This is a genomic window from Pseudomonas sp. CFBP 13710, from assembly GCF_014842235.1.
In the GTDB taxonomy this organism is placed as follows: Bacteria; Pseudomonadota; Gammaproteobacteria; order Pseudomonadales; family Pseudomonadaceae; genus Aquipseudomonas; species Aquipseudomonas baltica.
In genome coordinates this window covers 1-174,477 of sequence record NZ_JACYVJ010000008.1, presented here as the reverse complement: position 1 = coordinate 174,477, position 174,477 = coordinate 1, and the positions used below count along the sequence as shown (strand labels likewise).

General features: G+C 60.8%; 155 protein-coding genes and 2 pseudogenes. 93 read left to right on the top strand and 64 right to left on the bottom strand.

Features of this window, described 5'->3' with window-relative positions; translation table 11 throughout:
- Positions 1 to 222 precede the first annotated feature (222 nt).
- A complete protein-coding gene (locus IFT44_RS17100) occupies positions 223 to 1,443 on the bottom strand; it encodes a CaiB/BaiF CoA transferase family protein (RefSeq protein WP_192176275.1) in 1,221 nt (406 codons plus the stop codon).
- A 12-nt stretch (positions 1,444 to 1,455) separates the two neighbouring features.
- The gene (locus IFT44_RS17095) at positions 1,456 to 2,628 is read right to left on the bottom strand and encodes an acyl-CoA dehydrogenase (protein ID WP_122480120.1); all 1,173 of its coding nucleotides are present in this window, start codon (positions 2,626 to 2,628) and stop codon (positions 1,456 to 1,458) included.
- 149 nt (positions 2,629 to 2,777) lie between these two features.
- Between IFT44_RS17095 and gcvA the strand changes: the two genes are divergently transcribed.
- The 13 genes from gcvA to IFT44_RS17030 all read left to right on the top strand — a co-directional run bounded on the left by gcvA (position 2,778) and on the right by IFT44_RS17030 (position 16,287).
- Positions 2,778 to 3,710 carry a transcriptional regulator GcvA gene (gene gcvA, locus IFT44_RS17090; RefSeq protein ID WP_192176274.1) on the top strand — a complete coding sequence of 311 codons (933 nt, stop codon included), beginning with the start codon at positions 2,778 to 2,780 and terminating at the stop codon, positions 3,708 to 3,710.
- A gap of 394 nt (positions 3,711 to 4,104) precedes the next feature.
- The gene (locus tag IFT44_RS17085) at positions 4,105 to 5,226 is read left to right on the top strand and encodes a Re/Si-specific NAD(P)(+) transhydrogenase subunit alpha (RefSeq protein WP_192176273.1); all 1,122 of its coding nucleotides are present in this window, start codon (positions 4,105 to 4,107) and stop codon (positions 5,224 to 5,226) included.
- A gap of 11 nt (positions 5,227 to 5,237) precedes the next feature.
- Complete coding sequence (locus tag IFT44_RS17080; protein WP_043191874.1) at positions 5,238 to 5,564, top strand: NAD(P) transhydrogenase subunit alpha; 327 nt, start codon at positions 5,238 to 5,240, stop codon at positions 5,562 to 5,564.
- Positions 5,561 to 6,994, top strand: a complete 1,434-nt coding sequence (locus tag IFT44_RS17075; RefSeq protein WP_122714882.1) for an NAD(P)(+) transhydrogenase (Re/Si-specific) subunit beta — start codon at positions 5,561 to 5,563, stop codon at positions 6,992 to 6,994. The genes IFT44_RS17080 and IFT44_RS17075 overlap by 4 nt, the downstream gene beginning before the upstream one ends.
- Positions 6,995 to 7,492: 498 nt before the next feature.
- The gene (locus tag IFT44_RS17070) at positions 7,493 to 7,705 is read left to right on the top strand and encodes a DUF1127 domain-containing protein (RefSeq protein ID WP_122714881.1); all 213 of its coding nucleotides are present in this window, start codon (positions 7,493 to 7,495) and stop codon (positions 7,703 to 7,705) included.
- 253 nt (positions 7,706 to 7,958) lie between these two features.
- Positions 7,959 to 8,276, top strand: a complete 318-nt coding sequence (locus IFT44_RS17065) for a DUF2388 domain-containing protein (RefSeq protein WP_192137781.1) — start codon at positions 7,959 to 7,961, stop codon at positions 8,274 to 8,276.
- A gap of 127 nt (positions 8,277 to 8,403) precedes the next feature.
- On the top strand, positions 8,404 to 8,691 hold the full coding sequence (locus IFT44_RS17060; protein WP_185794574.1) for a DUF2388 domain-containing protein: 288 nt from the start codon (positions 8,404 to 8,406) through the stop codon (positions 8,689 to 8,691).
- Between the two features lie 25 nt (positions 8,692 to 8,716).
- Positions 8,717 to 9,037 (top strand): DUF2388 domain-containing protein, encoded by a 321-nt coding sequence (locus IFT44_RS17055; protein ID WP_122480114.1) that lies wholly within the window; start codon positions 8,717 to 8,719, stop codon positions 9,035 to 9,037.
- Positions 9,034 to 10,995 (top strand): DUF7844 domain-containing protein, encoded by a 1,962-nt coding sequence (locus IFT44_RS17050; protein ID WP_342214294.1) that lies wholly within the window; start codon positions 9,034 to 9,036, stop codon positions 10,993 to 10,995. The genes IFT44_RS17055 and IFT44_RS17050 overlap by 4 nt, the downstream gene beginning before the upstream one ends.
- Before the next feature lie 482 nt (positions 10,996 to 11,477).
- Complete coding sequence (locus IFT44_RS17045; RefSeq protein WP_122480113.1) at positions 11,478 to 12,785, top strand: CitMHS family transporter; 1,308 nt, start codon at positions 11,478 to 11,480, stop codon at positions 12,783 to 12,785.
- A gap of 107 nt (positions 12,786 to 12,892) precedes the next feature.
- On the top strand, positions 12,893 to 13,636 hold the full coding sequence (locus tag IFT44_RS17040; protein ID WP_192176272.1) for a TerC family protein: 744 nt from the start codon (positions 12,893 to 12,895) through the stop codon (positions 13,634 to 13,636).
- A 119-nt stretch (positions 13,637 to 13,755) separates the two neighbouring features.
- Entirely contained in the window at positions 13,756 to 15,189 is a 1,434-nt protein-coding gene (locus IFT44_RS17035; protein WP_192176271.1) for a M16 family metallopeptidase, read from the top strand.
- Between the two features lie 57 nt (positions 15,190 to 15,246).
- On the top strand, positions 15,247 to 16,287 hold the full coding sequence (locus tag IFT44_RS17030; protein WP_185794576.1) for a DUF5924 family protein: 1,041 nt from the start codon (positions 15,247 to 15,249) through the stop codon (positions 16,285 to 16,287).
- Here the strand turns inward: IFT44_RS17030 and IFT44_RS17025 are convergent.
- The 6 genes from IFT44_RS17025 to IFT44_RS17000 all read right to left on the bottom strand — a co-directional run bounded on the left by IFT44_RS17025 (position 16,257) and on the right by IFT44_RS17000 (position 21,688).
- Positions 16,257 to 17,498: a nucleoside recognition domain-containing protein gene (locus IFT44_RS17025; protein ID WP_122480109.1), complete on the bottom strand. Its 1,242-nt coding sequence runs from the start codon at positions 17,496 to 17,498 to the stop codon at positions 16,257 to 16,259. The genes IFT44_RS17030 and IFT44_RS17025 overlap by 31 nt on opposite strands.
- A gap of 215 nt (positions 17,499 to 17,713) precedes the next feature.
- A complete protein-coding gene (gene gltP / locus IFT44_RS17020; protein WP_185794577.1) occupies positions 17,714 to 19,027 on the bottom strand; it encodes a glutamate/aspartate:proton symporter GltP in 1,314 nt (437 codons plus the stop codon).
- A gap of 620 nt (positions 19,028 to 19,647) precedes the next feature.
- Positions 19,648 to 20,118, bottom strand: a complete 471-nt coding sequence (locus tag IFT44_RS17015; RefSeq protein WP_192176270.1) for an inhibitor of vertebrate lysozyme family protein — start codon at positions 20,116 to 20,118, stop codon at positions 19,648 to 19,650.
- A gap of 2 nt (positions 20,119 to 20,120) precedes the next feature.
- Entirely contained in the window at positions 20,121 to 20,285 is a 165-nt protein-coding gene (locus IFT44_RS17010) for a DUF1328 domain-containing protein (RefSeq protein WP_043191899.1), read from the bottom strand.
- 60 nt (positions 20,286 to 20,345) lie between these two features.
- Positions 20,346 to 20,630 (bottom strand): hypothetical protein, encoded by a 285-nt coding sequence (locus IFT44_RS17005; protein ID WP_192176269.1) that lies wholly within the window; start codon positions 20,628 to 20,630, stop codon positions 20,346 to 20,348.
- 182 nt (positions 20,631 to 20,812) lie between these two features.
- A complete protein-coding gene (locus tag IFT44_RS17000; RefSeq protein WP_192059206.1) occupies positions 20,813 to 21,688 on the bottom strand; it encodes a BON domain-containing protein in 876 nt (291 codons plus the stop codon).
- Positions 21,689 to 21,898: 210 nt separating this feature from the next.
- On the opposite strand from IFT44_RS17000, the gene algB reads away from it, so the two are divergent.
- Positions 21,899 to 23,245, top strand: a complete 1,347-nt coding sequence (gene algB, locus IFT44_RS16995) for a sigma-54-dependent response regulator transcription factor AlgB (protein WP_192059207.1) — start codon at positions 21,899 to 21,901, stop codon at positions 23,243 to 23,245.
- Positions 23,242 to 25,029 (top strand): KinB sensor domain-containing domain, encoded by a 1,788-nt coding sequence (locus IFT44_RS16990; RefSeq protein WP_122480104.1) that lies wholly within the window; start codon positions 23,242 to 23,244, stop codon positions 25,027 to 25,029. Before algB ends, IFT44_RS16990 begins: the two co-directional genes overlap by 4 nt.
- Positions 25,030 to 25,055: 26 nt before the next feature.
- Here IFT44_RS16990 and IFT44_RS16985 read toward each other — a convergent pair whose 3' ends face one another.
- The 5 genes from IFT44_RS16985 to IFT44_RS16965 form a co-directional block, all read right to left on the bottom strand.
- The gene (locus IFT44_RS16985) at positions 25,056 to 26,675 is read right to left on the bottom strand and encodes an EAL domain-containing protein (protein ID WP_192176268.1); all 1,620 of its coding nucleotides are present in this window, start codon (positions 26,673 to 26,675) and stop codon (positions 25,056 to 25,058) included.
- Between the two features lie 88 nt (positions 26,676 to 26,763).
- Positions 26,764 to 27,537 (bottom strand): N-acetylmuramoyl-L-alanine amidase, encoded by a 774-nt coding sequence (locus IFT44_RS16980; protein WP_122480102.1) that lies wholly within the window; start codon positions 27,535 to 27,537, stop codon positions 26,764 to 26,766.
- A 130-nt stretch (positions 27,538 to 27,667) separates the two neighbouring features.
- Positions 27,668 to 29,617: a GGDEF domain-containing protein gene (locus IFT44_RS16975; protein ID WP_192059213.1), complete on the bottom strand. Its 1,950-nt coding sequence runs from the start codon at positions 29,615 to 29,617 to the stop codon at positions 27,668 to 27,670.
- 83 nt (positions 29,618 to 29,700) lie between these two features.
- Positions 29,701 to 30,336 (bottom strand): thiol:disulfide interchange protein DsbA/DsbL, encoded by a 636-nt coding sequence (locus IFT44_RS16970; RefSeq protein ID WP_122480100.1) that lies wholly within the window; start codon positions 30,334 to 30,336, stop codon positions 29,701 to 29,703.
- A gap of 212 nt (positions 30,337 to 30,548) precedes the next feature.
- Positions 30,549 to 31,154: a c-type cytochrome gene (locus IFT44_RS16965; protein WP_192176267.1), complete on the bottom strand. Its 606-nt coding sequence runs from the start codon at positions 31,152 to 31,154 to the stop codon at positions 30,549 to 30,551.
- A gap of 178 nt (positions 31,155 to 31,332) precedes the next feature.
- Between IFT44_RS16965 and yihA the strand changes: the two genes are divergently transcribed.
- Complete coding sequence (yihA, locus tag IFT44_RS16960) at positions 31,333 to 31,971, top strand: ribosome biogenesis GTP-binding protein YihA/YsxC (RefSeq protein ID WP_122480098.1); 639 nt, start codon at positions 31,333 to 31,335, stop codon at positions 31,969 to 31,971.
- A 596-nt stretch (positions 31,972 to 32,567) separates the two neighbouring features.
- Here the strand turns inward: yihA and polA are convergent.
- Complete coding sequence (gene polA / locus IFT44_RS16955; protein ID WP_122480097.1) at positions 32,568 to 35,333, bottom strand: DNA polymerase I; 2,766 nt, start codon at positions 35,331 to 35,333, stop codon at positions 32,568 to 32,570.
- 89 nt (positions 35,334 to 35,422) lie between these two features.
- Between polA and IFT44_RS16950 the strand changes: the two genes are divergently transcribed.
- Both IFT44_RS16950 and IFT44_RS16945 read left to right on the top strand, forming a co-directional pair.
- Entirely contained in the window at positions 35,423 to 35,710 is a 288-nt protein-coding gene (locus tag IFT44_RS16950; protein ID WP_122480096.1) for a DUF2782 domain-containing protein, read from the top strand.
- A 64-nt stretch (positions 35,711 to 35,774) separates the two neighbouring features.
- Positions 35,775 to 36,725 carry a homoserine kinase gene (locus tag IFT44_RS16945; protein ID WP_185794585.1) on the top strand — a complete coding sequence of 317 codons (951 nt, stop codon included), beginning with the start codon at positions 35,775 to 35,777 and terminating at the stop codon, positions 36,723 to 36,725.
- A gap of 110 nt (positions 36,726 to 36,835) precedes the next feature.
- Here the strand turns inward: IFT44_RS16945 and IFT44_RS16940 are convergent, their stop codons facing one another.
- On the bottom strand, positions 36,836 to 37,765 hold the full coding sequence (locus IFT44_RS16940; protein WP_446730961.1) for a zinc ABC transporter substrate-binding protein: 930 nt from the start codon (positions 37,763 to 37,765) through the stop codon (positions 36,836 to 36,838).
- Positions 37,766 to 37,822: 57 nt separating this feature from the next.
- On the opposite strand from IFT44_RS16940, the gene IFT44_RS16935 reads away from it, so the two are divergent.
- The 4 genes from IFT44_RS16935 (at position 37,823) to IFT44_RS16920 (ending at position 40,745) form a co-directional block, all read left to right on the top strand.
- Positions 37,823 to 38,305, top strand: coding sequence for a Fur family transcriptional regulator (locus IFT44_RS16935; RefSeq protein WP_122480095.1), 483 nt, complete (start codon positions 37,823 to 37,825; stop codon positions 38,303 to 38,305).
- On the top strand, positions 38,305 to 39,075 hold the full coding sequence (znuC, locus tag IFT44_RS16930; protein WP_122480094.1) for a zinc ABC transporter ATP-binding protein ZnuC: 771 nt from the start codon (positions 38,305 to 38,307) through the stop codon (positions 39,073 to 39,075). Before IFT44_RS16935 ends, znuC begins: the two co-directional genes overlap by 1 nt.
- Complete coding sequence (gene znuB, locus IFT44_RS16925) at positions 39,068 to 39,850, top strand: zinc ABC transporter permease subunit ZnuB (protein WP_122480093.1); 783 nt, start codon at positions 39,068 to 39,070, stop codon at positions 39,848 to 39,850. Before znuC ends, znuB begins: the two co-directional genes overlap by 8 nt.
- 187 nt (positions 39,851 to 40,037) lie before the next feature.
- Positions 40,038 to 40,745 carry a PA5502 family lipoprotein gene (locus IFT44_RS16920; protein WP_192059225.1) on the top strand — a complete coding sequence of 236 codons (708 nt, stop codon included), beginning with the start codon at positions 40,038 to 40,040 and terminating at the stop codon, positions 40,743 to 40,745.
- On the opposite strand, the gene katE is transcribed toward IFT44_RS16920, so the two are convergent.
- Positions 40,742 to 42,880: a catalase HPII gene (gene katE, locus IFT44_RS16915; protein ID WP_185794590.1), complete on the bottom strand. Its 2,139-nt coding sequence runs from the start codon at positions 42,878 to 42,880 to the stop codon at positions 40,742 to 40,744. The genes IFT44_RS16920 and katE overlap by 4 nt on opposite strands.
- A gap of 283 nt (positions 42,881 to 43,163) precedes the next feature.
- On the opposite strand from katE, the gene IFT44_RS16910 reads away from it, so the two are divergent.
- From IFT44_RS16910 to IFT44_RS16900, 3 genes are all read left to right on the top strand, one after another.
- Positions 43,164 to 44,171, top strand: a complete 1,008-nt coding sequence (locus tag IFT44_RS16910; RefSeq protein WP_122480090.1) for an ATP-binding cassette domain-containing protein — start codon at positions 43,164 to 43,166, stop codon at positions 44,169 to 44,171.
- Positions 44,171 to 44,842, top strand: coding sequence for a methionine ABC transporter permease (locus IFT44_RS16905; RefSeq protein WP_122480089.1), 672 nt, complete (start codon positions 44,171 to 44,173; stop codon positions 44,840 to 44,842). Before IFT44_RS16910 ends, IFT44_RS16905 begins: the two co-directional genes overlap by 1 nt.
- A gap of 76 nt (positions 44,843 to 44,918) precedes the next feature.
- Positions 44,919 to 45,692: a MetQ/NlpA family ABC transporter substrate-binding protein gene (locus tag IFT44_RS16900; protein ID WP_122480088.1), complete on the top strand. Its 774-nt coding sequence runs from the start codon at positions 44,919 to 44,921 to the stop codon at positions 45,690 to 45,692.
- A 28-nt stretch (positions 45,693 to 45,720) separates the two neighbouring features.
- Here the strand turns inward: IFT44_RS16900 and IFT44_RS16895 are convergent, their stop codons facing one another.
- Positions 45,721 to 46,353 carry an SCO family protein gene (locus IFT44_RS16895; RefSeq protein WP_192137788.1) on the bottom strand — a complete coding sequence of 211 codons (633 nt, stop codon included), beginning with the start codon at positions 46,351 to 46,353 and terminating at the stop codon, positions 45,721 to 45,723.
- Positions 46,354 to 46,527: 174 nt separating this feature from the next.
- Between IFT44_RS16895 and IFT44_RS16890 the strand changes: the two genes are divergently transcribed.
- Positions 46,528 to 47,175 (top strand): hypothetical protein, encoded by a 648-nt coding sequence (locus IFT44_RS16890; protein WP_192055216.1) that lies wholly within the window; start codon positions 46,528 to 46,530, stop codon positions 47,173 to 47,175.
- Positions 47,176 to 47,240: 65 nt separating this feature from the next.
- On the opposite strand, the gene IFT44_RS16885 is transcribed toward IFT44_RS16890, so the two are convergent.
- The 4 genes from IFT44_RS16885 to IFT44_RS16870 form a co-directional block, all read right to left on the bottom strand.
- Positions 47,241 to 48,770: a SulP family inorganic anion transporter gene (locus IFT44_RS16885; RefSeq protein WP_122480085.1), complete on the bottom strand. Its 1,530-nt coding sequence runs from the start codon at positions 48,768 to 48,770 to the stop codon at positions 47,241 to 47,243.
- A 186-nt stretch (positions 48,771 to 48,956) separates the two neighbouring features.
- A complete protein-coding gene (locus IFT44_RS16880; protein WP_043191935.1) occupies positions 48,957 to 49,664 on the bottom strand; it encodes a carbonic anhydrase in 708 nt (235 codons plus the stop codon).
- Between the two features lie 407 nt (positions 49,665 to 50,071).
- Positions 50,072 to 51,406: a glucarate dehydratase gene (gene gudD / locus IFT44_RS16875; RefSeq protein WP_244647050.1), complete on the bottom strand. Its 1,335-nt coding sequence runs from the start codon at positions 51,404 to 51,406 to the stop codon at positions 50,072 to 50,074.
- A gap of 93 nt (positions 51,407 to 51,499) precedes the next feature.
- On the bottom strand, positions 51,500 to 52,846 hold the full coding sequence (locus IFT44_RS16870) for an MFS transporter (protein ID WP_425312016.1): 1,347 nt from the start codon (positions 52,844 to 52,846) through the stop codon (positions 51,500 to 51,502).
- Between the two features lie 266 nt (positions 52,847 to 53,112).
- Between IFT44_RS16870 and IFT44_RS16865 the strand changes: the two genes are divergently transcribed.
- Complete coding sequence (locus IFT44_RS16865) at positions 53,113 to 53,799, top strand: FadR/GntR family transcriptional regulator (RefSeq protein WP_192176266.1); 687 nt, start codon at positions 53,113 to 53,115, stop codon at positions 53,797 to 53,799.
- Positions 53,800 to 53,944: 145 nt separating this feature from the next.
- Here IFT44_RS16865 and IFT44_RS16860 read toward each other — a convergent pair whose 3' ends face one another.
- The 6 genes from IFT44_RS16860 to prlC form a co-directional block, all read right to left on the bottom strand.
- Positions 53,945 to 55,258 (bottom strand): c-type cytochrome, encoded by a 1,314-nt coding sequence (locus IFT44_RS16860; protein WP_192176265.1) that lies wholly within the window; start codon positions 55,256 to 55,258, stop codon positions 53,945 to 53,947.
- A gap of 11 nt (positions 55,259 to 55,269) precedes the next feature.
- Entirely contained in the window at positions 55,270 to 57,054 is a 1,785-nt protein-coding gene (locus tag IFT44_RS16855) for a GMC family oxidoreductase (RefSeq protein WP_122480080.1), read from the bottom strand.
- 1 nt (position 57,055) lies between these two features.
- Positions 57,056 to 57,787, bottom strand: a complete 732-nt coding sequence (locus tag IFT44_RS16850; protein WP_122480140.1) for a gluconate 2-dehydrogenase subunit 3 family protein — start codon at positions 57,785 to 57,787, stop codon at positions 57,056 to 57,058.
- A gap of 252 nt (positions 57,788 to 58,039) precedes the next feature.
- Entirely contained in the window at positions 58,040 to 60,109 is a 2,070-nt protein-coding gene (locus IFT44_RS16845; RefSeq protein ID WP_192176264.1) for a M3 family metallopeptidase, read from the bottom strand.
- A gap of 120 nt (positions 60,110 to 60,229) precedes the next feature.
- Positions 60,230 to 60,487: a YheV family putative zinc ribbon protein gene (locus tag IFT44_RS16840; protein WP_043191945.1), complete on the bottom strand. Its 258-nt coding sequence runs from the start codon at positions 60,485 to 60,487 to the stop codon at positions 60,230 to 60,232.
- Positions 60,484 to 62,532: an oligopeptidase A gene (prlC, locus tag IFT44_RS16835; RefSeq protein ID WP_192176263.1), complete on the bottom strand. Its 2,049-nt coding sequence runs from the start codon at positions 62,530 to 62,532 to the stop codon at positions 60,484 to 60,486. Before prlC ends, IFT44_RS16840 begins: the two co-directional genes overlap by 4 nt.
- 92 nt (positions 62,533 to 62,624) lie before the next feature.
- On the opposite strand from prlC, the gene IFT44_RS16830 reads away from it, so the two are divergent.
- Both IFT44_RS16830 and IFT44_RS16825 read left to right on the top strand, forming a co-directional pair.
- Complete coding sequence (locus IFT44_RS16830; RefSeq protein WP_122480077.1) at positions 62,625 to 63,170, top strand: gamma carbonic anhydrase family protein; 546 nt, start codon at positions 62,625 to 62,627, stop codon at positions 63,168 to 63,170.
- Positions 63,171 to 63,174: 4 nt separating this feature from the next.
- Positions 63,175 to 63,831, top strand: a complete 657-nt coding sequence (locus tag IFT44_RS16825) for an HAD hydrolase-like protein (protein ID WP_192176262.1) — start codon at positions 63,175 to 63,177, stop codon at positions 63,829 to 63,831.
- A gap of 213 nt (positions 63,832 to 64,044) precedes the next feature.
- Here IFT44_RS16825 and IFT44_RS16820 read toward each other — a convergent pair whose 3' ends face one another.
- Positions 64,045 to 65,130 (bottom strand): aminopeptidase, encoded by a 1,086-nt coding sequence (locus tag IFT44_RS16820; protein WP_192176261.1) that lies wholly within the window; start codon positions 65,128 to 65,130, stop codon positions 64,045 to 64,047.
- A gap of 83 nt (positions 65,131 to 65,213) precedes the next feature.
- Between IFT44_RS16820 and IFT44_RS16815 the strand changes: the two genes are divergently transcribed.
- Both IFT44_RS16815 and IFT44_RS16810 read left to right on the top strand, forming a co-directional pair.
- Positions 65,214 to 65,627, top strand: a complete 414-nt coding sequence (locus IFT44_RS16815; RefSeq protein ID WP_192176260.1) for a PA0061/PA0062 family lipoprotein — start codon at positions 65,214 to 65,216, stop codon at positions 65,625 to 65,627.
- Between the two features lie 109 nt (positions 65,628 to 65,736).
- Positions 65,737 to 66,150, top strand: a complete 414-nt coding sequence (locus IFT44_RS16810) for a PA0061/PA0062 family lipoprotein (RefSeq protein WP_122480073.1) — start codon at positions 65,737 to 65,739, stop codon at positions 66,148 to 66,150.
- A 50-nt stretch (positions 66,151 to 66,200) separates the two neighbouring features.
- Here IFT44_RS16810 and IFT44_RS16805 read toward each other — a convergent pair whose 3' ends face one another.
- Complete coding sequence (locus IFT44_RS16805) at positions 66,201 to 66,434, bottom strand: DUF1161 domain-containing protein (protein ID WP_122480072.1); 234 nt, start codon at positions 66,432 to 66,434, stop codon at positions 66,201 to 66,203.
- 53 nt (positions 66,435 to 66,487) lie between these two features.
- Positions 66,488 to 66,913: an OsmC family protein gene (locus tag IFT44_RS16800; protein WP_122480139.1), complete on the bottom strand. Its 426-nt coding sequence runs from the start codon at positions 66,911 to 66,913 to the stop codon at positions 66,488 to 66,490.
- 197 nt (positions 66,914 to 67,110) lie between these two features.
- Here IFT44_RS16800 and IFT44_RS16795 point away from each other — a divergent pair, with 197 nt between their 5' ends.
- Entirely contained in the window at positions 67,111 to 68,112 is a 1,002-nt protein-coding gene (locus IFT44_RS16795) for an LLM class flavin-dependent oxidoreductase (protein WP_122480138.1), read from the top strand.
- Between the two features lie 101 nt (positions 68,113 to 68,213).
- Here IFT44_RS16795 and IFT44_RS16790 read toward each other — a convergent pair whose 3' ends face one another.
- Complete coding sequence (locus IFT44_RS16790) at positions 68,214 to 68,438, bottom strand: DUF1161 domain-containing protein (protein WP_192050309.1); 225 nt, start codon at positions 68,436 to 68,438, stop codon at positions 68,214 to 68,216.
- A gap of 133 nt (positions 68,439 to 68,571) precedes the next feature.
- Positions 68,572 to 68,787 (bottom strand): dodecin, encoded by a 216-nt coding sequence (locus IFT44_RS16785; protein WP_043191958.1) that lies wholly within the window; start codon positions 68,785 to 68,787, stop codon positions 68,572 to 68,574.
- 145 nt (positions 68,788 to 68,932) lie between these two features.
- Here IFT44_RS16785 and IFT44_RS16780 point away from each other — a divergent pair, with 145 nt between their 5' ends.
- The gene (locus IFT44_RS16780) at positions 68,933 to 69,256 is read left to right on the top strand and encodes a DUF883 family protein (protein WP_122480070.1); all 324 of its coding nucleotides are present in this window, start codon (positions 68,933 to 68,935) and stop codon (positions 69,254 to 69,256) included.
- Here the strand turns inward: IFT44_RS16780 and IFT44_RS16775 are convergent.
- The gene (locus IFT44_RS16775; RefSeq protein ID WP_192176259.1) at positions 69,253 to 70,149 is read right to left on the bottom strand and encodes a LysR family transcriptional regulator; all 897 of its coding nucleotides are present in this window, start codon (positions 70,147 to 70,149) and stop codon (positions 69,253 to 69,255) included. The genes IFT44_RS16780 and IFT44_RS16775 overlap by 4 nt on opposite strands.
- A gap of 106 nt (positions 70,150 to 70,255) precedes the next feature.
- Here IFT44_RS16775 and trpB point away from each other — a divergent pair, with 106 nt between their 5' ends.
- The 3 genes from trpB to IFT44_RS16760 all read left to right on the top strand — a co-directional run bounded on the left by trpB (position 70,256) and on the right by IFT44_RS16760 (position 72,902).
- A complete protein-coding gene (trpB, locus tag IFT44_RS16770) occupies positions 70,256 to 71,479 on the top strand; it encodes a tryptophan synthase subunit beta (RefSeq protein WP_185794611.1) in 1,224 nt (407 codons plus the stop codon).
- Positions 71,476 to 72,288: a tryptophan synthase subunit alpha gene (gene trpA, locus IFT44_RS16765; RefSeq protein ID WP_192059255.1), complete on the top strand. Its 813-nt coding sequence runs from the start codon at positions 71,476 to 71,478 to the stop codon at positions 72,286 to 72,288. Before trpB ends, trpA begins: the two co-directional genes overlap by 4 nt.
- A gap of 122 nt (positions 72,289 to 72,410) precedes the next feature.
- Positions 72,411 to 72,902 (top strand): anti-virulence regulator CigR family protein, encoded by a 492-nt coding sequence (locus IFT44_RS16760; RefSeq protein WP_192050303.1) that lies wholly within the window; start codon positions 72,411 to 72,413, stop codon positions 72,900 to 72,902.
- A gap of 213 nt (positions 72,903 to 73,115) precedes the next feature.
- Here the strand turns inward: IFT44_RS16760 and IFT44_RS16755 are convergent, their stop codons facing one another.
- The 3 genes from IFT44_RS16755 to IFT44_RS16745 all read right to left on the bottom strand — a co-directional run bounded on the left by IFT44_RS16755 (position 73,116) and on the right by IFT44_RS16745 (position 75,478).
- Positions 73,116 to 73,889 carry a hypothetical protein gene (locus IFT44_RS16755; RefSeq protein ID WP_152965730.1) on the bottom strand — a complete coding sequence of 258 codons (774 nt, stop codon included), beginning with the start codon at positions 73,887 to 73,889 and terminating at the stop codon, positions 73,116 to 73,118.
- Between the two features lie 112 nt (positions 73,890 to 74,001).
- Positions 74,002 to 74,475 (bottom strand): hypothetical protein, encoded by a 474-nt coding sequence (locus tag IFT44_RS16750; protein ID WP_192059257.1) that lies wholly within the window; start codon positions 74,473 to 74,475, stop codon positions 74,002 to 74,004.
- 94 nt (positions 74,476 to 74,569) lie between these two features.
- A complete protein-coding gene (locus tag IFT44_RS16745; RefSeq protein WP_192176258.1) occupies positions 74,570 to 75,478 on the bottom strand; it encodes a choline sulfate utilization transcriptional regulator in 909 nt (302 codons plus the stop codon).
- A 114-nt stretch (positions 75,479 to 75,592) separates the two neighbouring features.
- Here IFT44_RS16745 and betC point away from each other — a divergent pair, with 114 nt between their 5' ends.
- Together betC and choX are read left to right on the top strand one after the other, a co-directional pair.
- The gene (gene betC, locus IFT44_RS16740) at positions 75,593 to 77,104 is read left to right on the top strand and encodes a choline-sulfatase (protein ID WP_192103033.1); all 1,512 of its coding nucleotides are present in this window, start codon (positions 75,593 to 75,595) and stop codon (positions 77,102 to 77,104) included.
- Positions 77,105 to 77,142: 38 nt separating this feature from the next.
- Positions 77,143 to 78,063 (top strand): choline ABC transporter substrate-binding protein, encoded by a 921-nt coding sequence (gene choX / locus IFT44_RS16735; RefSeq protein WP_192137796.1) that lies wholly within the window; start codon positions 77,143 to 77,145, stop codon positions 78,061 to 78,063.
- Positions 78,064 to 78,155: 92 nt separating this feature from the next.
- Here the strand turns inward: choX and aroE are convergent, their stop codons facing one another.
- Positions 78,156 to 78,980: a shikimate dehydrogenase gene (aroE, locus tag IFT44_RS16730; RefSeq protein ID WP_192176257.1), complete on the bottom strand. Its 825-nt coding sequence runs from the start codon at positions 78,978 to 78,980 to the stop codon at positions 78,156 to 78,158.
- Positions 78,981 to 78,997: 17 nt separating this feature from the next.
- Positions 78,998 to 79,921 carry an oxygen-dependent coproporphyrinogen oxidase gene (gene hemF, locus IFT44_RS16725; RefSeq protein ID WP_122480063.1) on the bottom strand — a complete coding sequence of 308 codons (924 nt, stop codon included), beginning with the start codon at positions 79,919 to 79,921 and terminating at the stop codon, positions 78,998 to 79,000.
- Between the two features lie 165 nt (positions 79,922 to 80,086).
- Between hemF and IFT44_RS16720 the strand changes: the two genes are divergently transcribed.
- Positions 80,087 to 81,058 carry an NADPH:quinone reductase gene (locus IFT44_RS16720; RefSeq protein ID WP_192055196.1) on the top strand — a complete coding sequence of 324 codons (972 nt, stop codon included), beginning with the start codon at positions 80,087 to 80,089 and terminating at the stop codon, positions 81,056 to 81,058.
- A 42-nt stretch (positions 81,059 to 81,100) separates the two neighbouring features.
- Here the strand turns inward: IFT44_RS16720 and IFT44_RS16715 are convergent, their stop codons facing one another.
- From IFT44_RS16715 to IFT44_RS16705, 3 genes are all read right to left on the bottom strand, one after another.
- Positions 81,101 to 81,655 (bottom strand): L-threonylcarbamoyladenylate synthase, encoded by a 555-nt coding sequence (locus IFT44_RS16715; RefSeq protein WP_122480061.1) that lies wholly within the window; start codon positions 81,653 to 81,655, stop codon positions 81,101 to 81,103.
- Positions 81,656 to 81,692: 37 nt separating this feature from the next.
- The gene (gene dprA, locus IFT44_RS16710; RefSeq protein WP_192059265.1) at positions 81,693 to 82,799 is read right to left on the bottom strand and encodes a DNA-processing protein DprA; all 1,107 of its coding nucleotides are present in this window, start codon (positions 82,797 to 82,799) and stop codon (positions 81,693 to 81,695) included.
- A 117-nt stretch (positions 82,800 to 82,916) separates the two neighbouring features.
- A complete protein-coding gene (locus IFT44_RS16705) occupies positions 82,917 to 83,942 on the bottom strand; it encodes a LysM peptidoglycan-binding domain-containing protein (protein WP_192176256.1) in 1,026 nt (341 codons plus the stop codon).
- A gap of 71 nt (positions 83,943 to 84,013) precedes the next feature.
- Here IFT44_RS16705 and def point away from each other — a divergent pair, with 71 nt between their 5' ends.
- From def to trkA, 4 genes are all read left to right on the top strand, one after another.
- Positions 84,014 to 84,520, top strand: a complete 507-nt coding sequence (gene def, locus IFT44_RS16700; protein WP_122480058.1) for a peptide deformylase — start codon at positions 84,014 to 84,016, stop codon at positions 84,518 to 84,520.
- Positions 84,521 to 84,648: 128 nt separating this feature from the next.
- On the top strand, positions 84,649 to 85,581 hold the full coding sequence (fmt, locus tag IFT44_RS16695) for a methionyl-tRNA formyltransferase (RefSeq protein ID WP_192059267.1): 933 nt from the start codon (positions 84,649 to 84,651) through the stop codon (positions 85,579 to 85,581).
- Positions 85,578 to 86,891, top strand: a complete 1,314-nt coding sequence (rsmB, locus tag IFT44_RS16690) for a 16S rRNA (cytosine(967)-C(5))-methyltransferase RsmB (protein WP_192176255.1) — start codon at positions 85,578 to 85,580, stop codon at positions 86,889 to 86,891. Before fmt ends, rsmB begins: the two co-directional genes overlap by 4 nt.
- Positions 86,892 to 86,904: 13 nt before the next feature.
- On the top strand, positions 86,905 to 88,278 hold the full coding sequence (gene trkA / locus IFT44_RS16685) for a Trk system potassium transporter TrkA (RefSeq protein ID WP_122480055.1): 1,374 nt from the start codon (positions 86,905 to 86,907) through the stop codon (positions 88,276 to 88,278).
- Positions 88,279 to 88,419: 141 nt separating this feature from the next.
- On the opposite strand, the gene IFT44_RS16680 is transcribed toward trkA, so the two are convergent.
- Both IFT44_RS16680 and IFT44_RS16675 read right to left on the bottom strand, forming a co-directional pair.
- Entirely contained in the window at positions 88,420 to 89,307 is an 888-nt protein-coding gene (locus tag IFT44_RS16680; RefSeq protein ID WP_122480054.1) for a lysophospholipid acyltransferase, read from the bottom strand.
- 37 nt (positions 89,308 to 89,344) lie between these two features.
- Entirely contained in the window at positions 89,345 to 89,896 is a 552-nt protein-coding gene (locus IFT44_RS16675; RefSeq protein ID WP_192059272.1) for a DNA-3-methyladenine glycosylase I, read from the bottom strand.
- Between the two features lie 83 nt (positions 89,897 to 89,979).
- On the opposite strand from IFT44_RS16675, the gene glyQ reads away from it, so the two are divergent.
- Genes glyQ through IFT44_RS16655 form a run of 4 tightly spaced genes read left to right on the top strand, consistent with a single transcriptional unit; the run spans position 89,980 to position 94,306 of the window.
- A complete protein-coding gene (gene glyQ, locus IFT44_RS16670; protein ID WP_043193756.1) occupies positions 89,980 to 90,933 on the top strand; it encodes a glycine--tRNA ligase subunit alpha in 954 nt (317 codons plus the stop codon).
- Positions 90,930 to 92,984 (top strand): glycine--tRNA ligase subunit beta, encoded by a 2,055-nt coding sequence (gene glyS / locus IFT44_RS16665; RefSeq protein WP_192176254.1) that lies wholly within the window; start codon positions 90,930 to 90,932, stop codon positions 92,982 to 92,984. Before glyQ ends, glyS begins: the two co-directional genes overlap by 4 nt.
- Positions 92,985 to 92,987: 3 nt before the next feature.
- Positions 92,988 to 93,521 (top strand): D-glycero-beta-D-manno-heptose 1,7-bisphosphate 7-phosphatase, encoded by a 534-nt coding sequence (gmhB, locus tag IFT44_RS16660; protein ID WP_192176253.1) that lies wholly within the window; start codon positions 92,988 to 92,990, stop codon positions 93,519 to 93,521.
- 14 nt (positions 93,522 to 93,535) lie between these two features.
- Positions 93,536 to 94,306 (top strand): lysophospholipid acyltransferase family protein, encoded by a 771-nt coding sequence (locus IFT44_RS16655; RefSeq protein ID WP_122480050.1) that lies wholly within the window; start codon positions 93,536 to 93,538, stop codon positions 94,304 to 94,306.
- 179 nt (positions 94,307 to 94,485) lie between these two features.
- On the opposite strand, the gene IFT44_RS16650 is transcribed toward IFT44_RS16655, so the two are convergent.
- Both IFT44_RS16650 and IFT44_RS16645 read right to left on the bottom strand, forming a co-directional pair.
- Complete coding sequence (locus IFT44_RS16650) at positions 94,486 to 96,105, bottom strand: MFS transporter (protein ID WP_192055185.1); 1,620 nt, start codon at positions 96,103 to 96,105, stop codon at positions 94,486 to 94,488.
- A gap of 67 nt (positions 96,106 to 96,172) precedes the next feature.
- A complete protein-coding gene (locus tag IFT44_RS16645; protein ID WP_192176252.1) occupies positions 96,173 to 97,825 on the bottom strand; it encodes a GMC family oxidoreductase in 1,653 nt (550 codons plus the stop codon).
- A gap of 138 nt (positions 97,826 to 97,963) precedes the next feature.
- Between IFT44_RS16645 and IFT44_RS16640 the strand changes: the two genes are divergently transcribed.
- The gene (locus IFT44_RS16640; protein WP_185794625.1) at positions 97,964 to 98,851 is read left to right on the top strand and encodes a LysR family transcriptional regulator; all 888 of its coding nucleotides are present in this window, start codon (positions 97,964 to 97,966) and stop codon (positions 98,849 to 98,851) included.
- A gap of 100 nt (positions 98,852 to 98,951) precedes the next feature.
- Here IFT44_RS16640 and IFT44_RS16635 read toward each other — a convergent pair whose 3' ends face one another.
- From IFT44_RS16635 to dnaA, 5 genes are all read right to left on the bottom strand, one after another.
- Entirely contained in the window at positions 98,952 to 100,289 is a 1,338-nt protein-coding gene (locus IFT44_RS16635; protein ID WP_122480046.1) for an MFS transporter, read from the bottom strand.
- A gap of 231 nt (positions 100,290 to 100,520) precedes the next feature.
- Positions 100,521 to 102,938 carry a DNA topoisomerase (ATP-hydrolyzing) subunit B gene (gene gyrB, locus IFT44_RS16630; protein ID WP_122480045.1) on the bottom strand — a complete coding sequence of 806 codons (2,418 nt, stop codon included), beginning with the start codon at positions 102,936 to 102,938 and terminating at the stop codon, positions 100,521 to 100,523.
- Between the two features lie 4 nt (positions 102,939 to 102,942).
- A complete protein-coding gene (gene recF, locus IFT44_RS16625) occupies positions 102,943 to 104,046 on the bottom strand; it encodes a DNA replication/repair protein RecF (RefSeq protein WP_122480044.1) in 1,104 nt (367 codons plus the stop codon).
- Positions 104,047 to 104,057: 11 nt separating this feature from the next.
- Positions 104,058 to 105,161, bottom strand: a complete 1,104-nt coding sequence (dnaN, locus tag IFT44_RS16620) for a DNA polymerase III subunit beta (RefSeq protein ID WP_122480043.1) — start codon at positions 105,159 to 105,161, stop codon at positions 104,058 to 104,060.
- A 38-nt stretch (positions 105,162 to 105,199) separates the two neighbouring features.
- Complete coding sequence (dnaA, locus tag IFT44_RS16615; RefSeq protein ID WP_192176251.1) at positions 105,200 to 106,708, bottom strand: chromosomal replication initiator protein DnaA; 1,509 nt, start codon at positions 106,706 to 106,708, stop codon at positions 105,200 to 105,202.
- A 624-nt stretch (positions 106,709 to 107,332) separates the two neighbouring features.
- Between dnaA and rpmH the strand changes: the two genes are divergently transcribed.
- The 21 genes from rpmH (at position 107,333) to glmS (ending at position 127,501) form a co-directional block, all read left to right on the top strand.
- A complete protein-coding gene (gene rpmH, locus IFT44_RS16610; RefSeq protein WP_043192020.1) occupies positions 107,333 to 107,467 on the top strand; it encodes a 50S ribosomal protein L34 in 135 nt (44 codons plus the stop codon).
- A 13-nt stretch (positions 107,468 to 107,480) separates the two neighbouring features.
- Positions 107,481 to 107,885 (top strand): ribonuclease P protein component, encoded by a 405-nt coding sequence (gene rnpA, locus IFT44_RS16605; RefSeq protein WP_049860458.1) that lies wholly within the window; start codon positions 107,481 to 107,483, stop codon positions 107,883 to 107,885.
- The gene (yidD, locus tag IFT44_RS16600) at positions 107,878 to 108,123 is read left to right on the top strand and encodes a membrane protein insertion efficiency factor YidD (RefSeq protein WP_082223633.1); all 246 of its coding nucleotides are present in this window, start codon (positions 107,878 to 107,880) and stop codon (positions 108,121 to 108,123) included. Before rnpA ends, yidD begins: the two co-directional genes overlap by 8 nt.
- 2 nt (positions 108,124 to 108,125) lie before the next feature.
- A complete protein-coding gene (gene yidC, locus IFT44_RS16595; RefSeq protein WP_192176250.1) occupies positions 108,126 to 109,811 on the top strand; it encodes a membrane protein insertase YidC in 1,686 nt (561 codons plus the stop codon).
- A gap of 79 nt (positions 109,812 to 109,890) precedes the next feature.
- Complete coding sequence (mnmE, locus tag IFT44_RS16590) at positions 109,891 to 111,261, top strand: tRNA uridine-5-carboxymethylaminomethyl(34) synthesis GTPase MnmE (RefSeq protein ID WP_122480039.1); 1,371 nt, start codon at positions 109,891 to 109,893, stop codon at positions 111,259 to 111,261.
- Between the two features lie 461 nt (positions 111,262 to 111,722).
- Positions 111,723 to 113,621 carry a tRNA uridine-5-carboxymethylaminomethyl(34) synthesis enzyme MnmG gene (gene mnmG, locus IFT44_RS16585; RefSeq protein WP_192059279.1) on the top strand — a complete coding sequence of 633 codons (1,899 nt, stop codon included), beginning with the start codon at positions 111,723 to 111,725 and terminating at the stop codon, positions 113,619 to 113,621.
- A gap of 5 nt (positions 113,622 to 113,626) precedes the next feature.
- Positions 113,627 to 114,265, top strand: coding sequence for a 16S rRNA (guanine(527)-N(7))-methyltransferase RsmG (gene rsmG / locus IFT44_RS16580; RefSeq protein ID WP_192176277.1), 639 nt, complete (start codon positions 113,627 to 113,629; stop codon positions 114,263 to 114,265).
- Positions 114,266 to 114,283: 18 nt separating this feature from the next.
- Entirely contained in the window at positions 114,284 to 115,075 is a 792-nt protein-coding gene (locus IFT44_RS16575) for a ParA family protein (RefSeq protein WP_122480037.1), read from the top strand.
- Between the two features lie 8 nt (positions 115,076 to 115,083).
- Complete coding sequence (locus tag IFT44_RS16570; RefSeq protein WP_122716089.1) at positions 115,084 to 115,956, top strand: ParB/RepB/Spo0J family partition protein; 873 nt, start codon at positions 115,084 to 115,086, stop codon at positions 115,954 to 115,956.
- 148 nt (positions 115,957 to 116,104) lie between these two features.
- The gene (locus tag IFT44_RS16565; RefSeq protein WP_122796674.1) at positions 116,105 to 116,512 is read left to right on the top strand and encodes a F0F1 ATP synthase subunit I; all 408 of its coding nucleotides are present in this window, start codon (positions 116,105 to 116,107) and stop codon (positions 116,510 to 116,512) included.
- Between the two features lie 16 nt (positions 116,513 to 116,528).
- Entirely contained in the window at positions 116,529 to 117,398 is an 870-nt protein-coding gene (atpB, locus tag IFT44_RS16560; RefSeq protein WP_122480034.1) for a F0F1 ATP synthase subunit A, read from the top strand.
- Between the two features lie 134 nt (positions 117,399 to 117,532).
- Positions 117,533 to 117,790: a F0F1 ATP synthase subunit C gene (atpE, locus tag IFT44_RS16555; RefSeq protein ID WP_002555987.1), complete on the top strand. Its 258-nt coding sequence runs from the start codon at positions 117,533 to 117,535 to the stop codon at positions 117,788 to 117,790.
- A gap of 57 nt (positions 117,791 to 117,847) precedes the next feature.
- Positions 117,848 to 118,318, top strand: coding sequence for a F0F1 ATP synthase subunit B (locus IFT44_RS16550; RefSeq protein ID WP_122480033.1), 471 nt, complete (start codon positions 117,848 to 117,850; stop codon positions 118,316 to 118,318).
- A gap of 12 nt (positions 118,319 to 118,330) precedes the next feature.
- Positions 118,331 to 118,867: a F0F1 ATP synthase subunit delta gene (locus IFT44_RS16545; protein ID WP_043192047.1), complete on the top strand. Its 537-nt coding sequence runs from the start codon at positions 118,331 to 118,333 to the stop codon at positions 118,865 to 118,867.
- A gap of 21 nt (positions 118,868 to 118,888) precedes the next feature.
- Positions 118,889 to 120,433: a F0F1 ATP synthase subunit alpha gene (gene atpA / locus IFT44_RS16540; RefSeq protein ID WP_122480032.1), complete on the top strand. Its 1,545-nt coding sequence runs from the start codon at positions 118,889 to 118,891 to the stop codon at positions 120,431 to 120,433.
- 50 nt (positions 120,434 to 120,483) lie between these two features.
- Positions 120,484 to 121,344 carry a F0F1 ATP synthase subunit gamma gene (gene atpG, locus IFT44_RS16535; RefSeq protein WP_043192052.1) on the top strand — a complete coding sequence of 287 codons (861 nt, stop codon included), beginning with the start codon at positions 120,484 to 120,486 and terminating at the stop codon, positions 121,342 to 121,344.
- A gap of 27 nt (positions 121,345 to 121,371) precedes the next feature.
- Positions 121,372 to 122,748, top strand: a complete 1,377-nt coding sequence (gene atpD / locus IFT44_RS16530; RefSeq protein ID WP_122480031.1) for a F0F1 ATP synthase subunit beta — start codon at positions 121,372 to 121,374, stop codon at positions 122,746 to 122,748.
- 42 nt (positions 122,749 to 122,790) lie between these two features.
- Positions 122,791 to 123,216: a F0F1 ATP synthase subunit epsilon gene (locus IFT44_RS16525; RefSeq protein WP_043192055.1), complete on the top strand. Its 426-nt coding sequence runs from the start codon at positions 122,791 to 122,793 to the stop codon at positions 123,214 to 123,216.
- A 112-nt stretch (positions 123,217 to 123,328) separates the two neighbouring features.
- Positions 123,329 to 124,696: a bifunctional UDP-N-acetylglucosamine diphosphorylase/glucosamine-1-phosphate N-acetyltransferase GlmU gene (glmU, locus tag IFT44_RS16520; protein ID WP_192176249.1), complete on the top strand. Its 1,368-nt coding sequence runs from the start codon at positions 123,329 to 123,331 to the stop codon at positions 124,694 to 124,696.
- A gap of 190 nt (positions 124,697 to 124,886) precedes the next feature.
- Positions 124,887 to 125,654, top strand: a complete 768-nt coding sequence (locus IFT44_RS16515; RefSeq protein ID WP_122480029.1) for a DeoR/GlpR family DNA-binding transcription regulator — start codon at positions 124,887 to 124,889, stop codon at positions 125,652 to 125,654.
- A gap of 11 nt (positions 125,655 to 125,665) precedes the next feature.
- Positions 125,666 to 127,501 (top strand): glutamine--fructose-6-phosphate transaminase (isomerizing), encoded by a 1,836-nt coding sequence (gene glmS / locus IFT44_RS16510; RefSeq protein WP_192176248.1) that lies wholly within the window; start codon positions 125,666 to 125,668, stop codon positions 127,499 to 127,501.
- A gap of 148 nt (positions 127,502 to 127,649) precedes the next feature.
- On the opposite strand, the pseudogene IFT44_RS21170 reads toward glmS, so the two are convergent.
- Positions 127,650 to 128,222: pseudogene (locus tag IFT44_RS21170) on the bottom strand (transposase); the annotation flags it as partial.
- A gap of 449 nt (positions 128,223 to 128,671) precedes the next feature.
- Here IFT44_RS21170 and IFT44_RS16505 point away from each other — a divergent pair.
- The 6 genes from IFT44_RS16505 (at position 128,672) to IFT44_RS16480 (ending at position 139,812) form a co-directional block, all read left to right on the top strand.
- On the top strand, positions 128,672 to 129,577 hold the full coding sequence (locus IFT44_RS16505) for a DUF4007 family protein (protein WP_192176247.1): 906 nt from the start codon (positions 128,672 to 128,674) through the stop codon (positions 129,575 to 129,577).
- Complete coding sequence (locus tag IFT44_RS16500; protein WP_192176246.1) at positions 129,570 to 133,028, top strand: hypothetical protein; 3,459 nt, start codon at positions 129,570 to 129,572, stop codon at positions 133,026 to 133,028. Before IFT44_RS16505 ends, IFT44_RS16500 begins: the two co-directional genes overlap by 8 nt.
- Positions 133,006 to 133,833 (top strand): phosphoadenosine phosphosulfate reductase family protein, encoded by an 828-nt coding sequence (locus IFT44_RS16495; RefSeq protein ID WP_192176245.1) that lies wholly within the window; start codon positions 133,006 to 133,008, stop codon positions 133,831 to 133,833. The genes IFT44_RS16500 and IFT44_RS16495 overlap by 23 nt, the downstream gene beginning before the upstream one ends.
- A 41-nt stretch (positions 133,834 to 133,874) precedes the next feature.
- Positions 133,875 to 136,250 carry a sensor histidine kinase gene (locus tag IFT44_RS16490; protein ID WP_192176244.1) on the top strand — a complete coding sequence of 792 codons (2,376 nt, stop codon included), beginning with the start codon at positions 133,875 to 133,877 and terminating at the stop codon, positions 136,248 to 136,250.
- Positions 136,247 to 138,169: a hypothetical protein gene (locus IFT44_RS16485; protein ID WP_192176243.1), complete on the top strand. Its 1,923-nt coding sequence runs from the start codon at positions 136,247 to 136,249 to the stop codon at positions 138,167 to 138,169. The genes IFT44_RS16490 and IFT44_RS16485 overlap by 4 nt, the downstream gene beginning before the upstream one ends.
- A gap of 281 nt (positions 138,170 to 138,450) precedes the next feature.
- The gene (locus IFT44_RS16480) at positions 138,451 to 139,812 is read left to right on the top strand and encodes a hypothetical protein (protein WP_192176242.1); all 1,362 of its coding nucleotides are present in this window, start codon (positions 138,451 to 138,453) and stop codon (positions 139,810 to 139,812) included.
- 470 nt (positions 139,813 to 140,282) lie between these two features.
- Here the strand turns inward: IFT44_RS16480 and IFT44_RS16475 are convergent, their stop codons facing one another.
- Positions 140,283 to 140,813: a DUF1003 domain-containing protein gene (locus IFT44_RS16475; RefSeq protein WP_122480027.1), complete on the bottom strand. Its 531-nt coding sequence runs from the start codon at positions 140,811 to 140,813 to the stop codon at positions 140,283 to 140,285.
- A gap of 206 nt (positions 140,814 to 141,019) precedes the next feature.
- Here IFT44_RS16475 and IFT44_RS16470 point away from each other — a divergent pair, with 206 nt between their 5' ends.
- The 7 genes from IFT44_RS16470 (at position 141,020) to IFT44_RS16440 (ending at position 146,976) form a co-directional block, all read left to right on the top strand.
- Positions 141,020 to 141,757 (top strand): IclR family transcriptional regulator, encoded by a 738-nt coding sequence (locus tag IFT44_RS16470; RefSeq protein ID WP_122480026.1) that lies wholly within the window; start codon positions 141,020 to 141,022, stop codon positions 141,755 to 141,757.
- Positions 141,758 to 141,817: 60 nt separating this feature from the next.
- Positions 141,818 to 142,573 (top strand): transporter substrate-binding domain-containing protein, encoded by a 756-nt coding sequence (locus IFT44_RS16465; protein WP_185794634.1) that lies wholly within the window; start codon positions 141,818 to 141,820, stop codon positions 142,571 to 142,573.
- Positions 142,574 to 142,654: 81 nt separating this feature from the next.
- Positions 142,655 to 143,320, top strand: a complete 666-nt coding sequence (locus IFT44_RS16460; protein WP_122796681.1) for an amino acid ABC transporter permease — start codon at positions 142,655 to 142,657, stop codon at positions 143,318 to 143,320.
- An 11-nt stretch (positions 143,321 to 143,331) separates the two neighbouring features.
- Complete coding sequence (locus IFT44_RS16455; protein WP_264382888.1) at positions 143,332 to 144,093, top strand: amino acid ABC transporter ATP-binding protein; 762 nt, start codon at positions 143,332 to 143,334, stop codon at positions 144,091 to 144,093.
- 46 nt (positions 144,094 to 144,139) lie between these two features.
- Positions 144,140 to 145,552, top strand: coding sequence for a formimidoylglutamate deiminase (locus tag IFT44_RS16450; RefSeq protein ID WP_192176241.1), 1,413 nt, complete (start codon positions 144,140 to 144,142; stop codon positions 145,550 to 145,552).
- Positions 145,549 to 146,352 carry an N-formylglutamate deformylase gene (hutG, locus tag IFT44_RS16445; protein WP_192059293.1) on the top strand — a complete coding sequence of 268 codons (804 nt, stop codon included), beginning with the start codon at positions 145,549 to 145,551 and terminating at the stop codon, positions 146,350 to 146,352. Before IFT44_RS16450 ends, hutG begins: the two co-directional genes overlap by 4 nt.
- Positions 146,353 to 146,376: 24 nt before the next feature.
- Positions 146,377 to 146,976 carry a HutD/Ves family protein gene (locus IFT44_RS16440; RefSeq protein WP_274603821.1) on the top strand — a complete coding sequence of 200 codons (600 nt, stop codon included), beginning with the start codon at positions 146,377 to 146,379 and terminating at the stop codon, positions 146,974 to 146,976.
- Between the two features lie 162 nt (positions 146,977 to 147,138).
- Here IFT44_RS16440 and IFT44_RS16435 read toward each other — a convergent pair whose 3' ends face one another.
- Together IFT44_RS16435 and cls are read right to left on the bottom strand one after the other, a co-directional pair.
- Positions 147,139 to 148,425, bottom strand: coding sequence for an acyltransferase family protein (locus tag IFT44_RS16435; protein WP_192059296.1), 1,287 nt, complete (start codon positions 148,423 to 148,425; stop codon positions 147,139 to 147,141).
- A 125-nt stretch (positions 148,426 to 148,550) separates the two neighbouring features.
- The gene (gene cls / locus IFT44_RS16430; RefSeq protein ID WP_122480019.1) at positions 148,551 to 149,990 is read right to left on the bottom strand and encodes a cardiolipin synthase; all 1,440 of its coding nucleotides are present in this window, start codon (positions 149,988 to 149,990) and stop codon (positions 148,551 to 148,553) included.
- Between the two features lie 147 nt (positions 149,991 to 150,137).
- Between cls and IFT44_RS16425 the strand changes: the two genes are divergently transcribed.
- A complete protein-coding gene (locus IFT44_RS16425; protein WP_122480018.1) occupies positions 150,138 to 150,665 on the top strand; it encodes a DUF3617 domain-containing protein in 528 nt (175 codons plus the stop codon).
- Between the two features lie 156 nt (positions 150,666 to 150,821).
- Positions 150,822 to 152,033, top strand: a complete 1,212-nt coding sequence (zigA, locus tag IFT44_RS16420; RefSeq protein ID WP_192176240.1) for a zinc metallochaperone GTPase ZigA — start codon at positions 150,822 to 150,824, stop codon at positions 152,031 to 152,033.
- Between the two features lie 10 nt (positions 152,034 to 152,043).
- On the opposite strand, the gene IFT44_RS16415 is transcribed toward zigA, so the two are convergent.
- A complete protein-coding gene (locus tag IFT44_RS16415; protein WP_192176239.1) occupies positions 152,044 to 152,394 on the bottom strand; it encodes an NADH:ubiquinone oxidoreductase in 351 nt (116 codons plus the stop codon).
- Between the two features lie 26 nt (positions 152,395 to 152,420).
- Between IFT44_RS16415 and IFT44_RS16410 the strand changes: the two genes are divergently transcribed.
- Complete coding sequence (locus IFT44_RS16410) at positions 152,421 to 153,386, top strand: CobW family GTP-binding protein (RefSeq protein WP_192059302.1); 966 nt, start codon at positions 152,421 to 152,423, stop codon at positions 153,384 to 153,386.
- Positions 153,387 to 153,392: 6 nt separating this feature from the next.
- On the opposite strand, the gene IFT44_RS16405 is transcribed toward IFT44_RS16410, so the two are convergent.
- Positions 153,393 to 153,782 (bottom strand): DUF3301 domain-containing protein, encoded by a 390-nt coding sequence (locus IFT44_RS16405; protein ID WP_192137814.1) that lies wholly within the window; start codon positions 153,780 to 153,782, stop codon positions 153,393 to 153,395.
- Between the two features lie 117 nt (positions 153,783 to 153,899).
- Between IFT44_RS16405 and pdxY the strand changes: the two genes are divergently transcribed.
- Positions 153,900 to 154,766 (top strand): pyridoxal kinase PdxY, encoded by an 867-nt coding sequence (gene pdxY, locus IFT44_RS16400; protein WP_192137815.1) that lies wholly within the window; start codon positions 153,900 to 153,902, stop codon positions 154,764 to 154,766.
- On the opposite strand, the gene IFT44_RS16395 is transcribed toward pdxY, so the two are convergent.
- Positions 154,763 to 155,248 carry an acyl-CoA thioesterase gene (locus IFT44_RS16395; RefSeq protein WP_122480012.1) on the bottom strand — a complete coding sequence of 162 codons (486 nt, stop codon included), beginning with the start codon at positions 155,246 to 155,248 and terminating at the stop codon, positions 154,763 to 154,765. The genes pdxY and IFT44_RS16395 overlap by 4 nt on opposite strands.
- 251 nt (positions 155,249 to 155,499) lie before the next feature.
- On the opposite strand from IFT44_RS16395, the gene IFT44_RS16390 reads away from it, so the two are divergent.
- A complete protein-coding gene (locus IFT44_RS16390; protein ID WP_122480134.1) occupies positions 155,500 to 157,254 on the top strand; it encodes a cation:proton antiporter domain-containing protein in 1,755 nt (584 codons plus the stop codon).
- Between the two features lie 101 nt (positions 157,255 to 157,355).
- On the opposite strand, the gene IFT44_RS16385 is transcribed toward IFT44_RS16390, so the two are convergent.
- From IFT44_RS16385 to uvrD, 3 genes are all read right to left on the bottom strand, one after another.
- Positions 157,356 to 157,763, bottom strand: coding sequence for an SMI1/KNR4 family protein (locus tag IFT44_RS16385; protein ID WP_122480011.1), 408 nt, complete (start codon positions 157,761 to 157,763; stop codon positions 157,356 to 157,358).
- A gap of 117 nt (positions 157,764 to 157,880) precedes the next feature.
- Positions 157,881 to 158,735 carry a Tim44 domain-containing protein gene (locus tag IFT44_RS16380; RefSeq protein WP_122480010.1) on the bottom strand — a complete coding sequence of 285 codons (855 nt, stop codon included), beginning with the start codon at positions 158,733 to 158,735 and terminating at the stop codon, positions 157,881 to 157,883.
- A gap of 191 nt (positions 158,736 to 158,926) precedes the next feature.
- Complete coding sequence (uvrD, locus tag IFT44_RS16375; protein ID WP_192103061.1) at positions 158,927 to 161,110, bottom strand: DNA helicase II; 2,184 nt, start codon at positions 161,108 to 161,110, stop codon at positions 158,927 to 158,929.
- A gap of 154 nt (positions 161,111 to 161,264) precedes the next feature.
- On the opposite strand from uvrD, the pseudogene IFT44_RS16370 reads away from it, so the two are divergent.
- The 3 genes and pseudogenes from IFT44_RS16370 to IFT44_RS16360 all read left to right on the top strand — a co-directional run.
- Positions 161,265 to 162,812 (top strand): annotated as a pseudogene (locus tag IFT44_RS16370) (PAS domain-containing protein); the annotation flags it as partial.
- A gap of 195 nt (positions 162,813 to 163,007) precedes the next feature.
- Positions 163,008 to 163,883 (top strand): transcriptional regulator HexR, encoded by an 876-nt coding sequence (gene hexR, locus IFT44_RS16365; RefSeq protein ID WP_122480007.1) that lies wholly within the window; start codon positions 163,008 to 163,010, stop codon positions 163,881 to 163,883.
- A 99-nt stretch (positions 163,884 to 163,982) separates the two neighbouring features.
- Positions 163,983 to 164,198, top strand: coding sequence for a PA3496 family putative envelope integrity protein (locus IFT44_RS16360; protein WP_122716067.1), 216 nt, complete (start codon positions 163,983 to 163,985; stop codon positions 164,196 to 164,198).
- On the opposite strand, the gene IFT44_RS16355 is transcribed toward IFT44_RS16360, so the two are convergent.
- Positions 164,140 to 165,102, bottom strand: a complete 963-nt coding sequence (locus IFT44_RS16355) for a LysR family transcriptional regulator (protein ID WP_192176237.1) — start codon at positions 165,100 to 165,102, stop codon at positions 164,140 to 164,142. The genes IFT44_RS16360 and IFT44_RS16355 overlap by 59 nt on opposite strands.
- A 188-nt stretch (positions 165,103 to 165,290) precedes the next feature.
- Between IFT44_RS16355 and IFT44_RS16350 the strand changes: the two genes are divergently transcribed.
- Positions 165,291 to 166,706 carry an acetyl-CoA carboxylase biotin carboxylase subunit gene (locus IFT44_RS16350; protein WP_122480004.1) on the top strand — a complete coding sequence of 472 codons (1,416 nt, stop codon included), beginning with the start codon at positions 165,291 to 165,293 and terminating at the stop codon, positions 166,704 to 166,706.
- Between the two features lie 11 nt (positions 166,707 to 166,717).
- Positions 166,718 to 168,541, top strand: a complete 1,824-nt coding sequence (gene oadA, locus IFT44_RS16345) for a sodium-extruding oxaloacetate decarboxylase subunit alpha (RefSeq protein WP_185794645.1) — start codon at positions 166,718 to 166,720, stop codon at positions 168,539 to 168,541.
- 75 nt (positions 168,542 to 168,616) lie between these two features.
- On the opposite strand, the gene IFT44_RS16340 is transcribed toward oadA, so the two are convergent.
- The 3 genes from IFT44_RS16340 to IFT44_RS16330 form a co-directional block, all read right to left on the bottom strand.
- On the bottom strand, positions 168,617 to 171,577 hold the full coding sequence (locus IFT44_RS16340; protein ID WP_192176236.1) for an autotransporter family protein: 2,961 nt from the start codon (positions 171,575 to 171,577) through the stop codon (positions 168,617 to 168,619).
- A 61-nt stretch (positions 171,578 to 171,638) separates the two neighbouring features.
- Complete coding sequence (locus IFT44_RS16335; protein WP_122480001.1) at positions 171,639 to 172,322, bottom strand: GNAT family N-acetyltransferase; 684 nt, start codon at positions 172,320 to 172,322, stop codon at positions 171,639 to 171,641.
- Positions 172,323 to 172,330: 8 nt separating this feature from the next.
- Complete coding sequence (locus IFT44_RS16330; protein WP_192055147.1) at positions 172,331 to 172,777, bottom strand: GNAT family N-acetyltransferase; 447 nt, start codon at positions 172,775 to 172,777, stop codon at positions 172,331 to 172,333.
- 366 nt (positions 172,778 to 173,143) lie between these two features.
- Here IFT44_RS16330 and IFT44_RS16325 point away from each other — a divergent pair, with 366 nt between their 5' ends.
- Positions 173,144 to 174,355, top strand: coding sequence for a YeeE/YedE family protein (locus IFT44_RS16325; protein ID WP_192059314.1), 1,212 nt, complete (start codon positions 173,144 to 173,146; stop codon positions 174,353 to 174,355).
- Positions 174,356 to 174,477: the final 122 nt, after the last annotated feature.

Below are 174,477 nucleotides of genomic sequence, written 5' to 3'. Positions count from 1 at the left end.
TTCAAACCGCTGTCAACTGCCTTTTTCACCGCTTCCGACCTTGACGATCGAAACTCTTCCGAACCCTCTTAAACGGTCAAATCATTGATTAACAAGGAGTTTATCGTTTCGGCTGCGCCGGAAGTGGGGCGAATTATAGACACTACAGATCTGCCGTCAACCCCCAATTCGAAAAACCGTCATAACTCCGCGTCCAAGCGTTCTTCTCTATAAGAAGAACGACTACACCACACCTGCAGCGTGAAGGTGGTCATAGGTAAGGGCGTCCATGTTCAGCAGCTGCTGCAGTACTTCCTTGGTGTGTTCGCCCAGCAGAGGCGGCGCATGTCGGTACTCCACAGGACTGGCACTGAGCCGCAGGGGACTGGCAACCGTAGGCACGGTGCCAGCCAGCGGATGCTGCATATGGATCGCAAGCTCCCTGGCCACTACCTGAGGGTCGGCGAATACCTGGGACAGGTCATTTATAGGCCCACAGGGCACACCGGCCACTTCGAGCTCGGCCACCCACTGCTCGGTGGTCTTGAACACCGTTGCCTGCCGGATTAGGGGGATCAGCTGCTTGCGGTTGGCGACTCTCTGCTGATTGGACGCGAATCGGGGATCGCTTGCCCATTCCGGATGACCCGCCACCCGCGCGAACTTGGCGAATTGGCTATCGTTGCCCACGGTCAGGATGAAGTCGCCATCGGCCGTGGGGAAATCTTGGTAAGGCACGATGTTCGGATGGGCATTGCCCAGACGCTCAGGCGCCACCCCTGTCGTGAGGTAGTTCATCGCTTGGTTGGCCAGGCAGGCTACTTGCACATCCAGCAGGGCCATGTCGATCTGTTGTCCACCGCCGCCCTTGTCGCGATGCGCCAGCGCGGCCAGCATGGCAACAGTTGAGTACAGGCCGGTAAGGATATCGGTCAGGGCGACGCCCACCTTGGCGGGCCCGGCCCCAGGTTCACCGTCCGCCTTGCCGGTGAGGCTCATCAAGCCACCCATGCCCTGAACCATGAAGTCATAACCGGGGCGCGCGGCATAGGGGCCGGTCTGGCCAAAACCGGTGATGGAGCAGTAGATCAGTTGCGGGTTCACAGCGCTGAGTGATGCGTAGTCCAGGCCGTAGGCGGCGAGTCCGCCTACTTTGAAGTTTTCGATCAGAATGTCGGAGCCTGCAGCAAGGTCACGTACCAACTGCTGACCTTCGGGTCGGGTGAAGTCGATGGTGACCGAGCGCTTGTTGCGGTTGGCCGACAGGTAATAGGCGGCTTCACCCGTACTGTTACCAGCGTGGTCGGCAAGGAACGGTGGCCCCCAGGCTCGGGTGTCATCACCCCGGCCTGGGCGCTCGACCTTGATGACCTCGGCGCCGAGGTCGGCCAGGATTTGCCCGGCCCATGGCCCCGCGAGTACCCGCGACAGGTCGAGCACACGAAGATGCGAAAGGGCGCCCATGACGACCTCCTATCAATAGAAGGCTTGCAGGCCGGTTTGCGCCCGCCCCAGGATCAGGGCATGTACGTCGTGAGTACCCTCGTAGGTATTGACCACTTCCAGATTGACCAGATGACGGGCGACGCCGAATTCATCGGATATACCGTTGCCGCCCAGCATATCCCTGGCCATGCGCGCGATATCCAGGGATTTGCCACAGGAGTTGCGCTTCATGATCGAGGTGATCTCCACCGCCGCCGTGCCTTCATCCTTCATGCGGCCCAAACGCAGGCAGCCTTGCAGGGCCAGAGTGATTTCGGTCTGCATGTCAGCCAGCTTTTTCTGGATGAGTTGGTTGGCTGCCAGTGGCCGACCGAATTGCTGGCGATCCAGGGTGTACTGCCTGGCGGTGTGCCAGCAGAACTCTGCAGCACCGAGCGCCCCCCACGAGATGCCATAGCGTGCCGAATTGAGGCACGTGAAGGGCCCCTTGAGACCACGTACGTCGGGAAACATGTTTTCTTCCGGCACGAATACGTTGTCCATGACGATCTCGCCGGTGATGGACGCGCGCAGCCCGACCTTGCCGTGGATCGCAGGTGCACTGAGCCCGGCCCAGCCTTTTTCCAGAATGAAGCCGCGGATGTCTCCCGCATCGTCCTTGGCCCACACCACGAATACGTCGGCAATCGGACTGTTGGTGATCCACATCTTGCTACCGCTCATGCGGTAGCCGCCTTCGACCTTGCGCGCTCGCGTGACCATCGCCCCTGGATCCGAGCCATGGTCGGGCTCGGTCAGGCCGAAGCAGCCGATCCACTCACCGCTGGCCAATTTGGGAAGGTATTTCTGCTTTTGCGCCTGGGTACCGAATTCATTGATCGGCACCATGACCAACGACGACTGCACGCTCATCATCGAGCGATAGCCAGAGTCCACCCGCTCGACCTCACGGGCAATAAGGCCGTAGCACACGTAATTCAGGCCACTGCCGCCGAACTCTTCGGGGATGGTCGCACCGAGCAGACCCATCTCGCCCATCTCGCGAAAGATGGCAGGGTCGGTGGTTTCGTGGCGAAAGGCCTCCAGCACTCGCGGCATCAGCTTGCCTTGAGCGTATTGCTCGGCAGAGTCGCGCACCATGCGCTCTTCCTGCGTGAGTTGTTGGTCCAGCAGCAGTGGGTCGATCCAGTTGAAGCTTGCCATGTGCGCGTCCTCGGAAAAGCTGTATAGCCCGAGGGTAGGTGCTGATGCGTTGGTGAGCAAAGGAGGATTACGCATGAGCTTGTGATAATTTCTCACTTCAGGAGCATGCGACAGGCAACATGGCCGGCAGTGATGTGAGGAACAGTTACATGCGTAGACGAATTCCCAGTACGGCGGCACTGATCTGTTTCGAAGCGGCGGCACGCCATGAGAGCTTTACCAAGGCGTCCCTGGAACTGTTCCTGACTCAGGGCGCGGTGTGTCGACAGATTGCCAACCTCGAGGAGTTTCTCGACGTGCGCCTGTTCCGGCGTTCGAAGCGTGGCGTGAAGCTAACCGAGGCTGGGCTGTCCTACAGCCGCCGGGTGGCCGCGCAGCTCGATGCTGTCGAGCGCGAGACACTGGCGGTGATGGGGCAGCAAGGTGCCAGCACCTTGGAGTTGGCGGTGGTACCGACCTTCGGTACGCAGTGGCTGTTGCCACGCCTGAAGGACTTCCAGCGGCGTCATCCGCAGATCACGGTCAACCTGACCAACCGAACTCGACCCTTTCTGTTCGCCGATACCGACTTCGATGCGGCGATCTACTTCGGTGATGGTGATTGGTCGGGGACGCAGACCAGCAGGCTGATGGAAGAGCATCCTGTCCCGGTATGCAGCCCGGCGCTGCTGCAGGGGCAGCCAGCGCTGGCGCCAACACGCATTGCCGAGCTTGCGCTGTTGCAGCAAAGCACACGCCCCTATGCATGGCGGCAATGGTTTGCCAGCCTTGAGCTGAACGTGTCCCGCGACCTCAGTGGGCCGCGCTATGAACTATTCTCCATGCTGGCCCAGGCGGCGGTACATGAGATGGGGCTGGCGCTCATTCCTCCGTTCCTGATCCAGCGCGAGTTGCGCGAGGGCAGCCTGGTCATTGCCAACGCCCACGAGTTGCGCAGTAGCAAGGCCTACTACCTTGCCGTGCCAGAAAGGCATCGCGAGCTGGCGGCGCTGCGGACCTTTCGCGACTGGTTGATGCAGCAGGCAGAGGATTATCGCCAACCCCCGCCACATGGACTGGAAATCGGTAGTGCCAAACGGTAGCAACCTACAGATGTACGTTTCTGGCGCGTTATTGAAAGCTTTGATAAACCGTTGTACTTCCGCTACAGCCGTTGAATTGCCTGCATATGGCAGGTTTTTGACACACTATCGCCTGCAGTCGATAAATATTTCGCAAAATATTTCGAGAAGCCCAGCCGCGCCTGTAACGCCCGTACTAGAAGGGCGGAAGCAGGAATGCTGTGACATTCGGTCACAGCGTGACTTGTAGTGCCCAGAGTGTATCGCTCCATAACCTGTTGAAGCCGCTCGTCGGGGCCTGCAAAATGCCGCGGCCCGCCGCTCTCAGGCGGTATCGCGCTGATGGCGCTCTGGCACGATGGCCATGGCCAGGGCTTGGGTACGACCAGGAAAAAGATCCAGCAGGAGATATAACGTGCACATTGGTGTTCCTCTCGAAACGCAGCAGGGCGAAACACGTGTAGCCGCTACCCCGGAGACCATCAAGAAGCTGGTCGCTCAAGGCCATGCGGTGACGGTCGAACATGGTGCGGGGGTTCTCGCCAGCGTGACCGACGATGCCTACCAGGCCGCTGGCGCGACCATTGGCAGTGCTGCCCAGGCATTTGCCACGCAACTGGTGCTCAAGGTCAATGCGCCCAGTGACGCAGAGCTGCAGCAGATGGCTGCCGGTACGGTGCTGCTGGGCATGCTCAACCCGTTCAACAACGAAGTGATCGCCAAGATGGCCGCGCGAGGCATCAGCGCCTTTGCTCTCGAGGCGGCCCCGCGCACTTCACGCGCACAGAGCCTGGACGTACTGTCTTCGCAAGCCAACATTGCCGGGTACAAGTCGGTGTTGCTGGCCGCGCACTACTATCCGCGCTTCATGCCGATGCTGATGACTGCCGCCGGTACCGTCAAAGCTGCTCGCGTGCTGATTCTGGGCGCTGGCGTGGCGGGCTTGCAGGCCATCGCCACCGCCAAGCGCCTGGGCGCGGTGATCGAGGCCTCCGACGTGCGCCCGGCAGTCAAGGAGCAGATCGAATCGCTGGGCGCGAAGTTTCTCGATGTGCCGTACGAAACCGACGAAGAACGTGAATGTGCCGTCGGTACCGGCGGCTATGCCCGCCCCATGCCCGCCAGCTGGATGCAGCGTCAGGCGCAAGCGGTTCACGAGCGCGCCAAGCAGGCTGACATCGTCATCACTACCGCGCTGATTCCCGGGCGCAAAGCACCCACGCTGCTTGGCGCCGAGACGGTGGCGCAGATGAAGCCAGGCTCGGTGGTCATCGACCTGGCGGCGCTGCAGGGCGGCAACTGCCCGCTGACCGTGGCCGATCAGATCGTGGTGCACAACGGCGTGACCATCGTGGGCCCGACCAACCTTCCGGCGCAGGTGGGTGCCGATGCGTCGGCCTTGTATGCACGCAACCTGCTGGACTTCATGAAGCTGCTGTTCGACAAGGACGGGCAGTTCACCATCAACCTGGAAGACGACATCGTCGCCGCATGCTTGATGTGCCGCGATGGCCAGATCGTGCGCAAGAACGGCTGAGGACAATAACAATGGAAGACATGCTGATTTCCCACGGTATCTACAACCTGATCATTTTCGTGCTGGCCATCTATGTTGGCTACCACGTGGTCTGGAACGTGACACCCGCGCTGCATACTCCGCTGATGGCCGTGACCAATGCCATTTCGGCCATCGTCATCGTCGGCGCCATGCTCGCCGCAGCGCTTACCGTGACGCCACTGGGCAAGACCATGGGTACGCTGGCCGTTGCGCTGGCCGCGGTGAACGTATTCGGGGGGTTCCTGGTAACCCGGCGGATGCTGGAGATGTTCAAGAAGAAAGCACCGAAAGTGAAGGATGAGGCATCCAAACAATGAGCATGAACCTGGTTACGCTTCTTTATCTGGTGGCATCGGTCTGCTTCATCCAGGCGCTCAAAGGCTTGTCCCATCCGACCACGTCCCGGCGCGGCAATCTGTTCGGCATGCTCGGCATGACGCTCGCCGTGCTTACGACGGTCGGCCTGATCTACAAGCTGGGCGCAGAACTGGCCACCGCCGGGATCGGCTACGTGCTGGTCGGTCTGCTGGTTGGCGGTACTGCCGGGTCGATCATGGCCAAGCGCGTGGAAATGACCAAGATGCCGGAACTGGTGGCGTTCATGCACAGCATGATCGGGCTGGCAGCGGTGTTCATTGCCATTGCCGCCGTGGTCGAGCCGCAATCCCTGGGCATCGTCGCGCAGCTGGGCGATCCGATCCCGACCGGCAATCGCCTGGAGCTGTTCCTCGGCGCGGCAATCGGCGCCATCACTTTTTCCGGTTCGGTGATCGCCTTCGGCAAGCTGTCCGGAAAATACAAGTTCCGCCTGTTCCAGGGTGCCCCCGTGCAGTTCTCCGGGCAGCACAAGCTGAACCTGCTGATGGGTCTGGGCACCTTGCTGTGTGGCTTGATCTTCATGTTCACCGGCAGCTATGCCGCTTTCGGCCTGATGCTGGCACTGGCGTTCGTGCTGGGCGTGCTCTTGATCATCCCGATCGGCGGCGCGGATATGCCGGTGGTGGTGTCGATGCTCAACAGCTATTCGGGCTGGGCGGCGGCGGGCATCGGCTTCTCGCTGAACAACTCGATGCTGATCATCGCCGGATCGCTGGTGGGCTCCAGCGGCGCAATTCTTTCCTACATCATGTGCAAGGCCATGAACCGTTCGTTCTTCAATGTCATCGGCGGAGGCTTCGGTGCCGTTGCAGACGCAGGCCCGGCTGGCGCCAAGGAAGCGCGGCCGGTGAGATCGGGCTCGGCGGATGACGCCACGTTCCTGCTGACCAACGCCGACACCGTGATCATCGTGCCGGGTTACGGCCTGGCAGTGGCCCGCGCGCAACATGCGCTGAAAGAGCTGACGGAAAAACTGACCCACGCGGGAGTGACCGTCAAATATGCGATCCACCCGGTGGCTGGGCGCATGCCGGGGCACATGAACGTGCTGCTGGCCGAGGCCGAGGTGCCTTACGACCAGGTTTTCGAGATGGACGACATCAACTCCGAATTCGGTCAGGCAGACGTGGTACTGGTGCTGGGTGCCAATGACGTGGTCAATCCTGCCGCCAAGAACGATCCGAAGTCGCCCATCGCCGGCATGCCGATCCTGGAGGCGTTCAAGGCCAAGACCATCATCGTCAACAAGCGCTCGATGGCCAGTGGCTACGCGGGACTGGACAATGAGTTGTTCTACCTGGACAAGACCATGATGGTGTTCGGTGATGCGAAGAAGGTCATCGAGGACATGGTAAAGGCCGTGGAATAGCATTCCGAGCCCACGCACCTGATGGGCTGCCGTACTGAAAAAACCCCGCCCCATGGCGGGGTTTTTCTTTAGGGAGGGAGAACAGCTGGCAGAGCTGAACGAGCACTGCGGACCCGTAGGCGCTCGGCACTGCAATGGCGCACCGATCTACGTGAAATCAGTACCGGGTTGCACACCCACGCATACAGTTGCAGGCTGCAGCGACTGAGCTTTTGTGCAACGTGATCAGAGATCGCAGCGAATAAATTTAACTGTACTACTGTACTGGTAAAGAAATGAGAATCGAGGCACCCCAGAGCACTGGATTGACGATAAATGCATTAAATTGGTGCAGACCCATACAGTTGCCTCATTCGAGAGCGAGACAGTTGGGTTTCACAGCTAACTGACTGCACACAATACAGGTGAACTGTGCCTACTGTTATGGACGGCGAGCATGGAAAATGGGTACCAGATAAACCACTACTCAGCCCCGCCACAAGCGGAAGGATGTACATCATGGAACGTACCCTCAGTTCCGACCTGTTCCAGGCCAACACCCAAACCGCGCAAACTTCGGCTCCTCTGCGCTTCTTCGCCAACCTGATGCTCTGGCAGCGCCGTATCGCCAGCCGTCATCAACTGGCTCGTCTGGATGCTCGTCTGCTGGCCGATGCCGGTATCAGCGAAGCCCAGCGTTGCGAAGAGTTGAGCAAGCCGTTCTGGCGTTGATGCAACGCCCCGCTGGTAACAGAGCCTGAAGGCCGAACCAGCACCGAATTCAAGAAACCCGTCGCGGTCCACGCTGACGGGTTTTTTTTCGCCTGCGTGAAACAGGACAAGTACAGTTTTTGGTTATTAATTTATAACCATAACAGTTGAGTCATTGCGCTGCCGGTGTGGTCGGAGTGCTGGCGCCCGAGGCTTCCAGGCGCTCTAATAAGCTTTATTGCGCTCACACCTCGTTCAGACCTGGAGATTCATCATGACCCGTAATCATTTGCTCAGTGCCGCCGTACTGTTGGCTCTGGCCAGTGGCGCACAGGCTTCAAGCTTCGTTGTCACCACCGATGCGCTGGTGCGTGGGGTCAACGCGTCGACCAACGCCACGTCGGACCTGTCTTCCTCGCTGCGTGACGACAAGATCGTCCGTGAAGCGCGCGATGACGCTGCAAGCTTCGTGGCCAGCCAAGGCGACATCCGCGGCGTGAAGCTGGAAAGTGCCTTTGCCCATATCCGCAAGGTTGCACCTCAGATGCAAGCCAGCGACACCCAACTTGCCCAGGCAATCCTTGCCATCTGATACGTTGCAGCGCGTGCTGCTCCAGATGAAAGAACCGGCAGGCTACCGGCTGCCGGACATCGGAGGTGGCTCTTGCGCAGGCGTTGGGCTAGCCTTGCCGTCCCAATTGCTCGACACCTGAAGCCCGATGCGTTATTTGCCATTCTTGCTTGCCCTCTGGGCGTCGTCGGCTGCGGCCTTCGATGTGAGCCTGCAGTCGTCGGTAATCACCTTGTATGTGACCAGCCAAGTCACCACGGCACCGTTCGATCGCAAGTTGATTCTGTCTGCCCGGGACGATGCTGCCTGCTTCGTCGCCAGCGGCGGCCAATGCCGCGGCGCACGGCTCGAAGCGGCCATGGCCGTCATTCGCCAGGCGCACCCTCGAATGGCTGCCGGCGACCTTGAACTGGCGCAGGCGATACTCGTCCAATAAACACCTCGTATTACGGAGAAGCTCCATGCGTACCCCGCTGATTGCCGCTACCCTCGGCCTGTTCCTGCTGGCCGATGTGGCCCAGGCCCAAACTGTCGTGGCCACCAGTAATATCATCGTCCGTGCATTTGGCCGGTCGATCGATTTCACTTCCGACACCACGACCTCGATCCGCGACGCCAAGGTGGTCCTGGAAGCGCGGGACGACGCGGCCAGCTATGTGGCCAGCCAGGGCAACATCCGTGGCGCGCAGCTGGAGGCCGCCTTCAATGCGCTGCGTGAGCGCGTTCCACAGGCGCGCACCGCCAGTGACCAGGACCTTGCCGAAGCCATTCTCGCACTGTGAGGCGATTGGCCCGCTGGCTGCTGACAGCAGGCCTTCTGCTGACGGCTGCGCAGGCTTCTGCCAGCCTGCAGCTGGTGCTTGACCGCAGCGGGCTGGATGCCCGGCAGGCCGATGCCAGCCAGGCACTGCTCGACGATGCGATGGCCGCATTGCCACCACAGTTCGTCGCGCAGCTGGACCGGCGTATCGACGTCAGCTGGTCATCGCGCATGCCCGACAATGCCTATGGCCAAGCGTCTCTGGTATCCAGCCTGGAATTGAACCTCAATCAATTGCAGGGGCTGGCCGACGGCTCTTCCGCTCAGCGGCAGACCAACCGTCCTCATGGCACAGTGCGCGAAGAGCTGTTGGCCACCGTGCTGCACGAACTCACGCATATCTATGATCGGGCGCGCCTGTGGACACCTGCGGACCGTGCACTGATCAACCGCTGCAACCGTCAGAATGCCAGCCTTGGCAAGATTGGCTTGCCCGATGAGTGCCGTGGCCAGGGTATGCGGCGCTTTACCCTGAGCGACGACCCGCGCCTGCTGGACCTGGCCGGTTGGCAGCAATACGTCGGACGCCGGGGCGAGCGCGAAGAGCAGAACCGTCAGATCGTACGCAGTCCCGACATCTACGAAGTCAGCAGTCCGAAGGAATTCGTCGCGGTCAACATGGAGTACTTTCTCCTCGACCCGGCTTATGCCTGCCGTCGGCCGGCATTGTTCGACTACTTCAAGGCGCGTTTCAACTGGGCGCCGGCGCGCCAGCAAAGCTGCGCCGAAGGCCTGCCTTACCTGAATGCCGGCAGCGACTTCGGCAAGACGCCCTTGGGCAAGATCGATCCGCAACGTGTCTACGCGGTGGACTACCTGCTTGCCGAAGCCAATCAGAACCTCGCCAGCCGTTGGGGGCACAGCATGCTGCGCCTGGTCATCTGCGCCCCGGGACGCCCGCGAGGGCCGGACTGCCGACTGGATCTGGAGCAGCACCTGGTGCTGTCGTACCGGGCATTCGTCAATGATGTGCAGCTGTCCACATGGGGCGGTCTGATGGGGCAATACCCGTCGCGACTGTTCGTGTTGCCGCTGTCCCAGGTGATCGACGAGTACACCAAGACCGAGTTGCGCAGCCTGGCGTCGGTGCCGCTCAAGCTGGACCGCGCCGAGATCGAGTCGCTGGTGCGGCATGCCGCGGAAATGCATTGGAGCTACGACGGCAGCTATTACTTCCTGTCCAACAATTGTGCAGTGGAGAACCTCAAGCTGCTGCGTAGCGGTACCCATGATCCGAGGCTCCAGGGCATCGACAGTATCTTGCCCAACGGTTTGCTCGAGGTGCTGGAAGGGCGCGGGCTGGCCGATGGCAGTGTGCTCGATGATCCGCGTGAAGCATTGCGGCTGGGGTATCGGTTCGATTCCTATCGCGATCGTTACCAGGCCATGTTCGAGGTGCTGCGCAAGCATCTGCCCATCCCGCAGCAGACCGTCGAGGATTGGTTGGCGCAGACCGCTCAGCAGCGACGGCCCTGGTTTGCCCAGGCTGACCTGCGCACCAGTGCTGCGCTGTTGCTGCTGGAGCAGGCCAGTTACCGGCGCCAGTTGCTGTTGGCGCAGGATGAGGTGAAGCAACGCTATCTGGGCGCCCGCGAGTTGGGGGATGGCAGCGTGGCCAACGCCAATCAGATGCTGCAGGAAATACTGGCCAATAGCGGTTTTCTCAGCCGACCGGCGGAACTGCTCGACAACGGTGGCTACGGGTTGCCGCAGACGGCGGAGTGGCAGCGGCTGGAATCGGAAAGCAGTCAGCGCCAGCAACGGTTGCAGCGCTTGAGTACCGACTTGGACAAGGAGGTGAGGGCGCTGCTGACCCCTGAGCGGGCTGCGGAGATTGCGGCCAGTGAAGCGAATCTGAAGCAGGTGGGGGAACACCTGCGCGAGTTGCACAAGGCGGCGGGTGGGTTGGTATTGCCTTGAGATCGAGGGGGCGCCATTCGCGGGCAGAGCTCGCTCCCACAGGGGACGGTGTTGTTTTGGGAGCGGGGCACGAGTATTCGCGGGCAGAGCATGCTCCCACAGGGGACGGTGTTGTTTTGGGAGCAGGGGACGAGCATTCGCGGGCAGAGCCCGCTCCCACAGGGGGACTGTGTTGTTTTGGAGCGGGGCACGAGTATTCGCGGGCAGAGCCCGCTCCCACAAGGACAATTGTATCGTTTTGAATGGCGAAAGGTTGTTGAAAGCTTGCCGACATAGGATCGACTCACCCCCGGCGTAAGACCGGCCGGCCAGATGGCAGCACTCAGGTGCGCTTTCGGCCTCTTGAACAACAACAATGGTGAAACCGATGTCCTTGATGATCCCTACCCGCAGTGCCACCCTTCCCATACTCCCGGCTCTTGCCATTCCTCGCTGAACCTCTCGTTCTTCGTCTTTAGCCGCGCTGTGCCTGGAGTATTCCCATGCTGACATTCCTTGGCTTTGCCATGGTCATCACGTTCATGTTCCTGATCATGACCAAGCGCCTTTCTGCGCTGATCGCCTTGATCATCGTGCCTATCCTGTTCGCTCTGTTCGGTGGTTTCGCACCGGAAATCGGCCCGATGATGCTTGCGGGCATCACCAAGCTTGCGCCGACCGGCGTGATGCTGATGTTCGCCATCCTGTATTTCGCCCTGATGATCGATTCGGGGTTGTTCGACCCGGCAGTGCGCAAGATCCTCAAGCTGGTCAAGGGCGACCCGCTGAAAGTGTCGGTCGGCACGGCCGTACTGGCGTTGATCGTTTCGCTGGACGGTGACGGCGCGACCACCTACATGATCTGCGTTGCCGCCATGCTGCCGCTGTACCAGCGCATCGGCATGAGCCCAAGGATCATGGCCGGTTTGATCATTCTGGCAGGCGGGGTCATGAACATGACGCCGTGGGGTGGTCCGACCGCGCGCGCTGCCAGTGCCCTGCATGTCGACCCTTCGGACATCTTCGTGCCGATGATCCCAGCCATGGCGGTCGGTGTCGTCGCCATCCTGGTGATTGCCTACATGTACGGCAAGCGCGAGCGCGTTCGTCTGGGCGAGCTGCACCTGCCTGGCGACGAGATCGACCACAGCGAAATCAGCGTGTCGCAGTTCCCTGACGCACGCCGGCCCAAGCTGATCTGGTTCAACGGCGGCTTGACCCTGCTGCTGATGATCACTCTGATCATGGGCCTGCTGCCTCTGCCGGTGCTGTTCATGGTCGCGTTCAGTATTGCCATGATCGTCAACTACCCGTGCCTGGAAGCACAGAAGGAACGTGTCGCGGCCCACGCCGGCAGCGTTCTGGCCGTGGTCGGATTGATCTTCGCCGCCGGTATCTTCACCGGCATCCTGACCGGCACCGGCATGGTCGACGCCATGTCCAAGAGCCTGCTGGCAGTGATTCCGGATGCCATGGGCCCGTACCTGGCCGTGATCACGGCGCTGGTCAGCATGCCGTTCACCTTCTTCATGTCCAACGATGCCTTCTACTACGGCGTATTGCCGGTACTGGCCGAAGCCGCGGCGCACTACGGCATCTCGCCGGTGGAAATGGCCCGTGCCTCGATCGTCGGACAACCCGTACACCTGCTCAGCCCGCTGGTACCCTCTACCTACCTGCTGGTTGCCCTGGCCGGTATCGAGTTCGGTGACCACCAGCGCTTCACCCTCAAGTGGGCAGTACTGGTTTGCCTGTGCATAATGTTCGCCGCGCTGGCAATGGGGATCTTTCCTCTGTTCAGCAGTCTATAAATTCTATTCGCGAGCCAGGCCGGACGCCGTCGCGCCGCTACCCCATGGTAGCGGCGCTTTAGCATCCGGCCTTGCGCCGCCCTGACATTCAACACGAAGGACTTCACATGGAATGGTTCACCAACCCGGAAATCTGGGTTGCTTTCTTGACCCTGACGGCACTTGAAATCGTGCTGGGCATCGACAACATCATCATGATCTCGATTCTGGTGAGCCGCATGCCCAAGCACATGCAGGCACGCACACGGATTTTCGGCCTGGCGCTGGCCATGGTCACGCGCATTCTGCTGCTGCTTTCGATCACCTGGGTCATGCGCCTGACCGCCGACCTGTTCGTGGTATTCGGCCAGGGTATCTCCGGACGTGACCTGATTCTGTTCTTCGGTGGTCTGTTCCTGTTGTGGAAAAGCTCGCAAGAGATCTACCACGGCATGGAAGGCGAAGAAGAGGGCGGTGACGAGGTTGCAGGCAAGGGTGGCAACTTCATCTACACCATCATCCAGATCGCCATCATCGACATCGTGTTCTCGCTGGACTCGGTCATCACCGCGGTGGGCATGGTGTCCCATGTACCGGTCATGGTCGCTGCCATCGTCGTTGCGGTATTGGTGATGATGGTCGCTTCGGGCACCATCAGTCGCTTCATCGATCAGCATCCATCGCTGAAGATGCTGGCGTTGTCGTTCCTGTTGGTGGTCGGTACCGTACTGATCGCCGAAGCCTTCGACGTGCATGTACCCAAGGGCTACGTCTATTTCGCCATGGCGTTCTCGTTGGCTGTGGAAGCCGTGAACATCAAGATGCGTACTGCCATGGCCCGCAAGCGTCGCAAGTCCCAGGAAGAGTCCTGAGCCTTGAAAGCCGCGCGCTGCACTGGCAGCGTGCGGTAGTGGCCAGCAATGTGCTATGAACGACTGACCGGCCAGGGGGTCTGTTCCATTGACTTGGTCGATTTCAATGGAAGGGATTCATGCACGAGCGGGTGAAAAGCGCTCCCGGCACGCAGCATCGCCTGCTGTGCCTGTGGCTCCTGGCGGCGACGCTGTTGTGCGCCGGCCGTGAAGTCGTGGCGCTGGACCGCTTCCAGGTCGAAGGGTATCTGTTGCCCAACGGCCTGCAACTGCTGCTCAAACCTGGCGACGAGCGTGCCCACGTGTCGATTCGCCTGGTGGTTGGCGTTGGTTTCGACGACTTCTCCTGCACTGATCAAGAACTGCCCCACCTGCTCGAGCATCTTCTGTTCAGCGGTATCGACGAGCACGGCGAAGGCGGTCTCGAAGAACGCATGCAGGCGCTGGGCGGCGAATGGAATGCGTTCACCAGCAGTGCCGACACCACCTTCGTCATCGAAGCGCCAGCGCACAACCAGCGCAAGGTACTCGACCTGCTGCTGGCTGCCGTCACTCGGACCACCATCGACGAAAAAGCCCTGGCCAGCGCCAAGCGCATCATCGAGCACGAAGACGGCGGCCATCATTCCCACCTGCAGCGCTTGCTCGACAAGCCCGCTCGGGACAGCGATGCCAGCAGTCAGTTGGCTATCGAGTTGGGCCTCAAGTGTCCGCAACCTGCCGAAGTCGCCGACCTGACGCTGACGCAGGTGCGTGATGTCCGGCAAAACTGGTACGCACCGAACAACATGAGCCTGATCGTGGTAGGAGGCTTGGATAAGCTGCTGCCGGCCTATCTGGAGCGTACCTGGGGTGCGCTGGATGCGGTGGAACCCAGCGACCATCAAGACCTACGTTCGGTCACCCATGCGGCCGAGCCGCAGGCTGAACTGACCCGCGGTTGGCTGGGCGAGGACGCCAAGCTTCATCTGTACTTCGTCGAACCGGTGCTTGAAACCGCGCATCCCGCTACCCTGGACCTGCTGCAGATGTATCTGGAATGGGAGCTTTACCGCGAACTGCGGCTTGCCCACGGCCTGTCGTACGGACCCTGGGTGGCCCGCGAGTCGTACGGCGACAGCGGCCTGCTGAGCCTGAACGCCGATGTGGATCGAGCCGATATCGGTCAGACCGGCCTGGTCATGGGGCAGATGATCGCGCGTCTGCGCGACAACGGTGTGGACGCGGAGACCTTCAAGCGCCTGAAGAATCTTGCGATCGCCCGGCAAGCCTGGGCGGCGCAAGGCAACGTGGCGCTGGCCGACTACTATTGGGGAGCACTGGCCGACTATACCGACGGCCGTTTCGCCAGCCCGGCGCGGCAGTTGGCTCAGGTCACCGTCGAGGACGCCAACACTGCTTTGCGTCAGATGGTAGGGACGCAGGGGTATATCCGTGTCGAAAAACCCCTGCTCAGCTATGACGAGCTCTATCGGATCGCCTGGGCGGTGTTGATCGGCATGGCAGCATTGCTGGTGGGGCTCATCGTCTGGCGGCGCGCGAAACGACGTTGATCGCTGCCGAGGCGGTATCCCGAATACCGTTTCATTGCCTATTTTCTATGGAAGACCATGCCGTACTTCGTTCAGCGCCTCATCGACCTTATCAAACGCTACCCGGGTGTGATCGCACTGGGCGGTTTCCTGTCCGGCATCGGCAGCTTCGTGCTGGTCGATCGCCAGGCCGGCCTGGCCAGCTGGATCGCAGTGGTGATGCTGCTGACCTGGATCTGGTTGATGCTGGAGAACACCTTCACCCAGTTGTTTACCCGCTTGTTCAAGCGTGAGATACCCACGCCGGTGCTGCGCTACGCGACCCAGATGATTCACCAGGAAAGCCTGTTCTTCGTTCTGCCTTTCTTCTATATCACCACCACCTGGAACAGCGGCCAGCTGGTGTTTACCGGCCTGCTGACGCTGGCCGGGCTGGTGTCGATCATCGACCCGCTGTACTACAAGTGGGTCGCGCCCCGGCGCTGGCTGTTCATGGCGCTGCACACATTCACACTGTTCGCGGCGTTGCTCACGGCGCTGCCGATCATCCTGCACCTGACCACCGATGAAAGTTTCAAGCTGGCGCTGGCCACCGCCATGCTGCTGGCCTTTCCAAGCCTGGCGGTCAGTTTCCCGATCAACCATTGGCGTCGCGGCGTGGCGCTGGTTCTGGCGACCTTGATGATCGGCGGTGCTGGATGGCTGCTGCGCTCCTGGGTGCCGCCGGCCACGCTATGGCTGACCGAGGTGGCGGTGACCACCGAGCTGGACAACCGCAGCCGCACCCATGGCGACAGCCTGGATACGGTCAGCGCGGCGCAGTTGCGCAGCAGCGGGCTGTACGCCTACACCGCCATCAATGCTCCTCGAGGCTTGGACGAGCGTATCTATCATGTGTGGCAGCAGAACGGCACCGAGGTCGATCGCATCGCCCTGGACATCCACGGCGGGCGCAAGGAGGGCTATCGCGCCTGGAGCCACAAGCAGAATTTCCCCGGCAACGTCGCGGGGAAATGGCAGGTGCGGGTGTTGACCGAGGATGGTCAGATCGTCGGCGTGCTGCGCTTCACGGTGACCGACGACGCGGTTCAGGCCGCCGTGGCACCGAAGAACCAGTAGCAGACCACGATGGCGGCGATGACTCCGGCCAGGTCCGCCAGCAGTGCACAGCCGACCGCGTGACGTGCACGCTGGATGCCCACGGCGCCGAAGTACACGGCCAGCACATAGAACGTGGTCTCGGTGCTGCCCTGAATGGTCGCCGCAACCAGGGCCGGAAAGCTGTCCACGCCATGGGACTGCATGGTCTCGATCAGCATCGCGCGCGCGGCACTGCCGGAAAACGGCTTGACCAGCGCGGTCGGCAGGGCGTCGACGAACCGGGTGTCCATGCCCAGCCATTCGACCAGGTGACGAATGCCGTCCAGGCCCAGCTCCAGGGCGCCCGAAGCGCGCAGCACACCTACCGCGCAGAGCATGGCGACCAGATACGGCAGCAGGCTCTTGGCAACGTCGAAACCTTCCTTGGCGCCTTCCACGAAGGCCTCGTAGACCTGAACCTTGCGCAGCGCGCCGATGACCAGAAACAGGATGATCAGGCCAAACAGCGTGAGGTTGCCCAGGATCGAGGACAGCCCCGCCAGGGCTGTAGCCGAGAGGGTGCCCAGGAACGCCATGAACACGCCAAGCAGCAGCGCACCGGGAATCAGATAAGCCAGCACCACTGGATCCCACAGCCGCAGACGTTGCATCACGGCCACTGCCAGCAGCCCGGCGAGGGTACTGGCCGAGGTGGCCAGGAGAATCGGCAGGAACACCAGGGTCGGGTCGAGGGCGCCTTGCTGGGCGCGGTACATGAAGATCGATACCGGCAGCAGGGTCAGCGACGAGGCGTTGAGTACCAGAAACAGGATCTGCGCGTTGCTGGCGGTGGTCGCACTGGGGTTGAGTTCCTGTAGCGAGCGCATGGCCTTGAGGCCGATCGGGGTTGCGGCGTTGTCCAGGCCCAGGCCGTTGGCGGCGAAGTTCATGGTAATCAGCCCCAGTGCCGGATGGCCGCGTGGCACCTCGGGCATCAGTCGGCTGAACAACGGCCCCAGGACCTTGGCCAGCCAATCGACGATACCGGCCTTCTCGGCAATCTTCAGGAAGCCCAGCCACAAGGTGAGGGTGCCGAACAGCAGGACCATTACTTCTACCGACAGCTTGGCCATGGCGAACAGGCTTTCGACCATCGCGGCGAAGATGCCGGCATTGCCGCCGATGAGCCATTGGCCGAAGGCCGAAATCGCGGCGATCAGAAAGAAGCTGAGCCACAGGCCGTTCAGCATGGGTATTCCCTCGTTCGAAGATGCGCGGATGATAGCCCAAAGCGAGGTTGGATTCTGCCCCGCAGGGCAGCGTGGTGTGTCAGGGTTTTCGCGTGAGGCCGGACGTGGCTTGCACCGCTGCTACAGGGTACGAGCCGCGTCGCCGGGTAGGCTGCGGATGCAGGTATCATCGCGGCGCACCGTTCGCGGGCAGAGCCCGCTCCCACAGAGCCGCGTCAGGGGGCGACGCGGTCCTTGTTGCGCCAGTGCGGCAGGGAGTTCCAGTAACGCTCGCCCTTGGCATCGTCGTACATGCCTTCCCAACGCGAGATCACCAGCACGGCCAAGGCATTGCCGATGACGTTGAGCGCGGTACGGGCCATGTCCATGATGCGGTCGACGCCGGCAATGAAGGCCAGGCCTTCAAGCGGAATGCCGACGCTGCCCAGGGTCGCCAGCAAGACCACGAACGACACGCCCGGCACGCCTGCAATGCCTTTGGAAGTGACCATCAGGGTCAGTACCAGCATCAGTTGTTGCCCGATCGACAGGTCGATGCCATACAGCTGGGCAATGAACAGCGCCGCGATGCTTTGATAGAGGGTAGAGCCGTCGAGGTTGAACGAGTAGCCGGTGGGCACCACGAAGCTGCTGATGGCCTTCGGTGCGCCATACGCTTCCATCTTCTCGATCACGCGCGGCAGGACGGTTTCCGAACTGGCCGTGGAATACGCCAGTACCAGCTCGTCCTTGAAGATGCGGAACAGCTTGAAGACCGAGAAGCCGAACAGGCGCGCGATGACACCGAGCACGACGATGGCGAAGAACAGGATCGCCGCATACACCAGCACCACCAGTTTGGCCAAGGGCAGCAGTGAAGCGAAGCCAAAGTTGGCCACCGTGACGGCAATCAGCGCGAAAACCCCGATTGGGGCGTAGTTCATGATCATGTGAGTGACCTTGAACATGCTTTCCGATACGCCCTGAAAGACTTTGACCAGAGGCTCCCGGGTTTCACCTGGCAGACTCGACAGGCCCAGGCCGAACAGTACCGAGAAGAAGATGATCGGCAGCATGTCGCCGCGAACGATCGACGCAAAGATGTTGGACGGAATCAGGTTGAGCAGGGTGGCAACGAACGCATGGTCATGCTGCACCTCAGCCGTGGTTTTCTGATACTGCGAGATATCCACGGTGCCCAAGGTACTCATGTCGATACCCAGTCCAGGCTGGAACAAGTTGGCAAGGCCCAGGCCAACCAGAATGGCAATGGTGGTCACCACTTCGAAATAGAGGATGGTCTTTACGCCAATGCGGCCGAGCTTTTTCGCATCGCCCACGCCGGCAATGCCGACGATCAGAGAAGAGATCACGATGGGGATCACGATCATCTTGATCAGGCGGATGAAGATGTCGCCTGCGGGCTGCAGGATATTGCCGATCCACCAGGCCTTCTCGGCACTGAAGTGGTTGAGCACTGCACCCAGTGCGATGCCCAGTACCAAGCCGATGAGTATTTGCCAGGCGAGGCTCAGTTTTGCCTTCTTCATGTCGTTACCCTTTTTCCAAGTCAACTCGTGATGCCTGTTCGCAAGCCGAACGGTCATCCGTAGAGGTTTCTTCACGCCGTGGCGAAACGCTTTGGCGAACGAAAAAAGGCGCAACTATTCCGATGCACTGCGGCAGCGTCTAATGCCGGATGCGACTACCCTATGCAAACTCGGCATAACGCGATTGAGTGATCTACTGCCTTTGATATGTGCGTTCGGATAGACGACTGGCCATGCCGAAGCAATTGGCAGGTTTGCCGAAAAGGGGGTGCAGAAAAATCAACGACGTTCGCGAAACCGAACGCGGGGAATTTTCTGCTGGAAAAAGATGAAACAAGATGGAAGGCAGCTCGACGCTGCAAAGATAGGCTCTGCGCAAGCCGGGCACGTAATGATCGTACACCGCTTGCGCAGCAGCTGTTGCCTGACCCGGCCCGGTTCGGAGGTCCTCCCTGTACCCCTAGGTCACTCCGAACCGACTGCATTCAGAACAACCCGACCCCATGGTCATGACCGCCACCTTCTGAGTGCCGGCCATTCGGACCAGGATGACCCGGTCCAATCTGTAGATCTTTGACGCACTGCCGTGATGGCGCAAACCATCACGGCATCACAGGAAGTCAGTACCAGTCAGGGTCTTTCTTCAACTGCTCCATGAGCATCTGCTGCATGCCCTCGTCGGGCTTGCCGAGAAAGCGATAGGTCGCGTGACGCGTCGGCGACTTATCGGCAGGCAAGCCGGCAGGTACCTGGACATACAATGCGTAGGCATCTTCCTTGTCTATGCTGAAGGCTACGAGCAGTCGCCCGCTTTTGCAGCTCTCAGCGGTTTCACACAGCGGCCCCACCAGGTAATTGTCGCCGTCCTCAGGGACTGCAGACATCTGCTGGGGCGAAACGCCTGACAGATTGATGATCCAGTCCGGAACACGTTCCTCGGACTTGATCACCGACTGCCAGGTATCGCGGTACTCGGTGCTCGAACCCAGTAGCTCGCTGACGCGAGCCTGACCGTCATTGGCGGCCATTGCCATGCTGCTGCCGACCAGCGACAGCGCCATGCCTATACCCTTGAGGGTCATGCTGGTCATGGTCAGCCTCGACCGCGACGGCCAAAGATGAACGAGACGACGAACAGCACCAGGAATACTACGAACAGGATCTTGGCGATGCCTGCTGCGGTGCCGGCGATACCACCGAAGCCCAGGACGGCGGCGATGATGGCGATGATCAGGAATGTGACTGCCCAACTCAGCATGGTGTATCTCCTTTACGATTTGTCGTGTTTTATCGGTTGATCAGATGCGTTGCCAGTACCTCAGAACACCCAACTGCGAATGTGTTCAACCGGCTCGTTCGCTTGTACGCGTTCAATGTTTCCAGATTGCTGACGCCCGACCCAATGCGCACTGGCTGGATTGAGGTGCGCGGTGTCGACCAGACGCTCCTGAGGTGGCAAAAGAAGTTCCTGCTGCTGGGCAGATGCCCAGCCTGCATACAGCTGCACCGCCAGCAGGGTCACCAGCGTCGCCAGAACCAGAAACAATCCTTGGCGCATCGATTGGGACAGGGCGGACGCTTGAGCTGCTTGAGGACGGTTCATCCGGAAACTCCTTGCACTGGGATAACGACTGAATACGTGTTCTTGAAACAAGTATTGCAGCCTGCATGCCAACCTCTTATCTCCGATTAAACTCTTTAAAATCAGTAGTTTGCATTAATAGACGTTCAATACTCAATAGCAACCTGCACGATAACGCGCCTGGGCTCGGGCGATTTGCACGATCACAGTATTGGCTTGGACACTTTCAACAGATCGGCATCCACGCCACGGACACCGCGGATGTTGCGTGCCACCTCGACCGCCAGGGTTTTCTGCTCGGAACTGGCGACGTCACCTTTGAGCGCTACCATGCCCGTGCGCGTCTCGACATCGATGCTCAGCCCGTCCAGATCGCGATTGAGCAAAAGGCTCGCCTTGATCTTGCTGGTCACCCAAGTATCGCTCAAGGCTTCTTCGGTCTTCTTGGCCTTGGTCTCGGCCCGCGTCGTCGCCGTATCCGCTGCACCCAGGCTGATCAGGTTGTTCACCTGATAGACGCCATCGGTATTGGTCGCCAGGCTGCCAGCCAGTTGCTTGGCATCGGCAGTCTGCGCCTGGCCCTTGAGCGTCACGACACCGTCGCTGGTGGTGACGACGATATCCAGTGCCTGGGTACTGGTGTTCCACAGCAACTTGGACTTGACGATTGCCGTGAGCGTGGCGTCTTCCAGATGCTGGGCGAATTGCTGACGCTGATTGACGTGCTCAACCAGTTCCGGATTGAGGGTCAGGCGGTTATCGACCTTGTCGATGCCTTGGGTATTGAGGGCTACCTGCTCGGCAAGCTCGCGGTCGACCTGGTCTTCCACAGCGCCGGTCAACGTAGCGGTGCCCTCACGGACCTGCACGCCGAACTCGAAGCCGTTGAGCTGTCGATTCAAAGCCAGCGCCGTCCAGATGGAGCCCTCCTGGCGTGCTGCCTGCAGCCTGCTCTCGAGGCTGGATGATTCACCATCGTGTTTCTCGAGATTGGCAGGGGTGGCTGCCGAGACCAATGTCGACAGGCCTACCAGACCTGCGATGACGCTTGCCAACGTGAGTCGCTTGATACCGCGCATTCCTACTCTCCTCCCATTGAAGACGATCGGTTGATATCGCAAGGCATATGCCAAACTTTTTACTTACTGAAAGCTCAGATATTTCATACAGTTAGAAATGTAATCAGCTAATAGCTACCATGCAGCCTGCCGAATCAATCAGAATCGACCATGCAACCTGCCCGATTTGTCCGGGACTAACCAAGAATTTTCTCTGAGGAGCGTAGGAACATGGAATCTGGCACGGAGCATAAAGGCCGCATTCTGCTGGTGGACGATGAGTCCGCCATCCTGCGTACCTTCCGCTATTGCCTGGAAGACGAAGGCTACAGCGTGGCGACGGCCAACAGCGCGAATCAGGCAGACACCTTGATGCAGCGGCAGGTGTTCGACCTGTGCTTCCTCGACCTGCGCCTGGGCGAGGACAACGGCCTGGATGTACTGGCACAGATGCGTGTGCAGGCACCATGGATGCGTGTGGTGATCGTCACCGCGCACTCGGCGGTGGATACCGCCGTCGATGCAATTCAGGCCGGCGCCGCCGACTATCTGGTCAAGCCCTGCAGCCCCGACCAGTTGCGCCTGGCGACCGCCAAGCAATTGGAAGTACGTCAATTGTCGGCTCGGCTCGAAGCGCTCGAAGGCGAGGTGCGCAAGCCCAAGGACGGCCTTGATTCACACAGCCCCGCCATGATGGTCGTGCTGGAAACCGCGCGCCAGGTGGCGGTGACCGATGCCAACATCCTCATTCTTGGCGAATCGGGTACCGGCAAGGGCGAGCTGGCACGCGCCATTCATGGCTGGAGCAAGCGCGCCAAGAAAAGCTGCGTAACCATCAACTGCCCGTCGCTGACTGCCGAGTTGATGGAAAGCGAACTCTTCGGCCACAGTCGCGGTGCTTTCACCGGTGCCAGTGAAAGCACTTTGGGTCGCGTCAACCAGGCCGATGGCGGGACTCTGTTTCTCGACGAGATCGGCGATTTTCCCTTGACCTTGCAGCCCAAGTTGCTGCGTTTCATTCAGGACAAGGAATACGAGCGGGTAGGTGACCCCGTGACGCGGCGCGCCGATGTGCGCATCCTGGCGGCGACCAACCTCAACCTCGAGGACATGGTTCGCGAGGGCCGTTTTCGCGAGGATCTGCTGTACCGCCTGAACGTGATCACCCTGCACCTGCCGCCGCTGCGCGAGCGCAGCGAGGATATCCTGACCCTGGCCGATCGTTTTCTCGCGCGCTTCGTCAAGGAGTACGCGCGGCCAGCAAGAGGCTTCAGCGAGGAGGCACGGGCGGCGCTGCTCAACTATCGCTGGCCGGGAAATATCCGCGAGCTGCGCAACGTGATCGAACGGGCGAGCATCATCTGCCCTCAGGAGCGCGTCGAGGTCAGCCATCTGGGCATGGCCGAGCAGCCCGTCAACAATGCACCGCGCATCGGCGCGGCGCTGAGCCTGGACGAACTGGAAAAGGCCCACATCGGTGCCGTCCTGGCCACCAGTGATACCTTGGATCAGGCCGCCAAAACCCTGGGTATCGATGCCTCGACGCTTTATCGCAAACGCAAACAGTACAACCTATGAAACTGGCCATGAAGCTGCACACCCGGCTGTTTCTCAGCATCTCGGCGCTGATTACAGTCGCGTTGCTGGGGCTGGTGTTGGGTCTGGTCAGCGTGATGCAGATGGCTGCTTCGCAGGAAAGCATGCTGCGCAGCCACTTCACCACGCTGGACCTGGGGCTCAAGATGCGCCAGAGCCTGGGCGATCAATTGGTCATGATGCTGGAGCCCGATCCGGACGTCGCGGGCATCGGCCAGTCACAGGAGCAATTCAAAGCGCTGCTCGATGAAGGCATCGCCCATGAGCAAAGCCACAATGCTCACTACGGATTTCTCCAGTCCGCCGAAAACTTCCAGGCCTTTGTCGAGCAATACCGGGCCACGGCCACGCAACACCTGCCGTTGAGCCATAACCCGCCGCTGAGCCAGGCATTCAATACCCTGCGCACGAGCCTGATCGATTCGTACAAGAACACCCTGCAAAGTATCGCCGCGCTGGAGCACGAGTCCCACCAACGGGCGATGTGGGTATCGGGTTTGCTCGGCCTGGTGGGCCTGGCGGTGCTGATCGTCGGCTTTTTTACCGCACACGGTATCGCGCGCCGTTTCGGCGGGCCCATCGAGGCCTTGGCCAAGGCGGCGGACGACATCAGCCAAGGCAATTTCGATGTGCAGCTACCCGTTTCCCCGGCAGCAGAACTGAATCGGCTGGCCAGCCGCTTCGCCACCATGGCCCACGCGCTGCGTCAGCATCAGGCCACCAATGTCGATGAGCTCCGCGCCGGGCAACAGCGCCTGCAAGCGGTGCTGGACAGCATCGACGACGGCCTGCTGATGATCGATCGACAAGGCCAGCTGGAGCATTTGAACCCGGTAGCGCAGCGTCAGTTGGGCTGGGAAGACCACCGCCTGGGCCTGGGCCTGGGCGAAGCGCTTGGCAGGCCCGATCTGGACGAGCAGTTGAACCTGATCCTGCGCGGTGGCAGCCTGGAGCGCGCGCTGGACGACCTGAGCTTCGAAGTCGATGGTGAAGCGCGTCTGCTTTCGTACAGCCTGACGCCGGTGACCCATACCCAAGGCAATATCCTCGGCGCGGTCATGGTGCTGCACGATGTAACCGAGCAGCGCGCGTTCGCGCGCGTACGCAGCGAATTCGTCCTGCGCGCCTCCCACGAGCTGCGCACGCCGGTAACGGGCATGCACATGGCCTTTGGGCTGCTGCAGGAGCGTGTGCATTTCCCAGAGCAGAGTCGCGAGGCCGATCTGCTCATGACGGTCAACGAAGAAATGCAGCGTTTGATGCAACTGATCAACGACCTGCTCAACTTTTCGCGTTACCAGAACGGCCTGCAGAAGCTGGTGCTGGCGCCGTGTGCGCTGGATGACCTGTTGCAGCGCGCCTACGAGCGCTTCGCCAGCCGCGCCCATGAGCTGGGTATCCAGCTGACCATCGAGTTGGCCGAAGGGCTGCCACGCCTGCACGTGGACGCAGGGCAACTGGATCGGGTGCTGGACAACTTGCTGGAAAACGCCCTGCGGCACACAGCGGAAAATGGCCATATCCGCTTGCAGGCACGCCGCCATGCCGAGCGCGTGATCATCAGCGTCGAGGACAACGGCGAAGGCATCGCCTACGGCCAGCAGGGGCGTATTTTCGAGCCTTTCGTACAGGTCGGGCGCAAGAAGGGCGGTGCCGGACTGGGCCTGGCGCTGTGCAAGGAGATCGTGCAGTTGCACGGTGGCCGCATGGGGGTCTACTCAAGACCCGGCCAGGGCACCCAGTTCTATATGACCCTGTCGATCTAGCGCGATGGCCTGGGTGCCTTGCGCCCTCAGGCCTCGTCGCCGGCGCGCCGACCAGCGCGGCGCCGGCCCTTGGTGATCAGTTCCTTGAACTGTCGCGCGTTCAGCGCCTGGGCGAACAACCAACCCTGACCGTAGTCGACGCCCTCGCTTTCGAGCAGCAGCGCTTGCGCCTCGTGCTCGATGCCTTCGGCGATCACCCGCAGATCCAGGGCATGAGCCATGCGAATGATGTGGGGCGCCACGCCACTGCTTTCGACGTCATCGCCCAGGGCGTCGATGAACGCCTTGTCGATCTTGAGGCAGTCCACAGGCAGGCTTTGCAGGTACGCCAGGCTGCAGTAACCGGTGCCGAAATCATCGATCAATACCGTATGGCCCACGTCGCGAAGGGCCTGAAGGTTTTCCCGCGCCACGTCGACGTCGATCAGGGAACGTTCGGTCACCTCGAAGGCGATCTGCTCGGGCGCCACGCGGTAGATGGAGAGCAGCCGGGCCACCACCTCGCCAATGCGCGGCACGGTGACATCGCACGCCGCCAGATTCACTGAAATATACAAATGCGGGTTGGCTCGCAAGAGGTGGCTGAGCTGCTCGAGCGACTGCTGCAGGACGAAGTCGGTGATCTGGCGGATCTGGCCGCTGTGTTCCGCCAGCGGAATGAACAGTTCCGGGCTGGTGAGCGTACCGTCGGGGCGACGCCAGCGCACCAGTGCCTCGGCACCGACGCAGCGACGGTTGCTCAGGTCGAAGATCGGCTGGTAGAGCACCTGCAGTTCGCCCCGACGCAACGCGCCATGCAGCTCGCCGCCCATCGAGCGGCGCTGGGTGATCAGTTGCAGGACCAGCCAGCCGATGCACAGGGCCACCACCAAGCTGACAGGAAAAAGCAGCCACAGCGGGGTATCGAATATGGGCAGCTCCTTGCTGCGCGGAGCGATCAGCACCAACTGGAAGTCTGGGGACTTGGTCGACATGCGGTAGATCAACCGGTCCGAAGTGACCTGCAGGGCATCGACCGCATCGGCACGCCAGCCCGATACGGGCGGCCATGGCTGCTCGGAGCCCAGCACCGGAATCGCCCGGCGTCCCTGGTCGAGCACCACCAGCAGGCTGCCACCGGCGGGCAGATCGACCACGTCGCTCAGATGCCCCCGCGAGGTGGAAACCCGGAACGGCCCGCGACCGAGCATCAGGGCGGCCCAGTTGTCATTGCGCTGAGTAGTGGTGTTGAGCCAGTAACTGTAGGTGGAACCCTGGATGTCCGGCGGTCGACCCAGGCTGGCGACGTCCTTGCCGCGGCGGTTGGAGCAGCGCTGGGCGCCGTCGATGAACGCGGCTTCGAAGACGAAGCGGTTGTCGAAGCCGATCTTTTCCAGGGCATCCATCATCTGCGGGCCGCAATGGCGCACAGGTTGAGCCTGCAACGCATCGACCCCCTCGCGCAGCTGACCGAACACCTGCTCCAGGCGGATCAGGAAGCGTTCGCCGCTGGCATTCATCTGCTGCCGTTCGTTGAGCTGAACCTGGTGCATGATCAGCGCAAAACTGGCCACGAACAGCAGCAGCGCGCTGGCCAGGGCGGCAAGCGTTGCCAGCGCCCAGGGGCGGTACAGAAGACTGCGGAGCTGCGGGAAAACGGCGGCCATCGAGGATCATCCAGTCGGGGGCATCAATGTATAGCAACCAGATGGCGATTGGCCCGCGCTTTCGAGCATATCGACGTGAAATCGGTTGTTACCTGCTGATGAGCGCCTGCAAAATCGCAGCGCTTTGTGCATCGGGCTCGCCGTCGAAGCGTTGCGGACGGAAGTGCATCTGGAAGGCTGCAATCACGTGTCGCGTGGCGACGTCCAGCTCGCCGCTCTGGACCACCTCGTAACCCACTCGGGCCAACTGCTGCTGATACCAGGCGATACTCGGCGGGCTGGCCTGGAAGCGCGCCTGGTAGCGTGCCACGGCCTTCGCGTCGGGCCACATGCCCAGACCGTGTTCGGCCAGGCGTTGCCAGGGAAACATCGGCCCCGGATCGGTCTTGCGCAGCGGCGCGATGTCGCTGTGGCCGATGATGTTGCGCGGCGCGATGCCGTTGCGCTGGACGATATCCTTGAGCAGGGCGATCACGGCCTGGATCTGCGCTTCGCTGTAGGGGTACCAGACCCGGCCGTTCGGGGTGTCCTTGTAGCCGGGGTTGACGATTTCGATGCCGATGGAGCTGGAGTTGAGCCAGGTGCGGCCGTCCCATTGGCTTTCGCCGGCATGCCAGGCACGGCGGCTCTCGTCCACCAACTGGTAGACGGTGGCCGGCTGGTCGCCGATCAGGTAGTGGCTGCTGACTTCACCATGAGTGAGCAATTGCAGCGAACGCGGCAGATCGGCCGAGGTGTAGTGCAGCACCACGAACTGCACGCGGTTGTCATGGTTCGCGGACGGGTGACTGCGATCGATGCTCAAGCCGTTGGAGCAACCGGCCAGTACCAGCAGGGAGAGGGCGACAAGGAGCAACTTCATAGGGAGATCACATGCAGGTTCGGGAACAGGGCATCAGCATAGCGTAGCCGGTTGTCTGGATTCAGCGGGCATGCGTTACGTCGCGTTGCCGAATGTTGCGCGCGCGTCCGTGGCGGGATGCGCGGGAGCCTCAGGGAGCCGGTTCGATCTGGTTGCGTCCCGCTTCCTTGGCGCGGTAGAGCGCCTGATCCGCGCGCTTGAGCACCTGACTGGCATTCTCACCGGGTTTGAACACCGCTACGCCAGCCGACATCGTCACGCTCACGCGCTCGCCCTTGAAATGAAAAGGGCATTGTTCGACGGCAGCACGCAGGCGTTCGAGCAGACGGCTGCCGCCGCCCAGATCGCTGCCCGGCATCAGCAGGGCGAACTCTTCGCCACCGAAGCGGGCGATGAAATCGTCACCGCGCAAGCCTTTGCGCAGCACGTTGGCGATGATCTTCAAGACCTTGTCGCCGGCCTGATGACCAAAGGTGTCGTTGATCGACTTGAAGTGATCGAGGTCAAGTATGGCCAGCAGCAGGCCATTGCCGGTCTGCTGCGAGCGGACATGCTCCAGGACCAGTCGCTCGCTCCAGGCAGCTCGGTTAGGCAGGCCGGTGAGCGGATCGAGCAAGGCCTTGTTGCGCTGCTGCTCGAGCTTGTCGCGGTAGTCGAGGGCCTCGCGTTCCATGCTCGTCACACGCTCGCCCAAGCCCTGCAGGCGCGCGGTGATTTCCTGTTCGCGTGCCTCGCGCTGCAGGCGGTGCTGCTCCATGCTGGCCAGCAAGCCCTCGAGCCGGCTTTCCAGCACCTGCTTGAGGCCGTCGATATCGACAGCGCCACGCATGCTCGTCTGCAACCCGTCGACGTGTTCACGCAGCACGTCGTCCAATGCCAGGGCGGCGTTGCGCGAGTCGGCATGGTCGCCATGGGTCAGCTGCAACTGACGCTGGAAATTCTCCAGGCGCTGGTTGAGCTGTTGCAGGTAGCGTTCGAACTCCTGCTGACTGCCGTCGTTGACGGCCAGCATCAATACGGCGAGCTCATCGAGCACCGGCAGCAGCTCGTACCAGTTCAGCCCGCGCTGGATGCGCGCGTGCATGGCCTGGGCCTGGGCCATGTAGCGCTCGGGCAAGGTCAACTCGCTGAGCAGCTCGAGCAGGGTGGTTTCAATATGGCTGGCAACGCTGCTGTACGGCGGTTCAAGGCTTGCCGGCAAGGCATAGAAAGCCTGTTCATCGGTCAGGCCGCTGTCGAGCACCTGCAACTGTTCAGCGGGCTTCTCGGTGGGCTGCTCGACCAAGGGCGATGCCACGGGGTCTGCAGCGCCAAGCGCGGGTGCTTCACTGGCAGTATTGCTCGCTGGCAGGCGCAGGTCGGCCACTGCCAAGGCAACAGCGAGCGGGGCAGACTGCGGCGCCGGCTCGTCTGCAATGGCTACGGGGGCCGCGTGAGCGTCGGACACTGCAGTGTCAGATTCCGCAGTGACAGGATCAGGCGTCGAGCCGGCCATTGCCGGTGCATCCTGCGCTGCGGGCACGGGCATGGACTGCACAGGGCTGGCGTCGGCCGGATCGGGGCTGCCGAACAAGCGCTGCAGCAGGCCCGCCCGCTGCGCGCGCAAGGGTCGGTCGAGGGTATTGAGCGCCTGCTCCTGCAAACCACTGAGCTCACTGAGCAGCAAGGGCATCTCGCGCGCCTGTCCAGCCCGCTCTTCAAGGCCCTGGGCGAGCTTTTTCAAAGGTTTGCTGACATCGCGCGGCAGCGGCAGCGACTGCAGTTGCGTAACCAGAGCCCCCAGCGCGGTGCCTATCTGCTGCACCCGGGACTGTCGGCGCTTCTCGGACTCCAGCACGGCAATTTCCAGACGCGGAATCAGCGCCGCCAGCCGAGCGTCCATGTCGTCGCCACGCAGCACCTCGCGCATCTCCTTCATGCAGACATCCACCGCCCGGTCGCTGCCTTCGGCCGCAAGGCTGCTGCGCACCAAGCCTCGACGCAGCAGGTCGAGACGGGCGTTCCAGCGCCGCTCGAGCTTTTCCTGCTGGTCAATGCTTTGCAGGTATTTCTCTTTCCAGCGCTGGCTGTCGTCACTCATGACAAGGATTGCTCGTTGACCTGCAGCTCACACCCACCCGCGATGGGTGCGCTGCGAAAACGTCGTATCGCGGGTGATGCCGCTTACTTGGCGGCACGTTCCTTGGCAATCAGCTGGTCAGCCACGTTCAGGGTCTGCTCGGGACCGCCGGCGGTGCCCAGGTCAAAGCGGTACTTGCCGTTGACGATCATGGTCGGCACGCCGGAGATTTCATACTTCTTGGCCAGCTCCTTGGCCTTGGCGATCTGGCCCTTGATGGCGAAAGAGTTGAAGGTCTGCAGGAATTTTTCCTTGTCCACGCCCTGGGTGGCGACGAATTCGGCCATGTCCTCGGGTTTGATCAGCGGCTTGTGTTCCTTCTGGATGGCATTGAATACGGCGTTGTGGACCTTGTGCTCCACACCCATGGCTTCCAGGGTCAGGAACAGCTGGCCATGGGCATCCCACGGGCCGCCGAACATGGCTGGAATACGGACGAAATTGACGTCGGCCGGGAGCTTCTCGACCCAAGGGTTGATGGTCGGCTCGAACGCGTAGCAATGCGGGCAGCCGTACCAGAACATCTCGACGACTTCGATCTTGCCGGGCTCGGCGACGGCTACCGGGCTGTTCAGTTGAACGTAGGTCTTGCCGGCTTCCAGCGGCACATCCGCCGCCTGGGCGGTCACGCCCATGGCACTGGCGACAACGAGGAAGGCGCCGAAAATCAGATTACGCATGCGTGACTCCTGAGCAGTTTCATACAAGGGACGGATCGGTGCCAGCACCGGACCTGCCTGATCGAGGTGGCTAGTGTAACGGCAGTGATGTCAAAAAAGGGTGGACGAGGAGGGCCTTTGCGCTATTTTCATGGCCCAATAGATGTAACCAGGCGTAAGACGGCCGCGAAGGTCTGGCGCCTGGCCTGCACCTGGCCCATGCCCGATCGTTTTCAGCGCAGTGCCTGAATATGAGTGGCCAGGGCTGCAATGTCGTCATCGCTGAGCCTGCCTGCAATGTCGTGCATGATCGCAGCGGCATCGGCCTCTTGGCGAAAAGCGGTCAGCCGCTTGATCAGGTACGGTGCATGCTGACCCCGCAGCTGTGGAAAGCCGGCCAGTGCGGTACCGGCACCATCGGGAGCGTGGCAGCCGCTGCAGGCAGGTACACCCAGCGCCGGGTCGCCACTGCGGTAGAGGTCCTGCCCACGCTGCGCCAAGCCGGCTGCGACTTCCGTGGGGGCGGGCGTCTGCTCGGCGTACCAGGCGGCGATATCGAGCAGATCCTGGTCGCTCAGCTCAGCCAGCGTACCGGCCATTTCCGGGACCACGCGACGGTTTTCGCGGATGTCCAGCAACTGCTCGTTCAGGTAGCGCTCGCCCTGGCCGGCCAGCTTCGGAAAGATCGGCACCAGGCTGTTGCCGTTCGGGCCGTGGCACGCCGCGCACAGTGTCGTCAGTGACTGCCCTCGGGCGCTGTCGCCCGTCGTGCCCGCAGCACTTGCCGCGCTGCTGGCCAGCAGCGCGCAGAGCAGGCCCATCACACGCATTGCGCTCATCGACTGATCCAACCAAGGTGAAGTTCTCGACCTGCCGCACCGTACGGCCGGCCTGGGCGCATTATGCCCGCACGCAGGCCATTGCCGGCAAAATCACCCACATATTGTCCAGCCCTATATACTTCGCTGCATCGTTCTTGCGGCTGCTGCATCGGGCCCTGCCTCTACCGGAAATCACATGCAACTCAAAAACCCCATCCTGGGCCTGTGCCAACAGGCTACCTTTTCGCTCAGCGCCGCCAAGGTCGAGCAGTGCCCCGATGACGAAGGGTTCGAGGTCGCGTTCGCTGGCCGTTCCAATGCCGGCAAGTCCAGCGCCTTGAACACCCTGACCCACGCCAGCCTGGCACGGACCTCGAAAACCCCAGGGCGCACGCAGCTGCTCAACTTCTTCAACCTAGACGAGGAGCGGCGCCTGGTCGACTTGCCCGGCTACGGCTACGCCAAGGTTCCGATCCCGCTCAAGCTGCACTGGCAGCGCCACCTGGAAGCGTATCTGGGCAGTCGTGAAAGCCTCAAGGGGCTGATTCTGATGATGGACATCCGCCATCCGATGACCGACTTCGACCTGTTGATGCTCGACTGGTCGGTGGCCAGCCACATGCCCATGCACATTCTGCTGACCAAGGCCGACAAGCTGACCTACGGCGCAGCCAAGAATACCCTGCTCAAGGTTCAGGCCGAGATCCACAAGGGGTGGGGCGACGCCGTCAGCATCCAGCTGTTCTCCGCGCCCAAGCGCCTTGGCCTGGAAGATGCCTACACGGTGCTGGCACGCTGGATGGAGCTGCCGGACAAGAACACAGCCGAGGCCTGAGCCCGGAGTGAGAAAATCCGGGCAAAAAAAACCCCGGACTTCGTATGGGGAGGGGGGAAGTCTGGGGCTCAAGGTCCGAACCGCTGAGGGTCCGGATATCTGCCAACACTTAACACAACATAGGAGCATCGAAAGGCTTCACTAGCCAATCCCAACGTCTGACTGGGAGAGGCCGGGGGAGTTCCTTGGCAGATGCAAACTATTTGCGATAAGTCGTTGGTTTCATGTGGGGTTCAGGTTTTTCATCTGGCCTGGATTCGGGGGGTGCCCCTTCGCGGCCGCTGACCGCTCCTACAGAAAGCATGAGCATCCGTAGGCATGGTCGGCGACCGCGAAGCAGCAACACCGCGCCGAATCAGCGCGCAAAAGCCCGTAGGAGCGGTCAGCGGCCGCGAAGCAGCAACACCGCGCCGAATCAGAGCGCAAAAGCCCGTAGGCGCGGTCAGCGGCTGCGAAGCAGCAACACCGCGCCGAACCAGTGCGCAAAAGCCCGTAGGAGCGGTCAGCGGCCGCGAAGCAGCAACACCGCGCCGGATCAGCGCGCAAAAGCCCGTGGGAGCGGTCAGCGGCCGCGAAGCCGTCAACCCGGTTTCGAATCAGTGCGCCTCGTCCCAGTTGGAACCCACGCCGACTTCCACCAGCAAGGGCACGTCGAGTTGCGCGGCGCCGCTCATGTACGGGCGGATCTGGGTGCCGATCTGCTCGACCAGGTCCTCGCGCACTTCCAGCACCAATTCATCGTGCACTTGCAGGATGACGCGTGCGTCCAGCCCGCTTTCGGCCAGCCAGTTGTCCACCGCAACCATGGCGCGCTTGATGATATCGGCAGCCGTACCCTGCATCGGCGCGTTGATCGCGGTGCGTTCGGCCCCGCGGCGCAAGGCCGGGTTCTTGGCGTTGATGTCCGGCACGTAGAGGCGACGCCCGAACAGGGTTTCGACGAAGCCCTGTTCGGCGGCCTGGGCGCGGGTGCGCTCCATGTACTCGAGCACGCCCGGATACTGCGCGAAATAGCGGTCGATATAGGCCTGCGACTGCTTGCGGTCGACGCCGATCTGCTTGGCCAGGCCGAACGCGCTCATGCCGTAGATCAAGCCAAAGTTGATCGCCTTGGCACTGCGCCGCTGGTCGGTGGTGACCTGCGCCAGGTCTACCCCGAACACTTCCGCAGCCGTGGCCCGGTGCACGTCCAGATCGTTCTGGAAGGCATGCAGCAAGCCTTCGTCCTTGGCCAGGTGAGCCATGATGCGCAGCTCGATCTGCGAGTAGTCGGCCGCCAGCAGGCGATACCCGGGCGCCGCGATGAAAGCCTGACGGATGCGCCGACCCTCGGCGGTGCGGATGGGGATGTTCTGCAGGTTCGGGTCACTGGAAGACAGGCGTCCAGTGGCGGCGACCGCTTGATGGTAGGACGTGTGGATGCGCCCGGTGCGCGGGTTGATCTGCTCGGGCAGGCGGTCGGTGTAGGTGCTCTTGAGCTTGCTCATGGAACGGTACTGCATGAGCACCTTGGGCAACGGATAGTCCTGCTCGGCCAGTTCGGCGAGCACCGCTTCTGCCGTGGAGGCTTGGCCCTTGGCTGTCTTGGAGATGATCGGCAAGCCGAGTTTCTCGTAGAGAATCACCCCCAATTGCTTGGGTGATCCCAGGTTGAACTCCTCGCCGGCGATCTCGAACGCTTCGCGCTCCAGGGCAACCATCTTTTCACCCAGTTCCACGCTCTGGATACCCAGCAGCTTGGCATCGACCAGCGCGCCCTGGCGCTCGATCCGTGCCAGCACCGGCACCAGCGGCATTTCGATGTCCTGCAGCACGGGCAGCAAGCTGGGCACTGCATCCAGCTTGGCCTGGAACAGTTGATGCAGGCGCAGGGTGATGTCGGCGTCTTCGGCGGCGTAGGGGCCGGCCTGTTCCAGCGCGATCTGGTCGAAGGTCAGCTGCTTGGCGCCCTTGCCGGCGATGTCGGCGAACTTGATCGTGGTGTGGTTCAGGTACTTGAAGGCGAGGCTGTCCATGTCGTGCCGAGTGGCGGTGGAGTCGAGCACGTAGGATTCGAGCATGGTGTCGAAGGCCACGCCCTGCACGTCTATGCCGTTGTCCTGGACGCCACCGATGGCACAGTTGGCGAGGATGTTGATGTCGTACTTGGCGTGCTGGCCGACCTTGAGCTTGCGCGGATCCTCGAGGAGCGGCTTGAGCGCCAGCAGCACGGTATCGCGGTCGAGCTGTTCGGGCACGCCCATGTAGGAGTGCGTGAGCGGAATGTAGGCGGCTTCGTGGGGTTCGACCGCGAAGGAGATGCCTACCAGCTGCGCGCGCTGGGCATCCAGGCCGGTGGTCTCGGTGTCGAAGGCGAACAAGCTGGCCTGTTCGAGCTTCTGCAGCCAGACATCGAAGCGAGCCTGGTCGAGAATCGTTTCGTAGCGTACTTCGATGGCCGCGACCGGCTCCTGCGCCGGAGCCAGTTCTTCGCCGGCGCGCCGGGCTTCACGCTCGACGTCTTCGATCCAGCTGCGGAACTCCAGCTCGCTGTAGATGGCAAGCAGTGCATCGCGATCCGGCTCGCTGCACATCAGTTGGTCGACTTCCACGTCCAGCGGTACGTCGATCTTGATGGTGGCCAGTTCATAAGAGAGGAAAGCCATTGCCCGGTGCTCTTCCAGCTTGGCGGGCAGCGCCTTGGCGCCGCGAATGGCCAGGGCCGGGACCTTGTCGAGATTCTCGTAGAGTTCCTTGAGGCCGCCGCCGATGCCGGTCAGCAGGCCCTGAGCGGTTTTTTCGCCCACGCCCGGCACGCCGGGGATGTTGTCGACCTTGTCACCCATCAGGGCCAGGAAGTCGATGATGTGCTCGGGACCGACGCCGAACTTCTCCTTGACGCCGGCGATGTCCAGCACGCTGCCGGTCATGGTGTTGACCAGGGTGATGTGGCCGTCGACCAGTTGCGCCATGTCCTTGTCACCCGTGGAAATGACCACCGGGCGATCGGCTGCCGCGCTGCTGCGGGCCAGGGTGCCGATGACGTCGTCAGCCTCGACGTTATCCACGCACAGCAATGGATAGCCCAGGGCCCGGACGCAGGCGTGCAGTGGCTCGACCTGTACCCGCAGGTCGTCGGGCATGCTCGGGCGGTTGGCCTTGTAGTCGCCGTAGAGGGCATCGCGGAACGTCCCGCCCTTGGCGTCGAAGACCACCGCGAACGGGCTGTCCGGATACTGCCGACGCAGGCTCTTGAGCATGTTCAGCACGCCCTTCACCGCACCCGTGGGCATGCCCTTGGAGGTGGCCAGCGGCGGCAGTGCGTGGAACGCCCGGTACAGATAGGAAGAACCGTCCACCAGGACGAGAGGAGCTTTGCTCATGAGCAGAATCAACCTTTTCGGCGAGCCCGGCGTTAGAATGCCCGGAGCTGTGACAACGAGAACTGTGACAACAAAGGGACAAGGTTATCATGCGTAACGTAAAACACCTGTTGCTCGCGGCTCTGCTGCTGACCAGCCCGCTGATGACCCTGGCTGCGGACGACGCGCCTTCGGCCGATCCGGACGTGACCATTCGCCAGGACGGCGACAAGACCATCCAGGAGTATCGCCAGAACGGCTTCCTGTATGCGATCAAGATCACTCCGAAGCACGGCAAGCCGTATTTCCTGGTGCGTGCCGATGGCACCGATGACAATTTCATCCGCTCCGACCAGCCGGACATGTTGATCCCGGCCTGGAAAATCTTCGAGTGGTGAGGCTGTAACCTTCAATTCAACCGGGCGCCGCCCCTTGCGGCGCCAGTATGGGCAAATCTACGACATGTCTGTGTTTACACCCTTGACCCGCGCCGAGCTCGAAACCTTTCTGGCCCCCTATGGCCTTGGCCGTCTGCGGGACTTCCAGGGAATTGCCGCCGGTACCGAGAACAGCAACTTCTTCATCAGCCTGGAGCAGGGTGAATACGTGCTGACGCTGGTCGAGCGCGGGCCGACCCAGGATTTGCCGTTCTTCATCGAACTGCTCGATGTACTGCACGACGCTCGGCTGTCGGTGCCCTATGCCTTGCGCACCACCGAGGGCGTGGCGCTGCGCACGCTTGCAGGCAAGCCGGCCCTGCTGCAGCCGCGCCTCGACGGTCGCCACGTGCAGGCGCCGAACAACCAGCACTGTGTGCAGGTAGGCGAGTTGCTGGGGCACATTCACACCGCCACCCTCGACGCACCGCTGGTGCGCCGCACCGACCGCGGCCTGGACTGGATGCTGGAAGAGGGCGAGAAGCTGGTCGCCGACCTGGATACTGCAGCCGCGGCGCTGCTGCGTCCGGCCCTGGCCGAGATCCAGGCGCATCACGCACAGATTCTGGCACTGCCACAGGCCAACCTGCACGGCGACCTGTTCCGTGACAACGTGATGTTCGAGGGCACCCACCTGACGGGTGTGATCGACTTCTACAACGCCTGCTCCGGGCCGATGCTGTATGACCTGGCGATTACCGTGAACGACTGGTGCTCGGATGAGCACGGTACCCTCGATGCGCCACGCGCGCGGGCATTGCTGGGTGCCTATGCAGCCCTGCGGCCATTCACTGCGGCAGAGGCACAGCTGTGGCCACTGATGTTGCGTGTGGCTTGCGTGCGGTTCTGGCTGTCGCGCCTGATCGCGGCGCAGTCGTTTGCCGGGATGGATGTGTTGATCCATGATCCCAAGGAGTTTCAGGACCGGTTGGCGCTGCGGCAGAAAGTTGGGGTGCCGTTGCCTTTTGCTTTTTAGGGCTTGAGACCGTGGGGCGGCCTTCGCGGGCAGAGCCCGCTCCCACAGGAACCTGCGTCTAGCCTGAACCTTCTCTCACAGGGCAGGGGTTCAGGCATGTGCGAGGAGCTTCAGAGCTTTTCCAGGCAGCCGGCGAGGTTGTCGGCCAGATTGCCCAGCAGGGTTTCGTAGCCGGTTGCGGTAGCGTCTTCGAAGCCACCCAGGGCGTCCAGCTCGGCCAGGGTCACCGGCAGTCCGGCGGTCAGGGTCTGCGCCAGCTTGGGGCGCATCGGCGGCTCGCTGAACACGCACGTCTTGCCCACTTCCTGCAGCCGCTGACGCATCGCGGCGACATGCTGTGCGCCGGGTTGCACTTCGGCGGCCACGGCGAATACACCCGCATGCTTGAGGCCGTAGGCCTCCTCGAAATAATCGAAGGCTTCGTGGAAAACGAAATAAGGCTTGCCCTGAATGCCGGCGACCCGAGCGGCCAGACGTGTGTCCAGGGCCTGCAGGCGTTGCGTGAAGGCGGTCAGGTTGGCCTGGTAGCGCGGCGCATTGGCAGGGTCGGCAGCGGACAGGTCGGCGGCCATGCGCGTGGCGATCACCCGGGCATTGACCGTCGAGAGCCACAGGTGGGCGTCCAGGGTGCCCGGGCGATGGTCGTGATCGTGGTCCGATGCTTCCTCGTCATGGCCGTGGCTGTCTTCGGCAAAATGCCGCAGGTGCATGCCCGGCAGCGTCTGGATCGAGACCGTCGGCTTCTGCCGAGTCTGCAGCACGCGCGGCAGAAAACCTTCCATGTCCGGGCCGATCCAGTACAGCAGATCGGCGTCGGCCACCCGCCGCACGTCCGATGGCCGCAGGGCGTAATGGTGCGGCGAGGCACCGGGCGGCAGCAGCACTTCGGGCTGGCCGACACCGTCCTGCACGGCGGCCGCAATCAGCTGCACCGGCTTGATGCTGGTCAATACCCGCACTTGCGCCTGTGCCGGCAGGGCGGTCAGGCACGCGGCGAGCAAACCGATGGAAAGAGCAAAAATACGAACCACAATGAACACTCTCGGGGGCAAGAACAGGTAACATAATAACGTCTCTATCAGAATTCGTCGCCGCTCATGTCCAAAACACCGCTGGCCAGCCGTCCCCACGACCACTCACATTGCGTGCACCACGCACTGAGCGAAGCCGATGCCTTGTGCCTGAAACAAGGCCTGCGCCTGACCGCCTTGCGTCGTCGCGTGCTGGAACTGGTCTGGCAAAGCCACAAGCCACTGGGTGCCTACGACATCCTCGCCGTGCTCAGCGAACAGGACGGCCGCCGCGCAGCGCCCCCCACGGTCTACCGCGCCCTGGATTTTCTGCTCGACAACAACCTGGTGCACCGCATTGCCTCGCTCAACGCCTTCATTGGCTGCAACCATCCCGAGCATGCGCATCAGGGCCAGTTCCTGATCTGCCGCGCCTGCCACGTGGCCGTGGAGCTAGAGCACAAGACCATCAGCGACGCCATCGTCGAAAGCGCCCTGGGTGTCGGCTTCGTCGTCGAGGGGCAAACCGTGGAAGTGGTCGGCCTGTGCGCGGCCTGTCAGGGGGCGTGATGAGCGAAGCCTTGATCCGCCTGGACCAGGTCACGGTGGCATTCGCCGGCCAGCGGGTGCTCGATGACATCCACTTGTGCGTGCAGCCCGGCGAAATCGTGACGTTGATCGGCCCCAATGGCGCCGGCAAGACCACCCTGGTGCGTGCCGTGCTCGGGTTGCTCAAGCCCGATTCGGGCAGCGTGTGGCGCAAGCCGCGACTGCGCATCGGCTACATGCCGCAGAAGCTGCACGTGGATCCGACCCTGCCGCTGTCGGTCCTGCGCTTTTTGCGCCTGGTGCCGGGTGTGGACCGTGCCCGCGCTCTGGCGGCGCTGGAAGAAGTAGGCGCCGCGCAGACCATCGACAGCCCGATCCAGACGGTGTCCGGCGGTGAGATGCAGCGGGTGCTGCTGGCCCGGGCACTGTTGCGCGAGCCTGAACTGCTGGTGCTCGACGAGCCGGTGCAAGGCGTCGACGTGGCCGGCCAGGCCGAACTGTATGCCCTGATCACGCGCCTGCGCGAACGCCACGGCTGCGGTGTGCTGATGGTTTCCCACGACCTGCACCTGGTCATGAGCACCACCGACCAGGTGGTCTGCCTGAACCGGCATGTGTGCTGCTCCGGGCACCCTGCACAGGTCAGCGGTGATCCGGCATTCGTCGAGCTGTTCGGCAGCCACGCTCCCAGCCTGGCCATCTATCACCACCATCACGACCATGCCCATGACCTGCACGGCAGCGTGGTCAGTGACACTCATGTACACGGAGACAGCTGCAAGCATGGCTGATTTTTTACTGTATGCCTTGCTGGCGGGGCTTTCCCTGGCAGTGGTGGCGGGACCGCTGGGCTCGTTCGTGGTGTGGCGGCGCATGGCCTATTTCGGCGACACCTTGTCCCACGCGGCCTTGCTGGGCGTGGCCCTGGGCTTCGTGCTCGACATCAGCCCGGCACTGGCGGTCACGGTAGGCTGCCTGCTGCTGGCGATACTGCTGGTGACCCTGCAGCAACGCCAGCCGCTGGCCTCGGACACACTGTTGGGGATACTCGCGCCCAGCACACTGTCGCTGGGTCTGGTGGTGCTGAGCTTCATGCACGACGTGCGCATCGACCTGATGGGTTATCTGTTTGGTGATCTGCTGGCGATCAGTCCGACCGATTTGTATTGGATCATCGGTGGCAGTGTGGCCGTGCTCGCGCTGTTGATTGCCCTGTGGCGGCCGTTGCTGGCAATCACCGTTCACGAAGAGCTGGCACGGATCGAAGGACTGCCCGTGGCGGGCCTGCGCATGGCCTTGATGCTGCTGATTGCGGTGGTGATCGCGGTGGCGATGAAGATCGTCGGGGTGTTGCTGATCACCTCATTGCTGATCATCCCGGCGGCAGCCGCACAGCGGCATGCGCGCTCCCCCGAGCAGATGGCGCTGGGTGCCAGTGTGTTGGGGGTGATCGCGGTGTGTGCCGGGCTGGCGCTCTCGTGGTTCAAGGACACGCCGGCCGGGCCATCGATCGTGGTCAGTGCGGCGCTGTTGTTTCTGCTGAGTTTTGCGTTGCCCAAGCGGTAGTGGAGTGGCTGGCGCGAGTCGCTGTTATCTGTACACCTCGCGTCGATTGCCCAGCTGTGGACAGGCACAGACCCCGCTTTCCTCGGCCAAAGAGTGGTGGCCTCAGCGATTTTCGGCGTCCATATTTTCGCCGACACCCCCACGGTGTAGACTTGGCCGTTTTTTGGGCAAATAGAGAGTCGTAGCAATGAAGCCGTTCGTCTCCCGTTACCTGCTACTTGCCACACTTTCCCTGGTGTTGACCGCTTGCCAGACCTCACCGGCCGACCACGCCGCTGATGCGGGTCCGGATGCCTGGCAGCAGCTGGAAACAAACATTGCCAGCAGCGAACTGGCCACGGCCGAGGATCAGCTGGTCAAGCTGCAGGCGCAGGCACCGCAGGATCCACGCCTCACCGAGGCGCAGCGGCAGCTGGCCGAAGCCTACCTGCAGCGCAGCCAGGTGATGCTGCAGAAAGGTGACGTCAACGCTGCCGCCACTGCGCTGGGCCGTGCCCGCGTGCTGATGCCCCAGGCACCGGCGCTCACCGGTGGCGTCAACGGCGCCATCGCCCAGGCGCGCAAGTCTGAACTGGAGAAAGCCGAAGCCGCCCTGAAAGCTGCCGAAGCCAGGCCCAAGGCCCTGGTGCTGGATCCGAACGCCAGCGTTTCAGCGGTGCCGTTGAAGATGCACAGCGCGCCGCAGCTGCGCGCGCAGATGCGCGACATCGCAACCGACGTCGTTCATTACCAATGCGATGTGATCATTCAGGTGGCCCAACCGGGCGAATATCGCCGGCTGGAGGCGCTGCTCAAGCAGCGCGTCAGCGAACAGTTGCCAGAGATGCAACTGAAGGTCGGTCGCCGTGTGGTCCACGGACAACCGACCCAGGTGGTGCTTATACCGCGCCGTTAAGCCGGAATGGCTTTGGCGGCCGGCTCGCGATCCCACACGCGGTGCTTGGCGATGGCGGCGATGAACGCCTTGATGGTGCTGTCATCGTCACCCACCAACAGGCCGGCATCTTCCTTCAGGCGCAACGCTTCGAGCAGCGCCTTGCCATCCTTGCTGATACCGATTGCCTTGAGGTGCTTGTAGGCCTCGAGCAGGTAATGCAGTGCCACGCCATCGGCGCTCAGTGCCTTGATCGAATCGGCACCGCCCGGCACCCACACTGCATCGAAGGCCACCGAAGGCAGGCCCTCCTGGGACGCGTCGACGGCCAGGGTCTTGCCATCGGCCGTCTTGACCGGTGCGCTGGTAGGGCCCAGCACCTTGGCATGCGCGCCTTCGGCCTTGAGCGCCTTCTGCAGCGCAGCGACTGCATTGCCGTCCACGCCGTTGGCAACCAGAATAGCGACCTTGCGGCTCTTGATGTCGCCGGACAACAGGTTCATCTGGCTCAGCGCAGGCGATTCCTTCAGCGAGGAAGGCTTGACCGATACGGTGCCCTTGGTAGGCGCCGGCAGACCCAGGTTGGCCGCAACGCGCGAAGCCAGTTCCAGATCGATGTTGGCCAGAATCTCGTTGACCTGACGGGCACGGATGTACTCGCGCTCGACCTTGCCCAACTCGAAGCTGTAGGCCGCGATGATGTGCTCTTTCTCGGCATGGCTCATGCTGTTGAAGAACAGCGTGGCCTGGGAGAAGTGGTCGGAGAACGATTCGCTGCGCTCGCGGACCTTGTGCGCATCGACACGCTCGGGATAGGTCTCGAAGCCGCCGTCGATGGGTGCCGATGGGGTTTCCTTCGGCCAGCCGCCGTCGATCGAGTTCGGTTCGTAGGAAGCACGGCCCTTGTCGATACGGGTGCGATGCTGGGCATCACGCTGACCGTTGTGGTTCGGCGCGATCGGGCGGTTGATCGGGATCTCGTGGAAGTTCGGCCCACCGAGGCGGCTGATCTGGGTATCGGTGTAGGAGAACAGACGGCCCTGCAGCAGTGGGTCGTTGCTGAAGTCGATGCCAGGCACGATGTGGCCCGGGCAGAACGCGACCTGTTCGGTCTCGGCGAAGTAGTTGTCCGGGTTGCGATCCAGCACCATGCGGCCCAGTGGAGTGACCGGGACCAACTCTTCGGGAATGATCTTGGTAGGGTCGAGCAGGTCGAATTCGAACTTGTGCTCGTCTTCTTCCGGCACGATCTGCACGCCCAGTTCCCATTCCGGGTAGTCGCCCATCTCGATGGATTCCCACAGGTCACGGCGGTGGAAATCGGTGTCCTTGCCGGCCAGCTTCTGCGCCTCGTCCCAGACCAGCGAGCAGGTACCGAACTTGGGCTTCCAGTGGAACTTGACGAATGTGCCTTTGCCCTCGCCATTGACGAAGCGGAAGGTATGGATACCGAAACCCTGCATGGTGCGCAGGCTTTTCGGGATGGCGCGGTCGGACATGGTCCACAGCACCATGTGCGCCGACTCAGGCACCAACGAGACGAAGTCCCAGAAGGTGTCGTGGGCGGAGCCGCCGGTCGGGATCTCGTTGTGCGGCTCAGGCTTCACCGCGTGGACGAAGTCGGGGAACTTGATCGCGTCCTGGATGAAGAAGATCGGCATGTTGTTGCCGACCAGGTCGAAGTTGCCTTCGTCGGTGTACAGCTTGACCGCAAAACCACGCACGTCGCGCACGGTGTCGCCCGAGCCACGCGGGCCCTGCACGGTGGAAAAGCGCACGAAGACCGGGGTCTTTTTCGACGGGTCGCGCAGGAAGCCGGCCTTGGTCAGCGCCGAGTGGTCTTCGTAGGTTTCGAAGAAACCGTGGGCCGCGGTGCCGCGGGCGTGGACGATACGCTCCGGGATGCGTTCGTGGTCGAAGTGCGTGATTTTCTCACGCATGATGAAGTCTTCGAGCAGCGACGGGCCGCGCGGGCCAGCCTTGAGGGTGTTCTGGTTGTCGCTGATTTTCACGCCATGGTTGGTGCGCAGCGCCTGTCCGGTGCCATCGGCACGGAACTGCTCGAGCGATTCGAGCTTGGCGTTGGTGTTCTGGCGATCCAGGGTATCGGTGCCAGCGGCTTCGCTCTTGCCGGTAGGGGGGGTCTTGTTGCTCATCGGGCCTTAACTCCTTGGTTCACGGCAGTCCGTGGACGGACTCTGATAAGTACCCTCACCTGATCACGGCAGGCATGGGCCAGGGATACTCAGCAAGTGACCGGACGAATTGCGTGGACGTTCCTTTTTTTTCGCGAACGGTGGGTGGGCGAGCCTTTAGTCGCGTTATTGCCAAATCGCAGGTCGCCGCGAAAATAAATGCTAAATGCCACGGGATGCCTGGGCTAAAATGCGCGCCCGGCTACCCGCTGCCCCCATTCATGCGCCCCACAAGGTTCGCTACGTGATCGAGTTCCAAGATGTCCACAAGACCTACCGCGTGGCCGGTAGGGAAATTCCCGCGCTGCACCCCACCCGACTCACGGTGCCGGCAGGCCAGGTGTTCGGCCTCATCGGCCACTCGGGCGCGGGCAAAAGCACGCTGCTGCGCCTGATCAACCGTCTGGAGAACCCCAGCGGCGGCACCATCATCGTCGACGGTGAAGACGTCACTGCCTTCGACGCCGACGCCCTGCGCGGTTTCCGGCAACAGGTCGGCATGATCTTCCAGCATTTCAATCTGCTGGCGTCCAAGACCGTCGCCGACAACGTAGCGATGCCGCTGAACCTGGCCGGCCGTCTGTCGCGCAAGGAAATCGACCAGCGCGTGGCCCAGTTGCTCGAGCGGGTGGGCTTGTCCGACCACGCACGCAAATACCCGGCGCAGCTGTCGGGCGGACAGAAGCAGCGCGTCGGCATCGCCCGCGCCCTGTCGACCAACCCGAAGATCCTGCTCTGCGACGAGGCCACCAGCGCGCTGGACCCGCAGACCACGGCCTCGGTATTGCAGTTGCTGGCCGAGATCAACCGCGAACTGCAATTGACCATCGTGCTGATCACCCATGAAATGGACGTGATTCGCCGGGTCTGCGACCAGGTTGCGGTGATGGACGCCGGGCGCATCGTCGAGCAAGGCTCTGTGGCCGACGTGTTTCTGCACCCGCAACATCCAACCACGCGTCGCTTCGTCCAGGAAGACGAGCAGGTCGACGAGAACGAGCAGCGCAGCGACTTCGCCCATGTGGCGGGGCGGATCGTGCGCCTGACGTTCCAGGGCGAGGCCACCTATGCGCCGCTGCTGGGCACGGTGGCACGCGAGACCGGTGTCGACTACAGCATCCTGGCCGGTCGTATCGACCGCATCAAGGACACCCCCTATGGCCAGTTGACCCTGGCTATCACCGGCGGCGACATGGAAGCGGCTTTCGCTCGCTTCACCGCAGCCGACGTTCACATGGAGGTGCTGCGCTGATGGACCTGATCAACTTCTTCGCCAGTGTCGACTGGAGCGAAATCTGGCAGGCCACCCTGGATACGCTGGTGATGCTCGGCACCTCGCTGCTGTTCACCATCCTGCTGGGGCTGCCGCTGGGTGTCGTGCTGTTCCTCACCAGCCCACGGCAGATGTTCGAAAAGCCACGCTTGTACGCGGTGCTATCGTTCATCGTCAACGTAGTCCGCTCGCTGCCGTTCATCATTCTGATCATCCTGCTCATCCCGGCCACGGTGGTGTTGGTAGGCACCTCGCTGGGGGTAGCCGGTGCAATTCCGCCACTGGTCATCGGCACCGTGCCATTCTTTGCCCGCCTGGTTGAAACCGCCCTGCGCGAGGTCGACCGCGGCATCATCGAGGCGACCCAGGCCATGGGCGCCACGACGCGGCAGATCATCACCCGGGCGCTGGTGCCCGAGGCCATGCCGGGGATCATCGCGGCCATCACCGTGACGACCATCACTTTGGTGTCGTACACCGCGATGGCCGGTGTGGTGGGCGCCGGAGGCCTGGGCGACCTGGCGATTCGCTACGGCTACCAGCGCTTTCAGGACAACGTGATGTACGTCACGGTGATCATTCTGATTCTGATGGTCCAATTGCTGCAGATGCTCGGCGACCGTCTGGTCGTGCATTTCTCGCGCAAATGATTCATGCCTCGCACCTCATTCATGCCTGGTAAATAGTTCACAGTCAGGCCCGCAGGGGCCGACAAGGAAACCGAAGATGAAAAGACTACTGGCCGCCATGGCCGCCGTCGCTGCACTGTCCGTCCAAGCCAACGAAACCCTGAGCGTGGCAGCCACTGCAGTGCCTCACGCGGAGATTCTCGAGTTCGTCAAGCCGCAGTTGGCCGAACAGGGCGTGGACCTCAACATCAAGGTGTTCACCGACTACATCCAGCCCAACGTCCAAGTGGCGCAGAAAGCCATGGACGCCAACTTCTTCCAGCACCAGCCTTACCTGGATGAGTTCAACAAGGGCAAGGGTACCGACCTGGTCGCCGTGACCGGCGTCCATCTGGAGCCGCTGGGCGCCTATTCCAGCAAGATCAAGACCCTCGACGAGCTGGGCAACGGCGCCAACGTAGTGGTGCCCAACGACGCCACCAACGGCGGCCGCGCGCTGCTGCTGTTGCAGAAGTACGGGCTGATCCGCCTCAAGGACCAGAGCAACATCCTGGCGACCACCAAGGACATCGTCGAGAACCCCAAGGGCTTGAAGATCCGCGAGCTGGAGGCAGCGACCATCCCGCGCGTGCTGACCCAGGTCGACCTGGCCCTGATCAACACCAACTATGCCCTGGAAGCCAAGCTGGATCCGTCCAAGGACGCGCTGTTCATCGAAGGCAGCGATTCGCCGTACGTGAACATCCTGGTGGCACGCCCCGACAACAAGGATGCGCCGGCCATGCAGAAGCTGGCAGCCGCGCTGCACAGCCCCGAGCTCAAGCAGTTCATCACCGAGAAGTACAAGGGTGCAGTATTGCCGGCCTTCTAAGCCCGTGACGGCTTGACTCGCGCGTCCCTCAATCGCCCGCGACCAGCCCTGGAAGCTGGGCGATCATCTTGGCATTGTCGATCGGCCCGCGGATGAACCCACGTTGGCGCCCATCCGGCCCGATCAACGCCAGGTTGGCGCTGTGCTCCACCAGGTAATTGGGCTTGCGCGTGTCGGCCGCGATGAATGGAATGCTGATGGCCCTGGCCAGTGTCTGCAGAGTGTCGACCGGCGCCACCCACCCCCGGAATCCCGCCTTGAAATAACCCAGGTATTGCTTGAGCCGCTCGGGCGTGTCGCGGTGCGGGTCGACGCTGATCAGCACCACTTGCAGGCGCTCGCGCGTGGCGTCCGGTAGCTGGTTCTGCACATTGCGCAGGTTGGCCAGCGTGGTGGGGCAGATATCCGGGCAGAACGTGTAGCCGAAGAACAGCAGCGACCATTTACCCTGCAGCCGGGTCAGGTCGACCACCGATCCGTTCTCGTCGGTCATGTGCAGGGCAGGCATCGCGCGGCTTTGCGCCAACAGCATGATGCCCGCATCGACCAGCCCGGCGCGGTCGGGTTGACGCTGTCCACTGAGCAGGTGATGAACGCTCAGCCCGATCAGCAGGGCAAGGGCGCCGGCAAGGGTAAACACGATTTTCTGCGTTCGGGTCATGAGCCTGGGATCGAGAGACGTTGGAGGAGGCGACGTTATCAGGCGAGCCGCAGCGAGGGTAGTGGTCAAGCGCCGTTATGAAATGTGTCCTGATTATGACAAATGCGTCTTAGCCTTCCCGATGGGCCAGCTATCGTTCCCACTTCACTTGCGTGACACTCGCCTGGAGCCTTCATGAACACCGCCGCATTGCGCGAGCAGATTCAACGTGCAACCGAACACGAGGCCGCTACCGGCCACCTGCATCAACGCCTGGAAAAACAGTTGCCGCAGCTGCACCCGGCCATCGACCTGGCCGAGGGCGGTGGTGTCGCTTTGTGGCGCTTCGTCAGCGCCTACATCGAGGAAGTCCCGCAGTTGCTCGATGCGGCCAGCGAAGTCGCCGGCAAGGCCGGAATCGAGTCGCAGATCAAACCGGTACTGAAGATAGCCGAGGAGTATTTTCTGCGTCCGCCCGGAATTGTGGCCGGCCAGGAGGGGCTGGATGGCCTGCTCGACGAAGCCTACCTGGCGCATCGCCTGGTCGAGGAAGTGAACGACCTGTACATCCGCCACCTGGGCCAGCCACTGATACCGCTGGACATGACCGTGGCCAACCTGATCGCTCACCAGTTGATCGGTGAAACGTTCGCCAACCAGCTGGATGAAGTCGTGCATCACTCGATGGCTCAGATGCTCTGTGACGAGCGCTTCGAGCTGCCGTCGGTGCTGGCCTATCGCGACAAGCTGATCAGCCCTGAAACCGGCGCGGCGTGGCAGCAATGGCCGTGCATGTCGCGGCGCCTGGGTATTGGCCTGGACCTGAACTCAGCCAGTTCCTGAGGGCCTGCACGGGGCCTGGCGAGCGGTCGTCGCCAGGCCCCGTGCAGCCGGTCTGCGCGGTCGTGCTAGCTGCCGAAGCCTGCCGTGGTGCGCAGCCGACCCTCGATACGCCGCTTCAGCCCGCGGCTTTCGATGACCATCCGCGAGCCCTTGCTCTGGTTGGCCCGACCCCAGTCTTCCAGCAGCTCCAGGCATGAGTGGTCGATGTAGTTCAACCCGGCCAGTGGCACATGCACGGTCGTACCCTCCGGAATGCTCGCCAGGGCCTTGGTCAGGGCCGGTACCTTGAGAAAGGTCGCCGAGCCCACCATGCGCAATTCCACTTCACCCGGTGCCTGGTCGATCAGGGTGATCTTCAGACGTGCCGCCTTGAAGGCCAGCTTCAGCAAGGTCAGGGCGAAACCCAGCAGCACACCGGTGAGCAGGTCGGTGAAGACGATTGCCAGCGCCGTGGCCGCGTAGGTAAACATCGGCATCCGGCCGTAGCGGCCCAGGCCCTTGAAGGCCTTGAAGTCGACCAGCTTGACGCCGGTGAAGACCAGCACGCCCGCCAGGCTAGCGACCGGGATGCTTTGCAGCAGGCTGGACAGCAAAACCACGAACCCCAGCAGCCAGACACCGTGCAGGATCGCCGACATGCGTGTCTGTGCGCCGGCCTGGACATTGGCCGAGCTGCGCACGATCACGCCGGTCATGGGCAGCGCGCCCAGAATGCCGCAGAGCATGTTGCCTACACCTTGTGCCGACAGCTCGCGGTCGAAATCCGAACGCTGGCCGTTGTGCATGCGGTCGACCGCTGCTGCCGAGAGCAGGGTTTCGGCACTGGCGATGAAGGCCACGGCGATCGCGGCGATGAGCAGGGCAGGATCGGCCAGGTTGAGCAGGTCTGCCGGGCGTAGCCAGTCGATGGCTTCCGCCAGGTTCGCCGGCACTTCGACACGCTTGACCGGCATCGCGAAGAACAGGCTGAGGCCCGTCGCCAGGCCTACACCGAGCAAGGCACCGGGCACGAAGCGCAGTTTTTGCGGGCGCAGCTTTTCCCACGCATACATCACGGCAATGGTCAGCAGGCCCAGCAAGCCAGCCTGCCAGCCCAGCCCGCCACCGATGCTGGGGATGGCCTGGCCGACCACGGCGGGAAATTCGATCAGGTTGCTCAAGCCCGAGGGTTGCGGCGCCCGGTCGAGCATTACATGCACCTGGGACAGCACGATCAGTACGCCGATGCCGGCGAGCATGCCGTAGACCACTGCCGGTGCGGTGACGCGGAACCAGCAGCCGAGCTTGAAGCGCCCGGCCAACAGTTGCAGCAGGCCGGCCAGCAGCAGGATCGGCCCGAGCATGGCCATGCCATGCTGGCGAACCAGCTCGAAGACCAACACCGCCAGGCCGGCGGCGGGACCACTGACCTGCAACGGCGACCCGGCCAGGAATCCGACCACGATACCGCCGATGATGCCGGTGATCAGGCCTTTGGAAGGCGGCATTCCCGAGGCGATGGCGATACCCATGCACAACGGCAGCGCAACCAGAAACACCACGACCGAGGCGAGCAACTCGCGCGGCAACACTGCTTTCATCTGTGCAATATTCACGTTCAATCTCCTGCAAGCATTCAGGCGAGCCGGGCCGCACTTTTCGACAGGCAGCAGCGTGCCTGCCCAATCCCCTGCGGCCCAGCCAACGCGGCTGGGTACAAGTGGATTCGGCAAGCGAACGATGAGGTGTGCTGTCGACAGATTACGGCCAGGCGGGCCCTGTCATACGAATGACGCGGCTACCTAGAACCGGCCCTTGGGCGTCGCGCTCGGGGTCGTAGTCATTCTGTCGAGGGGACGGAAGCAGTCCTGTTCGGCGTCGTAGGCCTTGATCTCGCTGGTTTCGATGTTGTAGATCCAACCGTGGATGAACAACTGGCCGCTGGCCATGCGCGAGGCTACCGATGGGTGCGTGCGCAGGTGCTGCAGCTGGGAAATAACGTTTTCTTCGGTCAGCACTTTCATGCTTTCGGCTTCGTTGGCGCAGTTGCAGTTGTCTTCGACGACCGTGCGGGCCACTTCCGAATGGCGCAGCCAGGCCTTGACCGTTGGCATCTTTTCAAGCGAAGCCGGGTTGAGCACGGCACGCATGGCGCCGCAGTCGGAGTGGCCGCAGACGATGACGTGCTGCACGCCCAGCGCCAGGATGGCGTATTCAAGCGCTGTGGAAACGCCGCCGTTCATTTGCCCGTAGGGTGGCACGACGTTACCGACGTTGCGGGTGACGAACAGGTCGCCGGGGGAGCTTTGGGTGATCAGTTCAGGGACGATTCGCGAGTCTGCACAGGTGATGAACATGGCCCGTGGCGCTTGCGCAGTGGCAAGCTTCTTGAACAATTCCTGTTGCTGGGGGAAGACGTCATGATGGAAATGCAGGAAGCCGTCGACGATCTGCTTCAGGGAGGCTTCAGCCGTATCGGCATGGCTCGGTGTAGGATCCTTGTCGCTCATGATTCATCCTCTTGCTGGATTTGAGATGGTTCCCAGTTTACCGGGTAAAAATTCCCACAGCTCATGGCTGGATGAGACGATTCACACAGGATTATGACTCGTGAGTCATTTGTCACTAACCCTACCGGTGAAAACTTAACTGAACCTGAATCGAGGCGTCTATTGCGCGGGGATGAGGGTTGTCGAGACGATGAACGGTGTTACAGGAGCACGCGGTCCCTGTAGCAGCGGCGCAAGCCGCGTCAGGCGTCACCGCGTTTTCCCAGATGCACCACATGGACCGCCGACGCGGCTCGCGCCGCTGCTACAGGGATCATGCGATCCGCAACCACGGTGCAAGCCGCTCCGGTGTCGGCTGTAGCAGCGGCGCAAGCCGCGTCATGAGGGCATACGGTGCAGCTGGCGGTTCAACGCACCAGGCAGGGACGCTTGTTGTCGAACTGCCAACCCGAGATCAGGTATTGCATGGCGATGCCGTCATCGCGCGCGCCGAGGCCCTTGGCCTTGTACAGCTCGTGGGCCTTGGCCACTTCGTCCATGTCGATGTCCACGCCCAGCCCCGGTTTGGCCGGCACCTTGACGAAGCCATCGACGATCTGCAGCGGCTCTTTGGTCAGACGCTGGCCGTCCTGCCAGATCCAGTGCGTGTCGATCGCGGTGATCTCACCCGGCGCCGCAGCCGCCACCTGGGTGAACATGGCCAGGGAAATGTCGAAATGATTGTTGGAGTGCGAGCCCCAGGTCAGCCCCCAGTCGTTGCACATCTGCGCCACCCGCACCGACCCCTGCATGGTCCAGAAATGTGGGTCGGCCAGCGGGATGTCCACCGACTGCAGCTGAATGGCATGGCCCATCTCGCGCCAATCGGTGGCAATCATGTTGGTGGCGGTGGGCAGGCCGGTGGCACGGCGGAACTCGGCCATGACTTCACGCCCCGAGTAGCCGTTCTCCGCGCCGCATGGGTCCTCGGCGTAGGCCAGCACATGGTGCTGGTCACGGCACAGGCCGATCGCCTCCTTCAATGACCAGGCACCGTTGGGGTCCAGGGTGATGCGCGCCTCGGGGAAGCGCTCGGCCAGTGCCGTCACCGCCTCGATCTCCTCGGCACCGCGCAGCACGCCACCCTTGAGCTTGAAGTCATTGAAGCCGTACTTGGCCTTGGCCGCTTCGGCCAATCGCACGACCGCCTCGGGGGTCATTGCCTTTTCATGGCGCAGGCGGCTCCAGTCGTCGCCGGCGTCCGGCTCGCTGCGGTAGGCCAGGTCGGTCTGACCACGATCACCGACGTAGAACAGGTAGCCCAGCATCTTCACGGCGTCGCGCTGCTGGCCTTCACCCAGCAGCGCCGCCACTGGCACCTCGAGAAACTGCCCGAGCAGGTCGAGCAGGGCGGCTTCCATGGCCGTCACGGCATGAATGGTGATGCGCAGGTCGAAGGTCTGCAGGCCCCGCCCGGCGCTGTCACGGGCGGCGAAGGTGGTGCGCATGCGGTTGAGGATCTGCTGGTACTGGCCGATGGGCTGGCCCACCACCAGGCTGCGGGCGTCTTCCAGGGTTTCACGAATGCGCTCGCCCCCAGGCACCTCGCCAACCCCGGTGTTACCCGCACTATCCTTGAGAATCACGATGTTGCGGGTGAAGAACGGGCCGTGGGCGCCGCTGAGATTGAGCAGCATGCTGTCGTGCCCGGCAACCGGGATGACTTGCAGGCTGGTGACGACAGGAGCGTTGTGCGCGGTCATATTGTTTTCCTTCTCCATGTTGTTGTCCTTGTCATTGAATCCACGCCAGGCGCCGCATGGGCCTGGCGAAAACAGTGCAGGCCGGCGTGCCCGTCAGAGCGACCGGGCCTGCGCGGGTTCGGCCAGGCCGTTGGCAGGCTTGCCGGGCTTGGGCTGGGTACGCGCGAAGAACACCACGATCGCGGCCAGCACTGAGGTACCGGCCAGGCCGTACAGCCCGCCCTGAATGGAGCCCGTGCTCTGCTCCAGAAAGCCGAAGGTGGCCGGTGCGACGAAGCCACCCAGGTTGCCCACCGAGTTGACCAGAGCGATCACCGCCGCAGCGATGCGTGCATCCAGGTACGCCTGGGGAATCGGCCAGAACAGCGACGAGGCCGACTTGAAACCGATCGCGGCGAAACACACGGCGACGAAGGCGAACACCGGCCCACCGGTGGTCGACATGAACATCCCGGCGGCGGCGATCAGCAAGGCCGTGGCCACCCACGCCTGCTGGAATTTGAACTTGCCGGACAGGGCCGCGAAGCCGTACATGGCAATGATCGAGATCAGCCAGGGTATGGAGTTGAGGAAGCCCACCTGCAGGTCGTCCAGGCCGCCCATTTTCTTGATGATGCTGGGCAGCCAGAAGGTCGCCGCATAGATGGTCAGCTGGATGCAGAAGTAGATCAGGCAGAACAGCAGGATCTGGCGATCCCTGAGCAGGGTGCCCAAGGTAGGCTTGACGGTGTGCATGGCATCACGTTCGCGCTGTTCGCGGTCAATCTCGCCCACCAGCGTGTCTTTCTCTTCCTGGGTCAGCCATTTGGCGTCGTGAACCCTGGAATCCAGCCAGAACCAGACAAAGAAGCACAACAGCACCGAGGCCAGGCCTTCGATCAGGAACATCCACTGCCAGCCGTGCATGCCCAGCCCTTCGATCTGCAACAGGGCACCGGCCAGTGGCCCGGAAATCAGCGAGGCCAGGGCCGAACCGCTGAGGAAAATCGCAATCGCCTTGCCACGCTCGACCCCAGGCAACCAGCGGGTGAAGTAGTAGATCACCCCCGGGAAGAAACCGGCTTCGGCGATCCCCAGCAGAAAGCGCAGGATGTAGAAATGGGTTTCGTTCTGAATGAACGCCATCATCGTCGCGACGATGCCCCAGGTGAACATGATCCGCGTCAGCCAGACCCGTGCGCCGACTTTCTGCAACAGCATGTTGGACGGCACTTCGAACAGGGCATAGCCGATGAAGAATAACCCGGCGCCGAATCCGTAGGCTGCCGCACCGATGCCCAGGTCATGCTCCAGGTGCGTGCGCACGAAGCCGATGTTGACCCGATCGATGTAGTTGACGATAAACATGATGACGAACAGCGGAAGTACGTGACGCTTCACTTTCGAGACGGCGCGGGCCAGGACGGCATCGCCGGTTGCAACGTTTGAATTGCTCACAATTCAAATCTCCCACTGATTGTTTTTATGCGGGTAGTGTGTGGATCGAGCGGCAGCTGTGTGCTCGGTCGGCAGACATCATACAACTCAGCATGATTCAAACTCAACGCTTATGCAGGCTTTAAGCATGCCATCCGTCGTTGTCATACATCTTGGCGAGCAGGTGGCGATGTCGATGGTCATTCCGCGAAACCCGTACCGAGCCCCGCGCAATGCCTGAGTGATACACCCAAGGTATGATCGGACTTTTCCTCGAGGGGGGCTCATCGATGTCCAAGCGACCCAACAGCCTGGCCCATGTGCTGGTCGAGGCCTTGAGCCAGCAGATCCGCCTGGGCACCTTGGCGCCAGGGGCCAAACTGCCGTCGGAGGGCGCCATCGTGGCCGAGCACGGGGTCAGCAGGACCGTGGTGCGCGAAGCTTTATCACGCTTGCAGGCGTCCGGGCTGGTGGAGGCCCGGCATGGCGTCGGCACCTTCGTGTTGCAGCGCGAGCCGGCCCATGGCCTGCGCTTGAACGTGGATACGGCGCTCAGCGTGCGCGGCATCCTGGAATTGCGCCTGGGCCTGGAAACCCAGGCGGCGGCTTTGGCGGCCAAGCGTCGTAGCGACGCTCAACTGGAACGCATGCGCAAGGCGCTGGATGACTATCAACGCTCGCTGGCCAACAACGACAGTTGCGTGGAGGAAGACAAACGCTTTCATCAACTGATTGCCGAGGCGACCGGCAATACGTATTTCACCGACATCATGCAGCACCTGGGCGATGCGATGATCCCGCGCACTCGTCTGAATGCGCTGGAGAAAGGTGACGCCGATCTGTCCCAGCTAGGGCAGTTGGCGAACCTCGAGCATGAAGCGATCTACCAGGCCATTCGCAAGCAGGATGCCGACGCGGCGCGGGCGGCGATGTGGCTGCATTTGAGCAACAGCCGTGATCGTTTCAATGCCGATTGAAGGGGACACCTTTTTACTGAAGGGTGTCAGTGAGGCCCTTTCGCGGGCAGAGACCCGCTCCCACAAGGATGGTCACCCATTCACATACCTGTGGGAGCGGGGCGGGCGGCGAGCCCTCTGTCCGCGAAGAGGCCGGCTGCCTCGATCAATGGCTGGTGGACTGGCCCAGGTCATCGCCGGAAGTGTGTTTCATGTCGTCACCGCGCATCTGCTTGACGTCGCTGGCCGACACCGCCGAGCCCTGATTGCCCCAGCTGGTGCGGATGAAGTTCACCACGTCGGCCACTTCCTGGTCGGACAGGCGCCAGGCGAAGGCAGGCATGGTGAACGTCGACGGCGCCGTGTGCGTCGCTGGCAACGTGCCCCCGGCCAGTACGATATGGATCAACGAACTGGCATCCTCGGTCTGCAGCACCGGGTTGCCGGCCAAGGCCGGGAACACCCGGGTATAGCCCTGGCCATCGGTCCGATGACAGGCTGCGCAGTTGTCGATGTACAGCCCGGCGCCGACCTTGCTGTCGTCGCCCTTCCACAGCGCATCGGCCACGCGCGCATCGTATTCATGCGGCTTGTCGGCCCGGTCCACTGCCGGAAGCGTCTTCAGGTAGCGGGCAATTGCGGTCAGGTCTTCATGGCTCATGTACTGCATGCTGTGCTCGACTACGTCGCTCATGCCGCCGAACACCGCGCTGCGGTCGCTGCGGCCGGTGTTGAGAAACTGCACCAGTTGCTCTTCGCTCCAGCTGCCCAGGCCGTCCTTGTGATCGCCGCGCAGGCTCTTGGCGATCCAGCCTTCGAGCGGTGCGCTGCCAGCAAGAAAGTCGGCGCTGTCGGCGGCGCTCAGGGCCTTCTCCTGCATGGTGATCGCCCGCGGCGTATGGCAGGCGCCGCAGTGCCCGAGCCCTTCGACCAGATAGGCGCCGCGGCTGATCACCGGATCCGAGCCCGGCGGTGGCTGATAGGCACTGACCTTGGGCGCGAACAGACCACGCCAGATCGCCAAAGGCCAGCGCATGCTCAACGGCCAGGGAATGTCGGTGGCCTTGTTCGGCTCGGCCACCGGCGCCACCCCCTTCATGAAGTAGGCATACAGGGCCTGCATGTCGGCATCGCTGACCCGCGCATACGACGGGTAGGGCATGGCCGGGTACAGGCTGCTGCCGCTCTTGCCGATGCCGTGGCGCACGGCCTTGTCGAAGTCGTCGAAACTGTAATTGCCGATGCCGTCGCCGTGCGGCGTGATATTGGTCGAGTAGACCGTGCCGATCGGGGTTTCCATGCCCAGTCCACCCGCGAATGGCGCACCGCCCTTGGCGGTATGGCAAGCCACGCAATCACCGGCACGGGCCAGGTAGCGACCCTGCTCGATCAGGGCGTCGTCGGGCTCGGCGGCCCAGGCCGGCAGACTGGTCGACAGGCAGGCCAGCAAGGTCAACGCAGCGATCTGGATAACGTTCATCTCTGCGCTCCTTATGCCTGCACCAGCGGGCCGGGGTTCTTCAGGTACTGCTCGCGAATGGCCCGCGCCGACCAGTAGGTCAATGCCGCCACCAAGCCAGTGGGGTTGTAGCCAAGGCCCTGAGGAAAGGCCGAGGCGCCTGGAACGAACACGTTAGGCACATCCCAGCACTGCAGATAGCGGTTGATCGCGCTGGTCTTGGGGTCGGTGCCCATGATCGCGCCGCCGTTGAGGTGGGTGGTCTGGTAGGAGGCAGTGTTGAAATGCTCGCCGACCTTCTTGCCGAGCAGGGCAATGGCCTTGGGGTTCATGGCCTGGGCGACCTTGCTCATTTTCTCGACCATGAAGCGGTTCATCTTGATGTCGTTTTCCTGCCAGTCGAAGGTCATGCGCAGCAACGGCAGGCCATAGGCATCGCGGTACACCGGGTCCAGGTCCAGGTAGTTGCCGCGATAGGACTGATGGGCGCCGTGGGCATCCATCGACACCTGATGGGTGTAGTAGTCGGCAGTGGCCTTCTTCCAGGCACTGCCCCAGGCAGGCGTACCGGGTGGATTGGCCGTGCCGGCGATGGGCCGGCTGCCGGCCTGGTTGACCCACATCGGCGAGCCGCCGACGAAGCCATGGGGGCCATGGTCGAAGTTGTCGGCGTTGAAGTCGTCGAACGCCACGCCGTTGCCACCGGCACCGATGAAGTTGTTGGTGTGGGTGTCCTTGTCGAAGAAAGCCTTGATGGTGGCCATGTTCTGATAGGCGAAATTCTTGCCGACCACACCTTCGCCGGTCTTGGGGTCGTAAGGCTGGCCGATGCCGGAGAGCAGCATCAAGCGCACGTTGTTGAACTGGAAGGCTGCGAGGATCACCAGGTCCGCCGGTTGCTCGACCTCACGGCCCTGGGCATCGACGTAGGTCACCCCGGTTGCCTTGCGCTTGCTGCTGTCCAGGTTGACCCGCAGCACGTGGGCATTGGTGCGCAGCTCGAAGGTGTCGACCTGACGCAACGCCGGCAGAATGTTCACGTTCGGTGACGCCTTGGAATACATGTAGCAGACATAGCCGCTGCAGAAGCCGCAGAAGTTGCAGGGGCCCATCTGCGCACCATAGGGGTTGGTATACGGCCCCGAGGTATTGGCCGAGGGCAGGTTGTACGGCTTGTAACCGACCTCGGCCGCAGCCTTCTGGAACAGCTGCGCCGACACGGTGTTCTTCTGCGAGGCCAGCGGGAAAGGGTTGGAACGATCCGGGGCATACGGGTTGCCACCCTTGCCTTCGCCGACACGCACCCCGTTCACCGTCCAGGCCTGACCCGAGGTGCCGAAGACTTTTTCGGCAAAATCGAAGAACGGTTCCAGCTCTTCATAGCTGACGCCGAAATCCTGGATGGTCATGTCCTTGGGAATGAACTGCTTGCCGTAGCGCTCTTCGTAGTGGCTGCGCATGCGCAGCTCGATGGGATCGACCCGGAAATGCACGCCGGACCAATGCAGGCCGGCACCGCCGACGCCTTTGCCTGGCAGAAACGCACCCAACTGACGGTTGGGCAGGGCGACGTCGTTGACGCTGTGACGGATGGTCACGGTTTCCTTGGAGATGTCCTGGAACAGCTTCTTGCGCACGCTGTAGGTCAGCTCGTCGATCACCTGTGGATAACTGCCGTCGGGGTAGGTGTCCTGCATCGGGCCGCGCTCCAGCGCGACCACGTTGAGGCCCGCCTCGGTGAGCTCCTTGGCCATGATCGCGCCGGTCCAGCCGAACCCGACGATGACCGCGTCGACCTTCTTCATTACCGTTGCCATGTCAGGCCCTCTCGCCGCGAATCGATACTGCCGGGAAAGGGTATTGCTCGTTGCGTTCCACCCAATCCATGAAATCGGCGCGGGCGCCGGGAAAACCGATCTGCGTCCAGCCGACCATGCCTTTGTTGCCACCATGCACCGGGTCGCAGAAGAAGCCTTCGCGGGTGTTCTGCAGCATCAGACTGAAAAACGCCGTAGCTGGCAATTCCTCGAAAACCAGCTCCCCTGCTTCGATCTTGCTGAGAATACGCTCCTGGGTAGCGCTGTCTTGCTCGGCAAAGCTTTTACCTGATTGAGCCTTGCACCAGGTGTCCGTGGCAGCGATGCCCAAGCGATAGATCTGCTGTGGCACCAACTGCAGCTGATAGCCCATTTGCGGCGCGGCGTCGGTGACGAATGGACCCTGCATGTACCACAGCGCGCCGGTGGCGTAGGGCGTGTTCATCTGGCGGTCGATGAATTCTGCCGCTCCGGCTTCCAGAGCACCGGGGCCCAGATCGTCCGCCGGAATCAAGCGAGCCACTGCGGCTTGGACGAACGCCCATTCTTCAGCGGTGAAAAATGACGGCTGGTAGTCGGCGGCAGGCGCGGGGGCTGGCGAGCGAGTATCGGCGTTGGCATTGGCAGTCAGGGCAGCGACGCCCAGGCCACTGCTGGCAACGGTCACCACCGGAATGAGGGTCAGGGTTTTGCGCAGAAAATCCCGGCGCGGGTTGTTTTCTTGCTCGGACATCAAGGTTCTCATCAGCTGTTCGATACGGTTTTATCGATGCGCAGCCCAGCGGTACGTGTTCGTTGCACCACGCGGCCGGAGGCGGGTGGTGCTTTGTTGAAGGCGCAGACGCGACACATTCGGCACGAAGCCAGGCGCGGCAAAATGCCGCCCTGACGGTTCAGCCGATAAATGTATCCATTTGTGACGGCAAATGAAACCGGTTTCAGCCTACCTGTGCTCAGTCTTCACCTCTGTCGTTGCCCGAACGGCTCACGTCTTGATGCTCAGATCGAGCAGCAGCGCTTCGATACCCGGCTCGCTGCCAGCGAAGCTCTCGACCAGTTCCGCAAAAGGTCGCGTCCCTCCCGATGCCAGAATCAAACGTTCGAAATCCCCGCCGACCTGACTCGAGAACAGCCCCTCACGCTTGAAGCGGGCGAACAGATGAGCGGCCAGCACCTGCGCCCAGACATAGCTGTAGTACCCGGCGGCGTAGTCGGCACCGGTGAACAGATGGGCGAAAGTGTTGAGCCAACGAACATAGGGCGGATGACGGACGATCTGCGTCTGCTCCAGCACCTGTTCGCCAATCTGCTGCGCCGACAGCGTGTCGCTGTGGCTGTGCAGGCGATAGTCGACCAGAGCGTATTCGAGTTGCCACAGCAGGGCCTGGGCACGAAAGCGCGCCTGGGCGGCGAGCGCCCGCTCGACGAAGGCGGTACCGATGGCTTCGCCGGTCCGGTGATGTCGCGACATCGATTGCAGAACTTCAGGCTGCATGGCCCAGTGCTCGAACACGCCGCTGGGCAATTCCACCGCATCTTCGGCCACGCCCTTGATGCCAGAGACGCAGCCATGGTCGATGCGGGTCAGTACATGGTGCAGCGCATGCCCCAGCTCGTGGAAGAACGTCTGGATGTCGCCCAGGCTCAGCAGGCAGGGAAACGCTGGCGTGTCGGCGGCGAAATCACACCCCACGTGGGCGATGGGCAGCTGCAGCCGACCATCGGCGAAACGGTGGCGGTCACGCAGGGCTTCCATCCAGGCACCCGCGCGTTTCTTCGGCCGAGTGTGCAGGTCCAGGTAGATATGGCCCAAGACCTGTCCCTGCTCGCTGAGTTGAATCAGGTGCACCGATGCAGGCTGGCGCGGTGCTGGCGGGCATTGCAGCCACTGCACGTCGAACAGCTGCTCGAGCAGACGCTGCAGCCCATCGAGCACCGCCTGCACGGGAAAGTACTCACGCACCTTGAGCTCTGTCACCCCATGATGGATCTGCAGGTATTTCTCCTGATAGTAATTGCAGTCCCAGGGCTGCAGCGCCGGCACTCCGAACAGCGCGGCCAGTTCCTGCAGCGGGGCGAACTCCGCCTGCGCCGCAGGGCGGACCTTGTCGATCAATTGCAGCAAGAGCTGCTCCACGTCCGCGGCCTCGTCGAACATGCGCGTGGCCTGGGCCAGCGAGGCATAGCTGCGATAGCCACCCGCTTCGGCCAGCTCGGCGCGGGCGGCAAGGATGCGTTGCAGCACCGGTCCATTGTCATAGGTTCCGGCCTGCGGGCCTTGCTCCGAAGCCTGGGTGTAGAAGGCGCGGTAAACCTGCTCGCGCAGCGCGCGGTCATGAGCCTGGCTCAATACCGCCAGCACCAGCGGCAGCTCCAGTGGCAGCCGCCAGCCCGACTGGCCGGCCTCGCGCGCGCATAGCGCCATGCTGGCAAGTACCGCGGGAGCAATGCCTGCCAGGGCGGTTTCGTTGTCGAACGCCAGGGCCCCGGCTTCGCTGGCTGCACTCAGGTTGTCGGCAAAGGTTTGGTACAACCCGGCCAGCTCCATCTGCAGACGCCCAATGCGCTTCTGGATCGACGGCTGGGTGCCTACCCCGGCCAGGCGCGAAGCACGCAACGCATGGCTCAATGCGGCCTGCTGGGTTGGATCGAAATCGAGCGCCTGCGGGCTCTGCTGCAACAGCTGCAGCACGGCATGCACGGTACGGTTGTGCTTGATGGCCAATTCATAGGCCTGTACTCGTTCGCGACAGCGCGCATAGGCGTCGATCACCGCGAGATGGTGATGGCGACTGAGCAATTGTTCGGGCTGCAGCACCGCCAGCAGGCGCTGGTGCATGTCTTCCAATGGCTTGACCAAGCCTTCCCATGTAGGTGCCGCGAGCTGCTCGGGGAGCAATTGCGCCAGCTGCCGGAGGTTGGTCTGGATCACATGCTCGATCGCCGGCTCGACGTGTTCGGCCCTGATCAAGTGGTAGGGGATCACATCGTGATGGCCCAGCAGGGGGTTTTCGGCAAGCAGGGCGGGGAGTGCAGCGAGGTGCGCAGCGGTCATGTTCGATTCCTTGAATGACGCCTGAGTGGCGCGCCAGTCTAGGAACGGGAACGAAGCATGACGTGGTAGCCGGCTATTGCCGTCGGCCTGCCCTTGCGGCAAGTCGACGGCACGCCTGGCTCAAGGCTTCTTGAGCTTGGGGTTGGGAAAGAACTGCACCGGTTGCGACGTGGGCCGGGCAACCTTGACGGCGACCTTGTTGACCCGCGTGCCCAGCTCGCTGGGCACCGACTGGCCCTGCGCGTTCAGCGTGTCGCTGTAGCCACAGGCCACGCACTCGCGATGCGGGACTTCGTCCACGCTCCACATCATCAGCTTGTCCGGCTCGCTGCAGGCCGGGCAGACGGCCCCGGCGATGAAGCGTTTCTTGGTGATCATGCTGCCGCTTCCTCGCTCAACCCGCTGTGACGCAGCAGCGCATCGATGGAGGGCTCGCGACCGCGGAAGTCGACGAACAGCACCATCGGTGCCTGCGACCCACCACGGGCCAGAATGGCTTCGCGGAACGCGCGGCCAGTGTCAGCGTTGAGCACGCCGTCTTCCTCGAACTTGCTGAACGCGTCGGCCGACAGCACTTCGGCCCACTTGTAGCTGTAGTAACCGGCCGCGTAGCCGCCGGCGAAGATGTGCGCGAAGCTGTTGGGAAAGCGGTTGTAGGCCGGTGGACGCATGACCGAAACCTCGTCGCGGACACCGTCGAGCACTTCCATCACGCTGCGGCCGTCGCCGTGGGAGGCATGCAACTCGAAGTCGAACAGCGAGAACTCGATCTGCCGGACCATCATCAAGCCGGACTGGAAGTTCTTCGCCGCCAGCATCTTCTCCAGCAGGTCCTGGGGCAATGGCTCGCCGGTTTCATAGTGACCCGAGATCAGGGCCAGGCCTTCGGGTTCCCAGCACCAGTTTTCCATGAACTGGCTGGGCAACTCGACTGCGTCCCACGCCACGCCGTTGATACCCGAGACGCCCACATGCTCGACCCGCGTCAGCAGGTGGTGCAGGCCATGGCCGAACTCGTGGAACAGGGTGGTGACTTCATCGTGGGTCAACAGCGCGGGCTTGCCGGCATCGGCCGGGGTGAAATTGCACACCAGATTGGCCACCGGGCTCTGCAACTCGCCGGCCTCGGTGCGACGCCGGTCGCGCGCGCCGTCCATCCAGGCGCCGCCGCGCTTGTTGGCGCGCGCATAGAGATCGAAGAAGAAGCGGCCCACGTGCTGGCCGTTTTCCTTGATCTCGAACAGGCGTACGTCGGGGTGCCAGGTGTCGAACCCTTTCTGCTCGGCGATCTCGATGCCGTACAGGCGCTGCACGATGGCGAACAGGCCGCCCAGCACCTTGTCGATGGGGAAGTAGGCGCGCAGCGCCTCTTGGGAAACGCTGTAGCGCTGTTCGCGCAGCTTTTCGCCATAGAAGCCGCTGTCCCAGCTTTGCAGGTCGGCACAACCCTGTTCGGCGGCGTAGGCTTTGAGCTGTTCCAGATCCTGGGCTGCGAACGGCTTGCTGCGCTGAGCCAGATCACGCAGGAAGGTCAACACCTGATCGGTCGATTCGGCCATCTTGGTGGCCAGGCTCAACTCCGAATAGCTGGCGTAGCCCAGCAGCTGCGCCAGCTCCTGGCGCAGGTCGAGGATCTCGCGCATCACCGGCGTGTTGTCGTTCTGGCCAGCATTGGGGCCTTGGTCCGACGCGCGGGTGCAGTAGGCCGCGTAGAGTTCTTCACGCAGGGCACGGTCGTGAGCGTAGGTCATGACCGCGTAGTAGCTGGGGAACTCGAGGCTGATCAGCCAGCCGTCCAGGCCCTTGGCCTGCGCCGCCGCAGCCATCTGCGCCTTGGCCGAGTCGGTCAGCCCGGCCAGGGCCGCTTCGTCGGTAACATGCTTGGTCCAGGCCTGGGTGGCATCGAGCAGCTGGTTGGAGAAACGGCTGCCCAGTTCCGAGAGCTTGCTCTGTACCTGTGCGTAGCGCTGCTGCTGATCCACCGGCAAATCGATACCGGACAGGCGGAAATCGCGCAGCGAGTGCTCCAGAATGGTCTTCTGGGCAACGTCGAAGTTCGCAGCTTCAGGACTGTTGGCCAGGGTTTCGAAAGCCTGGAACAGTTCGCGGTTCTGGCCCAGCTCGGTGGAGTAGGCACTGAGCGCTGGCAGGCACGCTTCATAGGCCTGGCGCAGTTCGGCACTGTTGCACACGGCATTGAGGTGGCTGACCGGGCTCCAGGCGGCGCCCAGGCGGTCGTTCAGCTCGTCCATGGCCAGCACCAGGCCGGCCCAGGTAGGCTGGCTGCCCTGGGTTTGCAGAATGTGGGCAATGGCCGCGCGGTTGTCGGCCAGGATCTGTTCAATCGCCGGTTGTACGTGCTCGGCACGGATCGCCGAGAACGGCGGCAGGTCGTAGGACTGCAGAAGGGGATTCGCGCTCACGGTTAAACACCTTGGCTATTGAAGAAACACTGGGACATCTTAATTACAATTGCGATTCACCGCAGCTATCGACAACACAGAGGATGCCTATCGTGGCTATTCGCACATTCCAGCAGCATACGCCGCGCCTTGGCGAACGCGCCTTCGTCGACCGCTCGGCGGTAGTCATCGGCGACGTCGAGATCGGCGCCGATAGTTCGATCTGGCCGCTGACCGTGGTGCGCGCAGACATGCACCGCATCCGCATCGGCAAGCGCACCAGCGTGCAGGATGCCAGTGTGCTGCACATCACCCATGCCGGCCCGTTCAATCCGGACGGTTTTCCGTTGCTGATCGGTGACGACGTGACCATCGGCCACAAGGTCATGCTGCATGGCTGCACCCTGGGCAATCGCATCCTGGTCGGCATGGGCAGCACGGTCATGGATGGGGCGGTGGTGGAGGACGATGTGATCATCGGCGCTGGTAGCCTGGTGCCGCCGGGCAAGCGCCTGCTCAGCGGCTTCCTGTACGTGGGCAGCCCGGCTCGGCAGGCGCGGCCGCTGACCGACAAGGAACGCGCGTTCTTCACCTACACCGCTGGCAACTACGTGAAGCTCAAGGACCAACACCTGGCCGAAGGCTTCGACAAGGACTGATTCCGTGCACTATCAAAATATCCTGTTCGACCTCGACGGCACCCTGACCGACCCGCGCGAGGGCATCACCCGCTCCATCCAGTATGCCTTGGCCAAACTGGGCATCGACGAACCCGATCTGCGCAACCTGGAGCATTTCATTGGCCCACCCCTGCTGGAGCAGTTCATGCACGCCTATGGTTTCGACGAAGCCCGCGCCTGGCAGGCAGTGAATTTCTACCGAGAGCGTTTCCGCGTTACGGGCCTGTATGAAAACCAGATCTTCGCCGGTGTCATCGCGCTGCTCGAAACATTGCAGGCGCAGGACCGGCATTTGTACATCGCCACGTCCAAACCCTGGGAGTTCGCCCGGGAAATCGCCCGCCATTTCGATTTCGCCAGGCACTTCAAGGTCATCTACGGCAGCGAGCTCGACGGCACGCGAACCGACAAGGTGCAACTGATCGCTCATATCCTCGAGCAGGAAGGGCTGCAGCCGACGCAGACCTTGATGATCGGCGACCGCAAGCATGACCTGATAGGCGCCCGCCTCAATGGCCTGGATTGCGCGGCGGTGGGCTATGGGTTCGGCTCGCGGGAAGAGCTGGTCCTGGAAAATCCGACGTATCATTTCGACACGTTGCAGGCGCTGCATGAGGCGTTTTTGCAAGGCGCGGGATGATGCGGTGAAGGCGCGGGCCTCTTCGCGGCCAGTGGCCGCTCCTACAGGGGTTCGTGCAGCGGTACAGATACCGGGTTACGCAAGGCTTCGTGTAGGAGCGGCCAGTCGCCGCTCCTACGGGGATTCGTGCAGCGGTATAGATACCGGGTTACGCAAGGCTTCGTGTAGGAGCGGCCAGTGGCCGCGAAAGGGCCCGCGAAACCACTGCAAACCTCATCTGCCCAACCGATTCAACTCGGTCCTGCGCTGGTCCATCGGCAACTTGCCCAGTTTTTCCGCTTGGGCATAGAACGCGCGCCAGTCACCATTGACCTGCCGGAACAGGCCGGCGAACGCCGGCACCCATTGGTCGTACAATCCGAACGGCAGCAGCTTGGCATTGTTCATCGGCCCGTTCATCCAGGCATCGAAACGCCGGTCGCCACCCCAGCGTCCATCGCGCAACTGGCGATACTCGCGGCGCAGGTGCTCGAACTCGGCAGCCTTGCCTGCGCGCATGGCCTCGGCCGACAGCGGCTGTGCGTACAGCGCACCCAGGCGTTCGCGGGTCTCGAGCACCAGCCGGGTGAACTGCTCACGTTGTAGTGCAGGTGTGCCTGCCGCCTTTGCCAAACCGCGCCAGGCCCGCCACTGCCGAGTGCCCTCCTGCTCGACGAAGGTGGCGAAGGACTCGTTGAACTCGGTGTCGTCCTGCACATACACGCGCTGATGCGCCAGCTCATGGAAGATCAGCGTGGCCAGGCGCTCGTCGCCCCAGCCCAGCATGGTGTTGAGAATCGGATCATCGAACCAGCCCAAGGTCGAGTAGGCTTCGACGCCGCCGATGTACACATCCCGGCCCGCCAGCTTCTGCAGCGCCGCTTCGCCCCGCGCGCCGGACTGGCTGTAGTAGCCGCGGTAGGCAACGCACCCCGCGATGGGAAAGCAGTGGGTCAACGGGGCGAGGGAAAACTCGGGCGTGGCGAACACGTTCCACACCACCAGCGGCCGACCGATGTCGGCATACAGCCGATAGCTGCGGTTGTCCGGCAGGTGCAGATGCACGCTGGCGAAATCGCGAGCGGCCTGGGCACGCTGCAACTGCTCGCGCAGACGAGGATCGCGCGAGGGGTCGGCCAGGATCCGCGCCACCGGCTCACGCGCCTGCAACAGCTGCCACTGGCCCTGCATCAACTGGCCGTAATAGCCGACGCTGGTGCAACCGCTGAGCAGGAACAGCAAGCACAGGGGAACAAAAGCGCGCAAATCGCGGTCGAGTGCGGCAAGAATGGAACGACGAACAACAACGAATTCATGCATGTGGTTTTCCATGGCCAGGCCCGCCAGCGAGCAGGTGTTATCGGCGCTGACCCTGCATCTTACGATCCCATCAGGAGAATTCCATGCGCGCATTGATCATTGCTGGCTGCATGCTGGCCCTTGCCGGCTGCGCCGGTCTGCCCGACCCGGACCCCAACCAGGCCTGGATCGATCTGCAGGCCAAGGGGCACAACGCCCTGCAGGCGACGCAAGTCGACGAGCGGGAATGGGGCGACACCCGTTATTTCGAAGTCGAACCCGGCAGCCATGAGCTGACCGTGCGCTTGCAGTTCCCCGTGCAGCCGACCAACATCGGCCCAGTCCCCGCGCCGCTGTGGCGCAACTGCGAACTGAACCTCACCTATGCCGGCTTCGACGCGGGGCAGCGGTATTTCCTGGAAGCCGGCAGCGTCGGCTTTCGCCCGTGGGCCAGGCTCTACGACGAGCAGCGCAAACTGGTAGGCCAGGCGCAACCTGCGGGCTGCCAGAGCGCCTGAGCACTGGCCTGAACATGGCCACCGTCGGCGGCGACTCGCAGCGCCGACGCAAAGCTTCTAGACTCGACCTTTGTCCTGCTCACTTTCTTCCTGCAGCCAAGGAGCTTCCATGCGCGCCGTGCTCGCCCTGTTGACCCTCGCCACGCTTGCTGGCTGCGCCAATCCGCCGTTGCCGGCCGTTGACCCTGGCAAGGCCTGGATCGAGATGTTCACCACGACCGGTCGCCTGGTCATGGCAGAAAGTCTGGATGGTCGCAAACTCAATGACGGCCGCTACTTCCAGGTAGATCCCGGCAGCCATGAGCTGGAAGTGCGTTTTGACTACGAAATGTACGCCGGTGGCGGGCTGGTCAACGACCCGTTCGACCGTACCTGCTACCTGACCGTGCGCTATGACGGCTTCAAGGCAGGCCAGCGCTACCGCCTGGAGGGCAGGGCAATTGCCATGCAGGCCAGTGCCCGTCTGTACGATTCAAGCCGGGAGATTGTTGCCGAAGATCGGGCGATTCACTGCATTCCCTGAATCCAGGCGCAGCAGTGCACCACTGAATGGCAGCAGCGGATGCCGCGGGATCAGGTGTCGTTCTTCTGATAGATGATCTTGCGCGTGCCGTTGTCGCACGAACCCACCACCATGCTCGGGTCCTTGGCGTCCAGATTGTCGACGATTTCCAGCGTGTAGGACGCAACGCCTGCCGCCTGGATCTTTTTTTCGATCTCGGCCTTCAATTCTTCGCACGACACGGGTGCAGCCGACGCCGAGGTTGCCAGGACACTGCATGTCATCGCCAAAATGAATCGTTTCATGGGCAATTCTCCAGGTGAGTGAGCAGTGTACGGCAACCGGGCGCAACCCTACCTCAAGATTCCAGCTTAGCGTCCAGGGTGATCTGGGCGTTCAGCACTTTCGACACTGGGCAGCCTTCTTTGGCCTTGTTGGCCAGTTCTTCGAACTTGGCCTGGTCGATGTTGGGGATCTTCGCCGACATGGTCAGTTTGATGGCGGTGATCGCGAAACCTTCGCCTTCCTTGTCCAGCGTGACCTCGGCCGTTGTGTTGATCTGGTCTGGCGTGAAGCCTTCGCCACCCAGGATCATCGAGAAGGCCATGGAGAAGCAGCCGGCATGGGCCGCGCCGATCAATTCTTCAGGGTTGGTGCCTGGCTGGCCTTCGAAGCGGGTGTTGAAACCATAGGGATTGCTTTTCAGGGCGCCGCTTTGCGTCGAGATCTCGCCCTTGCCGGTTTTCAGATCGCCTTTCCAGACAGCCGATGCGGTTTTCTTGATGCTCATAAAGCCTCCTTGATGGGCGCGACGGGTTCGCGCGGTGACAAGTGTTCAGAGGCCACGGCGCGAGGCAAGTTCAGCGCCGTTCTGACCGCTGGCTATTGAATCCGAACCATAAGCCCATATTGATTACACACCCGGTAGCAAAGATGCGCGGGGCATCCCACCTGCCACATACCCACAGGATGCCAATGATCATGACTGGTTTGACCGATACGAAATACTCCGTCCTCGACCTTGTACCGGTGCGTGCCGACCACGGCCCGGCGCGGTCGCTGCACAACGCGCTGGACCTGGCACGCCACGCCGAAGGCTGGGGCTACAACCGTTTCTGGGTGGCCGAGCATCACAACATGGACGGGATCGCCAGCTCGGCGACCTCGGTGCTGCTGGGCTATCTGGCGGGGGGCACTTCGTCGATCCGCGTCGGCTCGGGCGGGGTGATGCTGCCCAACCATGCGCCGCTGGTGATCGCCGAGCAGTTCGGAACCTTGGAAAGCCTGTATCCGGGGCGCATCGACCTGGGCCTGGGCCGCGCGCCGGGGTCGGACCAGATGACGGCGCGCGCGTTGCGCCGTGAGCGCTCCGGCAGTGCCGACGATTTTCCCGACGACGTCCGCGAGTTGATGGCCTACCTGGGGCCACGCACTCCGGATCAGAAGGTGATTGCGGTGCCGGGCAGCGGCACCAACGTGCCGGTCTGGTTGCTGGGCTCCAGCTTGTTCAGCGCGCAGCTGGCGGGCATGTACGGCCTGCCGTACGCCTTCGCTTCGCATTTCGCGCCGCGCTACATGCATGAGGCAATCCGGGTCTATCGCGCCCACTTCCAGCCCTCCGAGGTGCTCGACAAGCCTTATGTGATGCTCGGCGTGCCCTTGGTGGCAGCCGACAGCGACGAGCACGCCGACTACCTGGCAACCTCGGTCTACCGCCGCATCCTCAACCTGATGCGTGGCCAGACTCTGGTGCAGCAGCCACCCGTGAAAAGCATGGAAGGGTTGTGGTTGCCCCATGAGAAGGCCGCGGTCGGGGACTTTCTGGGCCTGGCGATGGTGGGAGGACCGGCGAAGATCCGTGCCAAGCTGGACGTGCTGAAGGAACAGACTCAGGCAGATGAGCTGATCTTTACCTGCGATCTGTACGAGCATGCCGACCGCTTGCGGTCGTATGAGCTGTTGGCGCAGGTGATGCAGGGCTGAGTCTTGCACCGACCTGGTGTATTGCGGGGTTCGTTTCGCGGCCGCTGACCGCTCCTACAGGGGATTTCGTTTTCTGTGGGAGCGGGGGGCGGCTGTAATCTTCAGCGCTTGTAGACGATAGCCTTGGTACCGCCTTCACACGAACCGACCACCTGGAAACCGGCATCCGGAGTGACGTTGTCGACCACTTCCAAGGTGTAGCCCGACACGCCCTTGGCATCAATGTTCTTGGCGATTTCTCCCTTGAGTTCTTCACACGACTTGCCCGCAGCGAACGCGCCGCTTGCCAGGCTCAACAAACCCACAGCCAATAAAACTCGCTTCATCGCTTACATCCTTGGTCTGATAGTGCCGGTTTAAAGACAAACGGCGGGCCGCCTGGATTCAGGTCGACACGCCGGTAATGTGTTGTAACTCAACCTATGGCATTCGGCCAGTCGGAAGATTCCGTGTTTTCTGTCAGCTGTTCTGGATACGGAAGCCGACTTTGAGTGTGACCTGGAAATGCGCCACGCGACCGTCTTCGATATGGCCACGGGTTTCGGTCACTTCGAACCATTCCATTTTCTCGATGCTTTTGCTCGCTTCGGCCAACGCATTGTTGATGGCGTCTTCGATGGTGGTGGTCGAGGAACCTACCAGTTCAACCTTCTTGTACGTGTGGTGATCGCTCATGATGCTCTCCGTTAGGGTGGCTACTGAAGTGGTTGTCTACCTGTGTGGGGATTTCTGCGCTAAAAGTTCACACGCACTGCACTTTCATCTTGCAGCGCAGTCGGAATCTACACACGCTATTCACCACAATGAAGGAGAGTTACCCATGGCAATTTCGTCACGCAAAGCTTCGCTGCAGAGCATGGAAGCAGAAATCGAAAGCCTGCTCCGCTCCCTGGAAAGCCTGAAAGAAGATTCCACCGAGGAATCGCGCAAGGTGCTCAAGGCGCTGAAAGCCAACGCAGAATCCGCGCTGAGCCATTCGCGCAGCCTGATCAGCGACGCGTATGAAGAAGTGAAGGTCAAGACCAAGGAAACCGGTATTGCCACCCGTGACTACGCTCAGGAGCACCCTTGGGCCGCCGCTGGCGTAGCCGTTGGCGCGCTGGGCCTGATCGCCGCCTACCTGATGTGCAATCGCAGCAACTAATCGACCTGGCGTTCGAGCTCTTGCGCAAGCCATAGCGCCAGTTGTCGGGCGCGCCCGTCTGCGGCGCGTCGCGGGACCCAAAGTGCCAACCGCGCCGGGGTTTGCGTAAACCCCCATGGCGCGGCCAGGCGCCCGGCACGCAGGTCATCGACCACCAGCGGCTCGGGCGCGATGGCAATGCCCAGCCCGGCCACCGCTGCCTCCAGCAAATAATACAAATGCTCGAACCCCTGTCCCATGGTCAACGCCTCGGGATCCAGGCCGTTGCGCCGTGCCCAGCTGGGCCAGGCCTGTGGCCGCGATGTGGTGTGCAGCAACGAGTGCCCGAGCAAGTCGCTGGCCGCCCGACCCTGCAAAGCTTCGAGCCCTTGGAAGCGCGGGCTGAGTACCGGGCCGATACGCTCTTCGGCCAGCTCGAACACGTCCATGTCGGCGGGCCAGGGCGGCTCGGCGAACATCAGCAAGGCGTCCAGCCCGGGACGGCGGGGGTCCAGATCACCTTCGCCGGCCGAGAGGTGCAGGCGCAAATCCGGCAGCTCGCTGTTCAGCCGACCCAATCGAGGTATGAACCAGCGCGCCAGCAAGCTTCCCGAGCACCCCAGAACGAACGGTGCCTGGGCCTGGGCCTGGCTGAGCTCCGTACAGACCAGACGCAAACGCTCGAAGGCCTCGGCGCTGGCATCGCGCAGTCGAATGCCGGCATCTGTGAGTTTCAAGCCACGCCCCTGCTTGACGAACAACGCGATGCCCAGATGCTCTTCAAGCACTTTCAACTGTCTGCTCACGGCACCGTGGGTAACGCTCAGGTAGTCAGCCGCCTTGCTGACGCTGTTCAGCCGGGCAGTGGCTTCGAACGCTTTGAGGGCATTCAGCGGGGGCAGGTCACGGCTCATGGTATTGTGAGAAATCCTGACAGGTTATCGAGATCTTATCGGTTTTCTTCGATCGTTGTCGTGGGTACAGTGGCTACATCGTCATTCAATTCCCCTGGAGCTTCGCATGACCCAGACCAATCTTCGCAGTGGCCCTGACAGCAACGGCCTGTTCGGCGCCTTCGGTGGCCGCTACGTCGCCGAAACCCTGATGCCGCTGGTGCTGGAGCTGGCTCGCGAATACGAAGCCGCCAAGGCCGATCCCGAATTTCTCGAGCAGCTCGCCTACTTTCAACGCGACTACATCGGCCGGCCCAATCCGCTGTATTTCGCCGAGCGCCTGACCGAACACTGCGGCGGGGCGAAAATCTACTTCAAGCGCGAAGAGCTCAACCACACCGGCGCGCACAAGGTGAACAACTGCATCGGCCAGGTGCTGCTGGCCAAGCGCATGGGCAAGAAGCGCCTGATCGCCGAGACCGGCGCCGGCATGCACGGCGTGGCCACGGCCACGGTGGCGGCTCGATTCGGCTTGCCCTGTGTGATCTACATGGGTGCCACGGATATCGAGCGCCAGCAGGCCAACGTGTTTCGCATGAAGCTGCTGGGCGCTGAGATCGTGCCGGTCACTTCCGGTACCGGCACCTTGAAAGATGCCATGAACGACGCCTTGCGCGATTGGGTCACCAATGTCGACGACACCTTTTACCTGATTGGCACGGTGGCCGGCCCGCACCCTTACCCGGCCATGGTTCGCGACTTCCAGTCGATCATCGGCAAGGAAACCCGCGAGCAGTTGCAGGAGAAGGAAGGGCGCCTGCCCGACAGCCTGGTGGCTTGCGTAGGTGGCGGTTCCAATGCCATGGGCCTGTTCCATCCTTTCCTGGATGACAGCAGCGTGGAAATCATCGGTGTCGAAGCCGCCGGCCATGGCGTGGATTCCGGCAAGCATGCCGCCAGCCTCAACGGCGGCGTGCCCGGCGTACTGCACGGCAACCGTACCTATCTGCTGCAGGACGACGATGGGCAGATCACCGACGCGCACTCCATCTCGGCCGGCCTGGACTACCCCGGTATCGGCCCTGAACACGCTTTTCTGCATGAAATCAAGCGCGTGAACTACACCAGCATCACCGATGAAGAGGCGCTGGCCGCGTTCCACGCCACCTGCCGCCTGGAAGGCATCATCCCGGCGCTGGAAACCGCCCACGCCCTGGCCGAGGCCATGAAGCGCGCGCCAACATTGCCCGCCGACCATCTGATGGTGGTGTGCCTGTCCGGCCGCGGCGACAAGGACATGCAAACCGTCATGAGCCATATGGGCGCCCACCCGAAGGAGACACTGGCATGAGCCGCCTCGAACAACGCTTCACCGACCTCAAGGCCGAAGGCCGCGCCGCGCTGGTGACGTTCGTCACGGCGGGCGACCCAGGCTACGATGCTTCGCTGTCCATCCTCAAAGGCTTGCCGGCTGCCGGCGCCGATGTGATCGAACTGGGCATGCCCTTCACCGATCCGATGGCCGACGGCCTGGCCATCCAGCTGGCGACCCTGCGCGCGCTCAACGCCGGGCAGACGCTGGCGAAAACCTTGCAGATGGTCCGCGAATTCCGCGTCGACGACAGCACCACGCCGATCGTGCTGATGGGTTACTACAACCCGATCCACCGCTTCGGCGTCGAAGCCTTCGTGGCCCAGGCCAAGGAAGCCGGCGTCGACGGCCTGATCATCGTCGACCTGCCACCCGAGCATGATGGTGAATTGGCGACCCCGGCACAGGCCTCGGGTATCGACTTCATCCGTCTGACCACGCCAACCACCGACGATGCACGCTTGCCACGGGTACTGGAGCGCAGCTCCGGGTTCGTCTACTACGTATCGGTGGCCGGCGTGACCGGTGCCGGCTCGGCTACCACCGAGCACGTGGGCGCTGCCATAGAGCGGCTGCGTCGGCATACCGACCTGCCGATCAGCGTTGGTTTCGGCATCCGCACGCCCGACCAGGCTGCCGCCATTGCCCGCCTGGCCGATGGCGTGGTGGTCGGCTCGGCACTAGTGGACAAGATCGCCCATGCCCAGCACCACGGTCAGGCTGTGGAAGATGTGCTGTCGCTGTGCAGTCAACTGGCGCAGGGCGTACGTAAGGCTCGTGTCAGCTGAAGGTAAAGATTCCAATACAGAGGAATTAGCCTCTGGTTCACGGGACTAAACGGCAAGACCAAGGGGGATCGAACCTGTGTTCGGTGCCCCTTTTTGCTGTTTGGCCGTGAAGGAAATCCATGATGAACATGCCAAAAAACCTGATCCTGAGCATGGGTGCATTGCTGATCGCTTGTGCACCGCTGGTGCAAGCCGCTCCCGGTGGTCCGGGTGGAGCGGATGAGCAACGTCAAGGACGCCAGGAACAACCCCATCAGCGGCAGGACGGACCCGATCGGCCTGATCATGACGAGCGCGGTCCGGGCAACCGTGGCCCAGGCAACCCAGGTGGCGGCATCGCGCGCGGTGGTCCACCCCAGGATTTCGGCCCCGTACGCCAGACCATTCAGGATCATCGCGACGTCTTCCGGCCCGGCAACCCACCTCCCGCCAGTATTCGCGCCATCAAGGGACAACCCCTGCCTCGCGGCTACGGTGCCCGCCTCGACGGTCCCGCGCTGAAGCATCTACCACGTTACGAAGGCTACGAATGGCGCCGCATGGGCACGGATGTGGTGCTGATCGCCATTGGTACCGGGATCGTTTATGAGGTATTGCAGGGGGTGTTGAACTGATCAACCATCTAGAGATGCACTGCCTGTCGTGACGCCTTCGCGGCTGTACGCCGCTCCTACACGGTCGCATTTCTTTGTAGGAGCGGCGTACAGCCGCGAAAACGGTGAGATAGGCGCTGCATAGCTTGCAGCAGAACCACGCCGACTCATAGCAGCAACGCAGCAAACTATTCAGCGCATTCGCTTCGAATCACTTCTAGCGCATAGCCAATGTCACTCGGCATAAACGCGTCTGGGAATGCCGGACATATCGTGATACTCAAAGAATGGAATGCTAACACTTCCATGGAAAGGCGCATTTAGCCCCCATTGACCATACCCAGCCTCTAGATGGCTAGGCGCTCCACCGGACGCAGACAGAGGGAAATTTGCAGCGGATAGGCTATCAACAGGCGAGCTCAAAACCGGCATTGACGGCTGCACCGGAACATCCAAGCTTTCATCGAACAGAGCTCTTAAGGCGCTTACAATCTCTTCATGCAAAACAGGATTATCGATACCAGGCTCGAACACACCCCAAAAACTAAATCGAGACAAACCCATCAAATCTCCAAATGTTGTAAACATAGAATTGCTGTTTTTTGTATTGCCAATCACCTTGATACCCCCCGGTGGGTAGTCGAGATTCATATCGTTTATAAGCCCAATCGACTTCACGGCGGCACGCCACCGAGGTAGTATATTTCCGCTGTCTCCGGACAAGACCACTTTTCGAGTCTGTCCTTCTTGGTAGAGATACCCCGTAGTCACCTGGTGACCTATTACACCCACCTCAGCGTGATGTTTTTTAACTGCAAAATGCCATGCTCTCAATGAGTGGCGATTAGAGGTGCCAATTGTCGCCGTACGAAGCGTGACGCGGTCGGTAGCTAAGCCATGTAGCTCCGCCATGACCTCTCCGTTCGGGTGACGAAGCGCCCAAAAGTTGTGGCTCCATAGACCGGCGATAGCATGTGAACGTGCTTCGATTTGATATTGCTGTGACATGGGTAACTCCTGTTAAGGGATGGATGTATGACTTCGCGAACTGTAGCCCGCGGTCTATGCTTCCACTACCCGGCTTATGGAGTTAAATACATAATTAATATTTTCTCATATTCTAATGAGAAGCCGCCCAAGCGCTTATACACCCCATGCCACTAGCCAAAAAGTCCATGGATGACCAATTCGATAGATCTGAAACAGGCTCGAGATAGTCGAAACCGTAAACAAGCGTGATATTGCCCCAACAGCCGCTCACTTTTTCGACGTTGCGATCCGGCTGCTGGAAATGGGTTTCGCTGATTACCGTACATACAATCCAGTTCGAGGCGTGTTGAGCAGAAACGCATTCGCCTTTCATGCCTTTGAAAAACGCTACCAGTGATGCATGGTCCAACGGTCGAAATGCCCGAGCGCCTATGGATCTACCTTCATCAAGACGAAGGGAAGGCGAGTGACCATCCGGCATCATGCGGATGATCGTATAGGTGAAGATATCGATTGGGGTAGGCGGGTGATAATCCTGAGGGATGGGTAGATAACATCCTGAAACGGCGGTAGATACAACGGCGACTGCTATGGCACGGCGCATGTCGATGCATTCCTGATCGGCGGGACATGCAGGTTAGCCAGTCGACCGATTGTGCAGTAGCAGCCGTTTCCCAAGTGAATGTGAGATATCCCCTCTACCGCCGGCTCTGCTCCTCCATCACCCAATCCACGAACCGTTGCACCATTTGTCCACGGCGTTTGCGTTGCGGCACCACCACGAAATAACCCAACGCCGATGTGGCGGCGCCTTCGAAAGGGCGGCAGAGCAGTTGCTGCTCCAGCAATGCGTCCACCAGGTGACGCCAGCCGATGGCAACGCCTTGCCCGGCAATCGCGGCCTGGATGAGCAGTGTGTAGTTGTCGAAGCGCAATTGCCCCGGCGCTGGGGCACTGGGGATGTGCAAGGCGCGGAACAGGCCGCTCCAATCGAACCACTGACAGCTGCTTTCACCGCGCAGGTGCAGCAGCGGCCATTCGAGCAATGCATCAGGGCCCAGCGGTAGCGTTCGATCGTCCAACAGGCGCGGGCTGCAGACCGGGAAGACTTCTTCGTTGAACAACCAGTGACTTTCACCCTGACGGAAACGGCCATCGCCGAACAGGACCGCCACATCGATGTTCGGGCCAAGCATGGCGTGGCTGCGTTCACTGGTGACCAGGCTGACGTCGACCTGTGGATAACGTTGGTGGAAGCGATGCAGACGTGGCATGAGCCAGTAGGCGGCGAACGCGAAGTCGGTAGAGACCTGAAGCACTTCGTGCTGGGTTTGACTGGTGATCAAGCCCAGACAGTCGTCAATGCCGCGCAGTCCTCCATGTACCGCCTCGAACAAGGTGTAGCCTGCGTCGGTCAGCTCGATGCCTCGGTAGATACGATCGAACAGGCGGATGGCCAGCTGTTCCTCGAGCCGTTTGATCTGCTGGCTGACGGCAGGCTGCGTCGTACCCAGCTCGACCGCGGCAGCGGTAAAGCTCCGCAGCCTGGCGGCCGCCTCGAAAGCCCGCAACAGGTCAAGAGACATCTCTCCAAGGCTCGTAAACATAAGCGCTACTTATCCTAGGTATTGTCCGGCATGGGCTTTACCAGGCCACAGCTGCACCGCATGGTGGACGGCAGAAATTTCGCATTAATCTCCACTATGGAATGCCCTGAGCCGATGAAGCGCAAGAACATTCTTTTCATCATGGCCGATCAGATGGCCGCACCCATGCTGCCGATCTACGCGCCATCACCGATCAAGCTGCCGAACATCAGCCGTTTGGCCGAGACCGGGGTGGTCTTCGATGCGGCCTACTGCAACAGCCCGCTGTGCGCGCCTTCGCGCTTCACATTGGTCAGCGGCCAGTTGCCGAGCAAGATCGGCGCCTACGACAACGCTGCCGACTTTGCCGCCGACGTGCCGACCTATGCCCACTACCTGCGGCGCCTGGGTTACCGCACCGCACTGTCGGGCAAGATGCATTTCTGTGGCCCGGACCAGCTGCACGGCTACGAGGAACGCCTGACCAGCGATATCTACCCGGCCGACTACGGCTGGGCGGTCAATTGGGACGAACCCGACGTTCGCCCCAGCTGGTACCACAATATGTCCTCGGTGTTGCAGGCTGGCCCGTGCGTGCGCACCAACCAGCTGGATTTCGATGAAGAGGTGGTCTTCAAAGCCCAGCAGTACCTGTTCGATCACATTCGCGAAGACGGCGATCGGCCATTCTGTCTGACGGTGTCAATGACCCATCCGCACGACCCCTACACCATTCCCAAGCCGTTCTGGGACCTGTACCGCGACGAAGACATTCCACTGCCTCAGGATGTACCGGACCAGGCCGCGCTGGACCCCCACTCGCAACGCCTGCTCAAGGTCTATGACCTGTGGGACAAGCCCCTGCCCGTGAACAAGATCCGCGATGCACGCCGCGCCTACTTCGGTGCGTGCAGCTACATCGATCACAACGTCGGCAAACTGCTGCAGACCCTGGAAGAAACCGGGTTGGCCGACGACACCATCATCGTCTTCTCCGGCGATCACGGTGACATGCTCGGCGAGCGTGGGCTCTGGTACAAGATGCACTGGTTCGAGATGGCCGCGCGGGTGCCGCTGCTGGTTTGCGCGCCCGGGCAGTTCAAGCCAGGGCGAGTGCAGGCCGCAGTCTCTACCGCCGACCTGCTGCCGACCTTCGTCGAGCTGGCCGGTGGCGAACTGGAACCCGGCCTGCCGCTGGACGGACGTTCGCTAGTGGCGCATCTGCAGGGTGAAAAGGGGCATGACGAAGCGTTCGGTGAATACATGGCCGAAGGTACCCACAGCCCGTTGATGATGATCCGCCGTGGCGCTATGAAATTTATCTACAGCGAGGTCGACCCTTGCCTACTCTATGACGTGGATAACGACCCACGCGAACGTGAAGACCTGAGCCAGTCACCCCCGCACCGGGCACTGTTCGAGGCTTTCCTGAGTGAAGCCCGCCGCAAATGGGACATGCCGGCGATACACCAACAGGTGCTCGCCAGCCAGCGCCGACGCCGCTTCGTGGCCGGCGCACTGGCCCAAGGCAATCTGAAGAGCTGGGACCACCAGCCGCTGGTGGACGCCAGTCAGCAGTACATGCGCAACCATATCGACCTGGACGACCTGGAGCGCAAGGCACGTTATCCACAACCCTGCCCATAATATTCGAAGCTCTGAGGGGAAGTCGCATGAAGGTCACCATGAAGATATCCACAGCCCTGGCCGCCGGTTGGCTGGCCGTTGCCGGAACCACGGCGGTCGCCGACGAACAACGGTGCGAGACGGTGAAGATGGCCGACCCGGGCTGGAGCGACATTGCCGCCACCAACGCGCTCACCAGCCTGGTGCTGGAAGGCATGGGTTACCGGCCCAAGATCGACACGCTGGCGGTGCCGATCATCTTTGGCGGTCTCAAGGATGGCCAGGTGGATGTCTTCCTCGGCAACTGGATGCCGGCCCAGCAGGGTTTCTACGACAAGTTCGTGGCCAATGGTGACGTGGTGCAGTTCGCCAAGAACCTGGACGGCACCGAGTTCACCCTGGCCGTCCCCGACTACGTGTATGACGCGGGTGTAAAGGATTTCGCCGACCTGGACAAGCACGCCGACAAGTTCGGCAAGAAGATCTACGGGATCGGTTCAGGGGCACCGGCCAACCTATCGCTGGCCGAGATCATCAAGAAGGACGAATTCGGCCTGGGTGACTGGAAACTGGTCGAGTCCAGCGAGCAGGCGATGCTGACCGAGGTCAATCGCAACGTGAAGAAGAAGTCGTTCGTGGTCTTCCTCGGCTGGACGCCGCACCCGATGAACGTGCAGATCAAGCTCAAGTACCTCACCGGCGGCGAGAAGTATTTCGGCTCGACCGGCACCGTGCACACCCTGACCCGCAAGGGCTATGCCGAGAGTTGCCCGAACACCGGCAAGCTGCTCAGCAATCTGGTGTTCACCCAGGACATGGAGAACAGCATCATGGCCGATGTGGCCAATAGCAAGAAAACCAGCGCACAGGCGGCGCAGGCCTGGCTGAAAGCCAATCCGGCGGTGTTGGAGAAGTGGCTGGAAGGTGTGAAAACGCTGGATGGCAAGGACGCGCTGCCGGCAGTACGCGCGAAGCTTTGATCTGACGGGCTTTGATTTGATGGGTGTCAGTCATGGCCTCTTCGCGGGCAGAGAGCTCGCGAAGAGGCCTTCACTGACACCCTTCAATCAACTCAACCCGCCGCCATTTCCCGGCGCAGCTGGCTCAGCACCGGCGCCGTATCCACCGCCACGCCGCGCCAGTAGGTGAACGCTTCGGCTGCCTGCTCGACCAGCATCCCGAAACCGTCCAGCGACAGCCGTGCGCCGTGTTCGCTGGCCCAGCGGCAAAACGACGTTGGCTCCTTGCCATACATCATGTCGTAGCAGACCGTCACACCGGGCTCGATCAGGCTGGCGGCGATCGGTGGCAGATCGCCCGCCAGGCTCGCCGAAGTGGCATTGATGATGATATCCACCGGCTCTTCCAGCCAATCGAAGCCACTGGCCGCCACCGGGCCCAGGTCAGCGAACAGCTGCGCCAGCTGTTCGGCTTTCTCGACCGTGCGGTTGGCGATCACCAGTGACAGTGGCTGCTGTTCGAGCAACGGCTCGACCACTCCACGCACCGCGCCGCCGGCACCCAACAGCAGAATGCGCTTGCCCTGCAAGGTCACGCCGGCGTTGTTGACCAGGTCGCGCACCAGCCCCACGCCGTCGGTATTGTCGCCACGCAGGCTGCCATCGGGCAGCCGACTGAGCATGTTCACCGCGCCGGCGCGCTGCGCGCGCGGGGTCAGTACGCTGCACAGGCCGAACGCCTGCTCCTTGAACGGTACGGTGACGTTGGCGCCCAGCCCTTCTTCGAAAAAACCCAAGGCACTGCGGGTGAAGTCGTCGATGGGCGCCAGGCGTGTGTCGTATACCAGCGCCTGGCCCGTCTGCTCGGCAAACAAACGGTGAATGGCGGGTGATTTGCTGTGCCCCACCGGGTTGCCGAAAACCACGTAACTGTCCATGCGAATCGGTTCCTGAATCATAGGGGAGGGGTCTGCGCCAGCCAGTCGCGATCCTGCAGAAAGTAGTCGGTGAGCCGCGCTTCCTCGCTGCCAGGTACGGCTTTCCAGTCATAGCCCCAACGCACCTGCGGCGGCAGTGACATCAGGATCGACTCGGTACGGCCACCCGACTGCAGGCCGAACAGCGTACCGCGGTCGTAGACCAGGTTGAACTCGACGTAGCGCCCGCGGCGAAACTCCTGGAATTCACGCTGCTGCGCGGTGTACGCCATGGCCTTGCGCCGCTGCACGATGGGCAGGTAGGCGTCGATGAAGGCATCGCCGATGGCGCGCATGAAGGCGAAGCTGGTGTCGAAATCCCATTCGTTCAGGTCATCGAAGAAGAGGCCGCCCACGCCCCGCGGCTCGCCCCGGTGCTTGAGGTGGAAATAGCGGTCGCACCAGGCCTTGTAGCGTGGATAGACATCGGCGCCAAAAGGCTCGCAGGCTTGTTGCGCAACACGATGCCAGTGGATGCAATCTTCCTCGTGAGCGTAGTAGGGCGTCAGGTCGAAGCCGCCGCCGAACCACCAGACGGCCTCTTCGCCTTCCTTTTCGGCAATGAAGAACCGCACGTTGGCGTGGGAGGTGGGCACGTGCGGGTTGTGCGGGTGGATCACCAGCGACACGCCCAGTGCCTCGAAGCCGCGACCGGCCAGCTCCGGTCGATGGGCGCTGGCCGAAGGAGGCAGGCCGGTGCCGAATACATGGGAAAAGTTGACCCCGCCTTTCTCGATCAACTCACCGTCTGCAATCACCCGGGTGCGCCCGCCGCCGCCCGCTGCGCGCGTCCAGGCATCTTCGACGAAGTGCGCGCCGCCGTCTTCGGCCTGCATGGCGTGGCAGATTCGATCCTGCAGATCGAGCAGATAGGCCTTTACGGCCTCTGTGCGGGTAGTCATGGCATCACCTTGAAAAAGGGCAAATACCGCCAGCGGCCTGGGAACACGCCTGACCGGCGATCAAGTCGGCGCGTAGCATAGCATCGCTCACCGCGTGCGGCAGTTGACGCCGGTCAAGCAAAGGCGTCCGATAGGCCTTCGCCCAACGACAGCAGGAGTGAGCAGATGGCAAAGCGTATCCAGTTCGGTTCCACCGGCGGCCCGGAAGTCCTCGAGTTCGTCGACTTCGAGCCCAGGCAACCGGGCCCGCAAGACATTCGCGTACGCAATCACGCCGTGGGCGTGAACTACATCGACAACTACTTCCGCAGCGGCCTGTACCCGACGCCACTGCCTTCGGGCCTGGGCACCGAGGCCGCTGGCGTGGTCGAGGCGGTCGGCAGCGAGGTGGACCGGTTCAAGGTCGGCGACCGTGTGGCCTACGCAGGTGGCCCCCTGGGCGCCTACAGCGATCTGCACGTGCTGCCAGCGGCCATGGCTGTACGCCTGCCCTCGAGCATCAGCTTCGAACAGGCCGCTGCGGTGATGCTCAAGGGCCTGACCGTGCAATACCTGCTGCGTCAGACCTACAAGGTCGAGGCTGGCGAAACCATCCTGTTCCATGCCGCCGCCGGTGGTGTGGGCTCGCTGGCCTGCCAATGGGCGGCAGCACTGGGCGTGAAGCTGATCGGCACCGTCAGCTCGCCCGCCAAGGCCGAACGGGCCAAGGCCCTGGGTGCCTGGGAGGTGATCGACTACAGCCACGAAGACGTGGCCAAGCGAGTGCTCGAATTGACCGACGGCAAGAAATGCCCGGTGGTGTACGACGGTGTCGGCAAGGACACTTGGGAAACCTCGCTGGACTGTCTCCAGCCGCGCGGCTTGATGGTCAGCTTCGGCAATGCGTCGGGTGCGGTCAGTGGGGTCAACCTGGGCATCCTGTCGCAGAAGGGCTCGCTGTACGTGACTCGCCCGACCCTGGCCAGCTACGCCGTGCCCGGCGCAGTACAGGGCATGGCCGACGAGCTGTTCGAGATGATCGCCAGCGGCAAGCTCAAGGTCGACGTCAGCCAGCAGTACGCACTGAGCGATGCCGCCAAGGCGCAGACCGCACTCGCCGCGCGCGAAACGGTGGGCTCGACCATCCTGCTGCCATGAAACCAGGCAGGGAGCCCCGTGAACGCGGCTCCCTGCCTGGCCTCAGGGCCTGATCACTTCACCGGTGATCAGGTCGCGAATCACGCTCGGGCTCTTGCGCCCGCCCAGCGCGCCGCCCAGCACGACGTCCACTTCGCCACGAAAGTATTGCTCGACGCGCAGGCGGCTGCGCGCGGCCGGGCGGCCTTGGCGATTGGCAGAGGTCGACACCAGCGGCCCGACCAGCGCGCACAGCTCCCGCACCTGCGGGTGATCGCTCACGCGCAGGGCCACGGAATCGTGGATACCGGTGATCCATTCGGGTAGCAGGCCCTGGTGAGGCACCAGCCAGGTGTTCGGGCCGGGCCAGGTACTGGCCATGCGATCGATCCACTCTTCGGGAAAATCCTCGAACAGAAAGTCGAACTGCCGGATGTTGTCGGCGATCAGGATCAGGCCCTTGTCGACCGAGCGCTCCTTGATGGCCAGCAAGCGATACACCGCTTCTTCGTCCCATGGATCGCAACCCAATCCCCAGACAGCTTCGGTAGGGTAGGCGATCACCGCGCCCGCTCGGATCTCGCGCGCCGCTTGCTGCACACGCCAACTGCTCACCATCTGCTGTCACTCCCATTGAAGACTGCCGCCAGTGTACTTAGCTGGCCCGTGCAAACCAACGCCCCGCCTGGCTGACCACGCGCCCCTGCATCTCCAGCTCGGTAAGTTGCGCCATCACCCGCGGCAACGGCCATCCCAACGCCGTGGCCAAGCCTTCGGTGGTGTGCGCGGCGGCCACCAGCACCTCAAGCAGCGGATCGGCGGGCTGGGCTGGCGCCGCCGGCAGGACCGGTGGCAGACGCTGCCAGCCCTGCAACCCTTCAAGAATATGATCGATGGTCTCGACCAGTTGCGCGCCGTCGCGGATCAACTGGTGACAGCCGCGTGCGCCGGGGTGATGAATGGAGCCGGGCAGCGCCCACACCTCGCGGCCATGCTCGGCGGCCAGCCTTGCGGTGATCAGTGAACCGCTGGCCGGGCTGGCCTCGATGACCAGCACACCCAGCGACAGACCGCTGATGATCCGATTGCGTCGAGGAAAGTTGCCCGGCTGCGCCTGCGCGTCGAGGGGAAACTCGGAAACCAGTGCACCCTTGCGCTCGACGATGGCCTGGGCGAGCACGCGATGCTTCTGTGGATAAAGTTTTTCCAGACCGGTGCCCAATACCCCGATGGTGTGCCCACCCACCTCCAGCGCACCTTGATGCGCCGCCCCGTCCACACCCAGGGCCAGGCCACTGGTGATGGCAAATCCCGCCGCTGCCAGGCTGCGGGCGAAGGCCCGGGCGTTGTCCAGGCCGGGCGGCGAAGCGCGACGACTGCCGACCACGGCGATCTGCGGCCGCTCCAGCACACCGGGGTCGCCGCGTACGAACAACAGCGGCGGTGGATCGGCGATTTCCTTGAGCAGGGCGGGGTAGTCGGCGTGGTCCCACATCAGCAAATGCTGATGCGGACGCTCTAGCCAGGCCATTGCAGCCGCCGCGTCGCGATGGATGCAGGGGTCGCGGCGGGCCTGGGCACTGGCGTCGCTGCCGCCGGCCCCGCGCCATTGCCCGACTGGCGCAGCAAGCGCCGAACGCGCGCTGCCGAAGTGCGCAACGAGCTTGTGGAAGCGTTGCGGGCCGATTTCCGGCAGCACATGCAAGCGCAGGCGCGCCTCGAGTTCGGAAAGGGTCTGAGCAGTGGTATCGAAAAGCGGCATCCGATCATCCTTGAATCGGCAGGCTCGCAGACAGCTGGACAAGCTGTGGATAACTCTGTGCACAAAAGTATCGGAAAGCGCCCGGGCGTGACCTCGTCATGCCCGGTGCCCTATGCGCTACGGGTTGCCTACCTTGTCCATCACTGCCAACGAGCGGTTGGCGTTGAGGATCAAACCATAGCTCAGCTTTTCATAAGTGCGGAACACCATAAGCAGCCCGGAGCGCTCGTCGGGGACCTTGACCTGCTCGCCGGTGATACGATCGCGCACTGTCTCGCCGGTCTTGTACACCGCGAGAACGTTGCCCTCGCGCAGTCCGTCGCGCGTTCCGCGGTTCAAGGTGACCACGTCGTACTTGCCGATCTGTGTAACACCTCGTGGCACATCAATGATCACACCACGAATGTCAGTCTCTGGCGCGCTGGGGAAAAACGTCGAATTGACCGCGCGTTGTTCATCGCTGAACAGCCGGTCGCCCAGGCGGACCTCTTCGCGCGAGCGTTGCAGTACCAGGGTAGAGATATCCCCCTCGGTCGCGACGATCTCGCCGCCGCCGATGTTGTCGGCGTTGATACCCAGAAATTCCTGGGTGTCGGGGTCGATGTAGGTCTTGCCCTGGCGGAAGATGCCGTACACCGACTGCGCCGGGTCGAAGGCGCCACGTGCGTAGATGCGGTCGCCCATGCCACTGAGCACGCGCTCGGCATTGCCGGCCACGATGTAGGGGGCGGCGTTGAATTGCTCGACCGAATTCATGATGCGGTTGGTCAGCAGGAAGCTGTTGATCGATTCCAGCGGGATGCTGGGTATGGCCTCGGCCACGGGCGTGGTGCGCACCCTGGGCGAAAGCTTGATGGTGCCGCGCGAGGCGCCACGTTCGAGCATCAGCTGCGGCTGGCCGTTGACGAAGCCCAGCACCAGCGAATCGCCAGGGTAGATCAGGTCCGGGTTGGCGATCTGCGGGTTGGCGTGCCAGAGGTGTGGCCACTGCCACGGCTGGCTGAGAAACTTCCCGGAAATGTCCCACAATGTATCGCCACGCACCACCGTGTAGCGCTGTGGATAGCCGTCCCTGAGCTGCACTTGCGCCTGCGCCAGGCCGGCCATTGCCAGCATCAGCAGGGCGAGTAGTGATTTCCTCATGCCGTGAATCCCTTTATCATGTCTGCTCACGCGAAATAACGACTTTACCTCACAGTGCAGCACATACGCATATGGCTATTTTAAACATCCTCGAATTTCCAGACCCGCGCCTGCGTACCGTCGCCAAGCCGGTCACGGTGGTGGACGACAGCGTTCGCCAGCTTGTCGATGACATGTTTGAAACCATGTACGACGCCCCTGGCATCGGTTTGGCCGCCACCCAGATCAACGTGCACAAGCGCATCGTGGTCATGGACCTGTCCGAAGATCGCAGCGAACCACGGGTGTTCATCAACCCCGAGTTCGAGTCGCTGACCGACGAGATGGACCAGTACCAGGAAGGTTGCCTGTCGGTGCCCGGCTTCTACGAGAACGTCGATCGCCCGCAGAAGGTCAAGGTCACCGCGCTGGACCGCGACGGCAAATCCTACGAACTGATCGCCGAAGGCCTGCTGGCCGTGTGCATCCAGCACGAGTGCGATCACCTCAACGGCAAGCTGTTCGTCGACTACCTGTCCAACCTCAAGCGCGACCGCATCAAGAAAAAGCTGGAAAAACTGCACAAGCAGCAGGCCTGATTCCGGTGCCCTTGTAGGAGCGGCTAGTAGCCGCGAACAACGCACCTCGGTGCGTCAGGAAGGGCCCCTTCGCGGCTGCTAGCCGCTCCTACAAAGGGTTGCGGCCCACCCCCAACAGCGAGAACTCCATGCGCATCGTCTTCGCGGGCACTCCCGAGTTTGCCGCCGAACACCTCAAGGCCCTGCTGGCCACTTCGCACGACATCGTTGCCGTATACACCCAGCCCGATCGCCCCGCCGGGCGGGGGCAGAAACTCATGCAAAGCCCAGTCAAGCAATTGGCCCTGGAGCACGGCATTCCCGTCCTGCAGCCAGCGACCCTGCGCGACCCCCAGGCCCAGGCCGAGCTGCGCGCGCTGACGCCGGATTTGATGGTGGTGGTCGCCTATGGCCTGATCCTGCCGCAGGCGGTGCTCGACATCCCGCCGCTGGGCTGCATCAACAGTCATGCCTCGCTGCTGCCGCGCTGGCGCGGAGCGGCGCCGATCCAGCGGGCGATCCAGGCGGGCGATACCGACAGCGGCGTTACCGTGATGCGCATGGAGGCGGGTCTGGATACCGGCCCGATGCTGCTCAAGGTCAGCACCCCGATCGACGCCCACGACACCGGCGGCAGCCTGCACGACCGCTTGGCGCAAATGGGCCCACCGGCCGTGGTCCAGGCCATTGCCGGGCTGGCCGCCGCTACCCTGCAGGGCGAGGCGCAGGACGACAGCCTGGCCAACTACGCCCACAAGTTGGACAAGAACGAAGCGCGCATCGACTGGGCCCAACCGGCCGTGGTGCTCGAGCGCCAGGTGCGGGCGTTTTTCCCTTGGCCTGTCTGCCACAGCACCTTGAATGGCGAAGCGCTGAAGGTGCTGGCCGCCAGTTTGGCCGAAGGCAGCGGCCGGCCAGGCGAAATCATCCAGGTCGACAAGGACGGGCTGACCATAGCCTGCGGTGAACAAGCCCTGCGCCTGACCCGCCTGCAGTTGCCGGGAGGCAAGCCGCTCGACTTCAGTGACCTGTTCAACAGCCGCCGCGACCGGTTCGTGGTCGGCACGGTGCTGGGCCAATGAACCCGCGTCTGGCGGCGGCCCGTGCGTTGGCGACGGTACTCAGCGGCAAGGCCTCGCTCAACAGCTCCCTGCCCAGGGAGCTGGACAAGGTCGAGGCGCGCGACCGTGGCCTTACCCAAGACCTGGCATTCGGCACCGCCCGCTGGCAGCCCCGTCTCGACGCGCTGGCCGAGCGCCTGCTGCAGAAGCCTTTCAAGGCCGCCGATGCCGATGTACATGGCTTGCTCCTGGTCGGGCTCTACCAGTTGCTGTACACCCGGATTCCAGCCCATGCCGCGATCGGCGAAACCGTCGGCTGTGCCGACAAGCTGAAGAAGCCCTGGGCCAAGGCGCTGCTCAATGCCGTGCTGCGCCGAGCCCAGCGTGAGAGCGAGGCCATTCTTGCCGAACTCGAACGTGACCCGGTGGTGCGCACGGCGCACCCGCGCTGGCTGCAGAAATCGCTGAAAGCCTTCTGGCCCGAGCAGTGGGAAGCCATCTGCGCCGCCAACAACGCTCATCCGCCGATGATCCTGCGGGTCAACCGTCGCCATCAGCCGCGCGATGCCTACCTGGGCCTGCTGGCCGAACAAGGCGTGGCGGCCCAGGCTTGCGTGTACAGCCGTGATGGCATCGTCCTGGCAGAAGCCTGCGACGTGCGCGGGCTGCCGGGCTTCAGCGAAGGCTGGATCAGCGTCCAGGATGAAGCAGCGCAACTGGCCGCCGAACTGCTCGACCTGGCGCCCGGCCAGCGGGTACTCGACGCCTGCTGCGCGCCGGGCGGCAAGACCTGCCACATTCTGGAAGCCGAGCCGGCCCTGGCTACTGTGGTAGCCGTGGATCTCGAGGAAAAGCGTCTGGTTCGAGTGCGCGAGAACCTGCAGCGATTGGGGCTGCAAGCCCAGTTGATCGCAGCCGATGGCCGCGATACCCAAGCCTGGTGGGACGGCCAGCCGTTCCAGCGGATCCTGCTCGACGCCCCCTGTTCGGCCACTGGCGTGATCCGCCGCCATCCCGACATCAAGCTGACCCGCCAGCCCGACGACATTCCGGCCCTGGCCGTGCTGCAAGGGCAGTTGCTCGACGCCCTGTGGCCAACCCTGGAGGTCGGCGGGGTGCTGCTCTATGCCACCTGCTCGACACTGCCCACGGAAAATACCGAAGTCATCGAAGCGTTCCTGGCGCGCACGCCCGGCGCCCGCGAACTGGACCTGGCCACGTCCGCCGGCATCAAGCAGGCTCATGGCCGCCAATTGCTGGCACAAGAAGGCGGTCACGATGGCTTCTACTACGCCAAGCTGATCAAGATCGCCGCCGTACGCGGCCACTGACGGGGAGTAATGGATGAAGATCATCATCCTGGGCGCAGGTCAGGTGGGCGGCACGCTGGCCGAGCACCTGGCCGGCGAGGCCAATGACATCACCGTGGTCGATACCGACGCCGAACGCCTGCGCAACCTTGGCGATCGGCTGGACATCCGCACCGTGCAGGGCCGCGGCTCGTATCCGACAGTGCTGCGCCAGGCCGGTGCCGACGATGCCGACATGCTGGTGGCGGTGACCAACAGCGACGAGACCAACATGGTCGCCTGTCAGGTGGCCTACACCCTGTTCCATACCCCCACCAAGATCGCCCGGGTGCGCGAGTCGGCCTATCTCACCCGCGCCGGCCTGTTCAACAACGACGCCATTCCGGTGGATGTGCTGATCAGCCCGGAACAGGTGGTGACCAACTACATCAAGCGCCTGATCGAGTACCCCGGCGCCCTGCAGGTCATCGACTTCGCTGGCGGCAAGGCACAGCTGGTGGCGGTCAAGGCCTACTACGGCGGCCCGCTGGTGGGTCAGCAACTGCGGCAGATTCGTCACCACATGCCCAAGGTCGATACACGGGTGGCTGCCATCTTTCGCCGCGACCGGCCGATCCTGCCACGCGGCGACACGGTCATCGAAGCCGACGACGAGGTGTTCTTCATTGCAGCCCGCGAAGACATTCGCGCGGTGATGAGTGAACTGCGCCGGGTCGACCAGAGCAACAAGCGGGTGGTCATCGCCGGCGGCGGGCAGATCGGCGAGCGCCTGGCCGAGGCCATCGAAAGCCGCTACCAGGTGAAGATCATCGAGATGAACCCGGCACGCTGCCGCTACCTCTCCGATACCCTGGACAGCACCGTGGTGTTGCAGGGCAGCGCGTCCGACCGCGATCTGATGCTCGAAGAGAACATCGCCCAGGCCGATATCTTCCTGGCCCTGACCAACGACGACGAAGCCAACATCATGTCCTCGTTGCTGGCCAAGCGCCTGGGCGCGCGCAAGGTCATGACCATCATCAACAACCCGGCCTACGTGGACCTGGTCCAGGGGGGCGAAATCGACATCGCCCTGAGCCCGCAGCTGGCAACCATCGGTACCCTGCTGGCGCACGTAAGGCGGGGCGATATCGTCAGTGTGCACTCGCTACGCCGGGGCGCCGCGGAGGCCATCGAGGCCATCGCCCATGGCGACGCGCGCTCGAGCAAGGTGATCGGCAAGCCCATCGAAACCATCGATCTGCCTCCGGGAACGACGATCGGCGCGATCATTCGCGATGACCAGGTGATCATCGCGCACAGCGACACGGTGATCGAGGCCGGTGACCACGTGATCCTGTTCGTCGTGGACAAGAAATACATCCGCGACGTCGAGAAGCTCTTCCACGTCGGCCTGAGCTTCTTCTGACGCCCGGCCTCGCTCATCCAAAAAGCGGGCCGTCCAGGAGCCCGCTCTGTGAAAGCTGGTCTAGTGCAAGCATGCCCTGTGGGAGCGGGGCGGGCGGCTGAGCCCTCTGCCCGCGAAGAAGCTCCCACGCCGGCCGCTAGCTCAATACCACCTGGCCTCACCCGCCGGCCGCTTCTTGAAGCGCTTCATGCTCCACATGTACTGGCTCGGATAGGCCCGCACGTACTTCTCGACCACCGCGCTCATGGCTGCCACCGAGGTATACGTGTCGGTGCTGTACATGCCCTCGGGTGCCGCTTCCAGGATCACCTTGTAGCCCGAACCATCGGGCAGGCGCACGGCGTGCAGGAACACGCCGACGGCCTTGCCGCCGGCGAGCATGTTGGGCACGAACTTGCTGGTCAGCGCCAGGGTGCCGAGAAACGGCACGAACAGCCCGGCCGATTCGGCGGGTTCCGGGTCGGCGGGAATGCCCACCTGGCCACCCTTGCGCACCTCCTTGATGACACTGAGGATGCCTTCCTTGGTCGAGGCCGCAACGCGGTTGCCCAATTGCACCCGTTGCTTGCGCAACAGCTCGTCCACCGCCTTGAGCTTGGGTGGACGGTAGAAAATGATCGGCTTGCACTGGTTGCAGTAGAAGTGATTGAGCACTTCCCAATTGCCCAGGTGGCTGGTGATGCCGACCACGCCCTTGCCCGATGCCAGGGCATCCTTGAGCACGTCCAGCCCCTCGACCTCGCGCACCAGGTCGAGCGAGCGCTGGGCCGGCCAGATCCAGGCACAGGCGCTTTCGGTCAGGGTCTTGCCGATGTCCATCAGGCTGCGTCCTGCAAGGCGCTCGCGCTCGGCAGCGTCCATGTCCGGAAAACACTTGGCCAGGTTGATGCGCACCACCTCGCGAGAGCGGTTGGGCAGCTTCCACATCAACCAGCCGATGGCCGTGCCGACCCACTGCACGGTGCGCCACGGCAGCAGCGCGAACAACCGCAAGGCACCGACCATCAGTGCCCCTTTGAACTTATCCACAGATCACTCCTTAATTGCCCAGGCGCCCATTCTAGCCTCAGCCGGCCAGCTCGGCGTAGCGGTCGCAATCCTGGGTGTGGTCCATGACCATGCCCGAGGCCTGCATGAAGGCGTAGCAGATGGTCGGCCCGACGAAGGTGAAACCGGCTTTCTTCAGGGCCTTGCTCATGGCTCGGGCCTCTTCGGTTTCAGTAGGGATCTCGCTGCGATCGCGCCGATGGTTGACCCGCGGCTGCCCACCGACGAACGACCAGAGGAAGGCTGCCGGGTCTTCGAGCTGCAACCAGGCGCGGGCGTTCTTGCGTACACCGTTGAGCTTGAGGCGATTGCGCACGATGCCCGGATCCTGCATCAGCACCTCGATTTCCTCGTCACTCATCTGCGCGAGGCGTTGCGGGTCGAAGCCGTGGAGCACCTGCCGATAGCGTTCACGCTTGCGCAGCACGGTGATCCACGACAGGCCGGCCTGGAACCCTTCCAGCGCAAGCAACTCGAACAGGGCGCCCGCCTCGCGCAGCGGGACGCCCCATTCAAGGTCATGGTAGGCCTGGTACAAGGGGTCTTGGGTACACCAAAAGCAGCGAGGCATTAGGGCTCCATGGGTAGAGGCGCCGCGGATTCGCGGTATACTCCCGCTCTTTATATTCGCAGCCCTAGAAACAGGTGAATTTCGTGAGCCAGCCTACGCCAGCCGTGCGTACCTTCCAAGACTTGATCCTCGCCCTCCAGCAATACTGGGCCGAGCAAGGTTGTGTGGTGCTTCAGCCCTACGATATGGAAGTGGGCGCCGGCACTTTTCATACCGCCACGTTCCTGCGCGCCGTGGGCCCGGAAACCTGGAATGCCGCTTACGTGCAACCCAGCCGCCGTCCGACCGATGGCCGCTACGGCGAGAACCCCAACCGCCTGCAGCACTACTATCAGTTCCAGGTGGTTCTGAAGCCCAACCCGGACAACTTCCAGGAACTGTACCTGGGTTCGCTCAAGCACATCGGCCTCGATCCGCTGGTGCACGACGTCCGCTTCGTCGAAGACAACTGGGAGTCGCCGACCCTGGGCGCCTGGGGCCTGGGCTGGGAAGTCTGGCTCAACGGCATGGAAGTCACCCAGTTCACCTATTTCCAGCAGGCTGGCGGCATCGAATGCTACCCGGTCACCGGCGAGATCACCTACGGCCTGGAACGCCTGGCCATGTACCTGCAGGGCGTCGACTCGGTCTACGACCTGGTGTGGGCCGATGGCCCGTTCGGCAAGGTGACCTACGGCGACGTGTTCCACCAGAACGAGGTGGAGCAGTCCACCTACAACTTCGAGCACGCCAACGTCGACAAACTCTTCGAGCTGTTCGATTTCTACGAAAGCGAAGCCAAGCGCCTGCTCGAACTGGACCAGCCACTGCCGCTGCCCAGCTATGAAATGGTCTTGAAGGCGTCCCACACCTTCAACCTGCTCGATGCTCGCCGCGCCATTTCGGTCACCGCACGCCAGCAGTACATCCTGCGCGTGCGGACCCTGGCCCGTGGCGTGGCACAGGCCTACCTGATGGCCCGTGCCAAGCTGGGTTTCCCCATGGCGACCCCCGATCTGCGAGATGAAGTATTGGCCAAGCTGGAGGCTGCGCAATGAGTGCTCAAGATTTTCTGGTCGAGCTGGGCACCGAAGAGCTGCCACCCAAGGCCCTCAACACCTTGGCCGACGCCTTCCTGGCCGGCATCGAGAAAGGCCTGCAGGCCGCCGGCCTGAACTACAGCGCCAAGAACGTCTACGCTGCGCCACGCCGCCTGGCCGTGCTGATCACCGGCCTGGATACCCAGCAGCCGGACCGCAGCATCAATCTCGACGGCCCGCCGCTGCAGGCCGCCTTCAATGCCGAAGGCGAGCCGACCCAGGCTGCACTGGGCTTTGCCAAGAAATGCGGAGTGGATCTCAGCGAGATCGACCGCAGCGGACCCAAGCTGCGCTTCAGCCAGAACATCGTCGGCAAGCCGACGGCCAGCCTGCTGCCGACCATCGTCGAAGATTCCCTCAACGACCTGCCGATTCCCAAGCGCATGCGCTGGGGCGCGCGCAAGGAAGAATTCGTGCGGCCAACCCAGTGGCTGGTGATGCTGCTGGGCGACGAGGTCGTCGATTGCACGATCCTGGCCCAGAAAGCCGGGCGTGAATCGCGCGGTCACCGTTTCCATCACCCGCAGAACGTGCGCATCAGCTCGCCTGCTGGCTACCGCGAAGACATGCGCAACGCCTACGTACTGGCCGATGCCCACGAACGCCGTGAACTGATTGCCCGACGTACCGCCGAGCTGGCCACCCAGCAGGAAGGCAGCGCCATCGTCCCACCGGCGCTGCTGGACGAAGTGACGGCCCTGGTCGAGTGGCCCGTGCCGCTGGTGTGTTCGTTCGAGGAACGCTTCCTGGATGTCCCGCAGGAAGCGCTGATCACCACCATGCAGGACAACCAGAAGTATTTCTGCCTGCTCAACGCCGACGGCAAGCTGCTGCCGCGTTTCATCACCGTGGCCAACATCGAGAGCAAGGACCCGCGCCAGATCGTCGAGGGCAACGAGAAAGTCGTGCGTCCACGCCTGACCGATGCCGAGTTCTTCTTCAATCAGGACAAGAAGCAACCGCTGGAAGCCTTCAACAAACGCCTGGAAAACGTGGTGTTCCAGGCGCAGTTGGGCAGTGTCTACGACAAGGCCGTGCGGGTTTCCAAGCTGGCGGCCTACATTGCCTCGCGCATTGGTGGCGATGCCCAGCGCGCGACGCGGGCAGGCCTGCTGTCGAAGTGCGACCTGGCCACGGAAATGGTCGGCGAGTTCCCGGAAATGCAGGGCGTGGCGGGCTATTACTACGCGCTCAACGCCGGCGAACCCGAAGACGTCGCGCTGGCACTCAACGAGCAATACATGCCTCGTGGCGCCGGCGCCGAGCTGCCCAGCACCCTGACCGGTGCGGCGGTGGCCATCGCCGACAAGCTCGACACCCTGGTCGGCATCTTCGGCATCGGCATGCTGCCCACTGGCAGCAAGGACCCCTATGCCCTGCGTCGCGCGGCCCTGGGCGTGCTGCGCATCCTGATCGAAAAGCAGCTGGACCTGAACCTCAACGAAGCCGTGAGCTTCGCCGTTTCGGCCTTCGGCACCCAGGTCAAGTCGGCCGGGCTTGCCGAGCAGGTGCAGGAGTTCATCTTCGATCGCCTGCGCGCTCGCTACGAAGACGAGGGCATCGATGTGGCCACTTATCTTTCGGTGCGTGCCCTGCAACCCGGTTCGGCACTGGACTTCGATCAGCGCGTGCAGGCTGTCCAGGCGTTCCGCCGGTTGCCTGAGGCCGCCGCGCTGGCTGCCGTCAACAAGCGTGTCTCGAACCTGCTGAGCAAGGCCGACGGCAAGGTCGCCGCCACCGTGGAGCCCAAGTACTTCGACAACGCCAACGAGTTCTCGCTGTACTCGGCCATCACCCAGGCCGACCATGCGGTGGCGCCGATGGCTGCCGAGCGTCGCTACAACGAAGCCCTGACCCGTCTGGCCGCCCTGCGCGAGCCAGTGGATGCGTTCTTCGAAGCGGTGATGGTCAATGCCGAAGATGCCAATGTGCGGGCCAACCGCTATGCCTTGCTGGCACGTCTGCGCGGTCTGTTCCTGGGCGTCGCCGACATTTCGTTGCTGGGGTAGGCCTTGAAACTGCTGATTCTCGATCGCGACGGGGTCATCAATCATGACTCCGACGCCTACATCAAATCAGTCGCCGAATGGCTGCCATTGCCTGGAGCGATCCAGGCCATTGCACAGTTGCACCAGGCTGGCTGGACGGTGGCCGTCGCTACCAACCAGTCTGGCCTGGCGCGCGGTTACTACGACCTGGCCACCCTCGATGCCATGCACGCCCACCTGCGCGCGCTGGTCGCGGAGCAGGGCGGCGAGGTTGGCCTGATCGTGCATTGTCCCCATGGTCCGGATGACCAGTGCACCTGCCGCAAACCGCGGCCGGGTTTGCTGCAGCGCATCGCTGCCCACTATGACGCGCCCCTGACCGGCGTCTGGTTCGTCGGCGACAGCCTGAGCGATCTGCACGCCGCAACGGCAGTGGCTGCTCAACCCGTGCTGGTGAAGACCGGCAAAGGGCTACGGACCTTGACCCAGGACCTGCCCGAGGGAACCCTGATTTACGATGACCTGGCGGCAGTCGCCAGGCACCTTATCCACACTTGACGGTATCCACCGCTATGTCGATCCTGCGGGCAATCAGAATCTTTGCCTTTTATCTGCTTCTGGGCAGCAGCGCCTTGCTGTGGTGCACCCTGAGCTTTTTCATCGCGCCCTTTCTGTCCTTCAAGGCGCGCTACCGTTTCATCAACGTCTACTGGTGCCGCTGTGCGCTGTGGCTGACGCGCGTCATGCTGGGTATCGACGTACGGGTGAAAGGTGCGGAAAACGTTCCGCAAACTCCATGCGTCATCGTTTCCAACCACCAGAGCACGTGGGAAACCTTTTTCCTTTCCGCCTACTTCCAGCCCCTGAGCCAGGTGCTCAAGCGCGAGCTGCTTTTCGTGCCGTTCTTTGGCTGGGCCATGGCCATGCTGCGCCCCATCGCCATCGACCGCGACAATCCCAAGTCGGCACTCAAGGAAGTCGCCAGCAAGGGCGACACGCTGTTGAAGGACGGCGTCTGGGTACTGATCTTCCCGGAAGGTACGCGTGTGCCATACGGCCAGATCGGCAAATTCACCCGCAGTGGCAGTGCCCTGGCGGTGAACGCGCAGTTGCCGGTGTTGCCCATTGCGCACAATGCCGGGCGCTACTGGCCCAAGGAAGGCTGGAACAAGCATCGCGGTACCATCGAGGTGGTCATCGGGGCACCCATGTACGCCGAAGGCACCGGACCGCGGGCCATTGCGGCCTTGAACGAGCGCGTCCAGGCCTGGAACGAGCAAACTCAACAAGCCATGGGCGCGCTGCCGGAGCACCCGGAAATCGCACCCACGCCGGTTATCTAGTTTCTGTGGATAACTTGTGTATTGTTTCTCGTGCAAAGTCTTTGAAAGCTGCGTAACCCTATGTTGGCTATGCAGTTTTCAAAACCCATCAAAACCCGACAATTGGTGCATAAGTTTTTTGCACGGCGGTGAAAGGCTCGTCTTTTCGAGCCTTTCACCGCTGGGTTTTCAGCCAGACGTCAGACCTTGTCCAGGTCCACGTGCCGGGTTTCCTTCAAACAGAACATCCCCACCACGAAGCTGATACCGGTCACCAGCACCGGGTACCACAGTCCGTAGAAGATATCCCCCGTGTACACCACCAGCGCGAACGAGACCGTAGGCAGGAATCCGCCGAACCAGCCGTTGCCAATGTGGTAGGGCAGGGACAAGGACGTGTAGCGAATGCGGGTGGGGAAGAGCTCGACCATCACCGCCGCCAGCGGCCCATAGGTCATCGTAGCAATCAGGATCATGGCAACGATGATCAACACCACCATGGGTTGATTGACCAGGCTCGAATCGGCCTTGGCGGGGTAGCCTGCCTGAGCAATGGCCGCGCGCAGGGCTGGCTCATCGTAGCCGTTGATCCGTTGCTCACCGACCGTGATTGCCACATCCGTACCGTCGACCGGGGCCGCCGAGCTGTACGGCACACCCGACTTGATCAGCAACGTCTTGACCTTGTCGCAGGGGCTGTCGAATTTGGCCTTGCCCACTGGGTCGAACTGGAAGGTGCATGTAGCAGGATCCGCCATCACCGTGACCGGCGAGTTGCGGGTGGCATTGTCGATCTGCGGGTTGGCGTAGTGGCTCAAACCCTTGAACAGGGGGAAGTAAGCAAAGGTCGCCAGCAGCAGGCCAAGCATCAGGATGGGTTTGCGCCCGACACGGTCGGACAGCCAACCGAAGAACACGAAGAATGGCGCACCGATGACCACACTGATGATCAGCAGCTGATTGGCCAGTGCCGGGTCCATCTTGAGCATCTGCGTCAGAAAGAACAGCACGTAGAATTGCGCACAGTAGAACGTTACGGCCTGCCCAGCATTGATGCTGAACAACGCGGTCAACACGATCTTCAGGTTCTGCCAGGAACCGAACGACTCGCGGATCGGCGATTTACTGGTCTTGCCCTCGGCCTTCATCTTGGTGAAGGTGGGCGATTCGCTCAGGCTCAGGCGGATCCAGGTGGAAATGCCCAGCAGTACGATCGACAGCAGGAACGGCAGGCGCCAGCCCCAGACTTCGAATTGATCGCCACTGATATAGCGGCTGCCCATCACCACCAGCAGTGACAGCAGCAGGCCGAGGGTGGCTGTCGACTGGATCCAGCCGGTGTGAAAGCCCCGTTTTTTCTGCGGCGCATGTTCGGCCACGTACGTCGCTGCGCCGCCATACTCGCCGCCCAGGGCCAGGCCCTGAAGCATGCGCAACAGCACCAGGATGATCGGCGCGGCAATGCCGATGCTGGCATAGGTCGGCAGCAATCCCACTGCAAAGGTCGAGACGCCCATCAGGATGATGGTCATGAGGAAGGTGTACTTGCGCCCGATCATGTCACCCAGGCGCCCAAACACCAAGGCGCCAAAGGGTCGCACCAGGAAGCCTGCGGCAAACGCCATCAGGGCGAAGATGAAGGCTGTGGTCTCGTTCACTCCGGCGAAGAACTGCTTGCTGATCACCGCAGCCAGGGCGCCGTACAGGAAGAAGTCGTACCATTCGAAAACCGTCCCCAGCGACGATGCGAAGATGATCTTCTTCTCGTCCCGGTTCACGGCAGGCGCAGCCGCCGCGCCGTGTTGCAGATAATCCGCCATATTGCCATCCTCAGTGATTATTGTTGTTGTTCCACTGTTGCCTTTCCCGAGTACTGCCTGCACTCGGTCAAATCGTTTCCGGCACCTGCAGCGCAGTGGCCGGCACGGCCTCCAGCGGCTGCGGATGCAGAATCATCTGCGCTGCCTTTTCTGCAATCATCACCGTCGGTGAGCAGGTATTGCCCGAGACGATTTCCGGCATGATCGACGCGTCTGCCACACGCAGACCCTGAACGCCACGAACCTTGAGTTGCGCATCCACCACCGCCAGGGTGTCGTTGCCCATGCGACAGGTGCCTGCTGGATGAAAGATAGTCGTTCCTATGCGTCCTGCTGCCGCGCGCAATGTTTCTTCACTCTGTACGTCCGCGCCTGGCAGGTACTCCTGCGGGGCAAAGTCCCGCAGTGCCGAGCCCTGGACGATCTTGCGCGTCAGGCGTATGGCATCCACCGCCACCTGCACATCGTCGGGATGGCTGAGGTAGTTGGGATCGATCAACGGCGCTGCATCCGGATCGGCAGAGCTGATGTCCACCCGCCCGCGGCTCTTGGGCCGCAGGTTGCAGACCGAAGCGGTAAACGCAGGAAAGCGGTGCAGCGGCTCGCCGAAGCGCTCCAACGACAGCGGCTGTACATGATATTGAAGATTGGGGGAGGGCTGCTCGGGGCTCGAGCGCACGAAGGCGCCCAGTTGACTCGGCGCCATCGCCAGCGGCCCGCTGCGGTCGTACAGGTAGCGCACGCCCATGCCGAACTTGCCCCACAGGCTGTTGGCAACCTGGTTGAGGGTGCGCGCGTTGCTGACCTTGTACACCAGCCGCAGCTGCAGATGATCCTGCAAATTGCCACCCACGCCAGGTAGCTCGTGCTGCACATCGATACCCAGGCGTTCGAGCAAGGGGCGGGGGCCAATGCCGGAGCGCTGGAGAATGTTCGGCGAACCGATGGCGCCGGCGCACAGAATGATCTCACCGCGCGTCTCGAACCGATGGTCGGCGCCCTGCCAGCGGGCAGCCACCGCATGGGCACGGCCGTCTTGCAGCAGCACCTTGTCCACCCGCACGCCCGTGTGCACCGTCAGATTCGACCGCTTCAGCGCAGGGCGCAAGAACGCCTTGGTCGAATTCCAGCGCACCCCGGACTTCTGATTGACCTGGAAGTAACCGCAACCCTGGTTGTCTCCGGTGTTGAAGTCTTCGATGCTGGCGATCCCGGACTCGGCCGCCGCACTGCGGAAGGCGTCGAGAATGGGCCAGCGATAGCGCTGCTGCTCGACTCGCCACTCGCCCTGGGCGCTGTGGAACTCGGAGTCGCCGGTATGATGGTTTTCGCTCTGGCGAAACAGCGGAAGAACGTCTTTCCAGCCCCAGCCGGGATTGCCTTGGGCCTCCCAGCGATCATAGTCGCTGGACTGGCCGCGCATGTAGATCATGCCATTGATCGACGAGCAGCCGCCGAGGACCTTGCCCCGAGGGTAGTTGAGGCTGCGGCCGTCGAGGCCTGGTTGTGGCTGGGTCTTGAAACACCAGTCGGTGCGGGGATTACCGATGCAGAACAGATAACCGACCGGGATGTGGATCCAGGCATAGTTGTCCCGGCCACCTGCCTCGAGCAACAGCACCTGTACCGAAGGGTCGGCCGACAGTCGATTGGCAAGCAGACAACCTGCAGGACCTGCGCCGACAATGATGTAGTCATAGACGGATGGGACTGATGGCATGGTGTACTCCGCGCCGTTTTATTGTTCTTGTCGTTCTCCATGTTATTGATTAGCTTCGTGGTGAAAACTAAAGATTTCACCCAGGGGCTGAGCGTTTTCGCACAGTCCAGAGCGCAGTTGATTAACAAGGGAAAATCAATGTTCGACTGGAACGACCTGCGCTTCTTTCTCGAGCTGCAACGCAGCGGCCGATTGCTGACCGCTGCCAAGCGCCTGCATACCACGCACAGTACGGTCGCCCGGCACATCGAAAGCATCGAGCGCCACCTGGGCACGCCGCTGTTCGTGCAGAACGCCCACGGCTACGAACTGACCCCGGCGGGGCAGACGCTGCTCAAGCACGCCGAGGCCATGGAGAACCTGGCCCTGCGCGCGCAGGAGGACATTACGCAGTCATTCAATCCGCTGGGCAAGATCCGCCTGGGCGTAACAGAAGGCATCGGTATCGCCTTCATCACACCGCGCCTCGGCGAACTGTTCCGCCGTTATCCAGGCTTGGAAGTGGAGCTGGTGGCTGTGCCGCGCTTTGTCAGCATTCTCAACCGCGAAGCCGAAATCAGCGTGCACCTCGAGCGTCCCAATGCCGATCTGCTGATCACCCGCAAGCTCACCGACTACAACCTGGCACTGTATGCCAGTGCCGATTACCTGGCTGCTGCCGAGCCGCTGCGCAATCGTGAAGACCTGGCACAGCATCGCTGGATCGGCTATGTCGATGACCTGCTGTTCAGCCAGGAGCTGTTATTGCTCAACAGCTTCTGTCGCAACCCGGTCGTGGCCTTTCGCAGCACCAGTGTGCTGGCTCAACAGGAGGCTGCATGCATCGGCCTGGGCATTGCCGTATTGCCCGTGTACATGGCTGCCAAGGATCCTCGGCTGGTGCGCGTACTGCCCGACGAAACCATCCAGCGCAGTTACTGGATCAGCACCCGACGCGAACTGCACAAATCGGTACGCCTGCGCGTGGTCTGGGATTTCCTCCTGCAACTGTGCGCCGACCAGCAGGCTACCTTGCTCGCCATCTGAAACCCATGCCCGGCTCCCACATGGCACTGAATGCTGCCTTCATGTGGGAGCGGGCTCTGCCCGCGAAGACGCCAGCCGAGTCGCCACAGATCCAACCGGCTCAAACAACCACCGGCTGCCCACCATGAACAGCTTCCCCCGCATCGCCATGCAGGGAAATCTTCGACGTCTCCGGCAGTGCCAAGCCACCGGCGAGCGCCAGCACCGAAACCGCCATCAAGTAAAACGCCGGCGACAGGTTGCTCCCCGTCATACCGATCAACCAGGTCGCCATCAGCGGCGCCGTTCCGCCAAACACCGTGTAGGCGAGGTTGTAGGTGATCGCCGAGGCCGTGTAGCGGGTTCGGGTCGGGAATGTCTCGGACAACAGTGCTGCAGTCACCACACCACTGAGCACTGCACCCACCGCCAGCATCATCACCCCGATGACGGAAGCGACGAACGAGCCTGAGCTGGCGAGCAGGAACGACGGATACACCACCGCGATGATCAACACCCCAGCGGTCCCCACCGTTACCCGACGCCCGACCTTGTCGGAGAATGCTCCCGCAACGGGACACATCAACGCGGCAAACACCAAGGCGATCACCGAGATCAACAACGCCGTGGCCCGGCTCAAGCCACCCACAACCTGCAGATAAGTCGCAAAGTAGGTAGTGAACATATAGAAGGAGAGGGCAGTCAGCGACACGAATGCACCCAGGCACAGGATCGCACCACCGTGACTGCGCAGGGTGTCCTTGAGCGGTGAATGGGCGACGTCGTGTTCTTGCTTGACTGCCTGGAACGCAGGCGTTTCATCCAGCCGCCAGCGCAGGTAAAGCCCCACCAGGCCCAGCGGCGCCGCTATCAGGAACGGCACCCGCCAACCCCAGCTGGCCATCGCCTCGGGCGACAGCGAAGCGTCCAATGCGTAGGCCATTACCGCAGCACAGGCAAACGCGCTGAAGGTCGACACCGGGATGAAGCTCCCATACCAGGCACGTTGGGTACGCGGCGCATGCTCCATGAGATAGGCACAGGCGCCGGCATACTCACCGCCGGCAGAAAAACCCTGAGCGCAGCGAATCAGCGTCAGCATGATCGGCGCAGCAATACCGATGGCGGCATAGGTGGGCAACAAACCGATCAGCGTCGTTGCACCAGCCATGAGCAGAATGGTCATGGCCAGCACCTTCTTGCGCCCGATTCGGTCGCCGAGCATGCCGAAAACGATACCGCCCAGGGGCCGGAACGCAAACGCCACGGCGAACACTGCAAAGGTTTTCAACAGGCCCGTGGCAGCGTCACCACTGGGGAAGAACTGTTGGGCAATGGCCGTGGCCAGAAACCCGTAGACCGCAAAGTCGAACCATTCCACGAAGTTGCCCACGGCAGCGGCGCAGATCACCTTTTTCAACGTCGCGGGGGATACCCGCCCCTCCATTGCATGGTCCATGAGCTTTACCCCTGTGCAGACGTGACGAGCCATTGATTATCGGGCGCGGGCTGTGACACTCCTGCCGAAAAGCGGCATTGACGTAGTCATGCCCGCAGCGCACCTGCAATAAGCCTGCGCAAGATCCACGCCAGGGCCGTTCGTCCGTTCTCGGCGTGAGGCATTGGATACGCACACCCATAAAAAAACCCCGGGCCAAGGGCGCCGGGGTTCGGTGGGTGGGTCCAAGCCTCAGAAGTCGAGGTTCGATACCGCCAGTGCATTGCTTTCGATGAACTCGCGACGGGGCTCGACCGCATCACCCATCAGGGTGTTGAATATCTGATCGGCGCCGATCGCATCCTCGATGGTGACCTTGAGCATGCGTCGCACGCTTGGGTCCATCGTGGTTTCCCACAACTGGTCTGGGTTCATCTCACCCAGACCTTTGTAGCGCTGGATAGTATGGCGCTTGGTGCTTTCGGTCATCAGCCACTCAAGGGCTTCCTTGAACTCGACCACGGCCTTCTTGCGCTCGCCCCGTTTAACGTAGGCGCCTTCGTCCAGCAGACTGGCCAACTGTGCGCCCAGAGCGGTCACAGTCTTGTAGTCGTTGCTGCCGAAGAAATCGCGGTTGAAGGTGATGTAGCTCGCCAGGCCGTGGGAGGTGATCTCCACCTCTGGCAGCCAGACGTTGCGCTCACGGTCTTCACGCAGACTGGCCTTGTACACCAGGCCCGATTTCTCGCTGGTGCGCAGACGTGCGTCGAACTTGGCCAACCAGGCCTGCATGGCCTCGTGGTCGCCCAGCTGCTCGAGTGCAACCGCCGGCAGGTACACGAAGTGCTCGGTCAGCTCCTGCGGGTACAGACGCGACAGACGCTTGAGCGTCTTCATGACCATACGGAAATCGTTCACCAGGCGCTCCAGCGCTTCCCCGGAAATACCGGGCGCCGAATCGTTGAGGTGCAGGCTCGCATCTTCCAGGGCCGACTGCGTCATGTACTCTTCCATGGCGTCGTCGTCCTTGATGTACTGCTCCTGCTTGCCCTTCTTCACCTTGTACAACGGCGGCTGGGCAATGTAGATGTAGCCGCGCTCGATCAGCTCAGGCAACTGACGGAAGAAGAAGGTCAGCAACAAGGTACGGATGTGCGATCCGTCAACGTCGGCATCGGTCATGATGATGATATTGTGATAGCGCAACTTGTCGATGTTGTACTCTTCGCGACCGATACCGCAGCCCAGTGCCGTGATCAAGGTGCCCACTTCCTGGGAAGAGATCATCTTGTCGAAGCGTGCTTTCTCGACGTTGAGGATCTTGCCCTTGAGCGGCAGGATCGCCTGGGTCTTGCGATTGCGGCCTTGCTTGGCCGAACCACCGGCGGAGTCACCCTCCACCAGGTAGAGTTCGGAAAGGGCAGGGTCCTTCTCCTGGCAGTCGGCCAATTTGCCTGGCAGGCCAGCGATGTCCAATGCACCCTTGCGACGGGTCATCTCGCGCGCCTTGCGGGCAGCTTCACGAGCACGGGCGGCGTCGATCATCTTGCCCACCACGGCCTTGGCTTCGTTCGGATTCTCCAGAAGGAAATCCGAGAAGTACTTGCCCATCTCCTGCTCGACCGCAGTTTTCACCTCGGACGAAACCAGCTTGTCCTTGGTCTGCGAGCTGAACTTGGGGTCCGGCACTTTCACCGAAATGATTGCGGTCAAGCCTTCACGCGCATCGTCGCCAGTGGTCGAGACCTTGTTCTTCTTGGCCAGGCCTTCCTGCTCGATGTAGTTGTTCAGGTTGCGTGTCAGCGCCGAGCGGAAGCCCACCAAGTGAGTTCCGCCATCGCGCTGGGGAATGTTGTTGGTGAAGCACAACAGGTTTTCGTTGAAGCTGTCGTTCCACTGCAGTGCCACTTCAACACCTACGCCGTCGTCGCGTTGCACATTGAAGTGGAACACCTGATTGACGGGCGTCTTGTTGGTATTGAGGTATTCGACGAATGCCCGCAGACCGCCTTCGAACTTGAACAGCTCTTCCTTGGCGGTGCGCTCATCCTTCAGCAGGATACCCACGCCAGAGTTGAGGAAGGACAATTCGCGGATTCGCTTCGCCAGAATGTCCCAGCTGAAGTGGATGTTCTTGAAGGTGTCGGCCGATGGCTTGAAGTGGATCTTGGTACCGGTGGTTTCGCTTTCACCGACGATTTGCATCGGCTCCTGCGGTACGCCATGCACGTAGAACTGCTCCCACAATTTCCCAGCGCGACGCACTGTCAATTGCAGGCTTTCAGAGAGTGCGTTCACCACGGATACACCAACGCCGTGCAGGCCGCCGGAAACCTTGTACGAGTTATCGTCGAACTTACCACCAGCGTGCAGCACGGTCATGATGACCTCGGCCGCAGATACGCCTTCTTCCTTGTGCACATCCACTGGAATGCCGCGACCGTTGTCGGTTACGGAAATGGATTCGTCTGGATGAATGGTGATGGTGATTTCATCACAGTGGCCGGCCAGTGCTTCGTCGATGGAATTGTCCACCACCTCGAAGACCATGTGGTGCAGGCCGCTACCATCATCGGTGTCGCCGATGTACATACCGGGACGTTTGCGTACGGCATCAAGCCCTTTCAGCACCTTGATGCTGGAGGAGTCGTACGTTTGGTTCTCGCTCATGCCTTCACTCCCGATGATCGTGGGTCTGGGTAATACCGCCATGTTCCACGTGGAACACGGCAACTGGCGTTTCCGTTTGCCAGCCTTCCCTCAATAATTCTTGATCCACACAGGTGATGAACACCTGGCAGCGTAATTCTTCCAGCAAGCGGCACAATGCGCGACGATGTTTCTCGTCCAGTTCGGAGGGCAAATCGTCTACCAGATAGATGCATTGCCCTCGGCGGGCCTGGCCTACCAGATGGCCCTGGGCAATGCGAAGTGCGCATACCACCAGCTTCTGCTGACCGCGCGACAATATGTCGGCCGCATTATGGGCGCCCATTCTGAGGCGAAGATCAGCACGTTGAGGTCCAGCCTGGGTATGCCCCATCTGCTGGTCTCTCAACAGCGAACCTGCCAATACATCGGCAAGTTCGCGATCCTTGTCCCAACCTCGGTAATAGCTCAGCGTCAACCCATCGAGCTGCACCAACTCGGCGAGTGTCTGTTCGAACACAGGCTTCAGCGCCTTGATGTAAGCACGGCGGTACTCGTCGATTTCTGCACTGGCAAGACAGAGTTCACGGTCCCACGCCGCTTGCGAAGCAACGTCAAGTGTACCATGCCGAAGCCACGAGTTCCGTTGCTTCAAGGCCTTCTGCAGGCGCTGCCAGGTCGACATGAAGCGAGGTTCCACGTGGAACACACCCCAGTCGAGAAACTGTCTGCGAATTTTAGGCGCGCCTTCCAACAGCCGAAAGCTGTCGGGATTTATCAACTGCAGCGGAAGTATCTGGGCAAGCTGGGCTGCGCTTCGCGCATTCTGGCCATCTATGCGAATGGTGAAATCGCCTTGGCGCTCTCTGGATATCCCCAGATTGCTCTGTCCACCTTCGGCCAGTTCGACTTGCCCGAACACCGTAGCGCTCGCCTGATCGTGCTGGATGATCGGCACCAGGCGCGTACTGCGGAAAGATCGAGCCAGACCCAGCAAGTGAATGGCTTCCAGAACACTGGTCTTGCCACTGCCGTTGGCGCCATAAAGAATGTTGATGCGCGGGGAGGGGGAGAAGGTCACCGGGTGCAGGTTGCGCACCGCAGTGACTGTGACGCGGGTAAGGGACATTCAGGCAGGGGTCAGAGGCGCATCGGCATGACGACATATGCCGAGTCGTCGTTGTCCGATTCCTGCACCAAGGCGCTGCTGTTGGAATCGGACAGAATCAGGCGCACCTGCTCCGTCGTCATCACGCCCAGCACGTCGAGCAGATAACTGACGTTGAAGCCGATCTCCAGCGCGCCGCCGTTATAGTCCACGGCCACTTCTTCTTCCGCTTCTTCCTGCTCGGGGTTGTTGGCCTGGATCTTGAGCTGACCGGCCGCCAGTTGCAAACGGATGCCGCGGTACTTTTCGTTGGACAGAATAGCGGTGCGGCTGAACGCTTCACGCAATGCCTGGCGATCTCCGACCACCAACTTGTCGCCACCTTTGGGCAACACGCGCTCGTAGTCGGGGAACTTGCCATCGACCAGTTTGGAGGTGAAGGTGAACTCACCGGTGGTAGCACGGATGTGGTGCTGGCCCAGCACGATGCTGACGTTGCCATCAGGCTCGGTCAGCAGGCGGGCCAACTCCAGGATACCTTTGCGCGGCACAATCACCTGATGCCGATCGGCCTGGCCAATGTCGGCTTGCATCGAGCACATGGCCAAGCGGTGTCCATCGGTTGCGACGGCGCGGATGATACCTGCCGATACTTCCAGCAGCATGCCGTTGAGGTAATAGCGAACGTCCTGTTGAGCCATGGCGAAACTGGTGCGCTCGATCAACCGGCGCAGCTTGCTCTGGACCAGGCTGCACGTCAGCGAACCCGGGCCTTCCTCGACCGTCGGGAAATCATTGGCCGGCAATGTCGACAAGGTAAAACGGCTGCGCCCGGCTTTGACCACCACCTTCTGTTCATCGACCTTGATGTCGATCAGGGCGTCGTTGGGCAAGCTCTTGCAGATGTCCATCAACTTGCGCGCGGGCACCGTGATCTCGCCAGGCTCGGCGGGCTCTTCCAGCTGTACGCGGCCAACCAGTTCCACTTCCAGGTCGGTACCGGTCAGGGACAACTGCTGCCCCTGAACGACCAGCAGCACGTTGGAAAGCACAGGCAAGGTCTGGCGGCGTTCGACGACGCCGGCGACCAGCTGCAGGGGTTTCAACAGGGCTTCGCGTTGAATGGTGAAATGCATGGTCTAGTCCCTTGCCTCAAAAGCTGCGTAGTGAATGTTCACGTGGTCAGGGTACGCAGCAGGTTCTTGTAGTCCTCGCGGATATCCGCGTCGGATTCCTTGAGTTCGTTGATCTTGCGGCAGGCGTGCAACACGGTGGTGTGATCACGGCCACCAAACACATCGCCGATTTCCGGCAAGCTGTGGTTGGTGAGTTCCTTGGACAAGGCCATGGCCACCTGCCGCGGCCGCGCCACCGAGCGTGAGCGTCGCTTGGACAGCAGATCGGAAATCTTGATCTTGTAGTACTCGGCCACCGTGCGCTGGATGTTATCCACACTCACCAGCTTGTCTTGCAGTGCCAGCAAATCCTTGAGCGACTCGCGGATCAGCTCGATGGTGATTTCGCGGCCCATGAAGTGCGAGTGCGCAATGACGCGCTTGAGTGCACCTTCGAGTTCGCGGACGTTGGAGCGAATCCGCTGGGCGATGAAGAACGCCGCATCATGGGGCAACTCAACCTTGGCCTGATCCGCTTTCTTCATCAGGATCGCGACTCGCGTCTCTAGCTCCGGCGGTTCAACCGCCACCGTCAAACCCCAGCCAAAGCGCGACTTCAGGCGCTCTTCGAGCCCTTCGATTTCCTTTGGGTAGCGGTCGCTGGTCAGGATGACCTGCTGGCCGCCCTCGAGCAGCGCATTGAAGGTATGGAAGAACTCCTCCTGGGAGCGCTCCTTGCGAGCGAAGAACTGAATGTCATCGATCAGCAGCGCATCGACCGAACGATAGAACCGCTTGAATTCGTTGATCGCGTTCAGCTGCAACGCCTTGACCATGTCGGCCACGAATCGCTCGGAATGCAGGTAGACGACCTTGGCATTCGGATTCTTCTTGAGCAGATGGTTACCCACAGCATGCATCAAGTGCGTTTTACCCAGACCCACACCGCCATAAAGGAACAGCGGGTTGTAGCCATGCTTGGGGTTGTCCGCAACCTGCCAGGCAGCGGCACGCGCCAGCTGGTTGGATTTACCTTCGACGAAGTTTTCGAAGGTAAAGGTGCGATTCAGATAGCTGGTGTGCTTGAGCGCACCCTCTACCTGCACGGTGCGCTGCTCGGAGCGCACAGGGGCCGGTTGCGAACTGGCACCGGCCATGGGGTCGAAGCTGTCTCGCGACGGTTCTTCACTGGCCGCCGAAGGCTTGGAAACGGCCTCTACAGGCGCAACTGCAGGCACGGCAGTCACCGGGGCCGCCTGCGCCTGGCTTGCCGCTGCAGAGGCTGCCAGCGGGGCGTTGAATGCAGCGCGGGGCGTCGAGCTGCGGCGGCTGCCGATCAGCAACGAAAGCGCCGGCGCGAGTCCGTTGCCGTGCTCACCCAACAGTTCGAGAAGTCGTGTCAGGTACTTCTCGTTTACCCAGTCCAGCACAAAGCGGTTGGGCGCGTAGACCCGCAACTCGTCGCCTTCGGCTTCGACCTGTAGCGGACGGATCCAGGTGTTGAATTGCTGGGCAGGCAGTTCATCGCGCAGGAGTTCCACGCACTGCTGCCAAAGTTCCACTGACACAGGTATCCCCTGAATTGAAAGCCGGCAAGGCAAAAACAACCCCCATTGTACCGACGCTCAGCACACTTATCCACATGTAGGTCCGGCCACTGGCCTGGAAAGCGTGAAAAAACCGCTGTTCAATGCCTCGAAATCTGATTCCTGAGCTCTGTGGATAACCTGACTTGAGATCTATGCACAAGTGGGGGTCGAGATCTGTGGATAACACCCCTGTGGATATCCTCGTCTTTAGTCCACAGGTTGTCCCGAGCATCGACACAGGCGCAGCACCTCTTCTGGACAGGGTTGCGAATCTCCAGGACGTACGGGCCGCAAGGGCTGAAGGCAGTTATCCACAGAAAAGGGCCTCACTAAGATCTATAAGCATTACAGAAAAGCTTTAAAATAAGTCCCTTCTCTATTTCTATATTTGATCGGCTCTGGTGTGTCATACGCAGGCTTGGAAACAGGAGGCGGATGAATCGAAGGTGAGGGTCGATGTCTACGTGCAGCGCAGGGTTCTGATAAACGATGCAAAAGTAATAGCTGGTTGGAAATTGACCTTCTGCCGCGCTTTCACTAGAATCGCCGGTCTCTTAAAACGGGGTCCATTCCGGCCCGTTGTGGACGAACCAGGTAACAACCATGAAACGTACTTTCCAACCCAGCACCATCAAGCGCGCTCGCACTCACGGTTTCCGTGCCCGCATGGCTACCAAGAACGGCCGTACCGTCCTGTCGCGTCGTCGCGCCAAGGGCCGCAAGCGTCTGGCAGTTTGATCCTTCGGCACAGGTGGTGAGTCAGGACTACGGTCGGGAAAAGCGTCTGCTGACAGCCCGGCATTTCAAAGCAGTCTTCGACTCGCCGTCTGGCAAGGTACCCGGCAAGAACTTGCTGCTCCTTGCGCGTGAGAACGGCCTCGAACATCCCCGTCTAGGGCTGGTCATCGGTAAAAAGAGCGTCAAGCTCGCCGTTCAACGCAATCGCTTGAAACGTTTGATGCGTGACTCGTTCCGTCTGCACCAGGACATACTGGCTGGCTGGGACATCGTCATCGTCGCGCGCAAAGGTTTGGGCGACGTGGAAAACCCTGAATTGCATGAGCATTTTGGCAAGCTCTGGAAGCGCCTTGCACGTAACCGGCCCGCTCCAGTGGTGAAGACCGAACCTGCAGGAGTGGACAGTCAAGATGCGTAAACTGGCAATCGTTCCGATCCAGTTCTACCGCTACGCCATCAGCCCTCTCATGGCGAACCACTGTCGTTTTTATCCCAGTTGCTCTTGCTACGCGCTCGAAGCCATCGAGATCCACGGCCTCTTGCGTGGAAGCTGGCTGACCGTTCGTCGCCTTGGCCGCTGTCACCCATGGAATGCCGGTGGTTTCGACCCGGTTCCAGACGCCCCATCACCCCGTTCTTCTTCGATAGCCGAGTAATCATGGATATTAAACGCACGATCCTGATCGTCGCCCTGGCAGTCGTGGCCTACGTCATGGTCCTGAAATGGAACCAGGACTACGGTCAAGCCGCCTTGCCGACTCAGAATATGGCTACCCAGAACCCGACCCCGGCATTGCCGGAAACGGTACCGGGCACCAACACTCAAGCCAGTGCCGATGTACCCAGCGCCAATCCTGATGCCAATCTGCCTGTGCCGACCCCTGTCGTGGTCAGCAAGGACCTGATCTGGGTCAAGACCGACGTGCTCAACTTCGCTATCGATCCTACCGGTGGTGATATCGTCCAACTGAACCTGCCCGAGTACCCTCGGCGCCAGGACATGCCGAACATTCCATTCCAGTTGTTCGACAACGGTGGTGAACTGACCTACCTGGCCCAGAGTGGCCTGACCGGTGCGAACGGCCCGGATGCGCGTTCCACTGGGCGCCCCGTGTACAGCGCCACGCAAAAAAATTATCAACTGGCCGAGGGTCAGAACCAGCTGGTAGTCGACCTGACCTACAGCGACAACGGCGTCAACTACGTCAAGCGCTTCACGGTCGACCGCGGCGAATACGACCTGAAAGTCGGCTACCTTGTGGATAACCAGAGCGCGCAGAACTGGAGCGGGAACATGTTCGCCCAGCTCAAGCGAGACAACAGCTCTGACCCGTCGTCGACTACGGCCACCGGTACCGCGACCTATCTGGGTGCTGCCCTGTGGACAAGTGGCGAGCCGTACAAGAAAGTGTCGATGAAGGACATGGACAAGGCCGGCCTCAAGGAAACCGTGCAAGGTGGTTGGGTAGCCTGGCTGCAGCACTACTTCGTGACGGCCTGGATCCCTGCCCCCGGTGACAGCAACAACGTCATGACGCGCAAGGACAACCAGGGCAACTACATCATCGGCTACACCGGTCCGACGTTGTCCGCCGCACCAGGTGGCAAGGTCGAAACCACAGCCACCCTGTATGCCGGTCCGAAGGTACAGGACAAGCTCAAGGAATTGTCCCCAGGCCTGGAGCTGACCGTCGACTACGGCATCCTGTGGTTCATCGCGCAACCGATCTTCTGGCTGCTCAAGCATATCCACGCGATCCTGGGTAACTGGGGCTTCTCGATCATCTGCCTGACCATCCTGATCAAGCTGCTGTTCTTCCCCTTGTCGGCCGCCAGCTACCGGTCGATGGCGCGCATGCGCGCCGTTGCGCCGAAACTGGCATTGCTCAAGGAGCAGCATGGCGACGATCGCCAGAAGATGTCGCAGGCCATGATGGAGCTGTACAAGAAAGAGAAGATCAATCCGCTGGGTGGCTGCCTGCCGATCCTGGTGCAGATGCCGGTCTTCCTGTCCCTGTACTGGGTACTGCTGGAAAGCGTCGAGATGCGTCAGGCACCTTGGCTGCTGTGGATAACCGACCTGTCGATCAAGGATCCGTTCTTCATCCTGCCGATCATCATGGGCGCGACCATGTTCATTCAGCAGCGCTTGAACCCAACGCCTCCGGATCCGATGCAGGCCAAGGTGATGAAGATGATGCCGATCGTGTTCACCTTCTTCTTCCTCTGGTTCCCGGCCGGCCTGGTACTGTACTGGGTAACCAACAACACCCTGTCGATTGCCCAGCAGTGGTACATCACGCGCGGTATCGAGAAAGCTGCGGCAAACAAACCTGCCGTTTAACGGGTTGCTCGACTAACCTGTGCACAAAGCGCCCCCTCGTGGGGCGTTTTGCTATCTGAAATTCGACCGGAGTATCTGCATGAACGTCGTTCGCGAAACCATCGCTGCCATTGCCACAGCCCAAGGTCGCGGTGGAGTGGGGATCGTGCGTATCTCCGGACCACTGGCCAGCGCGGCTGCCCAGGCGATCATCGGCCGTGTGCCAACGCCTCGCTACGCTCACTACGGCCCAATGCTCGACGCGCAGTGCCAGGTCATCGACGAGGGCCTGAGCCTGTACTTCCCCGGGCCCAATTCGTTCACCGGCGAGGACGTGCTCGAGCTGCAAGGCCACGGTGGGCCTGTGGTGATGGACATGCTGCTGCAGCGCTGTCTGCAATTGGGCTGCCGCCTGGCACGTCCGGGCGAATTCAGCGAGCGTGCATTCCTCAACGACAAGCTCGACCTGGCCCAGGCCGAGGCCATTGCCGATCTCATCGAAGCCAGTTCCGCCCAGGCGGCGCGCAACGCCGTGCGTTCGCTGCAAGGGGCGTTTTCCCGCCGTGTGGATAACTTGACCGAGCAGCTCATCGCGTTGCGTATCTACGTCGAGGCCGCTATCGACTTTCCCGAGGAGGAAATCGATTTCCTCGCCGATGGTCATGTACTGAGCCTGCTCGACAAGGTACGGGGCGAGTTATCCACCGTGCTGCGGGAAGCCGGGCAGGGGGCCTTGCTGCGTGATGGCATGAACGTGGTGATCGCCGGTCGACCGAATGCCGGCAAGTCGAGCCTGCTCAACCTGCTGGCCGGACGCGAAGCCGCGATCGTGACGGAGATTGCCGGCACGACCCGGGACGTGTTGCGCGAACATATCCACATCGATGGCATGCCGTTGCACGTGATCGACACCGCGGGGCTACGCACCACGGCCGATGAAGTCGAGCAGATCGGCGTGCAGCGAGCGCTGAAGGCCATTGCCGAGGCCGATCGTATCCTGCTGGTGGTGGATGCGACGGCCGCCGAAGCGGCCGACCCGTTTGCGCTCTGGCCGGAGTTCCTCGAGCTCACGCCCGATATCGGCAAAGTCACGGTGATTCGCAACAAGGCGGACCTGAGTGGGGAACCCATCGGCCTGCAGCAGGACGGCGACGGACACGTCACCTTGAGCTTGACTGCCAAGGGGGCGGGCGAGGGGCTGGAGTTGCTGCGCGAACACCTCAAGGCCTGCATGGGGTACGAACAGACCGCAGAAAGCAGCTTCAGCGCACGTCGACGTCACCTCGAAGCCTTGCGCCATGCCGGCGACCACCTTGACCATGGACGTGATCAATTGACCCTGGCCGGTGCCGGCGAGCTGTTGGCCGAAGACCTGCGCCTGGCGCAGCAAGCCTTGGGTGAAATCACCGGAGCATTCAGTTCAGATGATCTGCTGGGACGCATCTTTTCGAGCTTCTGCATCGGCAAGTAGGCGTGCAAGCACCGCCACGACCCTCGCGTGAAACCGATCAATAGCCGCCTTTCGAGGCGGCTTTTTTTTATACATGCTTCAGGAGCCCTGTGGAAAAGCCCGCCTGAGCCAGGTTGATAAGCGGGTCCGAAAGCTGATGATAAATCCGCCTGTGGGTAAGCAACCGTGTTACCCACAGGTTAATTTCGGTTATACACCGGGCTCATGAACAGGTGAACACAACCTTTAATTTCTCTATACAGCACGAGTACAGAGGGTTTCAGAACCTTATCCACAGATTTGTCGTTGCATAGTAATAAACATAAAAACAAAGCTTTAATAAATCTCTCTCTTTTAATTTCTATTACTCGGTCTATCCACAGCTGGTTATTTTTTGTGCAGAAGGGTTCTTTAGCCGAGGCAAATTCCCTATACTGCGCCGCTATCCCAATTACCCACATTGAACAGGCACGAGGTGCGTGGTGGATTTCCCTTCCCGTTTTGAAGTGATCGTCATCGGCGGCGGTCATGCCGGTACCGAGGCAGCACTGGCCTCAGCACGCATGGGTGCAAAGACCCTGCTGTTGACGCACAACGTGGAAACCCTCGGTGCCATGAGTTGCAACCCGGCCATCGGCGGCATCGGCAAGAGCCACTTGGTAAAGGAGATCGATGCGCTCGGCGGTGCCATGGCACTGGCTACCGACAAGGGTGGCATTCAGTTTCGCGTGCTCAACAACCGCAAGGGCCCAGCGGTACGGGCCACCCGTGCCCAGGCCGACCGGGTCCTGTACAAGGCGGCGATCCGCGAAATCCTGGAGAATCAACCCAACCTGTGGATATTCCAGCAGCCGGCAGACGACCTGATCGTCGAGCAGGACGAGGTAAAGGGCGTGGTCACCCAGATGGGCCTGCGCTTCATGGCCGATTCCGTGGTGCTCACCACCGGTACCTTCCTCGGCGGGCTCATCCACATCGGTTTGCAGAATTATTCGGGTGGGCGTGCGGGCGATCCGCCGTCGATCGCCCTGGCCCATCGCCTGCGTGAACTGCCCCTGCGAGTAGGCCGGTTGAAGACCGGTACACCGCCGCGCATCGACGGCAAGTCCGTGGACTTTTCGGTGATGACCGAGCAGCCGGGCGATACCCCGATCCCGGTGATGTCGTTCATGGGATCCAAGGCACTGCATCCGCGCCAGGTCAGTTGCTGGATCACCCATACCAACGCGCGCACCCATGAAATCATCGCGGCCAACCTCGATCGCTCGCCGATGTATTCGGCAGCCGGTGAAATCGAAGGCATAGGTCCACGGTACTGCCCCTCGATCGAAGACAAGATTCACCGCTTCGCCGACAAGCAGAGCCATCAGGTGTTCATCGAGCCGGAGGGGCTGACCACCCACGAGCTGTATCCCAACGGTATTTCCACGTCCCTGCCGTTTGATGTGCAGTTGCAGATCGTCCGTTCGATCCGTGGCATGGAAAACGCACACATCATGCGTCCCGGCTACGCCATCGAATACGACTACTTCGATCCGCGCGATCTCAAGTACAGCCTCGAAACCAAGGTGATCGCCGGTCTGTTCTTCGCCGGGCAGATCAACGGCACCACCGGCTACGAAGAGGCCGGCGCGCAGGGGTTGCTGGCCGGCGCCAACGCGGCGTTGCGTGCACAGGGCAAAGACGCCTGGTGCCCGCGCCGGGACGAAGCCTACATCGGCGTGCTGGTCGATGACCTGATCACCCTGGGCACCCAGGAACCGTACCGGATGTTCACCTCGCGGGCCGAGTATCGCCTGATCCTGCGCGAGGACAATGCAGACCTGCGCCTGACCGAAAAGGGTCGCGAGCTGGGCCTGGTCGACGACGCCCGTTGGGCAGCGTTCAGTGCCAAGCGCGAAGCCATCGAAATCGAGGAACAGCGGCTCAAGAGCAGCTGGGTCCGACCGAACACTGCCGTGGGCGATGCGCTTGCCGAGAAATTCGGTACGCCGTTGACCCATGAATACAACCTGCTTAACCTGCTCAGCCGTCCGGAAATCGACTATGTCGGTCTGGTCGAAGTCACCGGTGGCGGCGCGCAGGATCCACAGGTGGCCGAACAGGTCGAGATCAAGACCAAGTACGCCGGGTACATCGATCGTCAACAGGACGAGATCGCCCGGCTGCGTGCCAGCGAAGACACTCGTCTGCCTGCGGATATCGACTACGTCGGCATCTCCGGGTTGTCCAAGGAAATCCAGGGCAAGCTGGGTGCTACTCGTCCCGAGACCCTGGGTCAGGCATCGCGTATACCGGGTGTGACGCCCGCTGCCATTTCGCTGTTGATGATTCATCTGAAAAAACGCGGCGCAGGCCGTGAGTTGGAGCAAAGCGCTTGAGTTCCATGGTCACCGAACAGCACCGCGAAGAGTTGTCCACAGGCGCCCGGCAATTGGGCGTCGAACTGTCCGAAGGCCAGCGCGACCAGCTGTTGGCCTACCTGGCCCTGTTGATCAAATGGAACAAGGCGTACAACCTGACGGCGGTGCGCAATCCCGACGAGATGGTTTCCCGGCACCTGCTCGACAGCCTGAGCATCCTGCCGCACCTGGCAGCGGCCGACAGCTGGCTGGATGTCGGCAGCGGCGGCGGCATGCCAGGCATTCCGCTGGCGATCATGTTTCCTGAAAAACGGATCGCCACGCTCGACAGCAATGGCAAGAAAACCCGCTTCCAGACCCAAGTGAAACTGGAGCTGGGATTGGCCAACCTGCAAGTTATCCACAGCCGCGCCGAAACCTTCGTCCCCGAGCAACCTTTCGCCGGTATCGTTTCCCGCGCGTTCAGCAGCCTGCACGATTTTGCCCACTGGACACGTCACCTGGGCAACGTCGACACACGCTGGTTGGCGATGAAAGGGCTGCATCCAGCTGACGAACTGGTAGCATTGCCAGCGGACTTCCACCTCGATAGCGAACACGCCTTGGCCGTCCCCGGTTGCCAAGGCCAACGCCATCTGCTGATACTGCGCCGCACGGCATGATTGGGAACACGAGCAATAATGGCTAAGGTATTCGCGATAGCGAACCAGAAAGGTGGTGTGGGCAAGACCACCACCTGCATCAACCTCGCAGCATCACTGGTCGCGACCAAGCGCCGCGTGCTGCTGATCGACCTCGATCCGCAGGGCAACGCCACCATGGGTAGCGGAGTGGACAAGCACGCACTTGAAAACTCCATCTACGACGTGCTGATCGGCGAGTGCGACCTGGCCCAGGCCATGCACTTCTCCGAGCACGGCGGGTATCAGTTGCTGCCGGCCAACCGCGACCTGACGGCGGCCGAGGTGGTCCTGCTGGAAATGCAGATGAAAGAGAGCCGGCTGCGCAGTGCGCTGGCGCCGGTGCGCAACAACTACGACTACATTCTGATCGACTGCCCGCCCTCGCTGTCGATGCTGACCCTCAATGCGCTGGTGGCGTCCGATGGCGTGATCATTCCGATGCAGTGCGAGTATTTCGCCCTGGAAGGGCTGAGCGACCTTGTGGACAACATCAAGCGCATCGCCGAACTGCTGAATCCGGACCTCAAGGTCGAGGGTTTGCTGCGGACCATGTACGACCCGCGCCTGAGCCTGATGAACGATGTGTCGGCGCAGCTCAAGGAGCACTTCGGCGACCAGCTCTACGATACCGTCATCCCGCGCAACATTCGTCTGGCCGAAGCTCCCAGCTATGGGATGCCGGCGCTAACGTACGACAAATCGTCACGCGGCGCCCTGGCGTACCTGGCACTGGCTGGCGAGATGGTTCGTCGGCAGCGTCGCCAATCTCGCACCGCTGCAGTCATTTAAGGAATCCAATGGCCGTCAAGAAACGTGGTCTCGGGCGTGGGCTGGATGCGCTGCTCAGCGGTTCGACCGTCAGTGCGCTCGAAGAGCAGGCCGTCACGGTCGACCAGAACGAGTTGCAGCATTTGCCCCTGGACGTCATCCAGCGCGGTAAATACCAGCCACGTCGGGACATGGACCCGCAGGCGCTCGAAGAGTTGGCGCACTCGATCAAGACCCAGGGCGTGATGCAACCGATCGTGGTACGGCCGGTGGCCAACTCGCGGTTCGAGATCATCGCCGGGGAGCGCCGCTGGCGCGCCGCGCAACAGGCCGGCCTGGAGACCATTCCGGCCATGGTTCGCGATGTGCCCGACGAAGCCGCGATCGCCATGGCATTGATCGAAAACATCCAGCGCGAAGACCTCAACCCGGTGGAAGAGGCCATTGCCCTGCAACGCTTGCAGCACGAGTTCCAGTTGACCCAGCAGCAGGTGGCCGATGCGGTGGGCAAGTCGCGGGTCACCGTGGCCAACCTGCTGCGCCTGATCGCCTTGCCTGAAGTGATCAAGACCATGCTGTCCCACGGCGATCTGGAAATGGGGCATGCGCGCGCGTTGCTCGGTCTGCCGGACGAACAGCAGGTCGAAGGGGCGCGACACGTTGTCGCACGCGGTTTGACCGTGCGCCAGACCGAAGCCCTGGTCAGGCAGTGGCTCAGTGGCAAACCTGAGCCCGTGGAGCCGGCCAAGGCCGACCCGGACATCACCCGGCTGGAACAGCGCCTGGCCGAGCGGCTGGGCTCTGCGGTGCAGATTCGCCACGGACAGAAGGGCAAGGGCCAGTTGGTGATCCGCTATAACTCGCTGGACGAGTTGCAGGGTGTGCTCGCACACATTCGCTGAAACAATTCCCTATGTAGCGCGCAGTCGGAAATCACTACCCGGCAGTTGAATAGGGGCGGAAGCGCCCCTATACTCTGCGCGCATTTTGTCGGCACAATTTATGCCAAGTTAAGGCTTATGGCACGTCGACCATTGAGGAGTCGCCACGATGGAAACCCGCACGCCAAACCGCCTGCCGTTCCATCAATGGGTCGTTTTCCCGATGTTGTTGGCGCAAGGTGTCGTCGCGTTGCTGGCAGCTCTGGTGCTGTGGCAATGGCTCGGGGCGGTCAGCGGTTATTCGGGTCTCTGCGGAGGCCTGATCGCCTGGTTGCCCAATCTGTATTTCGCCTGGAAGGCATTCCGGTTCACCGGAGCCCGGGCCGCACAAGCCATCGTCCGGTCGTTCTACGCCGGCGAGGCTGGCAAGCTGATTTTGACGGCAGTGCTGTTCGCACTGACGTTCGCAGGAGTGAAACCACTGGCGCCGCTGGCTGTATTCGGCGTCTTCGGGTTGACCCAACTGGTCAGCTGGTTCGCACCCCTGCTCATGAAAACAAGACTTTCGAGACCTTAGGGCGTTTGAGGCAACCATGGCAGAAACAACCGCTTCGGGCTATATCCAGCACCACTTGCAGAACTTGACCTTCGGTCAGCTACCAGAAGGCGGCTGGGGCTTTGCCCACACCGCTGCAGAAGCCAAGGAAATGGGGTTTTGGGCGTTCCACGTCGATACCCTTGGCTGGTCGGTTGCCCTGGGCCTGATCTTCATCCTGATCTTCCGCATGGCGGCGAAGAAGGCAACGTCCGGTCAGCCGGGCGCCCTGCAGAACTTCGTCGAGGTGCTGGTCGAGTTCGTCGATGGCAGCGTGCGTGACAGCTTCCACGGCCGCAGTGCGGTGATCGCACCGCTGGCGCTGACGATCTTCGTCTGGGTGTTCCTGATGAACGCCATCGACCTGGTTCCGGTCGACTGGATCCCGATGGCTGCGGCCTGGATCTCTGGCGACTCGCACATCCCGTTCCGCGCCGTGCCGACCACCGATCCGAACGCGACCCTGGGCATGGCCCTGTCGGTGTTCGCGCTGATCATCTTCTACAGCATCAAGGTCAAGGGCCTGGGCGGCTTCATCGGCGAGCTGACCCTGCATCCGTTCGGCAGCAAGAACATCTTCGCCAAGATCCTGCTGATCCCGGTGAACTTCCTGCTCGAATTCGTCACCCTGATCGCCAAGCCGATCTCGCTGGCACTGCGACTGTTCGGCAACATGTACGCCGGCGAGCTGGTGTTCATCCTGATCGCCGTGATGTTCGGCAGCGGCCTGTTGTGGCTCAGCGGCCTGGGCGTCGTGCTGCAGTGGGCGTGGGCCGTGTTCCACATCCTGATCATCACGCTGCAGGCATTCATCTTCATGATGCTGACCATCGTCTACCTTTCGATGGCACACGAAGAAAATCATTGAGACCCGCCTGGCGAGTCTGATGCCCCTCGCGCCCTGGCACGAGGGAGGCCCCTCCGGGCCGAAACACCGGTTTGTAACACCGCTTTAAAACCTAAAAACCAAGCAAAAGACGACGTAAAAAGTCGGGAGGAAAGATGGAAACTGTAGTTGGTCTAACCGCTATCGCTGTTGCTCTGCTGATCGGCCTGGGCGCACTGGGTACCGCTATCGGCTTCGGCCTGCTGGGCGGCAAGTTCCTGGAAGGCGCTGCTCGCCAGCCAGAAATGGTTCCGATGCTGCAAGTCAAAATGTTCATCGTCGCCGGTCTGCTCGACGCCGTGACCATGATCGGTGTTGGTATCGCTCTGTTCTTCACCTTCGCGAACCCCTTCGTTGGTCAACTCGCTGGCTGATCTCTCGAACCTTCGAGTGGATTGGTGTGATGGACAAAGAACGAGCGAGGTGTTGGCGTGAACATTAATGCAACCCTGATTGGCCAGACCGTTGCGTTCTTCATTTTTGTGCTGTTCTGCATGAAGTTCGTGTGGCCTCCGGTCATCGCGGCTTTGCACGAACGTCAGAAGAAGATCGCTGATGGTTTGGACGCTGCCAGCCGAGCAGCTCGCGACCTGGAGTTGGCCCAAGAGAAAGTGGGTCATCAACTGCGCGAAGCGAAAGCTCAGGCAGCCGAAATCATTGAGCAGGCGAAGAAACGCGGCAACCAGATCGTCGAAGAGGCCGTTGAAAAGGCCCGTATCGACGCTGACCGTGTGAAAGTGCAGGCTCAAGCCGAGATCGAGCAGGAACTGAACGGCGTCAAAGACGCGCTGCGTGCCCAACTGGGTATGCTGGCCGTGGGCGGTGCCGAGAAGATTCTGGGCGCCACAATCGATCAAAACGCGCACGCGGAGCTGGTTAACAAACTGGCTGCTGAAATCTAAGCGAGGGCGATCATGGCAGAACTGACCACGTTGGCCCGACCTTACGCTAAGGCGGCCTTCGAGCACGCTCAGGCCCACCAGCAGCTGGCCAATTGGTCAGCCATGCTCGGCCTGGCTGCAGCGGTGGCGCAAGACGCCACCATGCAGAGCCTGCTCAAGGCCCCGCGACTGACGAGCGCAGACAAGGCCGCCACGTTCATTGACGTGTGCGGCGACAAGTTCGATGCCAAGGCACAGAATTTCATCCACGTCGTTGCCGAAAACGACCGTCTCCTGCTGTTGCCGGAGATCGCCGAGCTGTTCGACCTGTACAAGGCCGAGCAGGAAAAATCGGTCGACGTGGAAGTCACCAGTGCCTTCGCATTGAACCAAGAACAGCAAGACAAACTCGCCAAGGTTCTCAGTGCACGACTCGACCGGGAAGTGCGCCTGCAAGTTGCGGAGGATGCCAGCCTGATAGGTGGCGTCGTCATCCGCGCCGGCGACCTGGTTATCGATGGCTCGATTCGCGGCAAACTCGCGAAACTGGCCGAAGCATTGAAATCTTGAGTTTGAAGGGGCAGCAGAGCAATGCAGCAACTCAATCCTTCCGAAATAAGTGAAATCATCAAGGGTCGCATCGACAAGCTCGATGTGACTTCCCAAGCCCGTAACGAAGGCACCGTCGTCAGCGTTTCCGATGGTATCGTACGGATCCACGGTCTGGCCGACGTCATGTACGGCGAAATGATCGAGTTTCCAGGCGGCGTCTTCGGCATGGCACTCAACCTGGAGCAGGACTCCGTAGGCGCCGTGGTACTGGGCGCGTACACCAGTCTGGCCGAAGGCATGAGCGCCAAGTGCACCGGCCGCATCCTGGAAGTTCCGGTTGGCAAGGAACTGCTGGGTCGCGTCGTCGACGCACTGGGCAACCCTGTCGATGGCAAGGGTCCGCTGGGCAACACCGAGACCGACGCGGTCGAGAAGGTTGCACCGGGCGTTATCTGGCGTAAGTCGGTAGACCAGCCTGTGCAGACTGGCTACAAGGCCGTCGACGCCATGATCCCTGTCGGCCGTGGCCAGCGCGAGCTGATCATCGGCGACCGTCAGATCGGCAAGACCGCTCTGGCGATCGACGCGATCATCAACCAGAAGAACTCCGGTATCTTCTGCGTCTACGTCGCCATCGGTCAGAAGCAGTCGACCATCGCCAACGTGGTACGCAAGCTGGAAGAAAACGGCGCCCTGGCCAACACCATCGTGGTGGCTGCCAGTGCCTCGGAATCTCCTGCGCTGCAGTTCCTCGCGCCGTACTCCGGCTGCACCATGGGCGAGTTCTTCCGTGACCGCGGTGAAGACGCACTGATCGTCTATGACGATCTGTCCAAGCAAGCAGTGGCCTACCGCCAGATTTCCCTGCTGCTGCGCCGTCCACCAGGTCGTGAAGCCTACCCAGGCGACGTGTTCTATCTCCACTCCCGCTTGCTGGAGCGTGCTTCGCGCGTTTCCGAAGAGTACGTCGAGAAGTTCACCAACGGCGCAGTGACCGGCAAGACCGGCTCCCTGACCGCGTTGCCGATCATCGAAACCCAGGCTGGCGACGTTTCCGCGTTCGTTCCGACCAACGTGATTTCCATCACCGACGGTCAGATCTTCCTGGAATCGGCCATGTTCAACTCGGGCATCCGCCCTGCAGTGAACGCCGGTGTTTCGGTATCCCGCGTAGGTGGTGCCGCTCAGACCAAGATCATCAAGAAGCTGTCCGGTGGTATCCGTACCGCTCTGGCTCAGTACCGTGAACTGGCGGCATTCGCCCAGTTCGCGTCTGACCTGGACGAAGCCACCCGCAAGCAGCTCGAACACGGCCAGCGCGTGACCGAGCTGATGAAGCAGAAGCAGTACTCGCCAATGTCGATCGCCGACATGGCGCTGTCGCTGTATGCCGCCGAGCGTGGTTTCCTGACTGACGTCGAGATCGCCAAGGTTGGTAGCTTCGAGCAGGCCCTGATTGCTTACTTCAACCGCGATCACGCCGACCTGTTGGCGAAGATCAACGTGAAGGGTGACTTCAATGACGAAATCGACGCGGGCCTCAAGGCCGGTATCGAGAAGTTCAAGGCCACCCAAACCTGGTAAGCCGCAGCAGGGGCCGCAAGGCCCCTGCTTGCTAACCTGATAGGTGTTACATGGCAGGCGCAAAAGAGATTCGCAGTAAGATTGCGAGCATCAAAAGCACGCAAAAAATTACCAGCGCCATGGAAAAAGTGGCGGTCAGCAAAATGCGCAAGGCACAAATGCGCATGGCAGCCAGCCGTCCCTACGCGGAACGTATCCGCCAGGTGATTGGACATCTGGCCAACGCCAACCCGGAATACCGCCACCCGTTCATGATCGAACGCGCCGTCAAGCGCGTCGGCTATATCGTGGTGAGCAGTGACCGTGGTCTGTGCGGCGGCTTGAATACCAACCTGTTCAAGGCCCTGGTCAAGGACATGGCGGCCAATCGCGAACGCGGCGTCGAAATCGACCTGTGCGTGATCGGCAGCAAGGGTGCAGCGTTCTTTCGCAACTTCGGCGGCAACGTCGTGGCAGCGATCAGCCATCTGGGCGAAGAGCCGTCGATCAATGATCTGATCGGCAGCGTCAAGGTGATGCTGGACGCGTACCTGGAAGGCCGTATCGATCGCCTGTCCGTGGTGTCCAACAAGTTCATCAATACCATGACGCAACAACCGACGGTGGAGCAGTTGATCCCGTTGGAGGCAACCCCGGATCAAGAACTCAAGCACCACTGGGATTACCTGTACGAACCCGACGCCAAAGAGCTGCTGGAAGGCCTGATGGTGCGTTACGTGGAGTCGCAGGTGTACCAGGCGGTGGTCGAGAACAACGCTGCTGAACAAGCGGCGCGGATGATCGCGATGAAGAATGCAACCGACAACGCCGGCGACCTGATCAGCGATTTGCAGCTGATCTACAACAAGGCGCGTCAGGCTGCGATCACCCAAGAGATCTCGGAAATCGTCGGCGGCGCTGCCGCGGTTTAACGGTTCAAATATTCAGAGGATCCAGCTATGAGTAGCGGACGTATCGTTCAAATCATCGGCGCCGTTATCGACGTGGAATTTCCACGCGACAGCGTACCGAGCATCTACAACGCGCTGAAGGTACAAGGCGCTGAAACCACCCTCGAAGTCCAGCAGCAGCTGGGCGACGGCGTGGTTCGTACCATTGCCATGGGTTCCACCGAAGGCCTCAAACGCGGCCTGAACGTACTCGACAGCGGCGCAGCCATTTCCGTACCCGTTGGCAAGGCCACCCTGGGCCGGATCATGGACGTACTGGGCAACCCGATCGACGAAGCGGGCCCGATCGACACCGAAGAGCGCTGGGGCATTCACCGTCCGGCACCTTCCTTCGCGGACCAGGCAGGCGGCAACGACCTGCTGGAAACCGGCATCAAGGTCATCGACCTGGTCTGCCCGTTCGCCAAGGGCGGTAAAGTCGGTCTGTTCGGTGGTGCCGGTGTCGGCAAGACCGTGAACATGATGGAGCTGATCCGTAACATCGCCATCGAGCACAGCGGTTATTCCGTGTTCGCCGGTGTGGGCGAGCGTACCCGTGAGGGTAACGACTTCTACCACGAGATGAAGGACTCCAACGTTCTGGACAAGGTAGCCCTTGTCTACGGACAGATGAACGAGCCGCCGGGCAACCGTCTGCGCGTCGCCCTGACCGGTCTGACCATGGCCGAGAAATTCCGTGACGAAGGTAACGACGTTCTGCTGTTCGTCGACAACATCTATCGTTACACCCTGGCCGGTACCGAAGTGTCCGCACTGCTGGGCCGTATGCCATCGGCAGTAGGCTACCAGCCGACCCTGGCCGAAGAGATGGGCGTTCTGCAGGAACGCATCACTTCGACCAAGGAAGGTTCGATCACCTCGATCCAGGCGGTATACGTACCTGCGGATGACTTGACCGACCCGTCGCCTGCGACCACCTTCGCCCACTTGGACGCCACCGTCGTACTGTCCCGTGACATCGCCTCCCTGGGTATCTACCCAGCGGTCGATCCACTGGACTCGACTTCGCGCCAGCTGGACCCGAACGTGATCGGCCAGGAGCACTACGACACCGCTCGCGGCGTTCAGTATGTGCTGCAGCGCTACAAAGAGCTGAAGGACATCATTGCGATCCTGGGTATGGACGAGCTGTCGGAAACCGACAAGCAGTTGGTATCCCGCGCTCGTAAGATCCAGCGCTTCCTGTCGCAGCCGTTCTTCGTGGCTGAAGTCTTCACCGGTGCCTCGGGTAAATACGTTTCCCTGAAAGACACCATCGCAGGCTTCAAAGGCATCCTCAACGGCGACTACGACCACCTGCCGGAACAAGCGTTCTACATGGTCGGCGGCATCGAAGAAGCGATCGAGAAAGCCAAGAAACTGTAATCCTGGCGCCCGGCGACGGGCGCTAATCAGGTTGAGGCAAGTATGGCTATGACAGTCCATTGCGATATTGTCAGCGCGGAAGGAGAAATCTTTTCCGGTCTGGTCGAGATGGTGATTGCGCACGGTAACCTGGGTGATATCGGTATCGCTCCAGGCCACGCCCCGCTGATCACCGATCTCAAGCCAGGTCCGATCCGCCTGATCAAGCAGGGTGGCGAAGCCGAGGTGTTCTACATCTCTGGTGGTTTCCTCGAGGTTCAGCCGAACATGGTCAAGGTTCTTGCCGACACCGTGCAGCGTGCTGCCGACCTGGATGAAGCTTCCGCTCAGGAAGCCGTCAAGGCTGCCGAGAAGGCCCTGAACGAAAAAGGCGCAGACTTCGACTACGGATCTGCCGCCGCACGCCTGGCCGAGGCTGCAGCTCAGCTGCGCACCGTCCAGCAGATCCGCAAGAAATTCGGCGGCTGATGCGTCGACTCACTTGCGATTGAGTAAAAGGGTAGCCTCGGCTACCCTTTTTCTTTTTCAGCACTTTCTCCCCGGTCAGCCTGCTGGCCATTCTCCGGATTGGTAGCCGTTCATGTCTCTCGATATCGTCATTCTCGCCGCCGGCCAAGGCACGCGCATGCGCTCGGCCTTGCCCAAGGTGTTGCACCCGGTCGCCGGCAATTCAATGCTCGGCCATGTTATCCACAGTGCCCGCCAGCTCAAGCCGCAGAACATCCACGTGGTGATTGGCCACGGTGCGGATGCGGTACGTGAACGCCTGGCCGCTGACGACCTGAATTTCGTGCTGCAGGACAGGCAGCTGGGCACCGGCCATGCGGTCGCCCAGGCTGTGCCAGGCCTGACGGCCGACAATGTGCTGATACTTTACGGCGACGTTCCGCTGATCGAAGTGGCGACGTTGCAGCGCCTGCTGCAGAAAGTCAGTGCCGACCAGCTAGGCCTGCTCACCGTCGAGCTTGCCGATCCCACGGGCTACGGCCGCATCGTGCGCGATGCGGATGGCCAGGTACAGGCCATCGTGGAGCACAAGGACGCCAGCGATGCACAGAAAGCCATTCGCGAAGGCAACACCGGCATTCTCGCAGTGCCTGGCAAGCATCTGGCCGAGTGGCTGGCGCGCCTGTCCAACAATAATGCTCAGGGTGAGTATTACCTGACCGATGTGATCGCCATGGCTGTCAGCGATGGCTTGGTGGTGGCCACTGAAACCGCCCAGGATCCGATGGAGGTGCAGGGCGCCAATGACCGCCGTCAACTTGCGGAACTGGAGCGTCACTACCAGTTGCGCGAAGGGCGTCGGTTGATGGCCCAGGGCGTGACCTTGCGCGACCCGGCCCGCTTCGATGTGCGCGGTGAAGTCAGCGTGGGTCGGGACGTGTTGATCGATGTCAATGTGGTGCTCGAAGGGCGGGTGGTGATCGAAGACGATGTGGTCATCGGGCCCAACTGCTACATCAAGGACAGTACGCTGGGCAGAGGCGTGGTGGTCAAGGCCAACAGCCACCTCGACGGTGCAGTGCTGCACGAAGGCAGCGATGCTGGCCCCTTTGCGCGCCTGCGACCCGGCACGGTGCTGGAAGCCCGGGCGCATGTGGGTAACTTCGTCGAGCTGAAGAATGCCCGTATGGGCGAGGGCGCCAAGGCCGGTCACTTGAGTTATCTGGGCGATGCGGACATAGGTGCCAACAGCAACATCGGCGCCGGTACCATCACTTGCAACTACGACGGCGCGAACAAATGGAAAACCACCATTGGTGAGGACGTTTTCATCGGTTCCAACAATGCGCTGGTCGCACCTGTGGATATCTTGGCGGGATCGACGACTGCTGCAGGTTCGACCATCACCCAACAGGTGCCTGCAGGGCAATTGGGCGTGGCACGTGCGCGGCAGCGTAACATCGAAGGGTGGAAGCGGCCGGTGAAGGTCAAGAAGCCTTAGTTATCCACAGGTGTAGCTATTGTATAAGGCCATTCGCGGGCAGAGCCCGCTCCTACAAAATTTCAGGTAGGACCCTGTGGGAGCAGGCTCTGCCCGCGAAGAGGCCATGAGAAATACGATGACACCATTGACGAACCTTTCAGTTTAGGTTTCTATTGCCTTCGTTATCTTTCGAATCGAAACTTAGGCCATGTCAAAGCGTAATACGCCCCAACGTCGTCACAGCATCCTTGCCCTGCTCAATGAACAGGGCGAAGTGACTGTGGATAACTTGGCGAGGCATTTCGCAACGTCCGAAGTCACTATCCGCAAGGACCTTGCCGCCCTGGAAAGCCACGGCCTGCTGCTGCGTCGCTATGGCGGCGCGGTGACCATGCCGCAGGAGCTGATCGGCGAACCGAGCCAGCGCGTCTCGGCCATCAAGCAATCCATCGCCCGCGCCGCCGTCATGCGCATCAAGGAGCACGCGCGCATCATCATCGACAGTGGCAGCACCACCGCTGCGATGATTCCCGAGCTGGGCAAACAGCCGGGCCTGGTGGTCATGACCAACTCGCTGCACGTCGCCAATGCCCTGAGTGCATTGGAGCATGAGCCCGTCTTGCTGATGACCGGCGGCACTTGGGATCCGCACTCCGAATCGTTCCAGGGCCAGGTGGCCGAGCAGGTGCTGCGCTCCTATGACTTCGACCAGTTGTTCATCGGTGCCGACGGCATCGATCTGGAGCGCGGCACCACGACCTTCAATGAGTTGCTGGGCCTGAGCCGGGTGATGGCCGAAGTCGCTCGCGAAGTGATCGTCATGGTCGAGTCCGACAAGGTCGGACGCAGGATCCCCAATCTGGAGCTGCCCTGGGGCCGCATCAGCACCCTCATTACCGATGATCGCCTGCCCCTCGAAGCACGCGATCAGATTCAGGCGCGCGGGATAGATCTCGTGCTCGCCGCTACCAGCTAGGAGAAGCGAACATGTGTGGAATCGTCGGCGCCATCGCGGAGCGCAACATCACTGCCATTCTGGTCGAGGGCCTCAAGCGCCTGGAATATCGCGGTTACGACAGCGCAGGCGTAGCTGTGTTGAGCGAGGATGGCAGCGTGCAGCGCTGCCGTCGCGTCGGCAAGGTTGCCGAACTGCAGGCCGCGCTGGCGGATGAGCCTCTGCTCGGCAAGCTGGGCATCGCCCATACCCGTTGGGCCACCCACGGTGCGCCGACCGAACAGAACGCCCACCCGCACTTTTCCACTGCTGAAGTGGCAGTGGTGCATAACGGTATCATCGAGAATCACGAAGTCCTGCGCACCCAGCTCAAGGAGCTGGGCTACGTATTCACGTCGCAGACCGATACCGAAGTCATCGCGCATCTGTTGCATCACACCCTCAAGGCATTGCCCGACCTGGCCGACGCCCTCAAGGCGACGGTCAAGCAACTGCACGGCGCCTACGGCCTGGCGGCCATCAGCGTGCACCAGCCCGACCGTCTGGTGGCCGCCCGCAGCGGCAGCCCACTGGTCATCGGCCTGGGCATGGGCGAGAACTTTCTCGCCTCAGACCAGTTGGCGCTGCGGCAGGTGACCGACCGTTTCATGTACCTGGAGGAAGGTGACATTGCCGAGATCCGCCGTGAAAGCGTGCAGATCTGGGACGCCGCTGGCACACCTGTGCAACGTGAAAGCGTGCAGTATCACGAAGGCGCCGAGGCGGCCGACAAGGGCGAGTATCGCCACTTCATGATGAAAGAGATCCACGAGCAGCCCACCGTGGTACAGCGCACCCTGGAAGGTCGCCTGGGCCAGAACCAGGTGCTGGTGCAGGCCTTCGGTCCGCAGGCCGCCGAACTGTTCGCCAAGGTGCGCAATGTGCAGATCGTGGCGTGCGGCACCAGCTATCACGCCGGTATGGTTGCGCGCTATTGGCTCGAGGGCCTGGCCGGCATCCCTTGCCAGGTCGAAGTGGCCAGCGAGTTCCGCTATCGCAAGGTCGTGGTGCAGCCCGACACGCTGTTCGTTTCCATTTCACAGTCCGGTGAAACGGCCGACACCCTGGCCGCGCTGCGCAACGGCAAGCAATTGGGCTTCCTCGGAAGCCTGGCGATCTGCAACGTCGGCATCAGCTCTTTGGTGCGCGAGTCCGACCTGACCTTGCTGACCCAGGCAGGTCCGGAAATCGGTGTCGCTTCAACCAAAGCCTTCACCACTCAACTGGTTGCGTTGATGCTGCTGACGCTGTCGCTTGGTCAAGTGCACGGAACGCTGGAGGAGGGCGTAGAAGCCGAGCTGGTGGCCGAACTGCGTCGTTTGCCGACTCGCCTGGGCGAAGCCCTGGCCATGGACACCACCATCGAGCGCATCGCCGAGCTGTTCGCCGAGAAGCACCACACGCTGTTCCTGGGCCGCGGTGCGCAATTCCCGGTGGCGATGGAAGGCGCGCTGAAGCTCAAGGAAATCTCCTACATTCATGCCGAAGCCTATCCTGCCGGTGAGTTGAAGCACGGGCCGCTGGCGCTGGTGGACAAGGACATGCCCGTGGTAACCGTGGCGCCGAACAACGAGCTGCTGGAAAAGCTCAAATCCAACCTGCAGGAAGTCCGTGCCCGCGGCGGTGAGCTGGTGGTGTTCGCCGATGAGCAGGCACAACTGAGCAATGGTCCCGGCACCCATGTGGTGGCGATGCCGCACATCATCGATGCACTGGCGCCGATCCTCTACACCATTCCTTTGCAGCTGCTTTCGTACTATGTGGCGGTGCTCAAGGGTACGGACGTGGATCAGCCGCGTAACTTGGCGAAGTCGGTGACGGTGGAGTGAGGGGGGTAGGGTTGCGGGCTGTGATTTTCGAGAATAAAAGCCGTCGCAGGTGCCGGTGAGGTTTCGCATACCGGCCCTTAATAAGCCATTTCTGGCCTATAGACTCCCAAGCCCCTTTCCAGCCTCGTAGGGCGATGTAGTGGTCAACTGATACTGGTCGCTTGCTGTTCAAGTTCATCGTGCGCATTAACATGCGTACCTTGAACCCTCCGATTTGCAGGCCGTTCTCTTTCATGACCAGCATGATGCTGCGGCTACCTGCAGCGCTTCGGCTTTGCGTGAATAATTCGTTCAAACGGCTGCGCAAAAGCACCAGGCAGCGTCTGGAGTTCGACTTCTGCGACAGTACACGTAGTAGCAGGATCGAGTGACTCCAGAGACCGAGCACAACAACTCAACCCGCTCCTGTGAGTGGAATTGACCGACTAACACAAGTGCTCGTGTTGCTCTGCCATCAAGAGCGCGGTAGCCTTTTGCAAAATCGATTTCTCTCGTTCCAGGCTGTTCATTCGGGCTTCCAGTTCCCGGATTTTCTGCTACTCGGGTGGCGGCGCTCTGCTGGTCGGTGTGGCGCAGCCTCGTTCTTGCTGGAGCTGGTTGACCCACCGCTGCGGGGCCGACTCCACCAACCCAAGCGATTGGGCTGCGTCAGCGTGGCTGTAGCCTTGGTCAAGCACCAAGCGGCAGTTTTGCGCTCGAACGCGGGGGAGAAGGTAGTCATTGGCTGCCCATCGAACACCTCTATGCGTCGATCATTTTCGACCAAAAAGTCTCATGGGTCAGTAGGCCACTACATATTGTCAGAAATTGGTGACGAGGTCCCAAGCCTGAGGACGAGATTCATCAGACTGACAAAAGACACGAAAATGAGCATGTCTAGTCGGCGTTGCCCCTGTGCTAGGCCCCCTAATAAAGTATCCTACGAGTATTGACGAAGCCTGCCACGAGGCTTGAGGTAAGTAGGATGAAGGTTTTGTTTGACACCCGTAGGGTCCAGAAGCTAGGGCGCGTTTCGCTTAGCGAGCAATTGCTGAGGAATGCCGGCCTACACGAAGGCGACCAAGTAGATATTTACTTTGATGCCGCTACGAAACGCATCATTATCGAGCCAGCAGCTCAGAGCAACGACCAAGCTGCTTCGGAGAAATTGGCCCCAGGGAGGAAAGGTTGATGTCGAGCATTCAACGACGAGATGAGCGCTTCTCGGGACATGAGTCCTTCGTTTGCCGTTACGGATGGCTGCCAAAGCTACACCAAGCAATCATCAGCAATCCCCTTGCGCTGAAGGATGAAGCTCAGGCAACGATTACGTTGGGCATTGGCCGCAACATGGTCAAGTCGATTCAATTTTGGGGTGAGGCTTTCGGGATAGTCGATGGCCGCGATTCCTCTGGCCTGCAGTCCGGTCCGATTGGAAGCTTGCTGCTTTCGAAAGATGGTTGGGATCCTTTCCTCGAACAGCCTGAGTCGCTTTGGCTGCTTCACTGGTGGATTTCATCCCACGCGGAGATTGCAGTTTGGAATTTAGTATTCGGGAGCGCAACGTATTCCCGTTTTGATCGAAAGGCACTCATTGCGGGTCTCGAGCGTCAGGCATCAGCCAGTAACAAAAAGCTAGCGGCTTCCACCCTTGAGCAGCATTCAAGCATTTTTCTGCATTCGTACAAGCGGGAAGAGTCAGTCGGGGATGATACCTCCTGGTGCCCACTGCAAGATTTGGGACTTTTTGAAGAGGTCACTGCCGACGACGGCAAAACTGTTTACCTGGTAGGTAGAAATGCGCCTTTAGGTCTGTCTCCAAGAGTTTTCCTTTTTTCCTTGATTGATTACTTCGAACGTCAAACTACCAACTCTCTCAGTCTCACCAAGATTGTGCATGGTAAATTCAGTCCCGGTAGCGTTTTCAGGTTGGATAACTTTCAAGTGAGTAGCTTGATAGAAGGTGTAGAAAAAGAGTTTGGTGGCGTTGTGCGATTTATTGATACCGCTGATACCCAGCAAATTATTCTGGATACAACCCTAGCGCCCGCTTGGGCTGATTGCTTGCTGGGTGTGGGAGAAGAATCGAATGTCTAATCGACTGATAGATCACCTTGAGCTGGATTCCAAATTCCTGCGCTCCATTTCGCTGACTAGGGATTTGCGGTCACAAGATTCGCTCGATAGTTATCTGATCACTCCTGCTGTCTTGGCAGTGCTTCGCCAGATTGGCGGCGCGTTGAAGTCGGGTAGCGCACAACGCGCCTGGAAACTCATTGGGCCCTATGGTAGTGGTAAGTCGGCGTTAGGGTTGCTGCTCGCCCGGTTGTTAGAAGGGCAAAAAAGCTCTCATGCAATTTACAAACAGCTCATTGAGGCCTCTACAGAAGCCGTTGAGCTTTTCCCACAAGGGCAAAATCGCTTTGCACTGGCAATAAGCGGTTCGCGCGTATCGTTGGGTGACGCGTTAGCACAGTCTATTCTTGAAGCACTTGAGCACCTGCCAAAAAGCAAGCTGGCTACTGAGCTTAAGCGTCAGTTGGATACGAAAGCTCAGACCTATCGTGATGTACCCCTCAACGCAGCGACGAGTAGATTGCTGAATGACTTTGTTCTAATCACCAAAGGTGCTGGATGTTCCGGTGTCCTATTGCTAATTGACGAGCTTGGCAAATTCATCGAGTACGCAGCTCTAAATCCGGAAGCTGGTGATTTGATGTCTTTGCAGCAAATCGCGGAGGTCGCATCTCATTCTACGGAAGATGGTCTAATAGTCATATCTATGCTGCACCAGCATTTTGATGCTTATGCCAAAGGTGTAGGTCGGACGCTTTCCGATGAATGGCATAAGGTCTCAGCACGCTTCGATGAAGTGCCTTTTGATGAGCCGGTCGAGCGATATGCGCATTTCGCTCTTCATGCACTAGGCGCGGATGCAACCATTACTGAGTCGGTTGCCCTGAAAAAAGATGCCCGGAGCATCTACAAACAAGCAATTGATTTCAACTTCTTCCGCGGAACTGGTGAGAGTGAGCTGTTCTCTCAGGCAGAGCGCCTGTACCCGTTGCACCCAGCAGCGCTGGCTTGCTTAGCGGTCATATCTAAGCGATTTGGTCAGAGCGAGCGTTCATTTCACGCATTCATGCGTGGATATGAGTCCGGAGCACTGAGAGACTTCGCTGAGCACAATTTCGTCGAAAATTCTTCTTGGTATGGAATGAGCGAGCTTTTTAATTACCTCACGACAGGGGTAGGGCTTCGCTTCCGTGATCTTGAGGCTGAACGACGCTGGGACTTCGCTCGCTCTGTCGTAGAGCGTAATGACGCGAAGATGACGGAGTTACAGCTCAACTTGCTTAAGTCGATTGCCGTCATTGAACTGGTTGCTCAAGTCCTCCATGTCGTGTTGACCGTTGAACTCCTTAGCTTTGTTATGGGGGGAGACTTCAAAGCTATCTCTGAAGCTTTGAGTGAGCTAGCTGCCAAAAAAATCCTAGTACATCGTCATGCGAGTGATGATTATGGTTTTGCCGTCAGTCACGCTATCAACGTTGAGGCTTTGTACGAGGAAACGATGCAGCGCTCAGCTGATGAACTTATGTTCAATGGCGTTTCACAAGCCCTATCTGAAAGAAGCGTTATTGCCAGTCGTCACTATCAGCAGACAGGAACAATCCGCTCGGTAAGAGTGACTGCGGGCACGTCGGATAGAATTGCGCAGTCCATCGGTGCTCATGGTCGCCACGATGGCAGTGTGGGGCTGATATTTGCAGACGCCGAATCGTCTGCTTTAGTCGATGCTGCTGAAGAGGTAGCTCGCTCTACTGACGACGTTTTATCGCTCACCGTAATTGTCAAAGTCGGTCCGGATGAGCGTAATGCTCTCATTGAATACTCCCGCTGGCTGATGGTTCATGACCAGGTCAAGCTCCGTCTTTTGGATCCCTGGACCGAGCGCTATGTCGAGTTGAGGTTCAGCACGGCACGTGAGCGTGTTAGCCGACTGGTCTTGGCACTGCTGAACCGGCAAGCCAAAGGGTCGTCCGGTATGGAGTATTGGCATAGAGGAAAGGCGATTTCCGATAGTGGAGCAATGAACCTTAGCCAAGCCGCCTCTTGGCTGTTCGATAAGGTTTACGAGGCGGCTCCGGTGATCAATAACGAATTGATCAACAAAGAGAAGCCATCATCTGCAATCAATGCGGCTCGGCAGCGTCTATTCGACCTGCTGGATAAAAAGGTTGATTCAGAGCTGCTCGGTATCGTCGACTTTCCACCCGAACGATTGCTCTACAGCTCTCTGCTTCAATCCACTGGACTGCATCGTAAGGGCGCTGGCGGCCGTTGGTTGTTAAAGGCACCGGACGGTGATTCTCCTGCCGGCATACGTAAAGTTTGGGCGGAGCTTGATAAGCAACTGATGATTGATGGGCAGGTCACTTTTGCTGAGGTGATTTCCAGTCTGGCATTACCGCCGCTAGGGGTCCGAAGTGGGCCGGCCAGCGTGTGGTTCATGGTTTACCTTCTTATTAACAAGGAATCGTGCGCGATTTTCGAACGAGGAAGTCTGATCCTGGAGTTGACCTCCGATCATCAGCAACGGATGTTCAGAAGCCCTCACACCTTTAGCTTCCGCCGCTTCGACATTGCGGCAGAGCGCAAAGACCTGATCAAAGATTATGCAAAGGCATTTGGAGCGGTAGGTGTGCAGTTGGGGTTGAACGCATCTTACCTGGATGCTGCGCGGGAGCTGATCCGCTGGTACGGGCGTCTCCCGCAATATTCGCAAGAGACACTGCGACTTACAAACCAAACCAAAGCCCTTCGCGACGTAATCAAAAGAGCAACCGACCCGGTTTCGTTGCTCGCCGTTGATATGCCACGCGTGGTGATGGCTGGGCAGGGGAAGGACGCTAGTAGCTTCCCCGATCTGCTGGCTAAAAGCCTCACTGAGCTTGGTATGGCATACCGACGGTTGCAGGACGAGGTTAGCTTTTCCATGGCGCAGGCTTTTGAGATCACAGGCCCTCTGAAGGCCCTTCGATCGCAGCTCCAGGAAGAGTGCGCCGATACTGCGCAGTCTCTTGCCGAGGTAGATCTTAAAGCCTTCATCATGCGCTGTTCGGACATCACCCTGACTGACGACAAGTGGATGGATTCCATTGCGAGTGTTGTAGTTCATAGACCCTTAGATATCTGGAAAGACAGTGACGCTCCGATATTTGCGGAGTCCGTCCTTGAGCTATGCGGGCGCTACAAGCGCTGGCTTAGGGTCGCTATGCGTAAAGGCGAGTTTGAGCGTCAAGCGCAACGCTTCGTCGGGGTGACTTTGACTCTCCCCAGTGGCGAAGAAGCAGCGATGCTATTGACCTCTGATCATGAGACCAAGATCATGGCCAATAGCCTGCTAGAGACTCTCACTAAGCAAGTGGGCGGCAATTTGAATTTGGCCGCGTCAGCCCTTGCTCAAGCGTTGCTGCAATTGCAGCAGGGCTCCACTGAACACGATGAGAATGAGCTAAGCGATGAGCAACGAACCGCAGGTTAGACATATCCTGAGCCTCTCAGGGGGCAAAGACAGCGCAGCGCTAGCGATTTACATGCGAGATCGTGTACCCAAAATGGAATACATCTTCAGCGATACCGGCAAAGAGCTACCAGAGACTTATGACTATCTGCAGCGTCTGGAAAATTACCTCGGGAAGCCGTTGCATCGTTTGAATGCTGACCTAGGCTTCGACCACTGGTATGACATGTATGGAGGGATGATTCCCTCCAATCATCGTCGTTGGTGCACGAAGATGCTCAAGCTTAAGCCTTTTGAGGATTTTTGCGGTGACCAGCCGATAATCAATTATGTTGGGCTCCGTGCTGATGAAAATCGCACTGGGTACATCAGCCATAAGACAAACATCGAAGCGGTTTATCCGTTCCAGGAGGACGGATTAATCCTGCGGGATATTGAAGAGATTCTTCGGGTTTCTGGGGTTGGGATGCCCCCCTACACAAAGTGGGGAAGAACTCGATCTGGATGCTACTTTTGCTTCTATCAGCAAAAAATCGAATGGGTGAAGTTAAAAGAAACACACCCTGATTTGTACGATAAGGCTAAAGAGTATGAAGTGCCATTTGAAAAAACAGGCAACTTCTTTACTTGGAGTCAGGGGGAGAGCCTGGCGGAGCTTGAGCAGCCCGAGCGAATGGCTCAGATCAAACATGACCATGCATTAAGGGTCGAGCGTATGGCTCAACGAAAGGATAACTCCACCTTGATAGCCGTATTCTCAGAGCTTGATTCTACTGAAACTCCGGAAGATGACGATGATATGGGGTGTGCAATTTGTAGTATCTAACGAGTGAATACTACTTCAATTGTTTTCAAGGAGGATTACCCTTGGCGTTCAAAATTGCGGCTAGAACCTTGCTGGAGCTGGGGAAAGAACTCATCAGCTCTGATGAGGTGGCCATCTATGAACTGATAAAAAACTCAGTTGATGCTAAATCGGAAGTGATCTGCATTCGTGCCAGCATCGTTATTGCTTATTCAACCTATCAAAAAGCCTTAGATGACTTGGAGGATGGGCTAAAAACAGCCAAGGTACTATCCAATATAAGCGAAAAAGTTCTGCCTGACGCACCTGAAGAAGCCGCCGAAGATTTTTTGCACAAACTAAAAGAAGCGGTAGGGAACAAGTCGAGGTTCGAGCGTGCTTTAAGAGAGAGCTACACTCTTTATAACTGGATGGAGTTTGAGGATACTGGCCATGGCATGAGCTTTGAAGAGCTCGATGACGTCTATCTTACTGTTGGAACTCGCTCTAGAAGAAAGGAAAATATTAGCGGCTCGGCCTACCTAGGAGACAAGGGTGTGGGTCGACTGTCGGTTATGCGATTAGGGGAAAAGTTACATGTAAGAACGTCAACTGCCGGGGAGTCCAGATTTAACATTTTAGATATTGATTGGACTATGTTTGATCATGATTCGAATGACGAGATCAGCGCCGTTGATGTTGAGCCTGTTAGAGGTAAATTAAAGTCCAGCAAGCAAGATAAAGGAACAGTTATCAAAGTGTCTGGTCTCCTTGGGGATTGGACCTTGGCTCGATTTGAGGAGACATTGAATGGCCCTGTGGCACGCATGCTGGACCCATTTAAGGCTGGATACGCAAATAGCCTCATCCATGCTTACCATAATGATAAGAGATGTTTAATTCCTTCAATACCGACCAAACTTTTGAAAGCTGCTCATGCCTCTTGCACAGTACGCCTAAAATTCGAAAACGATTTGCCGGTACTGACTGGAGTGATGAACTATCATCTTAGGAATGCCCAGAGAAAGGTATCTCTAGCGGGTGTCGAAGTATATTCAGTTACCCAGAAAATAGTTGCAAAGCGCGGGAAAAAGGGCCATGCGGCTGTCGTTAGCACTCCCATCCGAGCTCAAGCTATTCGTGACCTAGGGCAGTTTGAAGTCGATGTGTATTGGTACAATCGATCGATTGTAGAGGCGGTCGCCGGACTCACTGAAAAAGCCATTGATACTAAAGAGCAAATTGGCAAGTGGTCAGGCGGCTTGATGTTATATAGGCATGGATTCCGAGTTTTGCCCTATGGTGCGCCTGATGATGACTGGCTGGAGCTCGATAAGCGAGCGTTTAGTGCGAGCGGTTTCAAGTTAAACCGACAGCAAATCATCGGCGCAGTAAAAGTAAGATCTACCCATATTGCACTAGGCGAGCAAACCAACCGAGAAGGTTTAATGCAAAGCCAAGCATCTGGAGCGCTGAAAGCCTTACTCATGTGGTTACTCCATGTTGAGTTTCGTGGGTTCATCAATGATATTGATGGCTACGAGTCTATAAAAAAGCGCGAAGCTATAGAGGCTACACACGAATTCAGGAAAATTGAACAAAGCATATATACGAACCTCGATTTTCTAAGAGCGGGTTCGGTGACGGCTAGCGGTTTGATTCAGCTGAAGCATTTAGAAAGCAATGTGAAAAAACTTGCTAATCAATGTTCCCAAATAGTTGGTAAAACAGAAAAAATTATTAGGGAGTCAGAGCAGGAGTATAGCAAGCTTTTACACTTGGCAGGTATAGGGCTTATTACGGAATTTATATTCCACGAGTTAGATCGGACATTAGAACAAGCTATTGGCACGCTAAAAGATACGCGCTCAGAATTTTCTGATAACGCAATGCTTATGTCTCTTGAGGAGCAATTAAAAACACTTCACAAGCGTGTGTCAGCATTCGATGAAATGACGGGCGAACGCAGGCAGATTAAATCAAGATTTGATATTGTTGAATTGATTGGATCAATATTGGAAAGCCATTCGGGTCAATTTGAACGAGAGTATGTGAGTATTGAGTTTAATGCACCATCTTATCCTATTGTTATTAATGCGGTTAAGGGGATGGTGATTCAGGTTTTAGAAAACATTATTTCTAACTCGATATACTGGTTGGCGTATCAAAAAGAATATGAACCTGGTTTCTCTCCGAAAATAATAATAGATGTTTCCAGCGCCGGAAAAGTTGTGGAATTTAGTGATAACGGTCCGGGTATAGATCCCGATAGAAAGGAAGTTATTTTCCAACCACTGATATCATCTAAGCCGGCAGGGCAAGGTAGAGGGTTAGGCCTTTACATCTCCAGAGAGATTGCTACTTACCATGGTTGGGACTTAACGATGAGTTCAGTAGTTGGGATACACCGTAAAGGCAGATTAAATACCTTCGTTTTGAACATGGATAAAGCAAAATGATAACTCAAAAAAGACTGGTAGGAGCCATCAAAAGCAGCGGTGTATCCAGGATCGCAATAATCGACGACGCGTTCGATGTACCGATGATTGCTGAAGGTGCATGGGGACAGTTTCTCGACTTCTTTACAAGCAAGTCTGGGATGGAAGCCTGCGTCGAGGCTAAAATTTCTGACGAAAGTCGGGATGAGGCGATAAAGTCCATCAATGAAACAGAATTTGATAACGATGATTTATTGGCTTGTGTAGCCCTATTATATAAAAACTACATGTTAAATCTCGCTACAGAATTTGACCCCGGCGGACTCTTTAAAACTAATAAAGGGGCGAATTTGACGAACGTTTTGCCTGTCATAAAGCTACTTAAAGCCTGCATGCCTGATTTGGAGATATTGACGGTCGGCTCGGTGGAAGACGGATCGCTTTTGGACTCTCGCGTTGACGTGGTTTTTGTAGATTTATTCTTGGATCCTACACTTACAGCAACTGACAATCCCGATAACGAAAAAGGAAATGCAGCCGTTCAAGCCTCACTGAACAGAATTGCTCCATTTCTAGCCAGCGCACCATCTGTAATTCTGATGTCCTCACACCTGCATAGCCTCAAAGCTACAGACTACCGAGCGAGTTTGAAGCAAGGCGTTTTTGCCAGTAGATTTACCTTTATTGCCAAAACAAAGGTTCAGATGGCAGACTCTGGTGACATTACTCTAGAGGAAGACGTCGCGGAGGCTCTGCTCGACATATTTCAGAGTTACAAGTTTTCGCGCGGATTGGATGCTTTTCTGGGATGCTGGACAGCAAGCGCGAAGTCGGCGGTCGAAACAATCGATGAACACATCTCGAACCTCGATTTGCGTGAAATAGCGTATTTGGTACAGTTTAGACTTGCGGGAGAAGGGCAAAACTTACCTGAGTATCTAGAATGGTTCTTGGGTGAGACGCTTTTGGATAAGCTGTGCGTACATATTGACGGTAACCCCGTATCTTCTAGTTTTAAAAACACGCTTTCACCCGAGATAGCAGGGCATGTTGAAAGTGCCTTTGACGGTCCTACTGACAATATTGCAAAAATGTACCACCGGGTTCGAGTGGATTCCAGTCGACCCGAACCAGGGCGTAATTTTCGGATGGGTGACTTATATATTGTAAAAGATAATGCCATCCCTAAGTCCGTTTTGGCTATCATGAACCCGGATTGCGATTTGATCTTGCGGCCAAACGGGAAGCGCGCTATTGATGAGGTTTTAATGGTAGTAGGCGATTTGCAGAAATTTGATGCTCCTCAAACTTCTGCGGGTGACTATCTGCTAGTCGATGATGTGCCTTTCAATATAAACTGGAGGTACAAAAAAGTTAGATCCTTCCCTTTTTCGGGATTTCTTGCTAGTCCAGGTTTGTCAATCGGAAATCACATGTATGCGGGTGCGCTTAAACCGCTTTACGCTCAGGAAATACAACGAAATCTTCTTCATACGTTAGGGCGCGTAGGCGTCTATGTTCCTCCAGCAATTGCAATAAGTGCGGCTGCCAAAGTCGAAATAAAATCCAAGTCTAATGTTAAGGTTGTCGTGCCCATTGGAGGAGCCGAAAAGACCGCTTGCTACTTTTTCCCGTCTCGTGGCGGTACCGACAAAGGCGTGGTCGTCTTTAAGAGAAGCTTCATAAGCGGCTTCATGACAGCAATTCAAGCTCTCCAATCTGAGCATGTTCATGAATCAGGAGTCGAAAAACTCAATGCCATGAAAGAAATTCCTGGTTACGAGCACATGTTGATATTTGTGAAGGGAATAAAAATTGGCGATGAGTTTAGCAGCGGAATCCTGGTTACTGATAAAAAGTCAATTAAGCTTTCCGAGGCTCCTTGGTGCTGGATTTCAATTTCTATTGAGGCTCCACAGGATTTAATCGGTGATGTCTAATCTCTGAAACAATATTTGACGTAGGTAGGCAACTCGTTTTTCCGCCCGTGCATTTAGATTACAGTGCGTTATTCATATAATTAGGGGCTGCTTTGCAGCCCTTTTTTTAAGGGCGCGATGATCCCCTATATTCGAAGCTCTGAGCTCATGTCGAATGCGTTGTCTAGCTGTGTATCATCAACAACGAATTCCAGCTAGCAGATGCGGAATCTCAGCTTTTAGTTCGGCAGAGTGCCCACTACTATCTCGTATCAGCCCAAATCAGTCAGGAACTCCACGTCATGCTGCCGACCGAACTTGCAAGCTATTTCGACACACTCCAAGAGGAGCGCCTTCAGGTCAGCCTGCGCCGGTTGGAAGGTGACTTCAGCTACACATGCGATAAATTCGGTAGCGATGGTGGTACATTTAACCTAATGACAGATTGTTTCCTAGACGACGATCCAACGCTATTCGAACGCGCATTACCCTGGTTGCTGGAAGCACTACAAGAAGTCACTTTCATGCGGAGCATCATGCGCTTTGAACGCAGCAGGCTCGAAATCGAATTGGAGCAACTATGCAGTGATCTGATTCTTGACTCCAGGGCAATCGAGAGTAAGAAGCGGGACCTGGAAGACCTGTGCGCTGAAGCACTGCACAAGCAGGCCCTGCAGATCTTCGACGATTACAGCTCCCTCTTGCCTGCCGCAAAAGACTTCAGTGCTCGTCAATGCAAGGAAAACTTTGCTCTCACCCGATTGCTACACATTGTGTATGAAATATACCGTACGGATAATAGAGAGCAACGCAGATACATGCGTGCACCGCAGAAAACTACTAGGCTTTACCAGTACTGCAAGGCCGCAGATGTAGACCTATTTGAGACCGACGCGCAATACAGCAAATACCATTTACGCTCGGTAACCGAAGATACCCAACTGCTCATAGGAATCCCCAACAGGATCCTAGACTCGCAACATCCGGTGCAGCTACTCATCGAACACACTCCTAGTTATGTGCTCACGCTGTTCGAACGCCTGCGTACTGAGAGTCTAATAACAGACCTAGCTCTACTGACCTGCGGCGACGTTTTAATTGAAACGGACAAACACATCTTCGTCGAACTAGGCTTCCAGGTCACTCCAATACCTTTGACGGTGGAAAATCTGCAACGGCAAGCTCCCGGGGAAGTGGCAAGTACATTACTCCGCACTAGAGCTCCAACAGCAGATAGCAAAGCAGTCCTTCCCTCAGTTTGGACCTTTTACAAGCATGGAAGTGATGACAAATGTTGGTGTTCTATCACTGACAGCAGCATGACCTTTGAAGAAATCGCTTACATCCCAGAATTGCTTGCGGACTGCGCAGTGACCCGAATGATCCATTTGGAATATTACGTGGAAGGCGGGCGTTATTTTGTTTCTCACATCGACCACGAATTCATTTTTTACACTTTGGAAGAGTACGATCTGCGCGCCAAGAACCCCTATCAGAAAGGTAACGCACGTAAGCGCCTGAAGACCTTCAAGATCGACCACTCCATCATTCCCTTCATGCTGGATGACGGCACACTCTTCGTCCACACGCTCATTGATGCCTGCTTCGACAAACCATACCTGCTCATGGACTTCCTGCTCGACCTCCTGCATCAGCGCGACTGATCCACGCCCAGTGCCGGCGCAAACCCTGGAGCGGCCCTCGTGAAGTTTTTTTCGGTAGCTAGCGGGTCTGCTTACGTTTGACGGCATACTCGGCATCGGCGAACAACATCCGTTTCATCGGGGCTCGACAGTTCGATTCGTGTCAGGCGAGTATTTCACCGGGGATGGAAGTCTTTTTGAGAGTTTCCTTAGAACAATTTCACAGCCTAATCGAAAGGAGCGGGGGTTTATCAACTGCAGTGCTTTCTGGGGCAAGGGTAAAGACCTTGTGACAATCTTTATTTTTTACAGCGGAGCCGTTCTTATGGAGATTTGAAGTTTTGTGACAAACTTTATTTTCAAAGAGCTAGCTTTATAGCGCTCTGTAGGCCTCTGAGTACGCGGGGCGCTTTGACAATCTTTATTGTTTCATCACAGCGCCGTCATCGTAGAAATCAGCCGATCCTACCCCCGGACGCCCAAGCGCACCTTCACACGCTGCCCTTGGGCTCCACACTCGCCAGGATCCGATCCAGCCGCTCCAGGATCTCCTTGTCGATCTTTTCATGCAGCCGCATGATTTCCAGCTCCGCACGCAGGTTCACCTCGAAGTCCAGGCTTGCGGCCAGGCGGTCTTTGGCCGACTGGCGGTTCTGACTCATCATGATCACCGGCGCCTGGATGGCCGCGACGGTAGAGAGCATCAGGTTGAGAAAGATGTACGGGTAAGGGTCGAAGGCCAGGCCGAAGTGATCGAGCACATCGGTATTGAGCAGCATCCAGCCGAACAGGATGATGGTAAAGGCGATGATGAACGCCCATGAGCCGCCGATCGCCGCAACCCGATCAGACAGTCTTTCGCCGAACGTTGCGACTTCGTCGGAGGCGTCACTGGCATCGCGGCTGACGGGCAGACGCTTTTTCATCTGCTCCAGAACATGTATTTCTTCAGGTTCGAGCTGATGGGGGTGTTTGCCAAGGAAGCGTTGAGCCAGCGGTTCAAGTGGGTGCTTGGTGGCCATGGGGCAGGGTCTTCAGATGGGGAGAAAGACGGACACTATCCCATGGAATTCGGCAGCGCTGAATGCTCGGATGTGCCTGTGGCACCGCGCGTTCGGTGAAATTTCACCAGTGGCCCATGCAGTCCCATGCCAGCGACATGGAGGTTTTTTTCCCGCCCAATGAGAATCCCCCTTCAGAATCGAGAATTTGTTCTTATAGTGCAGTCATGAACGACCCACGAACCACCAGCATTGTCGACCGTGTGCTGCAGGTGCTGACCTGCGTGGCCAAGGCTGGGCAACCGATTGCGGCCAAGCGCATTGCCGCGCAGGTGCAGATGCCGTTGAGCACGGTCTATCGGCACCTGGCGTCGTTGAAGAAGTGGGGTCTGCTGCAAGAACACATGACCACGGGGCTGTACGAGCCAGGCGCGACCGGCGTGCAGTTGGCGTGGGGTTTCGATCAGACCTCCAACCTGATCAGCCAGAGCCGCGACGAGATCAGTGCCCTGGCTGAGCGCACGGGAGAAAGCGTCGGCTTGTTGGTGTACAGCAACGGCCAGATGGTGTGCATCGCCATGGAGGAGAGCAGCAGCTCGCTGCGTTGCTCGTTCACCAAGGGCCGCGCCCACTCCATGATGCAGGGCGCCTCGGCCAAGAGCCTGTTGGCGTTTCTGCCCGAATCGGTGCAGCGCCAACTGCTGAAAACGCAATCGCAGGAGGGCGCCATGGACGTTGCGGCGCTGGAAAGGGAGATCACCAGGATCCGCAAGAATGGCTACGCCACCAGTGACAGTGAGGTCGATCTGGGTGTTTGGGGCGTGAGCGTCCCGCTGATTTCGGCGGACGGTGCCCTGGAAGGCACCATTACGTTGATGGCGCCGTCACTGCGCGTTGGCCCACGGGAGGCTGAATTGATCAGCCTCACCAGAAAAGCAGCCAGCCGCATCTGCAATCGCTTCTAACTGCCGCCCAATCCATGTTTCAGGTCCTGACCGGACCTACCCTTGCCGAAGGAATTCGTGATGAAAGCGTTGAAGTTATTCACCCCCCTGGCTGCCGCGCTGACGCTGATGGCTTCGCTGTGCACCTCGGCCCAGGCAGCCGATGAAGTGATGCGTGTCGGCACCGATGCGACCTTTCCACCCATGGAGTTCGTGCAGGATGGCAAGCGCACCGGCTTCGATATCGAATTGATCGAAGCCATCGGCAAGCAACTGAACAAGAAGGTCGAGTGGATCGACATCGGCTTCAAGGGGCTGATCCCCGGCTTGATTTCCAACCGCTTCGACGTGGCGGCGTCGGCCATCTACATGACCGAAGAACGGCAGAAGGTGGTCAACTTCACTGATTCCTACTATCGCGGCGGCCTCGCTGTGCTGGTCCTGAAGGATGACACCAGCATCGATAAACCCGGCGATCTGGTCGCGGGCAAGAAGGTTTCAGCCCAGGTAGGTACCAAGTCCATCGACTTTCTGAAAACCAACTACCCCGCAGTGAGCGTGGTGGAAGTGGAAAAGAACCAGGCCATGTTCGACCTGTTGGCCATTGGCCGGGTGAACGCTGCAGTGACCGGGCGCCCGGCGGCGGTGGAATATGCCAAGCGTCAGCCCAAGGTCCGCGTGCTGGACGAAGGCTTGACCACCGAACTGTACGGTTTTGCCGTTCGCAAGAATGACACCGCGCTGCAACAGCAGATGAACCAGGCGCTGAAAACCCTGCGCAGCAATGGCGAATACGCCGCACTGACCCAGAAGTGGTTCGGCACCACCAAAGAATAAACCGCCGCTGCAGGTTCGGCCGATGCTGCGACGAGCCTGCACACTTTACGCCTTCAACCGTAAGCCTCTGCGGAGTACCTCATGGATCTCGACTTTTCCCCGGTCTGGGACGGCTGGCGCGCGCTCGCCTCCGGCACCCTGACCACCATCGAAATCACCGCTGCCGCGTTGGTGCTGGGCTGTGTCCTGGGCCTGTTGATCGGGTTGGGGCGGCTGAATCCCAAGCGCACGCTGATCTACGGGCTGTGTACCACCTACCTGACGCTGGTCCGCGGCACGCCGCTGCTGGTGCAGCTGTTCATTCTGTTCTTTGGCCTGCCGCACTTCGGCATTCAGTTACCCGCTTATGTGTGCGGAATTTTCGGCCTGGGCATCTACAGTGCGGCCTATGTCTCGGAGATTGTCAGGGGTTCGATCCAGTCGGTGGAAAAGGGCCAGATGGAAGCCGCCCGCTCGCTGGGCCTGCCGCACAAACTGGCGATGCGCAAGGTGATCCTGCCCCAAGCCTTCGTGCGCATGATCCCCGCCCTGGGCAACGAATTCATCGCCTTGATCAAGAACTCGGCGCTGGTGTCACTGCTCACCATCGCCGACGTGATGCACGAAGGCGAGAAGATCATCAGCGTGTCCTACCGTTCGCTCGAAGTGTACCTGGCCATTGCCGTCATCTACCTGATGCTGACCAGCATCACCACCTTGATCCTGCGCCGCACCGAGAAAGTGCTGCGCGCCGACGGGAGAGTGTGATGAGCACCGCCATTATCGATATTCAAAACCTGAGCAAATCGTTTGGCACGCATCAGGTGCTGCACAACATCGACTTCAGCGTACAGGCCAGCCAGGTCGTGGTGGTGATCGGTCCCAGCGGGTCGGGCAAGAGCACCTTCCTGCGTTGCATGAACGGCCTGGAAACCGCCGAAGGCGGAACGCTGCGCGCGTGTGGCCATACCGTGGTGGAGCAGGGCAGGATGATGTCGGAGAGCAAACTGGACGCCCTGCGCAGCGAAGTCGGCATGGTGTTCCAGTCGTTCAACCTGTTCCCGCACCTCAGCGTGCTGGACAACATCATCCTGGCGCCCATGGCCCTGCGCGGCAGATCGCGCCAAGCGGCCGAAGAGCAGGGGCTGCGCCTGTTGAACAAGGTCGGCCTGGAGCACAAGGCGCAGGTTTACCCCGGCACTTTGTCCGGTGGGCAGAAGCAGCGCGTTGCGATTGCCCGCGCGTTGGCCATGGAGCCCAAGGTCATGCTGTTCGACGAGCCTACCTCGGCGCTGGATCCGGAGCTGGTGGGCGAGGTATTGCAGGTCATGAAAACCCTGGCGAGCGAAGGCATGACCATGATCATCGTTACCCACGAAATGGGATTTGCCCGGGAAGTGGCCGACGTGGTGGTGGTCATGGATCAAGGCGCGATTGTCGAGGCCGCGCCACCGGCGCAGCTGTTCACCGCACCGCGTGAAGCGCGGACCCGCAGTTTCCTGCACAGCGTGCTGTCGCGAGACGCAGCGCCTGTTCTCTGATTGCCTGCGCCTGACTCATTGCCCAGAGGTTCATGTGGATACACCCTTGGATTCACCCGCGCGCCAAGCCCAGAGCAGCCTGTTTGCCCACAGCGCTTTACTGCCCGATGGCTGGCAGAGCAATGTGCTGCTGAGCTGGAACGCGCTCGGCGATCTGACCAACGTGAGCATCGATGCCGTGCCCACAGACGGCACGCCGGTGGCGCGTGGCCCGGTGATCAGTGGCATGCCCAACCTGCACTCCCACACGTTCCAGCGCGCCATGGCCGGCTTGACCGAAACCCTGGGCGACCCCGCCGATTCCTTCTGGAGCTGGCGTACCCTGATGTATCGATTTGCCCAGCGCCTGCAGCCTCGGCACTTGCAGGCCATCGGTCGGCACCTGTACATCGAAATGCTCAAGGCCGGGTACACCTCGGTGTGCGAGTTTCATTACGTGCACCACGACGCTGACGGCCAGCGCTACGCGAACCCCGCCGAATTGTCCCTGCGCGTGGTGCGGGCGGCCGAAGAAGTAGGCATCGGCATGACCCTGCTTCCGGTGCTTTACCAATACGGTGGGCTAGGCCAGGCAGCACCCTTGCCGCACCAACGTCGTTTCATCAATTCACCGGAGTGGATTCTGGAGCTGCGTCAGCACCTGCAAAAAGCCATGCCGCAGAACGGCAATCGGCGTTATGGCGTCGCGCCGCATTCGTTACGTGCCGTGAGCGAAGCCTCTTTGTCGAGACTGATGGATGGCCTGGATGCCGAGGATCCGCGCGCGCCCGTGCATATCCATATTGCCGAGCAGACCCGCGAGGTCGAGGAATGCGTGGCAATCCTCGGCCAGCGACCGGTGCAGTGGTTGTTGGACCGCCAACCTTTGGACCCGCGTTGGTGCCTGGTGCACGCCACCCACATGGACGACGCTGAATACGCAGCGTTGGCGCGCAGTGGTGCCACCGTAGGGCTATGCCCAAGCACCGAAGCCAATCTTGGCGATGGTTTGTTCGACGCTCAGCGGTTTCTGACAGACAAGGGCCGTTGGGGTATCGGTTCGGACAGCAACGTAGCCGTCAACCCTTGGGCGGAGCTCCGTCTGCTGGAATACGGCCAGCGCCTGTTGCACCGTCGGCGCAATGTGCTGGCCAGCCCCGACGCGCCGGTGGTAGCGGATCGCCTGTTCGATCAATCGGTCAAGGGCGGGGCCCAGGCGACCGGCCGCTCGGTAGCCGGGCTGATGGTGGGGCAGCGTGCCGACATGGTCGTCATCGATTCAGACGCCGTGAATATCGCCCCCGGCCATCCAGCCCAGCTGTTGTCCTCGCTGGTGTTCTGCGAGCACGGCAACAATCTGGTACGTGACGTCTTCGTCGGCGGCAGGCAGGTCATCGATGACGGCCAGCACGCCCTGCAAGTGCAGGCTCTGCAAGGCTACCGCGCCACCCTGGCCGATTTACTGGAGCATACGCTATGAATCGGGAACCTACCTTCGAGCTGCATCAGGGCGTCGGCCCTCTGCTGATATCGATGCCTCACGTCGGCACCTTGCTGCCGGACGAGCTGAAAGCGCATTACAGCCTGGTCGGCCAGGCGGTGGATGACACCGATTGGCATATTCATGAGTTGTACGACTTCGCTGTCGCTCTGGGCGCGTCGACGTTGCGTCCACGTTTTTCGCGTTACGTGATCGACCTGAACCGGCCTGCCGATGGCGCCAGCCTGTATCCAGGTCAGAACACCACCGGGCTATGCCCGCTGACGACATTCGACGACGTGCCGCTGTACCAGCCGGGGCACGAACCAGACGATGCGCAAATCGCACAGCGTTTGGAGCATTACTGGCAGCCGTACCATCGAGCGTTGCAGCAGCAATTGGAACGAATCAAGGCGATCCATGGCTACGCCCTGCTGTGGGACGCGCACTCGATCCGTTCGGTCATCCCGCACCTGTTCGAGGGCCAGTTACCGGTGTTCAACTTCGGCACCGCCAACGGCAGCGCCTGCGCACCCGGCATCGGGGAGCAGCTGCTCGCCGTGGCCGAGCGGTTGGCTCCGCAGTTGCCGGCGGTACTCAATGGCCGCTTCAAAGGCGGCTACATCACTCGCCAGTACGGCCACCCGGCCCAAGGGGTTCACGCCGTACAGCTGGAGCTGGCACAGCGAGCCTACATGCAGGAAACCGCCCCCTACGGGTTGCAAGCAGACAAGGTCGAGACTCTCCAGCCGGTACTGCGTGCACTGATCGAGCGATTCATGGCGTTCAAGCCTGCCTGACATTCCTTTGGTAGCCAGATTCCGATGACCGATGCGCACGTATACCGCCCCGAAGATTACGCGTCCATGCCGTGGAAGAACGGCGGCGGCAGTACCCTGGAAATTGTCCGGCAGCGCTCCGTCGATGACAGCGGGTATGACTGGCGCCTGTCGATTGCCCAGATCAGCGCCGACGGACCCTTCTCCGTGTTCGCCGGTTATAGCCGGATCATCACCGTGCTGCACGGCGATGGCATGGTGTTGGAAGTGAACGGGGTGGAGAGCAGGGCGCTGGGTCCCATCCAGCCTATGAGTTTCGACGGTGGGGCGAAGGTACGGTGTCGGTTGCTGGGTTCACCCATTGAGGACTTCAACCTGATCTACCGCCACGATCGGATCCAGGCATCGTTGCGCTGGGTGGATTGCCATCCGGTGGTGGTGTTGAGCTCGGTGGCGGCCGAGGTGATTTTCTTCAACGCCTCTTCAGATGCTGTCCAGGTGACCGACGCGAGTGATGGACGCAGACACGAGTTAATCTCGCGGGCAACGTTGCGCTGCACCAACGCAAGCGGCCGGCGCCAGCGTTACAGCCTGGAGGGTACGGCCGCGCAGGTGTGCGTGGTTGAGCTGGACAGGGTGGGCTGAACCGCAGCGGCTGAATGTCCACCTTGTCGGGCGAACCGTCCCGCGCCTGCAACATCAGCCTTTGCAGCTTGCCCTCTGGAGGTCTGTACAGGGCTAGGAACGGCGCCTGGGTCCCTTGCAGGTCAAGCCAGCGCCTGAACTGCAAGGACAGTCACCCGATGTTCAGGCTGCGCGCAGGGCGTTGGTGTTGCCCGACGTCTCACGTTTGCTCTTCACCACCCAGCGACTCAACGGACCCTGCAACAGCCACTGCCGCGTGCGGTTGCCAATCTGCTCCTGAAAGATCACGCACAGAATGATGCACGCCAGCAGCAGCAGCGGGTAGTAAGTCAGCGACAATGGATGCCCCTTGGCCTCTGCCACGCACGCCGCCGCATTGGTGAAGCACAGGTTCACGTCGATGTTCGCCAGCATTTCCAAGCGACGGAAGACGATGAAGATCGGCGTGTGCAGGGCGAACATCGGCAGTGACGCGGCGCCCAGACGGCGGGCCCATTTGATATGCCGCTCGCTTTGCGCACTCGAGGCCATGGCGCACAGGATGATGACGCTGAGCACCATCGGCAGCAGCAAGCCATTGTGCAGCAGCACATACCAATGGCTCTCGCCTCGCCAGTTGACCTCGGCGGCGATCGCCACACCGAACCCCAGGGCAATCACCGCCATCAATTTGCGAGGCCCGCGCAGGCCGGTACCCATCAGCCGATAATCGCGAAACAGCAGGTAGGCGACGATGCCTGCTAAAAAGACCGGCAGCCGCAGCAACGGGAAGTGGTGCAGGAAGCCAATCCAGATCGAGCTGTAGTCTTCATTGAGGACCACCAGCAATGGAGGGATCAGGCAGGCGGCCCAGATGATCAGCAGCAACCCTACCTTATGTTTGGCGGCTGCCAGGCGTGGCGCAAACCAGGGGAATGTCAGGTAGAAGAAGAACAGCGCCGAGATCGACCACAGCGGGCCGTTGTAGGCCAGGTAAACCGGGTTCCAGGCCTGCAGCAGGGTAACCTGCAGCACAGCATTCACGGCTATCTGGAAATCGCTGAGTTTGTATTTGAGCAGCTCGGGCGCGGTACGCTTGAGCAGGTCATCGGAACGATACGCCACACTCAGGTCAGTGTTGCTGTCGAACAGGCCTGTCAGCGATATCAGAACCACGCAGCTGGCGAGGCCGAATATGTGGATCGGATAGAGGTTGGCAAATCGTTTGGTCATGAAGGAGACCGGCGGCTCCCGCAGTTTGTTACCGTCGAGGTAGACGTGCGCGAGGAGAAAACCGGACAACGCAAAAAAGCTGCTTGTGGCAAAGAAACCCAATTCGGTGAATTCCACCAACCCACTCAGCTGTGTGTATTCCTCGTAGAACGGCAGCGTGTGGAACATCACCAGATACACGCCCAGGAAAAACCGCAGCCATTCCAAACCGATGAATCTCTCTTTCTCTGCGTTCATGCAGGTCCACTTCCCTTTAGTAATATCGAAGCCCGCTCATGGTACACGAAGCGTTTCCAATGTTTCCTTATATGTCTAAAGGCAGGCTTCGTTGCCGATCAGCTGACAAATTCGCCTACTGCGCGCTACAGGATAGGCGAAATCAAGCGCGCCACTCGCATACCGAGCTTTTCCAAACGATGTGTCTCTTTGCTATCACGGACATCTATTTCTCGTGACTGGGCGAAATCGTCGAGCAACATCTGTTCCACTTCGCTGGTGAATGCCTTATCGACGGTCAGCAGCATGATTTCAAAATTCAAACGGAACGAGCGGTTGTCCATATTGGCACTGCCGATTGCCGTGATTTCATCGTCGACCAGCACCACTTTCTGATGCAGAAAGCCTGGGCCGTAGCGATACATTTTCACCCCGGCGCGCACTGCTTCGAACGCGAACAGGCTGGACGCGGCATAGACCACTTTGTGATCCGGGCGAGACGGCAGCAGGATACGGACATCGACACCGCGCAGTACCGCCAAGCGCAGTGCGGCAAAGACGGCCTCATCCGGTATGAAATAGGGGGTGGTGATCCAGACCCTGTCATTGGCGGCGTGGATCGACTCGACGAAAAACAACGAGCAGGTTTCATAGGGGTCGGCCGGGCCACTGGCCAGCACTTGGCACAACACGCCGTCTTCTTCGTACGCTTCGGGGAGGATCAAAGGCGGCAATTCCCGTGCTGCCCAGAACCAGTCTTCAGCAAACGACTCTTGCAGGCAGGCGATCACCGGCCCGCTGATGCTCACATGGGTATCGCGCCAGGGCGAGAGCTTGGGGTTGCCGCCCAGGTATTCGTCGCCGACGTTATGGCCACCGATGAAGCCTTTTACTCCGTCCACCACGACGATCTTGCGGTGGTTGCGGAAATTGACCTGGAACCTGTTCAACCAGCCGCTCTGGGTCGCGAATGCTTTCACATTGACGCCACCCTCGCGCAGCCGCTCGACGTATTCGCGGGGCAGGGCGTGGCTGCCCACTCGGTCGTAGAGAACGTAGACCTCGACACCCTCGGAGGCTTTTTGCAGCAGCAAGCCTTGCAGCTGCCGGCCGATATGATCGTCGTGGATGATGAAGAACTGCACCAACACCGCTCGCCGGGCCTCGCGGATGGCTGCAAAGATGGCATCGAACGTGGCGTGTCCATTGATCAGCAGGCCGACCCGGTTATTGGCCAGGCATGGCATCCGGCCAAGTTTGGGCATGGCCCTGAGTGAGGCGTATGACGTGGATTTGCGTGCGGCAAGCGCTTCCTCTATCCAGGGGCGCCAATCCATGTCGGCGATGGCGGTGTGCATCTCCTTGTTGGCATGTCGACGGGCCTTGATGTATGCGTCGAACGTGCTGCGGCCAAACACCAGATAGGGGATCAACGTGAGGTAGGGAATGAACAACAGCGATAAGGCCCAAGCAATCGAACCCTGCGCGGTGCGTACGGTAAGAACTGCATGAACGGCGGCAGCGATGCCCAACACGTGCAGCAGGCCAAATAGATACCCAAAAAAAATCGGACTGTGATAATCCATTGCACGGCGGCTCCTTGATGCGCTGTGCTAAACAGACCACGTTCAGTGGCGGTTGTCGCGTTTTTATTACCGCGCAACTCGGCACCCGTTTCGACGTCAAAGACCCATGCCCGCACTTTTCCCAACGTTCTTGAGGAGTGGAATCAGATGAGATTTAAATGGCCGATGGCTGCATTGGTAGTGGGCCTTTCGGCAACCGGGGCACAGGCGCAGATGCTCCAGCCGGGCCTATGGGAAATGACCACCAGTAACATGCAAGTCGATGGCAAGCCGCTGCCTGACATGCAGGTGATGCTGGGTCAGTTGAAGATGCTTCCACCCGAGCAAAGGGCAATGATGGAAGGCGTGCTTGCCAACCAAGGCATCACGGTGGGCGGCAATGGCATTCGCTCGTGCCTGACGCCTGAACAGGTGAAGACCAACGACATTCCGTTACAAGATGCGAAGTCCGGCTGCACGCAGAAGATCACCGAGCGCAATGGCAATGTCTGGAAATTTCAGTTCAGTTGCCCCAAGGCCCAGGGGACCGGACAAGCCCAGTTTCTCAGCGATAGAGAGTTTCTTACCACGGTCAACGGCACGTTCAATGCCTCCGGCGTCGCGCAGAAGGGCAGCATGAACACTCGCGCCGTTTGGTTGGGAAACAACTGTGGGTCAGTGAAGCCTCGCACCTGATAGCTGCAATGCGTGTTCCACGTGGAACACGCGTTTCTCGGCCATGCAATTGTTGCCTAAAGCACAATGTAATCAAGTTAGTGACGACTTATATGTTATGTTATAACAATATAAGCGATGCAGCGTTCGTTGCACCTGTCACCGATGAGGTCCGTCATGCCCAACCGTTTACCCGTCACCGTGCTGTCCGGCTTCCTGGGGGCCGGCAAGAGCACGTTGCTCAATCACATCCTGCGCAACCGGGAAGATCTGCGCGTTGCCGTGATCGTCAACGACATGAGTGAGATCAACATCGACGGCAGTGAAGTGCAGCGTAACGTCAGCCTCAACCGGGCCGAAGAAAAACTGGTCGAAATGAGCAATGGCTGCATCTGCTGCACGTTGCGCGAAGACCTGCTCGAAGAAGTGGCCAAGCTGGCTGCCGAGGGGCGTTTCGATTACCTGCTGATCGAATCGACGGGCATCTCCGAGCCGCTGCCGGTGGCCGAGACTTTTACCTTCCGCGACGAGCACGGCCAGAGCCTGGCCGATCTGGCCCGGCTCGACACCATGGTCACGGTGGTCGACGGGGTCAATTTCCTGCTCGACTATCAGGCAGCGGAAAGCTTGGCGACGCGCGGCGAAACCCTGGGAGAGGACGACGAGCGAGCCATCACTGATCTGTTGGTGGAACAGGTGGAATTTGCCGACGTCATCCTTATCAGCAAGATCGACCTCATCAGTCAGGCTGAACGCACCGAGCTGATGGCAGTACTGCACACACTCAACCCCGGCGCGCAGGTCATGCCCATGGTCATGGGGCAGGTGCCGCTGGCACGCATTCTGGACACCGGGCTGTTCGATTTCGAGCGCGCAGCGCAAGCGCCAGGCTGGCTGAAGGTGCTCAGGGGTGAGCATGTTGCGGAAACCGCAGAATACGGCATTGCATCCACGGCCTACCGCGCCCGGCGTCCGTTCCACCCACAGCGCTTCCATGACTTCATCGACAAACCCTGGACCAATGGTCGGCTGCTGCGCTCCAAAGGCTTTTTCTGGCTCGCCAGCAAACCCCAGGAAGCAGGAAGCTGGTCCCAGGCGGGTGGGTTGATGCGCTATGGCTTCGCTGGCCGCTGGTGGCGTTTCGTGCCGCAAACGCAATGGCCGCAGGATGTCGAGAGCGTGGCTGCCATCCAGCAGACCTGGCAGGCCGACACCGGAGACTGCCGCCAAGAGCTGGTATTCATTGGGCAGAAAATGGATTTCGCAGCGTTGGGCCACGCCCTGGACCAGTGTCTGCTGGATGATGAGGAACTGGCCCAGGGTGCACAGGCCTGGGTTCATTGGCCAGATCCGTTCGGCGAGTGGCACGATCAAGGCCAGCAGGCGTGATCCGGATTGCTCAGGGCAAGATCCATTGTCCCTGACTGTTTTGCTCGCAGAACGGCTTGAGGTAGGCGGCGTCGCTCGCCACACCGTAGTAGTGGATGTCCTGTTCATAGGGCATGCGCTCGACCCGAGCGCCACGGCAAATACCGTAGGCGCCTTGCGGGCACTGCGCCAGGAATTGTACTTCGACCTGCTGCCCCGGCAGGTTGGGTCGACAAAAACCTTCCTTGAACAGCTTCGGCGGTATAGTGCGATTCTGCTGGCACACTTCGACGCTTACCCGTTCTGCCTGGCTGTGCACCACGCAGGCCTCGGCCCACACCTGGGTACTGGCCAGCAGCCCCAGCAAACCCCACACACGCATCGCTCAACCTCCATAGATATCCGACCATGCTGCAGAACATCCCCACCCATGTCATCGCAGGCCCCTTGGGCGCCGGCAAGACCAGCCTGATTCGTCGTCTGCTGGCGTGCAAGCCGACAAACCAGCGTTGGGCCGTGCTGATCAACGAATTCGGCCTGGTGGGCATCGACGCCGCGCTGCTTGCCACCACCGATGATGGTATCGCAATCGGCGAAATCGCCGGAGGATGTCTGTGCTGCGTGAACGGTGCGCCGTTTCAGATCGGCCTGGGCCGTCTGCTGCGCAAAGCCCGGCCGGATCGCCTGTTCATTGAACCCTCGGGCCTGGGTCATCCGTTGCAGATCCTTTCGCAACTGAGCGAAGCGCCCTGGCGCGGCGTTCTGGCGGTGCAACCGCTGGTGATGGTGCTCGACGCGCTGACCCTTGCGAAAGGCGTCGCGCTGCCAGCTGCACAGCGCGAAGCGGCTGAAGTGGCAGGCTTGGTGATCATGAACAAGGCAACGGCGCCGCAGAGCTTGTGTATAACCTCAGGGTTACCCACAGAGCGAATGCTGTGGCTCGATATCGATCAGGTGCGGTTCGAGCAGTTACCCCTTGTGGATAATTCGGCGCCACTGGTTGTGGACAGGCTGAGGGAGCCCCCGCAAGCCATGGGTGAAATCTGGGTGGATAAGTCCCAGCCGCAATGCCAGGTGCAGGATCACCGCGATGGTTGGAGCATCGGCTGGCGATGGCAAGCCCGAACGCAGTTCGATTTGCCAGCAGTGGAGCGCGCATTGGCCCCTTGGTCTTGGCGACGGGCCAAGCTGGTTATCCACAGCCCGAATGGATGGTTTTCGAGCAACCTGCTGGCGGGGCAGTCGGTGCAGTGGAAAACCAGTGAATGGCGTCGTGATTCACGTTTGGAGCTGATATTCGATACGCCGCAGGACGCAGCCGCTCTTCAGGATAACTTGCAGCAGGCACGCGTGGACGACCCATCGCAGCGCTGACGTCGCTCAGGGACGCCAGCGCTTGTGTTCCTGACGCCACTGACTCATCTCGATGACTTCGGCACTGGTCGCGGTTTTCACTTCGAACGGGTAGGGCGCCAGCTCGATCTGCACCGCGTGTGGCCCGAATTGGGTGGCGATGCCTGCATGGCGCTGCTCGCCGGTCACCGTGAATTCGAAGTTGTACACACGCGCCAGACGCTTGCGGCCGTTGGCATCGGCCAGCCAGGAAAAACGCTTGAAGGCCACGTTGTCGTCGAGCAGTTCCAGATCGAGCTTGCTGCAATGCTGCTTGACCCGCGCCAGGGCTTTTTCACGCAGGCCATGGTTGTGCCACAGCCAAGCCGCACCTGCGGCCATCAACATCAGGATGAACATATTGCCAAGGGTCAACATCGAAGTGCGCTCCAACCGGTTGCTCGCAGCTTAACTGTGTCTCCGGTCTGTCGTACAGGCTGCATTTCGCGCGATACTGCGCGCCATGAAGTCCTGTCACCGGTCCGGAATCCTTGCATGAAACGTACACCACACCTGCTCGCCATCCAGTCCCATGTCGTGTTCGGCCACGCCGGCAACAGCGCGGCGGTTTTTCCGATGCAGCGGGTGGGGGTCAAGGTCTGGCCACTGAATACGGTGCAGTTTTCCAATCACACTCAGTATGGCCAGTGGACGGGAGAAGTGTTGGCGCCGCAACACATTCCCGCACTGGTCGAAGGGATTGCGACGATTGGCGAATTGGGCAACTGCGATGCCGTGCTCAGTGGCTATCTGGGCAGCGCCGCGCAGGGGCGAGCGATCCTGGGCGTGGTACGTCGGGTCAAGGCGGCCAATCCCAAGGCCCTGTATCTGTGCGACCCGGTGATGGGGCATGCGGAAAAAGGCTGCGTGGTGCCGGCCGAGGTCAGCGACTTTCTGCTCGATGAAGCCGTTGCCGCTGCCGACGTACTGTGTCCCAACCAGCTGGAGCTCGACAGCTTCAGCGGGCGCAAGGCCCAATCCCTGCCGGACTGCGTGGCCATGGCGCGGGCGTTGCTGGCGCGCGGGCCCAAGGCGGTGCTGGTCAAGCACCTGGCCTATCCGGGCAAATCGGCCGAAGACTTCGAAATGCTTCTGGTCACTGCCGCGGGCAGCTGGCACCTGCGTCGTCCGCTGCTGGCGTTTCCGCGCCAACCGGTCGGTGTGGGTGACCTGACCAGTGGCTTGTTCCTCGCCCGGCTGCTGCTGGGCGATGATTGGCTGGCCGCTTTCGAATTCACTGCGGCGGCGGTGCATGAAGTACTGCTGGAAACCCAGGCCTGTGCCAGCTACGAGCTGGAACTGGTACGTGCCCAGGACCGCATCGTGCACCCGCGCCTGCGTTTCGACGCCGTGGCGCTTTAAATCGGCTCGTCCTTGAGATCGCGGTAGCGCTTTTCCAGCTCCTGGCGAATCTGTCGACGTTGCTGTGCCTGGATGAAGCGCCGCGTGCCTTCGGCATCCTGCGGCTGCAGGGGCGGTACGCTGGCCGGCTTGCGCTGGTCATCCACTGCCACCATGGTGAAGAAACAGCTGTTGGTGTGGCGCACGGAGCGTTCGCGGATGTTCTCGGTGACCACCTTGATGCCCACTTCCATCGAAGTATTGCCGGTGTAATTGACCGAAGCCAGGAACGTCACCAGTTCGCCGACATGCACCGGCTCGCGGAAGATCACCTGATCCACCGACAAGGTCACCACATACCGGCCGGCATAGCGGCTGGCGCAGGCGTAAGCCACTTCGTCGAGGTATTTGAGCAGGGTTCCTCCGTGCACATTGCCGGAAAAATTGGCCATGTCGGGGGTCATCAGCACCGTCATCGACAGCTGGGCGTTTCCAGGTTCCATAGTGAACTCACGGTTGGTTGGCAGAAGTGCAGGGGCGTCGCCTATATTGGCGTTTGCCGCTTTCAAAAGGTTGCATCCAGAAGCGGACGCCGAACGGACGGGCGCCGTCACGTCTATCGTGCCATTACGCAGGGCATAGCGGCGATCTGTTTCCGCATATTGCATCGACGTTCGCCTGCAATGGCCGGTGTTAATCTGCCTTTCTGAAACAATTGGTACAGCAATTCTGAATAGCAATGGAGGCTATCACCGTGCATGCCATCAGTTTTATCCAGGACCTGGCGGTGATCATGCTGGTAGCCGGCGTGGTGACGATTCTGTTTCACCGGCTACGGCAACCCGTGGTGCTGGGCTACATCGTTGCCGGCTTCATCATCGGCCCCCATACGCCGCCGTTCGGCTTGATCCACGACGAAGACACCATCAAGACCCTGGCCGAACTGGGCGTGATCTTTCTGATGTTCAGCCTGGGCCTGGAATTCAGCCTGCGCAAACTGTTCAAGGTCGGTGCCACGGCCTTTATCGCTGCGTTCCTGGAAATCGTGCTGATGATCTGGATCGGCTACGAAATCGGCCGCTGGTTCGATTGGGGCACCATGGACTCGCTGTTCCTCGGGGCTATCCTGGCAATCTCCTCGACCACCATCATCGTCAAGGCGCTCAACGACCTGAAGATGAAGAACGAGCGCTTCGCCCAGTTGATCTTCGGCGTGCTGATCGTCGAGGATATTCTAGGTATCGGTATCATCGCCCTGCTGTCGGGGATCGCCGTCAGCGGCGCGGTCAGTTCGGGCGAGGTGTTCTCGACGGTCGGCAAGCTCTCGCTGTTCATGGTCATTGCCCTGGTCGTGGGCATCCTGGTGGTGCCCCGGCTGCTGGCCTATGTGGCCACCTTCGAAAGCAACGAGATGCTGCTGGTGACCGTGCTGGGCCTGTGCTTCGGCTTTTGCCTGCTGGTGGTCAAGCTTGAATACAGCATGGTGCTCGGGGCTTTCCTGATCGGGGCGATCATGGCCGAGTCGCGGCAATTGCTGAAGATCGAGCGTCTGATCGAACCCATCCGCGACATGTTCAGCGCGATCTTCTTCGTCGCCATCGGCCTCATGCTCGACCCCGCCATCCTGCTCGACTATGCCTGGCCGATTGCAGTCATCACCGTCGCCGTGGTGCTCGGCAAGATCGTCTCTTGCGGGCTGGGCGCGTTCATTGCCGGCAACGATGGCAAGACATCGCTGCGGGTGGGCATGGGCTTGTCGCAGATCGGCGAGTTCTCGTTCATCATCGCCGCGCTGGGCATGACCCTGCAGGTCACCAGCGATTTTCTCTATCCCGTTGCCGTGGCCGTGTCGGTGCTGACCACGCTGTCCACGCCGTACCTGATCCGGGCAGCCGATCCCTTGTCGCATCGCCTCGGCGCTATCGTGCCGCAACGTGTCGCACGCGTGCTGGGCATGTACGGGGAATGGCTGCGCAGCATCCAGCCGCGCGGGCAGGGCGCCATGCTGGCATCGATGATCCGCAAGATCCTCCTGCAGGTAGGGGTCAACCTGGCGCTGGTGATCGGTATCTTTCTGGCTGGCGCCTATTTTGCCGAACGTATCGGCGGTCACCTGACGACTTGGGTGGCCGAGCCCGGCGGGCAGAAGGCGTTGATCTGGGGCGCAGCCTTGCTGCTGTCGCTGCCGTTTTTGATCGCCGCCTATCGCAAGCTCAAGGCACTGTCGATGCTGCTGGCGGAAATGGGCGTGAAGCCGGAAATGGCTGGCAGGCATACCCAGCGGGTGCGGCGCGTCATCGCCGAAGTCATTCCGCTGCTGTCGCTGCTGGTGATTTTCGTGCTGCTGGCGGCACTGTCGGCGAGCATATTGCCGACCATGGAATTACTGCTGTTGATTGCGGTGGTTGCAGCTGCAGTGGTGGCCGTGTTGTGGCGCTGGTTCATTCGCGTGCATACGCGGATGCAGGTGGCTTTGCTGGAAACCCTGGATAACAACGTCGAGCATTGAATTTGGGTAGGCAGGTTTGGCCTTTTCGCGGGTAGAACCCGCTCCCACAGGGTTGGCGGCGCGCCGTCGAGCTGTGAAAAGGTCACACCTGCCTCTACCGATCAGCTTTCCAGCCAGACGTCTCGTACCCAGTGCCAGACCGACTCCCAGCTTTCCTCGGTCACCAGCTCTTCCTCGCCCGACCACAGCACCACGGTGCCGTCTTCTTCGACACAGTAGTAGTCCTCGCCGTCCTGACAGATCGGGATCAGCTCGCGTGGTACGCCGATGTCCCAGGCGCTGGCGGCGACCTCCGGCAGATACGTATGCGATTGCGGGTCGGTCACGGTGACCGGTTCCAGGCTGCCATACACGACGTCGCTGACGGTGAGCAGATACTCCTTGAAGACGAACGGAATATTGATGAACAACTGCTCTTCGATCTCGACCAGCAGGTCTTCGTCTGGCAGTTCCAGGGGAACCGGTACCGGCTCATTGGCTTCTCGGAGCTGCTCGATCACTTCTTCCACGATGTTTTCCTCTGACCAGAATACGCGCTGCGGTTTATACCTTAGCTGGAAATGGATGCAACGTTCAAAATGCAAAAGCCCCGACCAGGGCCGGGGCTTTGCAAAGCGTGACGTGTATCAGTTCTGGCGGATACCCGCGACCAGCCAAGGCTGATTTTCGCCCTGGGCGCGTTCCATGTTCCAGCTTTCGCTGAAGGGTTCGCCCTTGTCGAAGCGCGAGGTCTTCGATACGCCGACGAATGTCAGGGTAGCGATGGTTTTCTCGGCGCGATCATCGACACCTTCCAACTGCACTTGCAGATCGTCGATGTAGGTGGACTGGAAGCCATCACCCAGCTCGGCACGTTCCTGCTTCAACGATTGCAGCATCTGCGGGGTGACGAACTCGGCGATCTTGTCCATTTCGTTGGCATCCCAGTGCTGCTGCAGCGACTGGAAGTGGCTGCGGGCTGCGTTCAGGAAGCTTTCTTCGTTGAACCAGGCCGGCGCGTTGATCACCGGACGGGCTGCGGAAGCACCGCTGGCGCCACCGAAGATCGACGGTTGGGCAGGTGCCTGGTCGATCGCTTCACGCTGGTACGGAGCACCGGCGCCGGCCATTTGCGGGCCCTGCTGCTGCTTGCGACGGCGAGCGGCGATGAAGCGGAAGATCAGGAAGGCGATGACCGCCATGATCAGGAAGTCGAAGATCTGCATGCCCTGGAAGCCATCGCCCATGAACATGGACGCCAGCAGGCCACCGGCGGCGAGGCCGGCCAGAGGGCCCAACCAGCGCGAGGCACCGCTGGCGGCTGGGGCTGCACGGCCTGGGACGGCTGCTGCGGCACCTGGGGTGGTGGGCGCGGCCTGGCGAGTCTGGTGAGTCGGGGCTGCGCCCATGCTCTTGCCGCCGCCGAAGCGTTTGGCACTGGCATCGAGGCTCATGGTCAGGCCGATGCACAGGGCCAGGGCCATGCTGAGAAAACGTTGCATAGGTTCATTCCGTTAGGTGGATTGCACGCGAGTCATGTTGCACAGGTGCGCTGTACATAGCTAGTGACAACATGTTTCGAGCTTTTGCGTAAATGCGAAGCGCGGCGTAGGAAAATTCGTTGCTCCTTGGAAAGGCCGTGTCGGCTTTTTCGCGGCCGCCGGGCACCGCGACAAAGCCCTGCAGCCAGTGGCTACACTGGCTCGAGCTTCGCGTACCCCAGCATCAACCACTTGCTGCCCTCGGCGAAGTTGACCTGCACCCGCGCCTGCGCGCCGGAGCCTTCGAAGTTGAGGATCACGCCTTCGCCAAACACAGAGTGCTGCACGCGCTGGCCCAGGTTGAACTGGGTTTCCGGAATGTTGGCCGCACCGAACAGGCTGCTCGAGTTCTGCGCCTGGCCACCGCCGAAAGGACGACTCACGCTGTTGGACAAGCGCACTTCCTGGATCAGCCCGGCGGGCACCTCGCGCACGAAGCGCGACACCTTGTTGTAGGTCTCGCTGCCGTAGAGGCGGCGCGTTTCGGCGTAGGTCATCACCAACTGCTGCATGGCCCGGGTGATGCCGACATAGGCCAGGCGCCGCTCTTCCTCGAGACGGCCTGGCTCTTCCAGGCTCATCTTGTGCGGGAACAGGCCTTCTTCCATGCCCACCAGGAACACGTAGGGAAACTCCAGGCCCTTGGCGCTGTGCAGGGTCATCAGCTGCACGCTGTCCTCGTGCTCCTCGGCCTGGGTGTCGCCGGCCTCGAGCGAGGCATGGCCCAGGAATGCCGCCAGCGGCGTCAGGTCGGCTTCTGCCTCGCCGTTTTCGAAGTTGCGCGCAGCGCTGACCAGTTCCTCGAGGTTTTCCACCCGTGCCTGGCCTTTTTCGCCCTTTTCTTCCTGGTGGTAGATGATCAGGCCGGACTGCTCGATGACCGTCTGGGTCATCAGGTGCAACGGCATCTGCATGACCTTGGCGGCGAGGTTCTCGATCAGCTCGATGAACGCGCTTAGGGCATTGGCGGCGCGCCCGGTCAGGCCCTTGTTGGCCACCAGTTGGCGGCCGGCTTCCCACATCGACACTTCGGCATGACGGGCATGCTGACGGATGGCTTCGACGGTCTTCTCGCCCAGGCCGCGTGGCGGGACGTTGATCACCCGCTCCAGGGCGGCATCGTTGCCGCGCCCTTCGAGCAGGCGTAGGTACGCCATGGCGTTCTTGATTTCGGCGCGTTCGAAGAAGCGCTGCCCGCCATAGATGCGATAAGGGATACGCTCGCGCAACAGCGCCTCTTCCAGCACCCGCGACTGGGCGTTGGAACGGTAGAGAATGGCGATGTCGCTGCGCGCCAGGCCGGTCTTGAGCGCGCTCTCGATGGTTTCGACCACATAGCGCGCCTCGTCGTGTTCGTTGAACGCGGCGTACAGGCTGATCGGCTCGCCATCGCCGCCATCGGTCCACAGCTCCTTGCCCAGACGCCCGCTGTTGTTGGCGATCAGGGCGTTGGCGGCCTTGAGGATGCCGGCGGTGGAGCGGTAGTTCTGTTCCAGACGAATCAGCTGCGAATCAGGGAAATCGGCGGAATACTGGTGAATGTTTTCGATCTTGGCGCCGCGCCAGCCGTAGATCGACTGGTCGTCGTCGCCTACCACCATCAGGCTGTCGCCACCTTGTGCCAGCAACCGCAGCCAGGCGTACTGCACGGCGTTGGTGTCCTGGAATTCGTCGACCAGCACATGGCGGAAACGGCGCTGATAGTGCGCCAGCAGGCCAGGGTTGTCGCGCCACAGGTCGAGGGCGCGCAGCAGCAGTTCGGAGAAGTCGATCACCCCCGCCCGCGCGCAGGCCGCCTCGTACGCTTCGTAGATCGAGCGCATGGTCGCCAGGAACAGGTCGCCACCGGGCTGGATGTGCTGCGGGCGCAGACCTTCGTCCTTCTGCCCGTTGATGAACCACTGCGCCTGGCGCACCGGCCACTTCTGCTCGTCCAGGCCCAGCTCGCGCATGACCCGCTTGACCAGGCGCTGCTGGTCGTCGCTGTCGAGGATCTGGAAGTTCTGGTTCAGGCCAGCTTCCTGCCAGTGCGCGCGCAGCAGGCGATGGGCCAGGCCGTGGAAGGTGCCGACCCACATGCCGGCCGGGTTGATGCCCATCAGCTGCTCGATGCGCTGGCGCATCTCGGCGGCCGCCTTGTTGGTGAACGTCACCGACAGCAGCGAGTGCGGCGAGGCGTTTTCGACCTGGATCAGCCAGGCGATACGGTGCACCAGCACTCGGGTTTTACCGGAACCAGCACCGGCCAGGACCAACTGACGGCCGACGGAGGCCGCTACGGCCTGGCGTTGGGCATCGTTGAGGGAGTTCAGCAGAAGGGAGAGGTCATCGCGCATCCGGGCATTTTAGGGTGCGCGATGGAGTTGGGGCAAACAAGAGTTGCGCGTCTTTGGATAAATACCTGCAGAGTCGGACATAAGGTGCAAGTGCGCCGCCTGTGCTTGTGTATTCTGGCTCGACGGATGGCACCTCACGACAAGCACATTGCCCATGACGCCGAACCTCAACCCGCTGGACTCGCCCCTGGAGCAGCAGGCCCTGCAGGAGCGCTACGCCGCGCAACTGGCCGCCGAGCGCACGCGCCTGCTGTACCAGGGCTCATTGCTGCCGACCTTGCTGATGCTGCTCAACGGCGGCCTGTGTGCCTGGCTGCTATGGACTCCGCAGCATTACCTGGGGGTCAGCATCGGGTTGCTGTGGCTGTTGCTGCTGGTGGCCGGACGAGTCATCCAGGTGGCGGCGTTCGATGCGGCCATGCCGGACCGGCAGGCCCAGGCCCACTGGCGGCGCATGTTCATCTTCGGCTCGGCCGTCAGCGGCGCGACCCTGGCGGCGGCGGCCATCATGCTGGTGTCCGAAGACAACCTCATCCAACAGGCCTGGGTGTTCGGCCTGCTCGGCGCGGCGACGCTGTCGGCCAGCGTGGCCTACGCCGTCAGCCTGCCGGCCTTTCTTGCCTATACCTTGCCGTGCCTGCTGCCGCCCACCGCCTACCTGTTCGTATGGAACGACGGCGCCCAGCGCGGCTGGGGCTGGTTCGGGCTGATTTTCCTGGGAGCATTGCTGGTGGTCGCCTGGCAGGTCAATCGGCTGACCAACCGCAGCCTGTTGCGGCGCTTTCGCAACCAGGAGCTGATCGAGACCCTGCAGTTGGCGCAAAGCCGCAGCGAGCGCCTGAACCAGGCCCTGACCACCAAAGTTGGCCAGCGCCGCGAGGCCCAGCAGCAATTGGCTCAAGCCCATGCGGAGCTGGAAAATCGCGTGCAGCAGCGCAGTCGTGAACTGGATCAGGCCAACCAGGCGCTGGGCAAGAGCGAGCAGCGTCTGGCCCTGGCGTTGGAGGCGAGCGGTTTGGGTCTGTGGGACTGGAACCTGAGCACTGACGAGGTCTACCACACCCAACTCAAGGAGCTGTTCGGCCTGGAGCCGGAATTCATGCAGGCAATGCTCAAGCAACTGCGCCCGCGCATGCACCCGGAGGACGTGCCGCGGGTGAAGCGCGCCATGATCGACCACCTCAAGGGTCGCAGCGACGACTACCTGGTGCAGTACCGGATCCGCCACCATGAAGGCCACTGGTTGTGGATCGAAGACCACGGTCGGGCCGTGGAGCGTGCGGCGGATGGCAGTGTCCTGCGCATGGTTGGCACCCGCCGCGACGCCAGCCGCGACATCGCCCTGAGCGGCCAGCTGGAGCTGGCGGGGTTGGTGTTCGACCATTCCAGCGAGGGCATCCTGGTGCTCGATGCTCATTGCAAAGTACTGACGTCGAATCCGGCATTCAGCCGTATTACCGGGCTGGCTGCGGATCAGCTCTGCGGGCGATCCTGGTGGCAACTGCCTTGCAGTCGCGATGCGCGCAGGTGCGAGGCGTCGATTCGGCATGCCATGGACATCGAGGGTTCATGGCAGGGAGCGCTGACCGAGACGCGACTGAATGGGGAGCAGTATGGTCAATGGCTACAACTGATCGGCGTGCGAAATGCCCGAGGTGAAGTTCACCAGACCATCGTTCTGGTCACCGACGTGTCGGCGCGTACCGGTGACCACCGCTAGCCTGGGCCGGGGTACGCGCAGGTGAGACTCATGGGTACCGATGACATTCGCAAAGGGCCGGATTTGGCGGCCGATCATCCTTGCTGAGACGTTTAACTGGGCGATCACAGAGGCCTGTAGTATAACTGCAGACTAGCTACATCCCGGCCCTTCGACCCCTTTAGCGGAAGCTGTCCCTTGAACCTGCTGCAACACATCGACCAGTCTCGCCACCTGCTGCGCAAATCCGAACTCAAGGTTGCCGAGCATGTGCTGCTGGACCCTGCGGCGGTGATGCACAGCTCCATGGCCGACCTGGCGCACAGCGTGGGCATCAGCGAGCCGACCATCGTGCGTTTCTGTCGGGCGATCGGCTGCACCGGTTTCCAGGACCTCAAACTCAAGCTGGCGCAAAGCCTGGCGGCGGGGGCGAGTTTCGGTCAGTTCGCCATCCACGAAGACGACTCGGTGGCCGACTACAGCCTGAAGATCTTCGACACCACCCTGCATACCCTGATGGAGGTGCGCGAGAAGCTCGACCCCGAAGCCCTGCAGCGGGCGATCAGCGCCATGGTCACCGCACAGCGTGTCGAGTTCTATGGTTTCGGCGCATCCGGCGCAGTGGCCGCCGATGCCCAGCACAAGTTCTTCCGTCTGCTGCTGACGGCGGCGGCTTACTCGGACCCGCACATGCAGGCCATGTCGGCAGTGACACTGAAGCCGACCGACGTGGCCGTGTGCATCTCCCAATCCGGGCGCTCGAAGGACCTGCTGATCACCGCCAACCTGGTGCGTGAAACCGGCGCCACCCTGATTTCGCTGTGCCCGGGGCAGACGCCGCTGGCGGAACTGGCGACGGTCAACCTGGCGGTCGACGTGCATGAAGACACCGAGATCTACACCCCGCTGGCCTCCCGCATCGCCCACCTGGTGGTGATCGACGTACTGGCCATGGGCGTGGCAATGGCCCGCGGCCCAGACCTGGTCAATCACCTGAAGAGCGTCAAGCGCAGTCTGCGCAGCCTGCGCCTGTCGCCCAAGTCGTTGAAGGCCCACGAGGCTCACGAGGACTGAGCGACCGCTGCGGTTTAACCCGATGTTCACCGCCTCGTCGCCAAACCTTCACATAGCCACGCCACCCTGTACTCCCGAACTCGAACTGGGAGACACGCAATGGCTCGTTACTTCGATGGCTCGCAACCGCAGGGCAACAGCGCGACCCGTACCAAACGTCAGCAGGAAGATCAGCGCCGCATGGAGTTTCGCCGTGCGATCGAGAGCTATTCCGAGCAGCGTCGCTTGCTCCAGGAAATCGGCGACGATGCCGAGCTCAATTACTGGCAGGCGGCATCGGCGGGTTCCCGCCAAAGCGCTCGACCAGCGCCTTGATCTGCGCACGTTCGGCGCGGATGAATGCGGCAAAGGCCAACGCCACCGGCGACTGACGCCGTGCCTTGGCCTGCACCACGCACCAACTGCGCTGCAACGGCAGCTCTTCCACACGCAATTCGCACAACGTGCCTGTGGATAACTCCCTGGCGACGGCGTGGCGTGTCAGCAGTGCCAGCCCCAGCCCCGCAATCACGCATTCGCGCTGAGCCTCGGCGGAAGACACTTCCAGCGTCTGCGCAAAATGCACGCGCTTCTCCTTGAAATATTCCTCGCACGCTCGTCGTGTGCCCGAACCCTGTTCGCGTACCAGCAACGTATAGGCTTGCAGCTCCTGCAGGTTCACCCGTTCCTGCTGGCACAGCGGGTGCTCGGGCGGAGCCACCGCCACGATCGGGTTGTTGAGGAAGGGCATAAAGTCCAGCCCCATGTCCTGCGGCACCATCGACATGATGGTCACGTCGTCGCGGTTGTCACTCAAACGGCGAATGACCTGCGCACGGTTGACCACCGTGAGCTGCAGATTGACTTCCGGATGCAGCGTGCGGAAGGCGGCGAACAGGTGTGGCGTGAAATATTTGGCACTGGATTCGACCGCCAGCTTGAGTTGCCCCTGCAGCGAGCCCTGCAGGTCGGACAGCTGCATGTCGAGGTTTTCCAGGCGGCCGAAGATGTCCCGGCTGGCGGCCTGCAGCGCTTGCGCTGCCTCGGTCAGGTAGAGCTTCTTGCCCACATAGTCGAATAAGGGCTGGCCCACCAGCTCTTCCAGCTGACGAATCTGCAAGCTGACTGCCGGTTGAGTCAGCGACATTTCTTCTGCCGCGCGGCTGTAGGAGCGCAGGTCGCACACTTCGTTGAACACTTGCAGCTGACGCAACGTCAGGCGCATCAATGACTTACGCATTTCTCAATCCGATGTGCGGTGGGCAGTTCCTCAAATATAAGCTTTTACTAATATGTAACCCAACAAAGATTTATTTTTATTAATCCTCATGCCGCGCTAGCTTGCAGGGGCAACCAGGAAACAACTGGTTACCCAAAGGGTCGGCCACGCACCGACCCGAATGGATTCATCGGTCGAGGAAATTCCAAGTGATAAAAAAGATCCTGATCGCCAACCGAGGTGAGATTGCCGTACGTATCGTACGAGCCTGCGCCGAAATGGGCATTCGTTCGGTCGCGATCTACTCCGAAGCCGATCGCCACGCGCTGCACGTCAAGCGCGCCGACGAAGCCCACAGCATCGGTGCCGAGCCCCTGGCCGGTTACCTGAACCCACGCAAGCTGGTGAACCTGGCGGTGGAAACCGGCTGCGATGCCTTGCACCCGGGCTATGGCTTTCTTTCCGAGAACGCCGAGCTGGCGGATATCTGCGCCGAGCGAGGGGTGAAGTTCATCGGCCCGTCTGCCGAAGTCATCCGCCGCATGGGTGACAAGACCGAAGCCCGGCGCAGCATGATCAAGGCGGGCGTGCCGGTCACGCCCGGCACCGAGGGCAACGTGGCCGACATCCGCGAAGCGCTGGAGGAGGGCGAACGCATCGGCTATCCGGTCATGCTCAAGGCCACTTCCGGTGGCGGCGGGCGCGGCATTCGTCGCTGCAACAGCCGCGAGGAGCTGGAGCAGGCGTTCCCGCGGGTGATTTCCGAAGCGACCAAGGCTTTCGGTTCGGCCGAAGTGTTCCTGGAAAAATGCATCGTCAATCCCAAGCACATCGAAGCACAGATTCTGGGTGACAGCTTCGGCAATGTGGTGCACCTGTTCGAGCGCGACTGCTCGATTCAGCGGCGTAACCAGAAGCTCATCGAGATCGCGCCCAGCCCGCAGCTGACCCCCGAGCAGCGCGCCTACATCGGCGACCTGTCGGTGCGAGCGGCCAAGGCGGTGGGTTACGAGAACGCCGGCACCGTGGAATTCCTGCTCGCCGAGGGCGAGGTGTATTTCATGGAGATGAACACCCGGGTGCAGGTCGAACACACCATCACCGAGGAAATCACCGGCATCGACATCGTCCGTGAGCAGATCCGCATCGCCTCGGGGCTGGCCCTTTCGGTAAAGCAGGAAGACATCGTGCACCGCGGCTTTGCCCTGCAGTTCCGCATCAATGCCGAGGATCCGAAGAACAATTTCCTGCCCAGCTTCGGCAAGATCACCCGCTACTACGCGCCTGGTGGGCCGGGCGTACGCACCGACACGGCGATCTATACCGGCTACACCATTCCGCCGTTCTACGATTCCATGTGCCTGAAGCTGGTGGTCTGGGCGCTGACTTGGGAAGAGGCCATGGACCGCGGCCTGCGTGCGCTGGATGACATGCGCCTGCAAGGCATCAAGACCACCGCGGCGTACTACCAGGAAATCCTGCGCAACCCCGAGTTTCGCAGTGGCCAGTTCAACACCAGTTTCGTCGACAGCCACCCTGAGCTGACCCAGTACTCGATCAAGCGCAAACCCGAAGAGCTGGCCCTGGCCATCGCCGCCGCCATCGCCGCCCACGCCGGCCTGTGAGGAACACAACAATGTCCAATACGCCTGTTTCCAAGCGAATATTCGTTACCGACACCATCCTGCGCGACGCCCACCAGTCCTTGCTGGCAACGCGCATGCGCACCGAAGACATGCTGCCTATCTGCGACAAGCTCGACCGGGTGGGCTACTGGTCGCTGGAAGTATGGGGCGGCGCCACCTTCGATGCCTGCGTGCGCTTTCTCAAGGAAGACCCGTGGGAACGCCTGCGCAAGCTGCGCGAGGCGCTGCCGAACACGCGTCTGCAGATGCTCCTGCGCGGGCAGAACCTGCTCGGCTACCGGCATTACAGCGATGACGTGGTGCGGGCCTTCGTGGCCAAGGCGGCCGACAACGGTATCGACGTGTTTCGCATCTTCGATGCCATGAACGACGTGCGGAACCTGCGCGTGGCCATCGAGGCCGTGAAGGCAGCCGGCAAACACGCCCAGGGTACCATCGCCTATACCACCAGCCCGGTGCATACCGTGGCCGCGTTCGTGGCCCAGGCCAAACAGATGGAAGCCATGGGCTGCGACTCGGTAGCGATCAAGGACATGGCCGGCTTGCTGACACCTTATGCGACCGGCGAGCTGGTCAGGGCGTTGAAGGCCGAGCAGTCGCTGCCTGTGTTCATCCACAGCCACGACACGGCAGGCCTGGCCGCGATGTGCCAGCTCAAGGCCGTGGAAAATGGCGCCGATCACATCGACACCGCCATCTCGAGCTTCGCCTGGGGCACCAGCCATCCGGGCACCGAGTCGATGGTCGCGGCGCTCAAGGGCAGCGAATTCGATACCGGCCTGAGCCTGGAACTGCTGCAGGAAATCGGCCTGTATTTCTACGCCGTGCGCAAGAAATACCACCAGTTCGAAAGCGAATTCACCGCGGTCGATACCCGCGTGCAGGTCAACCAGGTGCCGGGCGGGATGATTTCCAACCTGGCCAACCAGCTCAAGGAGCAGGGCGCGCTGAACCGTATGAACGAGGTGCTGGCCGAGATCCCCAAGGTGCGCGAAGACCTCGGCTTCCCGCCACTGGTCACGCCCACCTCGCAGATCGTCGGTACCCAGGCATTCTTCAACGTGTTGGCCGGCGAGCGCTACAAGACCATCACCAACGAAGTGAAGTTGTACCTGCAAGGCGGCTATGGCCAGGCGCCGGGTAAGGTCAACGAACAACTGCGGCGCCAGGCGATCGGCAGCGAGGAGGTCATCGACGTACGTCCCGCCGACCTGCTCAAGCCGGAGATGGACAAGCTGCGCAAGGACATCGGCGAGCTGGCGCAGTCGGAGGAGGATGTACTGACGTTTGCGATGTTCCCCGACATCGGGCGCAAGTTCCTCGAAGAGCGTGCCGCCGGCACGCTGGTGCCCGAGGTGTTGCTGCCGATCCCCGAGGCCGGAGCGCAGGTTGCGCGCAGCGGTGAAGGGGTACCGACCGAGTTCGTCATCGATGTGCACGGCGAGAGCTATCGAGTCGACATCACCGGTGTCGGGGTCAAGGCCGAAGGCAAGCGGCACTTCTACCTGTCCATCGACGGCATGCCTGAAGAGGTGGTGTTCGAGCCGTTGAACGAGTTCGTCGGCAGCGGTATCGGCAAACGCAAGCAGGCCAGCGAACCCGGCCATGTCAGCACCGCCATGCCCGGCAATATCGTCGATGTGCTGGTCAAGCTGGGTGACTCGGTCAAGGCCGGCCAGGCGCTGTTGATCACCGAGGCGATGAAGATGGAAACCGAGGTCCAGGCCGGTGTGGCAGGCAAGGTCACGGCGATCCACGTGGCCAAGGGCGACCGCGTGAACCCCGGCGAGATACTGATCGAGATCGAGGGCTGATCTCAGGTTTCAAGGTTTTCCTCTGGGGGCCGGGTGGCCCCCTTTTTTTTGTCCACCCGGCAGCCGCGAGACTGATCAGAAGCGCATCTGCCACTGGCCGACCACAGCATGGTTGCGACTGTTGCTACCCAGCTCGCCGGTGTAACCGATGCCGACGCTCTGCCGCGCACTGACACCCAGGTCCAGGCCGGCTTCGACCATCAGGCTGTCGCGGTCCAGGGCGCTGCCTTCGACACTGAACGCATTGCCACCACTGGCAAACGCCTGCCGGGTGCTGTTGTCGACGTCTCCATAGGCATGACGCCAGCCCAGGCTGCCACGCGGGGTCAGGCTCATGCCGTTGTCCAGTTGGCTCAAGTGAGCCAGGCGCACGCCGAAGGTGCTGGTGAAGTTGTCCTGTGTCTGGGCGTCCACGGCGAGGGCGGCGGCTCCGCCTTTTTCGCGGTAGCCGTCGCGGCTGTAGCGCTGGTAGCCCAGGTTGGCGAAGGGTTCGGCGCTGAGCCGGCCGCTGCCCAGGTCGTATCCCAGTTCGGCGAAGGCTTGCTGGCTGTCGGCGTCGTAGTCGCCGCGCAAACGGTCACTGAAGCCGGCGAAGTCGACACTGCGCTTGCTGTTGCCATCATGCTGGCTGTAGGCCGCACCCAGGCGCAGGGCCAGCGGACCGTTCTGGCGCAGGGCGTAGATGCCTGCGTGCCAGCTGTCGATTTTGCCGTCCACGCCGGATGCGTCCAGGTCGGTACGCGAATAACCGCCCAGCAGGCCCACGCGCCAGTCCGGGGTCAGTGCCCAGTCGGTGCCCAGCACGGCGCCCGAAGTCCGCTGTTCGAGGCCATCGCTGCCGTGTTCGCCATCAAGCTTGCCGTAGCTGCCCAGTGCCTGGACCCAGACACGGCCCTGTGCGTTGGGGTCGTTGAGGTTGCGGGCCTGGTCGGGTATGCCGCTGGCGGCCAGCACCGGCGTGTCTTGTGCGCCCAGGCCCACCAGCAGGCCGCTGCCGCTGCCCATCTGGCGCATGGCCGAGAGCATGCTGCTGCCGACCTGGGTGGTACCGGCCAGGGTTGCGGCAGCCAGGTTGGCGTTGCTGCTGCCAGCCAGTTGCTCGATGGCCGCCCCTGCGCTGGCGGTGCTGGTGCCGAGCAGGGCGTTGTACAGGGTGCCGCTGCTTGCGGCAGCCAGGCTGCGGGCGGCATTGCCGCCATTGGTGGTGCTGGCGAAGTCGGCGAAGGCGATGTCGTTGCGGGTGTAGTCGAGGTCGACCGCGGTCGCGCCGTAGCTCAGGGTCGGGGTCAGAAAGGCGTAGTCGCTCGTCACCGTACCGAAGCGACCGTTCACGCTGCCCGCCTGCAGCACGGTGTAGCGGCTTTGCCAGGGGTATTCGCCACTGCTCGGCACAACGGCCAGGGTGGCGCCGTCGAGATTGGCCGCGCCTGCGACCTGCAGCGGCGCACTGCTGCCATCGGCGTTCACGCCATACGCCAGGGTTGCGCCGCGTGCCAGTGTCAGGTCGCCGTTGACCAAGGCAGTGCCCAGTTGGCTGTTGCTCGACAAGGTGCCGTTGACGAGCAGGTTGCCCACTGCGCCACCGCCGGCGTAGACGCCGCCCGGGTCAACGCTGAGGTTGCCGGCAATACTGCCCTGGTTGATCAGCGTGGCGCCGTTGGCAATGCGACTGTCGGCGCTGAAGTCGCCGATGCTGGTGAGGGTCCAGGTGCCGCTCTGCACTTCCAGGGTTTCGAAGTGGCGGCTGTTGCCGAAACTGCCGCCGGCGTTGCCCTCCAGGATCACACGATCGCGGCCGCTGCCGCCGTCGACCACACCGTTGAAGCGACCACCGCTAAGTACGGTCAAACGGTCATCGCCTGCGCCCATTTGCAGGGCCTGTCCATTGCTGCCGCCGATGGAGCCGGCGTTGATGACGGTGTCGGCGAAGGCGCCATTGAGCTGCACGCCGAAGCCGTTGAGCCCGCTGATGCTGCCATGGTTCTCCAGATAGGTGGCGCCATGGGCCGAGCCATTGCTGCCATCGTCGATCAGGATGGCATTGTCGGCGCCGCTGATGGTGGCGCCTGCCGCATTGAAAATATAACCGCCGCCCATGGCGATGCCTTCGCTGGCATTGAGGGGATCGCCTGGCTTGGCACCGGATGCACCGGTGCCGCGAATGGTGCCGTAGTTCTCGATATGGCCGATGTAGTCGATGTCCACACCGTCGCCGTCACCCACGGCCTGCAGGCCGGACACATCGCCGGAGATCAGGCCATGGTTGATGACCGTGCCGTTGCCGTCCGAACCGTAGCCCGAGCCATTGCGGCCTATCAGCGTGCCTTCGTTGTACAGCAGCGCACCTTCGTCCGTGGTCAGGCCGTGGCGGCCGCCGCTGATCAAGCCATGGTTGTACACGGACACGCCAGTGGCCGCCGCCACGTCGATACCGTCGTACTTGTCGTCGAGGCTGAAGGTGTCGCCTGTGGATATCTCGCCGTGGTTGATGATCGTTGCATTGATACCGGTTTTCATCGCGTCGTTCTTTTCGCTGCGGATCAACCCGCCGGCGCGGTTGTCGAGGGTGGTGGCGATGCCAGCGCTTTCCAGGGCTTCCAGATCGATAGCGCGCTTGTTCAGCGAGCGCAGCGTGCCACTGTTGTCGATGGCGATGGCGCCACGGCTGAAATCGTCCTTGATGCGAAAGGCATCGGACGAGCCTTGAATCAGCGCACCCGCGCGATTGATCAGGGTGTAGTTGCGCATTGCGCCGCTACTGGAGCTGTCGATGGCTCGATCGGCAGTGGAGATCAGCCGGCCCGAGTTATCCACAACCACGCCAGTACCCGCTGCCGAACCCTTGAGCTTGATCGCCTCGGCACTGGCCGTGATGCTCCCAGCCTTGCTCACCGTCAGGCGATCGGTATCGCTCAGGCTTTGCGTCGCCTGGATGGCGGTATCGATCTGCAGGTCTTTGGCGAAGGCCGCCGACATCGGCGTGCCCGGGGCGAGCAGAGCGATGGCAAGGGCGAGGCGGTGCGGAGAGTACGGCATGAGCGGACGACCTGATTGCAGTGAGGTCGTCCTGTATAGCCCCTGGTCTTTACAGAATTATTTAAACGCCGACGCGAAACTGTTCCAAGGGTTTGCGCTGGCCGGAAGAAGGCTGGTTGTCTACCGCCAGCCAGCCCTCGAACGCTGCCTCGATTGCCGGCCACTCGCTGTGGGTGATGGAAAAGTACGCCGTGTCACGGTTGCGACCCTTGACTACCATGTGCTGGCGGAACACGCCTTCGAGGCTGAAACCGACGCGTTCGGCGGCGCGGCGCGAACGTTTGTTGGCGTTGTCGCACTTCCATTCGACCCGGCGATAGCCCTGACCGAATGCCAGCTTGAGCGCCAGGTAGATCGCCTCCGTGCCCTTGGGCGTGCGCTGCATGGAGGCGGCAAAGGCCACGTGGCCCACTTCCAGGCGTCCGTGCGCCGGCACGATGGACATCAGGCTGAGGATGCCTTCGGCTTTGCCGGTGTGCTGGTCGACCACGCAGAAGCCCAGCGGATCGTTGCTGATGGCATAGCCGTCGAGCCAGATGTAGAACAGCTCCAGGTCGTTGAAGGGACCGTAGGGCAGGTAGTCCCACAGCTGCGCGTCGGACTGCGGCCCCTGCAGGGCTTCCCAGAGGTCTTCACCATGGCGCTTGGGATCGAGTTTCTCCAGGCGGATGAAGCGACCGTTCATGGTGGTCGCCACGGGTGCCTTTACGGGCTTCCAGTCGGATGCGGAGGCGGATGTGGGCATGGCAGCTCCTAGAGTGGCTTGCGAAATTGGATGAAACCGGGCTGCTCGGCGATATTCCGGTACAGCCCGATGGCGGTGCTGTTGGTTTCATGGGTGAGCCAGTGGACCTTGGCGCAACCGGCGGTCTTGGCGGTTGCGTAGACGAACTCGATCAACTGGCGACCCACGCCCCCACCGCGTACCGAAGCATCCACCAGCAGATCCTGCAGGTAGCAGGAGTTTTCAATGGTCCAGCACGAGCGGTGATAGATGTAGTGAACCATGCCGATGGCCACGCCGTCGCGCCAGGCAAGCGCCGCGTGCATGGGTTCGGCGTCGTCGAGCATGCGCTGCCAGGTGACCTGGGTCACGGCGTCGGGAATCTCGGTCTGGTAGAAAAGCTGGTAGGCCCGCCAGAGGTTCAGCCAGGCAAGATGGTCGGCTGCGGTAACAGGACGAATGGCGAGGTCGGACATGGTCGTGCTCCGGTGGGTCGTGACGGTCATCTTGGCATCTTGTGCGAGCGAGTGCATCCAACAGCACTCGGAAGATTATCCACACAGGTATCCACAGGGTTATACCCCCGGTTATGCACAGGTTTATCCACAGATCGCCCTAAGCGTCTGGTATTACATACAGTGAAATGGCTTGCTCAGCCGCGGTTGGACAGTTTCTGACCGGCGCGTCGAGGGAACGTTGCAAGAAGGTTGTTCACAAAATCCTGCGGGTGCCTGGCACCGATCACCTGCGGCCTGAAGTCGCTCTGGTCGCAGAGACGCATCAACACCTGGCTTTAGGTTTTATACTGCTGCGCTGTCTTGTCTCTCTATTCGGATGCTGCCATGAGTTCGACCTTTTCTGTTGCCCCACGGCGTGCACTGGGTGCGCCGCTGGTGGCGATCTCTCTGCTGGTGCTCGGCGGGGTGTTTCTCGCCGCTGCGGTGGGTTCGCGCCAGGTGCTGTTGTGGGCGGTCGGTGCGGCCCTGGGTCTGACGCTTTATCACGCAGCCTTCGGCTTCACGTCTGCCTGGCGGGTGTTCATCCGTGATCGCCGAGGCGCAGGGCTGCGGGCGCAGATGGTCATGCTGACGCTGGCGGTGCTGCTGTTCTTTCCGGTTCTGGGTGCAGGCAGCCTGTTCGGCCAGCCGGTGGTGGGGCTGGTCGCGCCCGCCGGTTTGTCGGTGGTGTTCGGTGCCTTCATTTTCGGCATCGGCATGCAGTTGGGTGGCGGTTGCGCGTCGGGGACGCTGTTCACCGTCGGTGGTGGCAACGCACGCATGCTGGTGACCCTGCTGTTCTTCATCTGTGGCTCACTGATCGCGACCCACCATGTGGACTGGTGGTTTGCCTTGCCATCGTTGCCGGCGATCTCGATCGTCAAGAGCCTGGGCGTGGTGCCGGCGCTGTTGCTGAGCCTGGGCGTGTTCGCGCTGATCGCGTGGGTGACGGTGGGCCTGGAACGGCGTCGGCATGGTGCGCTGGAAACACCCGACGTGCGGGCGACGCCTGGTTCGAACAGGTTCCTGCGCGGGCCGTGGCCCCTGGTGTGGGGAGCAGTCGCGCTGGCGCTGCTGAACTTCGCCACGCTGGCGCTGGCCGGTCGGCCTTGGGGCATCACGTCGGCGTTCGCCCTGTGGGGGGCGAAAGTGGCCAGTGGGTTGGGCGTGGACGTGGGCAGTTGGGCGTTCTGGCAAACCGCATCCAACGCCAAGGCGCTGGCTGCGCCGGTGTGGGAGGACATCACCAGCGTCATGGACATCGGTATCGTGCTGGGTGCACTGCTGGCGGCGGGGTTGGCCGGGCATTTCGCGCCCAGCTTGAAGATCCCGCGCCGGTCACTGATCGCGGCCGTGATTGGCGGGTTGTTACTGGGCTATGGGTCGCGCCTGGCTTATGGCTGCAACATCGGTGCGTATTTCAGCGGCATTGCCTCTGGCAGCCTGCATGGCTGGCTGTGGCTGGTCGCCGCCTTCATCGGCAACAGCGTTGGCGTTCGCCTGCGTCCGTTGTTCTTTCCCAACGAAGCGCGCGTGGAACGCCTGACCGGCTGCTGAGTGACAGTGACACCGCGGCGCCTGCTTCGCGGCCGATGACCGCTCCTACGGGATCATGCAAGCTTCGTAGGAGCGGTCCGTGGCCGCGAAGGGCGCGCCGCAGTCTGTCTGATACACCGCAG

Bases quoted from the DNA above. Each gene is read 5' to 3' on its own strand.
- IFT44_RS17100 (WP_192176275.1), bottom strand. From the start codon at position 1,443: ATGGGCGCCCTTTCGCATCTTCGTGTGCTCGACCTGTCGCGGGTACTC.
- IFT44_RS17095 (WP_122480120.1), bottom strand. From the start codon at position 2,628: ATGGCAAGCTTCAACTGGATCGACCCACTGCTGCTGGACCAACAACTC.
- gcvA (WP_192176274.1), top strand. From the start codon at position 2,778: ATGCGTAGACGAATTCCCAGTACGGCGGCACTGATCTGTTTCGAAGCG.
- IFT44_RS17080 (WP_043191874.1), top strand. From the start codon at position 5,238: ATGGAAGACATGCTGATTTCCCACGGTATCTACAACCTGATCATTTTC.
- IFT44_RS17075 (WP_122714882.1), top strand. From the start codon at position 5,561: ATGAGCATGAACCTGGTTACGCTTCTTTATCTGGTGGCATCGGTCTGC.
- IFT44_RS17070 (WP_122714881.1), top strand. From the start codon at position 7,493: ATGGAACGTACCCTCAGTTCCGACCTGTTCCAGGCCAACACCCAAACC.
- IFT44_RS17065 (WP_192137781.1), top strand. From the start codon at position 7,959: ATGACCCGTAATCATTTGCTCAGTGCCGCCGTACTGTTGGCTCTGGCC.
- IFT44_RS17060 (WP_185794574.1), top strand. From the start codon at position 8,404: ATGCGTTATTTGCCATTCTTGCTTGCCCTCTGGGCGTCGTCGGCTGCG.
- IFT44_RS17055 (WP_122480114.1), top strand. From the start codon at position 8,717: ATGCGTACCCCGCTGATTGCCGCTACCCTCGGCCTGTTCCTGCTGGCC.
- IFT44_RS17045 (WP_122480113.1), top strand. From the start codon at position 11,478: ATGCTGACATTCCTTGGCTTTGCCATGGTCATCACGTTCATGTTCCTG.
- IFT44_RS17040 (WP_192176272.1), top strand. From the start codon at position 12,893: ATGGAATGGTTCACCAACCCGGAAATCTGGGTTGCTTTCTTGACCCTG.
- IFT44_RS17035 (WP_192176271.1), top strand. From the start codon at position 13,756: ATGCACGAGCGGGTGAAAAGCGCTCCCGGCACGCAGCATCGCCTGCTG.
- IFT44_RS17030 (WP_185794576.1), top strand. From the start codon at position 15,247: ATGCCGTACTTCGTTCAGCGCCTCATCGACCTTATCAAACGCTACCCG.
- IFT44_RS17025 (WP_122480109.1), bottom strand. From the start codon at position 17,498: ATGCTGAACGGCCTGTGGCTCAGCTTCTTTCTGATCGCCGCGATTTCG.
- gltP (WP_185794577.1), bottom strand. From the start codon at position 19,027: ATGAAGAAGGCAAAACTGAGCCTCGCCTGGCAAATACTCATCGGCTTG.
- IFT44_RS17015 (WP_192176270.1), bottom strand. From the start codon at position 20,118: ATGACCAGCATGACCCTCAAGGGTATAGGCATGGCGCTGTCGCTGGTC.
- IFT44_RS17010 (WP_043191899.1), bottom strand. From the start codon at position 20,285: ATGCTGAGTTGGGCAGTCACATTCCTGATCATCGCCATCATCGCCGCC.
- IFT44_RS17005 (WP_192176269.1), bottom strand. From the start codon at position 20,630: ATGAACCGTCCTCAAGCAGCTCAAGCGTCCGCCCTGTCCCAATCGATG.
- IFT44_RS17000 (WP_192059206.1), bottom strand. From the start codon at position 21,688: ATGCGCGGTATCAAGCGACTCACGTTGGCAAGCGTCATCGCAGGTCTG.
- algB (WP_192059207.1), top strand. From the start codon at position 21,899: ATGGAATCTGGCACGGAGCATAAAGGCCGCATTCTGCTGGTGGACGAT.
- IFT44_RS16990 (WP_122480104.1), top strand. From the start codon at position 23,242: ATGAAACTGGCCATGAAGCTGCACACCCGGCTGTTTCTCAGCATCTCG.
- IFT44_RS16985 (WP_192176268.1), bottom strand. From the start codon at position 26,675: ATGGCCGCCGTTTTCCCGCAGCTCCGCAGTCTTCTGTACCGCCCCTGG.
- IFT44_RS16980 (WP_122480102.1), bottom strand. From the start codon at position 27,537: ATGAAGTTGCTCCTTGTCGCCCTCTCCCTGCTGGTACTGGCCGGTTGC.
- IFT44_RS16975 (WP_192059213.1), bottom strand. From the start codon at position 29,617: ATGAGTGACGACAGCCAGCGCTGGAAAGAGAAATACCTGCAAAGCATT.
- IFT44_RS16970 (WP_122480100.1), bottom strand. From the start codon at position 30,336: ATGCGTAATCTGATTTTCGGCGCCTTCCTCGTTGTCGCCAGTGCCATG.
- IFT44_RS16965 (WP_192176267.1), bottom strand. From the start codon at position 31,154: ATGAGCGCAATGCGTGTGATGGGCCTGCTCTGCGCGCTGCTGGCCAGC.
- yihA (WP_122480098.1), top strand. From the start codon at position 31,333: ATGCAACTCAAAAACCCCATCCTGGGCCTGTGCCAACAGGCTACCTTT.
- polA (WP_122480097.1), bottom strand. From the start codon at position 35,333: ATGAGCAAAGCTCCTCTCGTCCTGGTGGACGGTTCTTCCTATCTGTAC.
- IFT44_RS16950 (WP_122480096.1), top strand. From the start codon at position 35,423: ATGCGTAACGTAAAACACCTGTTGCTCGCGGCTCTGCTGCTGACCAGC.
- IFT44_RS16945 (WP_185794585.1), top strand. From the start codon at position 35,775: ATGTCTGTGTTTACACCCTTGACCCGCGCCGAGCTCGAAACCTTTCTG.
- IFT44_RS16935 (WP_122480095.1), top strand. From the start codon at position 37,823: ATGTCCAAAACACCGCTGGCCAGCCGTCCCCACGACCACTCACATTGC.
- znuC (WP_122480094.1), top strand. From the start codon at position 38,305: ATGAGCGAAGCCTTGATCCGCCTGGACCAGGTCACGGTGGCATTCGCC.
- znuB (WP_122480093.1), top strand. From the start codon at position 39,068: ATGGCTGATTTTTTACTGTATGCCTTGCTGGCGGGGCTTTCCCTGGCA.
- IFT44_RS16920 (WP_192059225.1), top strand. From the start codon at position 40,038: ATGAAGCCGTTCGTCTCCCGTTACCTGCTACTTGCCACACTTTCCCTG.
- katE (WP_185794590.1), bottom strand. From the start codon at position 42,880: ATGAGCAACAAGACCCCCCCTACCGGCAAGAGCGAAGCCGCTGGCACC.
- IFT44_RS16905 (WP_122480089.1), top strand. From the start codon at position 44,171: ATGGACCTGATCAACTTCTTCGCCAGTGTCGACTGGAGCGAAATCTGG.
- IFT44_RS16900 (WP_122480088.1), top strand. From the start codon at position 44,919: ATGAAAAGACTACTGGCCGCCATGGCCGCCGTCGCTGCACTGTCCGTC.
- IFT44_RS16895 (WP_192137788.1), bottom strand. From the start codon at position 46,353: ATGACCCGAACGCAGAAAATCGTGTTTACCCTTGCCGGCGCCCTTGCC.
- IFT44_RS16890 (WP_192055216.1), top strand. From the start codon at position 46,528: ATGAACACCGCCGCATTGCGCGAGCAGATTCAACGTGCAACCGAACAC.
- IFT44_RS16880 (WP_043191935.1), bottom strand. From the start codon at position 49,664: ATGAGCGACAAGGATCCTACACCGAGCCATGCCGATACGGCTGAAGCC.
- gudD (WP_244647050.1), bottom strand. From the start codon at position 51,406: ATGACCGCGCACAACGCTCCTGTCGTCACCAGCCTGCAAGTCATCCCG.
- IFT44_RS16865 (WP_192176266.1), top strand. From the start codon at position 53,113: ATGTCCAAGCGACCCAACAGCCTGGCCCATGTGCTGGTCGAGGCCTTG.
- IFT44_RS16860 (WP_192176265.1), bottom strand. From the start codon at position 55,258: ATGAACGTTATCCAGATCGCTGCGTTGACCTTGCTGGCCTGCCTGTCG.
- IFT44_RS16855 (WP_122480080.1), bottom strand. From the start codon at position 57,054: ATGGCAACGGTAATGAAGAAGGTCGACGCGGTCATCGTCGGGTTCGGC.
- IFT44_RS16850 (WP_122480140.1), bottom strand. From the start codon at position 57,787: ATGTCCGAGCAAGAAAACAACCCGCGCCGGGATTTTCTGCGCAAAACC.
- IFT44_RS16845 (WP_192176264.1), bottom strand. From the start codon at position 60,109: ATGACCGCTGCGCACCTCGCTGCACTCCCCGCCCTGCTTGCCGAAAAC.
- IFT44_RS16840 (WP_043191945.1), bottom strand. From the start codon at position 60,487: ATGATCACCAAGAAACGCTTCATCGCCGGGGCCGTCTGCCCGGCCTGC.
- IFT44_RS16820 (WP_192176261.1), bottom strand. From the start codon at position 65,130: ATGCATGAATTCGTTGTTGTTCGTCGTTCCATTCTTGCCGCACTCGAC.
- IFT44_RS16815 (WP_192176260.1), top strand. From the start codon at position 65,214: ATGCGCGCATTGATCATTGCTGGCTGCATGCTGGCCCTTGCCGGCTGC.
- IFT44_RS16810 (WP_122480073.1), top strand. From the start codon at position 65,737: ATGCGCGCCGTGCTCGCCCTGTTGACCCTCGCCACGCTTGCTGGCTGC.
- IFT44_RS16805 (WP_122480072.1), bottom strand. From the start codon at position 66,434: ATGAAACGATTCATTTTGGCGATGACATGCAGTGTCCTGGCAACCTCG.
- IFT44_RS16795 (WP_122480138.1), top strand. From the start codon at position 67,111: ATGACTGGTTTGACCGATACGAAATACTCCGTCCTCGACCTTGTACCG.
- IFT44_RS16790 (WP_192050309.1), bottom strand. From the start codon at position 68,438: ATGAAGCGAGTTTTATTGGCTGTGGGTTTGTTGAGCCTGGCAAGCGGC.
- IFT44_RS16785 (WP_043191958.1), bottom strand. From the start codon at position 68,787: ATGAGCGATCACCACACGTACAAGAAGGTTGAACTGGTAGGTTCCTCG.
- IFT44_RS16780 (WP_122480070.1), top strand. From the start codon at position 68,933: ATGGCAATTTCGTCACGCAAAGCTTCGCTGCAGAGCATGGAAGCAGAA.
- IFT44_RS16775 (WP_192176259.1), bottom strand. From the start codon at position 70,149: ATGAGCCGTGACCTGCCCCCGCTGAATGCCCTCAAAGCGTTCGAAGCC.
- trpB (WP_185794611.1), top strand. From the start codon at position 70,256: ATGACCCAGACCAATCTTCGCAGTGGCCCTGACAGCAACGGCCTGTTC.
- trpA (WP_192059255.1), top strand. From the start codon at position 71,476: ATGAGCCGCCTCGAACAACGCTTCACCGACCTCAAGGCCGAAGGCCGC.
- IFT44_RS16760 (WP_192050303.1), top strand. From the start codon at position 72,411: ATGAACATGCCAAAAAACCTGATCCTGAGCATGGGTGCATTGCTGATC.
- IFT44_RS16755 (WP_152965730.1), bottom strand. From the start codon at position 73,889: ATGTCACAGCAATATCAAATCGAAGCACGTTCACATGCTATCGCCGGT.
- IFT44_RS16750 (WP_192059257.1), bottom strand. From the start codon at position 74,475: ATGCGCCGTGCCATAGCAGTCGCCGTTGTATCTACCGCCGTTTCAGGA.
- IFT44_RS16745 (WP_192176258.1), bottom strand. From the start codon at position 75,478: ATGTTTACGAGCCTTGGAGAGATGTCTCTTGACCTGTTGCGGGCTTTC.
- betC (WP_192103033.1), top strand. From the start codon at position 75,593: ATGAAGCGCAAGAACATTCTTTTCATCATGGCCGATCAGATGGCCGCA.
- choX (WP_192137796.1), top strand. From the start codon at position 77,143: ATGAAGATATCCACAGCCCTGGCCGCCGGTTGGCTGGCCGTTGCCGGA.
- aroE (WP_192176257.1), bottom strand. From the start codon at position 78,980: ATGGACAGTTACGTGGTTTTCGGCAACCCGGTGGGGCACAGCAAATCA.
- hemF (WP_122480063.1), bottom strand. From the start codon at position 79,921: ATGACTACCCGCACAGAGGCCGTAAAGGCCTATCTGCTCGATCTGCAG.
- IFT44_RS16720 (WP_192055196.1), top strand. From the start codon at position 80,087: ATGGCAAAGCGTATCCAGTTCGGTTCCACCGGCGGCCCGGAAGTCCTC.
- IFT44_RS16715 (WP_122480061.1), bottom strand. From the start codon at position 81,655: ATGGTGAGCAGTTGGCGTGTGCAGCAAGCGGCGCGCGAGATCCGAGCG.
- dprA (WP_192059265.1), bottom strand. From the start codon at position 82,799: ATGCCGCTTTTCGATACCACTGCTCAGACCCTTTCCGAACTCGAGGCG.
- IFT44_RS16705 (WP_192176256.1), bottom strand. From the start codon at position 83,942: ATGAGGAAATCACTACTCGCCCTGCTGATGCTGGCAATGGCCGGCCTG.
- def (WP_122480058.1), top strand. From the start codon at position 84,014: ATGGCTATTTTAAACATCCTCGAATTTCCAGACCCGCGCCTGCGTACC.
- fmt (WP_192059267.1), top strand. From the start codon at position 84,649: ATGCGCATCGTCTTCGCGGGCACTCCCGAGTTTGCCGCCGAACACCTC.
- rsmB (WP_192176255.1), top strand. From the start codon at position 85,578: ATGAACCCGCGTCTGGCGGCGGCCCGTGCGTTGGCGACGGTACTCAGC.
- trkA (WP_122480055.1), top strand. From the start codon at position 86,905: ATGAAGATCATCATCCTGGGCGCAGGTCAGGTGGGCGGCACGCTGGCC.
- IFT44_RS16675 (WP_192059272.1), bottom strand. From the start codon at position 89,896: ATGCCTCGCTGCTTTTGGTGTACCCAAGACCCCTTGTACCAGGCCTAC.
- glyS (WP_192176254.1), top strand. From the start codon at position 90,930: ATGAGTGCTCAAGATTTTCTGGTCGAGCTGGGCACCGAAGAGCTGCCA.
- IFT44_RS16655 (WP_122480050.1), top strand. From the start codon at position 93,536: ATGTCGATCCTGCGGGCAATCAGAATCTTTGCCTTTTATCTGCTTCTG.
- IFT44_RS16650 (WP_192055185.1), bottom strand. From the start codon at position 96,105: ATGGCGGATTATCTGCAACACGGCGCGGCGGCTGCGCCTGCCGTGAAC.
- IFT44_RS16645 (WP_192176252.1), bottom strand. From the start codon at position 97,825: ATGCCATCAGTCCCATCCGTCTATGACTACATCATTGTCGGCGCAGGT.
- IFT44_RS16640 (WP_185794625.1), top strand. From the start codon at position 97,964: ATGTTCGACTGGAACGACCTGCGCTTCTTTCTCGAGCTGCAACGCAGC.
- IFT44_RS16635 (WP_122480046.1), bottom strand. From the start codon at position 100,289: ATGGACCATGCAATGGAGGGGCGGGTATCCCCCGCGACGTTGAAAAAG.
- gyrB (WP_122480045.1), bottom strand. From the start codon at position 102,938: ATGAGCGAGAACCAAACGTACGACTCCTCCAGCATCAAGGTGCTGAAA.
- recF (WP_122480044.1), bottom strand. From the start codon at position 104,046: ATGTCCCTTACCCGCGTCACAGTCACTGCGGTGCGCAACCTGCACCCG.
- dnaN (WP_122480043.1), bottom strand. From the start codon at position 105,161: ATGCATTTCACCATTCAACGCGAAGCCCTGTTGAAACCCCTGCAGCTG.
- rpmH (WP_043192020.1), top strand. From the start codon at position 107,333: ATGAAACGTACTTTCCAACCCAGCACCATCAAGCGCGCTCGCACTCAC.
- yidD (WP_082223633.1), top strand. From the start codon at position 107,878: ATGCGTAAACTGGCAATCGTTCCGATCCAGTTCTACCGCTACGCCATC.
- yidC (WP_192176250.1), top strand. From the start codon at position 108,126: ATGGATATTAAACGCACGATCCTGATCGTCGCCCTGGCAGTCGTGGCC.
- mnmE (WP_122480039.1), top strand. From the start codon at position 109,891: ATGAACGTCGTTCGCGAAACCATCGCTGCCATTGCCACAGCCCAAGGT.
- rsmG (WP_192176277.1), top strand. From the start codon at position 113,627: ATGGTCACCGAACAGCACCGCGAAGAGTTGTCCACAGGCGCCCGGCAA.
- IFT44_RS16575 (WP_122480037.1), top strand. From the start codon at position 114,284: ATGGCTAAGGTATTCGCGATAGCGAACCAGAAAGGTGGTGTGGGCAAG.
- IFT44_RS16570 (WP_122716089.1), top strand. From the start codon at position 115,084: ATGGCCGTCAAGAAACGTGGTCTCGGGCGTGGGCTGGATGCGCTGCTC.
- IFT44_RS16565 (WP_122796674.1), top strand. From the start codon at position 116,105: ATGGAAACCCGCACGCCAAACCGCCTGCCGTTCCATCAATGGGTCGTT.
- atpB (WP_122480034.1), top strand. From the start codon at position 116,529: ATGGCAGAAACAACCGCTTCGGGCTATATCCAGCACCACTTGCAGAAC.
- atpE (WP_002555987.1), top strand. From the start codon at position 117,533: ATGGAAACTGTAGTTGGTCTAACCGCTATCGCTGTTGCTCTGCTGATC.
- IFT44_RS16545 (WP_043192047.1), top strand. From the start codon at position 118,331: ATGGCAGAACTGACCACGTTGGCCCGACCTTACGCTAAGGCGGCCTTC.
- atpA (WP_122480032.1), top strand. From the start codon at position 118,889: ATGCAGCAACTCAATCCTTCCGAAATAAGTGAAATCATCAAGGGTCGC.
- atpG (WP_043192052.1), top strand. From the start codon at position 120,484: ATGGCAGGCGCAAAAGAGATTCGCAGTAAGATTGCGAGCATCAAAAGC.
- atpD (WP_122480031.1), top strand. From the start codon at position 121,372: ATGAGTAGCGGACGTATCGTTCAAATCATCGGCGCCGTTATCGACGTG.
- IFT44_RS16525 (WP_043192055.1), top strand. From the start codon at position 122,791: ATGGCTATGACAGTCCATTGCGATATTGTCAGCGCGGAAGGAGAAATC.
- glmU (WP_192176249.1), top strand. From the start codon at position 123,329: ATGTCTCTCGATATCGTCATTCTCGCCGCCGGCCAAGGCACGCGCATG.
- IFT44_RS16515 (WP_122480029.1), top strand. From the start codon at position 124,887: ATGTCAAAGCGTAATACGCCCCAACGTCGTCACAGCATCCTTGCCCTG.
- glmS (WP_192176248.1), top strand. From the start codon at position 125,666: ATGTGTGGAATCGTCGGCGCCATCGCGGAGCGCAACATCACTGCCATT.
- IFT44_RS16505 (WP_192176247.1), top strand. From the start codon at position 128,672: ATGTCGAGCATTCAACGACGAGATGAGCGCTTCTCGGGACATGAGTCC.
- IFT44_RS16500 (WP_192176246.1), top strand. From the start codon at position 129,570: ATGTCTAATCGACTGATAGATCACCTTGAGCTGGATTCCAAATTCCTG.
- IFT44_RS16495 (WP_192176245.1), top strand. From the start codon at position 133,006: ATGAGCAACGAACCGCAGGTTAGACATATCCTGAGCCTCTCAGGGGGC.
- IFT44_RS16485 (WP_192176243.1), top strand. From the start codon at position 136,247: ATGATAACTCAAAAAAGACTGGTAGGAGCCATCAAAAGCAGCGGTGTA.
- IFT44_RS16480 (WP_192176242.1), top strand. From the start codon at position 138,451: ATGCTGCCGACCGAACTTGCAAGCTATTTCGACACACTCCAAGAGGAG.
- IFT44_RS16475 (WP_122480027.1), bottom strand. From the start codon at position 140,813: ATGGCCACCAAGCACCCACTTGAACCGCTGGCTCAACGCTTCCTTGGC.
- IFT44_RS16470 (WP_122480026.1), top strand. From the start codon at position 141,020: ATGAACGACCCACGAACCACCAGCATTGTCGACCGTGTGCTGCAGGTG.
- IFT44_RS16465 (WP_185794634.1), top strand. From the start codon at position 141,818: ATGAAAGCGTTGAAGTTATTCACCCCCCTGGCTGCCGCGCTGACGCTG.
- IFT44_RS16460 (WP_122796681.1), top strand. From the start codon at position 142,655: ATGGATCTCGACTTTTCCCCGGTCTGGGACGGCTGGCGCGCGCTCGCC.
- hutG (WP_192059293.1), top strand. From the start codon at position 145,549: ATGAATCGGGAACCTACCTTCGAGCTGCATCAGGGCGTCGGCCCTCTG.
- IFT44_RS16440 (WP_274603821.1), top strand. From the start codon at position 146,377: ATGACCGATGCGCACGTATACCGCCCCGAAGATTACGCGTCCATGCCG.
- IFT44_RS16435 (WP_192059296.1), bottom strand. From the start codon at position 148,425: ATGAACGCAGAGAAAGAGAGATTCATCGGTTTGGAATGGCTGCGGTTT.
- cls (WP_122480019.1), bottom strand. From the start codon at position 149,990: ATGGATTATCACAGTCCGATTTTTTTTGGGTATCTATTTGGCCTGCTG.
- IFT44_RS16425 (WP_122480018.1), top strand. From the start codon at position 150,138: ATGAGATTTAAATGGCCGATGGCTGCATTGGTAGTGGGCCTTTCGGCA.
- zigA (WP_192176240.1), top strand. From the start codon at position 150,822: ATGCCCAACCGTTTACCCGTCACCGTGCTGTCCGGCTTCCTGGGGGCC.
- IFT44_RS16415 (WP_192176239.1), bottom strand. From the start codon at position 152,394: ATGCGTGTGTGGGGTTTGCTGGGGCTGCTGGCCAGTACCCAGGTGTGG.
- IFT44_RS16410 (WP_192059302.1), top strand. From the start codon at position 152,421: ATGCTGCAGAACATCCCCACCCATGTCATCGCAGGCCCCTTGGGCGCC.
- IFT44_RS16405 (WP_192137814.1), bottom strand. From the start codon at position 153,782: ATGTTGACCCTTGGCAATATGTTCATCCTGATGTTGATGGCCGCAGGT.
- pdxY (WP_192137815.1), top strand. From the start codon at position 153,900: ATGAAACGTACACCACACCTGCTCGCCATCCAGTCCCATGTCGTGTTC.
- IFT44_RS16395 (WP_122480012.1), bottom strand. From the start codon at position 155,248: ATGGAACCTGGAAACGCCCAGCTGTCGATGACGGTGCTGATGACCCCC.
- IFT44_RS16380 (WP_122480010.1), bottom strand. From the start codon at position 158,735: ATGCAACGTTTTCTCAGCATGGCCCTGGCCCTGTGCATCGGCCTGACC.
- uvrD (WP_192103061.1), bottom strand. From the start codon at position 161,110: ATGCGCGATGACCTCTCCCTTCTGCTGAACTCCCTCAACGATGCCCAA.
- IFT44_RS16360 (WP_122716067.1), top strand. From the start codon at position 163,983: ATGGCTCGTTACTTCGATGGCTCGCAACCGCAGGGCAACAGCGCGACC.
- IFT44_RS16355 (WP_192176237.1), bottom strand. From the start codon at position 165,102: ATGCGTAAGTCATTGATGCGCCTGACGTTGCGTCAGCTGCAAGTGTTC.
- oadA (WP_185794645.1), top strand. From the start codon at position 166,718: ATGTCCAATACGCCTGTTTCCAAGCGAATATTCGTTACCGACACCATC.
- IFT44_RS16340 (WP_192176236.1), bottom strand. From the start codon at position 171,577: ATGCCGTACTCTCCGCACCGCCTCGCCCTTGCCATCGCTCTGCTCGCC.
- IFT44_RS16335 (WP_122480001.1), bottom strand. From the start codon at position 172,322: ATGCCCACATCCGCCTCCGCATCCGACTGGAAGCCCGTAAAGGCACCC.
- IFT44_RS16330 (WP_192055147.1), bottom strand. From the start codon at position 172,777: ATGTCCGACCTCGCCATTCGTCCTGTTACCGCAGCCGACCATCTTGCC.
- IFT44_RS16325 (WP_192059314.1), top strand. From the start codon at position 173,144: ATGAGTTCGACCTTTTCTGTTGCCCCACGGCGTGCACTGGGTGCGCCG.